We start from the raw sequence: 228,922 nt of genomic DNA, 5'->3' as shown, positions 1-228,922 counted from the left end.
CGGCCCTGTTGCAGCCGCATCCGCGTCCTCATCGCCCCCAGCGAGTCGGCGTAGGTCTCGCGCCAGGTGTCCAGGTACTGGTCGGCGTAGCCGCCCATCTTGATGGTCGGGATGGAGACGATGGCGTCCAGCTGCAGCGACTGGCTCCTGCCCAGGTGGGTGATCTCCATGTCGACCGCCTCGACCACCCGCAGCCGGGTGGTGGCCAGATAGCCGGCGTTGCCCAGCACCAGGGCGAGCGCTATCAGCCCCAGCCGCCATTCCGCGTGCAGCAGGTAGCCGCTGACGCAGACCATGGTGCCGAGGTCGAGCACGCCCTGGGCCACCCGGGAGGAGAGCATGTCGCGGACGGCGTTGACGCTGCCGAGCCGGAAGAGCAGTTCGCCGGGCTGACGGGTGGTGAAGAACCGGTACGGCAGCGACAGCAGCCGGGTGAACGCGTGGTCCATCAAATGCCGGCCGAGGACCGAGACCAGCGAGGACAGCAGCAGGATCCTCAGCAGGTGCAGCAGGTAGTAGCCGACCGCGGCGCCGACCACCATGCCGATGACCCACAGATGGTCGCCGAGCTCCGTCCAGCCGGAGAACCGGTCCACGGACCACTCGGTGAGCAGCGGGATCCCCAGCACCGCGGCGTAGGCGGCCAGCGACAGGACGCCGACACCGGCCATCCGGCCCCTCGCGCCTTCCGGCAGCAGGGGCATCGTCCGCCAGTCGGCGAAGGGCCGGCGGCGCAGCCGGCGGAACGCGGGCCCGGGCTCGGCGGTGACGACCACGCCGCTGAAGTGCCGGGCGAGTTCGTCCCCGGTCAGCCGGCGCCGGCCCACGGCCGGGTCCATGACGACGGCCTGGTCGCCGTCGAAGTTCTCCAGGACCACGAAGTGGTGGTCGTCCCAGAAGAGGATCACGGGTGAGGAGAACCGGGTGAGCGCGGCGACGTTCCGGGCGCTCAGCAGCCGGCTCCGCATGCCGCGGGACTCCAGGAACCGCGCCAGCTGCCGGGCGCTCAGTCCGTCCCGTCCCGCGTCCATGTCCTCCCGGACCTCGGAGACGCCCTCGTCCCGCCCGTAGTAGCGGAGCAGGGACACGCAGCAGCAGAGACCGCACTCGGTCTGGGCGACCTGGGTGACGGCCGGCACGCGTCGTGCGGTCCGACGTGATTCCGGGCGAGCGCCCATGGCTACCGCACCTCCGGGTTGTGGGATGTCGGGCGGGAAGGGGGGGTTCGGGTGGACGGGACGTCGGACGGGGCGGAGGCCCGGGAAGCCCGGCCGGGGTCGTGAGACCTCGGTCCGCCCCGCCCCGTCCGGCGTCACCGACGCGGCGGTCCGGCTCAGCCGGCCGCGCGTATCAGAGCAGCCGGGTTCAGCACTGGCTGGTGCACTTGGTGGTCGGGCAGGCGGAGGCGGACACCAGGGTCGCCACGGCGGTGACGATGGCGCAGCTCCAGGTCGTGCCGCCGTACACGTCCGCCTCGCCCATCTCGACGAGCTCGAACTCGTCGTAGCCGCCGAGGACGTCGGCCTTCATCTTCTCCATGGTCTTCTCCTTCGTGATGGTCAACGGACATGCGTCCGGATTCTTTTGTGCCGAGATACCGAACGCTTTTCCTCCGTCTCCGGAGGACGCCTCCCAGCCTGTCCTCTCCCCATTCGCTGAACGCATAGACCGGACGATCCCGAGCGCACACAACTGAATTCCTCCGGAAAACGGTCCGGCCCCCACGCATTCGCGCGGGGGCCGGACCTCGGAGATATTCGATGTGGGTATTCCTTCGCGACTGCGGCAGACCCCTCAGGCATCCCGCCGTACGATCGCCCAATGGCCGGCCCCCACCGCCCCCGCCGTCCACAGAACGAGCACGCCGAGGCCCGACCATGCCCCGAGCTCCCCCTCGCCCGCCGAGCCGCGGAGCACCATTCCCCCCGCCACGTCCGGCAGGAACCGCGCCACCTCGCCGACCACCGGGATGTTGCTCAGGATCGTGGAGAGCATGAAGAACAGCGGAAGCAGCAGGGCCAGCGTCGCCGCCCCCGAGCGCAGCAGCGTCGCCACACCCATGGAGAACGCCACCAGGAGGGCCGTGTAGAGCACCGCCCCCATCACGTGCCCCGCCGTGGCCGGTGCCGCCGGCGCCCCGTACTCCCCGATGCCGTTCTGCACGATCAGGAAGGCCGGTACGACGCCCAGCACCGCCAGCACTCCGCTGACCAGACTGACCAGTCCCACCTTGGCGTAGTAGAAGCGGGCCCGGTCGGGGACGGCCAGCAGGCTGGTCCTGATCGACCCCGACGCGTACTCGCCCGTCACCGCGAGAATCCCCATGACCACCAGGACGATCATCCCGAGCGGCACGGCCGAGAGGCCGAGGCCCACCGGGTCGAACCCCGGCGCCGTGAACTGACTTTCGCCGGGAACCGTCCCGTAGACGAATGCCAGCACGATCATCAGACCGAGATAGACAGCCAGCGACCATTTCGGGGACCGCAGCGTCGTCAGTTTGACCCATTCGGAGGCCACCGCGTGCTTCATCGGATCCCTCCGGTCGAGGCGCGGTATTCCGCGTGTTCCCGGGTGAGTTTCATGAACGCCTCCTCCAGCGAACCACCGGATTCGGTCAGCCCGAATACGGTGATGTTCTCCGTGCTCGCGACGACCCCGACCTCCTCCGCGGACGCGCCGCTCACCGCGAGAGTCGCGTCGTCCTGCCGCACGGACTCGATGCCCCGCTCCCCCAGCGCCCGCCGCATTCCCTCGGGATCGGACACCCGGGCCAGTACGGTCATGTCCGAGTGCGCGGCGACGAACGCGTCCACCGGGGTGTCCGCGAGCAGCCGCCCCCGGGCGACGACCACGAGATGGTCGGCGGTCACCGCCATCTCGTTCATCAGGTGGGAGGAGACCAGCACCGTCCGGCCCTCCGCGGCCAGCCCCCGCATCAGCTCCCGGATCCACCGGACGCCCTCGGGGTCGAGCCCGTTGACCGGCTCGTCGAGGAGCAGCACCTCGGGGTCGCCGAGCAGCGCCGCCGCCACGCCGAGCCGCTGCCCCATGCCGAGGGAGAAGCCGCGCACCCGCTGCCGGGCCACCGCGAGCAGGCCGACCCGGTCCAGGACCTCGTCGGCCCGGGTGGCGGGCAGGCCGTGGGACGCGGCCAGCACCCGCAGGTGGTCCCGGGCGCTGCGGCCCGGATGCGCGGCCCGGGTGTCGAGCAGTGCCCCCACCCGGGTCAGCGGGCGTGCCAGGCTCCGGTAGGGGACGCCGCAGACGGTGGCCCGGCCGGCGGTGGGCTCGTCCAGACCGAGGATCATGCGCAGGGTGGTGGACTTGCCGGCGCCGTTGGGGCCGAGGAATCCGGTCACCTTCCCCGGGGTCACGGTGAACGACAGGCCGTCCACGGCGACCCTCTCGCCGTACCGCTTGGTGAGGTTCTGGACCTCGATCATCACAGCACCTTTCGTCTACGGACGGGCCGGCCGGGACGGCCGTGCCCACCACCGGCCGTCACACGGCCCGCGCCACCGGCTCCGCGTACAGCCCCGCGTACACCCCGCCCAGGGCCAGCAACTCCTCGTGCGTCCCCCGCTCCACGATCCGGCCGCGGTCGAGTACGTGGATGAGGTCGGCGTCCTGGATCGTGGCCAGCCGGTGCGCGATGACGATCTGCGTGGCGCCGGTCTCCGCGATGATCCGGGAGACCCGCCGCTCGTTGGCCGTGTCCAGCGAGGCGGTCGCCTCGTCCATGACGATGATCCGCGGCCGTTGCAGCAGCGTCCGCACGATGGCCAGTCGCTGCCGCTGCCCGCCGGAGAAGTTCGCGCCCAGCTCGGACACCAGGGTCCGCAGCCCCATGGGCAGTTCCTCGACGAAGTCGAGGATCCCCACGGCGGCGCAGTACTCCCGGACCGTTGCCTCGTCGATGTCCTGGCCCAGGGTCAGGTTCTCGAGGATGGTCCGGTTGTGCAGGTGCACCTCCTGCGGGACGTACCCGATCTGCCCGCGCAGGAAGTCGGTCCGGTAGGCGCTCATGGGACGGCCGCAGAACTCCACGGTCCCGCCGGTCGGCTGGTGGAGGCCGCAGACGATACGTCCGATGGTGGACTTGCCCGAACCGGACGCGCCGACGAACGCCACCTTCGCGCCGGCCGGGATCTCCAGCGACACGTCCTCGAGGACCGGCCTGCTGTGCCGGGTGTACCGGAACGACACCTCCCGCAGCCGTACCCGGGGGTCGGGGAGTTCCGAGAGGGACCCGCCCTCCGGCTCGCTCTCCTGCGCCGTGATGTCGCTGAGCCGGCTCACGTAGCGGGAGGTCTCGGTGATTTCCGTCAGCATCTGGAAGACGGAGGCGCTCAGGGCGAAGAAGGTGCCCGCCACGGCCTGCACGGCGATGGCCGAGCCGACGGTCACCGTCCCCCGCGCCACGAAGTGCAGGCCGGCGAGGAGCAGCGCCAGCGGGCCGAACATCTGTGTGGTGGCGGCGATTCCGGAGATCCAGCCCTGCTGCATCCGCATCCGGACGCGCATCGCGTCCAGCGAGGCGCGGTAGGTCTCCTCCCATTCGTCGGCGAACCGATCGGCGTAGCCGCCCATCTTGATGGTGGGCACGGACACGACGGCGTCGAGCTGCGTGGACTGGGAGCGGGAGAGCAGCGCGAGCTCGGTGTCCGTCACCTCCTTCACCCGGTGCCGGCTCAGCCACAGCACGCCGCCGTTCAGCAGGAACAGCAGGAACGCCAGGAGTCCGATGCGCCACTCGGTGACGAACAGGTAGACGCCGATACAGGCCAGGGTCCCCACGTCCAGGACGCCCTGGGCGATCCGCGAGGAGAGCAGGTCCCGGACGCTGTTCACGGTATTCAGGCGGAACAGCAGTTCGCCGGGCTGCCGGGTGGCGAAGAACTTGAAGGGCAGGGAGAGCAGTCTCCGGAAGACGTGGCTCATCAGATGCCGGCCCATCACGGCGATCAGCCCCGCCAGCGCGGCGGTACGCAGCAGCCACAGCAGCAGGTAGCCGAACCCGGCAGCCGCCACCACCCCCGCGACCAGACCCGTATGGGAGAGGTCGCTCCAGGCGTCGTCCCGGTCGACGGCCCATTTGGTCAGTGCCGGTATGCCCAGCACCGCCGCGTAGGAGCCCAGCGACAGCAGGGCGACCAGGGCGATCCGGCGCCCGGCCTCGGCCGGGACAAGCGGCAGCGACCGCCAGTGCCGGAAGGCGGGGAGGGACTGCCGGACGAAGGCCGGGCCCGGGGAGGCCGCGATCACCACCTTGGAGAAGCCGGCCTCCAGCGCCTCGCGGGTGAGACGCCTGCGGCCGACGGCCGGGTCCATCACCCAGGCCGTCGTGCCGTCGAAGCGCTCCAGGACCAGGAAGTGGTAGTCCTCCCAGAAGAGGATCACCGGTTCGGTGAAACCCCGCAGAGCCTCCACGCTCCGGGCCCGGAACGCCTTGACGTCCATGCCCCGCGAGCGCAGGAAGTCCGCGAGCTGCTTGGCGCCGAGCCCGTCCCGGCCGGCCTCCAGGTCCTCCCGCACGGTCCGGAAGTCCTCGGTGCGGCCGTGGTACCCGAGCACCGCGATGCAGCAGCACAGCCCGCACTCGGTCTGGGTGACCTGGGTGACCGAGGGAACCCGGCGCCCCATCAGAGGGATCCGTGCCAGATCGGCGACACCCGGGGCCGCGTGGCGTCGAGGCGGCCGAGGAGGTGCAGCAGCACACCGGAGGAGCCCACCATGACGCTGTCGGTGTGGGCGTAGCGGGAGCCGGTGTCGGCGAGTTTCTCCGCGATCACGTCCGGTCCCAGCCGGCGCGCCTCGACGGCGGCGGCCCGGTCGAGGAGCTCCTGGTCGGGGCCGGCGATCCGCCGGACCACGTCGATGTTGCCGAGGTCGCCGTGGCACCAGGTGAGGTTGCGTCCGAAGCCCTGCCGGAAGGTGTCGGCGAGGGCCGTCTCCAGCCGCTCGGCGGCCCGTTCGTCCGCCGTCCTGGCGGTCACCGCGGACAGCGCCATGGCGATGCCGGCGGCGCCGTGGCACCAGCCGGTCGAGAAGCGGCCCGGGAAGGCGGAGTTGGTGGACCAGTTCCGTTCCTCGGGTACGTAGAAGGACTCCAGACGGTCAGTCAGGACGCCGCAGGCGACATCGACCCGGTCCCCGACGTGGTCGCGCAGGGTGGCGAGGGCGTGCAGGACTCCGGCGACGCCGTGCGCGAAGCCCGACTGCTCCCACCAGGAGCCCGCCGGCTCGGCCACATGGCGCAGCAGCCGGCCGGTGAGCGCGTCCAGGGTCGCGGCGCCGTGGTCGCCGCCGATCGAGGCGACCATCGTGGCGATGCCGGAGATCCCGGAGATCACCTCCGGGGTGTCCCCGGGGCCGAGCTGCTCCACGACCAGCGGTACGGCGTCCTGCGCCGCCGTCACCCAGCCCGGCTCCTCCAGGATCCGCCCGGCCTCGGCCAGGGCGAACAGCAGGCCGGTGGTTCCGGTGTAGGCGCCGGCACCGCTCTGCCGGATGCTGCGGAGCTCGTAGACGCCGTCGGTGAGGATGTCGGCGCTGCGCGCGAAGACCTCGCGCGCCACCCGCTCGTAGCGTGCGTCGCCGAAGTGGGCGGCGGCTGCGGCCAGGGCGAGCGCGGGGCCGGTGCGTCCGGTGTACAGGTCGTACCCCAGGACGCCGGAGGGCCAGGGCCGGGCGGCCTGCGCGGAGGCCAGCGGGCCGATCCAGGTGGTGGGCAGATGACCGAACTGGTCGGGGAGGCTGCCCGCGGTCAGGGCGTCGGCCAGCGACCGGGCGAGCCGCTCCAGGCCGGTGCGCTCGCCGACGGCGGCCCGACCGCTCCAGGAGGTCCGGCCGGAGAGGTGGTTGTCGGGGAAGCGGGAGCAGAAGGCCGAGTGGAGCAGCCGCAGCTGCCGGCTCACCACCTGCTCGTCGAGCGCCCCGGCCTTGGCGAGCGCCCGGGAGAGGGGGGTGCGGTCGATCCGGACGCCGGTGTCCTCGCCGTCGCAGTCGTGGACGGTGGCGCCGGTGGCGGGCACGGTGAAGTAGGGGACGTCGCGTTCGGCCATCTGCCGCAGCTCCGAGCCGACCAGCCGGCGGTCGGAGAACCGGGAGGGGATGGCGATCCGGTGGAGCAGGGCCTGGGCGAGCGCGGGATCGGCCATCGCGGCGGCGGAGGCCGTCATCCGCAGGATCTGCGCGTACTGCGACGTGGGGTTGTGGATGTAGCGGATGCGCATGGCCGGCGCGATCCGCTCCAGGAGGGCGGTCCACCAGGAGGGCCGGCGCATCACCGCCTCGCAGACCTGCCGGAACCCCTCGGCCATCTGCCCGGCGAGCCCGTGGATCTCCTGCTCGGTGCTCTCCCGGACCACGGTGGAGCGCTGCTCGGCCGGGCGGGCCTGGAGGTGCACCCTGATCCGGTCGGTGAAGGGGTGCTCGAAGACCATCGTCTTGAAGGGGGAGACGCCCTGGTTGTCACCGCCGAGGAAGCCGAGGTCGACGTGGCCGGAGTCCTGGTCCTTGCCGGCCAGGACCAGCGGGAGGATCCCGATGCCGTAGACGCTGCGGCCGATCTCGTCGTAGGCGTTCCCCTCGGCCTCCGGGGTGGGGCCGGTGTGCACCCGGGCGGGGTGCAGCAGCGTCTCCAGGTCGATGGCGACCGGGCCGCGGCGGGTGGGCAGGATGTTCTCGAAGTGCATGTCCCGCGCGTCCATCAGGTAGAACACGGCGGCCAGTTGGCCGCAGGCCCGCATGAAGGGCACGCTGCTCGCGCCGACGTCCTGTCGCTCGACGTACTCGACGTACCCGTACCCGTCGCGCACCAGGGTGCGGGCGGCGGGCAGCGTGCAGCCGACCTCGGCGTTGACGCGCTCGACGACGGTCTCGAAGGCCGCCTCGCAGGAGATGTCCCGGGGCTTGTAGACCAGGCGGGCCCCCGAGGCGAACGTCAGGATGCTGACCGCCCTGCCGTGGGCGTGCGAGTCGCCGTCGGCCCCGCCGATGGACAGCAGCAGGTCGACGGGGGCGATGCCGGAGAACCGGAAGACCGCCTCCCGGTCGGTGTGCAGCCGCCGGACCAGTTCCCGCGCCGCCGCACGGGCGTTGCGCACGACGTGGCCGGCCGCGGAGCGGAGCACCGGGAACGGCTCCACCGCGTCGCTCCACACCCGGGTGACGAAGTCCTGGTAGCGCTCCTCCGGGGTGGCCCCTCGCAACGACCCGTCGCCGGCGGCCTTGTTGACCGCGGCGACCAGGGTGCGGGTGGCCGCGTCACGGAGCCGGGCCTCGGCCCTGCCGAGCACCTGGAGGGTGAAGGCGTCCAGGTCGGCCACGGCCCCCGTGAGGTCCTCGGGGAGGAGCCGGTCGGCCGCCGGCAGTGCCAGTCGCCGGATCACGCGCTGGAACGGATACGACTCCGGCTCCCGCGACCAGGCGAGCGCGGAGGCCGAGGGGGCCTCCGGATCGATGTCGGACGGAGCCGAGAGCTTGCCGTGGACGGCTGACGCGAAGACGCCGAGGGGCTCGATGGTTTCGCGGATCTCGATGCTGTCGAGTTCTGGGTAAAGATTCGCGGGCGAGATCAATGCTCCGGCTCCCTGCGCGGAAAGTGATAGATTGGCGCGTTGCGCCGGGGGCGGGGAGCATGAGCCGCTCCCCGCCCCTGGTCCGTGCCCAACCCTGCGGGCTCAGTTGCAGTTGGGCTGGCACTCCTTGGTCAGCGTGCACCAACCGCCGTGGTTCCCGAGGAAGTCGGAGAGCGAGAACGTGTTGGTCGAGCACGCGCCGTAGGCGACGCCGTCGAAGTCCTGCTCCGCGATCTCCTCGATCAGCGAGATGTCACCGTCGTAGTTGTTCATGTGAATTCACATCCCATCCGGCCGAATGTGTCCAAGGGGCCTTTCCACGAGAAAACCGTGGCCCGTTGCTCGTCGCCCGGCCGAGCGACGGGGAAAAGCTATGCCGCCGATAGCCGGTCCACAACCCATTGGTCACCGACAGCGCCCCGAAAGATGTTCGAGCGATTCCGCGGCCAGCCCAGGCGACGCGCTTGAACTGCGACTTCGATGCCACGTGGCCGAATCCTGCCAGGGCGATGGCAGCTTGGTGCACTTTCACTTCCGCGGAATTCATGCGCGTGCGTATGCGCGAACGGATGCGTGGTACATGCGCGGTGAATGGCCGGCCGAGTGCGGTCGGTCAATTTCCGCGTATGACGCCCCCCGCGGAGATTCTTTTCGCGGGGCTCAGCCGCCCGGCATCATGCCGTCGCCGTTGAGGCGTTCCGTTTCGGAGGGGGACCTGGAGGGCGAAGACGGCTACGAGGAGGGACCACGTCGATGACGACCTGGCGGTCGGTGGAGTACCGGTGGTTCTTCGACCGGCACATCCGGAGCCTGCACGCCGCCGCCAGGTGACAACCGGCGGTTACGGGACACCCCTCACGGAGCTGGGACGCCGGCGCGCACGACAGAAGGTCGGCCCTCCGACCCGGCTGTCACGTCGGCTGGAGGGGCGCCTCTCGCCGCTGACGACACGCCGGCGGCTGTCCCGGCGGGCGCGAGGACCGCGACACACCTGAGGGGATGGGTCATCCGGAACAGGTGGATGGCCGTCACCCAGCCGCATCGGTGGCTCGGCCGGGCGACCTCGTCAGTGAAGGGCGGGAATGACCGCGCTGCCGTAGGCGTCGATGGTGCCCTCGCGGTTGTCGTGCATGTCGTAGACGGCGAACTGGTCCACGCCGAGGTCGCGCAGGTGGCGGAGCTTCTCGATGTGGGTCTCGGCCGGGCCCAGGAGGCAGAAGCGGTCGACGATCTCGTCGGGGACGAAGGTGGTGTCGGGGTTGTCGGCGCGGCCGTGGTGGGAGTAGTCGTAGCCGTGCCGGTCCTTGATGTAGGCGGTCAGCTCCTCGGGGACCACCGAGGAGTGCTCGCCGTACTTGGACACGAGGTCGGCCACGTGGTTGCCGACCATGCCGCCGAACCAGCGGCACTGGTCGCGGGCGTGCGCCAGGGCCTGCGGGGAGTCGTCGGCGGTGACGTACGCGGGGGCGGCGACGCAGATCGTGAGGGCGTCGGGGTCGCGGCCCGCGTCCGTGGCGGCCTGCCGGACCGCCTTGACCATCCACTCGGTGAGGAAGGGGTCCGCGAGCTGGAGGATGAAGCCGTCGGCCTTCTGCCCGGCGAGCGCGAGAGCCTTGGGACCGTACGCCGCCATCCAGACCGGCAGCTTGCCGTTCTTGATCCAGGGGATGCGGATCGCGTTGCCGTCGACCTGCGCCTCCCGCCCTTCCGCGAGGTCGCGGATGACGTCGATGGCCTCGCCCAGGCGGGCCAGCGTGTTCGGCTTGCGGCCGGCGACACGCATGGCGGAGTCGCCGCGACCGATGCCGCAGACGGTGCGGTTGCCGAACATGTCGTTGAGGGTCGCGAAGGTGGAGGCCGTCACCTCCCACGTACGCGTCCCCGGGTTCGTCACCATCGGGCCGACGTGCAGCTTGGTGGTGTGTTCGAGGATCTGGCTGTAGATGACGAACGGTTCCTGCCACAGGACGGCGGAGTCGAAGGTCCAGCCGTAGCGGAAGCCGTTGCGCTCCGCCCGGCGCATCAGCCCGACGACCTGCGAGGCGGGCGGGTCGGTCTGCAGGACAAGTCCGAAGTCCACGCGGGGACCTCCAAGTTCGGTTCGGTGCGGTGCGGTCCTGAGGGGGGTCAGCCCAGGTACTGGCAGGTGGAACGGGGCACGAAGGTGCCGTGACCGGCGCGGCCGGCGTACGTGCGCTGGTCGATGACGACCTCGCCGCGCGAGAGGACGGTCTCGACCCGGCCGGTGACGGTCCTTCCCTCGTACGCCGAGTAGTCCACGTTCATGTGGTGGGTCTCGGCCGACAGGATCTGGGTCGCGTGCGGGTCGTAGATGACGATGTCCGCGTCCGCGCCGGGCGCGATCGTGCCCTTCTGCGGGTAGAGGCCGAACATCCGGGCCGGGGAGGCGCAGGCGATCTCGATCCAGCGGCGCCGCGAGATGTGCCCGTCGACGACGGCCTGGTGGAGCAGGTCCATACGGTTCTCCACGCCCGGAAGCCCGTTGGGGATCTTGGAGAAGTCACCCCGGCCCAGGTCCTTCTGGCCGGTGAAGCAGAAGGGGCAGTGGTCGGTGGAGACCACCTGGAGGTCGTTGGTCCGCAGCCCCCGCCACAGCGCCGCCTGGTGCTCCTTCGGGCGGAGCGGGGTGCTGCACACGTACTTCGCGCCCTCGAAGCCCGGCTCCGCGAGGTTGTCGGTGGAGAGGAAGAGGTACTGGGGACAGGTCTCACCGAAGACCGGCAGCCCCTTGTCGCGGGCGGTGGCGATCTCGGCGACCGCCTCCTCGGCCGAGACGTGCACGACGTACAGCGGCGCCCCGGCGACCCGGGCCAGCTGGATCGCCCGGTGGGTGGCCTCGGCCTCCAGCAGGGCCTTGCGGACCTCCCCGTGGTAGCGGGGGTCGGTCTCGCCCCGGGCCAGGGCCTGTTCCACGAGGACGTCGATGGCGATGCCGTTCTCGGCGTGCATCATGATCAGCCCGCCGTTCTCGGCGGAGCGCTGCATCGCCCGCAGAATGCGGCCGTCGTCGCTGTAGAAGACGCCCGGGTAGGCCATGAAGAGCTTGAAGGAGGTGATGCCCTCCTGGACGAGCCGGTCCATCTCCTTGAGCGTGTGCTCGTTGACGTCGGAGAGGATCATGTGGAAGGCGTAGTCGATCGCGCAGTTGCCGTCGGCCTTCGCGTACCAGGCGTCGAGGCCTTCGCGCAGGGACCGGCCGACGGTCTGGACGGCGAAGTCGACGATGGTGGTGGTGCCGCCCCAGGCGGCGGCCCGGGTGCCTGTCTCGAAGGTGTCGGAGGCGGAGGTGCCGCCGAAGGGCAGCTCCATGTGGGTGTGGGCGTCGACGCCGCCGGGCAGCACATAGCGGTCGGTGGCGTCGATGGTGCGGTCGGCGGTCCAGCCGGCCGCCGCGTCGGAGCCGTGGGCCGCGAGGGCGACCACACGGCCGTCCTCGATCAGCACGTCGGCGTGGAGTTCGTCGGCGGCGGTGACGACGAGGCCGCCGCGGATGGCGGTACGGGTGCTCACGGGGACTCTCCCTGCTCGATGCGGCGGCGGGACGACGTGACTGCTGGACCTGGACGGGGTGGGTGCGCGGCGAGGTCGGCGCTCGGGGCGGGCGACTACAGCGCGCCCAGGGCCTGTTCGAGGACGGCGGCGCCCTCCTCCGCCTCGGCGACGGTGAGGGAGAGCGGCGGGGCGATGCGCAGGGTGCTGGTGCTGTGGCCGCCTCCCTTGCCGATGAGCAGGCCGTTCTCGCGTGCGGCCTCCGCCACGGCGCCCGCCGCCTCCCGGTTCGCCCGGTCGGTGCCCGGTTCGGTCAGCTCGATGCCGATCATGAGACCGCGCCCGCGGACCTCCCGTACCGCCTCGACTCCGGCGCAGGCCGCCCTGATCCGCTCGATGAGCAGACCGCCGACCCGGCGCGCGTTGCCCTGGAGGTCGTTCTCCAGGAGGTAGCCGAGGTTGGCGAGCCCGGCGGCCATCGTGACGGGCGAACCGCCGAAGGTGGAGATGGAGCTGGCGTCCAGGCAGTTCATGATCTCGGCGCGGGCGACGACGCCGCCGACGGACATGCCGTTGCCGATGCCCTTGGCGAAGGTGAGGATGTCGGGCGGCCCGGCCTGGCCGTGCGCCTGCCAGCCCCAGAAGTTGTCGCCGGTACGGCCCCAGCCGGTCTGCACCTCGTCGGAGATCCACAGGATGCCGTGCCGGTCGAGGACCTGGCGGAAGGCGGCGAAGAGACCGTCGGGCGGCGAGGTGAAGCCGCCGACGCCCTGGACGGGTTCGGCGATGAGCGCGGCCACGTCACGGGTGTGCCCGATGAGGTCTTCGAGGTCGGCGACACAGGCCTCGGTGAAGCGCTCGTCGGTGTACTGGGCGTACGGGCCGCGGGTGCGGACGCCGCCGTGCACGTACAGGGTCTGGAGCGGCGAGAGGCCGGTGGGCGACCAGGTGCGGTTGCCGGTGATGCCGACGGTGGAGAAGGAACGGCCGTGGTAGCTGTTCCGCATGGCCAGGATCTGGTTCGAGCGCCGGTACGCGGTGGCGAGGAGGAGCGCCGTGTCGTTGGCCTCGGTGCCGGAGGTGGTGAAGAAGACGCGGGCGTCGGGGATGCCGGAGAGTCCGGCGATCCGCTCGGCCAGCTCCACCATCGGGCGGTTGAGGTAGAGCGTGGAGGAGTGGATGATCCGCCCGGCCTGCTCGGCGACGGCCTTGGTGACCTCGGGCAGGGCGTGGGCGGTCATCGTGGTGAGGATGCCGCCGAAGAAGTCGAGGTACTTGCGGCCCTCGGAGTCCCAGACGTGGCGGCCCTCGCCGTGGGTGATCTCGATCGGGTCCTTGTAGTAGAGGGCGACCCAGTCGGGGATGACGGCCTTGTGCCGGTCGAAGAGGCTGCTCACGGCTGCACCAGCCCGTCGTACGCGTCGGGGCGGCGGTCCCGGTAGAAGGCCCACTGCTGGCGCACCTGCTCGATGAGCCCGAAGTCGAGGTCGCGGACGAGGAGTTCCTCGGTATTGTCGGAGGCGACCTCGCCGACGAACTGCCCGCGCGGGTCGACGAAGTAGCTGGTGCCGTAGAAGTCGTTGTCGCCGTACTCCTCGATGCCGACGCGGTTGATGGCGGCGACGAAGTACTCGTTGGCGACGGCTGCGGCGGGCTGTTCCAGCTGCCAGAGGTAGGAGGAGAGGCCGCGGTGGGTGGCCGAGGGGTTGTAGACCAACTGAGCGCCGTTCAGGCCGAGTTGACGCCAGCCCTCGGGGAAGTGCCGGTCGTAGCAGATGTAGACGCCGACCCGGCCGACGGCGGTGTCGAAGACCGGCCAGCCGGCGTTCCCCGGGCGGAAGTAGTACTTCTCCCAGAAGCCCTCGACCTGGGGGATGTGGTGCTTGCGGTACTTGCCGAGGTAGCTGCCGTCGGCGTCGATCACGGCGGCGGTGTTGTAGTAGAAGCCCTCGCTCTCGACCTCGAAGACGGGCACCACGATCACCATGCCGGTCTCGCGGGCGAGCTCCCGCATCCGGGTGACGGTGGGGCCGTCGGGGACGGGCTCGGCCCAGCGGTAGTGCTCGGGATCCTGGACCTGGCAGAAGTATGGGGCGTTGAACACCTCCTGGAAGCCGATCACCTTGGCGCCCTGCCGGGCGGCCTCCCGGGCGTGCTCCTCGTGTTTGGCGATCATGGATTCGGTGTCGCCCGTCCAGGTCGCCTGGACGAGCGCGGCGCGTACGACGTCGGTCATGAGCTGCTCCTTCGGCACGGCGTCAGAGAGCCTCTACGCACGTAGACGCGGTGCGTAGGAGGAGAACGTAAGCCCCGTCACACCCCGGAGCAAGACCGCCGCCGCGTAGCGGCCGGGTCGATCATGTTTCATACCCGAGTGGTCCACGTCGGACACGTACCGACACATGGGGACACCTACCCGAACCTGCCGGGTCAGGCTCCGGCGAGCCCCGCGACGCGGAAGGCGTGCCGCAGGTCGCGCTCCCGGGCCACGGACACCGCGCGGGCCGCTTCGAGCAGCTGCGGCACCAGCCCGCGCGGGTCCGCGCCCGCGAGCCGGGCCGCGTCCCCGGGGGCACGTACCCGCACGAACGCGGTGAGCAGCGCGCGGGCCTCCCGGTGGTGGTCCTCGGCCCGCAAGGCGGCGCAGGCCCCGGCCAGTTCCTCGACGGGGCGCGCCACCCCCTGGCGCAGCAGCCGCTCGCAGTCCGCGGCCCGGCCGGCGTCGGCGAGCGCGCCCGCGACGGCCGCGAGCCGTCCGGGCGGCAGCGACGCGGCCTCCCAGAGCAGCGTGGACCAGTCGGCCCCGAGCCCGGCCCGGTGCAGTTCCGCGGCGAGGGCGGGGAGCCGGGCGGCCGGCCCGCCGAGCGCCTCGCAGAGCAGGGCGTGCGCCTCACCCGTACGGCCCTGGGCGCGGAGGCGCCGGAGCGCGTAGACGGCGTTGGCGGCGGCGCGGGCGTCCTGGACGGGGTCGGGCGCGGAAGCCGCCCCGGGGTCCACCCCTGGGCCCGCCCCGGAGTACACCCCCTGGCCCGTCCCCGAGCCCGCCCCCGGATCCGCCGCAGGCACGGCCGCCCGGGTTCCGGCGGGGGGCCGGGCCGCGCCCCGCCCGGTGGCTCCGCCGAACCGGGCCCCACGCGGGGGCGCCCCTCCGGCCGGGAGGAGGGGTGCGGACATGGGTGCAGGCATCGGCACGGGCCCCGCCGCCGTCGCACCCACCGGCCCCGGCTCCTCGGCGACGCCCTCCAGCCAGGCGTACCGGGCGCCCCGGGGGCGGCGGCCCGCCCCGCCGGGCCGCGCGACCGATGCCGAGGCCGCCGCCACCGCTGCCGTGGCTGCCGTCGCCACCGGGCGCCCCTCCCCCGGCCCCACGGACGAGGACGACGACGGCGGCGGACCGAGCCGGGCCAGCCGCGAGGTCAGCTCATCGACCCTGGCCGCCGCCCTCGCGCGGTCGTCGCGCGTCCACGCGAGGTCGTGTTCCAGGCGGGCCGTCTCCGCCGGGCCCGGAGCGGGGGTCGCGTGGAGCCGGGCGTCCAGCTCGCGGGCGCGGGCCTCGGCGTCCCGGCGTGCGCGTTCCATGAGGTCCCGGCGCTCGGCGAGCGCCGCCGCTCCGCCGGGCCCGCGGTCATGGGCGCCGGCCGCCGCCGCGTACAGCACCCCGCCCCGGACGGCGCACGACCCGTCGCCGGGCTCGCCGGCGTCCTGGAGGAGGGACCCGACGACGTCCCAGGGCAGGAGTTCCGCCCCGTCGAAGCAGGCGCGCATCCCCTCGGGATCGCGCGCGGAGAAGACTCCGTACCAGCCGCGACCGGGCGGCACGCGCTCCACCAGCCCGATGAGCCACTCTCTGAACTCGGCGATTTCCACTGGGAGTTGAGACACCGTCATGTGTTACGTACCTGCCCCGCCGTCGACTGGAGCCTTCCGGTCCGCAGGTATTGGACCGCAGGCGTGTTACGGGACGACTACGGACCGTTTTCGTGCGCGTGCCCCGCCGGTCCGTTCACCCGAAGGAGACGACGATCCCGGTGTGCGGGCGCTTCCCGAGCCGGACGATCATCGCCGGCACGTCGGTCAGCCAGAACTGCCAGGTGTACTTGCGGGACAGCAGCCCCCGGATGCGGCGCAGTTCGTCCCCCTCGACCAGCCGGCCCGTCCCGGTGACGCGCTCGGCGCCCTCCGCGACGTTCCCGCGCACGTCACAGACGGCGACGACGACCCTCGGATCGTTCCGCAGGCGCTTGACCTTCCAGGAGTCGCTGCGCGTCCAGGCGTACAGCTCGGAGCCCTCCACCGCGTACCAGACGGGTGTCGCGACACCGGTGCCGTTCTTTCGGTAGGTGGTCAGGCTGACGTAGCGGCCGCGCCGCAGCTCTTCGGGCATCATGCCGGGGAGCCTATGCCGGGGTCGGGCTGGAGGCGTGGGTGAGGGCCTCCCAGGCGACGAACAGGCCGTCGGCGCCGCCCGGCCGCCGGCTCGCGGCGAGCTTCTCGGTCTGCGGGAGCTTCATACCCATCCGCCCTCCGAGGTGATTGAGGGCGACCTCGACGTCCGGGCCCATCGTCCGCACGACCTTGCCGCCGCACAGCCACTTCGGAGGGTCGCGCCGAGCTGGTAGCGGGCGTGGAACGCCAGTGCCGCGCCGATCCGTCGGGCCTCCTCGCGGTAGAGGCAGCGCCGGGCCGAGGAGTGCGGCGAGGAGGAGCTTCTGTCGACGGTGCACGGCTCCACGCTCGCCGAGGCCACCGGGGCACGCATCCGGGACTGGGCCACCGGGTGACCCACTCCGGACTCGATCGCCGTTCGGGTACGCGCCCCGGGCGCCGTCGTTCTTCACGTACGCGCTCCGAGCGCCGTCGCTCTTCGCGTACGCGGTCGGGCTCAGTCGCTCTTCGCGTACGCGCTCCGGGCCTCGGTGATCTCCGGGACGTGGGCGCGGGCCCACGCGCAGGCGGTGTCGAGCGGCTCGATCAGCGAGTGGCCGAGGGCGGTCAGCGCGTACTCGACGCGCGGCGGGTTCTCCTCGTACGCGGTGCGGGTGAGGAAGCCGTCGCGCTCCATGGTCCGCAGGGTCTCGGTGAGCACCTTGGGGGTGATCCAGTGCAGCGGGACGCGCAGCTCGGAGAAGCGGCGCGGCTGCCCGTCCTCCAGACAGCGGAGCACCACGGCGGTCCACTTGCCGCCGACCCGGATCGGCTGGGCACGGTCGGAGCAGTCCGGGTCGCGGAAGAGGTCGGCGGGCAGCTGCTGGCTCATGCGTCCGAAGCTAGCCCAGTACCGTTGAAGTAACCAGGTGGTCCGGTTCTACGGTCCTGCCATGACCAACGACATGAGCAGCGGCGCCGCCGGCGGCGGCGACAGCAGGAACATCATCGTCTTCGGAGCGGGTGGACGGGTCGGCCGGGCGGCCGTCGCGGAGGCGGTGGCCCGCGGCCACCGCGTGACGGCCGTGGTGCGCGATCCGTCGAAGTACGGCGATCTGGCCGGGAGTTCGGTCACGCTGGTACGGGGTGACGTCACCGATCCGGCGTCGGTGGCCGCGCTCGCGGCGGGCCACGACGCGGCCGTGAACGCATCGGCGAGGCTGGACGTCTCCTCGGAGGAGTACTTCACGGCGGCGGCGAAGGCCCTGATGGCGGGCCTCGGGGAGGCGGGCGTGCGCCGCCTGTTGGTCCTGGGGATCGCCACGACGCTGGAGACGGAGCCGGGCGTGCGCATCATGGACGCGCCCGAATTCCCGGAGCAGTGGCGGTTGTTCTCGCAGGGGCACGTCGCCGAGTTCGCGCTGCTGTCCGCCGAGGCGGGGCCGGAGCTCGACTGGCTGATGGTCGTGCCGGGGCAGGACCTCAACGCGGAGGCCGAGGTCACCGGGGGCTACCGGACAGCCGTGGGCACGGTGATCGAGGGCCCCGGCCGGATCGCGCACGGGGACCTCGCGCTGGCACTGCTCGACGAGATCGAGCGCCCGCGCCACAGCCGCGTACAGCTGGCGGTGTCGGTCTGACTCCCCGAGGACCTCGACCAGCCGCCCCACCCCTCAGACGGGCACGAACGCGCACCGGGTGACCAGCTCGTCCATGGAGAGACCGAGGACCCCGGCGAGGGCCGCGACGGTGAAGAACGCCGGGGTCGGGGCCCGGCCGGTCTCGATCTTGCGGAGGGTCTCGGCGGAGAGGCCGGCGGCCGCGGCGATCTCCACCATGGACCGCTCGCCGCGCGATTCGCGCAGGAGTCGGCCGAGGCGCTCGCCGCGCTCGCGCTCTTCTGGGGTCAGGGGTGTGCGCACCATGCGGCCATTCTAATACCGGTATAGTAATTGGCATGGTGGAGATCAAGACGAACGAGAACCTGGCCTCGATGCGCGAGGCGGGACGGGTCGTGGCCCGTGCCCTCGCGGCCGTACGGGAGAAGGCCGCGCCCGGGGTGGCCCTGACCGAGCTGGACCTCGCGGCACGGCAGGTACTGGCCGAGGCGGGCGCCGGCTCGCCCTTCCTCGACTACCACCCGGAGTGGGCGCCCGTACCGTTCCCGGCGGTCGTGTGCGTCTCCGTGAACGACGCGATCGTGCACGGCATCCCGGACGGGACCGTGCTGGCCCCGGGCGACCTGGTCTCCGCGGACTGCGGGGCACTACTGGGCGGCTGGGCGGGCGACTCGGCCGTCAGCTTCACGGTGGGTCCGGCCCGGCCCGAGGACACCCGGCTGATCGCCGCTGCGGAGGAGGCCCTTGAGGCGGGCATCGCGGCGGCCGTCGTCGGCAACCGCGTCGGGGACATCGCGCACGCGGTCGGCCGCGTCTGCCGCGCCGCCGGGTACGGCGTCCCGGACGGCTTCGGCGGCCACGGGATCGGCCGCACGATGCACGAGGACCCGGGCGTCCCCAACGAGGGACGGCCGGGCCGGGGCATGAAGCTGCGCCACGGAATGGTCCTCGCGATCGAGCCGATGCTCATCGGCGGCGGCACGGACGACCACTACACGGCGGGCGACGGCTGGACGATCCGCACCCTCGACGGCTCGCGCGCGTCGCACGCGGAGCACACGGTGGCGATCACGGACGACGGCCCGCGCATCCTCACGGCGCTGTAGCCGGCCGGACGCCGACGCAGCCGGTCGGGACGCCGACGGGCGCGCCCCGGCCGCGCTGCGGCGGTCGAGGGTCCGCCCGTCCTCACCCCGCCGCGGTCGGTCAGGAACCCTGCCCGCGCCTCCTCACCGCGCCGGCCGTACGACCATGGCCGAGCCGCCTCCCCTGCGGACCGTCTCCGCGGCGGCCACCCAGCGGCCGTCCGGCAGCCGCTGCACGCCCGTCGCCGCGCCGATCTCCGGGTTCTGCCGGAAGCCGTGCCCGATCGCCTCCAGTTCGGCCCTGACCGGGCTGTTCCACAGGGCCGGTTCGAGTTCGGTGGTCGCCTGGTTGCGCTGGCTGGCGCGCGGGGCGGCGATGGCGTCGACGAGCGGCAGACCCCGGTCGACGACCCCGGTGAGCGTCTGGAGGACCGTCGTGATGATGGTGGCGCCGCCCGGCGAGCCGAGCGCGAGGACGGGCCTGCCGTGCCCGTCGAGGACGATCGTCGGGGAGATCGAGGAGCGCGGCCGCTTGCCGGGGCCGGGCAGGTTCGGGTCGTGGACCGCCGGGTTCGCCGGGGCGAAGGAGAAGTCGGTCAGCTCGTTGTTGAGCAGGAAGCCCCAGCCGGGCACGGTGATCCCGCTGCCGCCGGTGGACTCGATGGTCAGGGTGTAGGCGACGATGTTGCCCCACTTGTCGGCCACCGTGAGGTGAGTGGTGTTCTCCCCCTCGTACGTGGTCGGGGCCGCCGTCCCGCCGCTCGCGCACGGCACCGGGCTGCTCGGGTCGCCGGGCGCGAGGGGGCTGGTCAGGGCGGCGTCGTCCCGGATCAGGCAGGCCCGGGAGTCGGCGTACCGCTGGGAGAGCAGACCGCGCGTGGGCACCTGCTCGAAGGCCGGGTCGCCGACCCAGCGGCCCCGGTCGGCGAAGGCGATCCGGCTGGCCTCGATGTACCGGTGCAGATAGCCGGCCGGTGAGGCGGCGGCGAGGTCGGTGCCCTCCAGGATGTTGAGCGCCTCGCCGACGCTGGTGCCGCCGGAGGAGGAGGGGGCCATCCCGTAGACGTCGAGTCCGCGGTACGAGACCTTCGTGGGCTTGCGGAACTCGGGCCGGTACGCGGCGAGGTCACGCTCCGTCAGGTCGCCGGGGCGGACCTTCCGGGTGGCGCCCTCACGGACCGGGGGCGTGCGGACGGTGTCGACGATGTCCCGGGCGAGCGGCCCCCGGTAGAGCGCGCCGACGCCTTCCCGGCCGAGCTTCTCGTACGTACGGGCCAGGTCGGGGTTCTTGAACACGGAGCCGACGACGGGCAGTTGGCCGCCCGGCAAAAACAGCTCGGAGGTGGCGGGGAAGTCACGGAAGCGCGCTTCGTTGCCGGCGGTCTGCGCGCGGAAGGTGTCGTCGACGGTGAAGCCCTCGCGGGCCAGCCGCTCGGCGGGTTCGAGCAGCGCGCCGAGCCGCTTGCTGCCCCAGGCGTCGAGTGCGGTCTGCCAGGTCGCCGGGGTGCCGGGGGTGCCGACGCCGAGGCCGCTCGTCATGCCCTCCTCGAAGGGGATCGGCGCGCCATTCTCCTGGAACAGGCCGGCGCCGGCGGAGCGGGGCGCGGTCTCGCGTCCGTCGATGGTCCGCACGGTGCGGCTCTTCGCGTCGTAGTACACGAAGTAGCCGCCACCTCCGATGCCCGCCGAGTAGGGCTCGGTGACGCCGAGGGCCGCCGCGACGGCGACGGCGGCGTCCACGGCGTTGCCGCCCTTGCGGAGCACCTCGACGCCGGCGGCGGAGGCGTCGGAGTCGACACTGGCGACGGCGCCGCCGTACCCGACGGCGACCGGTGCCTTGACCGGTGGCGGCGCGGCGGTCGGCGGGGCCGTGGGCGGGGCGGCGGCACCCATCGAGAGCACCGTCGCCGCGACGGCGAGAACAGAGACCTTGCCAGCGGCGGAGCGACGCATTCCCTACCTCCAGTCAATGACCGTCCGCGCAGCGTAACTTCCTTCGGCCCCTCCCGTCAGGACCGCCTCGAACAAGAGGCCGGTGTCCCGCTACCATGCGCGCCCATGAACGAAGACGTGCGCAACATCGTGCTCGGGGTGCTGGCGACGGGCGTCAGCGCGTCCTTCGGCTGGCTGGGCCGCACGTACCTCTGGCGGCGCGGGCTCCGCCGCAAGCAGGCGTTCTTCGGGCTGCCCGGGAGTTCCGAGTGCCTGCTCGTGGTGAACAGGGAGTCGGGTGGTGAGCGCTCGGTGCACCGCTTCGACGTCTTCGCGCTGCTCGAACTCTCGGCGCTCATCAAGGACTGCGGCGCGCAGGCCCGGATCCTCTCCCACGACCAGGCGCACCAGGGTTTCGGGGACCGCACCGAGTTCTGCGTGGGCGGCCCCTACTCGAACCGGCGGATGGACGCCCATCTGGCCACACTGCTGCCCGGGGTGACGGTGAACGTCGAGGTGGAGCCGAGCCCGGTCCGCGGCATGTTCCGGATCGGCTCGGAGCGCTACCTGTCGGAGGTGGGCGTCTCCGAGTACGTGATCCTCGCCCGGCTCACGGCGGGCGAGGGCGGGCGGCCGGTCTTCCTCTTCTGCGGGCAGCGGGCCATCACCAACCAGGCCGCGACCCGCTATCTGGCCCGGCACCACGAGGAGTTGGCGCGGCGGCACCGCTCCGGCTCCTTCGTGCTCCTCCTGAAGGTGGTCAACTCGCAGGCGTACGGCCCCGATGTGGTGGAGCTGGTGGCCGATGTCACCCGCGAGGCGCTGACGGCTCCCGCAGCCGAACCGGCAGCGACTTGATTCCGTTGATGAAATTGGAGACGAGGCGCCGGGGAGGTCCGGCGGGTTCCAGGCCGCCGCAGGCCCGGCGCACCTCTTCGTGGAGCACCCGGAGCTGAAGCCGGGCGAAGTGGGCGCCGAGGCAGACGTGCGGGCCGTCGCCGAAGGAGACGTGCGGGTTCGGGTCGCGGCCGAGGTCGAGGCGGTGCGGGTCGGGGAAGACGCGCTCGTCGTGGTTGGCGGAGGCGTGGAAGACGACGACCTTGTCGCCGCGCCGGATCGGCTGTCCGGCGAGTTCCGTGTCGTGGGCGGCGGTGCGACGGAAGGAGAGCACGGGCGGGTGGACCCGAAGGAGTTCGTCCACGGCCGTGTCCATGGAGACCTCGCCGTTCCACAGCCGGTGCTGTTCGTCGGAGTGTTCGGCGAGGGCGAGGAGTCCGCCGGGGGCGGCGCTGCGGACGGTGTCGTTCCCGGCGACGGTGAGCAGGAAGAAGAACATCTCCAGTTCGGCGTCGGCGAGTTCGGAGGCGGCGAGGACGCTCATGATGTCGTCGGCGGGGTGGGCGCGCTTGTGGGCGGCGAGCTGCTGGGCGTAGTCGAACATCTCGGCCAGCATGGCGGGTGAGCGGGGGTTGACCGGTCTCCCCTCGGCGTCGAGGACCGGCGGCTCGTCGGGGTCCTGGTACGCGATGACGCGCTCGGTCCAGGTGTGGAGCAGCTCCCGGTCGCTCGCGGGGACGCCGAGCAGATCGGTCAGGTTGAGCAGGGCGTAGTCGTCGGTGACGGCCCGGACGAGGTCCACCTCTCCCCCGGCGTCGACCGCCGCAGCGAGCAGCTGCCGGGCCCGCTCCCGCGCGGTCGCGCCGAAGCGCTCGATCCGCCCGGGGGTGAAGGCGCGGCTGACGAGCCGCCTCAACGAGCCGTGTTCCGGTGGGTCCTGATTGAGCATCATGCGCCGGATGAAGGGCAGGTCGGCGGGGTCGGGGTCGCGGATCTGGGTGGCGCCGAGGCACGAGGAGTACGTCCCCGAGTCCTTGAGCACCCGGACGACGTCGGCGTGCCGGGTGACGGCCCAGAACCCGGGACCGGCGGGCCAGCCGAGGATCTCGGGCTCGTCCTGGCGGGCGACGGGGGCGCGGTCGCGGAGCGCGCGGAAGCGGTCGTGCGGGATGCCTGCGGCGTAGATCCGCGGATCGAAGACGTCGGGTGCGTCGACCGTGTTCCCCACCGGCTCTCCCCTCGGGGTGAAGACGTCACCATCATGACAGGTCAGAGCCGTATTTCGTAGGACGGAACGCACAGTTCGAGAGCCTTGTCCGGGCTGTCCCCCGACTCCCAGAATCTCCCTCGTGCATCACACGGAGAACAGGGGGCACATGGGGAACGCAGGGAAGTTCAGCCGGGACGCGGTGCTGCGGGCGCGGGTCCTGCTGCTCGCCTCGGAGTGGCCGGCACTTCGGGAGCGGGTCGGGGCGTACCGGGTGCTCGCGGAGGTGAGCCCGCGCGCCTATCTGCCGAAGCTGACGCAAGCGCTGGGCGAGTGGGCCCGTGAGCTGGGGGATCCGGAGCAGCGGCTGTCGCTGTACGCGGAATCGGTGGACGTGTCGCGGCGGCTCGGCGCTGAGGTGCCGGACGGGGAGGAGCTGTTGAGGCACGCCCTGGGCCGCTACGAGCACGCGCTGTTCGCCGCCGGCCGGCGGGCCGAGGGGCGCGCGGTGTGCGAGGAGCTGGCGGAGACCGAGCCGTACGGGCGTCTCGCGGTCGTCCTGGCCGAGGAGGGGCGTCATGCGGAGGCGGCCGATCTGTACGGCCGGCATCTCCGGTCCGGCGGCACGGCCGGGACCGAGTGGGCCCGGATCGAGTGGGCGGCCGAGCTCGACGCGGCCGGACGGCATGAGGAGGCCCTGCGGGCGTTCGAGCGCCTGGTCGAGGATGCCCGGCGAGGGGCGGCGGCGGACCGCGCGCCGCTGGCCTCGCTGGTGTGGAAGCTGAACGAGTTCGCCCGGATGCTCCGGGCCGCCGGACGCCCGGCCGAGGAGGCCGAAGCGCGGCGCGAGACGCTGGCCCTGCTCGCCCGCCTCGCGCGGGAGGGCGAGCCCGTGAGCTGGAACGACATCCGGGGCACCTGGTCCACCTTGTTCGCCCTCTCGGGCCGAGGCGCCGAACCGGCGGCCACTCCCGAGACCCCGCAGCCGCCGTTCGGGAGCCGTCTCCGCCACGGGTGGTCCCCCGACACGCTGGAGGCGTTCTTCGCCTCCGCCGCCGCCCTTGAGGAGGAGACCGTCACCCTGGGCGAGTCCGGCGACCTGGCCGGGCTGATCGTCGCCCACCGTCGCCTCGCCCTCCGCCGCGCGCTCCACTGGGAGACGACCGGCCTCCGGAGCACGGAGGCGCTGCGCCAGGTCCTCGACGAGGGCGTCGCGCTGGCCCGGCGCCTTCCCGGCGACCGTACCGCCGCCGCCCGCGCCCTGACCGACCGTGCGATGTTCCTCGTCGCCGCCGAGCGGTACGAGGAGGCGCACGCCGACTTCGCGGAGGCCGACGCCCTCCAGGGGGACGCACCAATCGTTACCCGCGCGTAACTTACCGACCGGTTACCGCGGGTAGAGCGCCCCGGTTACCGTCGGGTCACTTTCACTGCCCCCACCACCGCTCCATCCCCCCCACCGGCAGTGCCCCCAGTGAGGAGTGACCCGTGCGCACATCCCTGGCCCTCGCCGCCTCGGCCGCTCTCGTGGCCGGGGCGGCCCTCGGGCTCGCCCCCGCCGCCCAGGCCGGCACGAACACGGCCGACGGCATCCGCTTCGTCGACATCCCCGGAGACGGCGGCACCGTCCTCAAGGCGAACGTCATCACCCCCTCCGGAGCCGGCCCGCACCCGCTCATCGTGCTCCCCACCAGCTGGGCCATGCCCCAGATCGAGTACCTGGCCCAGGCCAAGCAGCTCGCCGACTCCGGCTACGTCGTGGTGAGTTACAACTCACGCGGCTTCTGGCAGTCCGGCGGCGAGATCGAGACGGCCGGCCCCAAGGACATCGCCGACGCCTCCGAGGTGATCGACTGGGCCCTCGCGAACACCCCCGCCGACCCCGCCCACATCGGCATGGCGGGTGTCTCGTACGGCGCCGGGATCAGCCTCCTCGCTGCCGCCCACGACTCCCGGATCAAGGCCGTCGCCGCCCTCAGCGGCTGGGCCGACCTCATCGACTCCATCTACAGCGGCCGCACCCAGCACCTCCAGGCCACCGGACTGCTCGGTGGACTCGGGTACATCACCGGACGCCCAGGCCCCGAACTCCAGCAGATCCTGGGCGACTTCCTCTCGTCGAACCTCGACAAGGAGGACGAGATGATCGCCTGGGGCCGCGAGCGGTCCGCCACCACCTATCTGAACCGGATCAACGCCAACGGCGCCGCGATCATGCTCGGCAACGCCTGGGGCGACACCATCTTCCCGCCCAACCAGTACGCGAGCTTCTACGAGAAGCTCACCGGCCCCAAGCGGCTGGAGTTCCGCCCCGGCGACCACGCCACCGCCGAGGCCACCGGCCTGTTCGGGCTGCCCAACGACACCTGGACCAGCGCCCACCGCTGGTTCGACCGCTACCTCAAGGGCGCCGACAACGGCATCGACCGCGAGCAGCCCGTCCAGCTCAAGTCCCGGTCCACCGGCGCCTACGAGGGCTACCCGGACTGGAAGTCCGTCAACGCCGACCGGCGGAAGTTCGGCCTCGGCGGTACGCAGCGGGTGCGGGCGAACGTCGACTCCGGCGCCAACGGCGGCATCACCCTGCTCACCAACGCCCTGGACCAGTTCCTCCGCACCCCACCCGTCGTCTCCGTCCCCCTGCTCCCCCGCGCGTTCGCCGGCGTCTGGCAGTCCGAGCGGTACGACACCCCGCAGCGGGTGCGCGGCACGGTGACCGTGCACACCACCGTCACCTCCACCGAGGAGAGCGGCACCCTCGTCGCGTACCTCTACGACGTGGGCCCGCTCGGCGTCGGCAAGCTGGTCAGCAACGCCCCGTACACCTTCCACGACCGGACCCCGGGCGAGCCGTTCGGCGTCGACCTGGAGCTGTTCTCCACGGCGTACGACGTACCGGCCGGGCACCGGCTCGCGCTGGTCGTCGACACCGTCGACCCGCTCTACATCGAGCACAACCCGACCGGCGCGCAGCTGACCTTCTCCTCCCCCTCGGCCGACCCGTCGTACGTGTCGGTACCGCTGCGGAAGGAGTGATCACCGGCTGCTGCCGGGCGGGTGCGGCTCTCGCTCGCTACTGCGGTCCCGGCAGCAGCGTCCCCGGTTCGGCCGGAGCGACCTCGACGGCCTTCGTCTTCGGACTGTGGCGCTCTCTCCTGGCCACCCAGGTGGCGAACCAGGAGAGCAGCATGCACATCCCGATGTAGATCGGCGAGATCACCATCACGACCGGGATGAAGGGCAGGTCGTAGTCCAGGTTGGAGGCGATCAGCTTGCCCGCGTGCAGGAACTCCTCGTAGGTGATGAGGTAGCCGAGCGAGGTGTCCTTGAGGGCCACCACCAGCTGGCTGATGATGGCGGGCAGCATCGCGCGGACGGCCTGCGGCACCAGGACGTAGGTCATGACCTGCGTCTTGCGCATGCCGAGCGCGTACGCGGCCTCGCCCTGGCCGCGTGCGACGGCGTGGATACCGGTGCGGAAGACCTCCGCGAGCACGGAGCCGTTGTAGAGGGCCAGTCCGGCGACGAGCGCGGGCAGCGGCTGCACCTTGAGCGCCACGAAGATGAAGAAGATCATCACGAGGACGGGCATGGCGCGGAAGAACTCGACGAGCACGGTCGACACCCAGCGCAGCGCCCGGTGTTCGGAGAGGCGCCCGGTGGCGAGGACCGCGCCGAGGGCGAGGGAGAGCACCGAGGCGTAGGCGAAGGCCTTGAGGGTGTTGGCGAGGCCGCGCAGCAGCAGTTCCTGGATCCCCTTGTAGAGGAAGGGGGACCACTTGGTGGAGGTGAACTGCTCGTTGTCGAAGAGGAGATAGAGGATCCAGCCGGCCAGCGCGAGGATCACCACGGTGGACGCGAGGCCGTAGAGCAGGTGGCGCCGCCGGGCGTGCGGGCCCGGGATGTCGTAGAGGGCGGTGGACTGGGTCATCGGGCGACTCCCCAGCGCTTCTCCATCACGTGGAAGAGGGCGCTGATGGTGAGGGTGATGATCAGGTATCCGACGGCGATCCAGACGAAGGTCCAGACGATGTTGTAGCCGAGTTCGCTCAGGGTCTTGTAGGTGCCGAGGAGTTCGGTGACGCTGAACGCCCCCGCGATGGCCGAGTTCTTGGCGAGGGCGATCAGGGTGGAGCCGATCGGCGGGATGACCGTGCGGAAGGCCTGGGGCAGGACGACGGTGCCGAGGGTCTGGGTGAAGTTCATGCCGAGGCTGCGCGCCGCCTCGCCCTGGCCGAGCGGCACGGTGTTGATGCCGGAGCGCAGGACCTCGCAGATGAAGGCCGAGGTGTAGCAGCCGAGCGCGAGGACGGCGAACACCTCGAAGGGCAGCACGAGTCCGAACCGGGGCAGGCCGAGCATGACCGCGAAGAACAGCAGGGTCAGCGGGGTGTTGCGCAGGATGGTGACCCAGACGGTGCCGAAGACCCGGAAGGAGCCCACGGGCGCGACCCGGAAGGAGGCCATGACGAAGCCCAGGACGAGGGCCAGCGCCGAGGCGTAGACGGTGAGCTCGACGGTACCGAGGAATCCCTTGCCGTAGAGCGAGAAGTTCTGGGTCAGGACATCCATGGCGATGGCTCCATGTCGGGGGTTCCTCCGGTCAGCTCGCCGGGTATCGGTCGATGGCGGGCGGCTTCGGGGCCGGGACCCCGGAGAGGCCGAGGGTGGCGTCGTACGCCTTCTTCCAGTCGCCGTTCTTCTCGTGGGCGGCGATGGCGTCGTCGAGCGCGAAGCGCAGCGCGTTGTCCCCGTGCGGGACGCCGATGCCGTACGGCTCCTCGGAGAACGGCTTGCCGACGACCTTGAGTTCGTCGGGGACCTTGGCGGCGTAGCCCATCAGGATCGTGTCGTCGGTGGTCACCGCGTCGACCTGGTAGGTCAGCAGATTGTCCACGCAGGCCGAGTACGTGTCGTAGGCGACGAGTTCGGCCTTCGGGTAGTCCTTCTGGATCCGCTGGTACGGGGTCGAGCCGGCGGCCGAGCAGACGCGTTTGCCGGCCAGGTCCTGGGGTCCCGCGATGTCGGTCTCGTCGGTGCGGACCAGGAGTGACTGGCCGGCCAGGTAGTAGGGCCCGGCGAAGCCGACGAGCTTCTTGCGGTTGTCGTTGATGGTGTAGGTGCCGACGTAGTAGTCGATCTGACCGTTCTGCAGGGCGGTCTCGCGGTTGGCCGAGGCGATCGTACGGAAGTCGATGCCGGCCGGGTCGAAGCCGAGGGAGGCCGCCATCATCTTGGCGATCTCGATGTCGAAGCCGGAGTACCGGCCGGTGGCCGGGTCCTTCTCGCCCATGTAGGGCTGGTCCTCCTTGGCGCCGACGATCAGCCGGCCGCGCTTCTTCGCCCGGTTCCAGGTGGCGGAGTCGGGCAGGGTGAAGTCCGACTGGACCTGGTAGACGGGGAGTTGGTCGGGCTGCGGGCCCTTGACGGGCGGGCTGCCCTCCTTGCCGCAGCCGCCGAGCGCCGCCGTCGCGGCGAGCAGCAGGGCGAGCGCGACCAGGGTGCGGTGCGTACGCTGCATGGTTCCCAACCCGCTCAGTGCTTGAGGATCTTGGAGAGGAAGTCCTTGGCGCGCTCGCTGCGCGGGGCCGTGAAGAAGTCCTCCGGCGTGCGGTCCTCGACGATCCTGCCGTCGGCCATGAAGACGACCCGGTTGGCGGCGGAACGGGCGAAGCCCATCTCGTGGGTGACGACCACCATCGTCATTCCCTCGCGGGCGAGTTGCCGCATGACCTCGAGGACCTCGTTGATCATCTCGGGGTCGAGGGCCGAGGTCGGCTCGTCGAAGAGGAGGGCCTTGGGGTCCATGGCGAGGGCGCGGGCGATGGCCACGCGCTGCTGCTGGCCGCCGGAGAGCTGGGCCGGGTACTTGTCGGCGTGGGCGGCGAGCCCGACCCGTTCGAGGAGTTCGCGCGAACGCCGGTCGGCCTCCTCCTTCTTGCGCTTGCGGACCTTGATCTGCGCGAGGGAGACGTTCGCGAGGACGGTCTTGTGAGCGAAGAGGTTGAACGACTGGAAGACCATGCCGACTTCGGCCCGCAGCCGGGCGAGCGCCTTGCCCTCCTCGGGGAGGGGCTGTCCGTCGATGACGATCTCGCCGGACTCGACCCGCTCCAAGCGGTTCATCGCCCGGCAGAGGGTGGACTTGCCGGATCCGGACGGACCGATGACGACGACCACCTCACCCCGGCCGACGGTGAGATCGATGGACTGGAGGACGTGCAACGTGCCGTAGTGCTTGTTGACGCCACGCAGTTCGATCAGCGGATCGACGACGGCCATACGCTGCCCTGCCCCATTTCTCAGCGGTGTCGAGTCAGCGCAAGCTATCCATCCGAAAAGGGACTTCAGACCCGACACGCATGAAACAGGAATAAGCCGTATTTACTGCAAAAGGGTGGTGGGGTGTACCCGGAATCAGTACTCGGCGGCCTCCGCGTAGACCTGCGAGAGCTCCGGCGAACCCGTCATCGCCCAGTCGAGACCGGCCTCCACGACCTGGATCTCACGCCCCGAGGCGAGCCGGACCACCGGTCCGCCGCCCGGCCACACCTGCCAGCGGGCCCCCGGCACGTTCCGGACGATCACGGTGCCGAGGTAGAGCCCCGCGTCGTTCCCGACCCAGGGCAGCTCCTCCGGATCGTCCCGCCAGTGGGGCGGCAGCTGGTCGAGCTCCTGGAGCGAGCGCGGGGTGTCGTCGAGCGCCACCCCGGACTGCGCCACGCGGGTGCGCAGCAGCTCGCACTCGGCGAGCAGCTCGCCCACTCCCTCGGGGTCGCGGTCGTAGGCCGCGGCCAGCGGGGACTCGGCCGGCTCGGGCTCATGCCGCTTGCGCCAGTTGTCCAGAAACGGGATGTTCATCCGAACAGCCTCGCACCGCCACCTGCCGGTCGACCACCCGGCGCGCGGAGATCATCTCCGCCGCCGGGCAGCGGCCCGCGCTACACGTCGAGGTCGACGACGACCGGGGCGTGGTCGGACGCGCCCTTGCCCTTGCGCTCCTCGCGGTCCACGTAACTGTCGGTGACCGCCTCGGCGAAGGGCTTGTTGCCGTAGACCAGGTCGATGCGCATGCCCTTGTTCTTCGGGAAGCAGAGCTGGCGGTAGTCCCAGTACGTGAAGGGGTGGTCGTACTTGAGGGGGCGCGGGACCACGTCGGACAGACCGGTCTCGCGGAGTCCGGCGAGCGCGGCCCGCTCCGGCTCGGTCACGTGCGTGGCGCCCTCGAAGACGCCGATGTCCCAGACGTCGTCGTCGGTCGGGGCGATGTTGTAGTCACCGAGGACCGCGAAGGGGCGGTCCCCCGCCGCGTCCTCCCCGACGGCGGCCTTGAGCGCCTCCAGCCAGCGGAGCTTGTAGGCGTAGTGCTCGTGGGCGACCTCCCGGCCGTTCGGCACGTACACCGACCAGACGCGGACCGGGCCGCAGGTCGCGGAGATCGCCCGGGGCTCCTCGGCACCGTCGTACTCGGGTCCGCCGGGCAGACCGGTGACCACGTCAGCGAGGCCGACGCGGGAGACCAGGGCCACGCCGTTCCACCTCCCCGTGGCGTTGACCACGGACTCGTACCCCAGGGCGCGCAGCTCCTCGGTGGGGAACTGCTCGGCGGTGCACTTGGTCTCCTGGATGCACAGCACGTCCGTGCCGGTGCTCTCCAGCCAGGCGAGCAGCCGGGGCAGCCGGGCGGTGATCGAATTGACGTTCCAGGTGGCGATGCGCATGAGCGCAAGCCTACGTGCGGGCACTGACAATCGGCGTCGCCGCGGGCTCCGGGCCGGCCGCGCGGCCCCCGGCGGGGCCGCCGGGAGCGGACCGCCGCAGGTGCTCAGACCTCCGTGGACGTGCCCGGGGCGAGGCGGTTGTGGTCGGTACCGCCGAGGGCGCCGATCTGGCGGTCGTAGATGGGGCGGGCCAGGTCGGTCAGCAGCGCGTCGTGGATGTCGTAGGCCCGGCGCGGCCCGACCTCGCGGACGTAGTCGATGACCTCGGAGATCTTGTTCCACGGGGCCATGACGGGGAGCAGCAGCGTGTCCACGGGCTGGTCGGGCACGGTGAGGGCGTCTCCGGGGTGGAATACGGAGCCGTCGACGAGGAAGCCCACGTTGGTGACGCGCGGGATGTCCGGGTGGATCACGGCGTGCAGTTCGCCGTGCACCTGGACGTCGAACCCGGCCGCCGTGAACGTGTCGCCGTGACCGACGGTGTGCACCCGGCCGGGGAAGGCCGCCGAGAGCTGTTCGGCGACGCTGTGGAGCGTCCAGACCTCGGCGGCCCCGTTCGCCTCGAGGGCCGCGCGCAGCCGGCCCTCGTCGAAGTGGTCGGGGTGCTCGTGCGTGACGAGCAGGGCGTCGGCCCCGAGGACCGCGTCCTCCTCGGTGAACATGCCGGGGTCGAGGACGAGCGTCCGCCCGTCCTTCTCCAGCCGCACGCAGGCGTGGGACTTCTTCGTCAGCTTCACACGCCCAGGTTACGCCGGGGGCCTGGTCTCCTCCTCGACGACGCGGGCGACCACGCCGAGCGCGGTCTCGGCGGCGGGGAAGCCGCAGTACACGCCCGCGTGGACCACGATCTCGCGCAGCTCCGCGGCCGACAGGCCGTTGCGGAGGGCGGCGCGGGTGTGGTCGGCGAGGGCCTCCCGGTGACCGCCGGCGATCAGCGCGGTGAGGGTGACGACGCTGCGGGTGCGCCGGTCGAGGCCGTCCCGGTTCCAGACCTCGCCCCAGGCGTACCGGGTGACGAGGTCCTGGAAGGTGCCGTCGGGGTCCCCCGCCAGCGCCTGGTCCACACGGGCGTCGCCGAGGACCTCGCGGCGCAGGGCGATCCCCTTGTCGTAGGGGTCGGGCCGGCCCGCCTCCGCGGACTCGACGGCCGGGACGGGCTCGGGCACGGGGGCGGCCGGCAGCGGCGGCACGGTGAGGACGCCGCTGGTGTCCGGCGCGGTGCCCGCGAAGTGCTCGACGAGCAGGTCGGTCACGGCGGCGGGCTGCTCGACGGGGGCGAGGTGCGAGGCGCCGGGCACGACGGCGAGCCGGGCGTCGGCGATGCCGGCGACGAGGGTACGGGCCTCGGCGGGCCCGGTGACCTGGTCCTCCGAGCCGACGAGCACCAGCACGGGGACCCCGATCCGGTCCAGGGCCTCGCGGACGTCGAAGACGGCGAGGGCCTCGCAGGCGGCGACGTAGCAGGCGGGGTCGGTCGTCCGGACCATCTGTACCGCCCAGTCCACGATGGCGGGTTGCGCACCGGCGAACACGGGGGTGAACCACTGCTCGGGGGCGGTGCGGGCCATCGGCTCCAGGCCGTTGGCCCGGACGATGACACCGCGCTGGCGGAACTCGTCGGCGCTGCCGAACCGGGGCGAGGTCGCGACCAGGGCGAGCGAGGCGACCCGGTGCGGTGCGCGCAGGGCGAGGTCGAGGCCGACGGCGCCGCCGAGGGAGCAGCCCGCGTACCCGAAGCGCTGGATGCCGAGCGTGTCGAGGGTGGCGAGGAGCCGGTCGCCCAGCTCGGCGACGGAGGTGAAGGGCTCGGCGGGGGCGCCGCCGTGCCCGGGGAGGTCGAACCGGACGACCCGCCAGTCCTTGATGAGTTCGGGTATCTGCCGGTCCCACATGTGGCGCGTGGTGCCGAGAGAGGGTCCCAGGACCAGGACCGGGGCGTCTTCCGGCCCGTCAGAGCCGTACTGCAGGGTTTCCGTGTTCTTCTCGTTCACCCACTCACGCTCGCACATCCCGCCCGCCGGCCGGGACGCGGGTGCGGGCCGGCCGCCGCGCGGGGGCGGGTGCCGGGGCCGTACGGGCGGGGTCGCGCACGGGTCCCCCACCGCTCCTCCACGGGCCGGGTACGGGTCGCGCACGGGTCGCGGAAAAAAACTTCGGCCGGGGGCGAATCCTTTCGGGACCCCCCCGTCTCTTATCCGTGTACCGGCCGAACGGGCCGGCTGAACCGGGAGGAAACACCCATGGTCACCGCCATCGTCGTCATCGGAGTCCTGCTCGTGGGCGCGTGCAGCTGGCACCTGATGCGCCGCTTCAAGAGCCGCAGCTGACCGCGGTCCGCGTGCGGGGCGCCCTCCGGGTATGAGTAGCACATGAACCAACGCTTCCCCTGGCCGGACGAGCGGCTCATCAAGGCCGCTCAGGACGGCGACGTCAGCTCGCTCACCACCGTCGTCATGGAATCGCAGCCTCATGTGCGCAAGTTCGCCATATCACTGTGCGCCTCGCCGCAGGACGCCGAGGACGCGGCGCAGGAGGCGCTGATCATCCTCTACCGGAAGATCGGCACCCTCCGGGCCAGTGGCGCGCTCGCCTCATGGATGTTCCGCATCGTGCGCAACGAGTGCCTCAGACAGGTACGGCTGCTCGTGTCGCGGAGTGACCCGGCGTCGGCCGAACCGGAGGGGTGCGCCGAGCCGTCCGCCGAGGAGGCGGTGCTGCACCGGCTGGAGGTGGAGCGGATCGCGGCCGCGGTCAGCGCCCTTCCCCGTGAGCAGCGGCAGGTCCTGATCATGCGGGACGTACAGGGCCTGCCCGGTAAGACCGTCGCCCGTTCGCTCGGTCTGAGCACCGCCGCGATGAAGTCGCGGCTGCACAGGGCTCGAACAGCACTGCGTCACTCGCTGGAAGTGACCGACCAAGCACCCGATCAGGCATCAGATTCAGCCATCGGACCACCAGTCGGAGGAGAAACGCAACCGTGAACACCGTAAAGACCGCACCCGGCGTGCTGATCGAGACCCCCGCCGCCAAGCCCGCGGGGCCCGACTTCGCCAGCAAGTCCGTCCCGCGCCACCTGGCGCGCGGCGCCATCGGCTTCGGGCTGATCATCGGCTCGATCGCCATGGTGCCCGTCGCCGGCCCGGCGACCCTGCTGGCGGCGCCGCTGGCGCTGATCGCCTTCCGCGGCTGCCCCACCTGCTGGATGGTCGGCCTGGCGCAGACCATCTCGCGCGGCCGTCTGGAGCGTCAGTGCGTGGACGGCGTCTGCACCCTCACCAAGGCGCAGCCGGGACCGAAGGCCTGACCTCGTGACCCCGTGAACCCATGAGTCCGCCGCCCCTCGGTCCCCAGGACCGACGGGCCCGCGGACGCCTGCGGGAAGGCGGCCAATAGCGGCTGCGAGGCACCCGCGCAAGCCCCCTCGGATTCCGTCTGGTCGACCAGACGGTTACGCGCAAGCCATGTCCCCGAAATGCCCCCCGTGCATTGTTTTCGTATGCCAACTCCGGCCCGTGGCCATTGGTTTACGGAGCGCCGACTCGGTGCTAGGGTCCAAATGCCGGACCGCCGAGTCGGCAGTGCCGTTGATGATGCTTCACGGGGGGAGCAACAACACCATGATCCGCCATGCCCGGATTGAGGCGACACCATCACCTTTGGCCGATGCGGTTGCCGTCGTCGGTCTTTCCTGCCGTTTTCCCGGTGGCGCGAGCCCCGAGGAATTCTGGGACCTTCTCAGGTCCGGTCGCGACGCCATTGCGGAACCACCCGCGGATCGCGCCCATCTCGCCGCATTAGAAGACGGTTCACCGCGCCCCGGAGGCTTTCTGCCCCAGGTCGACACCTTCGATGCCGAGTTCTTCGGGATATCCCCGCGCGAGGCCGCCGCGATGGATCCGCAGCAGCGGCTCGCGCTCGAACTCGCCTGGGAGGCCCTTGAGGACGCCGGGGTCGTCCCGGCCACGCTCGCCGGCACCTCCACCGGCGTCTTCGTCGGCGCGATCGCCGACGACTACGCGGCCCTGACCCACGCGGCCGGCCCCGGCGCCACCTCCGCGCACACCGTCACCGGCCTCCACCGCGGCATCATCGCCAACCGGATCTCCTACGCCCTCGGCCTCCAGGGCCCCAGCATGGTGGTCGACACCGCGCAGTCGTCCTCGCTGGTCGCGGTGCAGTTGGCCTGCGAGAGCCTGCGTCGCGGCGAGTCCGTCGTGGCACTGGCCGGCGGTGTCAACCTCAACCTCGCGCCGGAGAGCACCCACGCCCTGGCGGCCTTCGGCAGCCTCTCGCCCGACGGGCGATGTTACGCACTCGACGCCCGGGCGAACGGCTACGTCCGGGGCGAGGGGGGCGGCGTGGTCGCGCTGAAACTCCTCAGCCGGGCGATCGCGGACGGCGACCGCATCCACTGTCTGCTGCACGGTGGGGCCATCGGCAGCGACGGAGCGAGCGAGACCCTCCCCACCCCGAACGGAAAAGCCCAGGAGCGCGTCATACGCGCTGCCTGGGCCGACGCTTGTATACCGTTGGAACAAGCGCAGTACATAGAAATACACGGCTCGGGAACCCGCGTCGGTGATCCCATAGAAGCTTCCGCCCTGGGCGCCGTATTCGCTTCGTCCCGTACTCCCGGCAATCCCCTCGCGCTCGGTTCCGTCAAGACGAACATCGGACACCTGGAAGGCGCTTCGGGCATAGCGGGGCTGGTCAAGACCATCCTCTGCCTCAAAGAGCGGGAAGTCGTTCCAACCCTCAACTACCAAACGCCCAATCCGGGCATCGCATTCGATGAACTGAGGCTCGCCGCCGTCACCGAGGCAGGTGCGTGGCCGAATCCCGACGGGCCGCTCTTCGCGGGTGTGACCTCGGTCGGAATGGGTGGAACCAACTGCCACCTGGTACTCGGCGAGTGGCCGGGAACCGCCGCCGGGAACATCGAGAACAAGCCAGAGCAGAACCCTGAGCGCGCCGGCGTGTCGGACGTACGCGAATCCGTCCCCTGGGTGCTTTCCGGGCGCGGTGACAAGGCGCTGCGCGCCCAGGCCGCCCGGCTGCGCGACCACCTCGCCGCACACCCGGACGCGGGCGCCGTCGAGATCGCCCGGGCCCTCGCCCACGACCGCACCGTATTCAGCCACCGGGCGGTACTGGTCGGCGCCGACCGGAGCGAACTGCTGACCGCCCTGGACGCCGTCGCCGACTCCGGCGTCACCGCGTCCGCGGTCACCGGCAGCAGCCACCGGGCCGCCCGCGAGGCCGTTTTCGTCTTCCCCGGCCAGGGTTCGCAGTGGGCCGGCATGGCCGCCGAACTCCTGGACAGCGCCCCCGTCTTCGCCCGGGTCGTCGAGGACTGCGAGCGCGCGCTGCGCCCGTACCGCGACTGGTCGCTCACCGATGTGCTGCGCGGACGCCCCGGCGCCCCCGCCCTCGACCGCGACGACGTCGTGCAGCCCGCCCTGTGGGCCGTGATGGTCGGTCTCGCCGCGCTGTGGCGGGAGGCGGGTGTCGAACCGGCCGCGGTCGTCGGTCACTCCCAGGGCGAGATCGCCGCCGCCACCGTCAGCGGCGCCCTGAGCCTCGACGACGCGGCCCGGCTGATCGCCGTGCGCAGCGCCGCCCTCGGCGCGCTCGCCGGACTCGGCGGCGGCATGCTCACCGTGTCGCTGCCCGCCGACCGCGTCCGCGAAGACCTCGCCGCCCACCCGCAGTTGAGCGTGGCCGCCGTCAACTCGCCCGGCATGACCGTGGTCGCCGGTGACGGCGCCGCCCTGGACGCACTCGCCGCGCGGTACGGCGAGGACGTCCGCACCCGGCGCGTCCCGGTCGCCTACGCCTCGCACAGCCCGCACGTCGACGCCGTGCGCGACGCGCTCCTCGCGGACCTCGCCGGGATCGCCCCGCGCCCCGGGAGCGTGCCGCTGCACTCGACCGTGACCGCCACGGAGGTCGAAGGCTCCGAGCTGGACGTCGACTACTGGTACCGGAACCTGCGGGAACCCGTACGGTTCGCTCCGGCCGTCCGGGCCCTGCTCGACGCGGGCCACGAGCTGTTCATCGAGATGAGCCCCCACCCGGTGCTCGCGCTCGCCGTCCAGCAGACCGCGGAGGCCGCGGACCTGCCGGTCACCGCGCTGGGCACGCTGCGGCGCGGCGAGGGCGGCCCGCGACGGCTGACGCTCGCGTTCGGCGAGGCGTTCTGCCACGGCGCGGAGGTGGACTGGTCCGCCGTCCTGCCCGCCGCCCCGGCCGCCCGCACCGAGCTTCCGACGTACGCCTTCCAGCGGCGCCGCCACTGGATCACCGCGCGGCCCGGCGCCGCCCGTGTCGCCCCGCCGTCGGCCGACACCTTGCCGACGCCCCCGGCCGAGGCGTACCAGGACGACCCCGCCGACGGGGACGGGACCGAGGCGATCCGCTCGCTGACCGGCCCGGCCGCCCTGGAGCTGGTACGGGCGCACAGCGCCGCCGTCCTCGGCTACGACTCCCCCGCCGAGATCGAACCCCGGCGGACCTTCAAGGAGTTGGGCATCGACTCGGCGATGGTCGTCGAGCTGCGCGACCGGCTCGTCGCCGCCACCGGCCGCAAGCTCTCCACCACGGTGGTGTACGACCACCCCAGCCCCGCCGCGCTGGCCGCGCTGCTCGCCGACGAGCGGCAGGACACGGCGGCCCCCGAAGCGGGTCCCGATCAGGACGACCCCGTCGTGATCGTCGGCATCGGCTGCCGCTTCCCGGGCGGCGTGGACTCGCCCGAGGCCCTGTGGCGGGTCGTCGCCGAGCAGCGCGACGTGATCTCCGGCTTCCCCGCCGACCGCGGCTGGGACCTCGACGGTCTCTACCACCCGGACCCCGCGCATGTGGGCACCACCTACGTGCGCAACGGTGGCTTCCTCGAAGGCGCCGCGGAGTTCGACGCCGAACTGTTCGGGATCTCGCCGCGCGAGGCGCTGGCGATGGACCCGCAGCAGCGCGCCTTCCTCGAAGTGTGCTGGCAGGCCCTTGAGCGGGCCGGAATCGCCCCGGACTCCTTGCGCGGCACCCAGGCAGGGGTGTTCGCCGGTGTGATGGCCCAGGAGTACGGTCCGCGGCTCGGAGAGGCGGGTGTGGGCGCCGCCGGCTTCGGTCTGACGGGAACCACGTCCAGTGTGGCGTCGGGCCGGGTGGCCTACACGCTCGGCCTCCAGGGCCCGGCACTGACCGTGGACACCGCCTGCTCGTCATCGCTCGTCGCCCTGCACCTCGCGGTCCGCGCGGTGCGGTCCGGTGAGTGCTCGCTCGCCCTCGCGGGCGGCGTGACGATCATGTCGACGCCCGGCATCTTCGTGGAGTTCTCGCGTCAGCGGGGCCTCGCGGAGGACGGCCGCTGCAAGTCCTTCTCCGCCGACGCCGACGGCACGGCGTGGGCGGAGGGTGTCGGTGTCCTCGTCGTGGAGCGGCTCTCGGACGCCCGGCGCCTCGGACACGACGTACTCGCCGTCGTCGCCGGAACCGCCGTCAACCAGGACGGCGCCTCCAACGGGCTCACCGCGCCCAGCGGCCCGGCCCAGGAGCGGGTGATCCGCGCCGCCGTCCAGGACGCCGGGGTGTCCTTCTCGGGTGTCGACGCGGTCGAGGCCCACGGCACCGGCACCGTCCTCGGCGACCCGATCGAGGCCCAGGCCCTGCTCGCCACCTACGGCACCGAGCGCGACGGACAGCCCCTGCTGCTCGGCTCCCTCAAGTCCAACCTCGGGCACGCCCAGGCGGCGGCAGGCGTCGGCGGCGTCATCAAGATGGTCATGGCCCTGCGCCACGGGCAGCTGCCCGCCTCGCTGAACGTGGGCAAGCCCAGCAAGCTCGTCGACTGGGAAGCGGGCGGCGTCGAGATCCTCACCGAGCCCCGCCCCTGGCCCGCCACCGACGACAGGGTCCGCAGGGCCGGTGTGTCCTCCTTCGGCATCAGCGGCACCAACGCCCACGTCATCCTCGCCGAAGCCCCCGCCCCGCAGGCCGCCGCCGAGCCGCTCGCCACCGGCCCCGACGCCGCCACCCCGCTGTGGGTGCTGTCCGGCCGTACCGAACCGGCGCTGCGCGCCCAGGCCACCGCCCTCGCCGGCGCCCTGGACACCCTCGGCGACGTGACCGACGGCGACCTCGGCCGCGCCCTCGCCACCACCCGTACCGCCCTCGACCACCGTGCGGCGGTCACCGCCGAGGACCGGGCCGAGGCCGTCGCGGCGCTCACCGCGCTCGGCCGGGGCGAACCGCACTCCGCCCTCACCGTCGGGGCGGCACGCCCCGACGACGGACTCGCCTACCTGTTCACCGGGCAGGGCAGTCAACGTGTGGGAATGGGCAAGGAGTTGTACGAGAGCGAGCCGGTCTTCGCCGCAGCCCTGGACGAGGTGTGCGCCGAACTGGACGCCCGCCGCGCGTCCGTGCCCGGCACGCCGCCGATCCGCGAGGTGATGTTCCACGACGCCGAGGCCCTCGACCGGACCGAGAACACGCAGAGCGCCCTCTTCGCCCTCCAGGTGGCGTTGTTCCGGCTGCTCGAACACCGGGGCCTGGCTCCGGACGCCGTACTCGGCCACTCCATCGGTGAGTTCGCCGCCGCCCATGTCGCCGGGATCCTCACCCTGGCCGACGCCTGCACCCTGGTCGCCGCACGCGGCCGTCTCATGCAGGCCCTGCCGGCCGGCGGCGCGATGGTGGCCGTCCGGGCGTCGCAGGACGAGGTCTCCGTCCTCCTCGAAGGCCGCGGCCACGAGGTGAGCATCGCCGCGGTCAACGGCCCCACGGCCGTCGTCGTCTCCGGTGACGTCGAGGCCGTCGAGGAGGTCGCCGGGGTCTTCGCCGCCGCCGGCCACAAGACGCGCAGGCTCGTCGTCAGTCACGCCTTCCACTCCCACCGCATGGACGGGATGCTCGACGCGTTCGCGGCCGTCACGGCCGAAGTGCGGTACGCGCAGCCGCGCGTCACCATGGTGTCCACCGTCACCGGTGGGCCCGTCGACATCACCGCCGACTACTGGGTCCGGCAGGTGCGCCGGGAAGTGCGGATGTCCGACGGCCTCGCCACGCTCCACGAGCTGGGGATGCGGACCTTCCTCGAACTCGGCCCGGACGGTGTGCTGTCGGCCCTCGGCCAGGACTGTCTCGACGACGAAGCGCTGGCGTTCGTCCCGGTGCTGCGGCGCGGGCGGCCCGAGCGCCGCACCCTGTCCCAGGCACTCGGCGCCCTGCACGTCCGGGGCCGAAGCCCCGACTGGCACGCCGTGTTCGGCCCCGGACGGACGCCCGGCCTGCCCACGTACGCGTTCCAGCGGGAGCGCTACTGGCTGACCGCGCAGGGTGCCCAGGGAGCGGCCGGGCACCCGATGCTCGGCCCCGTCGTCGAACTCGCCGAATCCGGGCAGGCCGTACTGACCGCCCGGCTCGGCAGGCGTACCCATCCCTGGCTGGCCGACCACGCCGTCCTCGGATCCGTCCTGCTGCCCGGCACCGCGTTCCTGGAACTCGCCGCCCGCGCCGGCGCGCAGACCGGTGTGCCGCACGTCGCCGAACTCACCCTGGTCGCGCCCCTGGTGATCCCGGCGGAGGGCCGCGCCGAGGTGCAGGTGGTCGTGGCCGCGCCCGGCGACGACGGTCAGCGCGCGCTGACCGTGCACGCCCGCTCCGAGACTCCGGACGGCGCCACCGAGCCGTGGACCCTGCACGCCACCGGCGCGCTCGCCCCGCACGACGGCTCTCCCGCGAAGGCAGCGGGCCGGCCCGACGGCGGGACCGAGCCGCTGCCCGTGGAGGGCTGCTACGAGGATCTGGCCGCCGCCGGATATGCCTACGGCCCGGTGTTCCAGGGCCTGCGCGCCGCCTGGCGACAGGGAGAGGCGGACCTGCTCGCCGAGGTCGCCCTGCCGTCGTCCGTCACCGACGCCGGTTCCTACGGGATGCACCCGGCGCTGCTCGACGCGGCCCTGCACCCGATCGTGATGACCGCGCTGTCCGACGGTGAGCGCCGTCTCCTGCCCTTCTCCTGGCGGGGTGTGACCATCCGTCAGCCCGGCGCCCGAAGCGCTCTCGCCCTGATCGCGAACACCGGCCAGGACACCGTCTCGCTGACCCTGCTCGACGAGTCCCGCGCGGTGGTCGCCGAGATCGAGGAGCTGGTACTGCGCCCGGTGAGCGACGAAGTGGCCGTTCCCCGGTCGCTCCACCGCCTGGACTGGAAGCCGGTCACGGCGGAGCGGGAATCGTCCCCGTCGGCCGTCGTCCTGGGCTCCGCCGACCTCGGTGTCGGGCAGGCTTACGCCGATCTGGCGGCGCTCGGGCGGTCCCTCGACGCGGGCCACCCGGCGCCCGAGGTCGTCTTCGCCCCGCTCGTAGAACTCGCGGGCTCCATGGACGGCGTGGCGCCCGACAGTGCGCCCGCCGCCGTGCACCGTGCGCTCGCCGTGCTCCAGGCATGGCTGGTCGACGACCGGTTCGCGGACTCCCGGCTCGTGCTCGTCACCCGGGCCGCCGTGGCCACGGAACCGGACGCCGACGTCGACCCCGACGTGGCCGCCGTGTGGGGTCTGGCGCGCTCGGCCCGGACGGAGAACCCCGGGCGGATCGGTCTGCTCGACGTGGAGTCGGCCGCCGACTGCCGTACCGCACTGCCGTTGATCGGCACCGAACCCCAACTCGCCGTACGAGAGGGATCGTTGCTGGTCCCTCGGCTCGTCCGGGCGACGGCCGACGGAGCCCTCGTCCCCCCTGCCGGGGTGTCCGCCTGGCGCCTCGCGGTACGCGACCGGGGGACGCTCGACCATCTGACGCTCGACCCCTGCCCGGAGGCCCTGGCCCCGCTGGCAGCGGGCGAGGTCCGTATCTCCGTGCGCGCCGCGGGCGTCAACTTCCGCGACGTGCTGAACACCCTCGGCCTGTACCCCGGCGACCCCGGCCTGCTGGGCCTCGAAGGGGCCGGTGTGGTCACCGAGGTCGGGCCGGGCGTCGTCGGGCTGGGCGTCGGGGACCGGGTGATGGGTCTGCTCTCCGGGGCGTTCGGCCCGGTGGCCGTCGCCGACCACCGGCGGGTCGCCGCCATGCCGGCCGACTGGTCGTACGCCCAGGCGGCGTCCGCGCCCATCGTGTTCCTGACCGCGTACCACGCCCTCGTCGACCTGGCGGGTCTGGCGGAGGGCGAGCGCGTCCTGATCCACGCCGCCGCCGGTGGCGTCGGCATGGCCGCCGTCCAGCTGGCCCGGCACCTGGGTGCCGAGGTCTACGGCACGGCGGGTCCTGGCAAGTGGGACGCCCTGCGTGGCCTCGGCCTGGAGGGGGCGAACCTGGCGTCGTCCCGCACCCTGGACTTCGAGACCGCGTTCGGCGCGGCCACCGGTGGCCGTGGCATGGACGTCGTACTGAACTCGCTCGCGGGTGAGTTCGTGGACGCTTCCCTGCGGCTGCTGCCGCACGGCGGTCGGTTCGTGGAGATGGGCAAGACGGATCTGCGCGACCCGGAGCGGGTGGCGGCCGACCACCCCGGGGTGGACTACGGATTCTTCGACCTGCTCCAGGAGCCGACGGAGCGGATCGCCGCACTCCTGTCGGACGTACTGACGTTGCTGTCCTCGGGGGCGCTGACGCCGCTGCCGGTCAGCACGTGGGACGTCCGCCGGGCGCCGGAGGCGTTCCGTCACGTCAGCCAGGCCAAGCACATCGGCAAGGTCGTCCTGACACTGCCGGCGGCGCTCGACCCGGACGGCACGGTGCTGGTCACCGGGGCCACCGGTGCGCTCGGCGGGCTGGTCGCGCGGCATCTGGTCACCGAGCACGGCGCCCGCCGTCTGCTCCTGGTCAGCCGTCGTGGCCCCGAAGCCCCGGGTGCCGGTGAACTGGCTTCTGAACTCGCCGAGTTGGGTGCGGAGGCGACTGTCGCCGCCTGTGACACCGCCGACCGTGACGCGCTCGCGGAGCTGCTGAACGGCGTACGGCTCACCGCCGTCGTCCATGCCGCGGGCGTGCTCGACGACGGTGTGGTCACCGCGCTCACCCCCGAACGCCTGAACACGGTGCTCGCCGCGAAGGCGGTGGCGGCCCGGAACCTCCACGAGCTGACCCTGGACCAGGACCTGGCGGCGTTCGTCCTCTTCTCCTCCGTCATGGGGGTCATCGGTGGCCCCGGCCAGGGCAACTACGCCGCCGCCAACGCCTACCTGGACGCGCTGGCCCAGTACCGCAGGGTGCGTCGTCTACCGGCGCTGTCCCTGGCCTGGGGCATGTGGTCGGACACGGCGGGGAGGCCGGGTGCCGCCGGTATGGCGGGCGCCCTGTCCGAGGCCGACCGGGTAAGGATCGCCAGAACCGGACTCGCGCCCATCGACCGGGCGGAGGGCCTGGCCCTGCTCGACGCGGCTCTCCGCACGGACGTCGCGGCGCTCGTACCCGCTCCCCTGGACCGTGCCGCGCTGGGCGCACTCGGGGACCAACTGCCCACCGTGCTGCGGGACCTGGCTCCGGTGGCGGTCCGGCCGGCCCAGGCGCCGACGGCCGCGACGGCCCCGACGACCGGGACCCTGCGCGACCGGCTCGCCGTACTCAGCCCACCCGAGCGGGAGGAACTGCTGCTCGACCTCGTCCGGGTGCAGACCGCCGCCGTCCTCGGGCGGTCCTCGGCGGCCGGCGTCCCCGCCGACCGGCCCTTCAAGGACCTGGGCTGCGACTCGCTCACCCTCGTCGAACTGCGCAACAGGCTCCAGACCGGCTCCGGTCTGCGCCTGCCCGCCACCTTCCTCTTCAACTACCCGACACCGCTCGCGGTCGTGGCCCAGCTGCACTCCGAACTGGCCCCGGACGACGAGGACTCCGACGACACCACCGACTCCACCGACGCGACCGGCGGCAAGGCCGTACCCGGGCTGATCGAACTCGGCCGGCTGGAAGCGACGCTCGCCGAACTGCCGGACGACACCCAGGACGACATCAGGGACGAGATCGTCCAGCGACTCCAGGCACTGGTCGCCCGCGTACCGGCCCAGCGGGCCCCGGCCCACGACATCGACCTGACCGAACGGGTCCAGTCCGCGTCGGTCGACGAACTCCTCGCGTTCATCGACTCCGAACTCTGATGCACGCCACCTCCGCACTCTGACGGCACCTCCCACTCCGACGCCGCCTCCGCCCCGCGCGGAGGACCGGCACCCTCCTCACCCTGCTCGCTGCGCGCGGCACACCCGGGTACGTCTCACGGGCAGCCGTGCCCGGATTCCGCGCGCACGCACCACTTCACGACGCCTACGGGGGCATCTTCACCATGACAACGACGGACAACGACAAACTCGTCGAATACCTCAAACGACTCACCGTCGACCTCCACCAGTCCCGTCAGCGGATCCGCGAGCTGGAGGCGGGCGCCGGATCGGGCACGGAGACGGGCACGGACGCCGACGATCCGATCGTCATCGTCGGCATGGGGTGCCGTTTCCCGGGCGGCGTGGACTCGCCCGAGGCGCTGTGGCGGGTCGTCGCCGAGCAGCGCGACGTGATCTCGGGCCTCCCGACGGACCGGGGCTGGGACCTCGAAGGCCTCTACCACCCGGACCCGGAGCACTCCGGTACCTCGTACGTGCGCGACGGCGGGTTCCTGACCGGCGCGGCCGAGTTCGACCCGTCCTTCTTCGGGATCTCGCCGCGCGAGGCGCTGGCGATGGACCCGCAGCAGCGGCTCCTCCTCGAAGTGTCCTGGGAGGCCCTGGAGCGGTCCGGCATCACGCCCGGGTCGCTGCACGGTTCGTCGACGGGCGTGTTCCTCGGCGCCATCGCCCAGGAGTACGGACCTCGGCTCGGCGAGGCGGCGGCGGGGGCCACCGGGTTCGGCCTGACGGGAACCACGTCCAGCGTGGCATCGGGCCGGGTGGCCTACACGCTCGGCCTCCAGGGCCCGGCACTGACCGTGGACACCGCCTGCTCGTCATCGCTCGTCGCCCTGCACCTGGCGGTGAACGCCGTACGGTCCGGTGAGTGCTCGCTCGCCCTCGCCGGCGGCGTGACCATCATGTCCACACCCGGCATCTTCATCGAGTTCTCCCAGCAGCGGGGCCTCGCGGCCGACGGCCGGGCCAAGTCCTTCTCCGCCGACGCCGACGGCACGGCATGGGCCGAGGGCGTCGGCGTCCTCGTCGTGGAGCGGCTCTCGGACGCCCGGCGCCTCGGACACGACGTACTCGCCGTCGTCGCCGGAACCGCCGTCAACCAGGACGGCGCCTCCAACGGACTCACCGCACCCAGCGGCCCCGCCCAGGAGCGGGTGATCCGCGCCGCCGTCCAGGACGCCGGAATCACCTTCTCCGGCGTCGACGCCGTCGAGGCGCACGGCACCGGCACGGTTCTCGGCGACCCGATCGAGGCGCAGGCACTCCTCGCCACCTACGGCACCGAGCGCGACGGACAGCCCCTGCTGCTCGGCTCCCTCAAGTCCAACCTCGGACACTCCCAGGCGGCGGCAGGCGTCGGCGGCGTCATCAAGATGGTCATGGCCCTGCGCCACGGCGAACTGCCCGCCTCCCTGAACGTGAGCAGGCCGAGCGAGCTGGTGGAGTGGGACGCCGGCGTCGAGCTGCTCACCGCACCGCGCCCGTGGCCCGCCAAGGAGGACAAGGTCCGCAGGGCCGGTGTGTCCTCCTTCGGCATCAGCGGCACCAACGCCCACGTCATCCTCGCGGAGGCACCGGCCCAGCCTGCCACCGAAGAGACCTCACCCGTCCCGCAGCAGGACACCGGCCTTCCGTGGCTGGTCTCCGCGCGCTCGGCGGAAGCCCTCGCGCAGGCCGCCGGACAGCTTGCCGCACACGTACGGGCAAGGCCCGAGCTGACCCCCGCCGATGTCGCGTTCTCCCTGGCCTCCGGACGCTCCGCCTTCGAGTCGCGGGCCGTCGTCCCCGGCACCGACGGCCGAGACGGGCTGCTCGCCGGACTGGACACGCTGGCCTCCGGGGAGCTCACCGGCGAGAACGGCGTGTCGGCCTCCCGGGCCGTGTTCGTGTTCCCCGGGCAGGGTTCGCAGTGGGTGGGCATGGCGGCGGGACTGCTCGACTCCTCGCCGGAGTTCGCCCGGGTGATCACCGAGTGCGAGACGGCTTTGGCGCCCTTCGTGGACTGGTCGCTCACCGCCGTACTCCGCGGCCAGGACGGCGCACCGGGCCTGGACCGGGTCGACGTCGTCCAGCCCGCTTCCTGGGCCATGATGCTCGGACTCGCCGCCCTCTGGCGCGCGAGCGGCGTCAACCCCGTCGCCGTCGTCGGCCACTCCCAGGGCGAGATCGCCGCCGCCGTCGTCGCCGGAGGACTGACCCTCGAAGACGGCGCCCGCGTCGTCGCCCTCCGCTCCAAGGCACTCCGCGTGCTCTCCGGCGGCGGCGGCATGGCCTGGCTCGGGATGCCGGAAGCGCAGGCGGAGGATCTCCTCACCGCGTGGACCGGCCGGATCTCCGTGGCCGCCGTCAACGGTCCGTTCTCGACCGTGGTCGCCGGACAGCCCGAAGCCCTCGACGAACTCCTCGCCCAGTGCGAGTCGACGGGCGTGCGGGCGCGACGCGTTCCGGTGGACTACGCCTCCCACTCCCCGCACGTCGACGAGATCCGCGAGACCCTCGCCGGGGAACTCGCGGACGTGACCCCGCGCTCGGGCCGCATCGCGTTCCACTCCACGGTGACCGGCGGTGTCATCGACACCGCCGAACTGGACGGGGCCTACTGGTTCCGCAACCTCCGCAGCAAGGTGCGGCTCGCCGAGGTCGTCGAGCATCTCGCCTCCCCCGACGTGGTGTTCGTGGAGATCAGCGCCCACCCCGTCCTCGTCTCGGGCATCGCCGAGACGCTGGGCGACACGGGTGCGGTCGTCGGCACGCTGTACCGCAACACGGGCGGCCTGGAGCGCTTCGTCCAGTCCGCCGCCGAAGCCTGGTCCCACGGTGTGGCCGTGGACTGGCCGACGGTCCTCGCCCCGTACCGCTCCCGTACGGTCGAGCTTCCCTCGTACCCCTTCCAGCGGCAGCGCTACTGGCTCGACGCCGCGCCCGCGTCGACCGACGCCCGCGGTCTCGGGCTGACCTCGCCCGGGCACCCGCTGCTCGGTGCCGTGGTCGAACTCGTCGAGGAGGACCGGCTGGTGTACACGGGGCGGCTCGCCCTGGACACACAGCCCTGGCTCGCCGACCACGCCGTGCACGGCACCGTACTGCTGCCGGGCACCGCGTTCCTCGAACTCGCGATGGCCGTGGGCGCCCGGCTCGGGTGGCGGCGCCTCACCGAACTCACCCTCCAGGCGCCGCTGGTACTGCCGCCCGACGAGGCCGTCCAGCTCCGGCTGGTCGTCGAACCGCCGGCCGCCAACGGGCAGCGTGAGCTGGCCGTGCACTCCCGGCCGCAGGACGCCGAAGCGAGCGCCCCGTGGACCCGGCACGCCGTGGCCCTGCTCGACATCGACGACGACAGTGCCGACTTCGACCTCGTCGAGTGGCCGCCGGCCGGTGCGCAGCCGATCGACGTGGAGTCCCGCTACGACACCCTGGCGGAGGCGGGTTACGACTACGGTCCCGCGTTCCAGGGGCTGCGCGCCGCCTGGCGCGGCGGCCGTGACGTCTTCGCCGAGGTGAGCCTGCCCGCGGAGCTGGACGCCGCTTCGTTCGGGGTGCACCCGGCGGTGCTGGACGCGGCCCTGCACGCGGTCGGTCTGCTCCGCGAGGACGCCGGTACCGTCCTGCCCTTCTCCTGGTCCGGTGTCACCGGCCACAGCGAGGGCGCAAACGCCCTCCGGGTGTGGCTGAGCGCCCGGGACGGGGACGGGGTGCGGTTGCGGGTGACCGACGGCTCGGGGAAGGCGGTGCTGTCCGCGGAGTCCGTCACGATGCGGCCGTTCACCGCCGACCTGGCGGCCGGACGCGGAGCCGACTCGCTGTTCCGCCTGGAGTGGCAGCCGGTCCCGGCCGGGGCGGCCGACATCGAGGTGCGTCCGGTCGCGGACCTGGCCGAGGTCCAGGATCCGGCGCCCCAGCTCGTCGCCGTACGATGTCCGGGCTCGACGCAGGACTCCGAGGGCACCGGAACCGGTCTCGCCGGTGACGCCCACGAGGCGGCACGCTGGGCGCTCGGGCTGGTCCAGGACTGGCTGGCCGACGCCCGCTTCGCCGGCTCCCGTCTGCTCGTACTGACCGAAGGCGCCGCGGGCCCCGAGGTCACGAACCCCGCCCAGGCCACCGTGTGGGGCCTGATCCGTACGGCCCAGTCCGAACACCCCGACCGTTTCGCCCTGTTGGACTCGGACACGGCGCTTCCCGCCGGCACCGCGCCCGGGGCCGTGCTCACCGAGCCGCAGCTCGCCCTGCGGGCGGGGACGGTCCTCACCCCCCGGCTGGTCCGGCACAACTCCCCCGCGGAACCGGTCGGCGTCTCCGGGCTCGACCCGGACGGCACGGTGCTGGTCACCGGCGGAACCGGTGTCCTCGGCGCACTCGTCGCACGGCACCTGGTCACCGAGCACGGCGCCCGCCGCATGCTGCTCGTCAGCCGTCGCGGCCCCGACGCCCCCGGCGCTGCGGAACTCTCCGCCGAACTGACCGAGTTGGGTGCGGAGGTGGTCCTCGCCTCCTGCGACATCGCCGACCGCGACGCGCTCGCGGGACTGCTCGCCGATGAGCGGCTCACCGCCGTCGTGCACACCGCGGGTCTGCTCGACGACGGCGTGGTCGAGTCGCTGACCACGGACCGGCTCGCCGCCGTCCTGCGGCCCAAGGTGGACGCCGCCGCACACCTCGACGAACTGACCGCCGATCAGGACCTCGCTGCCTTCGTCCTGTTCTCCTCGGTGGCGGGCGTGCTCGGCAACCCCGGCCAGGCAAACTACGCCGCGGGCAACGTCTTCATGGACGCGCTCGCCGCCCGCCGCCGCGCCACCGGCCGCCCCGCGACCTCGCTCGCCTGGGGCCTCTGGGCCGAACGCACGGGCCTGACCGGGCACTTGAACGACGACACCCTGTCCACCAGGGGCATCGCCCCGCTCTCCAACGAGGAGGGCCTCGCGCTTCTGGACCGGGCGCTGGCCGACGACAACCCGCTGCTCGTCCCGGCCCGCCTCGACCCGGCCGCGCTGCGCTCCGACGCGCTCTCCGGCACCCTGTCCCCGGTGCTGCGCTCGCTGGTCCGGGTCCCCAAGCGGCGCGCCGGTGAGTCCGGTCTGCGCCGCAAGCTCGGCCTGCTGTCCGAGGACGAGGGCCGCCGGCTGCTGGCCGACCTCGTGCACGCCCAGCTCGCCGCCGTCATCGGCCGTGACTCGGCGGACGGGATAGACCCGGACCAGCCGTTCAAGAGCTTCGGCGTCGACTCGCTGCTCGCGGTGCAGCTCCGTAACCGTCTCAACTCCGCCACCGGACTGCGTCTCCCGGCCACCCTGGTCTTCGACCACCCCACACCGGCGGCAGTCGTCGACTTCACGCTCGCGCTCGCACGGGAACGCGCCGAGAGCGCCTCCCCGCAGCCCGCCGCCCCCGTCGTGGTCGCGCCGCGTACGGACGACGATCCGATCGTGATCGTCGGCATGGGGTGCCGTTTCCCGGGCGGCGTGGAATCGCCCGAGGCCCTGTGGCGGGTCGTCGCGGAGCAGCGCGACGTGATCTCCGGCTTCCCGGTCGACCGCGGGTGGGACCTCGACGGTCTCTACCACCCGGACCCGGACCACTCGGGCACGTCCTATGTGCGCCAGGGCGGGTTCCTCCATGAGGCCGCCGAGTTCGACCCGTCCTTCTTCGGGATCTCGCCGCGCGAGGCGCTGGCGATGGACCCGCAGCAGCGGCTCCTCCTCGAAGTGTCCTGGGAGGCCCTGGAGCGGTCCGGCATCGCCCCCGGGTCGCTGCACGGCAGCGACACCGGTGTGTTCGCCGGGGTGATGTACCACGACTACGGCGGTGGCGGCCGGCTTCCGGAGGAGGCCGAGGGCCACTTCCTGACCGGTACGGCCGGCAGCGTCGCCACCGGCCGGGTGGCCTACACGCTCGGCCTGCAGGGCCCGGCGCTGACCGTGGACACGGCGTGCTCGTCGTCCCTGGTCGCCCTCCACCTGGCGGTACGCGCCCTGCGGTCCGGCGAGTGCTCGCTCGCCCTCGCGGGCGGCGCTGCCGTGATGTCCACCCCGAACACCTTCATCGAGTTCTCGCGCCAGCGGGGCCTCGCGGAGGACGGCCGCTGCAAGTCGTTCTCGGCCGACGCCGACGGTACGGCGTGGGCGGAGGGCGTCGGCATGCTGGTGGTCGAGCGGCTGTCGGACGCCCGGCGCCTCGGCCACACGGTGCTGGCCGTGGTGGCCGGCTCGGCGGTGAACCAGGACGGCGCCTCCAACGGGCTCACCGCCCCGAGCGGCCCGGCCCAGGAGCGGGTGATCCGCGCCGCCGTCCAGGACGCCGGAATCACCTTCTCCGGCGTCGACGCCGTCGAGGCGCACGGCACCGGCACGGTTCTCGGTGACCCGATCGAGGCGCAGGCTCTGCTCGCCACGTACGGCACCGAGCGGGACGGGCAGCCGCTCCTCCTCGGCTCCCTCAAGTCCAACCTGGGACACGCCCAGGCGGCGGCCGGAGTCGGCGGCATCATCAAGATGGTCATGGCCCTGCGCCACGGCGAACTGCCCGCCTCCCTCAATGTGACGAGGCCGAGCGAGCTGGTCGACTGGGACACCGGCGGCGTCGAGCTGCTGACCGCACCGCGCTCCTGGCCCACCACGGACGGCAGGGTCCGGCGCGCGGGTGTGTCGTCCTTCGGTATCAGCGGTACCAACGCCCACATCATCCTCGCGGAGGCACCGGCCGAGCCCGCCACCGAAGAGGTGGCGCCGGTCCCGCAGCAGGACACCGGCCTTCCGTGGCTGGTCTCCGCGCGCTCGGCGGAAGCGCTCGCGCAGGCCGCCGGACAGCTTGCCGCCCACGTACGGGCAAGGCCCGAGCTGACCCCCGCCGACGTGGCGCTCTCCCTGGCCACCGGACGGTCCGCCTTCGAGTCGCGGGCCGTCGTCCCCGGCACCGACGGCCGAGACGGCCTGCTCGCCGGACTGGACGCGCTGGCCTCCCGCGAGGTGGACGCCGTGGCGGCGGCCGTCTCCGGTGCCAAGCCGGGCCGCGCTTCCGGTGCTCCCGTCGTGTTCGTGTTCCCCGGGCAGGGTTCGCAGTGGGTGGGCATGGCCCTGGGCCTCCTCGACTCCTCGCCCGAGTTCGCCCGGGTGATCACCGAGTGCGAGACGGCCCTCTCTCCCTTCGTGGACTGGTCGCTCACCGCCGTACTCCGCGGCCAGGACGGCGCACCGGGCCTGGACCGGGTCGACGTCGTCCAGCCCGCTTCCTGGGCCATGATGCTCGGACTCGCCGCCCTCTGGCGCGCGAGCGGCGTCAACCCCGTCGCCGTCGTCGGCCACTCCCAGGGCGAGATCGCCGCCGCCGTCGTCGCCGGAGGACTGACCCTCGAAGACGGCGCCCGCGTCGTCGCCCTCCGCTCCAAGGCACTCCGCGTGCTCTCCGGCGGCGGCGGCATGGCCTGGGTGGCCGTCCCGGAGTCCCGGGCGGAGGAGCTGCTGGCCCCGTGGAACGGGCGGATCTCGGTCGCGGCCGTGAACGGCCCGAACTCGACCGTGGTCGCCGGACAGCCCGAGGCGCTGGAGGAGCTGCTCAGCCAGTGCGAGGCCTCGGGTGTGTGGGCCCGCCGGATCCCGGTGGACTACGCCTCCCACTCCGCGCACGTCGAGGAGATCCGGGACACCCTCGCGCACGAGCTGGCGGGCGTCGCCCCGCGCTCGGGCCGCATCGCGTTCCACTCCACGGTGACCGGCGGAGTGCTCGACACCGCCGAACTGGACGGGGCCTACTGGTTCCGCAACCTCCGCAGCAAGGTGCGGCTGGCCGAGGTCGTGGAGCGACTGGCCACGCCACAGACGGTGTTCGTCGAGGTCAGCGCGCATCCCGTCCTCGTCCAGGGCGTCTCCGAGACGCTGGGCGACCGGGGCGCGGCGGTCGGCACGCTCCGCCGCGACAAGGGCGGTCCTGAGCGGTTCGTGGAGTCCGCCGCCGAGGCCTGGTCGCACGGTGTCGCCGTGGACTGGCCGACGGTCCTCGCCCCGTACGGCGCCCACACCGTCGAACTGCCCTCGTACCCCTTCCAGCGCAGCCACTTCTGGCTGGACACCACACCCCCCGCCGCCCCGCGCGGCGCGCACCGTCCTGTGGCCGCACTCGCCGCGCCCGTGGACCTGTTGGGTGTGCGGCTCCCGTCGTCGCCGCTCGCTCAGGCCCAGTTCGCCCCCCGGTTCGACCCGGTGGCGCACCCCTGCCTCGGTGACCATGTGGTCGGCGGCCGGCCGGTGGTCAGTGCCGGTGTGTTCGTGGAGTCGCTGATCGAGGCGGTCACCGAACTCGCGGGCCCGGGCCCGGTCACCGTCGAGGACCTGGACGTGCCCGTCGATCTGGTGCTCGACCCGGTCGGAACCGACCGGTCGCCGGACGGCGAACACGACGCCCAACTCGTCGTGAACGAGGGTACGTTCCGCTACTACGCCCAGGACTCGGCCGGCGGCTGGCAGCTGCACGCGCAGGGACGGGTCCGGTCGGGCGCGTCCGCCGCGCCCACAGTGACGCTCGCCCCGGTCGGTTCGGGCCGCGAGCTGACCGGCGACGAGCTGTACCGGCTGCTGTGGCAGCGCGCCCTCTACCTCGGCTCCGCCGCCCGCTGGGTGGAGCGGCTGCGCCTGGGCCGGGGCGAGGCCACCGCGGAACTGCGGCCCGCCGTGCCCGGCGAGGCCGACCCGTATCTGATCCACCCCGGGCTCGTCGACGCGATGTTCCAGACCGCGCTGGCCTGCTTCCCCACGGACGGCCCGGCGCTCGTGCCGGTCGGCCTGGAGCGCTTCGTCCACTACCAGCGCGGCGGCCCCCAGGACCTGCTGCGATGTCACGCCGAACTGTTCGACGACGGCACCCGGGCGCGCATCCGGCTCGTCGGCGCACACGGCCGGCTGGTCGCCGAGGCCGACGGCGTACGGTTCGCCCCCGCTCTGACCCGCCCGGCGGCGGGCCCCGGCGCAGGGCCGATGGCCGTACGGGAGGCCGTGGCCGGACCCGTACCCGCAGCGTCCCCCGCGACGGCGGTGCCGCCCGCACCGCACGGGCGGGTCGCGGTCCCGAAGGCGGAGAGCCCGGCTCCCGCCCCTGCGACGACCACGGAACCGGCCGTTGACACGGCCCCCACGCCCGAGGCGGTGCGGGCCCTCGTGACCCGTACCGTCGCCCAGGCGCTGGGCACCACGGCGTCCCGGCTCGACGCCGGGCAATCCCTGCAGGCGCTCGGTCTGGACTCGTTGATCGCGATGAAGATCCGGACGACGCTGAACCGGGAGTTCGACGTCCTGCTGCCGATGACGGCGTTCCTCAACGGCCGGAGCACCGAGGACATCGCCAAGGACGTGCTCGCCACCCTCGGCACCGGGGCCGAAACGCCTGCGGAGACGGGTGCGGGGGCCGAGAGCCCGCGGGCCGACGGCCCGGCCGAAGCCGCCGACGACGACGCCGGGCGCTACGAGCCCTTCGCCCTGACCGACCTCCAGCAGGCCTATCTGGTGGGCCGTGGCGACGCCTTCGAACTCGGCAACACCTCCACCTACTTCCAGATCGAGATCGACCTGGAGAACGTGGACCTCGACCGGCTCGGTGCCTCCCTCCGGGCGATGATCGAGCGGCACGACATGCTGCGGGCGGTCTTCACCGCCGAGGGCGAGCAGCGGGTACTGCGCGAGGTCCCGGCGTACGTGATCCGTGAGTCGGACGTCTCCGGGCTGGACGCGGCCGGGCGCGAGGCCGCGCTGACCGCCGTCCACGAGGAGATGCGGCACCAGGTCTTCGACACCGCCCGCTGGCCGCTGTTCGACGTGCGGGTGACCCGGACCGGCGAGCGGACGATCCGGCTGCACGCCGGCTTCGACGCCCTGGTCATCGACGGGTTCAGCACGTCGATCCTGTTCAAGGAGTGGGCCGCGCACTACCGGGGCGAGAAGCTGCCCGAACTGGAGTTGCGTTACCGGGACTACGTACGAGAGGCCCGTGCCCAGGAGTCCGGACCCGAGTACGACCGGGCGCTCGCCTACTGGCGGGACCGGCTCGACACCCTGCCGCTCGCACCCCAACTGCCGCTGGCGGTCAGCCCGTCGAGTCTGGAACGGCCGGTGTTCACCCACCGGGGCGCGACGCTCGCGGAGGAGGACTGGACCCGGTTCAAGAGGCAGGCGGCGACGGCCGGGGTCAGCCCCTCCGCCGCCCTGTGCACCGCGTACGCGCAGGTGATCGCGGAGTGGAGCGCCACGCCCGACTTCTCGCTGAACCTGCTCTACTTCAACCGGCTGCCGCTGCACCCGCAGGTCGGTGACGTCATCGGCAACTTCTCCACCACGCTGATGCTGGAGATCCGCGACTCGGCCGACGACGCGTTCGCCGCCCGCGCCTCCGACGTCCAGAGCCGGCTGTGGAGCGACATGGAGCACAGCCAGGTCAGCGGCGTGCAGGTGCTGAGGGAGCTGAACCGGGCCCGCGGCGGCTCGGTGCGGGCCGCGGCGCCGGTCGTCTTCACCAGCCTGGTGAACTTCGCGGGGCAGCAGGACACCGAGCGGCGCGGAGTCGTGCAGTACCTGGCCGGCCTCGGTGAGAACGGCCGCCAGGTGAGCAGTTCGGTGCGCACCCCGCAGGTGTGGCTGGACCACCAGGCGGTCGAGGAGGCCGGTGAGCTGGTCCTCAACTGGGACGTGATCGAGGAGCTGTTCCCGGCGGGCTGTGTCGACGCCATGTTCGACGCGTACGTGGGGATGCTGCACGAGCTGTCCCGGGACCCCTCGGCCTGGCAGCGCCCGAGGCCGGCGCTCCTGCCGGCCGCCGACCTGGACGTACGGGCCGAGGCCAACGCCACCGACGGGCCCGTGCCCGACGGGCTGCTGCACGACGCGGTGCTCGCGCGGGCCGCGGCCACGCCCGACGCGCCCGCCGTCATCTCGCGGGCGCTGACCCTGTCGTACGCGGACCTCGACCGCAGGTCCAACCAGGTGGCGCACGCGCTGCGCGCCCAGGGAGCCGGCCCCGGCGACCTGGTGGCGATCGTGATGGACAAGGGCTGGGAGCAGGTCGTCGCGGCCCTCGGCATCCTGCGGGCCGGGGCGGCGTACGTCCCGATCGACGCCCGGGTGCCGGTCGAACGGCTGCACGTCCTGCTCGACACTGCCGGGATCGGCCGGGTCGTCACCCAGCCGTGGGTGGAGGACACGGCGGGCTGGCCGGAGGGTGTGGCCAGGACCGTGGTGAGGACCGAGGACGAGGGTGAGGAGCGTCCGCTCGGGGAGTCCGGTGCCAAGCCGTCCGACCTCGCGTACGTGATCTTCACCTCGGGCTCCACCGGGCTGCCCAAGGGCGTGATGATCGAGCACGGCGCGGCCCTGAACACGATCGTCGACGTCAACGAGCGCTACGGCGTCACGGCGGCGGACCGGGCCCTCGGCCTCTCCGCGATGCACTTCGACCTGTCGGTGTACGACGTGTTCGGTCTGCTGTCGGTGGGCGGCGCCCTGGTGCTGCCGGAACCGGCGGCGCACCGCGAGCCCGCCCGCTGGGCGGAGCTGGTCGCCGAGCACGGGGTGACCGTCTGGAACAGCGTGCCCGCGCTGATGGAGATGTTCACCGAGCACGCCCTCGCGAACGGGCTCACCGGGCTGCCGGTGCGGCTCGTCATGATGAGCGGGGACTGGATCCCGGTGACCCTGCCGGGCCGGATACGGCTGCTGCTGCCGGACGCCGGGCTGTGGAGCCTCGGCGGCGCCACGGAGGCGTCGATCTGGTCGATCCTGCACCCCATCGGGGAGGTGGACGACGACTGCGTGAGCATTCCGTACGGCAAGGCGATGCGTAACCAGCGTTTCCATGTGCTCGACGGCGCCATGCGGCCCTGCCCCGTGTGGGTGCCCGGCGACCTCTACATCGCCGGGGTCGGGCTGGCCCGTGGCTATCTCAACGACGAGGCCAAGACCCGCGCCGCGTTCCTGCACCACCCGGTGACCGGTGAGCGCCTCTACCGCACCGGTGACCTGGGGCGCTTCCTGCCGGACGGCTCCATCGAGTTCCTCGGCCGGCAGGACTCCCAGGTGAAGATCCAGGGCTACCGCATCGAGCTGGGCGAGGTCGAGGCCGCGCTCACCCAGTGCGAGGGGGTGCGGTGCGCCGCGGTCGTCGCGGCGGGCGAGCAGCACGGGCCCAAGCGGCTGATCGCGTACGTCGTCCTCGACGAGGGGCGCGACGACAGCGAGCAGCAGGTCATCGAGGCGCTGCGCCAGGTCGTCCCGCCGCATCTGGTGCCGCAGCGCGTCCTCGTCCTGGACGAGCTGCCGCTCAGCGACAACGGGAAGGTCAACCGGGCCGCGCTGCCCGCGCCCGACGAGGTCGCGGTCGAGGGGGCCGGGTTCGTCGCCCCCCGCGACGAGGTGGAACGCCGGCTGGCGGAGATCTGGTCGGAGTTCTTCGGCCTGACCGAGATCGGGGTGACGGCGAGCTTCTTCGACCTCGGCGGGGACTCGCTGCTCGCGGTACGGCTGATGGCCAGGATCGCCCGCGGTCTGGGCCGCAGCCTGCCGCTGTCCAGCCTCTTCGCCCGGCCCACCATCGAGCTGCTCGCCCGGGCGGTCCGGGAGGCCGGCAGCGGCGAGGAGGGGCGGACGGCACTGGTGCCGGTGCGCACCACCGGTTCGCGGACTCCGCTGGTCTTCGTCCACCCGGTGGGCGGTGATGTGCTCTGCTACGCGGAACTCGCCGAACTCCTGGGCGAGGAGCAGCCGTTCTACGCACTCCAGCTGCCGGACGCCCCGCTGTCCGGCGTCACGGACATGGCCGCCCACTACGTCTCCGCGGTCCGCGAGGCGCTGCCGGAGGGCCCGTACCGGCTCGGCGGCTGGTCGATGGGCGGGGTGATCGCCCTGGAGATGGCGGCCCAGCTCACCGCGGCGGGCGCCGAGGTGGAACTGCTCGCCGTGATCGACCTGATGGTGGAGCCGGGGCCGGCCGGGGGGACGCCCGTCTCCGACGAGGTGCTGCTGTCCTGGTTCGCCCGGGATCTGGCGGGGCTGGCCGGGGTGACCTGGGAGCTGCCGCCCGAGGCCTTCGACGGCCGCCCGCCGGTGGAGGTGCTGCACACGGAGGCACGTGCCGCCGGGGCGCTGTCCGAGGACATCGACCTCGGGACACTGAGCCGTATCGCCGACCGGTTCCGGAGCAACTACCGGGCCCTGCTGAGCCACACGCCCAGCGGCTTCGCCGGGCGGGTGCTGTCGCTGCGGGCGGCGGACGGCGGCGCGACGCCCGAGACGGCGGCCCGCTGGATGGAGCTCTTCCCCGGCGACGCCACGCTCGTCGACGTGCCCGGCGACCACTACACGGTGATGCGCGGCGCGCGGCTGCGCGTCCTGGCCGGTGAGCTGCGCCGGGCGCTGGACGGCGGCCCGGACACGTCCGTGACCGGCACCGCGTCCCACCGGGCCGTCGACGCCCACTGATCCGAACCGGCCGGGCCGCCTCGCAAGCGGCCCGGCCGGACCCCGCGGGGCCGGTCATGCCGGTCCCGCGGGTCCAGGTCCAAGAAACGAGGACGAACGGAATGCGAATAGATCAGGCCGACCGGAACAGCGCCGGAGCGGGCCGATGAGCGCCCTGCCGGCCAGCGTGCCGGTCGCCGTCATCGGAGCGGGCCAGTCCGGCCTCGCCGCCGCGTACCACCTGCGGCAGGCGGGCGTGCGGTGTGTGGTCCTCGACGCGGGGAGCGAGGTCGGGGAGACCTGGCGGCGGCGCTGGGACTCGCTGACGCTGTTCACGTCGGCGCAGTTCTCCGGGCTGCCGGGCCTGCCCTTCCCCGGCGAGGGCGCGCACTACCCCGGCAAGGACGAGGTGGTGGCGTATCTGCGGGACTACGTCGAGCGGTTCGGCCTTCCGGTCCTCACCGACCAGCGGGTGCTGTCGCTGCGCGCCGACGGTGACGGCTATCTGCTGACCACCGCGCACGGCGTGTGCCGGGCCGGCCAGGTGGTGATCGCGACCGGCCCGTTCGGCACGCCCCGGCTGCCGGAGTTCGCCGCCGGGCTGAGCCCGGACGTGCCCACCCTGCACACCAGCGAGTACCGGAGCCCCGCCCAGGTGCCGCCCGGCACCGTGGTGGTCGTCGGCGACGGCAACTCGGGGCGGCAGATAGCCGCGGAGCTGGCCGGGACCCACAGTGTGGTGCTCAGTTGCAGCGACAAGGTCTCGCCGCCGCTGCCGCAGACCGTCCTCGGGCGGGACATGTTCTGGTGGATGAGCGTCATCGGTGTGATGAGCCTCCCGGTGAACATGCAGGCGCCCGACCCGATCGTGGGCGACCGGGTGCCCGAACTGGCCGCGGCGGGCGAGCTGCGGACGGTGGGCCGGATCACGGCGGCCGAGGGCGCCGAGCTGGTCGCCGCGGACGGCGAGCGCGTCAAGCCGTCCACGGTGATCTGGGCGACCGGCTTCCGCACCGACTGGAGCTGGCTCGATCCGGAGATGCTGGACGAGTCCGGGCAGCCCCGGCAGACGGAGGGCCTGGGGGCATCGCCCGGCAGCCACTACCTGGGGCTGTACCGGATGCGTACCCGTGGCTCGGCGCTGATCGGCTTCGTCGGCCGGGACGCCGAACACGTCGCGGCGGCGGTCGTCTCCGCCGCCCGCAGCACCACGACCACCTCCCCCACGGCAGAAGGCGAGCCGTCATGACCACCGACATCGACACCGTCACCGGTGTCAACGAACTCGACGTGCTGGGCGCCCTGTTGGCGTTCGACTTCATCGGATTCGCGCAGAAGTCCGCTGCCCTCGATCCCAGCGGGGCGCATTACGGGCAGGCGGTGGGGGCCGCCTTCGGGATCGCGGTCCGGCACCGCTTCCCGCAGGGCGCGACGGGGCAGGAGATCGACGGGTACGTCGCGGAGTTCCTCGGCTCCCTCGAGGCGGGCGCGGAGGACTTCGACGCGGGTGTCCTCGGGCGGCTGTTCACCGACGGTCTGAACGCGGGCTCGGCGCCGGGTGAGCACCTGGATCCCGAGCGGACGATGCAGGCCCATCTCGTTCTGACGCTCCGGCTGGTACGGGAGCTGGGCCTCGGCCCCGACGGGCAGCGGGAGCTGCTGGCGGAGGCGGCGCGCCTCACGGCTGCCTGAGGCGTACGGGAAACGGCTGGGCGTACGAGGCCCCGGGCGATCCGGGGGCGTACGGGAACCGGCTGGGCGTACGGTGAGCGGCGCCCCGGGTGGTCCGGGGCGCCGCTCGGCCGCTCACTCCGTGGGCGACGCCTGCCCGCCGGGCTCACCCGGGACCCAGACGTCCAGTGCCCCTTCCGCGTGCAGCGCCCGTACCGCCCGCTTGTCGTACTTGCCGACGCTGGTCTTGGGCACGGCGTCCACGAACGACCAGCGCTCGGGCACCCACCAGCGAGCCACCCGCCCGGCGAGGAACGTCCGTAGTCCGTCGCCGTCGACGTCGGCGCCCGGCACCAACGACACGCAGGCCAGGGGGCGTTCCTCCCAGCGGGGGTCGGGCACGCCGACGACGATCGCCTCCAGGACAGCGGGGTGCTCGATGATCGCGTTCTCCAGCTCGATGGTGGAGATCCACTCGCCGCCGCTCTTGATGCCGTCCTTGAGGCGGTCGCTGACCACCACCCAGCCGCCCGGCTCGATCACTCCCAGGTCGCCGGTGCGCAGCCAGCCGTCGTGGAACTTCTCCGGGGACTCCTCGGTGTTGAAGTACGACCCGGTGACCCAGGGTCCGCGCAGCTCCAGTTCGCCCACGGAGGTGCCGTCCCAGGGCTGTTCGGTGCCGTCCTCCGCGATCAGCCGCGCCTGGACGAAGGGCATGAGGCGGCCGCTCTTGGCCAGCCAGCCGACCTCGTCCTCGTCCGGGGTGTCGTGCGGGGGGACCGCGAAGGTGGCCAGGGGGCTGGTCTCGGTCAGGCCCCAGCCCTGCTTGAGACGGACCCCGTAGCGCTCCTTGAGCCGGGTGAGCAGGGCGCGGGGCGGGGTCGCGCCGCCGCAGCCCGCGAGGCGTACGGCGCTCAGGTCGAGCGGGTGGCGCTCGCCGTGGTGCACCAGGCTGTTCCAGATGGTGCAGATCGCCGCGACCGCGGTGGGCCGCTCCTCGTTGATGATGCGGGCGAGGTCGGGGGTGTGGAGCTGCCGGCCGTTCATGATGAGGTCGGAGCCCGCCAGCCAGGCGGAGTAGGGCCAGCCCCAGGCGTTGGCGTGGAACATCGGCACGATCGGCAGGACCCGGTCGCCGTCGTGCATGGCGAAGCCGGCGCCGCCCGAGACGCCGAGGGTGTGGAGGATGATGGACCGGTGGCTGTAGGCCACGCCCTTGGGGTTGCCGGTGGTGCCGGTGGTGTAGCAGAGGGCCGCCGCCTCCCGCTCGTCCAGGTCGGGCCAGTCGAAGCCGGGGCGCTCGGCGGCGAGCAGCGCGTGCCAGTCGTGCACGGCGATGTGCGCGGGCAGGTCCGGCTCCGGCGCGTCACCGATGACGACCAGGTGGCGTACGCTCCCCAGCCGGTCGCGCAGGGGGACGAGCATGTCGAGCAGGGTGGCGTCGACGAGGAGGACGGCGTCCTCGGCGTGCTCGACGACATACCCCAACTGGTCGTGGTGGAGGCGGAGGTTGAGGGTGTGAAGTACCGCGCCCATGCTGGGTACGGCGAGGTAGGCCACCAGGTGTTCGGGGGTGTTCCAGGCGAGGGTGGCGACCCGCTCTCCGGTCCGCACGCCCAACCGGGCCAGTGCGGAGGCCAGTTGTCCGGCCTGTCCGGCGATGTCGGCGAAGGTCTGGGTGGACCGGGCGGCCGGCCCGTCGGCGCAGCGCACCACCCGGCTGTTCCCGTAGACGCGCTGACCGTGGGTGAGGATGTCGCGGACGAGCAGTTCCCGGTCCTGCATCGTGCTCTTCATGGTGCGGCTCCCTGAAGGTGCGCGGCGAGAAGGACGACGTACGAGGGGCCGGTTCAGCCCAGGTACTCGATGTCGCCGAGCAGGGTGCTGCTGACGTGGTCGTGGTCCAGCAGGTTGACCCGGGCGTTCATCTTGCCGCTGCCCCGGACGAAGGCGTAGTTGCCGGAGCCGCCGGTGATCGTGAAGGTGCCGGTCGGGTAGACCAGGGTGTCCGCGGTCAGCGGGGCGCTGAGGTGGTAGCTGAGGTTGAGCTTGTCACCGTCGGGCTCGGTGATCGTCGCGGTCCCCTTGATGTCCCACTTGCCGGGGACGGTCGCGGTGCACGCCTCCTCGTTCTGCGTCCAGGTGCCGCCGTTGGTGAGCGGCTTGCCGGTGGACGTCCCCGATCCGACGACCTTGTAGCCGTTGCAGCCCACGGTGTCCGGGTGGGTGGTCGCGACCACGGCGAAGGTGTTGCCCATGTCGACCGTGGGAAGGTAGGCCGCGGCGACGGCCGTGCGGTCGGTGTCGGCCGCGAAGGTGACGCCGGCCGTACCGCCGGTGACCAGTAACGCTCCGGCCACCGCACCCGCCGCGCGCGCCGACCAGCGAAGGGCAAGTCCTGACATGTTCTCCCCCGTAGATGCACGAAATCTGTCCAACGACGCCTGATTGAAGGCCTGTTGGCGACAGTTTCGCGGATCGGGGGTCCCCCGTCGAGACGTTCGCCCGGGTCCGGCGGACGTATTCGGCCCTAGGGTCTGTCGTCAAATGTCACGCCCACATCAGGAGTGAGGCGAGGGCGACGGCGGCTTCGTAGGACTGGGCGGTCTTGTCGTATCGGGTGGCGATGCCCCGCCACTGCTTCAGGCGGTTGAAGCACCGTTCCACGACGTTGCGATGCTTGTATGCCTCGCGGTCGAAGGCCGGCGGGCGCCCTCCGCGGCTGCCTCGCCGGGCCCGGTTGCGGACCTGGTCGGCCCGCTCGGGAATCGTGTGCGGGATGCCCCGACGGCGGAGCCAGGCACGGATCGCCTTCGAGCTGTAGCCCTTGTCTCCCAGCACGTGATCGGGCCGGACCCGGGGCCGTCCCGGTCCGATCCGGGGCACCCGGATCGCTTCCATGACCGTGGTGAACCGGGTGCAGTCGTTGGTGTTGCCGCCCGTGACGACGAAGCCGAGCGGACGGCCCCGCCCGTCGCAGGCCAGATGAATCTTGCTGGTCAGGCCACCCCTGGACCGGCCGAGGGCCGGGTCGCGGAGCCCCCTTTTCGGGCCCCGGCCGCGTGCTGATGGGCGCGGACGACCGTGGAGTCCACCGACACCAGCCACTCGATGTCGCCCGCCGCGTCCGCCTTCGCCTGCGCGGCCCGCAGCATCCGGTCGAACGTCCCGTCCGCCGCCCACCTGCGAAAACGCGTGTGGAGCGTGGCCCACGGCCCATAACACTCGGGCACATCCCGCCAGGCCGTCCCGGTCCGGAACTTCCACACGATCCCGTTCAACACCCTGCGATCGTCCAGCCGCTTCCGCCCCCGCAACGACACGGGAAGCAACGGCCGGACGAACTCCCACTCGGCATCAGACAGCTCATGACGACGTATCACGCAACCATGATCCACCAGCAGCGATCATTTGAAGACACCGCCTAGGGCCTGTCGTCACACTCCCGTCGTCGCCCGAAGGGCGGCCCCGCGGCGTCTGGTGCGTGCTCTCGGCGTGCCGGGCGGAAGCCCTCGTACTGGACCGTACTCGGGCTTTCGCCCGGTGCGGCGAGAGCGCGTGCCAGGCGTCGTGGGGCAGGCGGGAGTGTGACGACAGGCCCTAGACTCCGGCCGGTCCGTCGTCCTTGGCCCACAGCGAGCGGACATGGCCCAGGTGGCGGGTCATACAGGCCTCCGCGCCCTCGGCGTCGCCGGCCAGCATGAGGTCCAGGAGCTCGATGTGCTCCTCGGCCGACGGGATCAGGTTCCCGCTCTCGTCCAGGGCGGTGAGCCCGTAGAGCCGCGAGCGCTTGCGCAGGTCGCCGACGGTCTCGACCAGGCGTTCGCTGCCCGCGAGGCCGAGGAGGGTGAGGTGGAAGAGCCGGTCGGCCTCCAGATAGCCGATGAGGTCGTGCTCGCGGGCGGCGCGCACGATCTCTTCGGCGACCGGGCGCAGCGCCTCCAGGTCCTCGCGGGCGGCGGACCGGGTGACGTGGACGACCGTCGGGATCTCGACGAGCGCGCGGATCTCGGTGAACTGGTCGAGGTCGCGCCCGTCGACCTCGGTGACCCGGAACCCCTTGTTGCGGACGGGCTCGACCAGACCCTCCCGGGCCAGGTCGAGCATCGCCTCGCGGACGGGGGTCGCGGAGATCCCGAAGTCCTCGGCCAGGGTGGGCGCCGAGTACACCACGCCGGGCCGCAGCTCCCCCGAGATCAGGGCGGCCCGCAGGGCGTGGGCGACCTGGTCGCGCAGCCGCTCGCGGGAGGCGTTCAGGTCGCGGTGGGTCAGGTGCCCCATGACGGTGGTGGTCCCTTCGGTTCGGCCGGCGTCACCACCGTACGATGTCACGCCGCGGAGCCCGCGGGGGCCAGGGTGTACGTGCGGGACGACGTGTAGAACTCCAGGGCCGCCCTGCCCTGCTCGCGCGGGCCGTGGCCGGACTGCTTGGAGCCGCCGAAGGGCAGGTGGAAGTCGACGCCGGTGGACGGGGCGTTGATCCGGATCATGCCGGTGTCGACGAGGTCGAGTCCGTACAGGGCCGCGTTGAGGTCGGCCGTGTGGACCGAGGTGACGAGTCCGTACGGCACGGAGTTGGTGATCCGTACCGCGTGGGCGAGGTCGTCGGCGGGCAGGAGGGCCGCGACGGGCCCGAACACCTCCTCGTTGAGCAGCTGGTGGCCCGGCGGGACCCTCTCCACCAGGGTCGGGTCGGCGAACCAGCCGGCCCTGGCGGGCACGGTGGCTCCGGCGAGCGCGGAGACCCCCTGCCAGGCTTCGGCGACCCGGTCGCGTGCGCTCTCGTGGACGAGCGGCCCGCAGACCGTGGCCGGATCGGCGGGGTCGCCGACCCGGATCGCGCGGAAGGCCTCGGAGAGGGCCTCGCGCAGCGGGTCGAGGGCGGCTCCGACGGCGACGACCCGGCTGGTGGCGGTGCACTTCTGGCCCGCGAAGCCCGCGACGGCCCCGGCGATGTGCGCCGCCGCCTGGCCGATGTCCGCGTCGGGCAGGACGATCGCCGCGTTCAGACCGCCCATCTCGGCCTGGACGGGGATGCCCCGCGCGGTCGCCGCGCGGGCGACGGCCCGGCCGACGGGGGTGGAGCCGGTGAAGGAGACGACGTCGGCGGCCGAGACGAGGGCGTTGCCCTCGGTGGGACCGCCCGGCAGGACGGTGAACACCTTCTCCGGCAGCGCCTGCTCGATGATCTCCGCGAGCCGCAGGGCGCACGCGGTGGCCTCGGGCGCCGGCTTGAGGACGACGGTGTTGCCGACCGCGAGCGCGGGGGCGGCCTTCCAGCTGGGGATGGCGAAGGGGAAGTTCCAGGGCGTGACGAGTCCCGCCACGCCGTGCGGGCGGCGCCGGTTCAGGAGCAGTCCGGGCCCCGCCGCCGTCTCGTGGACGGCGCCGGTGGGCTCGTACGGCGCCTGGGCGTAGTAGCGCCAGATCGCGGCGGCGCGGGCGATCTCGGCCCTGGCCTCGCTGAGGGGCTTGCCGACCTCGCGCACGGCGAGGTCGGCCAGTTCCTCGGCCGCTGCCTCCAGGGCGGCGCCGACCGCGCCGAGGGCGGCCGAGCGGGCGGCGGCCCCGCCGCGGAGCCAGCCGGGCTGGGCGGTGCGGGCCCGCTCGACGGCGTCGGCGGCGGCGAAGGCGCCCGGGGTGGTGAGGCGTACGAGCACGTCGTCCGGGTCCGCTGGGTTGCGGGAGACGAGGGTGGTGATGTCGGTGATCACAGGAGGAAGCCTCCGGGGAAGGGGTCGTCCGGGTCGAGGAAGTACTGGGCGGTGCCGGTGATCCAGGCGCGGCCCGTGACGGTCGGGATGACGGCGGGGAAGCCGCCGACCTCCGTCCCGGCGGTGAGCCGGCCGGTGAACCGGGTGCCGATGAAGGACTCGTTGACGAAGTCGCGGTCCAGCGGGAGTTCGCCCCTGGCGTGCAGCTGGGCCATCCGGGCGCTGGTGCCGGTGCCGCACGGGGAGCGGTCGAACCAGCCGGGGTGGATGGCCATCGCGTGCCGCGAGTGCGTGGCGTCGGAGCCTGGGGCGGTGAGGTAGACGTGCTTCAGCCCGGCGATCTCGGGCTGGGTGGGGTGCACGGGCCGGTCCGGGGAGGCGTTGATGGCGTCCATGATCGCCAGCCCGGCGGCGAGGAGGTCGTCCTTGCGGTCGCGCTCGAAGGGCAGCCCGAGGTCGTCGAGGGAGACGAAGGCGTAGAAGTTGCCGCCGAAGGCGAGGTCGTAGACGACCTTGCCGAAGCCGGGGACGTCCACGGCGCGGTCCAGGCCGACGCTGAAGGCGGGGACGTTGGTGAAGGTGGCGGACTTCGCGACGCCGTCCTCCACCAGGACGTCCACGGAGACGAGGCCCGCCGGGGTGTCGAGCCGCACGGTGGTGACGGGTTCGGACACCGGGACCATGCCGGTCTCGACGAGGACGGTCGCGACCCCGATGGTGCCGTGGCCGCACATCGGCAGGAGGCCCGACACCTCGATGTAGAGGACTCCGTAGTCGGCGTCGGGGCGGGTGGGCGGCTGGAGGATCGCGCCGCTCATCGCCGCGTGGCCGCGCGGCTCGAACATCAGGAGCGTCCTGAGGTGGTCCAGGTGCTCGATGAAGTGGAGCCTGCGCTCGGCCATGGTGGCGCCGGGAATGACACCGACGCCTCCGGTGATCACCCGGGTGGGCATGCCCTCGGTGTGGGAGTCGACGGCGTGGAAGACATGACGCGTACGCACGGAGTTCCTTTCGGTGGGCGGTCGGAACGGTCGGAGCGGCACCCGGTGCGGCCGGGGCGGCCGGTGGCCGGGGTGTCCCGGCGACCGGCGGTGGGTCCTGTCAGCGGTGGCCGTCGGCGACGGCCTTCTCGGTGGCGGTGCGCACGGCGGCGTCGATCGCGCCGACGAGCGGGAGACGCGGCGGACGGGTGGGCCCGCCCTTGCGGCCGGCGATGTCCATGGAGAGCTTGATGGACTGGACGAACTCGACCTTGGAGTCCCAGCGGAGCAGGGAGTGCAGGGAGGAGTAGAGCGACCGGGCGGTGGCCATGTCGCCCGAGACGGCGGCGCGGTACAGCTCGGCGCAGCTGGCGGGGAAGGCGTTGGGGTAGCCGGCGATCCAGCCGACGGCGCCGGCGAGGGCCAGTTCCAGGAGGACGTCGTCGGCGCCGATCAGCAGGTCGAGCTCGGGGGCGAGCTCGCCGATCTCGTACGCCCTGCGGACGTCGCCGCTGAACTCCTTCACGGCGACGATGCTGCCGTCGCCGTGCAGCTTGGCGAGGAGGCTCGGGACGAGGTCGACCTTGGTGTCGATCGGGTTGTTGTACGCGACGATCGGGATGCCGACCTCGGCGACCTCGGCGTAGTGGGCGACGACGGAACGCTCGTCGGCGCGGTACGCGTTGGGCGGCAGGAGCAGGACCGAGCCGCAGCTGGCCTCGGCGGCCTGCTCGGCCCAGCGGCGGGACTCGGCGCTGCCGTAGGCGGCGACACCGGGCATGACCCGCGCGCCGTCACCGGCGGCGGCGACGGCGGTACGGACGACCTGGGCGCGCTCTTCGGCGGTGAGCGTCTGGTACTCGCCGAGGGAGCCGTTGGGGACGACGCCGTCGCAGCCGTTGGCGATCAGCCAGGCCACGTGCTCGGCGTAGGCGTCGTAGTCGACGGAGAGGTCTTCCTTGAAGGGCAAGGTGGTGGCGACCATGATTCCGCGCCAGGGACGGTCGGTGGACCAGGTGGTGGCGTTCATCTCGACGACCTTTCTGTAATGTGTGACATTTTACTAGCAGGGAAGGGGGAGCCCGCAAGGGGTCTCCACCGACTTTCGGGGTTCTTCGGAAGGGCTTTCCATGCCGCTGCCGGCAGCGGCGTCCCGGCCGCCGCCGGCAGCGCGGCCCGAGCCGCTACCGGGAGGGTTCGGCATTCCCGTCCGCCGTCCCGTCGAGCGCGGCGAGCGTCGCCAGCGATACGGGCACGGCGAACGGACGCCGCTCGGCGGGCGGCTCGGGGGTGCCGCCACGGGCCGCGAGGCACGCCACGGCCGTTCCGCACATCCGGCCCTGACACCACCCCATGCCGGCCCGGGTGAGGAGTTTGACGGTCCGGGCGTCGCGCGCCCCGAGCTCGTCGACCGCCTCGCGGATGCGGCCCGCGGGGACCTCCTCGCAGCGGCACACGTCCGTGTCGTCGGCCAGCCAGCCCGGCCAGCCGGGGCCGGGGGCGTGCGCGGCGGACATCACGTCGGCGAAGGCTCGCATCCGGTCCCGGCGGCGCCGGAGACCGGCGACCGCACCGGCCGCCGGCCGCGCACCGGCGCGGCGGCCGAGCAGCCGGGCGGCTATCGCCCGCCCGGCCAGCTCGCCTTCGGTACGGGCGAGTTCGGCGCCTCCCACGCCGCCGGTCTCACCCGCGGCCCACAGCCCCGGCACCGAGCTCTCCTGGAGGTCGTCCAGGTCCAGGCCCAGGGTGCCGTCCGGCAGCACACGGGTGGCGCAGCCGAGGGCCGTGGCCAGCTCGATCTGGGGCACGAGGCCGTGTCCGACGGCGAGCGCGTCGCACGCGATCCGGCGGCCCGCCCCCGGTACGGGCCGCCAGTCGCGGTCCAGGCGGGAGACCGTGACGGCCTCCACCCGGTCGGTGCCGTGCACCTCGGTCACCGCGCTGCGCAGCCGTACGGGCACCCGGTGCCGGGCCAGTGCGGCGCCGTGCACGAGGGCCTCGACGGCCTTGCGCGGGTTGGTGACGAGGGCACGGGGGGTACGGGCGTACCGCAGGTATCCGGCCGCCTCGACGACCGCCGGCACCCGCGCTCCGGCCGAGGCCAGCGAGGAGGCGACGGCGAGCAGCAGCGGGCCGCTGCCGGCCACGACCACCCGACGGCCGGGCAGCACGAGCCCGGACTTGAGCATGGCCTGCGCTCCCCCGGCGCCCACCACGCCGGGCAGGGTCCAGCCGGGGAAGGGCAGCTGGCGCTCGTACGCGCCGGTGGCGAGCAGCAGCGCGCGGGCGCGGACCCGGACGGGTGCCTCCGCCGTACCGTCGGCGCCGGTGACCGCGTGCGCGGCCCAGCTCCCGTCGGCCTCCTGCACGACGGACCACACATGGTGTCCGGTCAGATGGTCGACGCTGCTCTCCGCCAGGCGTCGGCGCAGGTCGGAGAAGGCCGACCAGTCGTGGTGCAGGGCTTCGGGGCGTACGGCGCCGAGGGCGGGCGCCGGGTGCCGGTAGAACTGCCCGCCGGGCTGGGTCGAGGAGTCCAGGAGGGCGACGGAGAGGCCGAGTCCGGCGGCGGTGACGGCTCCGGCGAGCCCGGCGGAGCCCGCGCCGACGACCACGAGGTCGTACGGTCCGGACGCCGACGGGTCCTTCGGCTCAGACGCCGAGGCGGTCATGGCCGTGTCCTTCCTGGGTGGTGATCGCGTCGCCGGGGCGGGCCGGGACCAGACAGGCGCGCCGGTTGGGCTCGCCGTTGACGGTGGCGAGGCAGTCGTAGCACTGGCCGATGCCGCAGAAGGCGCCGCGTGGCCGGCCGCCGTCCCGGGTGGTGCGCCAGGCCAGGATGCCGGCGCCCCACAGGGCGGCTGCGACGGTCTGGCCGGGCAGGGCGGTGACCCGCCTGCCGTCGAAGGTGATCTCGAACGGCGGGTCGGGCTGTGCACCGACCAGGTCGGTGGGTGTGCGGGCCACGGGCCCTCCTCTCGTGACGGTGGGTGCGCGCCTCAGGCGGTCGCGGTGGCGGTGGTGTCGAAGCGCTCGGGCCGGAAGGGGCGGATGTCGAGGGGAGGTTCGGCGCCGGTCAGACAGGCGGCGACGATCTGCCCGGTCACCGGTGCGAGCCCGATGCCCGCGCCCTCGTGTCCGCAGGCGTGCAGCAGCCCCGGGACCCGGGGGTCGGGCCCGATGGCGGGCAGGTGGTCGGGCAGATAGGGGCGGAAGCCGAGGTAGGTGCGGATCGCCCGTACGGTGCCGAGGACGGGGAACAACGAGGTGGCACCGGCGGCGAGGCGGCGCAGCACCTCGGTGGAGAGGCTCCGGTCGAAGCCGACGCGCTCCCGGCTGGCGCCGATGAGGACGGGGCCCGCCGGGGTGCCCTCGACGACCGCGGAGGTCTGGAGGGCCGCGGAGCCGCTGGCCACGTCGGCCACGTAGTCGGCGGCGTACACCTTGTGGCGGACGACGCGCGGCAGCGGTTCGGTGACCAGGACGAAGCCCCTGCGGGGCAGTACGGGCAGGTCGACGCCGGCGAGCCCGGCGACGGCGCCGCCCCAGGTCCCGGCGGCGTTCACCACATAAGGCGCGTGGAGTTCGCGGGTCGCGGTCCGCACCCCGCGGACCGCTCCGCCCGCGCCGGTCAGGAGGCCGGTGACCTCCTCCCCCAGCGCGAGGCGAACCCGGTCGCCGGCGGTGCCGAGCAGCCGCGCGGCAGCATGGGCGGGCATCACCTGAGAGTCCTGCGGGTAGTGGAATCCGCCGGTGAGGCCCGGTGCGAGGTGGGGCTCCAGGTCGTGGAGCCGGTCACCCGGCACCTCGTGCGCGACGACACCCGCCTTCCCCTGGTGGGCCGCGAACTCGCGCAGGGCGTTCAGTCCCGCCTCGCCGGAGGCGACGACGAGGCCGCCCTTGGCCTCGTACTCGACGGTCGGCGGGAGCCGGTCGGCGAGTTCGGTCCACAGCGTGGTGGAGAGGAGGGCGAGTTCGAGTTCGGGGCCGGGCTCCTTGTCGGAGACCAGGAGGTTGCCCTCGCCCGCTCCGGTCGTGCCGCCCGCGACGGAGCCGCGGTCGACGACGGTGACGGAGAGGCCGGCGAGGGCCGCGTAGTGGGCGCAGGCTGCGCCGACGACGCCGGCGCCGATGACGATGACGTCCGAGGTTTGTCTCGTGGGCACCTCAGTAATATTTCACATTGCACTGAGCCTGCCAAGACCCCGAACCGGGAGCATGACCGATGGGACGACATCGGCGCGACACCTCCCGGACACGGATGGGTAACAGCCCTCCCGATAGCTTGTCAGTGCAATTTCACATTACTATGTTACCGGTCACATTCCAGCTGCCTTCGGCTGTCCGACTGTTCCACGGAGTGACCACCCATGAACAAGCGCACGTACGTCCTGGCCACCGCCTTGGTGACGACCCTGACCCTGGCCGTGACCGGATGCTCCGGCGGAGAGAAGTCCGGCGGCGGCCGGACCGGCAAGAACCCCGCGACCACCACCGTGGGGACGGTCCTCGGCGGCACCCCGCAGAAGGGCGGCACGCTCAACGTCCTCTCCAACCAGGACTTCACCCACCTCGACCCGGCCCGCAACTGGGTGATGCCCGACATGGACTTCGGCACCCGGCTGCTCTACCGCACCCTCGTCACCTACAAGGCGGCACCCGGCGCCGGCGGCAGCGAACTGGTCCCCGACCTCGCCGAGAACCTCGGCACCTCGTCCAACGGCGCCAAGACCTGGACCTTCCGCCTCAAGCCGGGCCTGAAGTACGAGGACGGCACCCCGATCACCGCCCAGGACATCAAGTACAACGTGGAGCGGTCCTTCTCCCCCGACCTGCCCGGCGGCCCCGACTACGCGGCCCGCTACCTCGCCGGTGCCAAGGGGTACCAGGGGCCGGCCCAGGGCAAGCACCTCGACTCGGTGAAGACACCCGACGCCCGCACGATCGTCTTCGAACTCCACACGGCCTTCGCCGAGTTCCCCTTCGCCGCCACCCTGCCGACCTTCGCCCCCGTGCCGCCGAAGCAGGACAAGGGGCCCCAGTACGACAACCGCCCGTTCTCCTCGGGACCGTACAAGATCGACACGTACGCCCGTGACAAGCAGATCGTCCTGGTCCGCAACACCCACTGGGACCCGAAGAGCGACTCCGTCCGCAAGGCGTACCCGGACCGGATCGTCGTCACGATGGGCCTCAAGGGCAACCAGATCGACGACCGGCTCATCGCCTCCTCCGGCTCCGACGCCTCCGCCGTCCCCTGGGCCCAGCTCCGCCCCGAGTCCATCTCCAAGGTGCTCACCAAGGCCGACGTCAAGGCCCGGCTGCTCGCCGAGTCCAGCAGCTGTACCGAGATGGTCCAGATGCACACCGGCCGCGCCCCCTTCGACAATGTGAAGGTCCGCCAGGCCGTGCAGTGGGCCCTCGACCGGGAGGCGATCGTCACCGCCACCGGCGGCCCGGCCGTCACCGACGCCTCCAGCGCCGCCATGCCCGGCTCCCTCTTCACCGGCGGAAAGCAGCCCGACACCCTGAAGATCCCGCTCTCCGGCGACCCCGAGAAGGCCAAGCAGCTGCTCAAGGAGGCCGGAAAGGGCGGCGGCTTCTCCACCAGCCTCACCGTCTCCATCAACGACAAGGCGATCGGTGAGGCCGTCCAGCAGTCCCTGGGCCGGGCCGGCATCAAGGTGACCATCGAGACCGTCGACCCGTCCGCCTTCTACGACACCATCGGCGACACCAAGAACCGCACGGACCTCGTCTACACCGGCTGGTGCCCCGACTTCCCCTCCGGCACCACCTTCCTCCCCTTCGTCTTCGACGGCCGCTACATCAAGGAGAAGGGCAACTCCGGCAACCACTCCCTCTTCAAGGACGACGCCGTCATGAAGCGGATGGACGAGATCGCCGCCATGACCGACGGCGGCCAGGCCAACAAGGCGTGGCAGGAGCTCGACGGACAGATCCTCGCCAAGGCCCCGGTCGCCCCCGGAGCCATGAAGCGCCGCTCACTCCTCGTCGGCACCAACATCGCCGGCGCCTACGGCCACATCTCCTGGAGCGGGCAGATCGACTACGCGACCGTCGGCCTCAAGGACCCGTCGAAGAGCTCGAACTGAGAACCGGCCCGATGACCACCGACACGACGGGCACCACCCGATGACCATCGACACCACGGGCACCACCCAGCCCGACGAGCCCCGCACATCCACCGGACCCACCGAGCCGGGAAAACCGGGCAGGTCCGGCAGGTTCCGCAAGAGCGCCACCCCGCCCGCCGACCGCGCGGCCGGCGGGCCCTGGCAGCTCGTCCGCGCCGAACTGCGCCGCCGCCCCTCCGCCCGGATCTCCCTCGGCGTGGTCGCGTTCTTCGCGCTCCTCACCGTGGCCGCCCCGCTGCTCAGCACGCTGGGCGGCTGGGGCCCGGACGAGTTCGACAAGAGCGCCGTCGACCCGTACCTGGGCGGCCTGCCCATCGGTCCGCTCGGCGGCGTCTCGGCCGACCACTGGCTCGGCGTCGAGCCCATCACCGGCCGCGACCTGTTCGCCCGGGTCGTGCACGGCGCCCAGGTGTCGCTGCTCATCGCCTTCTCCGCGACGGCCATCGTCGTCGTCGCGGGGACGGCGGCCGGCATCGCCGCCGGCTACTTCGGCGGCCGCACCGACACCGTGCTGTCCCGGCTGATGGACCTCACCATGTCCTTCCCCTCCCTCATCTTCATGATCGCGATGATGTCGGTGGCCCGGGACGTCAACCGGATCGTCCTCATGACCGCCGTCATCGGCCTCTTCGGCTGGCCCGGCATCGCCCGCGTCGTCCGCGGCCAGACCCTGTCGCTCAAACACCGCGAGTACGTCGACGCCGCCCGCGTCGGCGGCTCCGGCCCCTGGCGCATCCTCGTCCGCGACATCCTCCCGGGCGTCGCGGGCCCCGTCATCGCCTACACCACGCTGATGGTCCCCGGCATGATCGCCACCGAGGCCGCCCTCAGCTACCTCGGCGTCGGCGTCCGTCCGCCGACGCCCTCCTGGGGCCAGATGATCGCCGAGAGCGTCGCCTACTACGACACGGACCCCATGTACTTCGCCGTCCCGAGTCTCTGCCTGTTCCTCACCGTGCTCGCGTTCACCCTCCTCGGCGACACGCTGCGCGACGTCCTCGACCCGAGGGGAGGCGGCGCGTGATCCTCTACCTCGGCCGCCGGCTGCTCGGCGTGCTCGGCGTACTGCTCGCCATCGCCGCCGTCACCTTCGCCATCTTCTACGTCCTCCCCTCCGACCCCGCTGCCGCCGCCTGCGGCAAGTCGTGCAGCGCCGACCGCCTGGAGGCCATCCGCGCCAACATGGGCCTGGACGCCCCGCTCTGGCGGCAGTTCGCCGACTTCGTCACCGGCATCTTCACCGGCCGCACCCTGGGCACCGGCCAGTACGCCCTGGAGTGCGACTTCCCCTGCCTCGGCTACTCGTACGAGAACAGCCAGGGCGTCTGGGACCTCCTCGTCGACCGGCTGCCGGTCTCCGCCTCGCTGGCCGTGGGCGCCGCCGTGATCTGGCTGGTGCTCGGTCTCGGCGCGGGCGTCACCGCCGCACTCCGCAAGGACACCGTCACCGACCGGGTCCTGATGGTCGGCGCGGTCGCCGCCGCCTCGCTGCCCGTCTACTTCACCTCGGTGATGCTGATCTACGGGCTGATCCGGGTCGCCGGCCTGCTGCCCTACCCGCAGTACGTGCCCTTCGGCTCCGACCCGCTCTCCTGGGCCTCCAACCTGCTGCTCCCCTGGCTGGCGCTGGCCCTGCTCTACGCCGCCATGTACGCGCGGCAGAGCCGGAGTTCGATGATCGAGAGCATGGCGGAGCCGTACATCCGCACCGCCCGCGCCAAGGGCCTCCCGCGCCGCACCGTGGTCGTCAAGCACGGACTGCGCGCCGGCATGACACCCATCCTGACCATCTTCGGGATGGACCTGGGCGGGCTGCTCGCGGGCGCGGTCATCACCGAGTCCATCTTCGGACTGCCCGGAGTCGGACGCCTCTTCTACGGCGCCCTGTCCACCGGCGACCAGCCCGTCGTCCTCGGCGTGACCCTGCTCGCCGCCACCTTCATCGTCGTCGCCAACCTGGCCGTCGACCTGCTGTACGCCGTCGTCGACCCGCGAGTGAGGTACTGATGGCCGACTCCGCCTCCCTCCTGTCGGTACGGGACCTCACGGTCACCTTCCCGACGAAGCGCGGCCCCGTCCGGGCCGTCGACTCCCTCGCCTTCGACGTGCTGCCCGGCCGGACCCTCGGCATCGTCGGCGAGTCCGGCTCCGGGAAGTCGGTGACCTCCCTCGCCGTCATGGGCCTGCACACGGGCGCCGAGGTCACCGGCTCCGTCACCCTCGGCGGCCGGGAGCTGATCGGCCTCTCCGACCGCGAGCTGAACGGGCTGCGCGGCCGGCGGATGGCCATGATCTTCCAGGACCCGCTGTCCAGCCTCCACCCCTACTACACCGTCGGCGAGCAGGTCGCGGAGCACCACCGGGTCCACTTCGGCTCCCGGCGGGCCGCCGCCCGCGAGCGCGCCGTGGAGGCGCTCGCCGAGGTCGGCATCCCCGAACCCCGGCGCCGGGCCGGCGAGTACCCCCACCAGTTCTCCGGCGGCATGCGCCAGCGCGTGATGATCGCGATGGCGCTCGTCTGCGAACCCGACCTCCTCATCGCGGACGAACCCACCACCGCGCTCGACGTCACCGTCCAGGCCCAGATCCTGGACCTGATCGCCCGGCTCCAGCAGGAGCGGGGCCTCTCCGTCGTCATGATCACCCACGATCTCGGGGTGGTCGCCCGGGTGGCCCACGACGTGCTCGTCATGTACGGCGGCCGGGCCGCCGAACACGCCCCGGTGGACGCCCTGTTCGCGTCCCCCGCCCACCCCTACACCCGGGGGCTGCTCGACTCGCTCCCCCGCCTCGACGACCCCGACGACGCCCCGCTGCGGGCGATCCCGGGCAGCCCGCCGTCGCTGCTCGCACCGGCACCGGGCTGCGCGTTCGCACCCCGCTGCTCCCGGGCCGCCGCCGGCTCCACCGAGGAGCGGGCCCGCTGCACGGGCGAACGCCCGGCCCTCGGCGGCCCGGACGGCCACCCGGCCGCCTGCCACTTCCCCGCGTACGAAGGCGTCGCCTCATGACCACGACCCCACCGCCCCTGCTCCGGGTCCGGGACCTCACGATGACGTTCCCGGGGCGCCGCAGGAGCTCGGCCCCGGTCCGGGCTGTCGACGGCATCGGCTTCGACGTGGCGGCGGGCGAGACCCTGGGCCTCGTCGGCGAGTCCGGCTGCGGCAAGTCGACCACGGGCCGCACGATCGTACGGCTCCTGGAACCGACCGCCGGCTCCGTCTCGTACGACGGGCGCGACATCAGCCATCTGTCGCAGCGGGAGCTCAAACCGCTCCGGCGCGACCTCCAGATGGTCTTCCAGGACCCGCACTCCTCCCTCAACCCCCGGCAGACGGTGGCCCGGATCATCTCCGACCCGCTGCTCGTGCAGGGGAGTTCGGCGGCTGCGGCGCGCGAGCGGGCCGTGGAGCTGATGGAGCTGGTCGGGCTCATCCCCGAGCACATCGACCGCTACCCGCACGAGTTCTCCGGCGGCCAGGCCCAGCGCATCGGCATCGCCCGCGCCCTGGCCACCGGTCCCCGTCTGGTGGTGGCCGACGAACCGGTCTCCGCCCTCGATGTCTCCGTCCAGGCGCAGATCGTCAATCTGATGGAGCGGCTCCAGCGCGAACTGGGCCTCGCCTACCTCTTCATCGCCCACGACCTGTCCGTGGTGAAGCGGGTCTGCGACCGGGTGGCCGTGATGTACCTCGGCCGGATCGTGGAGATCGGCGCCAAGGAACGGGTGTACGCGGCCCCCGCGCACCCCTACACCCGGGCGCTGCTGTCCGCCGTACCGCTGCCGGACCCGGCGGCCGAGCGGGCGCGCGAGCGGATCACGCTGCTCGGTGACCCGCCGAGCCCCGCCTCTCCCCCGCCGGGCTGCACCTTCCACCCGCGCTGCCCGAAGGCGCAGGCGATCTGCCGTACGGAGGCTCCGCTGCTGCGGATCGCCGCACCGGGCGAGGCGCGGGAGGTCGCCTGCCACTTCCCCGAAGCCGCCTGAGGAACGCCGAATGCCCCGGTCCCGCCTTCGGGCGGGGCCGGGGCATTCGGCTGTGATCAAGCCGAACCGGCGGCCCGGTAGAGGGCGGTGGCGACGGCGAGGTCCTCCCAGGCCATTCCCACGCTCTTGAAGAAGCGCGGGCGGTCCTCCGAGGGCAGGCTGCGCCCGGTCACCAGCTCGGCGAGGTCGCCCGCGATGTGGTCGGCCGCGATCGCCCCCTCGGAGAGGGGGACGAGCAGGTCGCCCGCCTCGCGCAGCGCGGCGGACCGCCCCTCGACGTAGACCTCGGAGCGCGCGACGAGCGTGCTGTCGGTCTCGCGGGCGTCCGGCTCGTGCGAGCCGACGGCGACGACGGTGGCGCCGGGCGGCACCAGGGCGCCGTCGAAGAGCGGTTCGCGGGCCGTGGTGCAGCAGACGACGAGGTCGGCCTTGGCGACCTCGTCGGGGGCGCCGGTGCGGGCGAGGGCGCCGAGGGTGCGGGCGTATCCGGCGAGGGCGCGTCCGCCGGCCTCGTTGCGCGCGACGACGACGGCCTCGGCGACCTCGCGGACGGCGAGGACGGCCTCCAGGTGGCCGTAGGCCTGGGGGCCCGAGCCGAAGACGACGAGGCGCAGCGGCCGGTCGGCCGGGGTCAGACGGCTGACGGCGAGGGCGGAGACGGCCGGGGTGCGCAGCTCGGTGAGGGCCGCCCCGTCGAGGAGGGCGAGCGGCCGGAGGTCGGTGCCGTCGAGCAGCAGGTAGGAGCCGGTGATGCGGGGCAGCCCGAGGGCGGCGTTGCCGGGGGCGACTCCGGCGATCTTGACGCCGGCGAAGGAGCCGAAGGCGGCGGGCATCAGGAGGAGTTCGCCGGCCGGGACGGGGACGGCGGTGCGGTGCGGCTGGGCGTCGGGTTCGAGTCCGGCGCGCAGGGCGTCGGCGAGGACGTCGGCGACGGCGGCGGGGCCCAGCAGGCGGGCCATGGTCGCGGCGTCGAGGAAGAGCGGCCTGGTCACAGGAGGAACCCCGCTCCCAGGTCGTCGTGGGGGTCGAGGTGGAAGGCGTGGCTGCCGGTGCGGTGGGTGGTGCCGGTGACCTCGGTGACCCCTCCGTCGAGGAGGCGGCCCGTGAAGACGGTGCCGACGACGGATTCGTGGCGCAGGGTCTCGCCGGGGGCGAGGCGACCGTCCTCGCCGAGCAGGACGAGGCGCGCGGAGGTGCCGGAGCCGCAGGGCGAGCGGTCGATCTGGCCGTCGGCGAAGACGGTGACGTTGCGCTGGGCGGGCCCTTCGGGGGTGTCGGGCAGTTCTTCGTGGAGGATGACGCCGTACACGTCGTACGTGGGGAGCGCGGCGCGGATCTCCCGTCCGGCGCGGACGAGTTCGGGCAGGTCGGGCACGGTGACGTGGAGGCCGAGCGCGCGGGCGGGGACGGAGACGTAGCAGGCGCCGGAGTCGGCGATGTCGACGTCGACGGTGCCGAAGGTGGTGGTGACCGGGACCTTGCGGGCGAGGGTGCGGGCCGGGATGTTGCGGAAGGTGACTCCGGTGGTGCGGCCTTCGGCGCGGTGCACGGTCGCGGTGACGCGGCCGGAGGGCACGTCGATGCGGACGGGGACGTCGCCGTCGTCGGGGACGGGGACGCGGCCGGTGTCGACGGCCCAGGCGCCGAGGGCCATGGTGCCGTGGCCGCAGGCGGTGGAGTAGCCGTCCTTGTGCCAGAAGAGGACGCCGAAGTGGGCGCCGTCGTCGTCGGGCGGCACGATGAAGCCGCCGTACATTCCGGCGTGCCCGCGCGGCTCCCGGGAGAGGAGGCGGCGCAGATCGTCGAGGGGGCCGGGGCGCGGGTCGGTGCCGGAGCCGCCGGGTCCGAGCGCGGTGGCGCGGCGTTCGGCGACGGTGTCGCCGGGGATGGGGGGCAGGTCCTCGTCCACGATCCGGAAGGGCTCGCCGGCGGCGTGGTAGTCGGTGGTGCGGACCGTGTGCGGGGTGGTGCTCACGAAGTACAGCCTCCGGGAAGGGGTGTCGGGATGACGCGCCTGTACCATAGTAATGTGAAATTGTACTGACAACCCCTGTGGGGATACCGGTTGCCTCACGTTCGCGGGTATGGCCGCCGGACCGGGTACGACAAAGTCCCGCCGGACCGTTCCGGCGGGACTTTCCCGCTGTCGGGGCCGCTCGACGACGGCGCGGGGGCTCCCTATCCGGCGGCCACCTTCTCGGTGTCGGCGGCCGGGGCGGCCTCCGTGGCCGTGCGGGGCTCGGGGCGGGCACGGAGGCCGAGCCAGGCCACCAGACCGACCAGGGCGAAGGCCGTCGCCCCGATCCAGAAGGTGAGGGTGAAGCCGGACTCCGCCGGCAGCGGCGGGATCCCCGCGGGGAGGTGCTCGACCGTCCGCGAGGCCAGGATCGTCGTGACCACCGCGCTGCCGATCGCGCTGCCCGTGGAGCGCGAGATGGAGTTGATGCCGTTGGCGATGCCGCTCTGGTGGTGCGGGACGCTCGCCATGATGACCGCCGGCATCGCCGCGTAACCGAAGCTGACGGAGGCGCCGACGACCACACCGGCCCCGATCACCGAAGCCGTCTGCCCGTGGCCCAGGGCGAGCCAGACGAAGCCCACCGCGCCGAGGGCGGCGGCCACGGCCAGGGCCGTGCGCGGGCCCCGGTGGCGGACCAGTTGGCCGCCGACGGGCGAGGCAAGCAGCGAGACGATCGCGCCGGGCAGCAGGAACTCGACGGAGGCGCGCAGGACGGACGCCCCGAAGCCGTACCCGGTGAGCGCCTCGGGCATCTGGACCAGGTAGGAGACGCCCAGGAAGTTCGCGAACATGCCGAAGCCGACGAGGACACCGGCCAGGTTGGCCATGAGGACGGGCCGGTGGACGAACATCCTCATGTCGACGAGGGGTTCGCGGACCTTCAGCTCGGTGAGGACCCAGACGGCCGCCATGACGGCCGACCCGGCGAAGCTGCCGAGGGTGCGGGCCGAGGTCCAGCCCCACTCGTGGCCCTGCGAGACGGGCAGCAGGAGCAGCAGGAGGGTGAGGCCGAGGGTCAGCGCGCCGAGGAGGTCGGTGCGACCGCCGGTCTTGTGGCGGGTGGCGGGGACGAGGAGGACGACGGCCAGCAGGGCGAGCGCGGCGAAGCCGGTCGCCATCCAGAAGGCGTTGCGGTAGTCGGCACCGGAGCCCGAGGTGAGCAGGCCGGTCGCGACGAGCGCGAGTCCGCTGCCGAAGGCGAGGGTGCCGCTGACCAGCGACATGGCGCCGGGCAGCTTCTGCGGGCGGACCTCCTCGCGGAGTACGGAGAGGGCGAGCGGGAAGATCGCGGTGGCGGCGCCCTGGAGGACGCGGCCGAGGACGAGCAGGGGCAGCGAGGTCGCGAGGGCGGCGACGACGGAGCCGGCGACCATGACGCCGAGGACGGCGACGAGGGTGGGCTTCTTTCCGTGCTGGTCGCCGAAGCGGCCGAGCAGCGGGGTGAAGACGGCGGCGGAGAGCAGGGTCGCGGTGGTCACCCAGCTCACGTTCGCGGCCGAGGTGCCCAGGTCGGCGCGGATGAGGCCGAGGATCGGGACCGGCAGGGTCTGCATCATCGAGACGACCATGGCGGCGAGGCTCAGGGCGAAGACGATGAGCGTCTCGCGCCGGGGATCGGCGGAGGGCGGCGCGGGGGTGTGGCTCATGACAGGAGAGGCCTTTTCAGTGCTTTAGTCCGTCGATGTTTGATCTCATCAAGTACTTCGACGAAGGTAGGCCCGGATACTTGAGGTGGTCAAGTAAACAATTGATAATGTCAAGTGTTCTGAGTAGGCTCGTCCCATGAGCGCGACCACCCCCGCCACCCCCACGAAGCTGCAGCTCATGGAGCTGCTCGCCGCCATCGGCACGGCCCAGTGGCGCGACTTCGCGTCCGCCGCCGCGCACCACGGACTGACCTCCACCCAGGCGAAGGTCCTCGCCCAGCTGAACGGCCCGCTGCCGATGCGCGCGCTCGCCACCCTGCTGGTCTGCGACGCGTCCAACGTCACCGGGATCATCGACCGCCTGGAGGCCCGCGACCTGGTCCGCCGTGAGCCCGACCCCGCCGACCGCCGTGTGAAGAACGTCGTCGCGACCGACGAGGGCCGCGAGGTCATCCGCCGTGTCCGCGAGGAGATGCAGGCCACCAGCGGCGCGCTCGACACCCTCGACGCGGACGAGAGCGCGACCCTCTACACCCTGCTCGCCCGGCTGCGCCCGGGCATGGAGAAGAACGCCTGAAGGACGGGCGGGCCGGACGACGTCCGGCCGCTCTCAGGACCGGATCTCAGGGACTCGTCGCCGAGACCGCGTACACCCGGGGGAACGCCGGGTCCGTGAGGTCGACCGTGATGTCGGTGTGCGGCCGCGGCTTCTCACGGGTCACCGTGGTGCCCGACCACTGCATGCCCTCCACGAAGCGCCAGCCGGCGATCTCGACGTCCCGCTCGCCGACGGTCACCCGCCCGGGGGTGAGGGCCGCCCGGCTCGTGCCGGACTCGGCGAGGAAGACGTCGAGACCCGTCGCGGTCGTCGAGAACTGCACGTACAGCCTGCTCGTCTTCCAGTTGCTGGTCTCGTAGTAGGCGACGCCCCACGCCCCGGCCGGGACCGGCACCTCGAACACCCGGCGCTTCATCAGCGAGGGCCAGTTCTCCTGGAGGCCGGCCGCCGAGGACTCGCGCTCCTTGTCCCGGCCGCTGTCGCGGCTCTGCCCGGCGGAGATGACGAGATAGCCGGCCGGGATGCCGACGAGCAGCACGATGATGACGGCCGTCAGCCAGCGGCGGCGGATCATGTGCCGGTGGTCCTCGGGGAGCCTCTCCTGCGGGGTGCGGGGCGGGGTGGACTGGTGGGGCACGGTCATGAAGGCGGGTCCTCGGGGGTACGGGGGGCCCGAGCCGAGGTCCCGTTGCGCAGGGCCTGGGCGTAGCGCTCGTACCGTTCGTACCGCTCCACCCGGCGCCGGTTGGCGCGGCGGAAGCGGCGGGCGACGAGCCGGGCGAGGTCGGCGGCGCCGACCATGCCCGCCTCGGGGCCGAGCTGGGCGCGGGTGATACGGGCCTCGGGACGGTAGCCCCGGCCGGTGAGATGGCGGCGGAAGGCGTCCCGGGCGGGGCCGATGAGCAGGTCGTCGGCGGCCGAGACACCGCCGCCGATGACGAAGCAGGAGGGGTCGAGCGCGGCGGCGAGGTTGGCGATGCCGACGCCGAGCCACTGACCGATGTCCTGGAGCAGCTCGACGCACATGGCGTCGCCCTCGCGGGCCAGCTCGGTGATGAGCGGTCCGGTGATGTCCGGGATGTTCCCCTTGACCCGCTCGATGATCCCGTACGCCACCGGGGAGTCGGCGGCGGCCAGCTCGCGGGCCTCGCGGACCAGCGCGTTGCCCGAGCTGTACTGCTCCCAGCAGCCCCGGTTGCCGCACGGGCAGCGGTGCCCGCCGGGCACGACCTGCATATGGCCGAACTCGCCGGCGACCCCGTACCGGCCGCGCTTGACCTGGCCGCCCTCCAGGATGGCGCCGCCGATGCCGGTGCCGAGGGTGATCATGACGAGGTGGTCCTCGCCGCGCCCGGCGCCGAAGCGCCACTCGGCCCAGGCGGCGGTGTTGGCGTCGTTGTCGACCATGACGGGCACGGCGAGACGGCCCTGCAGGGCGTCGCGCAGCGGCTCGTTCCGCCAGGCGAGGTGCGGGGCGAAGAGCACGGTGGCGCGCTCGGCGTCGACCCAGCCGGCCGCGCCGATGCCGACGGCGTGCACATCGTGCCGGTCGGAGAGGTCGAGGACCAGTTCGACGATGGTGTCCTCGACGACCTTGGGGCTCTTGGACTTGTCCGGGGTCTCCGTGCGGAGCTTCTCCAGGATGTTGCCGTCGGCGTCGACGACACCGGCCATCACCTTCGTACCGCCGATGTCGATGCCGACGGTCGGCACCCGGGGCGCCGTCAGGTGGGAGCGCCGCTCCCGGGTCCCGACGGTCCGCAGCACGGTGCCCCGGGCCGATCCCCGGTGCGCGAGGTCACGGTAGGTACTCATCGGCTCCGATTCTGCCAGGTGCGGTGTGAAGCGGCCGTCTGGTCGAGGCGGGTCGCGCTACGGCGTGGAGGGGCGCTCCAGCTCGTGGCGGAGGTCCTCCAGCTCGGTGCCGCCGGCCATCTGCCGGGTCAACTCGTCGAGCGTCACGGAGTCCTTGGTGTGGCTGCCGGCCATCACGCCCCGCTTGAGGAGCACGAAACGATCGCCGACGAGATAGGCGTGGTGCGGGTTGTGGGTGATGAGGACCACGCCGAGGCCCTGGTCACGGGCGGCGGCCACGTACTTCAGGACGACCCCGGACTGCTTGACGCCGAGCGCGGCGGTCGGCTCGTCGAGGACGAGGACCTTGGCGCCGAAGTGGACGGCGCGGGCGATGGCCACGCACTGCCGCTCGCCGCCGGAGAGGGTGCCGATCGGCTGGTCGACATCGCGCAGGTCGATGCCCATGCGCAGCAGCGCCTCGCGGGTCGTGGACCGCATCAGGGCGACGTCGAGCCGCTTGAAGGGGCCGGAGCCCCTGGTGGGCTCGGAGCCGAGGAAGAAGTTCCGCCAGACCGGCATCAGCGGGACCACGGCCAGGTCCTGGTAGACGGTGGCGATGCCCCGGTCGAGGGCGTCGCGCGGGTTGGCGAGGGTGACCTCCTCCCCCTCGATGCGGAAGGTGCCCGCGTCGTGCCGGTGCAGACCGGCGACGATCTTGATGAGGGTGGACTTCCCCGCGCCGTTGTCGCCGAGGACACAGGAGATCTCGCCGGAGCGGACCTCCAGGGAGACCCCTTCGAGGGCCCGGATGTTGCCGTAGTACTTGCTGACGTCGTCGAGCTCGACCAGCGGGGCGGCCTGCGCCGTGGCTTCGGTCGTCACTTGGTGGCCTCCACGCGCTTGCGGATCCAGGCGTTCAGCAGGGTCGCCAGGAGGAGCATCGCTCCCAGGAAGAACTTGAACCAGTCCGGGTTCCACTCGGCGTACACGATGCCCTTGCTGGTCATGCCGAAGATGAGCGCGCCGACCGCCGAGCCGATGGCGGAGCCGTATCCGCCGGTGATCAGACAGCCACCGATGACGGCCGCGATGATGTAGATCAGCTCGTTGCCGACGCCTTCGCCCGACTGGACGACGTCGAAGGAGAACAGCAGGTGCTGCCCCGAGATCCAGGCACAGAAGGCCACGCCCATGTAGAGGCCGATCTTCGTCCGGTAGACCGGGACGCCGACCGCGCGGGCCGCGTCGGCGCCGCCGCCGACCGCGAAGATCCAGTTGCCGAAGCGGGTGCGCAGCAGGATCCAGGTGGCGAGCGCCACGAGCCCGAACCACCACAGGATGGTCACCTTGAACTCGACGCCGCCGATGGTCAGCTGCGAGGCGAAGAGCTTGCGGGCGGAGTCGAAGCCCTCCATGTCGGCGATGGTCTTGGTGGAGACGGTGCCGCTGATGAGCTTGGTGAGGCCCAGGTTCAGACCGGTGAGCATGAGGAAGGTGCCGAGCGTGATGATGAAGCTGGGCAGTTTCGTACGGGTCAGCATGAAGCCGTTGAAGACGCCGATCGCCAGCGTGACGAGCAGCGAGACCCCGACGCCGACCCAGACGTTCGCCGTCATCTGGTAGCTGAACATCGAGGAGATCAGCGCGGAGCTGGTCACCAGGACACCGGCCGAGAGGTCGAACTCGCCGCCGATCATGAGCATCGCGACCGGGACGGCCATGATGCCGATGGTCGAGGCCGCGTAGAGCACGGTCCCGAGGCTGGAGGCGCGCAGGAAGCTGTCGGCGACCACCGAGAAGAAGACGAAGACGGCGACCGCGCCGACGACCGAGCCCAGTTCGGGGCGGGCGAGCAGCTTCTTGAGCGGGGTGGTGCGCAGCAGCCGCTCGTCGACGTGGTCGACGCCGGGCGGTTCCGGCGCCGGGGCGGTGGAGCTCATCGGGTGCCCCGCTCCGCGTACCCGACGAGCGCGGCGGCGTCGTCCTTGGTGATGATCTGGGGGCCGGTCAGGACCGGCTTGCCGCCGCCGAGGACATCGGCGTTGTAGCGGTAGAGCCAGAGCAGGTCGACGGCCTCGTAGCCCTGGAGGTAGGGCTGCTGGTCGACGGCGAAGCCGAGGGTGCCGGCCTGGAGGGAGCTCGCGACCTTGGCGTTGAGGTCGAAGGTGTCGATCTCGGCCTTGCTGCCCGCGCTCCTGGCCGCCTGGACGGCGGTGTCGGCGAAGGGCGCGCCGAGGGTGACCACGGCGTCGATGGCCTTGTCGGACTGGAGCTTGGCCTCGATGGACGCCTTCACGTCGGGCATGTTGGTGCCGTCGACGTACAGGTTGACCAGCTCGCCGCCGAAGGTCTTCTTCGCGCCGGCACAGCGCTGTTCGTGGCCGACGTTGCCCTGCTCGTGCAGGACGCAGAGCGCCTTCTTCTTGCCGCGCTTGTCGAGTTCCTCGCCGACGGCCTCACCGGCGACGGTCTCGTCCTGGCCGATGTGGGTGAGCGCCCCGTACGCCTTGGACTGCTCGGCGCCCGAGTTCACGGTGATCACCGGGATGCCGGCCTTGACGGCCTTCTCCACGGCGGCCTTCATGGCGTCGGGCTTGGCGAGGGTGACGATCAGTCCGTCGACGCCCTTGGCGACGTACGAGTCGATCAGCTGCGCCTGCTGCTGGGCCTCGTCGCTGTGGGCGTAGAGGAAGTTGATGTTGTCCTTGACGGCAGCCTGCTTGGCGCCCTTCTGGACGATGTCCCAGAAGGTGTCGCCGTCGCCGGAGTGCGTCACCATGGCGACGGTCCAGCGGGGGGTGTCGACGGCCGCCCTGCCCTGGGCCTCGGCTGCCCTGCGGGCGTCCTCCGCCCGCTTTCCGCCGGTGCTGCTGCACCCGGCGAGCGCCCCGGTGAGCGCGAGCGCGAGCACGGCACCGATGACGGCGCGTACCCCTCCTGTCCGAAGCCTGGTCACGAGGCCGTGCCCTCCTTTGTGTCCTTCTGCGTGCATTGCAGTATCGGTCATGCGGGTCGGGGCGCTCGCCCGGGGGCCTGTCTCCGGCCGTCCGGTCGGCCGCCCCGGGTCCTACGGACGGACCATCAGCCGGAACTCGAAGGAGTAACGGGCGGCCCGGTAGAGGTGGGAACCGTACTCGACGGCGCGGCCGGTGTCGTCGTAGGTGACGCGTTCCATGGTGAGCAGCGGGGCTCCTTCCCGTTCGTCGAGCAGCGCCGCCTCGGCGGCGGTCGCGGCGCGCGCGCCCACGATCTGCCGGGCGCTGTGCAGGGTGAGCGCGGCGGATCGGAGCATCCGGTAGAGGCCGGTGGTCTCCAGACGGGCGGTGTCCGGATCGAGCAGGCCGGGCGGGAGGTGGTTCCGGAGGTACGCGACGGGCTCCCCGTGCGCCGTCCGGAGCCGCTCCAGATAGTGGACCTCGCTCCCCTCGGGTACGCCGAGGGCCTCGGCGACCGGTCCGGTGGCGGGTTCGACGCGGTTGACCAGGACCCGGGTGGTGGGGTTCCCTCCGGCGGCGTCCAGGTCGTCGTAGAGGCTGCTGAGCTCCGGCGGGCGCCGCACCCCGCTCTGTACGACCTGGGTGCCGATGCCCCGGCGGCGGACCAGGAGGCCCTTGTCGACGAGGGTCTGGATGGCCTGGCGGACGGTGGGCCGGGAGAGGCCGAGGCGGGTGGCGAGGTCGATCTCGTTGCCGAGGAGGGTGCCCGGGGTCAGCGTGCCGTCCTCCACGGCGCTCTCCAGCTGCTGGGCCAGCTGGTGGTAGAGCGGGACCGGGCTGCTGCGGTCCACGGAGAGCGGGGGCAGGGAGGAGCCGGACTGCTTGGACACGGGGGGAGCGTAGCCGGGTGCGCTGATGACGGGAAGTCGTGACGTCCGGTTGTCCTGACAAATCCTTGACAGCGGGGACGGGACGGCTCCACGGTGGGGCCATGCGCATCGGACTCATCGGTACGGGACGGATCGGGAGCTTCCACGCGGGGGTGCTGGCCCGGCACCCGGAGGTCGAGTCGCTGGTCGTGGCGGACGCGGACGCCGGCCGGGCGGCCGGGGTCGCGGGCGCGCTGGGCGCGGAGGCGGCGCCGGATGTGACGGCCCTGTTCGGGCACGCCCTCGACGCCGTGGTGATCGCCTCGGCGACGGCCGCGCACGCGGAGCTGATCGCCCGCGCGGCGGGCGCGGGCCTGCCGGCCTTCTGCGAGAAGCCGATCGCCCTGGACGTGCCGGGGACGCGGGCGGCGCTCGCGGCGGTGGCCGAGGCGGGTACGGAACTCCAGCTCGGGTTCATGCGGCGCTTCGACGCGGGGTACCGGGCGGCGCGGGAGGCGGTGCGCTCGGGGCGGCTCGGCCGGCTGCACACCGTACGGGCTGCCACCTCCGACGCGGAGCCGCCGCCGGCCGCGTACCTGCCGCTCTCCGGCGGTCTCTTCCGGGACTGTCTGGTGCACGACTTCGACATCGTCCGCTGGGTGACCGGCCGGGAGGTCGTGGAGGTGTACGCGACGGGCTCGGACGCGGGCCCGGCGATGTTCCGGGCGGCCGGCGACGTGTCCACGGCGGCGGCGCTCCTCACCCTGGACGACGGCACGCTGGTCACGGCGACGGCGACCCGCTGCAACGGCGCCGGGTACGACGTCCGCATGGAGCTGGCGGGCGACCGGGACCAGGTCGTGGTGGGCCTGGACGACCGGACCCCGCTCACCTCGCTGGAGCCGCAGGGGCCGACCGCGCCGGGGAAGCCCTGGCCGGGGTTCCTGGAGCGGTTCGGTCCCGCGTACGAGGCGGAGCTCGACGCCTTCGTCCGGCTGGTGCGCGGGGAGGCGGCCAACCCGTGCGACGGCCGGGAGGCCCTGGCGGCCCTCCGCGTCGCGGAGGCCTGCGAGACCTCGCGCAGGGAGCGGCGCCCGGTACGGGTGGACGACGCTCCAGGGTCCGGCTAGGGAGTGTCTTCCTGGGCGAACTCCCGCAGTCCGCGACAGCGCGAACACCGTCGCTGTCAGGCGATTCTCGTGGCCGGATACCGATCGCTCGTTAGGAGGAAGACGGCATGGAGGGCGGCCGGCCTGGACAGTTCGCTCTGGGCCGCCGGTCGGCGGCCTGGGAAGACTGAGCAATGGGAGTGAACAATGGCGATGATCCAGACCGGCAAGGTCGACCTCCGCTCGGACAGTGCGATCGAGACCGCGGGCGGAAACACCTCGACCTTTACCCAAGTCACCTTCCCGACCCCGTTTCCGGCGGGGGCGGACGTCATCGTGCTGCCGCTGACGCAGACCTTCAACGGCCCCGAGACTCCGGGCATCCGAATCCACGGTGTGACCGAGAGGGGCTTCCTGATCCGCCTCAACGAGGTCAACGTGAACCCCAACACCAAGAGCGACGGCAAGCACACCACCGAGGCCGTCGGCTGGCTGGCCACCACCGTCTGACGCCCAGGCCACGTGCCGCCGCTGCCCGGCCGGCGTCCGAGCACCCCCACCCCGCTCCGGTCGAGGACTGCTGCGCGGCACCGCTCCGGATGTCCGGCCGGGCCGCCGGATTGACCGCGCGCGGTCAACCTCCAGGGGGTGGCAGGCCCTCCTAGGCGCCCTGGCCGGCACCGGCCGCCGTCGGGCAGCAGGCGTCGGCTTCACCGCCCGGCCCGCAGGTCCGAACGCCGGGGGTCAGCTCCCCGGGGCAAGGACCGGGCTGTTGTGGTGGGCGGCGATCAGCCACCGGCCGTCCCGCCTCTCCACGACTCCCGGACATCGGACTCTCCCTCGCGAACGGTCCGCCGGGGCGTTCCGGCGGGCCCGCCCGTACATACCGGCGGCGACGGCGAAACTCATCGCGCCCGCCGCCGATCGTCGAATCCGGTCCGCTCCGGTCCTCGGATCCGGCCCCCGCTAGTCCTCGGATCCGGCCCGGCTAGTCGTCGATTCCGGGCGCCAGACCGAAGGTCGCGAAGACCTCGGCCTCCTGGAACACCGAGTTCCGGCTGATCCCCTCGGTGGTGACCGTGAAGACCTGGAGGGTGTGCAGCTCGTACCCGCCCTCGACGCGCCGGTACGCGGCGAACCCGGGCTGGCCGTTGGCCGTGACCGGCTGGAGCCGCCAGTCCGTTCCCAGGCGCCCGAAGACCCACTCCATGAACAGTCCGTAATTGCCGCGTCCGACGAACCAGTTGAGCACCGGCGGCATCTCCATGAGCACGTCCTCGGTGAGCAGCCGCCTGAGCCCCTCGACGTCGGCGCGCTCGAACGCCTTCATGTAGCGGTCGACCCAGGCGCGCTGCTCGGCGGCGGACGGCTCGCCGAGACCTTCCTGCCGGGCCCCGGCCTCCTTCATCCGGGTACGCGCCCGCTGGAGGGAGCTGTTCACGGACACGGTGGTGGTGCCGAGGACCGCCGCCGCCTCGGACGCGGAGAAGCGGAGCACATCACGCAGGATCAGCGCACCCCGCTGCCGGGCCGACAGATGCTGCAGGGCGGCGGCGAACGCCAGCCGCAGGGTGCTGCGGTCGATCACCGCTCCCGCCGGGTCGCCCGCGTCGAGCAGGGCGTCCGGGAGGGGCTGGAGCCATGCGGCGCTCTCGCTCCGGACGAGTGGCCCGAGCGGGTCCGACGCGGCCACGAACCCCGAGGGCAGCGGTCGGCGGCCACGGGCCTCCAGGGCGGTCATGCAGGCGTTCGTCGCGATCCGGTAGAGCCAGGTGCGCGGCGAGTTCCGGGCGGCGTCGTACCGCTCGCGCGCCCGCCAGGCCCGCAGGTACGTCTCCTGGACCAGGTCCTCGGCGTCGTGGGCCGAGCCGAGCATCCGGTAGCAGTACGCGAGCAGCTCCGTGCGGAACGGCTCGATCATCCGGCCGAAGACCTCGTCCCCGGCCGCACCCACGGCCTCGCCCGCGCCCTTCCCCTCTCCGGTCGTGATCACCAGCGGACCGGCAGGTGGCGGACGCCCCGTATGAGGAGGCCAGGGAGCCATTCCCAGGGCTCGGCCTCGGGGTCGAGCGCGAGGCCGGGGAAGCGGTCGAGGAGCGCACGGAGGGCGATACGGCCCTCCAGGCGGGCCAGTGGGGCGCCGAGGCAGTAGTGGATGCCGTGGCCGAAGGCGAGATGGCCGCGGGTTTCCCGGCGGATGTCGAAGCGGTCGGGGTCGGGGAAGCGGGCGGGGTCGCGGTCGAGGGCGCCGATGCCGACGAGCACGCCCTGGCCCGCCGGGATCTCCGTACCGCCGATGGTGACGGCCTCCCGGGTGAAGCGGAAGGTGCTGGTCTCCACGGGGCCGTCGTACCGCAGGGACTCCTCGATCGTCCCGTCCAGGAGTCCGGGATCGGCGCGCAGGGCCGCGAGCTGTTCGGGATGGGTGAGCAGGTTGCGGACGGTGTTGGAGATCAGGTTGACGGTCGTCTCGTGGCCGGCGATGAGCAGCAGATAGGCCATGGCCCGGAGTTCGGTGAGGGAGAGCCGGTCGCCGTCCTCGGCCCGGGCGGTGATCAGACCGGAGAGCAGGTCGTCCGCGGGCCCCGACGCCCGCTTGTCCTCGATGAGTTCGTCGAGATAGGCACCGAAGCCCTCCATGGCCTCCTGGTGGCCCCGGTCGCCGGTCGGGGTGACCAGCTCGTTGGACCAGCGGCGGAAGGTGTCGTGGTCCTCGGCGGGGACGCCGAGGAGTTCGCAGATGACGGTGATGGGCAGCGGGTAGGCGAAGGCGTCGACGAGGTCGGCGCGGCCGGCCGGTTCCATCGCGTCGGCGAGTTCCTGGGTGAGCCGCTCGATGCGGGGGCGCAGGCTCTCCACCCGGCGGCCGGTGAACTCTCCGGCGACCAGGCGGCGCAGCCGGGTGTGGTCGGGGGCGTCCGCGCCGAGCAGGTGGACGCCGATGATGTCCTCCTCCGGCGGCCGTACGCCGATCACGGAAGGGGACTTGGCGAACCGGGCGTCGGCGAGTGCCGCCCGGCCCTCCTCGTGGCCGACGACCAGCCAGACCTGGAAGCCGTCGGGCAGTCGTACCTCGTGGACGGGACCGGACTCCCGGAGCTTGGCGTAGTAGGGGTACGGGTTCGCGGTGAAGTCCGCGCCGTACTCACCCAGTTCGATGACGGACATCGGCCCAGCCTACGGGTTGTCCCCCCGGTTCTCGTCGAGGAGTCCCGCGTCGTGGACGAGCAGGGCGATCTGGACGCGGTTGTTGAGGCCGAGCTTGGCGAGCACCCGGGAGACATGGGTCTTCACGGTCGGGACGCTCATGTACAGCTCGGCGGCGATCTCGGCGTTGGCCAGGCCGCGGCCGACGGCGACGGCCACTTCCCTTTCCCGGTCCGCGAGTTCGGCGAGCCGGCCGCCGGCCGCCGCGCGCGGGCTGCGCTCCGGCTGCCCGGCGACATGGGTCATGAGCTGGCGGGTGACGGCCGGGGAGAGTACGGGGTCCCCGGCGGCGACCCGGCGGACGGCGGCGACGATCTCGGCGGGCGGGGTGTCCTTGAGGACGAACCCGGCGGCCCCGGCGCGCAGTGCGCGCAGCACCTGCTCGTCCGCGTGGAAGGTGGTGAGGACGACGACCTCGGGGGCGCCGGGCCGGGCGCGGAGGCGTTCGGTGGCGGTGAGGCCGTCGACGTCCGGCATGCGGATGTCCATGAGGACGACGTCGGGGGCGTGGCGGGCGACGAGTTCGGGGACTTCGCGGCCGTCGGCGCCCTCGCCGACGATCTCCAGTTCCTCGGCTCCGCCGAGCATCAGGGTGAGGCCCGCGCGGACCAGGGGGTCGTCGTCGACGATGAGCAGCCGGATGGTCATGCGGGCCACGGTAGCCAGGCGCGCAGGGCGAATCCCCCGTCGGGGTCCGGGCCGTGCTCCAATCGGCCGCCGGCGAGGGCGGCGCGCTCGGTGAGTCCGATGAGTCCCTGGCCGGAGCCGGGGACGTGGGGGACGGGTCCGCCGGGTGCCGGGTTGCGGACCTCGACGGTGAGGCCCCCGCCGGGACGGCCGCGCACGGTGACGGTGACGGTGGTGCCGGGGGCGTGCTTGCGGGCGTTGGTCAGGGCTTCCTGGGCGATGCGGTAGACGGTGCGGCCGGTGGCGGCGGGCACGGCGGCCGGGTCGTCGACGGTGGTGTCGAGGACGACCTCCGCGCCGGCCTCGCGGGATTCGGCGATCAGGGCGTCGAGGGTGGCGAGGGTGGGCTGCGGCCGGTCGCCCGCCTCGCCGTTCTCGCCGGGGGCGCGCAGGACGCCGATGATCTCGCGGAGGTCCTGGAGGGCTTCGTGGGCGCTGTCGCGGATGACCCCGGCGGCGCGGGCGACCTGCTCGGGCGGGGCGTCGGGCCGGAACTCCAGGGCTCCGGCATGGACGCTGAGCAGGGTGAGCCGGTGGGCGAGGACGTCGTGCATCTCGCGGGCGATGGCCTCGCGGGCGAGCCGCTGGGCCTGCGCGGCGCGCAGTTCGGCCTCGGCCTCGGCGCGGCGGGCCCGTTCCCTGAGGGCCTCGACGAGCTGGCGGCGGGAGCGGACGAGCATGCCCCAGGCGGTGACGAGGAGGATGAGGATGAAGCCGATGGCGACGGAGAGTCCGGCGTTGGTGGTGGGGTCGGGGCGGACGAAGACCTGGACGGTGGAGGTGGCGACGGCGAGCGCCCCGATCCAGGCGACCTCGCGGAACGGGCGGCGTACGGCGACGCTGAACAGGCTCGCGAGGAGGGCTCCGGCGGCGACGGGGGCCACGGCGTTCGCCAGGGCGAGGGCGACGGCGAGTCCGACGGGCCGGCGCCGGCGCAGCCAGAGGGCGCAGCAGGCGGCGGCGCCGGCGAGCTGGTCGAGGAGGGTGACGGTGTCGCTGGTGTACTGCGCGCTGGCGTCGGCGGCGAGCAGGCCGACGAACGCGGCGAGCAGGAAGAGCGAGATGTCCACGACCCAGTCGCGGGCGGTACGGCGGGGCCGGGCCGCCCCGTTCCCACCCGGTTCGACCAGGTGGGAGGGGAACAGCCAGCGCTGCCGGTCCGTACGAGTCATGGGGGCAAATCTACGCAGCCGGGCCGCCGCCGCGGGGCATCGGCGGCGGGGGCGCTACCTAAGTCGTACCGGTCGATACTTCGGTAGCGGCGCCGTGGACGGGAGGCGGACGCGCTCCCTCCCCCGCCCCGCCCATGATCACCTCATGAAGAAGTTTCTGGAAGTCGCCGGATTCCTGCTCGCGCTCTTCGGTGTCGCCGGGGTGGTGCGCGAGCTGACGGACGGCTCGTTCCGGCTCCTCGGGATGACGCGGTACCTCACCGAGAACGTGGGGTTCCTGGAGGGCCGGGAGCTGTTCGCCAACATCGTGATCGCGGTCCTCGGCGTGGTCCTGATGATCGTGTCGGACCGGGTGCCGAAGTCGTCCTGAGGGCGGGCGCAGGGGGTGCGGTCAGGCGCTCGCGGAGTCGAGCCGGGTCACCTCGGCCAGGTGCTCGGCCATGCGGTGCGAGACCGAGCCGCTGGTGTAGAGGACGGCGCCGACCACGGCGAGGGGGACGGATCCGCCGAGGATCGTGAGGAGTCCGGGCCAGTCCCGGCTCTCGACGCACTCCTTGTCGTGGACGTACTCGCTGGTGAGCAGGGCGGGGCAGGGGCTGCCGCCGCCGTCGCCGTCCTGGTACGAGGTCAACAGCAGGACGCCGAGCCAGACCCAGAGCAGGGCCGCGAGGGCGAGCAGTCCGAGGCCCCAGCCCTGGGTGCGCCGGGCGCGGGCGCGGAAGTCGTTGTCGTAGGCAAGTGAACGCATGGTCGAAGAACCTACCCGGCGTCCTTGTCGACGGCCCGGCGGCCCCAACTGGTGCCCGCCAGCACGAGGATCGCGCCCGCGAGGCCGAGGGGTCCGGGGCGGTCACCGGCGAGGGCGATGCCCGCGGCGGCGGCCCAGAGCGGCTCGGTGCCGAGGAGGAGGCTGACCCGGGACGGGGAGGTGCGGCGGACCGCCCACATCTGCACGAAGAAGGCGAAGAGCGTGCAGAAGACGGAGAGGAAGAGCAGGCCTGCCCATTCGCCCGGACCGAAGTCGAGGGCGACCGCCCAGGGCGAGGCGCCCGTACCGGGGACGCAGGCGATGACGGCGAAGACCGCGACGGCTGCGCCGAGTTGGACGGTGGTCAGGGAGAGCGAGTCGGCCGAACGGACCGACTTGATCCGTGCCATGGCGAGGACGTGCACGGTACGGGCGACGGCGGCGAGCAGCATGAGCAGGTCGCCGGGGGACGGGGCGGTGAAGCCGGCGCCCTGGGTGAGGAGGACGACGCCGGTGACGGAGAGCGCGGCGGCGGCCAGGAAGGCGCGGGGCGGTCTGCGCCTGGTGGCGGCGGCCTCGGCGAGCGGCGTGAGGATCATGGTGAGGCTGATGATCAGGCCCGCGTTGGTGGCGGAGGTGTGGACGACCCCGTAGGTCTCCAGGAGGAAGATCCCGCCGAGGATCAGCCCGAGGGTCGCGGCCCCGCGCCACTGGGCCGCGCTCAGCGCCCGGAGCCTGTGCCATCCGGCGGCGACGAGGACGGGCACCACCACCGCGAACCGCAGCACGAGGACGGCGATGACGGTGTGGGCGGTGGTGATGCCCTTGGCCGCGAGGTAGCTGGTCCCCCAGACGACCGCGACGAGGAGGACGGGCAGGTCGGTGAGCCAGGCGCGGCGCGGCGCGCCGAGCGCCGCGGGCGCGACAAAGGAGGACGAAGCGGCCATGGCGGTCCGGGTCTCCAACTCTCGGGGTGGGGTGGAGACTTCGACGGCTCGCACACGGAGCGATCACCGTACCCGGACGGGCCCGTGGCGGCTACACCTTTCCTCGGAGGCCAGCCGGAATGCGCCGGAAACAGGCAATGGGCCGGTGAGGGGTGCTCCGTCAGGGTGAACGCCGTACAGGCAGCCCTTCCGATCGTCCGAGGTGGCGTGGGCGCGCGGAAAGGCGCGGTCGGCGGAGCATGTGCTGGCGCTGGTGGTGTTGCTGAAGAGCTACCAGAAGCTGGGCTCCTTCCCGGACGTGGCCGAGGGGCCGCAGCTGGTGGTCGGGCATGTGCGCGGCTTGCTGGGGCTGGGCGAGGAGGTGGCGCCCACGCATGACTCCGCCCGTACGCTGCGGCATCACCGCACGGTCGTGCGTGAGCGTCTGGGCGTCGTCTACGACGCACCCACTCGCTGCTGCGGTGACGCATGGCCTGGCAGAACTCCACCGCCCTGAGCGCCTCGCATCTGTTCGAGGGGCTGCTGAAGAACGAGTCCGAGGTGACCGTCGACATCGTGCACGGTGATACGCAAGGCAAGTTCAACGAGCTGCTCGCGAACTGCCTGATCTTCCACACCGCTCAGGACATCACGAAGGTCGTCAACGACCTCGTCGACGAGGGCTGGGAGGTCGACCCGGTCGACCTGGCGACCGTTACGCCGTACATCACCAGCAAGATCCGCCGCTTCGGGACCCGGCACCTGGACATGGAGCCGCCCGAGAGCGAGGCAATCGGGCGGCTGCGGATGGCCGCCTGACCACCACGAACCGTCTGAATCAGGGGTTCGGGGAGTATCCGGACAGGGAACACCGGTAGAGCGTTCAGTTTCCTGAGCACCTGCTGACGGTGCTGATGAAGTGGAAGGCTGTCGCGGGTGGCAGGTGAGTGGTCGGCGGAACCGTGTGGGACTGTGGGAGAGGGGACGCATGCGTGCGACCGTGATGGACGTGGTGCGGGACGTCGTAGACCAACGAGCCCCGGAGGAAAGCCCGTTGGTCGACGATCTGGCGGGGCTGGACTACGGGCTCGTCGTACATCGGGTGCGACGGGCGAGCGACGGAAAGGGCGGCAACCCTCTCGGCTTCGGCCTTTCCGAGGCCACGGCGCTTATCACGCCCGTCGTGCTGCTGGCGGTTGACGAGGCGTGCCGGGCCGCGGTGGCGGACGCGACGGGCCGCCTGCTGTCCCGTGTCACCAGCGCCCTGGGGCGCCTGCGCCCGCCGGGCCGCCGCCAGATTGCCCCGCCCGAGGTCCCGGACTTCGACCGGGACCAGTTGGCGGCCGTACGAAGCCGGGTGCGTGCGGAAGCGGTGCGACGCGGGCTCCCCGAGCCGGACGCAGAGGTCCTGGCGGACAGTGTGGTCGCGAGGCTGGCGCTCGCCGGAGCGGAGGAACCTGCGCTCGCCGGAGCGGAGGAACCTGAACAGGACGGAACGTCAAGGACATGAGCAACGGCACGGAGACCACGGCACCTCGCCCGGATTCCGGGACCTCTGCGTCCGCTTCTGCAGAATCTGACCCCGGCGCCTTACCTGCGGGCACCACCCTGCGGTTCCTCGTGCTGGCCGTCGCCATGGTGGTAGCCACGGTCGCGATGCTGAGTGGCATCCTGCGGCCGTTGCCCTACCAGGACGTGGCGACACTGTGCCAGTTCGCCGCCGGGTACGACCCTGGGGGCAAGCTGATCGACGAGCTGTTCCGGGACCAGGCACAGGAAGACGCGGTGCGGGCGTGCGTCGAGGAGGCAGAGGAGGTTCCACGCTGGTACGGGCTGGCCGGCACCGGTGCCGTGTTGCTGGCGGCCGGTGGGCTGTATCTGCTGATTCCGCGCCGGAAGCGGAGCCGGCCCGGCGTGGAACCGCTGCACACGGGGGACCCGCAGGGTGAGGTGCGGGCCGAGGTCGTCGCATTGGCAGAGCGTGCCGGGGTGCGGTCCCTGCCCGATCTCGTGGTCGACCTGTCCGCGCTCGATCCTGGCGCAGTCGTCTACGGCCGGGCCGGCCGGCGCACGCTGTGCCTGAACAACGGCCTGCTGCACACCCGTCGTGTGAACACCGCTCGCTTTGAGGCCGTGGTCCTGCACGAACTGGCCCACATCCGCAACCGGGACGTGGACATCGCCTACGCGGTGACAGCGTTGTGGCGCGTCTTCCTGGCGTTGGTCGTCGTCCCCTACACGCTCCTGATAGGCGGAAGCCTCGTCGCGGCAGAGTTTTTCGGCGTGTTCTTGGGCGCCGACGAGGTCTTCTGGCCGGCCAGCCGACCGGCCACGGTCAAGGCCATCGGCATCGCCGCGTTTCTGTTCCTGCTGGTCGTCCTGGCTCGCGCCGACACCCTGCGCCACCGCGAGCTGTACGCCGACCGGAGCGCGGTCGCCCTGGGCGCCGACCCGGCTGTCTGGCAGGCGCAGTCAGACGGGCGTACACAAGGCCGGTCGGCGCTGAGGGCCGTTGCCGCGCTGTGGCGCAGCCACCCCTCCTGGTCCGAGCGATGGCGTTCACTGCACAACCCGGCGGGGCTGTTCGCCCTGACGGACGTGCCGCTGTTCCTGCTCGGTGTCGTCACGCTGGTCACCGGAAACAGCCTGAGCGCGGTGTGGGACAGAGGCGTCGCCGCCTGGGTCGTCGGAGCCCTGGCCGCGTGCGTCGTGACGGTCGCGGTCTGGCGGGCAGCCCTGTACGCCGCCCACAGCCAGGCGGCCAGCCCCAGGGGTATCCGGGCGGGGCTCGCCCTCGGGTTCGGTCTGGTCTGCGGGGAGCTGCTGTCCGGGCCGACTGCGGCGCCCGACTGGACGCCCGAGCACGGGGAACCTCTCCTCGTCCTGCTCCTCGGCTCCGTCGTCTACATCACCTGGCTCGCCCAGTGCGCACAACTCCACCTGCGGACCATGCCGGGCGAGCGTGCCGTGCCACGCCGGGCCTTCCTTGCCGCGGCCGCTGCGGGCTCCGTGGTGGCGGCGGGCGGACTGAACTGGTGGTTGCGCGACGGACAGCTATGGATGACAGGAAACTTCCTCAAGGCCAGCGGTCTGTCCGAGCTCGCCCGGCAAAGCTTCCCCGGCCCCTGGAACAGCCTTCCCCAGTACGAGTCCGTGCTGCCCTGGATCGGTTCGGTCCTGATCAACCTGGCCGTTGCGGGCACGTACTTGCCGACCGTCGTCGGCGCGGTCGTTCTGTGGGCATACCCGGCGCTGCTGTTGTTGAGGCGGCCCAGGACGGCAGGGCTGCGCTCCACCGTGCTGGCCGGGCTGGCCGGAGGGGTCGTGGGCGTCGCCGTCGTAGCAGCGGCGATGGCATACATCCATTCCTGGCGCCCTGCGCTGGAGGAGCGGACCCTCGCCTTCCACGTGGTCTACCTGTGGTGGCAGACGGTTGCCCTGTGGGCGGGGGTAGTGGGCACGGCGGCCGTGGTCGCCGCGACCACCCGTACACACCGCCTGCCCCGTGCCCTGACAGCGGCGGCCATCGCGCACATCGTCATTGTGGCCGGCTACTTCATCCTCCAGGCCGCCGACGGCTGTATCGGTCCGCTGCGGGTCATGGCCAACACCTGCCACTGGCTGCCCCGCACCTCCTGGATGCTGACCGAGATACTCATCCATCCGGTAACACCGGTCTTCTTCGGCGCCGCCCTCGCCGCGACCGTCATGTCCCAATGGCCCCGCACAAAATGCACGTCGTTGCCCGCCGACACCGTACGAACCTCCTGGCCGGACCGGGCCGTCATAGCCGTCACGGTAGTGGCCGGGCTCGTTCTCACGGCCGCTGTTATCGACCCGCAGCGGGCAAGTGGCAGCCCGTTCTCGGCCGTGCCGGTCCGAGCCGAACCGGTCGACACCGACGACAAGGTACGCGACTTCCAGCTCCTGGCCTGGTTCAAGGCGGGCGGCCAGGACGACATCGTGGCGCTGTCCGGCCGCTACGTCGAATTCGGGACGTGGGTGCAAAACGTGAACACCGAGAGCGGAACCTTCGACGCCGACACTCTTCGCCCTGTCTGCGACGGGCTCGCCCGCGACACGGCCACTGCCCGGCGCCATCTGCGGGTGCCCGACCCCGACCTGGATCAGAAGTGGTCCACTCTGCTGAACCGCAGCAAGAGCGCGGCTGCGGAGTGCAAGGCGGTACTCAACAGCTCGGAGAACGACGTGGACCGCAACACCAAGATGCTGACGCAGCTCTACGAGGCCGTCAAACACGCCGAGGCGACGCTGCTGCCCCTGGGGGAGCGCGTCTCCGCCGCGGCCAAGAGGTGGCCGCAATGGACGGCCGGCTGATTGGTCCCGGGACAGATTCAGCATCGAGGACCTGGACGGCTGGACACTCCACCGGCTCCGCCTCAGAAGCGGCTAAGACCGACCGGCACATGGGGGTGGGAGAAGGAGCGGGGCTGGGTGCGTGCAGCTGCGAGGCGGAGGATTGAGGCATGGCGGAGCCATGGTGATTGACGACAACGCGGCAGATGTGCGTGCCCAGCCCCGCGACGCCGCCCCCATTCGCCGGTCGGTCTCAGGCACGTTTCCGGCGTATTCCGGCTGGTCTCCTCCTCCGGCGGGACCGGCCGCATGCGGGACGACCGGTCCGTGGCTCGGCCGGTGCCGTGCGGCCGGTTCGTCGTGCGGCCGGGTCAGAAGCTCCCGTACGTCGGGCGGCCGGCCAGCTCGTACGTGTGGAGGGCGACGCCCTTGCTGGTGACGCGCGCGTCGGTGAGGCGGAAGGCGGTGGGGCGGACCCCTTCGGTGAAGAGGCGGCGGCCGGTGCCCAGGACCACGGGGAAGACGTGCAGGTGGAGGGTGTCGATGAGGTCGTGGTCGAGCAGCGTGCGGGCGAGACCCGCGCTGCCGTGCATCTGGATCTCGCCGTCGGTGCGTTCCTTGAGGGCGGTGACCTCCTCGACGATGTCCCCGCGGAGCAGGGTGGTGCCCTCCCAGTCGGCCGAGGTGAGGGTGGTGGTGGCGACGTACTTGGGGAGGCCGTTGAGCTTGGAGGCGATGGGGTCGGCCGGGTCGGTGTGCTTGGGCCAGTAGCCCGCGAAGATGTCGTACGTGCGGCGGCCCAGGAGGAAGGCGGTCGGGCGGGCGAAGATCTCGGTGATGCGCTGCCCGAAGTCCTCGTCGTCGTACGGCGCGGACCAGCCGCCGTGCTCGAAGCCGCTGCTGCGGTCCTCGTCGGGGCCTCCGGGTGCCTGGATGACGCCGTCGAGGGTGAGGAACTGGGTGAGGCTGAGGGTGGCCATGTCGGGTGCCCTTTCTGTTCTCGGGACCATCGTGTCCCACCTCTTCCGACCCCACCGCCCGGCGAAAGTCATCGGTGACCGGGTCGGCGTCCGATTCCCGCCAGCGCCGGGACCCGCACCGGAGTTTGCTTGAACCCACAACCAATCAGCGGGTTCTACGGAGGTTTCGGGATGTCCACGATGAACGGCACGGCGGTACTGGTCACGGGCGGCAGCAGGGGCATCGGCGCGGCCACGGCCGTCCGGCTGGCCCAGGAGGGCGCCGATGTCGCCTTCACCTACGTCCAGGACGAGGCGCGGGCCAAAGAGGTCGCGGCGCGGATCGAGGCGACCGGCCGCAAGGCACTGCCCCTGCGGGCGGACGCGGCGGACGCCGGGGACGCGTCCGGCGCGGTGGAGTGGGCGGCGGACGCCCTCGGGCGCCTCGACGTCCTGGTGAACAACGTCGGCGCGGGTGTCCTCGGCCCGCTGGAGTCGCTGCCCCTCGCGGACGTGGACCGGGTCCTCGCGGTGAACGTCCGGGCGGCCTTCCTGGCCTCGCAGGCGGCTGCCGCGCGACTGCCCGAGGGCGGGCGGATCGTCACGATCGGCAGCTGCATGACCCAGCGGGTGCCGGGCCCCGGCGGAGTGCTGTACGCGATGAGCAAGTCGGCCCTGATCGGCCTGACGAAGGCGCTCGCGCGGGAACTCGGCGGGCGCGGCATCACGGCGAACGTGGTCCACCCGGGTCCGATCGACACGGACATGAACCCGGCGGACGGCCCGTACGCGGACGGCCAGTCGGCCCTGACGGCGCTCGGCCGCTTCGGCACGGCGGAGGAGGTGGCGGCGATGGTCGCCTTCCTGGCGGGCCCGGAGGGGCGGTACGTGACGGGCGCGGAGTTCGCGGTGGACGGCGGCCACGCGGCCTGACGCGGGAGGCGAAACCCGGCGAGTGAGCCGAAGGGCGCCGCCGGTGGAAGAACCCCGAGCGCGCGGAGCCTCCCGAGGAACGAGGGGGCGAGCACGGTCGGGGTTCTTCCCCCGGCTTTGGGCGCCCGGAGGCGAACCGAGCCCCAAAAAAAAAGGGGAGGGAGGCGAGCACGGTCGGGGTTCTTCCCCGGCTCTGGGCGCCCGGAGGCGAACCGAGCCCCCAAAAAAAAGGGGGGTCGTATCTACCCGCCCAGTTCCTGGTGCCGGGCGGTCAGCCGGGCGCGGCCCGCCTCCGTGAGGGAGCCGAAGAGGCGGAGGCGCGAGATGCCGCCGTCCGGGTAGATGTCGATCCGGACGCGGGAGCCGACCGCCGGGGTGTCGAGCACGAAGCGGTGGTTGGTGTCGGGCTGGAGGCGGGTCCTGGGCAGGATCTCGGTCCAGTCCTCGGAGCCCTCGGCGGCGACGGAGAGCGCCGCCCAGCCCGCGCTGTTGCCCTTGAGGTACGCGGTGTCGATCTCGACCGCGCGGATCTCGGCCTCGGCGACCAGCTGGTAGCGGATCCAGTCGTTGCCCTTGTCGCGGCGGCGGCGGGTCTCCCAGCCGTCGTCCATCTTGCGGGAGCGGCCGGGCTGGATGGTGTTGGTGGCCGGGGAGTAGAAGCGGTCGGAGGCGTCCTCGACCTGGCCGCCGTTCTCCAGGGCCGCGAGGTCGAACGTACCGAGGACACCGAGCCAGGCCGGGTCGGGGGCGACCTCGCCGTGGACGCGCAGGCGGGCGATGCCGCCGTCGGGGTGCTGGTTGACGCGCAGGTGCGTGAAGCGCTGTTCGACGTCGACGGCGAAGCCGTTGGCGGCGTGGCCGCCGACGGCGGTGCGCGGGACGAGCGTCGTCCACTTCACGTCCTCGACGAGGAGTTCCTCGGGCGAGGGCGAGCCGGCGACGGAGGCGGCCTCGACGGAGACGGCCTGCGGGTAGTTGCCTCGGAAGTGGGCGGTGTCGAGGACGATGCCGCGGACGACGCCGGGCGCGCCGAGCCGTACGAGGGCCCAGTCGTGGTCGTCCTCGGTGGGGTGCGGCTGCTGGGCGGAGATGCCGCGGCGGCGGCGCGTCTCCCAGCCGTCCATGATCTTGCCCTTGTGGCCGAAGTGCTCGGGGTCGAACTCGGCGGCCCCGGGCTTGAGCAGGTTCTCGCGCTCGGCGAAGAACTCGTCGTTGGCGGCGACGACACCCGCGCCGAGGCGCCGGTCGGCGAGATCGGCGTACTGGGTGAAGGGGAAGTCGGCGGTGCGGTAGTCGGCGTACGGGTCACCGCCGCCGTAGGGGCTGGCGTCGCCGGTGAAGGAGGGGATGACGGACACGTCAGTTGTTCCTTTCGAGGAGGCGGCCGGTGGGCTCGGTGAGGGTGCCGTGGTCGGCGATCCGCTGTCCGCGCAGCCAGGTGGAGGTGACGACACCGCTGAGGGTCCTGCCCGCGTAGGCGGTGATCCGGTTGCGGTGCTGGAGCTCGGCCGGGTCGACGGTGAAGGTGGCCTCCGGGTCGAGGACCGCGAAGTCGGCGTCGCGGCCGGCCTCGATGGCGCCCTTGCGGGAGAGTCCGGCGAGCCGGGCCGGGCCTTCGGACATCCAGCGGACGACGTCGGTCAGGTCGAAGCCGCGGCGGCGGGCCTCGGTCCAGATGGCGGGCAGGCCGAGCTGGAGGGAGGAGATGCCGCCCCACGCGGACGCGAAGTCGGGCGTCTTGAGGTCGGCGGTCGACGGGGAGTGGTCGGAGACGATGCAGTCGATCGTGCCGTCCGCGAGCCCCTGCCACAGGGCGTCCTGGTTGGCGGCCTCGCGGATGGGCGGGCAGCACTTGAACTCGGTGGCGCCGTCCGGGATCTCCTCGGCGGTGAGCGTGAGGAAGTGCGGGCAGGACTCGACGGTGATCTTGACGCCCTCGGCCTTGGCGGCGGCGATCAGCGGCAGCGCGTCGGAGGAGGAGAGGTGCAGGACGTGGACGCGGGCGTTGAGCCGGCGGGCCTGGTTGACCAGGTTCTCGATGGCCGTGTTCTCGGCGTCGCGGGGACGCGAGGCCAGGAAGTCGGCGTAGGCGAGGCCGGACTTCTGGGGCGCGGCGGCGAGGTGGTGGGGGTCCTCGGCGTGCACGATCATCAGGCCGTCGAAGCCGGAGATCTCGGCGAGCGAGGTCGCGAGGCGCTCCTGGTCGAGCTCGGGGAACTCGTCGACACCGGAGGGCGACAGGAAGCACTTGAAGCCGAAGACGCCGGCGTCGTGCAGCGGGCGCAGGTCCTTGACGTTGTCGGGCAGGGCGCCGCCCCAGAAGCCGACGTCGATGTGCGCCTTGGTCCGGGCGACCTCCTGCTTGACGCGCAGGTTCTCCACGGTGGTCGTGGGGGGCAGCGAGTTGAGGGGCATGTCGAGCAGCGTGGTGATGCCGCCGGCGGCCGCCGCGCGGGTGGCGGTCCAGAAGCCCTCCCACTCGGTGCGGCCGGGGTCGTTCACGTGGACATGGGTGTCGACGAGGCCGGGCAGGACGACGTCGTCGCCGACGTCCTCCAGCCGGGCGCCGGCGGGTACCGCGGCGTCGTACGGCAGCACGGCCGCGATCGTCCCTCCGGAGACGGCGATCGACGCCGGGCGCGTCCCCTCGGGGGTGATGACACGCGTCGAGCGCAGGACCAGGTTGACGTCCACCCGTACCCCTTCTTCAAGTTCTTCAAGTGCTCCGGCGGGAATCCACCGGCAGGGAATTCAACGAACTGTTGAAGGAGTCTTCACTTCCGGACGACATGCCGTCAAGGGCACACTTCCAGCATCGGGCCCGAGCGAACCCCGCTTGGACGTTTCCACGAAGTGGAATGTAAATTTCGTACAGTAGAACGTAGCTCCGCACATGCGGGGCGTTCGCGGACCGCCCCGGACCGTCGGCGACACCGGACAAACACGCCCTGACCGGCGCGGACGCCGACACCGGGACCGTGTGCCCCGGCCGGGGGCGCCCGGTAGGCTGCTGCCTTGCCCGCCTGCCCCGAAAGGACCGTTGACGTGCCGACGTCCAGCGCCAGCACCACCGACGCCGCCAAACCCGCCGCGAGCGGGGGCGTCCAGTCCCTTGAGCGTGCCTTCGACCTCCTTGAGCGGATGGCCGACGCCGGGGGCGAGGTCGGGCTGAGCGAGCTCTCCGCCAGCAGCGGACTCCCGCTCCCCACCATCCACCGTCTGATGCGCACCCTGGTCGCCTGCGGATACGTCCGCCAGCAGCCCAACCGCCGCTACGCCCTCGGCCCCCGTCTGATCCGCCTCGGCGAGTCGGCCTCCCGCCTCCTCGGCACCTGGGCCCGCCCCTACCTGGCGCGGCTCGTCGAGGAGACCGGCGAGACCGCGAACATGGCACTGCTCGACGGCGACGAGATCGTGTACGTGGCGCAGGTGCCGTCCAAGCACTCGATGCGCATGTTCACCGAGGTCGGCCGGCGGGTGCTGCCGCACTCCACCGGCGTCGGCAAGGCGCTGCTCGCGCACACCCCGGCGGAGGAGGTGCGGGCGCTGCTCGCCCGTACCGGCATGCCCGCCGCGACCGAGAAGACCATCACCACGCCGGACGGCTTCCTCGACGCGCTCGTCGCGGTCCGCGAGACGGGGTACGCGGTCGACGACAACGAGCAGGAGATAGGAGTCCGCTGCCTCGCGGTGCCGGTCCCCGACTCCCCCACCGCGGCGGCGATCTCGATCTCGGGCCCGGCGGGCCGCGTGACCGAGGCGGCCACGGAGAAGATCGTCCCGATCCTCCAGGAAGTGGCCCGGGACCTCTCGGCGGCCCTGGCGAACACCTCGGGGAACGGCCAGGGCTGAGCCCCGCCGCAGGGTGGGCCTCGACGGCGTGACCGAGGTCCGCGAGCGCGACGGCCTTCGGGCCGTCGCGCTCGGTCCGCGCGGCGGTCCGGTTCGGCAGGACCCGGGCGTCAGGACTCGGGCGTCAGGGACCGGGCGTCAGGGACCTGGGACGCGCGGTGTCGCCAGGCCCGATTCGTAGGCGAGGACGACCAGTTGGGCCCGGTCGCGGGCCCGGAGCTTCGTCATGGCCCGGTTGACATGGGTCTTCGCGGTCATCGGCGTGATCACCATGCGGCCGGCGATCTCGTCGTTGGACAGGCCCCGCGCGACCAGGACCACGGCCTCGCGCTCCCGGTTGGTCAGCTCCTCCAGTCCGGCCCCCGGACCGGGCCCGAACGGCTCGGCGACGTACCGGTCGATGAGCCTGCGCGTGATCGACGGCGCGAGCAGCGCGTCGCCCCGCGCCGCGACCCGTACCGCGTGCAGGAAGTCCTCCGGCACGATGTCCTTGACCAGGAACCCGGCGGCGCCCGCCCGCAGCGCCTCGAAGACGTACTCGTCCAGGCCGTAGTTGGTCAGGATGACCACGTGCACCCCGGCCAGCGCCGGATCGGCGGCGATGCGCCGGGTCGCCTCGACGCCGTCCATGACCGGCATCCGGATGTCCACGAGCGCGATGTCGGGCAGGTGCTCCGCCGCCAGGGCCAGGCCCTCCCGGCCGTCACCGGCCTCCCCCACCACCTGGATGTCGTCCTCCAGGTCGAGGAGCGCGCGGAACCCGCTGCGGATGAGCGGCTGGTCGTCGACCAGCAGGACGCGGATCACGGGGTCCGCTCCAGGGGGAGCCGGGCCCTGACGGTGAAACCGCCCTCCGTACGCGGCCGAGCGCTCAGCCCCCCGCCGAGCGCGGTGACCCGTTCGCGCATCCCGAGCAGCCCCCTTCCGGGCGTCGGCGCCGAGTCCGGCGCCGCCTTCCCGTCGTCGTCGACCCGTACGGTCAGGGCGTCCGGACGGCAGTCGATGCGCACCGAGGCGGTGGCCGCGTCCGCGTGACGGGCGATGTTGGTGAGCGATTCCTGGACGATCCGGTAGACGGTCCTGTCCACCGCGACCGGCACGTGGTGCCGGTCGCCCTCGATCGTCAGCGTGGCGTCCAGACCGGTCAGCCGGGCCCGCGCGACCAGGCCCGACACGTCGTCGAGACCGCGCGGCGGGGCCGTGTCGTCGTCGCGCAGCGCCTCCAGGGTCGCCCGCAGTTCCCGGGTCGCCTCCCGCCCGGCCTCCTGGATCGCGAGCAGGGCCTCCGGCACCCGCTCGCCGCGCCGACGGGCCACGTGGACCGCGACCTCGGACTGCACCTTGATGATCGAGATCTGATGGGTGAGCGAATCGTGCAGCTCACGCGCGATGCGCAGCCGCTCCTCGTCGGCGCGGCGCCGCGCGGTCTCCTCCCGGGTCCGCTCGGCCTCGTCCGCCCGCCACTCGGCCTGCCGCAGCGCCTCACCCGCGGCACCGGCCGCGACCAGCCAGGCCAGCTCCAGGGCGCCACGGGCCCGCGCGAACGCCTCGCCCGTGTCGTGCAGGCCCGAGAGCAGCGCCGCCACCGGCAGCGCGGCGAGCACGGCCACGCTCACCATGATGGCGACGGTGCGGTGCCCCGCCCGTACGGCCGCGTACACCGCGAACAGATACGCGACGGCGGGCACGTCGAAACCGGCCGCCTGGTAACCCGCCGCACAGAGCCCGGTCACGACCAGGACGGGGACCGGGGCGCGGCGGCGCGCGGCGAGCGCCAGACCGCCGGCCGCGAGGAGCGCGTAGCCGAGAAGGCCGAGACCCGTGGTGGAGTGCTGCCCGGACGCCCCGGCCGACAGCAGCGCCGCCGCCACGCCGACGGCGATCACCCCGTCCCCGACACCTTCCGGGACACCGAACCGTCCTCTGATCATGCGCGCACCCTAGCCGCGCGTGGAGGCGGGCGAATCCCGCTCGCGGAGGAGCCCGCGGCTACCACGGTCGCGGTAGTCGGAACGTTCCTGCCGCGTGGGCGGCAGCGGGAAGTGACCACGCCTGCCGGACGACGCGCGGCCGGTCCGGTGGCGATGCTCGGGTGGTCCCGTTCCCCCGAGGAGAAGGAGCACCCATGTCGGTCCGCACCGTGCCCGCCCTGACCGGAGCCGTTCTGACCGGAGCCGTCCTGACCGGAGCCGTCCTGACCGGAGCCGTCCTGACCGGAGGTCTCGCACTCGCCGTTCCGGCTGCCGCCGACCCCGCCGTGCAGCCGGTCGCCGCGAACGTCTACACCCTGAGCGTCGGCCGCGTCGCCTCCTCGGCAGCCGCGCTGGTCGGCATCCTTGGCGCGGTCAACGGCGGCCTCGCCCTGGCCCGCACCACGGGCCGGGGCCGCGTCCGCACCTGGGCCCGCCTGCACGGGGCCGTCACGGCCCTGGTGGCCGGGCCGGTCGCCGTGGCCGTCGGCGGGGTGGTCGCCGCGACCGCCGACGGCGGCCTCGGCACCGGCAACGGGCTGGGCGGCGCCTACGTCGCCGTGCTGGTGGGCCTGGTCGCCGTCACCCTCGGGTGGCGGGCCCGCGCCCGCGCCCACCGGCACGGCTGAACGGCCGCCCTGGCCGCACGCCGTTCCGGACGGGACATCGCCCGGGGCCCGGCTCCCCCGAGCTCAGGCCCGCACCGACTCCGTCAGGCGTCCGTCCTGGACCGTGACCGTGCGGTCCGTGCGGGCCAGGTGGGTGCGGTCGTGGGTGACCAGGACCGTCGCCGTGCCCCGCTCGGTGGTGAGCGTGGCCAGGAGGTCCATGACCGCCGCCCCCCGCTCGTGGTCCAGGGCGCTCGTCGGCTCGTCGACCAGGAGCAGGGAGGGCTCGTTCATCAGCGCCCGCGCGATGTTCACGCGCTGCCGCTGGCCGCCCGACAGCTGGTGCGGCCGCCGGTGGGCCTGGTCCGCGAGGCCCACCGCGTCGAGGAGGTCCATGGCCCGGCCCCGTACCGCCTTCGGCTGACGCCCCGAGAGATGGGCCATCACCTGGAGCTGCTCCGCCGCGCTCAGCGAGGGCAGCAGATTGGGCTGCTGGAAGACGATCCCGATGTGCTCGCGGCGCAGCTCCGCCTTGGCGGCGGGGGTGAGCGGCCCGGTGTCCGTACCGGCGACGACGACCCGCCCCTCGTCCGGGGTCACCAGGGTGGCGGCCACGGCGAGCAGGCTGGACTTGCCGGAGCCGGAGGGGCCGACGACGGCGGTGAGGGTACCCGCGGGCACGTCGAGGGAGACGGCGTCGAGTGCGGTCAGCCGGCCGTCCCCGTCGGGGTAGGTGAGGGTGACGGCGTCGAGGACGAGGCTCATCGGGTGCTCCGGGGGGTGGAGAGGGGACGGAGGACGACGCTCATCGGGCACTTCCGAGGGCGGTCAGGGGGTCGACGGCGGTGATCCGCCGGATGGAGAGGGCGGCGCCGAGGACGCCGAGGACGACGATCACGGCGGCGGGCCCGAGGACGGTGAGCGGTTCGAGGACGAAGGGCACGTTGCCGCCGCTGACCAGGGCGCCGATGCCGACGGCGAGCGCCGTGCCGAGCAGGGTGCCCGCGGTGAGCATGAGCACGGCCTGTCCGAGCGCGTCCTTGAGGAGGTACGGGGTGGAGGCGCCGAGCGCCTTGAGGACGGCGACGTCGCCACTGCGCTGGATGGTCCAGACGGTGAAGAAGGCCCCTATGACGAGCGCGGAGATGGCGAAGAGGAAGCCGCGCATGAGCTGGAGCGAGCCGTTCTCGGCCTGGTAGGACCCTATGGCGGTGAGGGCGCCGTCGACGCTCCGCGCCTCGGTGCCGGCCGCCTTGTCGCCGGCGGTCCAGTCGACGCCGTCGCCGCCGGTCAGGGCGATGACGGTGGCCTGCTCCTCCGGGCTCGTGCCGTTGTGGCCGAGCTTCTGCCAGTCGTCGAGGGAGGTCCACACGACCGGGGTGTGGCTGTACGAGGCGTCGCCGGAGACGGCCGAGACGGTGAGGTCGACGGGGCCGAGGCGGACGGCGTCACCGGGCGAGACGCCCAGTTCCTCGGCCGCCGACTCCGAGAGGACGGCCTTGCCGGGGGCGACGGCGGCCGGGGCGAGGCCCGCGTCCGGCTCCGAACCGAAGGCGGAGACGGCGGCGGTACGGTCCCCGGCGGCGCCGTTGATCGTACGGATGCCGAGCGGTTCCGCGCCGGTCACTCCGGGCCGGTCCGCCCACTGCTGCCACTGCTTCTCCGTCACCGTCGAGTTGGTGAAGGAGACCGACTGTCCCGACGGCGGCGCGGCGAAGGCCAGCCGGTCGGCGGACAGGCCGGTGATCGCGGAGATGTTCTCCCGCGCGAGCCCGGCGGTCAGTCCTGACAGCAACCCGACGAGCAGCGTGATCAGCACGATCACGGTGCCCATGAGGGTGAACCGCCCCTTGGCGAATCTGAGGTCTCTCCATGCCACGAACATGCTGACCAGAGTGGTCCCCGGGGTGCCCCTCGGGCATCGCGCCGCGGATGGCTCCGCAATCAATCTTTCGGTTGAGTCCGGATTGTCTCCCTCCGCCTAGGCTGGTGGAACCATGGATCCACGTTCCCTCACCCCTGCCCTCCGCGCGCTGCGCCTCTGTCTGCACCTGTTGATGGCGGGCCTGCTGGTCCTGGCGGCGGTCCGCGCGGACTCGGCCGCCGGGACGGTGGCGGCGGTGGTCATGGGGGCCGTCTACGCGGCCGGCTCGTACCTCCCGTCCGTGCGGGGCTCGCAGCGGGCCGCCGCCGTGTGGCTGGGGGTCCTGGGCCTGTCGTGGCTGGTGTTGCTGGGGCTGACGCAGGAGGCGCTCTGGCTGGCGTTCCCGCTGTACTTCCTCCAGCTGCACCTGCTGCCCACCCGCTGGTCGCTGCCGGTGGTCACGCTGACGGCGGTCGCGGCGATCCTCTCGTACGTGCGGCACGGCGCGCCGATCACTCCGGGCGTCTTCATCGGTCCGCTGCTCGGCGCGGCGGTCGCGGTGGCGACGGTCCTCGGCTACCAGGCCCTGTACCGGGAGAGCGAGCGGCGGCGGCAGCTCATCGAGGAGCTGATCACGACGCGGGCGGAGCTGGCGTCGGCGGAGCGGCACGCGGGGACGCTGGCCGAGCGGGAGCGCCTGGCCCGCGAGATCCACGACACGCTCGCACAGGGGCTGTCCTCGATCCAGCTGCTGCTGCGGGCCGCGGAGCGGGCGCTGCCGCCGGGATCCCCGGCGGCGGGGCACATCGACCGGGCGCGGCAGGCGGCGCAGGACAACCTCGCGGAGGCGAGGCGCTTCGTCCGCGCGCTGTCGCCCCCGGACCTGGAGCACGGCTCGCTCGCGGCGGCCCTGGAGCGCCTGTGCGAACCGGGCTCCGGCGGGGACGCCGGGGCGTACGGTGCGGGGCCGCGCGTGCGGTTCTCCGTCAGCGGTACGCCGGCCGAGCTGCCGACGCCGTACGAGGTGGCGCTGCTGCGCATCGCGCAGTCGGCGCTCGCGAACACGGTGCGGCACGCGGCGGCCTCGCGCGCCGAGATCACCCTCTCGTTCATGGACGCCTCGGTGACCCTGGACGTCGTCGACGACGGCGCGGGCTTCGATCCGGGTGCCGTACGCCCCTCCTCCGACGGCGGTTTCGGGCTTCCGGCGATGCGCGTGCGCGCGGAGTCGCTGGGCGGCACGTTCACCGTGGAGTCCGCGCCCGGCCAGGGCACGGCCGTCGCCGTCGCCCTCCCTCTTCCCGCTGGAGTCTGAAGCCATGACCATCCGCCTCCTCCTCGCCGACGACCACCCGGTCGTACGGGCCGGCCTGCGCGCGGTCCTCGACACGGAACCGGACTTCGCCGTCGTCGCGGAGGCGGCCACCGCCGAGCGCGCGGTGGAGCTGGCCGCCGCCGGGGGCGTGGACGTGGTCCTGATGGACCTGCAGTTCGGCTCGGGGATGCACGGCTCGGAGGCCACGGCGGCGATCACGGCGGTGCCCGGCGGGCCGAAGGTGCTGGTCCTGACGACGTACGACACGGACGCGGACATCCTGGCGGCGGTGGAGGCGGGCGCCTCCGGCTACCTCCTCAAGGACGCGCCGCCGGAGGAGCTGGCGGCGGCGGTCCGGACGGCGGCGGCCGGGCAGTCGGCGCTCGCCCCGGCGGTGGCGCACCGGCTGATGGACCGGATGCGGACCCCGGCGGAGGCGCTGACCAAGCGGGAGCTGGAGGTTCTCCAGCTGGTGGGCGAGGGGCTGTCGAACCAGCAGATCAGCAAGGCGCTGTTCCTGAGCCAGGCGACGGTGAAGTCGCACCTGGTGCACATCTTCGCGAAGCTGGGCGTGGACTCGCGGACGGCGGCGGTGGCAGCGGCGACGGCGCGGCGGCTGATCAGGCGCTGACGGCCTGCGGCCTTCCGGCGGGCGACGGCCCAAGCGCGCTCGCCCGGCCCGGCAGCCCGGCAGCAGTCCCCATCAGTCCCCGCTCGCCCGGCCCGGGCAGCCCGGCAGCAGTCCTCTCAGTCCCCGCTCCCCGGCCCGGCAGGCGCCTCAGTCCCCGCTCCCCGCCCCAGCAGCCTCCTCAGCCCCCGCTCCCCCGCTCCGGCGGCGGTCCGAAGAGTTCCACCGCCCGGCGCACCCCCGCCAGCCCCGCCGCGAGCGCGCTGACGGAGCCGACCGAGCCCGCGACGAGCAGCAGGGAGCGGCGCAGCCGCCGTATCTCGGGGGCGCCGCTGAGCGCCATGGCGTCCAGCGCGGCGAGTTCGTCCTCGGCGATGCCCCGGTCGGCGAACTCGACACGGTGGGCGGCCAGTTCCCGCCTGAGCCGGGACACGGCCGACCGCAGCTCGGCCACTCTGGGGTCCACGCCCTCGCCGGTCACTCGCCTCTGTCCCACGCTTCGCAACATGGTTCTCCCCCTCGCACGACACTGTGCGCAGAACTCCACTCCGGACACTCCGAACCGGCCGTCTGGTGGTGGTCGGGCGCCGCGAGTCGCGGGTCAGTTAACTCCTTCGCCGCCCCGGCGCGCCACCCTCCGCAAGGGTGATTCGGGCGAGCGTGTCATTCCGCCTGATGAGGTAAGCAGTCCTCATGACAACCACGCACGACCGAACACCCGTCCGACCGCCCGTGGTCGCGGGCCTGCTGCTCGCCGCCGGAGGCGGGCGGCGGCTCGGGGGGCGCCCGAAGGCACTCCTTCCCCACCGCGGCCGTCCGCTCGTCGAGCACGCCGTGGGGGTGCTGCGCGCGGCCGGCTGCGAGGTGGTGCACGTGGTCCTGGGGGCCTCGGCCGATGTCGTACGGGAGCGGGCGGAGCTGCCCGGGTGCGTGCTGGTCGACAACCCGGAGTGGGCCGAGGGGATGGGCTCGTCGCTGCGGGCGGGCCTCGCGTCGCTGGCCGCCGACCCGCGCGGGGTGGACGCGGCGCTCGTGTCCCTGGTGGACCAGCCGGGGATCGGCGCGGAGGCGGTGGCGCGGGTCCGGTCGGCGTACACGTCGGGGGACACGCTGGCGGCGGCCTCGTACGACGGCCGGCGGGGCCATCCGGTGCTGTTCGGCGCCGCGCACTGGGCGGGGATCGCGGAGCTCGCGGTGGGAGACCGGGGGGCGCGGGACTATCTGGCGGCGCACCGGGATGCGATCACCCCGGTGGACTGTTCGGATGTGGCCGAGCCCTACGACATCGACACGGAGGCGGACCTGGCCCGTCTGGAGTGACACGACCGGCGCGAGGTGCCCGGCGCCCCGAGGCACACACCCGCGGCACCCACCCCGGCGACGCACCACGGAGGTGGCGTACCTGGAGTGAACGCTCTGGCACCGAGCGCCATGGTCTGTCGATCCGGAGAATCTCGACATCAACAAACCATTGAACTTCCACCATGAGGAAACTAGTATCCACTGTTCAGAAGCGTCTGCTGTTTCAGAAGGCGCTCGCGGCCGTATCTCGGCGCCTGCGGCACTCCGTGCCGTTCCGTGACGCCCGGCGGCCGCTTGGCACCGCCCGTGAAGTCCGCTGAAGGAAGTGACAGTTCATGTCCGCACCAGCGCCGTCCCCCCTGGCCGTCGTCGATGCCGAGCCCCTGCCGCGTCAGGAAGAGGTGCTCACCGAGGCCGCCCTGGCCTTCGTCGCCGAACTGCACCGGCGGTTCACCCCGCGCCGGGACGAGCTCCTCGACCGCCGAGCGGAGCGTCGCGCCGAGATCGCCCGTACGTCCACCCTGGACTTCCTGCCGGAGACCGCCGCGATCCGCGCCGACGACTCCTGGAAGGTCGCCCCCGCCCCGGCGGCCCTGAACGACCGGCGCGTCGAGATCACCGGCCCGACCGACCGCAAGATGACGATCAACGCGCTCAACTCCGGCGCCAGGGTCTGGCTCGCCGACTTCGAGGACGCCTCGGCGCCGACCTGGGAGAACGTGATCCTGGGCCAGCTCAACCTGATCGACGCGTACGCCCGGAAGATCGACTTCACGGACCCGCGCTCGGGCAAGTCGTACGCCCTCAAGCCGGCCGGCGAGCTGGCCACGGTCGTCATGCGGCCGCGCGGCTGGCACCTGGAGGAGCGCCACCTCACCTTCGACGGCCGCCCGGTGCCGGGAGCCCTGGTCGACTTCGGCCTGTACTTCTTCCACAACGCCCAGCGGCTGATCGACCTCGGCAAGGGCCCGTACTTCTACCTGCCGAAGACGGAATCGCACCTGGAGGCCCGCCTCTGGAACGACATCTTCGTCTTCGCCCAGGACTACGTCGGTATCCCGCAGGGCACCGTCCGCGCCACGGTCCTCATCGAGACGATCACGGCCGCGTACGAGATGGAGGAGATCCTCTACGAACTCCGCGACCACGCCGCCGGGTTGAACGCGGGCCGCTGGGACTACCTGTTCTCCATCGTGAAGAACTTCCGTGACGGCGGCGCCAAGTTCGTCCTGCCGGACCGCAACGCGGTCACGATGACGGCCCCGTTCATGCGCGCGTACACCGAACTCCTCGTGCGCACCTGCCACAAGCGCGGCGCGCACGCGATCGGCGGCATGGCGGCGTTCATCCCGTCCCGCCGCGACGCCGAGGTCAACAAGGTCGCCTTCGAGAAGGTCAAGGCCGACAAGGACCGCGAGGCCGGCGACGGCTTCGACGGTTCCTGGGTCGCCCACCCCGACCTGGTCCCGATCGCGATGGCCTCCTTCGACGCGGTCCTCGGCAAGAAGCCGAACCAGAAGGACCGCCTCCGCGAGGACGTCTCCGTCGCGGCCGGCGACCTCATCGCCATCGACTCGCTGGACGCGAAGCCCACGTACGCCGGCCTGGTGAGCGCCGTGCAGGTCGGCATCCGCTACATCGAGGCATGGCTGCGCGGCCTGGGCGCCGTCGCCATCTTCAACCTGATGGAGGACGCGGCCACCGCCGAGATCTCCCGCTCGCAGATCTGGCAGTGGATCAACGCCGGTGTCGTCTTCGAGAACGGCGAGCCCGCCACCCCGGAGCTGGCCCGCGCGGTCGCCGCCGAGGAACTGGCCGCCATCCGCGCCGAGATCGGCGAGGAGGCCTTCGCGGCCGGCAAGTGGCAGCAGGCGCACGACCTGCTGCTGCACGTCTCCCTCGACGCGGACTACGCGGACTTCCTGACGCTGCCCGCCTACGAGCAGCTGGTCGGCTGACCCACCGCGTCGGCCGTCCGCACAGCGGCCGCACACCGTCCGATCAGGGCTCCGCCTCCGGTGACGCACATCGCCGGGGGCGGAGCCCTGCCGCGTTCCCGGTTGCCTCACAGGTGACGTGACGGAACCGAGATATGCAACTACCTAGCGGTAACAAGCCGGGGGGTGACAGATTCCGCCATGCCACCGGCCGGCGGCTGTCCCCCACGTCACTGCGTACCGCAGGAGCACAGCCATGCCTTCGACCCCCCACCGCGCGCTGCGCGCACTCCTGGCACTGTGTACCGCCGCCGGGCTGGCCTCCCTCGCCGCCCCGGCCGCCCATGCCTCCCCCGGCACCGGGCCCACCGCCGTCGTCACCATGGGCGACAGCTACATCTCCGGCGAGGCCGGCCGCTGGCAGGGCAACAGCCTGGCCAACTCCGGCAGCCGCAACGGCACCGACCGCGCCTGGACGGGCAGCGGATACGACCCGTCCCGGGTGTACGGCTCCACCGCGGGCGGCTGCGACCGCTCGGACACCGCCGAGGTGAGGAGCGCGGGCCCGATCGCGGGCTCCCTGATCAACCTGGCCTGCTCCGGCGCGACCACGCGGAACGTCTTCCGGGCCTCGCGGGGCGGCCAGTCCTACAAGGGCGAGGCACCGCAGGCCGACCAGCTGGCGGCGGTCGCCGCCGCGAACGACGTGAAGCTGATCGCCCTCTCGATCGGCGGCAACGACCTCGGGTTCGCGGACGTCATCACCACCTGCGCCACCGACTACATCGTCTGGTACTCGTACTGCCACGACGACCAGCAGGCCGAGGTGGACGCGAGGATCGACGGCGTCATGGCGGACGTCGGCCGCTCGGTCGACGAGATCAGGGCCGTCATGGCGGGCGCCGGCTACGGCTCCTCCGACTACCGGATCGTCCTCCAGTCGTACCCCTCCCCCATCCCCCGCGCCGCCGACAACCGCTACGGGGAGAGCGGCTGGTCCCGTACGAACACCGGCGGCTGCCCGTTCTGGAACGCCGACTCCGACTGGGCCCGCGACTCCCTCGTCCCCCAGCTCGCCGACCGCCTGAAGGGCGTCGCCACCGCCAAGGGCGTCCAGTTCCTGGACCTCCGGGACGCGCTCCAGGGCCGTGAGGTCTGCGCGAAGGCGAGCCGCCAGGTGACCTCGACGGCGCCCGCCTCGGGCACGACGAGCGAGTGGGCGCGCTGGATCGACAGCCAGAGCACCCAGGGCCTCGTCCAGGAGTCCATGCACCCCAACGCCTACGGACAGCAGGCCCTCGGCCGCTGCCTGGCCCTGGTCAACGCCCGCCCGACGGGCAACCAGAGCTGCCGGAACACGGCGGGGGCGGGCCCGTCGGCGATGTATCTGACAGCGGGTTGACGGACCCTGGCCACGGCACGGGACGGATCGGGCCGGGGACCCGCTACGGCATGAGACCGAGCGGGCCGAGGACCCGCTCCGTCTCGTGGCGGTCCGCCGCGGCCATCGCCCGGAGCAGGGCGGCGGAACCGCCCGGCCAGGCGGCGGCGGCCGTGTCGAAGGCGGTACGGCGCGACTCCAGGGGCCCCTTCTTCGCGGGCAGCGCGTCGAGCACGAACAGCGCCCGCGCCGAGGTCCCTACCTGGACGAGGTCGGAGGGCTCGCCCCGCGCCCGCAGGGCCTGGTGGGCGTACGCGCCGATCACGGGGTCCCGAAGGGCGCCGCGCAGGGCCTCGGGCGGGGCGGAAGCGGTGTCGAGGACGGCGAAGAGGCCCCGGGTGGCGGCGGCGTCGGAGCCGCCGGCGTGGACGGTGCCGAGGGCCGCGAGCAGTTCGGACCAGGCTTCGACGGTGTCACCGCGCGCGTGGAGCCGGTCGGCGAGCACGCGCCCGGCGACACAGCCGGGCCAGCCCGCGGCGGCGGCCACCACGTCGGCCGCGGCCCACGACCTGACCTCCTCGGCGTCGGGCGCGGCGATCCCGCGCACCCCGAGCAGATAGCGCACGACGCCCGCACCGCGCGGGGTGAGCCCGAAGGCGTCGCCGGTGCGGAAGACCAGGCCGGTGGCGGCGAGCCGGTCGAGAACGGCGGCCAGTTCGCGGGCGGGCCCCTCCAGAGCGGCGCGGTCGGCCTCGGTCAGCCCGGCGGAGCCGAGGAGGCGGACGAGCTCGGGCAGCGGCGGGACGGTGTACGGGCCGGCCGCCTCGGCCGGTACCGGTACGGGCAGGTCCTCAAGCGCCGGGTCGACGGCCCGGTCCTCGTACTCGGCGGCCTTGCGGACGACGGACTCGGCGGAGCAGCCGCGCCGGTAGACCACATACAGCAGATGGGGCGCCTCCCCGCCGTAGGGCTCGAACTCCTCCTCGGTGAGTTCCTCCACGAGGGTGATGAGGGTGTCCGCGTCCTCCTCGACGGGTACGGGCCCGGCCTCGATCGCGGGCGGCGGGGGTACGGGGACGGCGACGTCCCCGTAGTGGTCGAGGTGTTCGTCGAGAAGGGCGTCGGCCAGGACGAGGTGCGGGAAGGCCTCGGGTCCGGGAGCGAAGCGCGCGTACGGCCCGGAGAGCTGCTCGGCGAGCCCGGCGGCGGTCCACCGGTCCCGGAGCGCCGCCGCCACCTGCCCGATGCCGGTCGCGACGGCGTGGTCGGTGAGCAGCGGCCCGACGGCGGGCGGCTCCTCGGCGTCCCGTACGTACGCGCGCGCGAGGGCCTCGGCGAGGAGGACGTCCGCGAGGGCCGTGCGTCCCATGAGGTCGGCCCGGTGCACACCGGCGGGCAGCGGCGCCCCGTCGAGCGCGGCGAGCCTGCGGCGCACGTCATCGGGATCGGCGAGATCGGCCCCGCAGGTCCGCAGCAGCGAGGCGTACCAGCGGTGCCAGGTCAGATTCCCCGGATCGGTCATGGCCCGCTCGAAGTCGGCGGCGGCCTCCCGGACGACGGCGCCGATCCGCTCGCCCCGCCCCCCGTCGAACCGCGCGGCGAGCCGCGCGAGCACGGCCGGGTAGGCGTCCAGCGTCCCGGGCGGCGCGTACACGAAGATCGGCAGATCCTCGACGAGCAGCTGCCGCACCAGCCCCGGCGTGGGCTCGGGCACCCCACTGCCCCGATCGGCCCCCCGCAGAGCCAGAAGCCCCAGCACCACCTCGGCGGCACGCACGAAGACGGGATCACGGCACTCGGCGCTTCCGTCGAGGAAACTGTCGAGCCCGGTGTTGGTGAGAACGGTCTCGGCCACGCTTCCCAGGGTAGTTCGACGGGGACGAATCGGGCGGGCGACGCAGGCGGGGCGGAGCGGGAATCGGCGGAGCGGTGGAGACGAGGGGGTCACGGGCGTCTTCGCAGGGCGCGGACGACCTGGGCCAGGTGCTGGACATGGCCGGTGCGCAGCCAGACCTCCGGACCGCCCGCCCCGGAGCCGCGCACTCCGGCACGCACCCCGCCTGCTGCCCCGCCGGCCGCGCAGGAGTCGAGCCAGCGTTCCCCGGCACTGAACTCCGCGCCCCGGAAGCCCTCCGCGTGCACGATCTCCCGGACCAGCGCGCGGATCGCGTCCGCGTGGTCGGGCCCCCGGGTGGGCACCCGCGCCAGGAGGAAGGTGCGCTCGGTCGTGTACCGGACGACTCCCCAGGGGGAACCCCCGCCCGCGTCCACGGGCCGGTCGGCGCTCGCGGCGTGGTCGGCGCCGTAGTCGCCGTACACGACGCGCAGGGCCGGGTGGTGGGTCCCGTCGACGAGCATGTGCCAGATGTCCCAGTCGAATCGGTGCGCCTCCGCGAGCGGTGCTCCGTAGTCCTCGGGGTACGTACGGGGGAAGGAACCGGCCAGCACGACGACCGTGCGCCAGCGATGGAGGGGGCCGAGGAGGCCGAGGGCGCGCAGCGCCCACTTCTCCGCGGGGTGGTGCTCGTCGTCCACGGCGCCCAGGTCGAGCAGCAGGTCCACGGGGCAGCGCGCGAAGGCGATCCGGTCCAGGAGGAGGCGGACCCGGTCCCTCAGCCGCTCGTCGGGGAGAGCGGTCAGGAAGACGCGGACGCCGAGGCCGTGCCCGCTCAGCCGAGCGGCCTCGGCGCAGGCCGTCTGTTGTCCGGGGGCCCGACCGACACCCGTCACCGGCCGGAGCGGGGTGCTCCCGGGGCCCGGCCCGAACGCGGCGGCCAGGGCCCCCGGCTCGTCCTCGACATGGAAGGTGTCCACCCAGGCGGGCAGGCCTCCCTGAACCCTTTCGATCGCGTTCAGGGTGGTCCGCAGGTGGTCGGCGAGCGCGACGGGGTCGGGGTCGAGCGGTCGGCGCGGTCGCATCCCCATGGTGCGGTCCCTTCCGGACCGGGGCGGGACGGTCCACAGGGGCGCCACGCGCGCGCGTACCACCGGCGCCGACTTCTCGTACGCGCCGAGCGCACTCCGGCGCGCGGGCAGGGCGGGTACGTAGAGCGGCTCGGACGACGGGTCCTCGGACATCGGGTCTTCGGACATCGGGTCTTCGGACATCGGCTCGGACATCGGCGCCCCCCAGCGGCCCGCTGCATCCCCTGTTCGCAGGGTGAGGGGCGGCGGGGCGAGGCGAAAGGGTGCACTTCCGGCCAATGCCTGTCGGAGTCAGCGCACCACCACCGTTCTCGGCGCCGAGAAGTCGCCCCAGGTGCCGTCCGGGAGTTGGGCGCGGAGGGTGAGGGTGTAGCGGGTGCCCGGGGGGTCCTGGACCGGGAAGGTGTAGGTGGCGCGGCCTGGGGGCGGGGTGTTGCCCCAGACGATCGTGGTGGCGAAGCGGCCGTTGAGGTGGAGTTCGTGGTGGGTCACCGGGGCGCCGGTGGGGGGCGGGGTCCAGGTGACCGTGATCTCGCCCTCGGCCGCGGTGACGGCGAGGTTCGTGGGGGCGGTGTTCACGGGGGCGCCCGGTGAGGGGGCCGTGGTGAGGTCGGCGGGGGCGCTGTCCGGGGAGGAGTTCTCGGCGGCGTCGCGGGCGCGGACGGTGAAGGCGTAGGCGGTGCCGGGGCGCAGACCGGTGAGGTGGGCGGTGGTGGCGGTGCCGGGCACGGTGTGGATGCGGGTGTCGGCCCGGTAGACGTCGTACGCGGTGACCCTGGTGTCGTCCCGGGCCGGGTTCCAGCGGAGGGTCGCGGCGCGGCTGCCGTCGGCGGTGACGCGGAGGGCGGACGGAGTGGTGGGCGGCGTACGGTCCTCGGCGACGGCGCGGAGGGTGGTGGCGGTGACGGTGGCACTCGGGGGCGAGGTGTTGCCGGCGGCGTCCCGGGCTCGGACGGTGAAGCGGTGGCGGGTGGCGGGGGCGAGTCCGGCCACGTCGGTCATCAGCGTGGTGGCCGGGAGGTCCTTGAGCTTGCGGTCCTCGCTGTAGACCGCGTAGCCGGTGACGGCCCGGTCGTCGGTGGCCGCGCTCCACATGACGTGGACGGTGGCCGCGCTGCCGGCCGTGGCGGTGACTCCGGTCGGGGCGGTGGGGGCGCGGACGTCCTTCGCCGCGGGCACGGCGGCCCCGGAACAGGCGGTGAGGGCGACCGCGAGGGTGAGTGCGAGGGTGGTCAACAGGCTTGCGGCGAGCGGTCGTTGCACGGGCCGGCCTCCGTCCGTCGAAAAGGTCCAGACCTATATCGCACAGGGGGGCCGATCCCGGCAAGAGGACGTCGGCGAGGGCGTTGTCAGTGGCGTGCGCTTCACTGGGAACATCACTCTCCGTAGTCGATTCAGGGGGAATCATGACGGACCGTACGACCTATGTGACGCTCTCCGGGGTACGTCGGCGCGGCTGGACCGACACGATGGTCCGCGACCTGCTCGGCACGCCCGACGTCCAGGGCCGCGACCCGCGCCGGTGGTCCCTCGCGCCCGTCCGGCTCTACCTCCTCGCCCGGGTCCAGACGGTGGAGCGGACACCCGAGTTCGCGGAGACCTCGGCACTCGCCCCCGGGCGCTCCGCCGCCGCCGGGGCCTACGCCGAGCGGCGCCGGGCGGCCGTGCTGACCGCGATCCGCGCGGAACCGATCGAGGTCCCGCGCCTGCCCGGCCCCGAACTGGAGCGGCGGGCGGTGCGCCACCGACAACTCCTCGGGGCGCGGAGCCCGGGGACGAAGCAGGGCACTGCCACCACCGCCTCCACTCCTCCCTCCGCCCCCGCATCGCCCGGGGTCCCCTCCGGGGCGCTCGTGCGCTGGCAGGTGAGCTACCTGCGGCAGGCTCTCTCCCGCTACGAGGCCCTGCTCGACGGGTTGTACGGCGAGACCGGGCGCGGCGAGGCCGAGCGGCTGCTGCGGTGGCGGCTCTACGAGGCCATCGCCGCCGCCTACCCGGCGCTGGCCGGCGAGTGCCGACGGCGGATCGCGGTCGAGCGGTGAGCGGACGGCGCCTCCGGCCTCAGCCGGTCAGGAGGCCTTCGACCGCGCGGCAGGCCGCCGGGATCGGGGCGACGATCCTGGCCGCGCAGCGGGTGCGGAGTTCCTCGGCGGCCTCGCCCAGCGGGCCGCCGCCGATGACGACGGCCCGCGCCCCGTCCCGCTCGACGCAGGCACGCACGGCACCCTCCAGCCGGGCGACGAGCAAATCCGGTTCCGCGGAGAGGTGTTCGGGGGTTCCGGTGGTGAGGCGCAGTCCCGTGTACCGGTCGGCGAGGCCGAGGGCCGTCACCTGTGCGGTGATGGCGTCGGCCAGGAGCGGTGTGGTGGTGGCGATGCCGAAGGGGGTCCCGTCGGCGGCGGCCTCCTTGAGCGCGGCCTCGCCCAGGCCCACCACGGGGACGTCGGTGGCCGCGCGCAGCGCCGCGAGGCCCGGGTCCCCGAAGGCGCCGACGAGGAGCGCGGCGCAGTCGCCGCCGCCGAGGGCGCGGAGGCCGGCGGCGAGGACCTCGGGGGCGGCGGCGCGCAGGGCGGCGGGATCGGTGAGCATGCGCGGGCCCCTGGCGACGGTCACTCCCCGGACGCGCAGGGCCGGGTGCAGGCTCCGCCGGGCGAGGGCGGTCATCATCGCGGTCGTGGCGGCGGAGCTGTTGGGGTTGATCAGCACCACGGCCCCGGGCCCCGCGGCGTGCGCGGGGACCGGGGCGTCGGGTGGGGTGACGGGCGGGTTCAGTGGACGTGCGCCGCCTTCGCCGTACTCCTGCCGGAGATCTCCTCGCCCGGTTCCATCGGCGCGGTGACCTCGTCGGCGTCCCGGCCCCGGCCCAGGTGGTTGAAGACCACGTTGAGCAGGACCGCGGTGACGCAGCCGGTCGAGATGCCCGAGTCCAGGATGATCTTCGCCGTCTCCGGGAAGGCGTGGTAGAACTCCGGCGCGGTGATCGGGATGATGCCGACGGCCAGGGAGACGGCCACGATGAGGACGTTGTTGTCCTTCTCCAGGCCGGCCTTGACCAGGGTCTGGATGCCGCTGGCGGCGACCGAGCCGAAGAGGACGACGCCCGCGCCGCCGAGGACCGGCCGGGGGACGACCGAGATCAGCGAGGCGGCGACCGGCGAGAGGCCCATCAGGACCAGGAAGCCACCACCGCAGGCGACGACGAAGCGGCTGCGGATCCGGGTCATGGCGACCAGGCCGATGTTCTGTGCGAAGGCGCTGCACATGAAGCCGTTGAAGAGCGGGCTGATCGCGGAGCCGAGGGTGTCGGCGCGCAGTCCGGCCGCGATGGTCTTCTCGTCGGCCGGCCGGTCGACGATCTCGCCGAGGGCCAGCATGTCGGCGGTCGACTCGGTCATCGAGACCAGCATGACCACGCACATGGAGATGATCGCGGCGAGCGCGAACTGCGGGGCGCCGAAGTGGAACGGCGACGGGAAGCCGACGATGTCCGCCTCGGTCACCGGGGAGAAGTCGGTGACGCCGAAGGGTATGGCGATGGCCGTGCCGATGACGAGGCCGACGAGGACGGCGATCTGCTTGAGGAAGCCGCGGGTGAAGCGGCGCAGCAGCAGGACGACGACCAGGGTGATACCGGCCAGGGACAGGAAGGTGGTCGAACCGTAGTCCGCCGCCTTGGGGTTGGGCCCCTGGGCCCAGCCGAACGCGACCGGGAGGAGGGAGACACCTATGAGGGTGATGACGGTGCCCGTGACGACCGGCGGGAAGAACCGCACCAGCCGGGAGAACCAGGGGGCGGCGAGGAAGCCGAGGAGTCCGGCGACGATGATCGCGCCGAAGATCACGGGAAGCGCGTCGGCCTTGTTCCCGGTGGTGTCGACGATGGCGAGCATCGGCGCGACACCGGCGAAGGTGACGCCGTTGACGAACGGCAGCCGGGCGCCGATCTTCCAGACCCCGAGCGTCTGGAGGAAGGTCGCGAGGCCGGCCGTGAAGAGGCTGGCGCCGGTCAGGAAGGTGAGTTCGGTGCCGGAGAGGCCGACGGCCGCTCCGACGATCAGGGGCGGGGCGACGACGCCCGCGTACATGGCGGCCACATGCTGGAGGCCGCTGGTGAGCATCTTCAGTGGGGGCAGCGTCTCGTCGACCGGATGCGTCTCACGGTCGTCGGGGGCGGAGCCTGCTTCTTGTGCATTGCGAACCTGGGGCTTGGCGGCCACGGCGGTTCCTCCGGTCGGGTACGCGTCGGCGGTGACACGGGTGTCAGGGAGGTGGTGCGATGCGGTGCGAGGTGCAGGAGGTGCGGCTCGTTGCGGGGGTGGTGCGGTGCGCGCGGGGAGGTACTGCGGCGCGGGGACGGTGGGCCCGGTGGGGGTGCGGGCGTGCGTCACCTTCCCGGGAGGCGCTGTACGGCTTCTGCGTACGGCACCTCCCGGGCCGGCTGCCGCGGACCCCGCTCGGGTCCGCGGCGACCGACCGAGGGCCGTCCCCCTCGGTCGGACTTCATGGGGAAGGTCAGGCCTGGGCCACGATGCGGGCCAGGCGCTGCGCCTCCGCGCGAGCGTCGCGCGCGATGGTGTCCTCGTCGACGGTGAGCAGGTGGTCGTTCTCGACGATCTGCTTGCCGTTGACGAAGGAGGCCGTGACCGGGGCCGCCGCGCCGAAGACGATGGCGGTGACCGGGTCGGCGATCGTGGAGTGGCCGAGGCCGTCGATCTTCCAGAGGACGAAGTCGGCGAGCTTGCCGGCCTCCAGGGAGCCGATGCTGTCGGCGCGGCCGAGGACCTGCGCGCCGCCGTAGGTGCCGAGGCGCAGGGCCTGGCGGGCGTTGAGCGCGGACTCGCGGCGGGCGCCGAGGCGGTTGATCAGGAGCGCGTTGCGCAGCTCGGTGTGCAGCTCGCCGGACTCGTTGGAGGCGGTGCCGTCGACGCCGAGGCCGACCGGTACGCCCGCCTTCAGCATGTCGGGGACGCGCGCGATGCCGGCGGCGAGGCGTGCGTTGGAGGAGGGGCAGTGCGCGACACCAGTCTTGGTGCGGGCGAACGCGGCGATGTCGGAGTCGTTCATGTGGACGCAGTGCGCCATCCACACGTCCTCGCCGAGGAAGCCGGTGGACTCGAAGTAGTCCGTCGGGCCCATCCCGAAGAGCTCGTGGCAGAACTTCTCCTCCTCCACGGTCTCCGAGCCGTGGGTGTGCATGCGCACACCGAGGCGACGGCCAAGCGCGGCGCCCTCCCGGAGGAGTTCGGTGGAGATGGAGAAGGGAGAACAGGGGGCGACGGCGACCTGGGTCATCGCGTCGAAGGAGGCGTCGTGGAACTTCTTGACCGTCTCCTCGGTCGCGGCGAGCGCGCCCTCGGTGGTCTCGACGGCGAAGTCCGGCGGCAGGCCGCCGTCCTTCTCGCTGCGGTCCATGGAGCCGCGGGCGAGGGTGAAGCGGACACCCATCTCGGAGGCGGCGCCGATGATGGCGCCGGACAGGTCACCGGAGTTCACCGGGTACACGTAGTGGTGGTCCATGGCGGTGGTGACACCACCGCGGGCCATCATCGCCAGCGAGCCCCGGGCGGCGGCGCGCACCATCTGCTCGTCGATCCGCGCCCAGGTCGGGTAGAGGGCGACGAGCCAGTCGAAGAGGTTGTGGTCGGTCGCCAGCCCCCGGGTGATCCACTGGTAGAAGTGGTGGTGGGTGTTGACGAGACCGGGCGTGACGAGGTGGCCGGTGGCGTCGATGCGCCGGACCACGTTCTCCAGGCCCTCGGGAGCCTTCCCGGCGCCGATGGACTCGATCCTGTTGTCCGCGACGACGAGGTGGCCGGAGGCGTACTCGGTGTCGTTCGCGTCCACGGTCGCGATCGCCGCGTTCTCGATGACGATGCGCCGGACTGCCGAAGGTGCTGCCATGGCGGTGCTTCCTTCATTCCTCGGGGATGGTGTGGGCACGGCAGGACCCTAGGAGGATTTGAGTGCCGGAGCCGGGTGACGGCTCCGGGTGCCGAGATGGTGGAAGAACAGATTCAGCAGGACGGCGACGAGCGCGCCCGCGCTGATGCCGGAGCCGAGCACGGTCTGCGCCCAGGCCGGGAACTCGGCGTAGAAGGTGGGCGCGGCGAGCGGGATGATGCCCGCTCCGAGCGCGACGGCCACCAGGATGATGTTGGAGCTGTCGTCGAGTCCGGCTTCCGACAGGGTGCGGATGCCGCTGACCGCGATCGAGCCGAAGAGGACGATGCCGGCGCCGCCGAGGACGGGCATCGGGACCATGGAGACGACCGCGCCGAGGACGGGGAAGGCACCGAGGACGATCAGGGCGCCGCCGGCGACGGCGACCACGTACCGGGAGCGCACCCGGGTCAGCGAGACGACGCCGACGTTCTGGGCGAAGGCCGAGGTCGGGAAGCCGCCGAAGACGGGGCCGAGCAGGGTGGCGATGCCGTCGGTGCGCAAGCCCCGGGTGATGGTCTTCCCGTCGCTGCGCCGCTCGCAGATCTCGCCGAGGGCGAGCATGCCGGCGCTGGACTCGGTCATGAGCACCAGCATGACGATGCACAGGGAGAGGATGGCGGCGGGCTGGAACTCGGGGGCGCCGAAGGCGAAAGGGGCGGGCAGGGCCGCGAGGGGCGCCTCGCGCAGGGCGCTGAAGTCGGCCATCCCGAAGGGGATCGCGGCGATGGTACCGATGAACAGGCCGAGCAGCAGGGCGATCTGCTTGACGAAGCCCTTGCCGAAGCGCTGGAAGAGCAGGATGACGACGAGGGTGAAGCCGGCGAGCGCCAGGTACTTCATGGCACCGAAGTCGGCGGCGGTCCGGTCGCCGCCCTGGGCCCAGCCGACGGGCACGGGCATCAGGGTGACCCCGATGAGGGTGATCACGACGCCGGTGACGAGCGGCGGGAAGAAGCGGAGGAGCCGGCCGAAGAAGGGGCCGACGGCGAGGCAGAAGACTCCGGCGACCATCACCGCGCCGTAGATGGCGGGGAGTTGGTGACCGGGGGCGCTGGTCTCGGCGATGGCGAGCATCGGGGCGATTCCGGCGGAGGAGGCGGCGTTGACGAACGGGAGCCGGTTTCCGGCGAAGCGTCCGATGCCGAGGGTCTGCAGGATGGTCGCGCAGCCGGCGATGAGCAGGCCGGCCGCGATGAGCCGGGTCATCCCGGCCGCGTCCAGGCCGACGGCCTGGCCGATGATGAGCGGAGGGGTGACGACGCCGGCGTACATGGCGGCGATGTGCTGGAGTGCCGCGGGGACGAGCCGCGAGGCGGGGAGCTTCTCGTCCACCGGGTGGCATGCGGCCGAGGCCGGACCCGGGGTGGACGGAGGGGTGGAACACGGGCCTTCGGCGGTTGCCGGCCCCTTTGCAGGCTGTGCCATGAGATTCCCTCCGGTCTGGTGCGGCCCCCGCCCGACTGCGGGCGGGCGGGGGCCGGTCACTCAGATGCCGCTTAGAGGTTGGTCATGTCGACCGGGATCTGCGCCGTGGCTCCGTCGCGGAGGACGGTGGCCTCGATGAGGCCGTACATGCGGTCGGCGGCGTAGTAGACCTCGTTGTCGTTCTTCAGGCCGAAGGGCTCGAGGTCGACCAGGAAGTGGTGCTTGTTCGGGAGCGAGAAGCGGACTTCGTCGATCTCCGAGCGGTGGTTGATGATGCGCGTGGCCATCTGGTACAGCGTCTGCTGGAGGGAGTACGAGTACGTCTCCGAGAAGGCCTCGAGCATGTGCTTCCTGGTCTGCTCGTAGGACCGCTCCCAGTTCGGCATGCGCTGGTCGTCGTCGGTCCAGTTGAACCGCCAGCGGGCGGACACCTGCGTGGCCAGGATGCGGTCGTACGCCTCCTGGAGCGTCGTGTACTGGTCCTTGATGTAGCCCCAGAACTCCGAGTTGGTGGAGTTCATGACGACGAGGTCCTTGAGACCGGAGATGATCTCCCAGGTCCGGCCGTCGTAGGTGATCTGGGTGACCCGGGTCTCCTGGCCCTTGCGGGCGAAGGAGTGGTTGACCTCGTCGGCGCCGATGAACTTGGAGTTGGCCTCGGAGGACGCGATGCGCTCCCAGGAGTACTCCTCTATCCGGATGCGCGCCTTCTTGATCGGCTCCTGGCTCGTCACGAAGTGGCGGGCGAGGTGGATGCCGAACTGCTCGGCGGACTCGATCCCGTACTTCTTGGCGAACGCGAAGACGGTGTTCTTCGTCGTGTCGGTGGGGAGGCAGTGGGCGTTCGAGCCGGTGAGGTGTACGTCGTCGAGGTCGCCGGAGAGGGCGACGGAGACGTTCAGGTCCTTGATGTGGTGGGTGTCGCCGTCCCGCGTGATCTTGACGACGCGGTTCTCTGCTTTGCCGTACTGGTTCTGGCCGAGAATCGTGGGCATGTCTGCTAGCTCCCTCGGTATACGGAGTAGCCGAACGGGTTGAGCAGCAGCGGTACGTGGTAATGCTCGCCCGGGGTGACGGCGAAAGTGATCGCCACCTCGGGGAAGAACGCACCGCTGTCCCTTACGCGGGGGGCGTCCTGCTGCGCCTCGGCTTGCTTCTTGAAACTGTGCTGATGGGAGAAGTACGTCTCGACCTGGAAGTCGAGTCGTACGTGGGTGGTGCCTTCCGGCAGCGCCGGCAAGTCCTTGCAGCGTCCGTCCGCGTCGGTGGCCGAACCGCCGAGCGCGACCCACTCCGCGTCGAAGCCGCCACGGGCCGCGAGCGTGACGGCCACGCCCTCGGCGGGGCGGCCGACGCTGGTGTCCAGGATGTGCGTGGACACCGAGGCCGTGGTGTCGGTGCTCATGCGGAGCTCTCTTCCTCGGAGGTCTCGGAGGTCTCTACGAGACGGGTCAGCCGGATTCGGTTGATCTTGCCCAGTTCGGTGCGGACGATCTCCCGCTCCGCCTCGGGCGAGTTCTCGATCCGCTCCCGGAGCGCGTCGCGCATCTGCTCGCCGGTCCTGCCGGTGGCGCAGATGAGGAAGACGTGACCGAACCTGTCCTGGTAGGCCAGGTTGAGGTCGAGCATCTCGGTCTTGAGCTGATCGGAGGCGCCGGCCATTCCGCTCTGTTCGCGGGAGGAGGTCGGGTCCCCTGCCTTCGGACGACCGATCGGCGGGTGCCCCGCCATCGCCTCGGCGAGGTCCTCGGCGGTCAGCTCGGCCATGGCGGCGTCACTGGCGAGGAAGAGAGCTTCGGCGGTGGAGTACGGGCGCTGGGCGAGGACCTTGCTCCCCCACGCCGAACTGGAACACACCTCGTGGAGCGCGGCGACGGCCTCGCTGTCCGCCGAGGTGTTGAACCGGGTGAGACCCGGTGTCGTACCTGAAGTCACGGGAAGCCTCCGTGGCTGTTTTTCGCTGTGCGTCGGACGGGCTGCGGATAGCTAACGCCCTCCACAACACAACGTCAACACTTTGTTGAAAACTCGGCCACGCAAAAGCCGTCGTCCCGACATCTGGACGACGGCTTGTGGTCTCAGGTGATCAACTAGTCGCCCTTGGCGGCCTTTTCCCTGTTCAGGGCGGTCTCCCTGTTGAGGTAGTTGTACACGGTGAAGCGGCTGACACCGAGTGCACCGGCCACCGTCTCCACTCCATGGCGCACCGAGAAGGCGCCGCGCGCCTCCAGCAGCCGTACCGCCTCCTGTTTGGCCTTGCGGTCGAGTTCGGCCAGCGGCACCCCGTGCCGCCGCTCCATCGCCGCGAGGATGTGATCGAGGGATTCGGACAGCTGGGGCAGCCGTACGGCGAGGACGTCCTCGCCCTCCCAGGACAGGACGACGTCGTCGGCCTCCGCCTGCGCGGGGACCAGCAGCTCGCCGCCCATGGCGTCGACCAGGGGCTTCACCGCCGCCACCAACGGGTGCTCGCTCACTTCTCCCCCTCACCGATCACATTGACCTGGAGCGAGACGCGGGTGGCGCCGGCCGCGAGCGACCTGCGCAGCAGCGAGTCGACCGCGGTGAGCACCGCGTCGGCGCCACCTTCCGCCGTATTGCCGAAGGGGCCGACATCGACCGCGTCCAGTTCGGCCGACTGGATGACCTCACGAGCTACGACCGCGTGCGCCGGGGCCTCGTCGAGGTCGAACGGCTCGGTCGTGAACTCCACTCTCAAACGCACCATGGCCCCAAACTACGGCCCCGATCCGGCCTGCGGCAGCCCCGGACCTGCGGGGACCTCTTGACAAGCGAGGCAACCCCCTTGCAACATTCCGTCAGACAGAAACTTACTTCCGCGATACGGAAGGAGCGCCGCCCCTCATGGCCCGCTTCTCAGTAGGCGCCGGCTCGGACCAGCGCTTCGATGTGAACCTGTCGATCCTCTTCACGGAACTCCCGCTCCTGGAGCGCCCCGCGGCCGCCGCCGCGGCGGGCTTCACCGCGGTCGAGCTGTGGTGGCCCTGGATCGACACCGCCACCCCCGAGCAGAGCGAGCTCGACGCCCTCAAGAAGGCTCTTGAGGACGCCGGCACCCAGCTGGTGGGACTGAACTTCTACGCCGGGCAGCTGCCCGGCCCGGACCGCGGGGCCCTCTCCGTACCGGGTGAGGAGTCGGACCGCTTCCGCGCCAACATCGAGGTGGCGGCCGACTTCGCCGCCTCGGTCGGCTGCAAGGCGCTCAACGCGCTCTACGGCAACCGTGTGGAGGGCGTCGCCCCCCGGATCCAGGACACCCTCGCCCTGGAGAACCTGGTCCTGGCCGCCCGCGCCGCCGACCGGGTGGGAGCGATCCTCCTCGTCGAGACCCTCAACAAGCCGGAGTCACCGCTCTACCCGCTGGTGAGCGCCCCCTCGGCCATCGAGGTCATCGACAAGGTCAACGCGGCCACCGGACTCGGCAACGCCAAGTTCCTCCTCGACATCTACCACCTGTCGATGAACGGCGAGGACGTCAGCCAGGTCATCGCGGAGTACGCGGCCAAGACCGGCCACGTCCAGATCGCGGACAACCCGGGCCGCGGCGCGCCGGGCACCGGCGACCTGCCCCTGGAGCAGCTCCTCGACGAGCTGAGGAAGGCCGGTTACGACGGCTGGATCGGCCTGGAGTACAAGGCCGCCGACGCCGCCGCCTCCTTCGAGTGGCTGCCCGCCGAAGCCCGCCCGGCCCGCTGACGCAGGCCCCCTCCCCCGTATCACCTTGTTTTGAGAGGCACCCTCATGAGCAATCTCGCTGACTCCTCCCAGCCCACCCGCCCGGCGATCGCATGGATCGGCCTCGGCATCATGGGCTCCCCCATGTCCGAGAACCTCATCAAGGCCGGCTACTCGGTCACCGGCTTCACCCTTGAGCAGGACAAGCTGGACCGCCTGACCGAGGCCGGCGGCACCTCCGCCGGATCGATCGCCGAGGCCGTCCAGGACGCCGACGTCATCATCACGATGGTGCCCGCCTCCCCGCAGGTCGAGGCCATCTCGTACGGCCCTGCCGGCATCCTGGAGAACGCCAAGCAGGGCGCGCTGATCGTCGACATGTCGTCGATCACCCCCCAGACCTCGGTCGACCTGGCCAAGAACGCCGCCGAGAAGGGCATCCGCGTCATCGACGCCCCGGTGTCCGGCGGCGAGGCCGGCGCCATCGAGGCGGTGCTCTCGATCATGGTCGGTGGCGAGCAGGCCGACTTCGACGAGGCCCTCCCGATCCTGGAGGCCCTCGGCAAGACCATCGTGCTCTGTGGCCCGCACGGCTCCGGCCAGACGGTGAAGGCCGCCAACCAGCTGATCGTCGCGGTCAACATCCAGGCCTGCGCCGAGGCCGTCGTCTTCCTCGAGAAGTCCGGCGTGAACCTCCAGGCCGCCCTGGACGTCCTCAACGGCGGTCTGGCCGGCTCGACCGTGCTGACCCGCAAGAAGGACAACTTCCTGAACCGGGACTTCAAGCCCGGCTTCCGGATCGACCTGCACCACAAGGACATGGGCATCGTCACCGACGCCGCCCGCAACGTCGGCGCGGCCCTCCCGGTCGGCGCGGTCGTCGCCCAGTTGGTCGCCTCGCTGCGCGCCCAGGGTGACGGCGGCCTGGACCACTCGGCCCTGCTGCGCGCCGTCGAGCGCCTCTCCGGCCAGCAGGTCTGACCCACCACCCCCTCGCGGGGCCCCCGGATTTCCGGTCGGCGGCGGCGCTGACAACCTGTCCTGTCGCGCCCAGGCGTCGCCGCCGACCGGAACACCACACTTCCTTTTCAACAAACTGTTGACGTCACGTTCGAGCCGAATTTACGCTCCTCGGACCGTCAGCAGAGCTCCCGTACGGAAGGTCACGATGTCGAAGCGCGTGCTTACGACCGAGTCCGGCGCCCCCGTCGCCGACAACCAGAACTCCGCCACCGCCGGCGTCGGTGGCCCGATCCTCCTCCAGGACCAGCACCTGCTGGAGAAGCTCGCGCGCTTCAACCGTGAGCGGATCCCGGAGCGCGTGGTCCACGCCCGCGGCTCCGGCGCGTACGGCTACTTCGAGGTGACCGACGACGTCACCGCCTACACGAAGGCCGGCTTCCTCGGCGAGGTCGGCAAGAAGACCGAGACCTTCATCCGCTTCTCCACCGTGGCCGACTCGCTCGGCGGCGCGGACGCGGTGCGCGACCCCCGCGGTTTCGCCCTGAAGTTCTACACCGAAGAGGGCAACTACGACCTCGTCGGCAACAACACCCCGGTGTTCTTCATCAAGGACCCGATCAAGTTCCCCGACTTCATCCACTCCCAGAAGCGCGACCCCTTCACGGGCAAGCAGGAGGCGGACAACGTCTGGGACTTCTGGGCGCACGCCCCCGAGGCCACCCACCAGATCACCTGGCTCATGGGTGACCGCGGCATCCCGGCCTCGTACCGTCACATGAACGGCTACGGCTCCCACACCTACCAGTGGAGCAACGAGGCGGGCGAGGCCTTCTTCGTCAAGTACCACTTCAAGACGAACCAGGGCGTCCGCAGCCTCTCCGCCGACCAGGCCGCCGAGCTCGTCGGCAAGGACGCCAACTCGCACCAGACCGACCTGCTCCAGGCGATCGAGCGCGGTGTCAGCCCCTCCTGGACCCTCTACGTCCAGGTGATGCCGGCCACCGAGGCCGCGGACTACCGCTTCAACCCCTTCGACCTCACCAAGGTCTGGCCGCACAGCGACTACCCGCTGCAGCGCGTCGGCCGGCTGGTCCTCGACCGCAACCCGGACAACGTCTTCGCCGAGGTCGAGCAGGCCGCGTTCTCCCCGAACAACTTCGTCCCGGGCATCGGCCCCTCGCCGGACAAGATGCTCCAGGGCCGCCTGTTCGCTTACGCGGACGCCCACCGCTACCGCCTCGGCGTGAACCACACCCAGCTGCCGGTGAACGCCCCCAAGGCGACCGTGGCCGAGAACTACGGCCGCGACGGCGCCATGGCCACCCGCCAGGGCTCGCGCCACGACAAGAACTACGAGCCCAACTCGTACCAGGGCCCGGCCCAGACCGACGCGGCGCTCTCCGCCCCGCTCGCCGTCCACGGCTGGACCGGCACCCACGCGGCGCCCGCGCACACCAAGGACGACGACTTCTTCCAGGCCGGTGAGCTCTACCGCCTGATGTCCGAGGACGAGAAGGGCCGTCTGATCGCCAACATCGCCGGCGGTCTGTCCCAGGTGTCCCGCGAGGACGTCATCGAGAAGAACCTCGCGCACTTCGCCGCCGCCGACGCGGACTACGGCAAGCGCGTGGCCGAGGCGGTCCGCGCCCTGCGCGAGGACTGAACCTCAAGGAACACCCAGACTGCGTACGGCACCTGACGGGAGGTCAGTGCCGTACGTGGTCCGGATCGCCGGCCCGGATGAGGGGTGGCCGGTGGACCGGACAAGCGTGAGGACCGCGGCGGCGCCGAGCCAGTGCGGTGGTAAGGGCATGAGGCCCCCCTTCTTGACCTGAAAGAAGGGGTGCGCCGGCCGCCCGTCGGTGCCGCCGCGGTCCCAACGCCCCTCCTACGGGGGGGAACTTCCCCAAGACTCCGCCCGGCGGTGCGAACGTCCTGTCGCGCCGGCCTCGTACCGTCGGGCGGTCACTGGCTGGAGAGCGTGGAACCAGGTTTACGGTCCCTGGTTCCGCGCTCTTCTTCATTTCCGGGCTCTTCTTCGCTTCCGGGCGCTTCTTCGCTTCCGGGCGCTTCTTCGCTTCCGGGCGCTTCTTCGCTTCCGGGCTCCGCGGCGGGCCGCCGCGCCCCCCGGTCGGCCCACGCCAGCCCGAGCGTCACCGCGAGCGAGACGACGGCGAGCACCACCATCGCCGTGCGCGGGGACGTGTACTGCGCGAGGGTTCCGGCGAGCGCCGCGCTCACCCCCTGGAGGGCGATCATTCCGGAGGAGTGCAGACCGAGCGCGTGGCCGGACAGTTCCTCCGGCACGAGGGTCATCAGCCGCTCCTGGTGCAGGAGGCTCGCCCCGTACCCGACCGCCGAGACCGTCACCGCGAGCAGCGCCAGCGGCAGTGGCGGGTCGAGCGCGAACAGTAGGAAAGGCGCCGCCAGTTGCGCCTGGAGAGGGAAGCGGACGCGGCCCCGCAGCCGGGACGGCAGAAAGCGGCCGACGACGGTGTCCCCCACCAGCATCCCGAACGCCGCACAGGCGAAGAGCAGCCCGGCGCGCTCGGGGGCGTACGGCACGAAGAGCGACTCGCAGCCCACGATCAGGCCGTTGGGCACCCAGAGGGCCAGATAGGTCCGGCGGCGGGCGGGCAGGGACCACAGCCGCGCGTTGGTGCGCCAGGTCTCGGCGACCGAGGCCCGGCCCGCGGCGCGCGGCGGACGCGCCCCGAGGCCGAAGCGGGCGAGGAGCGCGGCGGCGAGGTAGAGCCCCGCGCCCACGAGGACCGTGCCGCGCGGCGAGAGCAGCGCGATCAGGACGCCGCCGGCGGCGAAGCCACCGATCTGGCTGATGCCGACGGCCATGTTGGTCACCGAGCGGCCCAGCAGGAACGCCTCGCGGGGCAGGATCTCGTTGAGGAGCCCGTACCGCACCCCGCCGCCGAGGGAGGCGGCGAGCCCCTCGGCGAAGAGGATCGCGAAGAACGCCCAGGTCGGCAGCCCGGGGATCGCCAGGGCGGCGGTGCCCAGGGCGAAGAAGAGCCCGATCCCGGCCATCGCGGCGCGCGGCGGCACCCGGTCGGCGGCGGAGAGCAGGGTGGTCGCGCCGAGCAGCTGGGCGAGCGAGGGCCCGAAGAGCGCGAGCGCCGCGAGGAACGGAGAGCCGGTCGCGCGGTAGACGAGCGTGGCGAGGCCGAGCCCGGCGACGGTCTGGGCGGCGATGTGCGCGGAACCGGTGAGGAAGAGCGGGGTGAACTCGGGGATCCGGAAGAGATCGCGGTAGCGGGGCATGCGGGGAGTCTCGGGCGCGGACCCGGGTCCCGATATTGTTTCGCGGAGAAGCGAAACGACGGGGGCCGGTATGGGCTGGTGGCAGATCGGCACGGACTCCCTCGCCGGGAGCAGATTCGTCGTCTCGCCGCTCGCCGAGACGGTCGCCGCGCTCCAGACCCTGCACGCGGCGACCGGCGCCCACCCGGGCGAGCGGGCCTGGCTGGCCGCCCGTCTGCCCGCCTACCGGGCCCGGCTGGCCGCCGAACCGCTCGACGCACTGCTCGTCCGGGCGGCCATCGGGCCCACCTGGAACGCCGACTTCCTGACGCCGACCCCGACGGGTGACCGCGAGCGGTCGTTCGAGGAGGAGGTCGAGGCGGTCCGTGTGGTCGAACCCGCCGACGCCGTACCGCAGTTGGAGGTCGCCGTCGGGGGTCCCGTACCGGAGCCGCTGCGGTCGGCGCGGGACCTGCCGCACCGGCTCGCCGGCGTCCTGGAGTGGGTGTGGCGGGAGACGGTGCTGCCTGACTGGGCGCGTCGGCGCCGGGTCCTTGAGGCCGACGTGGTGGCGCGGACCGCGCAGCTGGCGCGGGACGGCTGGGCGGCGGCGCTCGACGAGCTGTGCCCGGGGAAGATGCGCTGGCTGGGCGACGGGCGGCTTCAGGTCAACCCCCGCGCGTATCCGCCGAGACGGTTCGACGGCGGCCGGCTGCTCTTCGTCCCGGTGACACCGAACAAGGGCTGGGTGTCCTGGGAGGGCTCGGAACGGTCCGCGATCGTGTACGCGTGCTCCGGCGCCCTGACGGACGCGACGGGACCGGTCGTACCCGAGGCGCTCGGCGCGCTGCTCGGAACGGCGCGCGCCGGGGTCCTCGTACGGCTCGAATCGCCCAAGTCCACCAGCCAGTTGGTGGCGCTCACCGGTCAGGGCCTCGGCTCGGTGGGCCGCCATCTGAAGGTGCTGCTCGACGCCGGGCTCGTACGGCGGGGGCGGGCGGGCCGCTCGGTCCTGTACGAGTGGACGGAGGCGGGCGCGGTGCTCGTACGGGCACGGAAGGGGTGAGACCCCCGCCCCGGTGCTCGTCGGGGCGGGGGCCGCGTCACGGCTCCGTGATCAGACCTGGAGGGCCTTGATCGCGGTCGGCGCGTGGCCGGGCTCGGTGGCCAGGTCCTCGAACTCGGTGACGTCGCTCATGTCGACCGTCTTGCTCATCGCGATGTTCGTGATGCGCTCCAGGATGGCCTCGACGACGACCGGGACCTGGTGCTCGACGGCCAGCTTCTTGGCCTCCTCCAGCGCCTCGCCGAGCTTGTCCGGGTCGGTGACGCGGATGGCCTTGACTCCCAGACCCTCGGCGACCTTGACGTGGTCGACGCCGTAGACGCCGATCTCCGGGGTGTTGATGTTCTCGAACTCGAGGTTGACCTCGAAGTTGATCCCCAGACCGCCCTGCGCCTGACGGATCAGACCCAGGTAGGCGTTGTTCACGAGGACGTGGACGTAGGGAACCTTGTGCTGGGCGGCGACCGCCAGCTCCTCGATCATGAACTGGAAGTCGTAGTCGCCGGAGAGCGCGACGACCGGGGTGTCCGGGTCGGCGGTGGCGGCGCCGATCGCGGCCGGGATGGTCCAGCCGAGCGGGCCGGCCTGGCCGCAGTTGATCCAGTGGCGCGGCTTGTAGACGTGCAGGAACTGGGCCGCGGCGATCTGCGAGAGACCGATGGTGGTGACGTAGCGCGTGTCCGGGCCGAAGGCCTTGTTCATCTCCTCGTAGACGCGCTGCGGCTTCATCGGGATGTTGTCGAAGTGCGTACGGCGCTGGAGGGTGGCCTTGCGCTCCTGCGCGGAGGCGGCCCAGGCGGAGAAGTCCGGCAGCGTGCCGGCCGCCTTCAGCTCCTTGGCGATCTCGATGAAGAGCTCCAGGGCGACCTTGGCGTCGGAGGCGATGCCGTAGTCGGGGGCGAAGATCTTGCCGAGCTGGGTGGGCTCGATGTCGACGTGGACGAACTTCCGGCCCTTGGTGTACGCGTCCAGGTTGTAGCCCGTGTGGCGGTTGGCCCAGCGGTTGCCGATGCCGAGGACGAAGTCCGACTCCAGGAAGGTCGCGTTGCCGTAGCGGTGCGCGGTCTGGACGCCGACCATTCCGGCGGCCAGCTCGTGGTCGTCCGGGATGGTGCCCCAGCCCATCAGGGTGGAGATGACGGGGATGCCGGTCAGTTCGGCGAACTCGACGAGCAGGTCGGTGGCGTCGGCGTTGATGATGCCGCCGCCCGCGACGATCAGCGGGCGCTCGGACTCCAGGAGGAAGCTCAGCGCCTTCGCGGCCTGGGCGCGGCTGGCCCGCGGCTTGTAGACCGGCAGCGGCTCGTAGGTCTCCGGGTCGAACTCGATCTCGGTCAGCTGGACGTCGATCGGCAGGTCGATGAGGACCGGGCCCGGACGGCCGGAGCGCATCAGGTGGAAGGCCTGCTGGAAGACGCCCGGGACCTGCGCGGCCTCCAGGACGGTGGTCGCGGCCTTGGTGACCGGCTTGGCGATCGTGGCGATGTCGACGGCCTGGAAGTCCTCCTTGTGGAGCTTCGAGACCGGGGCCTGGCCGGTGATGCAGAGGATCGGGATCGAGTCCGCGATGGCCGAGTACAGGCCGGTGATCATGTCGGTTCCGGCGGGGCCGGAGGTACCGATGCAGACACCGATGTTGCCGGCCTTGGCACGGGTGTAGCCCTCGGCCATGTGGGACGCGCCCTCCACGTGGCGGGCCAGCGTGTGGCCGATGCCGCCGACGTTCTTGAGCTCGCGGTAGAAGGGGTTGATCGCCGCGCCGGGCACGCCGAACGCGGTGGTGACGCCTTCGCGCTTGAGGATCTCAACGGCCGCTGCGGCGGCGGTCATACGAGGCATGGGAGTGCTCCTGCTTCGGCCGGGCGGATCCAAGCCCACCGGTCGGCTCGGGGAGCCCGGACGGCTTGTTTCCGTAATGCGGAAATACTGTTCTGCTATACGGAAGCAATGTAGGTCGGGCTCCGGAGAACCGTCAAGAGAGGTCCGCGCAACGGACTGCCGCGGACCCACGGAAGTGGCCGAACACCCTCCCCCAGGCGTCCGATGGGTGGACGATGGGACCGAGCGACAGGGGGATGGTTGTGGGCGAGTCGGTACCGGTGCGCTGCCCGGAGTGCCTGCGGACGCAGGCGTACGCGGCACCCGTCTTTCCCTGCGCGTGCGGAAGCCCGGTGGCCCCGCCGGTGACGGCCGGCGCGACGGCGGAACCGATCACGCACCGCAACTGGACGGACGCATGGGTCGCGGTCCGCTGCGGAGCCTGCGGGCGCGAGGACGACTGGCCGCACCCGGAGGTGGGCTGCCCGTGCGGGACGGTACTGCGGGTGCCGGTACGGGCCATGGAGGAGGGAGCGGAGCCGGGGACGAGTCCCCACTCGGACTCGGGGTCGGGATCCCGTACGGGTACGGGATCTCTTACTGATACGGGTACGGGTACGGGCGCTGCCACCGGTACGCCCGGGGCCGGGACCGCCGGCCGGGCGGCGAGAGCGACCGGCTCGGAGTGGTTCGGGCCGGGCCCCGGGAACAGGCGCGACGCGCGCGCGGGTGGAGCGTCCGGTACGCCCGGCACATCGGGTTCCTCCGGCGCCGCGGGTACGACCGGGGGCATATCCGGGGACATATCCGGGGGTACGACCGGGGGCCCGACCGCTGCCGGACCCGCTCCCGGCGCAGCCCGTACGGGTTCCGGGTCGGGGTCCGGGTCACAGCCCGGCCCCGAGTCCGGGTCCGACCCCGCCCGGCCGCCCCGAGTCGCCCCGCCCCGGACGTTCGCCGAGCGCTACCCCGCGCACATCCCGCTGCCGCCCACCGCCCCGCGGCCCGCTCCGGTGCGCGGCGCCTTCCGGCCCGTGACCATCCGGACCTCGCGGGACGCGGTCGCCGCGGCGGCCGGGTATCTGCGCTGGCTCGGCTTCCGGGACGTGGTGCAGCCCGAGGACCGGCCTGCGTCCGGGGTGGATCTGCGGGCGCCGGGGCTCGTCGCGCAGGTCGACCCGAGCACCCGGCCCACAGGGCTGCGGGTGATCGAGTGCCTGTGGCTCAACGGGCTCAGCGCATCCGCCGTGAGTGTCTTCTTCTCGCTGGCGGGCTACACCCCGGAGGCACGTTCGCGCGCCGCCGAGATCGGGCTGCCGCTCTTCGTGCTCGACCTGACCGGCACCCCGCAGCCGGTGAACAACGCCGCCGACGAGCTGGCGGCGGGCGGCGCCTGATCCGGATCCGGCCATTCACGCGTGACGATCACGCTCTCCCGGGCAGAACACCCTCGGGGGTGGGCGTCATGCCGACGGCGATGTGGTGGTTCATCGGAGCGGCCTGCGGGCAACTGCTGCTCGGCGCCGTGCTGTTGCGAACGCGCAGCCGGGAAAGCGGAACGGACGATCCGCCTCCTCCGCAGGCCCTCGCGCTGCTGCGGGGCGGACGGCGGGCGGCCGTCACCGTGGCGCTGGTGGCACTGCACCAGCGCGGAGCGGTCGCGGCGGGCCGCAAACATACGATTCGGGCCAACGGCGGTCCCGGCCGGACCCGGGACCCCGTGCAGTTGGGCGTGCACGGGGCGCTCCACCGGGCGTTCCCGCTACGGGACCTCGTGGTGCGTCCCGAGGCGCGGCGGGCGGTGGACGCGCTGCGCGGGGAGCTGCGCGGGGCGGGGCTGTTGCTGCGGCCGGTGCGGCTGTGGACGGCGAGGGCGCTGCTCGGCTGCGTCCCGCTGACGGTGGCGGCGGGGGCGTACGCGACGGGCGCGCCGGGAGCCGGTCCGTCGGTGGCGCTCGTGACGGGGACGGTGCCGGTGCTCCTGGCGGTCGTACTGCTGCGGCTGCCACCGGCGACCCCGGCGGCGCGGCACCTCCTCGCCGGGCTGCGGGAGCGGTATCCGCTGCCCGCGCACCGACGCGAGGTGACGGACGGGTGGCTGGTCCAGCTGTACGTGGCGCTGTACGGCGATCCGGCGCTCGCGCTGTTCCTGCCGCGTTTCTCGCGGGACGGCGGGCTGCTGGACCGGCCCGGGGAGGTGGACCGGAACCGGCCTCCGGGAAACCGTGGACCGGATTCGGGCGACGGCCGGCGGTGAGGCCGCGCCATACTGTCGTATGCGCATCAGAGCGGCCGTACCGGCCGAACTCCCGCTGCTCCAGGACATCGAACGGGCGGCGGGCGAGCCGTTCCGCACCCTCGGGATGGCAGCGATCGCGGACGACGACCCGCTGCCCCTGGACGTCCTGGAGTCCTACCGCCGTGCCGGCCGGGCGTGGGTGGCGGTGGACGCCGCCGACCGCCCGGTCGCGTATCTGCTGACCGACACCGTCGACGGCGCCGCCCACATCGAGCAGGTGTCGGTGCATCCGGACGCCGCGCGCCGGGGCGTCGGCCGGGCGTTGATCGAGCACCTGGCGGCGAGCGCCGGGGAACAGGGCCTGGTGGCACTGACCCTGACGACGTTCACCGAGGTGCCGTGGAACGCCCCGTACTACTCGCGCCTCGGCTTCCGCCCGCTCACCGACTCCGACCCTGCCCTTACGGAGGGCCTGCGGGCGATCAGCCGGGCGGAAGCGGCCCACGGCCTCTCGGTCTGGCCCCGCGTGTGCATGCGCCGGGAGGTCGTCTAGGGCCTGTCCTCCGACCGGGTGGCCGCTGGCCGGGCGGTCGTCCGACCGGGGGGCCGCCTGGCCGGGCGGTCGTCCGGCCGGGTGGCCCCCCGGTCGCACCTCGTCCAGCCGCGCGGCGGTCCAGCCCGGGAGCCTCCTACGGCCTGTCCTCCCCGTACCTCTGCCGCAGTTCCACCTTCCGTACCTTCCCGCTCACCGTCATCGGGAACTCCGCGAGGATCTCCACCCTGCGGGGGATCTTGTAGTGGGCGAGGCGGTCGCGGCAGAAGGCGGTGATGTCGTCGAGGGTCGGTGGGGCGGCCGGGTCGCGCGGGATGACGCAGGCCAGGATCTCCTCGCCGTAGCGCTCGTCGGGGACGCCCACCACCTGGACGTCGGCGATCGCGGGGTGCCCGTAGAGGAACTCCTCGATCTCGCGCGGGTACACGTTCTCCCCGCCCCGGATGATCATGTCCTTGATGCGGCCGACGATCTGGACGTAGCCGTCGTCCCGCATCACCGCCAGGTCGCCCGTGTGCATCCAGCGGCCGGAGTCGATCGCCTCGGCGGTCTTCTCCGGCTCCTCCCAGTAGCCGAGCATCACGCTGTAGCCCCGGGTGCACAGCTCGCCCGCGGCGCCGCGTTCCACGGTCAGGCCGGTCGCCGGGTCGACGACCTTGACCTCGACGTGCGGCATGACCCGGCCGACGGTGCCCGTGCGGCGTTCCAGGTCGTCGTCGCGGCGGGTCTGGGTGGAGACGGGCGAGGTCTCGGTCATGCCGTAACAGATCGACACCTCCGCCATGTTCATCTCGGCGACCACCCGCTTCATCACCTCCACCGGGCACGGCGAACCCGCCATGATGCCGGTGCGGAGGGTGGAGAGGTCGTACGCGGCGAAGTCGGGGAGGTTCAGTTCCGCGATGAACATCGTCGGCACCCCGTACAGCGAGGTGCAGCGCTCCTCCTGGACGGCCCGGAGGGTGGCCGCCGGGTCGAACGACGGCGCGGGGATCACCATGCAGGCGCCGTGCGAGGTCGCCGCCAGGTTCCCCATCACCATGCCGAAGCAGTGGTAGAAGGGCACCGGGATGCAGATCCGGTCCTGCTCGCTGTAGGCGATCATCTCGCCCACGAAGTAACCGTTGTTGAGGATGTTGTGGTGGGAGAGGGTGGCCCCCTTGGGGAAGCCCGTCGTCCCCGAGGTGTACTGGATGTTGACGGGCTCGTCGCAGGACAGCGGCTCCGGTCTCAGCTCCCCCGGCGTACGCGCGAGGAAGGCGTCCCAGCCGGGGTCGCCGAAGTAGACCGCCTCCCTCAACTCCGGGCATTCTCCTGCGACTTCCTCGACCATCGACCGGTAGTCGCTGGTCTTGTGGGCGAGCGAGGCGAACAGCAGGCTGATGCCCGCCTGCCGGAGGACGTACGCCAACTCGTGGGAGCGGTAGGCCGGGTTGATGTTGACCATGACCGCGCCGATGCGGGCGGTGGCGTACTGGACGAGCACCCACTCGGCGCAGTTCACCGCCCAGATGCCGACCCGGTCACCCTTGCGGACCCCGCTGCCGAGCAGCGACCCCGCCAACCGGTCGACATCCTCGCCGAGTTGGGCGTACGTCCAGCGCCGGCCCGTCGGCACGTCGACGAGCGCCTCGCGCTCCGGCCAGGCGGTGACCGCCCGGTGCAGGTTGGCGCCGATGGTGTCGCCCAGGAGCGGTGTCCCCGACACCCCGTGGGCGTAGGCGAGTTCCCCGGCGGCGCTCATGCGAGGTCCCCTTCCGCGTACTCCGTGCCGCCGCCCTCGGCGGTGAGCCTGCGCAGCTCCACGCGCCGGATCTTTCCGGAGACGGTCTTGGGCAGCTCGGCGAACTCGATGCGCCGGACGCGCTTGTACGGGGCGAGGACCTCGCGCGAGTGGGCGAAGAGGACCTTCGCGGTCTCCGCGTTCGGCTCCCAGCCCGCCGCGAGGACGACGTACGCCTTCGGGACGGCGAGCCGCAGCGGGTCGGGCGCGGGGACGACGGCCGCCTCGGCGACGGCCTCGTGCTCCAGGAGGGCGCTCTCCAGCTCGAAGGGGCTGATCTTGTAGTCGGAGGCCTTGAACACGTCGTCGGCGCGCCCGATGTACGTGATGTAGCCGTCGGCGTCCCGGGAGCCGATGTCGCCGGTGCGGTAGTAGCCGCCCGCCATCGCCTCCGCCGTGCGCTCCGGGTCGCCGTGGTAGCCGGTCATCAGGCCCACCGGGTTGGCGGACAGGTCGAGACAGATCTCGCCCTCCTCCACGTCCGGCCGGCCGCTCACCGGGTCGACGAGGGTGACCCGGAAGCCGGGGCTCGGGCGCCCCATGGAGCCCTCCTTGAGGCGCTGGCCGGGGCTGTTGGAGACCTGGACGGCGGTCTCGGTCTGGCCGAAGCCGTCCCGGATGGTGACGCCCCAGGCACGCCGTACCGACTCGATGACCTCGGGGTTCAGGGGTTCACCGGCGGCGACGACCTCGCGCGGCGGGGTCTTGAGCTGGCTCAGGTCGGCCTGGATCAGCATCCGCCACACGGTCGGCGGGGCGCAGAAGCTGGTGACGCCGTTCCGGTCCATCTCGTCCATCAGCCGGGCCGGGTCGAAGCGCGTGTAGTTGTGGATGAAGACGGTCGCCTCCGCGTTCCACGGCGCGAAGAGGTTGGACCAGGCGTGCTTGGCCCAGCCGGGCGAGGAGATGTTGAGGTGCACGTCGCCGGGCTCGAGGCCGATCCAGTACATCGTCGAGAGGTGGCCGACGGGGTACGAGGTGTGGGTGTGCTCGACCAGTTTGGGCCGGGCGGTCGTGCCGGAGGTGAAGTACAGCATCAGGGTGTCGTCGGCGAGGGTGACGCCGTCGGGCTCGAACACGTCCGACTCGTCGGCGGCGTGCTCGTAGCCCAGCCAGCTCACCCCGTCGCCGCCGACCGCGATCCGTGTGTAGTCCCCGGGGACGTCGTCGAACTTCGCGGTGTCCTCGGCGCGCACGATGACATGCCGGGCCCGCCCCCGCTCGACGCGGTCCCGCAGGTCGGCGGGGCCGAGGAGCGGGGTGGCGGGGATGAGGACGGCGCGCAGCTTCATCGCGGCGAGCGCGGTCTCCCACAGCTCGGCCTGGTTGCCGAGCATGACGACGATCCGGTCGCCCGCGCGGACGCCCTGGGCCCGCAGCCAGTTCGCGACCCGGTTGGAGCGGGCGGACATCTCGGCGAAGCCGACCTTCGTCTCGGAGCCGTCCTCCTCGACGAGGTGCAGGGCGGTCCGGTCGTTGCCCTCGGCGATGACGTCGAACCAGTCGAGCGCCCAGTTGAACCGGTCGGACCGGGGCCAGGCGAAGCCCTCGTAGGCCGTCTCGTAGTCCTCGCGGTACTGGAGCAGGAAGTCCCGGGCGGCCCGGAACCTCTCCGTCGCGCTGGTCGCGCTGGTAGCCGTCATGCGTCCTCCTCATTGCGGGACCGGTCCCGGACATCGTGTAATCAGTGACCCAGGTCTCACTACCCCCGTTCGGGGGTGAAGGAGTGGTTCCGTGTCCGAGCGGATGGAAACGGTGGAGCTGCGTACGGCGCTGCTGCGGCTGCGGCGCGCCAGCGGGCTGCCCGTCGTCTTCGGCGGACTGCTCCAGGAGGGCCGCACGATGCGGATCGCCGAGCTGAGCGGGGCGGTGACGCCCGCGCTGTGCGGCCTCGCGATCTCGGCCGGCTCTGGCCTGGGCGGGAAGTGCCTGGCGCTGTCGCGGCCGTGCGCGGTCACGGACTACCGGTCGGCGCGGCACATCACCCACGAGTACGACCTCCCGGTCTCGGCGGAGGGCCTGCGCTCGGTGATCGCCGTCCCCGTCGTCGTACGGCGCAAGGTGCGTGGCGTGCTGTACGGGGCGCTGCGCGAGTCCCTGCCGATCGGCGAGCGCGTGTTCGACGCGGCGATGGCGGCGGCCCGCGATGTCGAGCAGGCCCTCGCGGTACGGGACCAGGCTCGGCAACTGCCCGCGCCGCCGGCCCCCGGACCTTCCTGGGAGGAGGTCCGCCAGGCGTACGGGGAGCTGCGCGAACTGGCCCCCCAGGTGGTCGACCCCGGCCTACGGGACCGCCTCCTGGCCGTCTGCGGCCGCCTCGAATCGGCCTCGGGCGCGGCTCCCACGACCCCCGGCGTCTCCCTGACCCCACGCGAGACGGACGTCCTGGCAGCGGTGGCCTCCGGCGCGACGAACGCGACGGCGGCCGACCGCCTGGGCCTCCGCCCGGAAACGGTGAAGGGCTACCTCCGCTCGGCGATGAGGAAGCTGGGCGCGCATACGCGGATGGAGGCGGTGGTGGCGGCGCGGCGGGCGGGGGCGCTGCCGTAAGGGTCGGGGCGGGGGGAGCCGGGGCGAATCCCGGTCGTCGCGGGCCGGGGCCGGGCAGTGCCGCGCCGACGTGCGCCGCCGGCATGCCCGGCGTCTCGTCACCGGTCCGCGTGGACGATGTCGTACCGGGTGCCCGCCGGGGTCATGAGCCGGAGGGTCCGCTCCGCCTCGGAGGCGAGGGCGGCGCGTGCCGCGCGCGGCACGCGTGCGAAGGGTTCGATGGTGAGCGTGGTGCGGTCCTTGCCCTCGTCGAGGTGCCAGAGTCCGGCGAGGAAGCCGTCGAGCAAGAAGACCCGGTGCGCCTGGTTGCCGGTCCAGCTGCGGGAGCGGTACTCGGCCGAGACGACCCGGGTGCGGTCCGCGTGCGAGAGGAGGAGGTTGTCGAACTCGGGCAGGAACCGGGGCGGGGCCGGGGTGTCCTCGTCGGGGCGGGGCGCGTCGGGCAGGTCGAAGAGTTCGGTGCCGTGCTCGTCCTGGAAGACGAGCAGTCCGGGCCGCAGCCGCTCGAAGGCGGGGCGGAGCCGGGTGAGACCGCACCAGGTCTGCATGTCCTTGACGGAGGCGGGACCGAAGGCGCCGAGGTAGCGCAGCACGGTCTCGTCGAGGCCGGCGGCGTCCCCCTCGGGCTCACCGAACCACACGTCGGCGGTGGTGAGCGCGACCTGCCCGCTGCGCCGCCAGAGCCCGCGCGGGGTGACCTGCACCATCAGCAGCAGACAGCGTGCGGCGATGCCGAGCGACTGCGGGTCGGCGTCCGGCCATTCCTGGAGCAGGTGCTCCCGCAGCGCCTTCAAGGTCCGGGGCTGCTCCTCGACGTACGCGGTCGCCAGGGCGGTGAGCCGGTCGAGGTCCACCCCGTCGAGCCCCTTGCGGAACATCTTCAGCTCCCGGTCGATGGCCCCAGCCTGGACGAGCCGGCGCAGCCCGACGGCGTCGCGGGGGGTGTGGGTGTGGACGGTGGACCGCAGGGAGACGATCCGGGCGACCCGCCGGGACTCCATCACGGCGGACAGGTCCTCGGGCCGGAACCCGTCGAGCCGGGCGGCCAGCGCGTAGTACGGGGGCTTCGTGTTCTGCGCCTGGAGCCCGACGAGGTGACCGACGGCCTCCTCGACACCGAGCGGGGCGGGGCGCAGGAGCAGCTGCCGGTCGAGGGTGGCACGGTTCAGGGCGCGGGAGCCGAGCGCGGGGTGGGTCGTCTTGAGGGCCATGACGAGCACGCTATCGAGGGATGAGGACAGGTTCCGTCCGCAACGAGAAGGCCGGGGGCGGGCTGAGCGGGGGCGAGGCCCGAGGCGACCCGCACGGACCTCACGGAACCCGACCGACGGAACCTCGCGAAACCTACGAGGGGGATTCACCCCATATATCCTGCTCTCGGCCCAAAGATCCAGGAGGTGTACGACGATGTCCGACCGCCGCCCCCGCCCGGCATGGCGCCGCCGGCCCGAACCGCCGCCCGCGGACTTGTCCGCACCTCCACCCCCGGAGCCGCGCGCGGAGGGGGAGCCGAGCGTGGTGCAGTCGACGCTGTACCGCGACGGGCACCGGGTCTCCTCCCCCACCACGCTCGCGGAGACCTTCCGCCAGCTGCGGGAGCACCCCGACGGCATGGCCTGGATCGGCCTGCAGCGCCCGACCGAGCAGGAACTCCACTCACTGGCGGCCGAGTTCGACCTCCATGAACTCGCGGTGGAGGACGCGATGGAGGCCCATCAGCGACCGAAGCTGGAACGGTACGGCGAGACGCTGTTCGTGGTCCTGCGGGCGGCCCGCTATCTGGACGCCCAGGAGGAGGTCGACTTCGGCGAGCTGCACGTCTTCGTGGGCCCGGACTTCCTGATCACGGTCCGCCACGGGGCGGCCCCGGACCTCTCGACGGCCCGGCAGCGCATGGAGCAGGATCCGGACCTCCTCGCGCTGGGCCCGGAGGCGGTGCTGTACGCGATCCTCGACGCGGTGGTCGACGGCTACGCGCCGGTGGTGGCGGGCGTCCAGAACGACATCGACGAGATCGAGACGGAGGTCTTCGGCGGCGACCCGGCGGTCTCCCGCCGCATCTACGAACTCTCCCGGGAAATGGTCGAGTTCCAGCGGGCGACCCGCCCGCTGGTGGGCATGCTGCACGGCCTGATGGCCGGCTTCGCCAAGTACGGCACGGACGAGGAACTCCAGCGCTACCTCCGAGACGTGGCCGACCACGTGACCCACACGAGCGAACGCGTCGACGGCTTCCGCCAGGCCCTCGCGGACATCCTCACGGTCAACGCGACCCTGGTCACCCAGCAGCAGAACGCGGAGATGCGGGCGCTGGCGGAGGCGGGCTTCGAACAGAACGAGGAGATCAAGAAGATCTCGGCCTGGGCGGCCATTCTGTTTGCACCCACGTTGGTGGGAACGATCTACGGGATGAACTTCGACCACATGCCGGAGCTGCACTGGGCGGGCGGGTATCCGTTCGCAATCCTGCTGATGGCAGGGGTGTGCACGGGGCTGTACTTCGTTTTCAAGCGGCGGCGCTGGCTATAGCCGACCTCCGCGATCACCTGATCCACTTCGCAAACACGAACACTTGAGAGGGGGCATTCGGTGTCCCTGGGGAGAATCTGGGGAGAATGCGCAGCGCTGGGGAGTGGACGCTTGCTGCCGCCGCCTGCAGTTCTGTGGCCACCACGGGAACGGCCGCACAGACGACGTTGCGAGTCGATGGTCACTGAGGGTGTCGAGCGAAGCCCTGCGTCCCGTGAATGCTGTCGACGTCGACTCAAGGCTCTGCGCACAGGGAGGGCCGGCTGGAACCCGAGGAGTGCGGCGGCTGTGGGAAGGGACTTCCCGTGCACAGCACGTACGAAGTGCTAGGTCGAGGTCCATGAAGACGGCAGGGTGACACAAGGGGGTGATGGAGCCGGCTACGAACGGGCTCCGGCCGACAGCAGGCGACTCTTCGCGATCTAGCCCGGCCGGCGGGCGTCGAGTTGTCCGACGGCACTACTGCGGAGGCCGACGCGATCATCCGGTGCGCCCGCTTCGGCCTAGGCCGTTTCCTTCGGATCATCTGATCGTTGGTTGATGTGTGTCGTTGACCGAGGCCCAGTGGACAAGGATCGAGCCATTGCTGCCGGATCGGACGCCGAAGCGGGGTGGGCGCTGGCGTGATCACCGGCAGGAGATCGACGCGATCGCGTTCAAGTACCGCACCGGGATCCCCTGGACGGACCTGCCGAGCACTTCGGCTCATGGAAGGGCCCACAACCGGCTGCGGAAGTGGGCCACCGACGGCACCTGGGAGAAGGTCTTCACTGCTCTGCTCGCCCAGGCGGACGCCGAAGGCGACCTCGACTGGATCGCCTCGGTCGACTCCACGATCGTCCGGGCTCATCAGCACGCTGCCGGGTCCCGTAAAAAGGGGCCCTGGCCGGCGAGCCGGATGGCCATGCCCTCGGACGGTCTCGCGGCGGGCTGACCACCAAGGTCCACCTCGCCGCGGACAGCCGCTGCCGGCCACTGGCGTTCGTCCTCACCCCAGGACAGGCCGGTGACGCGCCCGCGTTTCCTGACGTCATGGCCCGCTTACGGGTGCCGCGGCCGATCGGCCGGCCCAGGACCACCCCGGATGCGGTCCTGGCCGACAAGGCGTACTCGTCGCGCGCAATCCGAACCAGTCTGCGCCAGCGCGGGATTCGGGCGGTGATTCCGCAGCCTTCCGAGCAGACCGCGAACCGCAAACGGCGCGGCCTGCTCGGCGGCCGTCCGCCGGCCTTCGACCGCGAGGCATACAAGCAGCGCAACACCGTTGAGCGGTGCATCAACAGGCTCAAGCAGTGGCGCGGCCTTGCCACCCGCTACGACAAGACCGCCACCATCTACCTCGCCGGACTCCACCTCGCCGCCATCTTCATCTGGTCGGCGAGATGATCCGAGAGAAGCTGCCTAGTAGCCGAGGTCCTTCTGCTCGGCGATCAGGCGGCCGGCGATGTGCAGGTTCCCCTCGGAGTCGAGCACGGCGATGATCTTCTTCGTCGAGCCGTGGTGGGTCGTGAAGTAGATCTTGTCCGCCTCCTGCGAAGAGGAGTGGTTCGTGTTCACGGACAGCTCGATGCTCACCGGCGAGCTGATGAGCACGTCCTTCTTCGGCGAGGTCGGGTAGACCTGGTTCTGCCGCAGCTTGACGCGGCCGTGGGTGTCCCCCTCGTCCCAGTCAGACGCCACGCCGAGGTCGATGTCAGCCATGCGATTTCCCCTCCGGTTGCTGTGGACGAACTTTGCGGCCGGGCGCCACAGGACTTCCCGAGCCGAGCCCAGAACCTACGCAGTTTGTTCACATGACGGCTTCGCATCGCGGGACTATGACCAATTTCCGTCCTGCTTTGTCGTGAAGTGGCCTCAAGATGCTGGAGGTGCAAAAAGCCCGAAAAGACCGTGGCAGTTCTCGGGGGTAACGGATAGATCGACTCTCTCGGATCGCCCGGCTGACCCGGACAACAAGAAGCGCAAGGAAAACGAGGACGAGCCGCTCCGCAGGAAGCCCGACCTTCCCGTGGCCGACTGCGTCCAGCAGCTCCTCCAGGTGCCCACCGCACGCGCGGAGCTGACCGTTCTGCTGACCACGTCGGCCGTCCTGCGCCACGAACGACTCGCGCGCCGGACCACGCAACGCCGCTTCGGCGAGGACCCCGACACCGCCGCACGGTGTGGTGCTCCACGGGCTCGCCGGACGAGGAGGAACTGAACCGGACCTTCGCCGGGGTCGCCGAACCGGCGCCGCCCGCCTTCCACTTCGCGACACCGATCCCGTACCCGGCCCTCCAGATGATGTTCGACGACCTCATCCCGAAGGGCCTGCAGTGGTACTGGCGCGGCGACTTCTTCGACCGCGTCACCGACGGCGCGATCGACGTGCACCGCGCCTTCCTGGAGAACCTCCCCACCGAGCTCTCCACCATGCACCTGTACCCGGTCGACGGCGCGGCCCATTGCCCCGGCCCCATGGACACGGCCTGGGCCTACCGCGACGCGGTCTGGTCCGGCGTGATCGGCGGCACCAGCCCGCAGCCCTCCGACGCGGACCGCATCCGCGACTGGGCCGTCGGCTACTGGAACGCCCTGCACCCGCACTCGATGGGCGGCGCGTACGTGAACTTCCTCGGCGCCGACGAACCCGACGCCCGCGTCCGGGCCACCTACCGCGGACACTACGACCGGCTGGCCGACGTGAAGCGGACGTACGACCCGGACAACGTGTTCCGTCACAACCAGAACATCGGGCCGGCGGAGAGCTAGGAGAGCCGGGGGCTAGGGCCTGTCGTCAAATTCCCGTCGTCGCCCGAAGGGCGGCCCCGCGGCGTCTGGTGCGTGCTCTCGGCGTGCCGGGCGGAAGCCCTCGTACTGGACGTACTCGGGCTTTCGCCCGGTGCGGCGAGAGCGCGTGCCAGACGCCGCGGGGCAGGCGGGAGTGTGACGACAGGCCCTAGCGGCCCCGCAGGACCTCCTCGGCGATGATCCCCAGCCAGGCGCCGTGGGTGTACGGGACGGGCGGGTCCACCTCCAGGCCAAGCAGGGACAGCCCGTACGCGTAGTCCGACTCGTCCAGCCGCAGGGCCAGCAGCTCGTACGCCTCCCCGCACAGCCGGGCCGCCAGCGACGGGTCCGTGACCTCCAGGTAGTCCCGCAGGGCCTCCTCGTGGTCCTGGAACTCCACGCCGTGGTCCTGGGAGAACCAGCCGCCGAGCAGCTGCCCGAGCTCGGGGAACCGGGCCTGCCACTCCCAGCGGGTCTGCGGCGCCCCGGGCGGCGGCATGTCGCCCTCCGCGAGGCAGCGGCGCAGATGCCCGGCGACGGTGAGCAGCCAGGCCTGGATCTCGGCCCCGTCGAGCCCCGGGTCGGGCAGCGGGTACACCTCGCCCAGCCGAAGCAGCAGCGGCCCCGGAGGGTTGCGGGCGTACTCGCGCAGCTGGCTCTCGGCGATCCCGACCGCCCACGGCCTGCTGTGCCAGGTGTGGCGCAGGTACGCGGTCAGCGCCACGCTCGGCTTCTCCTCGGTGTCGTCGGCGCGCTGGCCGGCGTACGCGCGGAGGACCTGGTCCATCTCCCCGTACCGGGGGTCGTGCTGGAGCGGGGTCAGCGGCATGGGAGGCGGTCTCCTGTCACGGGTGGATCGGGAAGGTGGCGTGCACGGTGAACCCGAGCGGATGCTCCGGGTCGCGCTTCAGGATCACGCGGGCGGCCCGCACGTCCACCGGCCCGTGACCGGCCAGCATCTCCCCCTGGAGCAGCACCTGCCCGACCGGCTCGGGGCGGGACGGCCAGTACGCCTCGATGGTGAGCCGCGCGCGGTCCGGCCGGGTCAGCCACCGGTGCACCACCTGCTCGTTCTGCGTGACCACGGCCTGGGTGGCCCAGTGCGCGGTCTCCCGGTCCGGGTAGGCGGCGGAACGTGTCAGCACGGGGAGTGCCCCTCTCGGCCGGAGGTCCAGGAGCACGGGCCGTGCTCCTGGCGCAGGTGGGTGGTCAGGACCTCGGAGATCAGGGTCAGCCAGGCGGACCAGGACGTGTGGGAGCCGGAGCCGAGACCGAGCTCGTCGGCGAAGAAGCGGCGGAGGGTGGTGTCGTCCTGGAAGAGGGCGAGGGCTTCGGCGCATTCGGCGACGACGGGGGAGAACCGCCACGAGCACGCGCCGAGCGGGTGCCAAGTCGCGACGTACAGGCCGATGCCGTCCTCGTCGGACAGGTCCTCGTCCTCCAGGGCGATGCCGTCCTGGCCGAAGTAGAGGTCGAGCATGCCGGTCAGTTTCGGGAACCGCTGGCTCAGCTCCCACACGGTCGGCTCGGCGGCGGCGAGTTTCTGGTCGATGGAGGCCTGCCACGTGTCCACGTACGCGGCGATCTCCTGGAGTGCCGACGGCTCACCGCCGGGGCCGGACCGGGCGGCCAGCTCCCACAGGTCGTCGGGGACCCGCGAGGCCCCGACCGCTCCCGCCGCGACGGCATCGGCCAGCCCCCGCACCTCCTGCGCCGCCTCGTACACGTTCACGCCGCCCCGCTCCGACCGGTCCCAGAGCACCCGCAGCGGGGCCTGGAGCGCGGCCTCCCGCGCGGCCGGATCGGCGGGGATGCCGGGCGTGGCGCGGGAGAAGAAGGGCGCGAGAAGGGTACGCGCGGTCGCGTAGCGGAAGTGGACCTCGTGCACGGGCGATTCCTGACGGGCTAGGGCGAATCCGGGAAAGCGGTGACGACGATGAACGGGGGCTGGCGGTCGGGGGCGAGCTGAAGACGGACCTTCACATTGTGTACGGGGACGGGTGTGCCGTTGGGGCTGGTCACGGAGATGCCGGTGACCTGCGGGGTGAAGTCGATCGTGAAGGGATCCATCGGGATGGCGGCGTTCGGGTTGTCCTTGATCTTCTGAGCGATTTCGGCGGAGTGCTTGTCGATCGCTTCCTGGACGAATTGCTGTGCGGTGGTGAGGTCGGCGAACGAGGAGGCGGCGGGCGGGTTCGCGTCCCGCATGCGCCTCTGCAGCTGCTCCGGGGTGAGTCCCACGTGGCGGTCGATGGTGTGCGCCGACTGGTTGCCGACCTTCATGTCCTCCTGGTTGGCGAGGTCGATGGGGTACGGGTGGACGGTCTCCTGACCCGGTGCCACCGTCCAGTTGTGGTCCTTTCCGTACCCCTCGATGGAGCGGGCGCCCACCGTCTGCGCGCGGGCCTCCTCCGCCATGAAGCCGGGGACGCTCCGCCGGGCCTCGTCCAGGACGGGCCTGAGGTCGTTCAGTTGCCGGGCGAGGTCGTGCGTCTTGTTGTTGTACCGGTCCACGCCCGCGTTGAGCGCGCCCTCGTTCAGGTTGTCCAGGAAGTTCTTGGCGAGTCCCGCCGGGCCCGTGAGCAGGGAGCCGACGTCCTTCAGGAAGTTCTTGAAACTGTCCGACTTCGCCAGTTCCTTGGCCGCCTCGATGTACTCGTGCTCGATCACCTTGCGGGCGTCCCGCACCGCCGTGGCGAACGCGTCGAGGATGTCGGCGATCGCCCGCGCCTTGTCGACCAGGATCCGGAGCACCGGCTGCCGGGTCATATGGAGCGGGGGGTGCTTCCAGTCGTAGCCCTGGGCAACGGGGCTCGCGGCGCCCTTGCCCCAAGAGGCGGTCCCCCACAGGCTGGACGTGAACTGCTTCATCGCCGACTGCCATTCCGCCGCGGTGGCGTCGGGGTTCCTCAGGTAGTCGATCGCCGCGTCCAGGTCGGCGCCGGACTTCTCGGCGTCCTGCGCGACCTTCCGCCAGGCCGCCGCCACCAGCGGCAGTTCGATGTCGTCGCCGCCCGGGGTGATCTGACCGACCTTGCCATGGTGGAGGGCCTTTTCCATCGCCTCTCGGATCACCCACTGGATGGCGGTGCCGATGGCCCCGAGGACTTCGTTGATGATCCCCTCGGCGAAGTTGTCGCCGCCGCCGGTCCGCCAGCCGAGGAACGGCGCCTTCCCGTAGTCCGGCACGGTGCGTATGACGTCCGGTATCCGCTTCAGGCTGGTGGGGGCGCCCCAGGACGGGTGGGAGGCGTACTCGGCCGCGACGTAGTTGTTCGCGGTGATGGTCAGGCCGGTCGAGACGCCGCCGACGGCGACCACCGAGGCGGCCCACACGTCCAGGTAGCGGCCGGAGATGTCGTCGTACGCCCGCTCGAACGCCTCCGGGCCCGAGCCGACCCCGCACACGTGCTTGTGGCCCTCCAAGGTGTCCAGGAGGTGCCGGGGAGCCTTGTCGAAGGCCGTCTGGTGGTTGCGGATGAGGTACGAGGTGTACCAGACGTGCGTCGGGTCGACGTCGAAGCCGCTCGGGAACCCCCCCGGGTCCACGGACGGCTTGAGGTCCTGGACCTCTTTGTCCGGGTCGGGCGGCTTGGGTGTCTGGCCCTGGGAGATGTCCTTGCCCTGGGGGTCGTAGAGCTTCCCCGGGACGGGCGACGGAACCGCCGGCACGTTCGGCTGCCCGTTCCCGCTCCCGTTCCCACTACCCCCCGTGGGCGGCGGCGGAGTGGCCATCAGGCGGCCCCCCAGCCGCGCAGGACCGCCTGGTGGGCGGCCGAGTAGTTGGCGTGGGAGGTGGTCACCGAGGTGTGCAACCAGGCCTGCGTGGCCTTCAGGTCCTCCATGTCCTTGGCCCACCGGTCGAGGGTGATCACGAACTCCTCGCGGGCCTCGCCCTGCCAGCCGAGGACCACCCGTTCGGTGCGCTCGTACAGCTCGGCCAGTTGCTCGTTCAGCTTCCGGAGGATCTCCTCCAGCTCCCCGGACATCGCCTGTAACGCGGTGATGTCCACGGCTATCCGGTCGTCGCCCGCCATGTCCGCTCCTCCCCCTACACGTCTTCGATACGGCTGCGGGGGACGGGCGCGGACTCGGCGGCCGGAGCGCCCGGCGGCGGCGCCTGGAGGGCGTTCGCCTCCCGGGCCACGTCGATCTGGCCCTGGAGCTTCCGCAGCCGGGACAGCACCTCCAGCTCCTGTTCGCTGAACCCGTTCCGGCTGAACCGGACCGCCTCCTCCAGGAGCCGCAGGTGCTCCCGGATGCGTACGGCGTCCTGCGCGGCCTCGGTGTGGAGGGTCCGGTAGACGTCCCCGGTGGCGCCGCGCCAGCGGGCCTGGATCCGGTCGACGATCCCGTCCATCCGCCGGACCTGGTTGTCGAGATGCCGCTGCATGGAGTCCAGGTCGCCGGCCAGCTTGGCCAGCCCGTCGTCCTCGGGCACTCTCAGATCGGGATCCCCCGCTGCCATGGCAGCCCCGCCTCCCCGTCGGTCGCGCGACGATCCGCCGCACGCCCGGAACCTACAAGTAGGATTATGACAAAGGAAGTTGAGAAGCCGTCAGGACACCTGATCGTGATGGCGCGATTTGATCAGGCCTCTACGCTCCTCTCCTCGAAGGGCCACACGATCTCCACCCGGTTGTCCGGGTGTCCGACGGCTCCCGCCCACCGCCGGTGGACCATCCGGACCGGGCCCGCGAAGGCGAGGCCGTGGTCGGTGATCCAGGAGGCGGCGGAGTCGTACGCGGTGAGGATGGCGGGGAAGGCGGCGGCCTCGCCGGCGACCTCCACGCAGGCGGCGGAGTTCTCCGGGAGGTCCTTCACGTACGTGCCCTCCGGCAGCTCCTCCGCCGGCTGCGCGCCGTCCGTCCAGAACGGCAGGCACGCCTCGACGAGGGTCGCGTTCTCGTCGTCGCACAGGCCGTGGAAGCGGACGAACGCGGGCCCGGTGAACGTCAGCGGGCCGCGCCCGGCGAGGGTGTAGAGCTCCTGGTAGGCGGTGTGCAGGACGGTCTCGGCGTTATCGCCGCAGCCTGCCCCCTGACCCGCCGGGTTCAGTGGCCGCCCGTGCCGGACGAGAGTGGTGGAGGCGGAGCGCCAGGTGGATGTCCAGGGCGCCGGCCGGGGTGTTCCAGTCGGGGCCCAGGAGCTGCCCGACGCGGTCGAGGCGCTGAACGACGGTGTTCACGTGGACGTGGAGGGCGTCCTTCGCGCGGGAGGTTGGCCCCCTGGTCGTAGTAGGCGTGCAGGGGGCGCACCAGTTCGGTGCCGCGCTCGGTGTCGTAGGCGAGGACGGGGCCGAGAACACGCTCGACGTACGCGCCGACGTCGGCCCGGTGGTCTGCCTCCGGCCTGTCCGCGCCGCAGGCGGTCGGCCTTCTGGCCCGCTTGCTCCGGGCTCACAGCCCGGATGCCCCGCCTGCGCAGGACCTGGCGGATAGCCCGGGGCGAGTACGCCTTGCCTGCGATGACCGTGTCAGGCCTGACGCTGGGCTTGCCCCGGCGCCGGCCCGGGGCACCACACCACGACCGATGCAGCTGCCGACCTCCTCTAGATGACACCATCGATTCCCGACATGCGAGGTGGCTACGCCGCGCGACACGGGCAGCATTCGTGGCCTGCTCCTGACCAGCAACGATCCGCCCCCCAATCCAACTCCCGCTGGGGAGAATCTGGGGAGAATGCGCGGCGCTGGGGAGTGGACGCCTGCTGCCCCCTGCTTGCAGTTCTGCGGCCACCACGGGAACGGTCCCACAGGCAAGTGAGAGTCGGTGGTCACCGAGAGTGCCGGGCGAAGCCCTGCCGACCGATCCCTGGATGCTGTTGACTTCCACGCGGGGCATCGCACATAGGGAGGGCCGGTTGGAACCGAGGAGTGCAGCGGCTGCGGGAAGGGACTTCCCGTACACCGCACATACGACGTGCTACATCGAGGTCCACGAAGACGGCAGAGTGACACACGGGGCTGACCGTGCTGCCTACGAACGAGCTCCGGCCGGCAGCTCGCGGCTCTTCGCGGTCTGGCCCGGCGAGTGGTCCAGCCACCTGTTCGTGATCGACGACCTGGACGAGTACGCCAAGGCCCACGGCATCAAGCACGACGAGGAGCGGACCGGCCTCAAGGAGCACGTCCACGAGGTGCGGTGGGAGGAGACCTCGTACGGAAACGACAATCCCCGTAGCCCATGCCTGAGCATCGACGTCTCGCTGGACTGCGGCTGCGCGATCCACGACATCCGAACCTTCGCGGCCCAGATGAAGGCACAGAGGGGATGGGACGTCGCCACCAGCGTCGGCTGGGGCAGCAGCGGTGGACCCGAGGGAACGAAGTACGGAATGCGGGTCCGCCGCAAAAGCCTCGCCGGCTGAATCCAGCAGGCAGCCCAACGACAACGGGGGCACAGCGTGTGCTGTGCCCCCGCTCGCTCACGGCAAGGTGAGGTTTTCCGGGACGTACTCGGGGACCACGCCGAGCAGCGCGTCGACGGCTGCCCTGCCCTTGCCGCCGGCCTCGGGCATGAAGTGGGCGTAGTGGTCGAGGGTGATGGTCGGGCTGGAGTGGCCGAGCCATCGGGCGAGGGTGACCACTGACTCTCCGGCTTCAAGGATGATCGAGGCGTACGTGTGCCGAAGGACGTGGAAGCCGTCCTTGCGAGACGCCTTCCAGCTCCCGCCCTTCTCCCGCATGGGGATGACCCCGGCTGTCGCGAGCGCGGGCTTCCACACCTCGACGTTGAAAATGTTCGCCCGGATGGCGTTCCCGTACGTCGTGGTCAGGACAAGCGGGAGGGCTCGTCTCCCGCTCGGGCTCCGGTCAGCCCCAAGGCAACTCGACCTCCACGGCCGGACACTGCGGGAAGTAGGCGGCCAGCTCTGCGGCGACCGAGCGGGGCATGTCGACGACACGCGTCTTCCCGCCCTTGGGCAGTGTGAAGTACAAGCGACCGTTGCGCAGTTGAACCTGCCGTCGCACGCGGATGACACCACGCTCGAAGTCGACGTCCTGCGGCGAGAGGCCGAAGACCTCGCCTTGACGTAGGCCGCACCCGAGGGCGAGAACCACCGCGATCCGGTAGCGCGGGTTGATGACGTCCCGTACGCACTGCGCGGTCTCCAGGGACCATGCTTCCCGCTGATCCTCGGGCGCCTTGGGCCAACGCACCGACTTGGCGCGCATGGGGTTGCGGACGAGCCGCTTGTCGTCGATCGCCGTCTCGAGGATGTTCGAGAGAGAGGTGAGGATCTGCCGGGCATACCGGGGTGCGCATTCGCCTTCGAGGGTGGCGATGTAGCCGCGCAGGACGGTTGCGGACACGTCCCTGAGCGCCACCTCGCCGAGGTGGGGAAAGGCCGTGAGCCGAACCTGAACGCCCCACCGTTCCAGGCGAACGTGATGCCTGACATCCACCCGCCGACCGAGGGCCTGGTGGCACCGGAACCCGTACGGTGCTGCCACGTGCAGGCGAAGGACTACGCCTGGTTCCAGGAGTCACTGGCCCACACCACGGCGGCCGGGTTCATGGCCTTCACGGGATCCGGCCACGCCACCGCCCGGCACCTGACCGATCGGCAGGGCCGCAAACGGTTCACCGGCCTCGAGCGCGCGGCCAGCATGAGCATCCAGGACGCCGCCCACACTCTCTTCGGTAACGAGTACGTCGGCACCGATCACGTCTTCCGTCTGAGCGGCCCTCGCGTCGAGGCGTTCTCCGGCGTGGACGCGGAGGTCTTCCGTCTGCTCGCCCGGGGCGACGTCGAGGAGTATCGCGCCCTCGTCCACGCGAGCCGCCACGTCCGCCCCCGCCTCACCTTCGACAAGGATTGGGGCGGCCCCGTCTCCGTCCATGCCGACGGATCGGTCCTCGCCCTGCGGCTGCTGCCGGGGCAGGACGAGGAGCCGCCTCCGGGCTCCCCGCGCTGACCTCGGAAGGCTGCAGGGACCGGCTCATCTCAGAGCCGGTCCCTGCGGCAGGACGACGTACACGCTGGCTCAGAGCGACGCCTCGGCTCCGAGGCTTCCGCCGCCGACGGCTCCCCTCAGCACGTGGGCGATCTCCTCGGGCTTGAGGTCGATGCCGTCGAGCCCCTCCAGGGTCAGTGGGACCTCCTCCAGCGCGTACTCGCCTCGGCCTTCGGCACTGAACTCGGGACCGGTGCGGTCGTCGAAGGACCAGGTCACGATGCGGGCGAGGTAGAAGAGCTGGCGCTCGTCGTCGGTCTCCATCGTGTGGAGGAGGCGGATGATGTCGGCCTTTCCCGCGATCTCCTCATGGATCTCCCGGTGGAGGGCGGCCTCCCGGGACGCGTCACTGGGCTCGACGCCGCCGCCGGGCAGAACCCAGTACTCGGGGATGCCAGGCTTGGTTCGGCGGATGACCAGCATCGTGTCGTCGGCGGTGACGAGGACGGCGCGGACTCGTTCGATCATTTCGGTTCGTCTCCTTGCTTGTTGACGGTCTCAGTGGAGCAGCCAGCCGCCGTCGACGTGAACGGACTGCCCCGTGATGAACGAGGCAGAGGGGCCCACGAGGAACGCCACCAGGGCTGCGACGTCCTCGGGCCGGCCACGGCGCGGGACGCACTGGCGCTTGATCTCGTCCTCTGGCCGCGCACGGTGCCGGGCGGGGAGGGCGTTCTCTGCCTCGACCTGGATGGCTCCGGGCAGGACCGTGTTGACGCAGATCCCGTACGGGCCCAGTTCCCGGGCGAGAGAGCGGGTCAGGCCCAGCAGCCCGGCTTTCGCGGTGCTGTACGCGACGAGGTTCGTCCGGCCGGCACGGGCGTTGACGCTGCCGATGTTCACGATCCGCCCCCAGCGGCGCTCGACCATGCCGGGCGTGAACGCGTGGCAGGTGCGGTAGTGGGCGGTGAGGTTCACGTCGAGGGAGTAGTTCCAGGCGGCTTCGTCGGTGTCCTGCCAGGCGACGCGGGGGTAGGAGCCGGCGTTGTTGACCAGGATGTCGACGGGCCCGATCTCGGTACGGACGAGGTCGGCCATGGTCCGGACGGAGCCAGGGTCGGTCAGGTCGGCGTTGACCGCGATCCCGGGGCTGCCCGCGCGTTCGAAGGCGGCGAGGAGGGCGTGGGCGTCGGGGTCCTGGCCCAGGTGGTTGATCGCCACGGTCGCTCCGGCGGCGGCGAGTGCCCGCCCGATCTCGGCCCCGATGCCGGTGGCGCCGCCGGTGACGAGGGCGTTGCGGCCCTGGAGCGGGCGGGTCTGGAGAGGGGTCTCAAGCAGATGCAGGGACATTGCTGCTCCGTTCACCAAGGTGGGGGTGAGGGGCCGACGTGGTGGTGAAGAAGGTGTCGAGCGTCGTGCGCGGGGCCTGGCTCTCGGCGAGTTTGATCAGGACGAGCAGGAGGTCGTGTCCGGACAGCCGGGAGGGCGGGATGACGCCGAGGATGCGCAGGGCGAGGAAGGCGTGGATCTCCTCCAGGCTGCTGCCGTTCTCTCCGCAGAGACCGTGCAGGGCGCGGGAGATGGCCGCGGTGCGGCCGGGGCCGGTGTTCCAGGAGTACCGGACGTCGATGTGCCGACTGCTCCGGTGCAGGTCCAGGTGTTCGATGCGCGGACGAGACAGGGGCGGCAGGGCGAGGCGAAGGGTGCGGGCGTACACGTCGGGCTGGTAAGCCGCTTGGGGGAGCGGCGGGGGGGAATCGACTGCGTAAAACGGCGTCACCGTGAAAGCATCGGAAACAAGCAAAGCCGCAGGTCAACGCACCTCATAGGGCAATCCTCACAGGTCAGCGCCCTGAGGGTGACGACTTCAAGAAGATCTCGGCCTGGGCCGCCATTCTCTTCGCGCCCACACTCGTGGGGACGATCTGCGGAATGAACTTCGACTCCATGCCGGAGCTGCACTGGACGGGTGGATATCCGTTCGCGATCGGCTTGATGGGGATTGTCTGTACCAGTTTGTACGTGATTTTCAAGCGGCGGGACTGGCTCTAGGGAACGAACAACCCCGCCCACAGCGCGCACGCACCTTGCTTCTGCATCTGCTGCACGAGCGTTGGGGAGGATGCGGGGAGAAGCGACTGGCCGTCCACGAGAGACAGACAGAGCCGACGCCCGTCACGGACAGTGAGATCGGCACAAGGCCGGGTCGGGGCGTCCGGCCCTCGCGGGCGCCGGGCACAACCCCACCGCAGCCACGCTCAGCTGGTACGTGTCACGAGCCAACCGTCCACTGTGGGGGGGGACATCGCCACGCTCACCGTCAGCCACGGTGGTGAGGCGGCCGTCGCTCAGGGTGTGGTGGGTGAGGAAGGTGCCGTGCCTGACGTTGCACCGGTCCTCGCCATCGGGGGTGAGGGTGTCGCCCCAGGGGTAGCGGCGACCGGGGTGCCCGCCCCTGGCCGCGTGCTCCCATTCGGCCTCGGTGGGCAGGCGGGCGCCGGCCCAGTGGCAGTAGGCGACGGCGTCGTCCCAGGACACGTGCACGACAGGGTGGTCCGGAACCTCCTCCCCATGGGAGAGGGAGCCGGCGGGGTGTGCCCAGTCGGCGCCGACGACGTCGAGCCACCAGGGGGTACGGGGAGCTTGCCCTCTGACGTCCCGGGCGCGGGCGCGCAGTGCGAGGTGGAAGACGGCGGACGAGCCGTAGCGCTCGGCGTCCGTGCGGTGGCCGGTCGCGGCGGCGAAGGCGGCGAACTGGGCGTTGGTGACCGTGGTGGCGGCGATGGCGAAGGGGGTGAGTTCCACCCGGTGCGACGGCTGCTCTCCGTCCGACGGGTAGCCCTCACCGAATCTGTCGCCCATCAGGAACTCTCCGCCGGGAAGGTTCACGAATCGGTCTCGGCGCCACCGCGCTGACCGCCCTCCCGGCCGCCGTCGCGGACGAGAGCATCGCCGTCCGGTGCCGGCACGGCGGCGCGGGCACCGACCAGGCCGCACCCTGGTTCACCGTGGTCAACACCGGGACGACAAACATCCCGTTGAGCCAGGTCAAGCTGTGCTACTACTTCAAGGCCGACCCCGGTGCCTCGTACAGCTACGCCTGCGACCGGGCCGTCAAGGGCTGCACGCATCAGACGGGTACGTTCGGCACGCCGGCCAACTCCACCGCCACGGCGGACCGGTACCTGGAGGCCGGGTTCACGGCGGGGGCCGGCTCCCTGGCACCGGGCGCCGACACCGGGGACGTACGGCTACGCTTCCACCGCTCCGACTGGCAGCCTCTCGACCGGTCCGACGACTACTCCTTCGGGCCCGCGCAGACCACGTACGGGAACTGGACCAAGGTCACCGCCACCATCGGCGGCGTTCAGGTCTGGGGCACCGCCCCCGCCGGCAACTTCCCAATCCTGGTGTCAAGGAGGATCGCGGAGGTTGTGCGCTTCGGGCTCCGCTCGCCAGCGGCAATTCGGATGATCGGCTGGCCGCAGAGTGTTCGGTGATCGTTTGCGGTCACAGTCAGCACCTCAGGCGGAGAAGATCGAGCAAGATCACGCCAATCACATAGCGCAGTGAGCCCGCGACATACAGTGACCGAGCGGGGGTGTCGGGCTGGGCCCAGGACCGATCACGGTCGCGGCAGTCTCAAGACCGTGCTCCCTCCCTACGTGTTACTGATCAGGAAGGCATCACATGGCTGAGAAGCGGCTGAAGTCCTGGGGCAACAACCGGGCCGGGCAGCTCGGCGACGGTACCTGGACCGACTTCCGTACCACCGCCACCACCGTGCTCGGACTGACCAGTGCCGAGGTGGTGAAGATCGCCGCAGGCGGCAGCGGTTCGGCCACCGGCCACGGGCTGGCGCTGCTGACCGACCGCACGGTGCAGTCCTGGGGCGCGAACGGTTCGGGGCAGCTCGGCGACGGCTCCGTGTTCAGCCACAACGCGCCCGGCCAGGTCGTCAACCTGTCCAACGCCACCGACATCGCCGGAGGCGGGAAGCACAGCCTGGCCCTGCTCGCCGACCAGACCGTCGTCGCCTGGGGCCAGAACAACTACGGCCAGCTGGGTAACGGCACCAACATGGACAGCAGCGTCCCGGTCCGGGTCGAGGGCCTGAACAAGGTGATCGCGATCGCCGCCGGGCTCAACCACAGCGTGGCCCTGCGCGAGGACGGCACCGTCTGGGCCTGGGGCTACAACATCAGCGGCCAGCTCGGCGACGGCACCTCCTCCAACAGGAACGTCCCCGCCCCCGTGAACGACCTGACCGGAGTCGCCGGGATCGCCGCCGGGGCCAACCACAACCTCGCCCTGGTCGGCCCGGCCAACGGCGGTGGCGTGGTGATGGCCTGGGGCTACAACGCCACCGGCCAACTCGGTGACAACAGCACCGTCAACCGCTATGCCCCGGTCAAGACCCAGGACACCTGGTCCGGCGAGGTCGTGCGGATCGCCGCCGGCTGCAACCACAGCCTGGCCGTCACCGGCACCACCAACACCCTCCACGCCTGGGGCCAGAACACCTCGGGCCAGCTCGGCGACGGCACCACCGACTACCGGATCACCCCGGTCCCGGTGCCGGGCCTGGCCGGCGTCCAGCTGGTCGCCGGAGGCCGCGAGCACACCATCGCCTTGCTCGGCGACAACACGGTCCGCTCCTGGGGCGCCAACGGCTCCGGCCAGCTCGGCAACGGCACCACCACCGACAGTCTCACCCCCGTGACCACCCTCACCGCACTGACCGGCGTCGACAAGATCGCCGCGCCGATCGGCGGCGACTTCAGCCTCGCCAACTAGCAGGCCCGCCCAACGGGCGGCGGGTCCGGAACTCGCCTCACACCACCCTCACGGCCGGAACGTCAGGTGGCCACCTCGGCAGGCGCTACGGCCTGGAAGAACGCTCCGTCGCGGATCATGGCCCACAGGACGTTGACGCGTCGGCGGGCGAGGGCGATCACAGCCTGCTTGTGTCTCTTGCCCTCCTTCCTCTCCCGGTCGTAGTACGCCTTCGAGACGGGGCAGAAGAACCCGCTGACCTTGGCGGAGAGGTAGAGGGCGCGTTGGAGGCCGCGGTGGTATCGGCGGGGCCTGGGCAGGTTGCCGCTGACCTTTCCGGAGTCCCAGGGGAGGACGCTGTCCGACGTCGTCGCCGAGTCCTTCCGGATCACACCCGCCGCCTGGATCTTCAGCCGCACCACCGTGACCGCCACCGGGTTGGGCGGACACCGGATCCCGGCCGGCTCCGACATCCTCGTCAGCCCGTACATCCTGCATCACCGGCCGGACCTGTTCCCCGACCCCGAGCGGTTCGACGCTGCGCCCGCACCACCAAGGTGCCACCGGAATCACGCACCCGTCGGCCGACGCCGACGCCGAGGGGGCCCGATGACCACCTCGCTGATCACCCCCCGAGTCGTGGTGCTCACGGCGCCGGGCGGACTGCCGCTGCTCGGCCACGCCCTGCCACTGCTGCGGGACCCGGTCGGGCTGCTGCAGTCGATCCAGCCCGCTCGGCGGCATCGCGCGCATCCGCGTCGGGCCGGTGCAGGTGTACGTGCTCAACTCCCCCGAGCTCGTACGGCAGGTGTTCGCCGCGGGATGTGGAGAGCTACCGCAAGGGCAGCTTCTACGAGAAGTGCCGAGCGGACCTACCGGGCCCTCGGCGTCGACGGGCACCTCAGCGCGGAGACCTTCGCGCGCATCGACCTCAACGGCGACGGCTTCGTCAGCGTCGACGAGTTCGTCAACGCGGCGCGTGACGTCTGGAGCAGCAACGACCCCAAGGCTGCCGGTGCGGTCATGTTCGGCCCGCTCAACTGAGACTCACCCGTCATGTCTCGGCGGCCTCGGCACACCCCGTGCGGAGGCCGTCGGCCCGTATCGGAAGTACTCGCCGCGGGCCGGTCGGCGCCGGGGTGGTGAAGGGCTTGGCGCCCGGGGCCGGCGGAAGCGGGTAACGTCCCACCGGTGAATCCGTAAATCACTTCACATCACCACCGGGAGAACCCGTGACCGACAGCAAGAACATCAACAACCCCGTGGGCCAGGGCGGCGGCCCGCGCAAGAAGCTCTCCCGCGCCGAACGGCAGAACAACGGTCCGCACCGCAACCGCGACCGCCAGGGTGCCGCCGACCAGAAGGCCGAGCTGGTGCGCAAGATGCGCGAGAAGGTGCACGCGGCCGAGGGCGCCGAGCAGGCGGACGAGGACACCGCAGCCGGCTGACGGACCCTGCCACGGGGCGGCATCTCACCCCGTCTCCTCGTCACCGCCGAAGGCCAGGGCGAAGATCCGGCGCCATCTCACCGGCGGTACGGGTACCGGGACGCCCGGACGGTCGCGGGGTACCAGGACCCGCAGCGCCCCCGGGCGCAGTGTGCACACCACCGGAGTGGGCATCCGCAGGGCCTCGCCGTCGACCGCCACCGGGATCTCGTCCGTCTCGGCGGTCACCTCGACCCGCTGTGCGCTCATGACGGTCAGCCCCGTGGACTGCGAGCCCCGTACGGCCAGGTCGGCGGCCTGAGCCGCGTCCTCCACCCGGATGCCGACCACGCCCAGCTCGCCGTCGTCGAGGCTGGACCGGCGGCCCGAGCCGCTGAGTTCGTCGGGTGAGACATACGGGTTGTTGCTGATCAGCAGCGCCTGCTGGGAGGAGAGCGCGGTGTCGTCGACCCGCGCGTCGAGCCGTCCCACCCCGTCGCCGAGCAGCAGGTCCGGCATCATGGCCAGCGCCGTGCCCGTCTTGTCGTCGCGGTACTCCGGGTGCTGGACGACATCGGCGTACACCCCGAAGGACACCGTGTTCACGAACGCCCGGCCGGACACGTCACCGAGGTCGATCCGCAGCTCCTCGCCGTCGGTCAGCGCGTCCAGGCAGCGGGACGGGTCCGAGCGGTCGAGGCCCAGGTCCATGGCGAAGTGGTTACGGGTACCGGCGGAGACCACCAGGAACGGCAGGTCGTGCTCGGCGGCGACCGCCGCGACCAGCGCCTGCGTACCGTCGCCGCCCGCGACCCCCAGCAGGTCCGCGCCCCCGGCCACCGCCTCCCTGGCCAGCTCGGCCACATCGGCGGGGGCGTCCGGGTCGAGCAGGATCACCCGCGCGCCGAGCCCCTCCGCCCGTTCCACCAGGTGGAAGCGGCCGACCTTCCCGCCCCCGGACTTCGGATTCATGATCAGGACCGGTCGTCCCGGCGGGGACGCGGGGGTCGCCCGCGACGACCTCTCCGGCCTCGATCTGCGCAGCGCCGCCCGTGCGCAGAGCAGCGCCACGGCCCAGCACAGGCACAGGAACACCGCTGTCAGCCACAGACCCTTGTAGGTGAAGAGCACCACGACGGCGATGGGGGCCGCCGCCGCGACGAGTGCCCCGAACAGCCGCACGGCCCCTCGGTGGGCCACGAACCACCACACACCCGCGGCGCAGGCGACGAGTCCGAGGAGTCCGGCCCCTACGACCAGCAGCCCGCCCTCCCCCACCGCCAGTACGAGCACGAGCAGCGAACCGACCACCGAGAGCAGGGCAAGACGCGCGAGCAGTCGCGCGACCCCACCGCCGTCGGAATCCGCCACGCGCGTACCGCCCCTGCCCATGGCGTCCTCTCCCTCTCACCGGCGGCGCCCGGACACGAGCCCCGCCCGAGCGCGGGCATCACCCGAATGCGAACCCCGCCCGGGACACCAGCCTGCACACTCCGGGGCGAGGCGGCATCCCGGTGGGGCCGTGGGTATGACACGGATGGCCGGAACGGCGGAGGGAGGGAAGGACGGACAGGCCGGGCGCGCGCCGCGCCGGAGCCCTCGTCCCTCGCCCCTCGCCCCTCGCCCCTCGCCCCTCGCTCAGATGACGCCCTGCGCCGCCATCGCCTCCGCGACCCGCAGGAATCCGGCCACGTTCGCGCCGAGCACGTAGTCGTCCGCGTTGCCGCCGTACGCCTCCGCCGTCGCCCGGCAGTCGGTGTGGACATCGCGCATGACGGCGGAGAGGCGGGCCTCGGTCTGCTCGAAGGTCCAGCTGTCGCGCGCCGCGTTCTGCTGCATCTCCAGGCCCGAGGTGGCCACGCCGCCCGCGTTCGCGGCCTTTCCGGGGCCGAAGAGGACGCCCGCCTCGCGGAACAGCTCCACCGCCTCGGGGGTGCAGGGCATGTTCGCGCCCTCGGCGACGGCGCGGACCCCGTTCTTGACCAGGGCCACGGCGTCCTCGCGGCGCACCTCGTTCTGGGTCGCGCAGGGCAGTGCGATGTCGCACGGCACGTCGTAGACCGTGCCCCGGTCCGAGAAGCGCGCGGCCGGCTTCGCCTCGGCGTAGTCGGAGATCCGGGCCCGGCGCACCTCCTTGAGGTCCTTGAGCAGCTCCAGGTCGATGCCGTCCTCGTCGACGAGGTAGCCGGAGGAGTCGCTGCACGCCACCACGCGACCGCCGAGGGCGTGGACCTTCTCCACGGCGTACACGGCCACGTTCCCGGAACCGGAGACGACCACCCGGCGCCCGTCGAATCCCTCCCCGCGTGTGGCGAGCATCTCCTGCGCGAAGTACACCGCGCCGTACCCGGTGGCCTCGGTGCGCACGTGCGAGCCGCCCCAGCCCACCGCCTTGCCGGTGAGGACGCCGGACTCGTAACGGTTGGTGATCCGCTTGTACTGGCCGAAGAGGTAGCCGATCTCGCGCCCGCCCACGCCGATGTCACCGGCCGGAACGTCGGTGTGCTCGCCCAGGTGTCGGTAGAGCTCGGTCATGAAGGACTGGCAGAACCGCATGACCTCACCGTCCGAGCGGCCCTTGGGGTCGAAGTCGGAGCCGCCCTTGCCGCCGCCGATCGCCATCCCGGTCAGCGCGTTCTTGAAGATCTGCTCGAAGCCGAGGAACTTCACGATGCCGAGGTTGACGCTCGGGTGGAAGCGGAGGCCGCCCTTGTACGGGCCGAGGGCGCTGCTGAACTCCACCCGGAAACCCCGGTTGACCCGCACCTTGCCCTGGTCGTCCACCCATGGGACCCGGAAGATCAGCTGCCGCTCGGGCTCGACCAGTCGTTCGAGGATGCCGGTCTCGGCGTACTCGGGGTGCCGTTCGAGGGCCGGGGCCAGGGAGTCGAGCACCTCGGCGGCCGCCTGGTGGAACTCCGCCTCCCCGGGGTTGCGCCGGCGGACCTCTTCGTAGACGGCCTCGATGTGTGAGCTGACGTTCATGGCGGAGTCTCGCCTTCCCTGTGTCCGATGGTTCCCTGGCTCCTGTCGCGCGATACGCGCATCTTGCCGGAGACCCGGCCCGAGCCGCCGAGGGGTCCGGCATCCGGTCCCCCACCGCCTCGGGCCACCGTCCCCTCGGGCCCCACCGCCCCAGGGGGCCGTCGCCTCGGACCGCCGCTCCCGGCCCCCCACCCGTCCCCGTCAGCGCGTCGTCGGTACGGTCGGCGCCGCCGCCCCGCGGTGCCTGATGTCGACGACCGCCGCCCTGGCCAGCGCCGCCGGGCTCAGGAAGCGCAGGGGGCCGATCAGCCGTGAGGCGAACAGGTACATGTGGCGTGCCACCGCCTCGTCGCGTGCCGCCGCCGAGAACACCAGCCGCTCCACGGGGTTGAACGGGCGCCCCTTCGCGAAGTCGGCGGCCAGGTACTGGTGCGGGCGCAGCCGGCGCCGGTGCACGCGCGCGTACCGCAGGAGCGACCGGTCGAGGTCGCCGCGACCGGCCGCCGCCGGGGCGACCTCCTCCGCCAGCCAGCGCGCGGACTGCAGGGCCCATCCGCATCCCACGCCCCACAGGGGGTCGCCGGTCAGGGCGGCGTCACCGACGAGCGCGAGGCCCGGCGCGGTCGGTTCGCGGCTGAGGAGCGGGTAGTCGATCGTGCCGATGATCTTCGATACGCGCTCGGCGGCGTCGACGGGCGGCGCTTCGGGCAGGGCGCGGACGAAGTCGAGGAAGCTGCCCTCCAGGTCCTCCCGGAAGGCCGGCAGGCGCGCCTTGTCCGGGAGGACGGCGAGGACGGTCACCCCGTCGTCGTTCGGGAAGGCGTACGCCATGTCGGGTTCGAGGAACCACGTCTGGCCGATCCCGCCGCGCAGCGGGAGGTCGCGGAAGTGGGCGAGATAGCCGAACCGTCCGTTCTCGTACGTCCGGGTGGGCAGTCCGGCGAACTTCGCCACGGGCGAGTCCTTGCCGTCGGCGCCGACCACGAGGCGGGCCCGGATCTCCCGCTCGCCCCCGGACGTCGACGCGCGCACCCCGGCCGTACGCCCCCGGTGCCCGTCCTCCCGGAGCAGCCCGGTCACCTGGTGGCCGAGGAGCAGATCGACGCCGGGGGTCTCCGCCGCGCGGGACCTGATGAGCGGATCGAGGACGCTGCGCCGGATGTTGTACGCGTGGGGCAGCTCGGGTCCGGTCGGCGCGGCCCTCGGTTCGATCCATCCCCAACGGGTGTACCAGCGGGCCTCGTTGCGGACGGCTCCGGCCTTCTCCAGGGCGGGCAGGAGGCCGAGTTCGTCCAGGACCGGGTGGGCGTTGGCCGTGAGGGAGTGGGTGCACAGCACCTTGTACGCGGCGGGGTCCGAGCGGCGTTCCAGCAGGGCGACGCGGACGCCTCGGCGGGCGAGCAGGATCGCCGCGGCGCTGCCGGCGAGGCCCGCTCCGCTGATGACGACGTCGTACTCGTCCCCCGCGGTCCCAGGCTTGGTCATGCGCTGATCTCCCCCTCGGCTCGGTGGCGCCGTCCGTAAGAACGGCGTGGTGCCCCAGAGCTGTCAGGAGCATGACCGATTGTCAAGAGCGGGGTCGGGTACAGCGCGGCCGGCCGGCCGGCCGTTCTTGCCGGTCGTCGGCAAGAACGGGGGCGCCCGGGTGCGCGTCAAGAACCTGTCAACGACCCGTACGAGACCCGTAGGTTCGCTGGCGGTGCGCCGGGAAGCCAGGTCGGCGCCCTGGCCCGAGGAGTACGCGGTGAACGACGACGAACCCGTCTTCAAGAAGAGCAAGTGGGGTGCGAACCGCTACTACTACAACCCCCGCAACCCCGTCGGCCTCGGCCTGATCATCGCCAGTTCGGTCTTCGCGATCCTCATGATCGTCCTGATGGAGAACCGCGCCGGCCCCTTCGAGCCCACGCCCGAGCCGACGTGGAGCCCCTCCTCGTACACCTACGATCCGTGGTTCCCGACGCCGTCACCGAAGCCTTCGTGAAGCCGCGACGCGGTCAGCTTGCCCGGCTTCGACGCGTCCGTCAGCGGCCCGGCTTCGACGCGTCCGCGAGTGCCTGGACGAGCGCGTCCACGGTGGGCGAGCCCGCCAGGCCCTCCGGGGTGGCGTAGACCCGGCAGGTGAGGCCGTAGCTCTCGGACGCGACGGGGAAGGGATCGCGGCCGTCGACACGGATGGTCGGCGAGCCGGGGAACCGCTGGGCGCGCGCCTGCTCCTCGGTCTCCACGGGGAGCAGGGTCACCTCCTGGCCCGCGTGCCCCGCGAGAACGAGTGCCCGGTCGAGCCGTTCCCTGATGGTGTGCCGGTTCGGGCAGCCCGCGAAGTAGAGCAGTTCGATGTCCACGGTCCCATGATGCCTCCACGCTGCCGACGGCCGCCCAGGAGTCAGAGTGCGGCCGGCGGCAGGCCCAGGTGGTCGGAGGTCGCCTGCGATCCGCCGGGCGCCCGCCGCGTCTTCATGGCCGAGCACCTCATCGCACGACGTCCCTGACGAACACCAGGGCGTCCATGGTCGGCAGGTGGGCCGGGTCCAGTGGGGCGTAGCCGAACCAGGGTGATTCGCGGGGCTCGGGCCGTGCGTCGGTCAGGGTGGCGGCGAGCCGGGACGTGTCGACGGCCGCGCGGTCCTCCGGGAGGGCGTACAGGAGTCCTTCGACGGTGTCCGGCGGCGGTGCGCCGACGCCCTGGTGCCGGATCGTGCCGAGGGCCGTGGCCACGAAGGCGTACTCCTCACCGAGCCGGGCGTTCACCAGCGCGCCCGCGCCCCACCACTCCAGCGGCGTCCCGCCGAACCGCATGCCGCTCTTCTCCCGCTGGAGATGGGTGTTGTGGCCGTGGACGAACACCGGGCCGCGGGCGGCGAGGGCGAGGAGGTTGTCGGCCATCATCCGGTCGCGCAGGCCCACCAGGCGGGTCAGCCGGGCCGGGGAGTCGTCGGCCATCCAGGAGTGGTAGCGCAGCAGGCCGGTGGCGGTGCGCCCGTACAGGCACGCCCGGTCCCACTCCCCCGGCGAGCTCTCCGCGATCAGGTGCGGTGTCCGCTCGTCGAGCAGCGCCACCAGATCGTCGGCGAGCAGCCGCAGCTCCCCGGCCTCGGCCGACCGTCCCACGGACCGGGCCGGGTCCATCATCGCTGCGGGTTCGGTCCACCGGTCGTCGGGCCCGAGCAGACGGTCGAGGGTCTCCGCCGTGCAGGGGAGCAGGTACGCGTCCACCCGGGCCGCGAGATAACCGTGGAGTGCGGTGAGGGCCTGCCGCGGAGCGGCGGCGGCGGTGATCTCCAGTGGGCCGTCGAAGCCGGCGAAGCGAAGCCTCTCGGAGGCGGGCCGGCCTTCGTTGTGGGCGCGCATCCAGCGCACGAGTTCGCGGTTGGCGGCGAAATCGCCCCAGCCGTGGCTGAACCCGTTCTCCATGACCTCGTCGAGGGTGCCGGCACCCGAGGTGACGTGGTCGTCCACGACCAGGCCCCGCAGGCAGTCGGTCTCCAGGGCGATCGTCCGGTGGCCCTCGTGCTCGACGAGGTAGCGGAACAGCTCGTTGCGCACGTCGAGGAGGGCGTCCTCGCCGTGGGTGGGCTCGCCGAGGGCGAGCAGCCGGGGCCGGGCGGGGAGCAGCCTCATGACGGCGGGGCCGTCGAAGGGAACGGAGAGAGGGGTGTCGGAAGCCATGACTTCAACCGTATCGTTGAAGCCTCGATGGAAACTTTTCCCGCGAAACGGGCGGTGTCATGGGGCAGAGCCTTCAAAACCCTCAAAGCCTTCAAAACCCTCAAAGCCTTCGAAGCCCACGCAGCGGTACGCGGCTCAGGCCGGTGGATCTGGCTCGCGCGCACGGCCTGTCCACACAGGCGGTCAGGAACTACGAGGAGGCCGGCATCCTCCCGGCCGCCGCCCGCACCCCCCACGGCTACCGCACCTACACGCCGCTGCACGCGGGCGCCCTGCGCGCCTTCCTCGCCCTGGTGCCCGGGCACGGCCACGGAACGGCGTCGGCGATCCTGCGGGCCGTGAACGAGGGCGCGGCCGACGAGGCCTTCCGTCTCATCGACGAGAGCCACGCCCAGCTTCTCGACGACCGACGCACCCTCCAGGCAGTGGAACGCGCACTCCGCGACCTGGACCCCACGGCGGCCGTGTCCGCCCCGGCCGTCTCGTCCCTGGCCGGGCCCGGCGGTGTGTTCATCGGGCCGCTCGCGGCGAAGCTCGGGATCCGGCCCGCGACGCTGCGCGTCTGGGAGCGGGCCGGGCTCGTGCGCCCGCGCCGTGACCCCCGGACCGGGTACCGGGTCTACGACGAGGCCGCTGTACGGGACGCCCGGCTGACCCACCAGCTGAGACGGGGCGGCCACCTGCTGGAGCAGATCGCCCCGCTGATCACCCAGGTGCGAACGGCGGGCGGGCTGGAGCCGCTGGAGGCCACCCTGCGCGACTGGCACGACCGGCTGTCCGCCCGGGCCCGGTCGATGCTGACCGGGGCGGCGGCACTGGAGGCGTACCTCCGCGAACGCGGCTGAGCGCCCGCCCGGTGTGACGACAGGCCCTGGAGTGCGGTCGTGCCGTCGTACAGCATCGGGCAGGCCGCTCGGCTGCTCGGAGTGAGTTCGGAGACCGTTCGTCGCTGGGCGGCCGGCGGTCGGCTGCGCGTGGACCGGGACGGTACGGGGAACCGCGTGATCGACGGGTCGAGCCACGCGCGCTTCGCCGGGGAGCGAGGCGCCGGTCCGCACGCGGTGCCCGAGGGCGAGGTGACCACCTCCGTGCGCAACTCGTTCGTGGGGATCGTGACGGCGGTACGGGTCGACGCCGTGGCCGCGCAGGTCGAGGTCCAGTCGGGGCCGCACCGGCTCGTCTGGCTCAGGGCCTCGGTGAGGGCGGCGGGCGTCGTCCGTCCGTTCCGTCGGCGCTTCCGTGCGACCTTCCGCGCACGACTCCGTCGCCGCCTCCGTCGGAACTCCTGGTGCGCTCACGGGCCGCGCGGCCCGCATCTCATATTCACGAGGCGAGTACGAGTCCGGACATGGTGGATGCCCGTGCAACCGGGGTGTCACCTTGGTGTGCGCGGGCGACCCGCGACGCCCGCGCCGCCGTTCGTCACTTCCTCCAACCCCTCTCTCATTCGCCATGGAGAGTCGCACGGGTTTGTTGCAGATGAGAGCCAGACCCCCCTACCGTGTCGCATATGCCGTCCGGGGCGGTACCCGAGCAGTGACCGGACAACATCTCCCTCACGTCCCCCAAGGAGTCACCCACCTCATGTCCCTCGCGCTCACCTTCACCAGACGCCGCACCGCCGCCGCCGTCCTCACCACGGCCCTCCTCGTCCCGCTCGCCGCCTGCGGCAACGACTCCGAGAAGGACACCGCGGGCTCCACCGCCCCCGGCTCCCCGCCCTCCGGCTCCGCGAGCGCCGCACCCGCCGCCGACCTGACGGTCCTCGCCGCGGCCTCCCTCACCGATGTCTTCAAGACCGCCGGTGCCGCGTACGAGAAGTCCCACCCCGGCACGAAGATCACCTTCTCCTTCGCCGGTTCCCAGGAGCTCGTCGCCCAGGTCGCCCAGGGGTCGCCCGCCGACGCCCTGGTCACCGCCGACACCAAGAGCATGGACAAGGTGAAGGGCGACACCGGCACCCCGACGGTCATCGCGAAGAACCGGCTCGTCATCGCCACCGGCGAGGGCAACCCGTTCAAGGTCGACGAGCTGAAGGACCTGGCCGACACCAAGCTGAAGGTCGTCCTCGCCGCGCCCGAGGTCCCGGCCGGCAAGTACAGCAAGAAGATCCTCGACGCCCAGAAGATCACGGTGAAGGCGGTCTCCCAGGAGCCCAACGTCCGTGCCGTCCTCAGCAAGGTCGAGCTGGGTGAGGCCGACGCGGGCCTCGTCTACAAGACGGACGCCGAGAGCGCCAAGGACAAGGTCGACGCCGTCGAGATCCCCGACGCGCAGAACGCCATCGCCGAGTACCCCGCCGCCACCGTCAAGGGCTCCGAGCACGCCGAGGCCGCCGCCGCCTTCGTCGCCTGGCTGTCCTCGCCCGAGGCGCAGAAGATCCTCCAGGACGCGGGCTTCCAGAAGCCGTAACGACGGATGACCGGCCGACCCGGCGACCGGCAGGCCGCTTGAGACGCCGCCACCTCCCGTGGCCAGGGGGCTGCCCGTTCCGGGTGGGGGGGACGGGCAGCCCCCTGGCGCCGTTCTCGCCGGACGGCCTGGTTTCCTACCTCGTACAGGACACCGTTCCCCTACGTCTTCCAGGACACGCGATGAAACGATCAGGCGTCCGCCGTACGCCCCGAGCCCGCACGCCCGTCACCCTCGTCGTGCCCGCGCTCCTCGCCGTGGCGTTCCTGACGCTCCCCCTGATCGGCGTCCTCGTACGGACCGAATGGGACGAACTCGCCGACCACCTCACCTCGCCCGGGACCGTCGAGGCGCTCCGTCTCTCGCTGATCGTGTCGTTCTGGGCCCTGGGACTCTCGCTGCTGCTCGGCGTCCCGCTCGCCTGGCTGCTCGCCCGCGTGCACTTCCCCGGCAAGGCGGTCGTGCGTTCCCTCGTCCTGCTGCCGATGGTGCTGCCGCCCACGGTCGGCGGTGTGGCCCTGCTGCTCGCCTTCGGCCGGCGCGGACTGCTGGGGCCGTGGCTTGAGGGCACCTTCGGCATCACCCTGCCGTTCCACACCTCGGGGGCCGTCCTCGCGGCCACCTTCGTCGCGATGCCCTTCCTCGTCATCAGCCTGGAGGGCGCCCTCGGCGGGCTGCGGCCCCGGTACGAGGAGACCGCCGCGTCTCTCGGCGCCCCGCCGGTACGGGTCTTCTTCACCGTCACCCTGCCGATGGTCGCGCCCGGTCTGATCGCGGGCGCGGCCCTCACCTGGGCGCGGGCGCTCGGCGAGTTCGGGGCCACCATCACCTTCGCGGGCAACCTGCCGGGGACCACGCAGACCCTGCCCCTCCAGGTCTATCTGCTGCTCCAGGACGAGCCGGAGGCCGCGACCTCCGTCTCCCTGCTGCTGCTCGCCATCGCGATGGCCGTCCTGATCGCCCTGCGCGGGCGCTGGACGGGGACCCCGGCCGACCGCCGTGCCCGCCGCCCCGCACCGGACACGGGTGACGAACTCGGCCCGGCCGCCCTGCCCGTACCGGTGACGCGGCCCTCGCCCGGCTTCTCTCCTGAAGCGGACAAACCGCAGGAGAAGCAGCCGTACGAGGAACAGCGCTGGGCCCTCCACGCCGACGTCACCGGCTTCACCCGGCTCACCCTCGACGCGGGACCCGGCACCACCATCGCCGTCGTCGGCCCCAACGGCGCGGGCAAGACCACCCTCCTGCGCGCCCTCCTCGGGCTCACCCCCCGCGCCCACGCCAGGCTCCGGCTCGGCGACACCGACGTCACCGACCTGCCCCCGCACCGGCGGCACGTCGCCTGGGTGCCCCAGGACGGCGCGCTCTTCCCGCACATGAGCGCCCTCGCGAACACCGCGTACGGGCTGCGCGCCCAGGGCGTCCCGCGTGCGGAGGCCCGACGGGAGGCGGGCACCTGGCTCGACCGGCTCGGCGTGGGCCATCTGGCGCACCGCCGGCCCGCGCAGCTCTCCGGCGGCCAGGCCCAACGCGTCGCCCTCGCGCGGGCGCTGGCCGCGCGGCCCCGGCTGCTCGTCCTCGACGAGCCGCTCGCCGCGCTCGACCAGACGACCCGGGCGCATGTACGGCACACCCTGCGCACCCATCTCGCCGGTTTCGGCGGGGTCTGCCTCATCGTCACCCACGACCCGGTCGAGGCCGTGTCCCTGGCGCAGCGCGTCCTGGTGCTCGACGAGGGGCGCGCCCTCCAGGACGACTCGCCCACCGAGGTGACCCGGCACCCCCGGTCGCCCTGGGTCGCCCGGATGCTCGGGCGCAACGCCTGGCCGGGAACGGCGACCCCGGAGGGCCTCTCCCTCGACGGGGGCGGGACGCTCGTCGCCGCCGAACCGCCGGCGGCGGGCACCCCGGCCCTGGCGATCGTCGCGCCCGAGGCGGTGTCGCTGCACCGGGAGCGGCCCGGCGGCAGCCCCCGTAACGTCTGGCCCGGCACCGTACGGGAGATCACGACGAGCGGCAGCAGGCTGCGGGTGCTGGTCGCCTCGGACCTGGCGCCCGATCTCGTCGCCGAGATCACCCCGCAGGCGGCGGCCGAACTCGGTCTCGCCGACGGGGTGTCCGTGTGGACCAGCGTGAAGGCGACCGAGGCGACGATCGTTCCGCTGTGACCGCGTGAACGACCCCGGCGTCGTACGGAGACCGCGCGAAGGGCCGGGGCGCTCGGGCGCCGGTGCGGAGGGTGGCGCCGAATGAGTGGACTCGCCGGGGAGCGGCCCGGGCAGGGGGTCTTCGTCGCGGGGTGCCGGTGGTGATGTTGCGGTCCGTGACCGTGACAGTGACCCGGAAGAGGCGCTCCGCCGTGCGACGTACCCGACGTACCCGACGTACCCCCTCTCGCAGATTGTTCGCCGCGACGCTGCTCGTGGCGTCGGTGCTGGCCCCGATGACGGCGGGCCCCGCCGTACCCGCGCAGGCCGTGCCCGCCCACCCCGTCCATGCCGTGACCGGCGAGGGCTACGGCGAGGACGACCTCTCCTCCGGCGGGTTCGGCCCGGAGCTGACCGCCCGTCTGGACCGGACGATCGAGGACGTCCGCAGGAAGGCGGGCATCCCCGGTGTCGTCGTCGGGCTGTGGATGCCCGGCAAGGGAAGGTACGTGCGCGCCACCGGCGTCGCCGACACCCGTACCGGGCAGCCGATGCGCGTCGACACCCGTATCCGGATCGGCAGCGAGACCAAGACGTTCACGGTGACCGCGCTGCTCGAGCTCGTGGACGAAGGGAGGATCCGGCTGGACGACCCGATCTCGGACTACATCCGGGGCGTCCCCAACGGGGACAACATCACACTGCGCCATCTCGCGGAGATGCGCAGCGGGTTGTTCCCCTACACCGCCGACCCCGACTTCGTCCACGATCTGCTGAGCCGGCCGGAGCGCCCGTTCAACCCGTGGGAGGCGGTCTCCTACGGGTACCGGCACGCGAACACCTTCGCTCCGGGCGCGAAGTTCCAGTACTCCAACAGCAATCTGGTGCTGCTCGGACTGGTCGTCGAGAAGGTCGGCGGCCGGCCGCTCGGCGCATTCCTCCACGAGCGGGTGGTCCGCCCGGCCGGGCTGCGGCACACGTTCCTCCCGAAGGGCGCCGAGTTCCCCGAGCCGCACGCGCACGGGTACACCGACCAGACGCTGAGCGGCGAGGTCGCTGACGCCACGGACTGGAACCCCAGTTGGGCCTGGGCGGCCGGCGGGATGATCTCGGACCTGCGCGACCTGCGCCGCTGGGCCAAGGTCCTCGCCACCGGGGAGCTGCTGAGTCCCGCGGTCCAGGCGCAGCGGCTCAAGACGCTGCCGACCGGTTTCCCGGGCACCAGCTACGGCCTCGGGATCCTTGAGACGAACGGGTGGATCGGGCACAACGGCTCGATCCCGGGGTACGAGACCGTGACGGTCTATCTGCCCTCGCAGAAGGCCACCCTGGTCGTCATGATCAACACGGACAGCCTCAGCGAGGGCCAGGAGCCGTCGACGCTGCTCGCCCGCGCGATCACCTCGGTCGTCACCCCGAAGAACGTCTATGCCGGCGGGATCACCCCGCGCTAGGCGGTCGGAGCCGGGCTCACGACCTCGCGACGAGGATCGGGGCAAGGGGGAAACCCTTCTCTCGCCACTTCTAACGTATAGCGCATGGGGGGCCTTGCGGCAAGGCCCCCTTCGTACCGCAGAATCGCTGGTCTCAGCCCGGCCGGGCCCCTCCCGGCCCGGCCGCCGGCCTTGCCTGCAGATACGGGAGATTCACGAAGTGCATCTGATTTCGTCGGTGGACACGTCGTACGGCACCAGTGCGTTCGACCTTCCCGACCGGTTGTCCTCCAAGGCCGATCCGGCCCTGATCGCCCGCGACGAGAAGCACTTCGCGGCCGTCGAGGAGAGCCTCCGTCAGGCGATCGACGAACTGTCCGACCGGCTCGACGCCACGCGCAGGGCGCCCGGCGGCGCCGGCCGGGAGGCAATGGACCGGGACGCGGAGATCCACCGCCTCACCGGCCGCCTGCGCACCCTGCGCCGCTTCGGTCTCGATCTGTGCCTCGGGCACATCGTCGCCGCGGACGACCCCGAGCCCGTGTACATCGGACGCCTCGGGCTCACGGACAGCACCGGCCGCCGGCTGCTGCTCGACTGGCGCTCGCCCGCCGCCGAGCCCTTCTTCGCCGCGACCCACGCCGGCCCGATGGGGCTCGCCAGCCGCCGCAGGTACCGCTGGGCCGACGGCCGCGTCAACGACTACTGGGACGAGGTGTTCACCGCCGACGGCCTCGAAGGGCACGCGGCGCTCGACGACCAGTCCGCGTTCATCGCCGGCCTGGGCGCCAGCCGTTCGCCCCGCATGCGGGACGTGCTCGGCACCATCCAGGCCGACCAGGACGCCATCATCCGGGCCGGCTCGCGCGGCACTCTCGTCGTCGACGGCGGTCCCGGTACGGGCAAGACGGTGGTCGCCCTGCACCGCTCGGCCCACCTCCTCTACTCGGACCCCCGGCTCGGGCACCGCAAGGGCGGCGTGCTGTTCGTCGGACCCCACCAGCCCTATCTGGCGTACGTCGCCGACGTGCTGCCCAGCCTCGGCGAGGAGGGCGTGCAGACCTGCACCGTGCGGGACCTCGTCGCCGAGGGGGCCCGCGCGGCGGCCGAGACCGACCCCGAGGTGGCCCGGCTGAAGTCGTCCGCGGACATGGTCCGGGCGATCGAGACGGCCGTCCGTTTCTACGAGGAGCCGCCCGCCCGGGGGATGACGGTGTCGACCGACTGGGCCGACATCCGGCTGAGCGCGGACGACTGGGCCGAGGCCTTCGACGCGCCGGAGTCCGGTACGCCGCACAACGAGGCGCGCGAGCAGATCTGGGAGGAACTGGCCACGATCCTGCTGGCCAAGGTCGACGGCGAGATCCCCTTCCACCTGTTCCTGCGGTCCCTGCGGCAGGACGAGGAACTGGTCAGGGAGGTGCACGGGGCGTGGCCGCTGCTGGAGGCCGCCGACCTGGTCGGGGACCTGTGGTCGGTGCCCGCGTATCTCCGCAGGTGCGCCCCCTGGCTCGACCGCGAGGAGGTGGCGCTGCTCCGGCGCACGGACGCGCGGGCGTGGACGGTGTCGGACCTGCCCCTCCTCGACGCGGCGCGGCAGCGGCTCGGCGATCCCGAGGCGGCCGTACGCCGGAGGCGGCAGCAGGCCGCCCTCGCGGCGGAGCGGGCCCGCATGGCCGATGTCATCGACAACGTCCTCGCGGCCGACGAGGACGGCGAGGGCGCGGTGACGATGCTGCGCGGGCAGGACCTGAAGGACAGTCTGGTCGACGAGTCGGCGGTCGCCGGGGCCGAACCGGACCTGCTCGCGGGCCCGTTCGCGCACGTGGTCGTCGACGAGGCGCAGGAGCTGACGGACGCGGAGTGGCAGATGCTGCTCCTGCGCTGCCCGTCCCGCAGCTTCACCATCGTCGGTGACCGCGCCCAGACGCGGCACGGTTTCACCGAGTCGTGGCAGGAGCGGCTCGAAAGGGTCGGGCTCGACCGGATCACCGTGGCGTCCCTGAGCATCAACTACCGGACGCCGGAGGAGGTCATGGCGGAGGCCGAGCCGGCCATCCGGGCGGCGCTCCCGGACGCGAACGTGCCGACGTCCGTGCGCAGCGGCGGCGTCCCGGTCGTCCACGGTTCGGTCGCGGAGCGCGACGGCATCCTCGACGACTGGCTGGCCGCGCACGCGGACGGGATCGCCTGTGTCATCGGTGACCCCGGCTTCCGGGGGTCGGCGCGGGTCCGCTCGCTGACGCCTTCGTTGTCGAAGGGCCTGGAGTTCGACCTGGTCGTGCTCGTCGACCCGGAGCGGTTCGGTGAGGGCATCGAGGGCGCGGTCGACCGCTATGTCGCGATGACCAGGGCGACCCGGCAGCTCGTCGTCCTCAGGAGCGCGTGAGGGCTCCGGGGTCTGGCGCCGTGGGGCGAACCGGGCCCGTGCGTGGGCGCGCCACGGCGGTTCCTGCGATCAGATGACGTATCGATAGGTTCCATGACTCCTACATGCGAGCCCGTGCCCACCTCCGTTCCCCGTGACCCACGTGACCTCCGGGACGCACGTGACGCTCGTGACGCTCGTGACACGGTCGTTCCCGGTGGGGAGTGCCCCGAGGTCGCGTCGCTGGTCATGCCGTATCTGCGGATCATCCGTTCCGTGCTGCCGGCCGCCGAGGCGGAACGGTTCTTCATGCGGGCGCTCGCCGCGCACGAGGAGGAACGTCGACGTGCCGGAGCACCTCAGCTGGGGTTCAGCGCGTACCTCTGGGACGGTCTCGGCGGGACGTGGGGCGGGTCGCTGGCGCAGACCTCCGCGTGGGAGGCGATGCAGGCGATCCGCCATGTCGTCCGCAAGGCCCCCCGTGCCGACCTCGCCGCCTATCTGCACCTCGGACTGCGGCTGAGCGGCGAGACCCAGGTGCCCGTGGGCGCCTGACGGCGGACGGCCGGCCGTCGGCGCCAGACCGGTCGCCGGACGGCCGACCCCGCTCCCGGGAACCTTCCGCCTCTCCTCCCCGCATCCCGCCCGCCCTGGTCGATCCTCCAGCGCGTCCGCCCGCCGGGCGGCGATCTTCCGGGTTCCGAACCAGTCGTCCGGCCCGCCCCCACCGGGACGGCGGGGCCCTGGAGATCGCGGCGACCCGCACCCTCGCCCAGCTGTCCCGGTTCGGGCGGGCGTACGTCGTGCTGGGGCGCGCGGGGCCCGGACGTCGCTCCGGGCGGACCCGCGCGTAGCGTGAGGTCGTAGGCTCCGTCGTCTCTCATCACTGGAGATCCGCCTGTGTCCAGCGCCGCCCCGACCCGTACCGCCGTCGTCGAGTCCCTCATGCAACGCTTCCCCGGAATCCCTCCGGAGGCCGTGTTCAAGGAGGACCTGCTGCGCGGCGGGCTCGCCTTCGACCCGTCCGCGCTGAGCGGCAACGAGGGGGGCGAGGTGAAGCCGAAGTCGTACTTCATCTTCTCCTTCGACCACCGCACGCTGCCGGAGCTCGGGGAGGCGGCGCTGAACCGTCCGCCGGAGGAGATCGTGCTGACCGGCGGTCCGTACGGGCTGCGGCGCACGGTGGTGTCGGTGCGGGTCAACCCCTCGTCCCCGTATCGGGTGGCGCCGGACGGCGACGGCGCGCTCGCGCTCTTCCTCGACGGGGTGAGGATCGCGGACGTCGGTCTGCCGCCGATGCCGGAGTACTACCGGCACCCGCTGGCGAACGGCAAGTCCGTGATGGAGGTCGCGCCGACCATCCAGTGGGGGTACCTCATCTACCTCACGGTCTTCCGGGTCTGCCAGTACTTCGGTGCCAAGGAGGAGTGCCAGTACTGCGACATCAACCACAACTGGCGCCAGCACAAGGCGGCGGGCCGCCCGTACACCGGGGTGAAGCCGGTGGACGAGGTCCTGGAGGCGCTGGAGATCATCGACCGCCACGACACCGCCCGTACCTCAACCGCGTACACCCTGACCGGTGGGGCGGTCACCTCCAAGGTCGGCGGGAAGGACGAGGCCGACTTCTACGGGCAGTACGCGCGCGCGATCGAGGAGCGTTTCCCCGGCCGCTGGATCGGCAAGGTCGTCGCCCAGGCCCTGCCGAAGGAGGACGTGCAGCGCTTCCACGACTACGGCATCCGGATCTACCACCCCAACTACGAGGTGTGGGACCGGCGGCTGTTCGAGCTGTACTGCCCCGGCAAGGAGCGTTACATCGGCCGGGACGAGTGGCACCGCCGGATCCTGGACTCGGCGGAGGTCTTCGGGCCGCGCAACGTCATCCCGAACTTCGTCGCGGGTGTCGAGATGGCGCGCCCGTCCGGCTTCCTGACGGTGGACGAGGCCATCGCCTCCACCCGGGAGGGCCTGCGGTTCTTCATGTCGCGCGGGATCACGCCCCGGTTCACCACCTGGTGTCCGGAGCCGACGACGCCGCTGGGCCGGGAGAACCCGGACGGCGCCCCGCTCGAATACCACCTGGGTCTCCTTGAGGCGTACACGGCGACGCTGGAGGAGTACGGGCTGACCGCCCCGCCCGGGTACGGGCCCGCGGGTCCCGGCCGGGCGGTGTTCTCGGTCAGCTCGTTCATGGACGCGCTGCCGCCCGCTCCGGGCGAGTGAGACGAAGGAGAGCCGGTGCCCCGCGGGGCACCGGCTCTCCTTCGTGTACGGGGTCAGGCGGCGAGTTCCGCCTCGTGCTCCGCCTCGGCGGTGGCGGCCGGCTTGGCGTCCCGCATCACCAGGGTGGCGAGGACCGCCGCCGCGAGGACGCCGATCGCGCTGATGGTGAAGGTGGTCGTCATCGAGGAGGTGAAGGCCTCCCGGGCGGCGGCGATCAGACCGGGGTCGCCCTGGGCGGCGGCCAGCGCGCCGCCGATCGACTGCTTGGCCTGCTCGGGGGCGCCGGCCGGCATCTCGGCGGAGAAGGTGCTCGTGAGGAGCGAGCCGAGGATGGCGATGCCGAGCGCCGTACCGGCCTGCTGGATGGTGTCGTTCAGGGCCGAGCCGACGCCCGCCTTCTCCTCGGGGATGGCGCTCATCAGGGCGCCGACGGCGGCCGGCATCGCGAGGCCGGCGCCGAGGCCGAGGAGGCCGAGGGCGATGGCCGGGACGGTGAAGCCGGACTCCGCGTCGACCGTGGTCAGCACCCCGAACGCGGCGGCCAGGCTTCCCCGAGCCGAGCCGCGCGATCGACACCGTCCTGTCGTACGTCATCGGCATGAGCACCACGGAGGCCGCCTGGCTCACCACGGTCGCCCGCTCCGGGGACTCGGAGGCGGATTTCATCGCGCGGCTGATGCCCGCCGCACAGCAGGCGGCGGCCGGCCACGACCACCTCGCCGAGGCCTACACGGAGGCCGCCGCCCAGGTGACGGTGGACCCGGTCGCCATCAGGGACGAGAAGTTCGCCTACGGCCTGGAAGTGGTCCTGGACGGGCTGGAGATGCGACTGCGGGGGTGAGGGGACGGGGGCCTCTCAGGAGGGGCCTCTCAGGGGGCACCCCGAGGCCCCCGCAGCCCACGCGGCCCCCGAGGAGACCGAGGAGGCCGTCCGGGTCAGACGCGCAGTTCCCTCGCCTCGAAGCGACCGTCACCCAGGACCAGCACGAAGGAGACCTGCTGCCCCTCGGAGAGACCGCGCTCCCCGCCCTCGATGTCCTCGGCCCTGAAATAGACCTGCTCCTCGGAGCCCACGGGGACGACGAATCCGTAGCCGCCGGCGCGGTTGAAGGAATGCACGAACCCTATGCTTCTGCCCTCCACGGCGGCCTCCTCGTCGTCACCGGCGACGCGGCCGAGGGGAAGGGGGCCCATGCTCGGCCGCATCCGCGTCTCAGAGGAGATGTACCCCGCCGGCCCGCGGTTCGCCCGTCGTGGGGGCGCCCCGGGTCACGTACCGGACACTCCCCACCGTCTCGTACAATGTTCAACAGAGGCCTGGTGCCGGAGATCCCCCGTGTCCGGCACCAGGCCTCGTCGACTTCTCCCCCGGCGGCCTCAGACCGCCCGGCCGCCCGGATACGCGATCCTCGCCGCGATCCGCGCGATGCGCCGCGCCGGCTCCTCGCCAGGCGCTGCGCCCCTTCGATGAGGCCCCCGAGATGCCGACGGGGTACGCCGGGATGATCGGGCCTCGCGAGACCCCTCCCGAAATCCCTCATGAGTCGACCAATCAACCGCTCCCTGACCGAAATTCGATCAATCGACACTTGTGCATTGACTCGATCATCGGACCCACCTAGCTTCTGGCGGCACCAGACCACGAGAAAGGTGTCGCTACATGACCATGGAGGCATCCCCGCGGCGCAGAGCGGCCGTCGGCGGGCTCGTCGCCGTCGCGCTCGCCCTCTCCGGCGGCGTCGCCCTCACCGCCGCGCCCGCCTCGGCCGCCGGGAGCACCACGTACGTGGACTGCTCGCGCCCGGCCCCGGGCGACGGCGGCCAGGCCGCGCCGTTCAACAGCGTCGCCCAGGCCAACGGCAGGACGTACGCGGCCGGTGACACGCTCGCCTTCGCGGCCGGCACCACCTGCACCGGCTCCCTCGCCCCCAAGGGCAGCGGCACCGCCACCGCGCCCATCACGCTCACCGGCTACGGCACCGGGGCGCTGCCCGTGCTCGACGGCGGCGGCGCCCAGGACGTGGTCTCGCTGACCAACCAGGACCACTGGCGGATCACCGGCCTCAAGCTCACCAACCCCGCCGCGACGCTCGCGCGGCGCGCCGGGCTGCGGATCTCCGCCACCGACGGGACGGCGCACCGGGGCTTCGACATCGGCTCCCTCGTCATCGACCGGGTCGCCGGGCAGACCAGCAAGAACAGCCCGACCACCGAGGACTTCGTCCAGTCCGCGGGCGTCGTCACGGGCGCGAGCGGCACCGGCTCGACGCTCCACGACGTCCACGTCCATGACAACCAGGTGAGCAACACCGGCGGGGGCGGCCTCAAGATCCGCGTCGGCGCGATGGCCGTCAAGGGCTCCGGGGTCCTCATCGAGAACAACGTGATCAAGGACGTCGGCGGCGACGGCATCATCGCCAGCTACGCCGACGCGCCGATGATCCAGTACAACAACGCCTCCGGAGTCGGCAACGGCGTCTACCCGTTCTCCGGGGGCAACTTCGCCGGCATCTGGGTGCTGGGCGACCGCGACCCGACCATCCAGAAGAACGCGGTGTACGGGATCACCCGGATGTCCGTGGCCGACAGCCAGGCGTTCGACTGCGACTGGGGCAACACCGGCACCTGCACCATCCAGTACAACTACAGCCGCGACAACATCGGCGGCTTCTTCCTCGACTGCGACGGGTGCGGCACCATCGGCGGCGCCCAGCAGGTCATCCGCTACAACATCTCCGAGAACGACTGCCGGATGAGCAGCGTCAGCGCGGGCCGGTCTGCGCTGCACCTGTACAACAACGTCTTCTACTGCACGGACAGGAAGTTCAGCATCACACTGCCCGACGAGAGCGTCGTCGAGAACAACATCTGGGTGGGCACCACCGACTCCCGGCTGCCCACCGGAGCGGGGATCTCCTGGCTCTGGAACGTCTTCCAGGGGGTGCCGAGGCCGACCGCCAACGGCATCGTCGGCGACCCGGGGTTCGTGAACCCCGGCAGCGGCGGCGACACGATCCGGTCGGTGGACGGCTACAGGCTGCGCGCCACCTCGCCCGCCCTCGGCAACGGCTCGGTGATCAGCGGCAACGGCGGCCGTGACTACTGGGGGAACCCGGTCTCGTCGACGTCCAAGCCGCACCGGGGCGCGTACAACGGGCCGGGGTTGTAGACCGGCACCACTGCCCGGCCCGGCCCGGCCCGGCCCGGCTCGGCTCGGCTCGGCTCGGCACAAGGAGGTGCCACGGCGCGCCGTCGCTCCCGTAAGCACCCGGTCGGGGGTGGGGCCGGGGGGAGACGGCGGTGCGCCGTGGCACCGGTCTTGGGGGTGCGGGTTACGAGGCGATGCTCGGGTCCGGGCCGAGGGCGGCGGCCTCTCCTCCGAGGACGTCGGCGGCGCTCGCGGGGCCGGGCTCGTCGGGGCGGACCACGCAGGAGAGGGCGGTGGCCTGGCGGAGGGTCTCCGTCAGGTTCTGCCAGTCGAGCGCGGGCCGGGTGTCGGGGCGGCCGTGGACGAGGGAGGCGTTCCAGCGCATCCGGGGCACGCCCGGCAGCGGGCGCAGTCCCCCCGCCTCCTGGTGGGAGGCGGCGAGGGCCATGGGGAGCATGGCGCAGCCCAGGCCGGACTGGGTGGCGGCGCGCACGCCGGCCATGGAGCCGAGCTCGTGGATCTCGGGAGGGCTGTCGCAGCGCAGGCGGAGGAACTCGGGCAGCCAGCGCTGCGAGGGACAGTCGGGGTCGGCGATGACGACCTGGCGGCCGAGGTTGCCGCGTCGTTGTCCGACGCTCGTGACGGGTACGAACTCGACTTCCTGGAGGCGTACTTCGGTGAGTTCGTCGGGGCGTTCGGTGTGCAGCTGGTCGGCTAAGAGGGCGGCCGGGTCGTCGGCGTCGACCACGGTGAGGACAAGAGCCCCGTCGATCGCTCCGGACCGGAAGGCGTCGTGGACCTCGGCGGTCCCCATCACGCGCAGGGCGAGCTGGACGCCGGAGAGCAGCCGCCGCCCGAGTTGGGTGACCCGGGCGAGCTGCTGCCCGTACGCCAGGGCGGGGACGATCCCGACGGTCAGCCTGGGCGGGTTGGCCGCGGGCCGGCGCAGGGCGGTCTCCATCTCGCTGACGAGGGTGAGGATCTGGCGTGCGTAGTCACGCAGGACGGTTCCGGAGTGGGTGAGCCGGACACCGTTGGGAAGCCGCTCGAAGACGGGTTCGCCCACCTGCCTCTCCAGGGCACGCATCTGTGCCGTGACGCTGGACTGCGAGTACCCGAGGCGTCGCGCCGCCTGGGTGAACGACCCGGTCAGGGTCACCTCACGGAAGGTCCGAAGGGTTCTTGCGTCGATGTCCACGTGAATTCCCCCCTGCCGCGCAGGCGGCAGTTCCTCGCACCAGGCGGTTGGTCGGCCACCCGCTTCGATCGCCCCAGTCGGTCTGTCTCACAACCGCCGCAGGGGTGCCGGACGCGTTCGCGCCCGGCACCCCTGCTCGGCCGCGAAAACTCTACTCGGCGAGGTGGGCCGGGACCAACGGAAAGTCCAAGTCCGGCTGCGCAACGTGATTGAAGAAGTTCGACAGCACGTTCAGCGCGACGTGGCCGACGATCTCCGCGATCTCGGCGTCGGTCACGCCGGCGGCGCGGGCGTCGGTGAGGGACTCGTCGGTGACACGGCCTCCGGTGGCCATGACGGCGCCGGCGAAGCGGAGCACCTGGTCCATGTGCGGGTCGCCCGCGTCGGTGCCGCGGCGGGTGTCGAGCAGTTCCTGCTCGCTCAGGCCGACCTTGCCGCCGCGCAGGGTGTGCGCGGAGACGCAGTACGTGCAGTCGTTGCGCTGCGCGATGTAGAGCGCGAGCTGCTCACGCTGCCGGGCGCTGAAGCTGCCGCCGACCAGGGCCTCGCGCATGGCGAGGTAGCCGCGGAGCGCGGAGGGGCCGTTGGCGAGGGCGGCGTAGAGGTTGGGCAGCTTGCCGAGCTGCTTGAGGGTGCCTTCGAGCAGCTCGCGCTGCTCCTCGTTGGCGGTCTCGACGGTCAGTTGGGGCAGGCGGGGCATGGAGCTCTCCTTGAGCCGGACCAAGATGGAACTGATCGGTACCATCCAGACGGTACTGACCGGTTCCGTCTGGCGCAACGGGAGGCGGCCACTCCGCCTTTCGCATCGGAATCCCCTATACGGCACCGAGTGGTACCGTCTGGCATGGCCACGAACGCGAAAGAACGGCTCCTCAGCGCGGCGGAGCGTCTGTTCTACGAAGAGGGGATCCGGGCCGTGGGCATCGAGCGGATCCTGTCCGAATCCGGAGTCGGCCGCGCCTCCTTCTACCGCCACTTCCCCAGCAAGGACGACGTGGTCGTCGAGGTGCTGCGGCGGCGCGACGACATGTGGCGCGCCTGGCTCGACGGCCGGATCGCGGTCAGCGAGCGCTCACCCGAGGAACTTCCGCTCGCGCTCTTCGACGGCCTCGCGGAGCGCTTCTCGGCGGCGTCGTTCCGGGGCTGCGCGTTCATCAACACGATGGTGGAGACGGCCGATCCGGACAGCCCGGCGCACCACGTGGCCGCCGAGCACAAGGAGAAGGTCATCGCCGTCCTCGACCGTCTCCTCACCGAGGGCGGCTACCGCGACCACGAGGTCCTGGCCCGCCAGCTCGCACTGCTGGGGGACGGGGCCATCGTGACGGCGGTGCGCGAGGGCACGGCGGAGGCTGCGGTACGTGCCCGGGGCGTGGCGGAGGTCCTGCTGCGCACGGCGGAGCGGGAGCGGGCCGGGAGGTGAGGGGCGCGCCTCCACGGGACGTGGGGGCGCGGCCCGAGCGGTCGCGGGGCTCCGGTCTCGGTGGCCGTGGGGCTCCGGTCTCGGTGGCCGTGGGGCTCCGGTCTCGGTGGTCGTGTGGTCGTGGGGTCGCGGGGCTCCGGCTTCAGTGGTCGCGGCGCTCCGGTCTCAGTGGATCCTGTGCTCGGTCCAGAACGGCCCGAGGTCCTTGCCTGTCGCCGCCTGCGCCGCGCGCTTGAAGTCCTCGGTGGTGGCGACGCCCAGCCAGTGGTCCCGTACGTAGCCGCGCAGCATCGCCGCCGTCGCCGGGCCGCCCAGGACGCGTTCCAGGTCGTGGAGGGCGCAGGCGCCCCGCCCGTAGACGACCCGGACGTACTCCGAGCGGTGGCCGTCGGCGTAGTAGCCCATGGGCCGGGTGAGGGCCGCCGCTTCGCTGGGCCACTCGCCCTGGTCCTCCCAGCAGGTGGCGGTGGGTTCGCGGTAGTACACCTGGTTGGCGTACTGGGCGAAGGACTCGTCCAGCCACGGCGAAGCGAACTGGTCGTTGCCGACGATGCCGTAGAACCACTGGTGGGCGATCTCGTGCACGACGGCGGAACCCTCCGGCTCGGTCCACAGCAGGACGAGGCCCGGGAACTCCATGCTGCCGAACTCGTCGAGATTGTCGCTCATGACGAGGTCCAGCTCGCCGTACGGGTAGCGCCCGAACCGCTCGCCGAACGCGTCGACCGAGCCGACGGCGGCCCGCAGGTCGGTCGCGACGCCCTCCGGGGCCGTGGCGGCCGTCCAGTACGCGTTCAGCCGGATGCCGCCGGGCGTGGTCACCGTCCGCGTCCGGAAGGGGCCCGCCGCCCACGCGAAGTCCCGCACCCCGCGCGCGACGCTGGTGGTGACCGTACGGCCGGGCGCACCGGCCCGCCGGGTGGTGGTGCCCGTCGCGGGGACCTTGAGCGCGGCGGGGTGGTCGAGGACGACCCGGAAGTCACCGGCCAGGGTGAAGAAGCTCTCGCCGAAGCCGACGTCCGGGTCGAGGTGCGCGCCCTGCGCGTCACGGACGGACAGCAGGGGCAGCGCGTTGCCGAGGTAGCGGTGCGCCCCGTCCCTGCCGAACCGGTGCACGCGGTCGGGGACGGTGATCGACACGTCGAAGGAGACGCTGGTGCGCGCCCCGTAGGGCAGCGGCGCGGGCAGGTCGATCCGCAGCGCGGTGCAGCCGACCGTGAGCGGTCGCGGGGTGCCTCCGACGACCCCGCCGACCCGGACCGGGGACGGGCTCCCGGGGGTGCCGCAGCCGTCGGTGCCGTTCCCCCACAGCCGTAGGTCGACCGAACTCAGGGGCGTACGAGCGGCGTTGCGGAAGGACACCGTCTGACGGCCGGTCCAGTGCGAGCCGTCGCCGTCGGCGCGCAGGGCCACCTCGTACGAGGGCCGGTCCGGCGTCGCCGCCCGCACCGGGGCGGGGCCCGAGGGGTCCTGCGCGGCGGCGGCCCGGGGGACGAGCAGGAGGAGGGCCGCGAGGGCGAGCGAGGCGGCCCGCCGGTGTCTGAGCGAGGTCATGGCAGGCACGGTAGAGCGCCCGAGCGCCCGGACGGGAGCCTTCCGACCTAAGTAGGCCGTGAAGAAAGGGAGTTGATACCGAGGGGGGATCAGGCTGTCAGGGCTTCGGGGCGAGTTCCCCCCGGCGCACCTTTCCCGAGCGGGTACGCGGGAGGCGGGCGATCACCTCGACCCCGCGCGGGACGAAGACCGGCGCGAGCCGTTCGGCGGCGAGCGTCAGGAGTTCGGCCGCGATGCGTCCGTGCCCGGCCGTGGACGGCTCCCCCTGCCGCAGCTCCACGACCGCGTACGGGGCGAGGCCGCCGTCCGGGTCGGGGCGCGGCACCACCGCCGCGTCGGCCACCTCCGGGTGGGTGCGCAGCACGGCCTCGATCTCCGTGGGGGAGACCCGGTGGCCGTGGGACTTGAACACCTCGTCCATCCGGCCGAGCAGCCGGATCGAGCCGTCCGCGCACCGCTCGCCCCGGTCCCCCGTGCGGTAGAGGCCGTCGGCGAAGGCCTCCGCCGTGCGTTCGGGGAGGCCGGCGTAGCCGCGCATGAGGCCGGGCGGGCGTTCCTTCAGGTCCACGCAGACCTCGCCGCTGTCGCCCGTCTCCCCGGTCTCCGGGTCACGCAGCACGATCCGGTACCCGGGGAGCGGGTGGCCGAGCGGGGCGATCGGCTCGGAGGGGCCGGGGGCGCGGCCGATGAGCGCGGTCGCCTCCGTCTGGCCGTAGCCGTCCCGGACCCGTACGCCCCACGCGGTCTCGATCCGTGCGACCGTCTCGGCCGTCAGGGGTTCCCCGGCGGCCGTCGCCTCCCGCAGCCGGGGGGCTCCGGCGCCCCCGGTCACGTACGGGAGCAGGGAGCGCCAGGCGCTCGGGGGCGCGCAGAAGCTGGTGACGCCGTGCTCGGCGAGGGCCCGTGGCAGGGCGGACGACGGGAGCCCGCCGTCCGGCGGCGCGAGGATGGTGGCCTCCGCCGCCCATGGCACGAAGAAGCTGGACCAGGAGTGCTTGGCCCAGCCGGGCGCGGAGAGGTTGAGATGCCGGTCGCCGGGGCCCAGGCCGCTCCAGTACAGGCTGGAGAGGTGGCCGACGCCGTAGCCGGCGTGGCTGTGCTCGACGAGCTTGGGCAGCGAGGTCGTCCCGGAGGTGAAGTAGCAGAACGACGGGTCGGCGGAGCGGGTGGGCCCGTCCGGGACGAAGCGGGGACGGCCGGTGGCGCGGGTGTCGGGGTACGGGAGCCAGCCGGCCCTGCCGGTGCCGGGCGCCGCCGCCATCCGGATGCCCGGCACCGGCAACTCGTCAAGCAGGCCGCTGAGTTCGGGTGCGGCGATCAGATGGCGGACGGCTCCCCTGGTGATCCGGTCGGCGGCTTCGGACCGGGTGAGGTCCTGGTAGCCGGGGACGACGACGGCCCCGAGCTTGATGCAGCCGAGCAGGGTCTCCCACAGCTCGGTGCGGGTGCCGAGGAGGATCAGGACGCGGTCGCCGCGTACGACTCCGTGATCGCGCAGGGCGACCGCCAACGCGTCGGAGCGGGCTGCGAGTTCGGCGAAGGAGACCCGGTCGACGACCGGGACGGCACCGTCCTCCCCCGCGTGCCCGAGGAGTTCGAGCGCAGGCCGGTCGTTGCCCTCCGCGATGACGTCGAACCAGTCCAGGGCCCAGTTGAAGTGCTCGGCGCGCGGCCACCGGAAGGCGGCGTCGGCCGCCTCGCGGTCGCCGCGCAGCCGCAGCAGGAGGTCCCGGGCGGCCCGGTACTCCTCGTGTGCGGCGGTGCGTGGGGTGCCGCGCGCGCCGTCGTCGCGCGGCCCCGGCGTACGAGCGTCACTCACCGCGCACCCCCGGCCGGCACGGCATCGGCCCGCGCACCCCCGGTCCTCGCGGCACCGTACGCCGTACCGCCGGATCCCGCACCGCCCGCCCCCGCACCACCGAGCAGCGCCTCCGCGATGGCGTCCGCGTCGCGGGTGAAGGAGCCCCAGGGGCCCGGCCGCCCGCTGCCCACCTGGGTGAACCACCGGGTGTGCTCGCTGGGAATGCCGAGCACATGCGTGCTGGTGTCCACCGAGCCGTCGGCCCGCACCGGGTGGAACGGCGCGTCGGTGCAGTCGAGCCCTCCGGTGGCGAACTCTCCCGCGCCTTCCGCCGCGTTGGTGAACGTACGGATCTCCCCGTCCACCATCAGACAGCGGATCAGCGGGTCCCGGTCCGCCACCAGGTCGGTAGTCGGCACCCGGGCGTCCACGACGACGTCCAGCGGCACCCAGGAGTTCTCCACCTGTGTCGACTCGACGGCGAACCGCCCCTCGACGGGATCGGTCGTGAACCGGGCGCCGGGGCCGACCGGTTCGAGGACCCCGGCCGCGAGCAGCGCGAGGAACTGCTCCGAGCGCTCCTGCGGCGGCCCGGTCGAGACCATCGCCGCGACGGGTCCGAACTCGGCGAGGAACCAGCGGTGCGAGTCGGGGTTCAGCCCGCCGAAGTCGACGACGGTGCGGATCGTCTGCCGCACGTCCCGCAGGACGTCGGCGGCGGCCTTCAGGGGGCCGTCGGCGTTGCCCTGGCGCGCCTCGAAGAGGTCGGCCCGCAGCCATTCGGTGAGCACCTTGTGGTACTCGGCCGGGGAGCCGAAGCGGCGGCCGGCGAACGGGCGGGCGAGCGCGTCGAGTCCGCTCAGCGGGCGGGCGTCGATCCGGTACCCGGAGGCGAGCCGTTCGAGGATCCGGGGGTCGGGCCGGTCGCGGAGCGCCTGGGCGGCCCGCTCGGTGAACTCCTCGGCGGCGCCGGGTCCGTGGACCTGGCGGACGCGGGTCGCGAGGAGGACGAGGTTGACCTCGGCGAGCAGCCAGGGCAGCACGGCCGACTCGAAGTCGAGCGGCGCCGCCTCCGCGCGCAGCTCCGCCATCCTTTCGGCGGTGAACAGCCGTGCCTGGTAACGGTGTTCGGGTCCCTTCTGGTTGGCGCCCCGGGTGAGCAGGGGCACTCCCCCGCGCGATCCCGCCAGGATGCGGGGCTCCTTGCCGCTGGGCAGGTAGAGCAGGCCGTCGCAGCCCTCGGTGAAGGTGCCGCCGCGGCCGAGGGTCAGCTCGGTGAGGACGTCGTAGAAGGTGAGCCCCATCCCGAGGATGCCCACGCTCGCGCCCGCCGGGATCGCGGCGAGCGGCATCTCGGTCGCGGAGCCGCCGACGATGTGCCGGACCGGCCGGGCGGGGGTGCTGTGCGTCCGGGCGAACCGCGTCCACGCGCGCTGGTCGGCGTCGGGCTCGACGATCGGGTGGCCGGTGGCGAGGACCACCCGGTCGACCGTGAGCACGTCACCGCGGTCGAGTCTCAGGCGGTGCGGGGAGCCGTCCGGGCCTCCCGGAGTCCCCGTACCCGCCGAACCTCCCGCGCGCTCCGCGCAGATCACCCGGGCGGGGACGCGGTGGACGGTGAGCGAGGGCGGCAGGGTCTCCTCGATCCGCCCCATGACGTACGTCAGGTAGCGGCCGTACACGGCCCGGGGCGCGTACCCCTCGGGGTCGGCGCCCGCCGGGTCGTCCTGCGCCCACCAGGCACCGAGCGTGGGTCCGGCGCCGGGCCGGTGGGGCCCGTCGTCGGCGGGCCCGGAGAACATGGTGACCTCCTGGGCCGGGGTGTTCATCAGGAACCAGGGCGACTGGTCCGTACGCCAGATCCGTCCGGCCCCCGCCTCGTACGGATCCACCGCGAAGACCTCCACCGGCCGGCCGGGGGGCCCGTCGGCGCAGCGGGCCGCGAGCCGTTCCAGTACGGAGAGGCCGCGCGGGCCCATGCCGACGAACGCGATCCGCAGCGGGTCCGCCGACGGCGCCGGGGCCGCGCGGGGCGCCGGCTCGGGCGGCGGGTTCGTCCCGGCCGCCAGGTCGTGTTCCCTGGCGACCCTGCCGAGCATGCCGGAGAGCTGACGTGAGGTCATCGGAATGGTCCTCCTGCTGGTGGTGAGCAGTGGCAGCGCGCCGAGGTCCGTCCAGTGCAGGCGCCCGTCCGGTGCGACGGTGGACCTGACGGCGCCCCGGTTGTCGGGGTGCAGGCAGAACGGCACGTCGAGCAGACCCCGGTCGAAGGCCTTGAGGAGGGCGACGCCCAGATCGTCGGAGAGCGCGAGGACGGCGGTGATCATGGCCCGCGCCTCGGCGAGCGTCTCCTCCGTGTCGGCCTCGGCGGTCCTGCCCGGGTTCGGGCCGCGCCGGGGCACGGAGCGGGCGGCGTCGGCGGCGATCCGCAGGGCGGTCAGGTTCTCGGCGACGGTCGGGATGCGGTGCGCCTCGGTCTCGGTCTTCACGATGAGACGCTGCGCCCCGCCGCGTACGGCCAGTTCGGCGCTGCGGCGCAGCAGCAGCCGGGCCCCCGGCACGGTCCTCGGGTAGACGCCCATGTACGTGTAGAGCACGATGTGCCGGTCCACGGACGGCGGCAGGAACTCGTCGGCGAGCAGCCGCAGCGCGGTGAGCGCGCCGGTGTCCTGGGCGGGATGGGTCTGCTGGGCGTAACTCAGGGAGACGCTGGTGGCCCCGTTGGCCGCGAAGAACAGGCACTCCAGGACCGAGACGGCGACGAGCAGCGACGGCGGGCAGAGCTGGCCGAGGAGGCAGCCGCCGAAGGATTCGAGATGGGCCCGGCGGCCGTGCGCGCGGCTCTCCTCCGCGAGGAACTGGACGGAGTCCCGCCAGGCGGCGACGGATTCGGCGAGCGGGGTGCGCCCGTAGGGCAGGCAGTACGAGACGGGGCCGCCCTCGGAGGCGGAGAGCCCGGCGGCGGCCATGGTGCGGAAGATGGCCATGGGGTCGGCGGAACCGTGCCGGACCTGGACGGGCGTGGCGCGTCCGGCCGCGGCGGCGACCCGCGCGGTGGTCTTCGGGCCGTGGCTGACCAGCGGGAACCCGTTGAGGGGCTGCCCGGTGCGCAGGGCCGAGGTGGCGGCGGCGTGGTCGCCGACGCGGGTGTAGCTGTCGATGGTGAGGGTGGCGACGGTCCGTTCCGGCAGTGCGGCGACGGCGGCGACTCCGGCGGCCATGTCCTCGGGCCCGACCATGCCCATCCTGGGCTGGACGACGAGTTCGCCGGCCTCTGCCGACGCCCGGACGAAGGCGCCGAGGTCGCCGGGGGCGAGCGAGGGCGAGGCGGAGGTCGTCAAGCCGCGGCCCGCCCGGTACACGCGCCGCCGAGTCCGGCGAGCCGGCCCAGCAGTGCCGTGGGCGGGGTCCCGTCGGCGTACACCTCGTCGTATCCGGCTTCGAGGAGTTCGGCGGTACGGGTGGCGGCGCCCTCCGGGGAGATGCCGAGGAGTCCGCCGATGACCATGGGCACGGAGCGGGTCTTGCGGTCGGCGCGCAGGGCGCGGGCGGCGCGCAGCCCGTCCTGGTGCCCGTGGCCGTTGACGGAGGAGAGGACGACGAGGTCGGGGCTGGTCATCCGGGCGGTGTCGACGAGCAGCTGCTCGGGGACGCAGGGGCCCAGGTTGAGCACGGAGTGCCCGTGCTCCTCCAGGAAGAGCTGGAGGTGGACGAGGTTCCAGGTGTGGGCGTCGGAGGAACCGGTGGTGAGCAGGACCCGACGGGAGGGCTCGGGACTGCGCAGGGGCTGAGGCCGTGCGGACGGGGTCATGGCGTCTCTCTCCGAAAGGGGTGCGGGGCGGGTACGGACGGGTGTGCGGGAGCGCCCGTACGGGACGGGTCGGGGTGGGGGGAGGGGTCGTGCGGGGGTGCCGCCGAGCGGGTACGCCGGACCGTCGCCGGACCGTCGCCGAACGGGGCGAGGGCGGGCGGTCGGTCGAGCTGTCGGCGTATGGGGTGCGGGGCCGGGTCGTGCGTGGTGCGTGGTGCGACGTGCGTGGTGCGGACGGTCGCCGTACGTGGTGCGGGCGGTCGCCGTGCGTGGGGCAGGGCGGTCGGTGTACGGAGGCGGGGCAGGGTCGTACGGGTGCGGGGCGGATGTCGTACGCAGCGCGGGCCGGATGTCGTACGGGGTGCCTGCGGGTGTCGTACGGGGCTCCGCCCGGCCCACCGGACAGCGCGGCGGTGGGCGTGCGCCGAGGCCGCCGGACCCGCGTAGGGGTCCGGTGGCCTCGGGTCCTCCTGAGAGGTCAGGCGCCGCCGGTCCCGGCACCGACGCCGGTGGTGATCTCACCGGCCTCGGGGGTGCGGGAGGCGGCCGGCCGGGCGCGGACGGCGAGGACGGTGCAGCCCTCGGCGCTGGACATCTGGTGCCGGGTGCCGGGCTCCTCGACGACGAGGTCACCGCGGTGGAAGCGGCGCCCGTCGCTGTGGTCGAGGGTGCCGTCGAGGACGAGCATCAGCTCGTGCCCCAGGTGCTCGTGGAAGTCACCGTGGGCGCCGGGCGGGAAGCGGAGGAGCAGGGACGCGGAGTCCTCGTCCTCGGCCGGGTCGGGGCCCCAGAGCACGACGTACTCGACGCCGACGCGGCCGGGTTCGGTCCACGGCACCCACGGCAGGTCGGTCTGGTCGAAGCCGTCGCGGAGCACGTTGCGGAAGACGGTGACGTCAGGCACGGGCGGAGACCTCCGATGCGGCGTCGCGCTGGGCGACGATGGACGGGATGCCGTCGGGACCCCAGGGCCTGGGCCCGTTGACGATGGGGGCGCCGATCAGGGAGCCGAACTCGCGCCAGGCACCGTCGTAGTTGCGGATGTCGGCGAGGCCGAGGAGTTCGCTCAGCACGAACCAGCTGTGGGCGGAGCGCCAGCCGACCCGGCAGTAGACGACCGTGGGGGCGTCGGTGCGCACGTCGGCGTAGACGGCGGCCAGTTCCTCGTCGTCACGGAAGGTGCCGTCGGCGCGGACGGCGCTGTGCCAGGGGATGTGCTCGGCGGAGAGGGCGTGGCCGCAGCGCACACCGAGGTCCTCGGGAACGCCGGGCGGGGTGTTGCTCTGCCCGAGGTACTCCTCCAGGGAGCGTACGTCGAGGAGTTGGTGGCGCCCGATGTGGTCGAGCATGTCCTCGCGGCGAGCGCGGACCGTCTCGTCGACGGCCGGTACGGGGTACGCGACGGGCTCGCGTTCCGGGACGTCCTGGGTGAGGGCGGCGCCGAGCGCCTCCCAGCGGAGCCGGCCGCCGTCGAGCAGCCGCAGTTCCCGGTGGCCGTACAGACGGAACTGCCAGAACGCGGCGGCGGCCCACCAGTTGTTGTTGCCGCTGAGGAAGACGACGGTGTGGTCGGCGGATATGCCGTGCCTGCCGAGGAGTTCGGCGAAGGCCTCGGGGCCGATGACGTCCCGGCGCACCGGGTCCTGGAGGTCCCCGGTCCAGTCCAGGCGGACGGAGCCGGGAATCCGGCCCAGCAGGCTGCCGCCTTCGGTGATCTCGACGAGGACCGTGTTCTCGTCCCCGGCCGCGGGGTTCCGCAGCTGTTCCATGATCTGCTCGCAGCTGACGAGCAGTCTGTCTCGGTTCACGGGAGCTCCGTTGAGGGTCGGTACGCGGAGGTACGCGGAGGTACGGGCGGACGGACGGGGGATGCGGCGGGACGCCGGGGCGGGCGGGTTCACCACCGGCGGGCCGGGGTCACCACCAGTACGTCGGGTACTTGCCGATCACGCCGAGGCGGGAGGCGACCAGGCCCACGAGGACCAGCAGGGCGCTGCCGACGGCGAGCAGGAGAAGGAAGCGCAGGGGCGCGGGGTCCTGGAGGACGGCGAGCACCGCCGTGGCGGCGGCGGGCGCGTGGACGGCCCGGAGCAGCAGCATCAGGCCGACGCTGAGGCCGGCGGCGACGGCGGCCACCCAGAGGGAGTGGCCGAACAGGGCGACGGCCACGAGACCGAGGACGCCGGAGCCGATCTGGCCGAGCAGCACGCCCCGGGGCTGGGCCGGGGGCAGTGCGGGGGTGCTGCAGATGATCATGGCGGTGGCGGCCAGCGGGGCGATCATCAGCAGATGGCCGGTGGCCTCGCCGAGCGCCACCAGGATGACCAACGACACGACGGTCGCGAGGGTGCCGAGTACGGCGGGCCGGGCGCCGGGGAAGGGCGGGGCGCCGCCCGCCCAGCGGCTGCGGGCCGGTGGGGCCGCCGCTCCCGCTGAGGTCTGGGTCTGATTGCTCACGGTGTTCTCTCCTTGGGGGGCGGGCGGAAGGGGCGGGGCGGCGAGGGCGGTGCGGGGGCCGTACGGGAGGGGCCGTGCGGAGGGCGGCCGTGCCCGGCCGGAGCCCGCGGGAGCTGACCCCGCGGGCTCCGGCCGGGTCGCCGGGCCGACGGGCGCGTCAGCGGTGGGCGCCGCCGAAGTAGCTCATGGCCCGCCGGTACACGACCGTGCCGATCCGGTGGCCCATCTCGATGCCGGGCTCGTTGTCGAAGCTCCAGTGCATGCCGCCGTAGACCCGGGAGATGCCGGCCTCCTGGGCGGCCTCGCTGAAGGTGGACCAGTGCAGGACCACGTCGGTGCGCGGGGTGAGGCCGGGCTCGACGGTGGAGGCGCCCGCCTTGAAGCGGTACGAGTCTCCGAAGGAGTCCGAGCCGGTGAAGCGGCGCAGGAACTCGGCGGCGGCGCCGGAGAAGGTGCTGTGCCCGGAGACCGTGGCCGGGAACGGCGGAACGGCCACGTACGCCTGCCAGTCGACGCCGTCCATGGTGACGGTGCCCTGGCCGGGGCCGCCCCAGGACCGGATCTGACGGCCGCGCTGGTCGTACGGGATCAGGGTGGAGGGGCGCGCGAAGTCGTACTGGGCCTTGACGGCCCAGGAGCCGATGGCGGCGTCGCACTCGGCCATGTTGAGGCCGAAGAAGATCTGGGCGTCCTCGTCGACACCGTAGCCGTCGCGGGCGGAGACGTAACGGCCCCACATCTGCTGGGCGCCGGGCGGGGTCACGTCGTCGTTGAGCCAGAACTCGGCGATGGCCTTCTGCTCGTCCGTCAGATTGGCGCTGATGTCGAGGAGTTCCTCGATGGCGGCGGTCATCCGGACCGAGGGATACGCGGGCGGGGCGGCGATCGTGAACTGGTCGGGGCTGCTCAGCGCGAAGGGCTGCATCACCGCGAACTGCGGGGTGAGGTAGCGCTGCGTCTTGCCGTTCACTATCAGCGGCGTCCAGTGGGCCGGCTCCGCGACCGTCGACGGGTCGAAGGCCCCGGCGACCTGCGGGGTGTTGCGCGCCTGGTAGCCGGTGGTGTCGGAGTACGCGGGGGTGCCGAGCTGGTTGGCGCCGTCGGCGTGCCGGTAGTCGAGGACGGCCTGCGCGGTGCGGCGGCCGATCCAGGCGGGGCTGTTGCGTCGCGGGGCGGTCAGCTCGGGGTCGTAGCCGAGGCCGCGCAGCATGCCGTCGATGGCGACCTTGTACTCGGGGTACAGGTCGAGCATCGCGAGGTGGGCCGCGTAGCTGATGGCCTCGTTCTTGTTGTCGAGGGTGCGCTCGGAGCGGGGCCGGCGCAGGGCGCCGCCGAAGCGGGTGCCGACGGCACAGTGGTCGTAACACGCCCAGGCGTCGTAGATGGCGTTGTGGATGATCGCGAGGGCGCGGGCGTTCACGGTGGCGGGGCCGAAGCGGTTCCCCGCGGCCTGGTAGCGGCCGAGGATCGCGTCCATCGCAGCCTGGTTCCAGCGGATCACGACGCTGGGGTCGGCGACGGCACCGGGGGCACGGCGCCCGGTGCGGGTCTCCGCCTCGAAGCTGGTGGGGACGCCCCAGGCGACGGAGCCGGGCAGGGCGAGCACCCCGGCCGCGGCGGCGGTCGTGGTGAGCACCCGGCGCCGGGTGAGCGGTGTGCGGGCCGCGGCGGTCGTGGACGGAGCAGGGGCGGCGGGTCGGTGGGACATCCGTGGATTCCTTCACATGGTGCCGGGAGCGGATGGACGCGGTCCGGGTCCGTGGATCAAACACAAACTCGAACAGACCTCAGGCTGGCGAGAAATGATCGCGTCCGGCAACGCCCGATCGACTTCTTCCATCGCAGGCATGCAAGGAAGCGATGGGCGTCGCGGGGGTCCTCGGGAGGTGGCTAGCGTGGCCCCACGGCGTCCGACCCTCCTGCCGCGATTTCGGCGTGATCCGAGCGGTCCGCCGCCCGGCTACGCCCCACCGGCCTCGATCCGCCCCGCCCGGCCCCGTCCGGCCCCCGCGTCGACTCGTGATGGAGATGCCCGCGCATGACCGTTTCCTCCCAGGTGATACCCACCGCCACGACCACCACCGCCACGCAGCCCGCCACCGAACAGCAGCCCCCCGCCGCACCGCAGCCCTCCGCCGCACCGACGCCGCTCGGCCTTTTCGACCGTTTCGCGCCACGGCTCCACCAGTACGGCCTGGGCATGCTCAGGGCCGGGATCGGCGGTGTCTTCGTCTGGTTCGGGGTGCTCAAGATCATCGGACTCAGCCCGGCGGCCGCGCTCGTCGTCGCCGTGCTGCCGTTCCCGGCGGGCGACTGGCTCGTCCCGGCGCTCGGCTGGGCCGAGGTCGTCCTCGGCCTCTGGCTGGTCTCGGGCCGCGCCCGCGCCCTGGCCCTGCCCGCGCTCGTCGGCCACCTCTGCGGCACCTTCGCCGTCCTGGTCCTCACCCCGTCGGCGGCGTTCACGGACTCCAACCCCCTGCTGCTGACGCTGGTGGGCGAGTTCGTCGTCAAGAACGTGGTGCTGCTCGCGGGCGCGGTGGTCGTGACGACCCGTCCGCGCCACTGAGCACACCCCTGCCACTGACGCCCGGTCACTCCCGAAGTCCCCCCGGGGCCCGACGAAAAGCCCTTACAATACCAAGCAGTCGGTTTTGATCTCGTCGGACGACGCCTGGTACTTCTGGAGCCGTTGGTGACCAAACAAGAGCGGGCCACCCGCACCCGCGACGCGCTGATCAGGTCGGCGGCCGGCGAGTTCGACCGGCACGGTTACGCCTCGGCCAGACTGTCCACGATCAGCGCGGCAGCGGGTGTGAGCCCCGGCGCGCTCCACTTCCACTTCGAGAACAAGGCGGCGGTCGCCGCCGCCGTCGAGCACGAGGCCTCCAGCAGACTCCGCAGGACCGCCAGGATCGTGTACCGGCAGCGGTCCAACGCCCTGCAGAACCTCGCCGACACCTCCCACGCCCTGGCCCGGCTGCTCCGCGAGGACGTCGTCGTCCGCGCCGGGTTCCGCCTCAGCTGCTCCCGCAGCTGCCACACCGACCTGAACCTGCGCCAGGAATGGCAGGGCTGCGTCCTGCAGCGGCTCGCGGAGGCGGCCGACGAGGGACTCCTCGCCACCGGCGCCGGGCGTCAGCAGGACCTCACCCGTACGATCGTGGCCGCCACCATCGGCCTTGAGGCCCTCTGCGGGGACAACGTCGAATGGCTCTCGGCCGAGACCGTCACCGGCCTGTGGCGGACCCTCCTGCCGATGCTCGCGAGCCCCGAGGCGCTCACCGGCCTGGAACCGTCGGGCAGCACGGGCGGCGTGGGCGGTACGGGCAGCACGGGCGGTACGGAGACCATGGGCGGCACCCCCGCCCACGACCGCACCCGTGACCCCGCCCGCCAACCCGTCGGCTGAGCCCCGGCATGCGGCGACCGCAGCGCGGGCCCGGCTCCGTTCAGGCGTCCGTCAGCAGTCCGTGGTACCAGGGCAGGTAGCGGGCGAACCCCTCGGTGAAGCCCGGCCCCGGGTCGCAGCCGAGCTCCCGCCAGGGGCGGCCGTCGGCGAACCAGTGGTCGGTGGCCAGCATGGCCAGGTGGTGCTGCGCGAAGGGCAGGTCGGCGAGCAGCGCGCGGGCCTCCGCGATGTCGACCGCCGGGCCCCTGGGCGTACCGGTCCGGTGGGTGAGCAGGCCTTCGGCCGCCGCGAGGAGTTCCCCGACCGGCACCGGCTCGGGGTGGTCGACGTAGTAGGGACCCGGCTCGGTCGCGGACGAGAGCGCCGCGCCCAGCAGGACGCCGGCCAGCGTGTCCACATCGGTCAGCGAGTGCAGCGATGCTCCCCCGTCGAGCGGTCCGGGCAGCGCCGCGAGCAGCCGGACCAGGCCCGGCATCAGCTGCCGGTCGCCGGTGCCGTACACGAGGTGCGGTCGCAGGACGGTGCCGCCGGCGTCCATGACGTGCCGCTCCCCCGCCGCCCGGGTGCGGCTGGTCACGGAGCCGGGGGCCAGCGGCAGCGTGCCGGGGGCGGCGGCCCGGAAGGGGCCGCGGCCGTGCACCGACGCGGTGCTCAGGGCGACGATCCTGGTCACCCCCGCGCGTACGGCGGCGTCGACGAGGGCCCGGGTGCCCTCGTCGTTGACCGTACGGGCCAGCTCCTCGTCGGCGCCGATCGCCGAGGCGCAGTGGATCAGTACGTCGATCCCCTCGCAGGCACGACGGAGCGATTCGGGGTCGCGGAGGTCGCCCGGGACGGTCTCGGTACGAGGGCGGGGCGTTCCCGTCGTGCCGACCGGTTCGACCGTTCGCGTCGGTCGAGCCGGGTCGGCCGGTCCCGTCGGCCGGTCCCGGCCGGTGAGCGGGCGGCGGGCGAGCAGGCGTACGGTCGCGGGCTCCGTGTGCGCCGCGGCCGTGGCCGCCACCCGGCCGCCGATGAATCCGGTCGCGCCGGTGATCAGAATGCGAGGGCCCATCGTGCCGATCCGGTTCAGCCCGCCAGCCGGCTGCCGAGGCCGGCGCCGGCCACCGCCAGTTCCCGGGACGGGGAGGTGAGCGTGCATTGGAAGACCGGGTGGCCGTCCTGGTGGCCGACGACCCGGACGGTGCTCTTCCCGGGGTCGGCGCCGGGCACGATCTCGGTCTCGATCCAGCAGGGGGTGTCGAGTTCCGCGTAACGGGAGAAGGAGACGTCCATCGCGGTGGGCAGGTATCCGGCGCCGCCGAGCGTGCTCGCCGCCGCCTGCCGGGCGGCTTCGAGGAGGACCATGCCGGGCACGTGGTCGTTGGGACGCCGGAAGAGAGTGCTGTGCTCGGTGTTGATCCGCAGCTGCCACTGGCCGGGGCGGGTGCCGGGGCCGAGGACGACGTCCTTGGTGTGTTCGCGGCCGACCAGCTCCGGCTCCGTCGCCGTGATCAGCGGGACGGGCCGGCCGAGCGCGGCCATCCGGTCGCCCCTGATCCTCCGGTACGCCGGCGCGGAGGTGCAGCGCGCCATGGCCCTGCCGGTGCCGAGGAAGCGGCCGTCACGGGTCAGGACCACGGTGGTGCGCAGGTCGCGGAGGCGACCGCCGCGGCTGCTGAGGTCGGAGCAGATCACGTCGACGGTGACGTCCGAGGAGAGCCCGTCGACGGCGAGCGCCTCCGGATCGGTGTCGTAGGAGAGGCCCCACATGACGAACTGGTCGTCCACGGGTACCCCGAACTCGGCATGAGCGATCAGCATGGTGGTCTGGCGTATCGTCTCGGCCACCAGTACGGGGTCGTGCCGGTCGCCCGCCACCGGAGAGAAGAAGGGATGTGAGGCCGGCCAGCGCGCGGAGACGGAGAACCGGTTCTCCTTCAGCTGCGTCCACCCCGTGGGGATGATGTCCGCGGGATCCGCCCGGTGTACGAACTCCCCGGGGACGTGCGACGTCACTCCTCGACCGTTCTGATCCATGGATCCCCCTCGTGCCCCCGCACCCCGGGCGGTGAGTCCGCCCGAATTAGAATACGTACAGCGCGGTTTTCTTTTCAACGCTTCACGTCACACGTTGAGCACAGACAGCGAGACAGCAGGAGGCGCCTTGGCGCAGCAAGCGCGTGCAATCCGTACCCGCCGGGTGATCCTCGAGTCGGCCGCGACGGTCTTCGCGGAGCGCGGCTACGAGCGCACGACCATCGGCGAGATCCTGGTGCGCGCCGGGGTGACCAAGGGAGCTCTGTATTTCCACTTCGCTTCCAAGGAAGACCTTGCCCTCGGCGTGCTCGACGCCCAGATGCTCGACGTGCCACTCGCCCCGCAGGAGGTCAAGCTCCAGGAGCTGGCGGACCAGGCCTTCCTGCTGACCCACCGGCTGCAGGGCGACGCGCTGGTGCGGGCGAGTGTCGCCCTGGCGCTGGACAGCGGTGCCACCGGCGTCGACCGGGCCGCGCCCTTCCAGGCGTGGATCGACCAGGTCTCGGAGATCCTCATGGTCGCCAAGGCGCGGGGCGAGCTGCTGGTCCATGTGAACGTGACGGACACGGCCGAACTGTTCTCGGGGGCCTTCTCCGGGATCCAGGCCATGTCCCAGATCCTGTGCGACCGCAACGATCTGGCCCATCGGGTCTCGGTCCTGCTCCAGCACTTCCTGCCGAGCATCTGCACCCCGGCCCTGCTGACCCGGCTCGACATGACCGAGAGCCGCGCCCGGCAGCTCGGCGCCGAGTACGACGCGAGCCGGCTGCGACGGGAAGAGGGAAGCCTCGCCGACACCCCGGGTTAAACAAACCGACCGTCCGGTTGTCTGGAGTTCATCTCTCCTGGACCGTACGCCCGGAGCGCCCCGACGCGGAACAGCGTCGGGGCGCTCTGGCGTCATGGCACTGAGTGTGTTTTGCTGAGGGTACTCAGTGCCACAAGCGTCTAGGGGAGCTCCACATCATGGGCAAGGACTTCGACCTGTATCGGCCCTCCGAGGAGCACGACATGCTCCGGGAGTCGGTGCGTGCGCTGGCGGAGGCGAAGATCGCGCCGTTCGCGGCGGCGGTGGACGAGGAGGGCCGGTTCCCGCAGGAGGCCCTGGACGCGCTGGTCGCCAACGACCTGCACGCCGTGCACGTCCCCGAGGCCTACGGCGGCGCGGGCGCGGACGCGCTGGCGACGGTGATCGTGATCGAGGAGGTCGCGCGCGCGTGCGGCTCGTCCTCGCTGATCCCGGCCGTGAACAAGCTGGGCTCGCTGCCGGTGATCCTGTCCGGCTCGGAGGAGCTCAAGCGCAAGTACCTCGGCCCGCTGGCCAAGGGCGACGCGATGTTCTCCTACGCCCTGTCCGAGCCCGACGCGGGCTCCGACGCCGCCGGGATGAAGACCCGCGCGGTGCGCGACGGGGACTTCTGGGTCCTCAACGGCGTCAAGCGGTGGATCACCAACGCCGGCGTCTCGCAGTACTACACCGTGATGGCCGTCACCGACCCCGACAAGCGGTCCAAGGGCATCAGCGCCTTCGTCGTGGAGAAGTCCGACGAGGGCGTCTCCTTCGGCGCCCCGGAGAAGAAGCTCGGCATCAAGGGCTCCCCGACCCGCGAGGTCTACCTCGACAACGTCCGCATCCCCGCCGACCGCATGATCGGCGCCGAGGGCACCGGCTTCGCCACCGCCATGAAGACCCTCGACCACACCCGCGTCACCATCGCCGCCCAGGCCATCGGCATCGCCCAGGGCGCCCTGGACTACGCCAAGGGCTACGTCAAAGAACGCAAGCAGTTCGGCAAGCCCATCGCCGACTTCCAGGGCGTCCAGTTCATGCTCGCCGACATGGCCATGAAGCTCGAAGCCGCCCGCCAGCTCACCTACGCCGCCGCCGCCAGGTCCGAGCGCGTGTCCGCCGGAGGCGACAAGGAAGACCTCACCTTCTTCGGCGCCGCCGCGAAGTGCTTCGCCTCCGACGTCGCCATGGAGGTCACCATCGACGCCGTCCAGCTCCTCGGCGGCTACGGCTACACCCGCGACTACCCCGTCGAGCGCATGATGCGCGACGCCAAGATCACCCAGATCTACGAAGGCACCAACCAGGTCCAGCGCATCGTCATGGCCCGCAACCTCCCGTAACGGAGTACGGCAAGACCGCAGGACCAGCCCGAACGACCAGCCCGTTGAAAGGAGACAGGCCGTGACCCTGAAGATCGCTGTCTGTGTGAAGTACGTCCCCGACGCGACCGGCGACCGCGGATTCGCCGACGACCTGACGACCGACCGCGAGGCCGTCGACGGCCTGCTCTCGGAGCTGGACGAGTACGCGGTCGAGCAGGCGCTGCGCATCTCCGAGGAGTCCGACGACGCCGAGGTCACCGTCGTGACGGTCGGCCCGGACGACGCCAAGGACGCGCTGCGCAAGGCGCTGTCGATGGGCGCCGACAAGGCCGTCCACGTCAACGACGAGGACATCCACGGCTCCGACGTCATCGCCACCTCCGCGATCCTGGCCAAGGCGCTGGAGAAGACCGGCTTCGACCTGGTCGTCTGCGGCATGGCCTCGACCGACGGCACCATGGGCGTGCTGCCCGCACTGCTCGCCGAGCGCCTGGGCCTGCCGCAGGTCACGCTGCTGTCGGAGCTGTCCGTCGAGGACGGTCTCGTGAAGGGCCGCCGTGACGGCGACGCCGCCACCGAGCACCTGGAGGCCCCGCTGCCGGCCGTCGTCTCGGTCACCGACCAGTCCGGCGAGGCCCGTTACCCCTCCTTCAAGGGGATCATGGCCGCCAAGAAGAAGCCGGTACAGGAACTGGACCTGGACGACCTGGACATCGACGCCGACGAGGTGGGCCTCGCCGGGGCCTGGACCCTGGTCGACGCGGCGGCCGCCCGCCCGGCGCGTACGCAGGGCACGATCGTCACGGACGAGGGCGACGGCGGCAAGCAGCTCGCCGCCTTCCTCGCCACCCAGAAGTTCATCTGACCCGCCCGTCAGCCAGACACCCACACAGGAGCAACGAATCATGGCTGAGATCCTGGTTCTCGTGGACCACGCCGACGGTGCGGTCCGCAAGCCGGCCCTCGAACTGCTGACCCTGGCCCGCCGTATCGGCGAGCCCTCGGCGGTCGTCCTCGGCGCCGGCGAGGCCGGCGCCTCGATCGCCGCCACCGCCGGCGAGTACGGCGCGGCGACGGTGTACGTCGCGGACGGCGCCGAGTTCACCGAGCAGCTGGTCGTCCCGAAGGTCGACGCGCTCACCCAGCTCGCCCGGGAGAAGGGGGCCGCCGCCGTCCTGGTGACCTCCTCCGGCGAGGGCAAGGAGATCGCGGCCCGCGTCGCGCTCCGCCTCGGCTCCGGTCTGATCACCGACGCCGTGGAGCTGGAGGCCGGCGAGAACGGCCCGGTCGCCACCCAGTCCGTCTTCGCCGCCTCGTACCAGGTGCGGTCGACGGTCTCGCACGGCGTCCCGGTCATCACCGTCAAGCCGAACTCCGCCGCCCCGGAGGCCTCCCCGGCCGCCGGTACGGTCGAGGACGTCACGGTCGCCTTCACCGGCAACGCCGCGAAGGTCGTCTCGCGCACCCCGCGTGTCTCCACCGGCCGCCCCGAGCTGACCGAGTCCGCGATCGTGGTCTCCGGCGGTCGCGGTGTCGGCGCGGCCGAGGGTTTCGCGGTCGTCGAGAAGCTGGCCGACTCGCTCGGCGCGGCCGTCGGCGCCTCCCGCGCCGCCGTGGACGCCGGCTGGTACCCGCACTCCAACCAGGTCGGCCAGACCGGCAAGCAGGTCTCGCCGCAGCTGTACGTGGCGGCGGGCATCTCCGGCGCGATCCAGCACCGGGCCGGCATGCAGACCTCGAAGACGATCGTCGCGGTCAACAAGGACGCCGAGGCCCCGATCTTCGATCTGGTCGACTACGGCGTGGTCGGCGACCTCTTCGAGGTGCTGCCGCAGCTGACGGACGAGATCGGCGCGCGCTGACCTCCGCGACACCGAAAGGAAGGGGCGGGTGGCACTCTGTGCCACCCGCCCCCTTCCTCGTGTCCGGCCTCAGTACCAGCCGTCGAGCGGTACCTCCTCGCAGAGCCGGACGACCGGCCTGCGCCCGGAGCCCGCGACGCCGGAGACCTTCACCCTGACCCCCGGGCGCACCGCGTGCACCGGTCCGTCGACCCGGCAGCGGACCACGAAGCCCTCTGCCATATGGACCGGCCAGAGGTCCGCGTCGGCGGCGGCCACCCCGCGCCGTACGGATATCACGCCCTCGCCCCCACTGAGTTCGGGTGCGAGGTCGGTCGACCCGCAGGTCGGACAGAGCAGGCGCTGGAACGTCGTGGTGTCGCACCAACGGCAGCGCTGGAAGTAGAGCTCGGGGTCGGTCTCCGACTCCTCGACGCGGACGGCGGTCCCGCTCCTCAGTCCCGTGTGGAACACGATGCCTTCTCCTCGCACTCGGCGGCTCGACCGTGCATGGAGCCAAGATATGGCACTGAGTGCCAACAAATAAAGACCCGAGTTCCCTCAATCGGAGATACCGAGAACCCTGAAGGCATTCGAGCGGACTCCCCCGTCCGCTCAGCGGACGTCTCGGCTCTCTCAGCCCTCTCGGCCCCCTCAGTCCTCGCCGAGGCTCGACTCCACCTCGCGCACCACGCGCCACATCGGGGTGGACCGCTTGGTGATCACCACGACGACGTCCTCGGTCTCCTCGGCCGGGGCGTCCGCGGCCTGGCCGGTGGCCCAGGTGCCGCGTACGAACTCCAGGGCCCCGTCGACCTCGGCCAGCGGGTCGCCCTTCCCGCCCGAGCGGAGCCAGTGCCGCAGGGCGTGGTTGTGGGCCGCCACCACGGCCGCCGCGACGACATTGGCACGCAGGGTGCCGTCCCTGCGGTCGGCCCACCGGGTGCGCAGATAGTCGCCGAGGGTCTTCTCGTACCGCCAGACCACCGACAGCTCGTAGGTGCGCAGCCCGGTCACCTCTCGGGTGAGCCGGTAGCGCTGCACGGAGAAGGTGGGGTTCTCGGCGTACATCCGCATGACGAGCCGGGCGGCGTCGCAGACGCGGACGATCGGGTCGTCGGAGTCGGCGCTCGCGGCGAGGAAGCGCGTCATGTCGGCGAGGCACTGTTCGTGGTCGGGGAAGACCACGTCCTCCTTCGACGGGAAGTACCGGAAGAAGGACCGGCGGCCGACGCCCGCGAGCGTGACGATGTCGTCGACCGTGGTCTGCTCGTAGCCCCGTTCCAGGAAGAGCTGGAAGGCGGCGGCGACGAGGGAGTCCCGCATCGCCGGCTTCGTGGAGTTCGTCGACGCTGTACCCATGGCCCGAACCTAACACCCGAAGGGCCCCGGCGCGGCACTAGGTGCCGGGGGAATCCGGCACCGAGTGCTGCGATGAGGGTACGGAGGTCCGGGGGAACCCCTCCGGAGCGAGACTCAGCGGGCGGTCATCCGCAGCGCGCCGTCCATCCGGATCGTCTCGCCGTTGAGGTAGTCGTGCTCGGCGACCATCGTCACGAGACGGGCGTACTCCTCCGGGCGCGCGAGGCGCTGCGGGAAGGTGACGCTCGCGGCCAGACCGGCCCTGACGTCCTCGCCGAACCCGGCCATCATCGGGGTGTCCACGATGCCGGGGGCGATGGTGACGACCCGGATGCCGAACTGCGCCAGGTCACGGGCGGCGGTGACCGTCATGCCCGCGACGCCCGCCTTGGAGGCGGCGTACGCGATCTGGCCGACCTGGCCCTCGAAGGCGGCGATGGAGGCGGTGTTGACGACGAGGCCGCGCTGCCCGTGTTCGTCGGGCTCGTGGCGCGCGATGGCCTCGGCGGCGAGCCGCATCACGTTGAACGTGCCGAGCAGGTTGACGTTGAGCACGGCCCGGAACAGGTCGAGGTCGTGCGGTCCCCCGCGGCCCAGGATGCGGGCGGAGGGGGCGATGCCGGCGCAGTTCACGGCGAGCCGCAGCTCGGCGCCGTCGGCGTCGATCGCGGCGAGGGCCTCGCGGACCTGGTCCTCGTCGGTGACGTCGGCGGCGAGCAGCCGGACGCCCTCGGGCAGCGGCCCGGCGGCGGCCACGGCCTTGTCCAGGTCGAGTCCGTACACGGTGGCACCCCGGGCGGCGAGCGCCGCCGCGGTGGCGGCGCCGAGCCCGGAGGCGGCACCGGTGACGAGAGCGGCGGAGCCGGCGATGTCCATGGAACTCCTCGTTCGTGTCGTGCGGGGGCGACCCTGCCGCCGGGTTGGCCGCCGGATCGGGCGCGTGCCCGCGAGGGACCGCGCGGTCCGCGCGATCTGCGCCGCCCACCATAGAACCGCAGGCCGCGCTCCCGGAAGCGGAACCGGGGCGGCCGTCCGGGAGCGCGTCGACACGAAGGAGGGGCCGGGTGCGGGAGCGCGGTCAGAAGGGCTTGGTCGGCAGGTACTTGCCGTCCAGGGTGATCACCGCGCGCTCGCCGCCCTCGGGGTCGGCGACCTTCTTCACGTCCAGCCGGAAGTTGATCGCGGAGATGATGCCGTCGCCGAACTCCTCGTGGACCAGGGCCTTCAGCGTGGTCCCGTAGACCTGGAGCATCTCGTAGAAGCGGTAGATCGTCGGGTCGGTCGGGACGGCGCCGTCCAGGGAGCCCCGGGTGGGGATCGTCTGGAGCAGCCGTACGGCGTCCTCGTCCAGGCCGAGGAGTCCGGCGACGGCCCGGGCGGCCGGCTCGGGCAGGGCGTGCTGGCCGAGGACGGCGGCGGTGACGAAGGCGACGGAGAAGCCGGTGGCGTCGGCGATCTCCTGCCAGCTCAGGTCCTTGACGGTCTTGGCCTCGACGGCGGCGAGGGCGAGCTCACGACGGGCGGTGGGGTCGAACTGGGCGTGCACCATGAGAGGTACGTCCTTTCAGGAGGGTGGAGGAAGGGTTCTTCGGGTGGGGGTCAGGCGGCGGCCCGGGCGGGGGCGCCCGGCAGCTCCTCGACGGTGCCGTCGGCGATGTCGAAGACCCAGCCGTGCAGCCGGATGTCTCCCTCGGCGAGGGCGCGGGCCACCGACGGGTGGGTGGCGAGGTTCGCCAGCTGCGCGGCGACGTTCTCGCGCACCAGGGCGGCCACGTCACCCGCCCGCCCGGCCGCGGCGGTGCGGGCCAGGGAGGCGTCGGCGTGCCGGAGCCAGTTGGCCACGGCGGGCGCGCCGGTCAGGTCGCTGCCCTCGGCGAGCGCGGTCATCGCGCCGCAGGCGGAGTGCCCGCAGACGATGACGTCCCGCACGCCGAGGACGGTGACGGCGTACTCGACTCCGGCGGCGACCCCGTCGGTGCCCGGGGTGTGGGCGGGGACGAGGTTCCCGGCGGTGCGGATGACGAAGAGTTCACCGGGGTCGGTCTGGGTGATCAGTTCGGGTACGACGCGGGCGTCCGAGCAGCCGATGAACAGCGTCCCGGGACGGTGGGCGGTGGCCAGGCGGGCGAAGAGGCCGGCCTTGGCAGGGAAGACCTCCCGCTGGAAGCGGGCGATTCCCTCGGCGAGATGAGGCATGTCCTCACCATGCACGAGCTGGACCTATAGCGTCCAAGACCTGCTGTCGATGTCTGCTATAGATGCGATCTATAGTCGATCGTATGCAGCCGGAACTCCGCCATCTCCGCTATCTGCTCGCCGTCGCCGAACACGCCAGCTTCACCCGCGCCGCCGAAGAGCTCCGGATCGCCCAGCCCACGCTCTCCCAGCAGATCAAGCAGCTGGAGAAGGCCCTCGGGGTGCTGCTCCTCGACCGCGGTGGCCGCACCGTGCGCCTCACCGACGCCGGGGAGGCCTACGCGGGGTACGCCCGGCGGGCGCTCCAGGACCTGGCGGCGGGCGAGCGGGCGGTGCTGGACGTCCACGACCTCGCCCGGGGCCGGCTGCGGCTCGCCGCCACGCCCACCTTCACCGCGTACCTCACCGGCCCTCTGGTGGCCGCCTTCCACGGCCGTCACCCCGGCATCACCGTGGAGGTGCGGGAGCTGACCCAGGACCACATCGAGGCCGAACTCCTCGCGGACCGCCTCGACCTCGGCATCGCGTTCCAGGGCGGCCACCTCCCGGGCGTCGAGGCCACCGCGCTGTTCGACGAGACCCTCGGCCTCGTCGTCGGCCCCGGACACCCCTTCGCCGGCCGTACGGAGCCGGTGCCCGCCGAGGAACTGAACCACCATCAGCTGGCCCTGCTCAGCCGGGACTTCGCCACCCGGCGGCACATCGACGCATACGTCTCCGAGCACGGCCTCCGGCCCCGGATCGCGGTGGAGGCCAACGCCGTCGGCGCCCTCACCGAGATCGTCCGGCACACCGCGCTGGCCACCGTCCTGCCCGACGCCGTCACCCGCGACCACCCGCATCTGAGCCCCGTCCCCCTCTCCCCCGCCCTGCCGTCCCGGGGGGTCACCCTGCTGCGCCGCGCCGCCGGTTACCGGAGCGCGGCGGCCCGCGCCTTCACCGAGCTGGCCGCGCGGTGGGCGGAGGACCAGGGCCCGGCGGGAACCGGGCGGGGTCGACCGATCGGCTGACCCCGGGGTCCACCGTTGCGGGCGCCGGGTGCAGCCGGGACGACGACCGGTCACCCGGGACACCGGCCCCAGGATGGAAGGGAAGCGGGCCATGGAGCACCGACGGCCCGCGCATCCCACCGAGTTCACTGGAGCAGATCCCATGAAGCACGTGAAGAAGGCCACCTCGCGCACCCGTGTCGTGACCGGTGGGGCGATCGTCGCCGCGCTCGCTCTCGGTGGCTTCGGTGCCTACTCGGCCAGCGCCACCGGCGAGAACACGGCTGCGGCGCCCGCCGCCGCGGTCGCCAAGGCGGACGCCAAGAACAAGAACACCACGCAGTCGACGCACCTGACGATCGAGGCCGCGACGAAGGCCGCGCAGGCCACGCTGGACGCCGCCGAGAAGGAGAACCAGCGCGTCTCCGTCGCCGTCGTCGACCGCAACGGCAACACCGTCGTCACCCTCCGCGGCGACGGCGCCGGCCCGCAGTCCTACGAGTCGGCCGTGAAGAAGGCCTACACCGCCGTCTCCTGGAACGCCCCGACCTCCGAACTCGCCAAGCGCCTCACCAACGCCCCCACCCTCAAGGACATCCCCGGCACCCTCTTCCTCGCCGGCGGCGCCCCGGTCACCGCCAAGGGCGCGCCCATCGCGGGCATCGGTGTCGCGGGCGCCCCCTCCGGCGACCTCGACGAGAAGTTCGCCCAGGCCGGCGTCGCCTCGCTCGGCAAGTAACCGCCACCCGCCCGCGCCCGAGGAGCACCGTCATGAAGACGCTCGACGACACCCTCCTGACGGCCGCCGCGCACGGTGACACCGTCGCCGTCCGCGCGGCGCTCGAAGCGGGAGCCCGGGTCGACGCCCGGGACCGGCACCGCCGCACCCCGCTGCTGCGGGCCGCCCGGCACGACCACGTGCCCGCCGCGCGACTGCTCCTCGCGGCGGGCGCGGACCCGAACGCCCAGGACGACCGGTCCGACAGCCCGTGGCTGGTCACCGGCGTCACGGGCAGCGTCGCGATGATGCGGACGCTGCTCCCCGCGGGCCCTGACCCGGGCCTCACCAACCGCTACGGCGGTACGGCCCTGATCCCGGCGGCCGAGCGGGGCCACGTCGCCTATGTCCGCGCCCTGCTGCGGGAGACGGCCGTCGATGTCGACCACGTGAACAGGCTCGGCTGGACGGCCCTCCTGGAGGCCGTGATCCTCGGCTCCGGTGGCCGCGACCACCGGGACGTAGTCGCCCTCCTCCTGGCGGCGGGCGCGGACCCCGCGCTCCCGGACCCCCACGGCCGCACGGCCCTGGAACACGCCGACCGCCACGGCTTCACCGAGATCGCCACCCTCCTCGGAAGGGCCGGCTCACACCGGCTCCTCCACGGGGGCGCCGGGGCCGTCCGAGCCCCCGGCGGTCTGCCGCTCCCGGTGGCCCACCGCTCCTTGTGAGCCGACGCCGCCGGCGCCCGCGATCACGCCGGCCGCGCCAGCCCCCTGCTGATCACCAGTCGCTGGATCTGGTTCGTTCCCTCGAAGATCTGGGTGATCTTCGCTTCGCGCATATAGCGCTCGACCGGGAAGTCGCGGGTGTAGCCGTAGCCGCCGAGGACCTGGACGGCGTCCGTGGTGACCTTCATGGCCGTGTCCGTGGCGATGAGCTTGGCCGCGCTGGCCTGGCGGCTGAAGGGGCGGCCGAGGTCGCGGCGGCGGGCCGCGTCCAGGTAGGTGGCGCGGGCCGCGTCGACCGAGGCGGCCATGTCGGCCAGCAGGAAGCCGAGGCCCTGGTGGTCGACGATGCGGCGGCCGAAGGTCGTGCGCTCGTTGGCATAGTCCACGGCGGCGTCCAGTGCGGCCTGGGCCAGGCCCGTGGCACAGGCGGCGATGCCGAGACGGCCGCTGTCCAGGGCGCTGAACGCGATCTGGAGGCCCTGGCCCTCGTCCCCGACGAGCCGGTCGGCTTCCAGGAGGGCGCCGTCCCAGTACGCGGAGGTGGTGGGGACGGCCTGGAGGCCCATCTTGCGTTCGGGGGCGCCGAAGCTCAGGCCCTCGGTGGCACCGGGGGCGAGGAAGCAGGAGATGCCGTGGCTGCCGGGCGCGGTCCGCGCGAAGAGCGCGTAGAAGCCGGCCTTGCCGCCGTGGGTGATCCACGCCTTGGTGCCGTTGATCCGGTAGCCGCTGCCGTCGTCCTGGCGCTCGGCCTTGCAGCTGAGGGCGGCGGCGTCGGAGCCGGCCTGCGGCTCGGAGAGGCTGTAGCCGCCGACGTTCCGGCCCTCCAGCATCTCGGGCAGCCAGCGCTCCTTCTGCTCGGTGGTGCCGAAGGTGTGCAGCGGGTGGCAGGCCAGGGTGTGGACGCTGGTGGCGACCGCGACGGCCGCCCAGCGGGCGGCGAGTTCCTCCAGGACCTGGAGGTAGACCTCGTAGGGCTGGCCTCCGCCGCCGTACTCCTCGGGGTACGGCAGACCGAGCAGGCCCGCCTCTCCGAGGGTGGCGAAGAGCCCTTCGGGATAGGTCTCGGCGGCCTCGTACTCGTCCACCTTGGGAGAGAGCTCCTTGTCGGCGATCTCCCGGGTGAGGGCGATGAGGTCCGCCGCTTCGGGGGTGGGAAGCAGGCGGTCGACATCCATGGCGACTCCAGCGGCGCGCAAAGTGGTACTGGGGCAGGTACTGCAGTACCGCTGAGCGTAGCGCAGAAGGGTGTCCCCGACACCCCCGGGAACACCGGCCTGGAATACTGGCCGGGTGATCGAGACCTCAGCCGCCGACGCCCCGAAGCTGACGGGCCGCGGTGCGGCGCGCCGCTCCGCCCTCTTCGAGGAGCTCGTCGCCCTCCTCGTCGGCGAGGGCTTCGCCCAGCTGACGCTCGACGATCTCGCCGCCCGGCTGCGCTGCTCGAAGCGGACCCTGTACGGCCTGGCCGGCAGCAAGGAGCAGCTGGTCCGCGCCGCCGTCGTGCACTTCTTCCGGCGCGCCACGGCTCGGGTCGAGGCGGGGCTCGCCGCCGCGACCGATCCGGCGGAGCGGCTCGCCGCCTATCTGCGGGCGGTTTCGGCCGAGCTGGCGCCGGTCTCGCCGCAGTTCTTCGACGACGTGGCCGGATTCGAACCGGCGGCGGAGGTCTACGAGCGCAACACGCGCGCGGCGGCCGGCCGGGTCCAGCAGCTCATCGAGGAGGGCGTGCGGGCGGGGGTCTTCCGCGAGGTGCACGTGACCTTCGCGGCCGACGTCATCTCCTCGGTGATGGTCCGCATCCAGCGGCGCCAGGTCGCCGCGGCGACCGGCCTCGCCGACGCGGAGGCGTACGAACAGCTGGCCGAACTGCTCCTCAGCGGACTCCGCAGGGCCTGACCGGCCCGGACGGCGCGCCTGGCCGGATTCCGCCCGCGTGCGGTCACTCTGCGCAGATGATCCACTACTGTGTGCCGCGGCCACTGACCACCCACCCCAGGGAGCCTCCGCGTGGAGCGCAGCCGTACCGCCTTCAGGATCCGTGCAGTCCTCGCCGCCATGGGCGTCACCGCCGCCCTCGCCGCCGCCCCCGCGGCGCAGGCCGTGCCCGCCGAGAAGCCCGCCGCCGCGCCGCCGGCCCCCTGCACCGGGGAGTTCCAGGGCGACAAGCGGCTCGGCCCGAAGTTCCTGCCGAAGAAGTGGCAGGAGCCGGTGGGCCCGCTGCTCAACCGGTACCACCGGACCGGTGGTCTGTCCTCGGCCGACTTCCTCAAGAAGTACTGGGAGGGTCCGGCCGACACCGGCAGCTGGAAGTACCCGCCGAACGACGGCTTCGGCGAGGTCAACGGCACCGTCGACAAGGCGCCCGAGCTGCTCGTCGAGGGCGAGAGGCTGGACCGCTTCGGCTCGGAGTACGGCGGCTACCTGGCCCCGGCCGGTGACGCCTACGCCAAGCGCGCGCTGCCCCCGCAGAACCTCAACACCCGTGACGCGGCCTTCCCCTGCGACTACCACCTGTACGAGGTGACGCGGGAGTTCGTGGTCTGGGAGGGCTCCATCGCGCCCTGGTTCGAGCAGCCGGGCGGTGGCCGTCAGATCAAGCTGGACGCCACGTTCCTCGACCCGGGCGAGGGCCAGCGCCTCAACGTGAAGTGGCTGCTCGACAACGGCTATCTGGTGCGCGTCCCCGCGTGACGGACCGCCGCGCGCTGGACCGGGCGCTCCGGGAGGCCGGGGTGCCCGGGGCGTACTACTGGATCGAGGGCGTCCACGAACCGGCGCCCACCCCGCCCGACTTCGTCTATCTGCGGACGGGGCCGGGCGGTCCCGGCACATGGGAGACCGGGGTGTACGAGCGCGGCGCGTACGAGCCGGTCGCCACCCACGCCACGGAGGCGGAGGCCTGCGCCCACCTCCGCGCGCTAGCGGGCGTCTAGGGCCCGGTGGGCGCGGACGATGTCCGCGTAGCGCCGGCCGCTCGTCTTCACGGTCCTCCTCTGGGTGGCGAAGTCGACGTGGACGAGACCGAAACGCTTGTCGTAGCCGTAGGCCCATTCGAAGTTGTCGAGCAGGGACCAGGCGTAGTACCCGGCGAGCGGGACACCCTTGCGCAGGGCGCGGGCGCAGGCCGCCAGGTGCTGTTCGAGGTAGCGGGTGCGCTCCGGGTCGTGGACCGCGCCGTCGGGGCCGACGGTGTCGGGGAAGGCCGAGCCGTTCTCGGTGACGTAGAGCTTCCGTACGCCGTACTCCTCGGTGAGCCGCAGCAGGAAGGCCTCCAGGCCGCCGGCGTCGATCTGCCAGTCCATTCCGGTACGGGGCACCTCGGGCAGCCGCACCTCGCGGGCGTGCGGGACGGGTCCCGTGGGGTCGTCGGCGACGGTGACGGGGAAGTAGTAGTTGAGGCCGTGCCAGTCGAGCGGTGCGGCGATGGTCTGCGCGTCCCCGGGCCTTTCCGGCAGGTCGACCCCGTACAGCTCCCGCATGTCGGCGGGGAAGCCGCGGCCGTACACCGGGTCCAGCCACCAGCGGTTGGTGTGGCCGTCCGCGCGGGCGGCGGCGGCGAGGTCCTCGGGGCGGGTGGAGGCGGCGGCGACCGTCGAGTGGTTGGTGACCAGGCCGACCCGGGCGCCGGGGGCGGCGGCCCGGACGGCGGCGGCGGCGAGGCCGTGACCGAGGAGCAGGTGGTACGAGGCGCGGACGGCCGCCGTGAGGTCGGTGAGGCCCGGTGCCATCCGGCCCTCCAGGTGGCCGATCCAGGCGGAGCAGAGCGGTTCGTTGAGGGTGGCCCATCGCGTGACGCGGTCGCCGAGGCGTTCGGCGACGGCGGAGGCGTACCCGGCGAGGTGTTCGGCGGTCTCGCGGACGGTCCAGCCGCCCCGGTCCTGGAGGGTCTGCGGCAGGTCCCAGTGGTAGAGGGTGACGGAGGGGGTGATCCCGGCGTCGAGGAGGCCGTCGACGAGCCGGTCGTAGAAGTCGAGCCCGGCGGTGTTGACGGGGCCGTCGCCGCCGGGGATCACACGCGGCCAGGCGACGGAGAGCCGGTAGGCGTCGGTGCCGAGGGTCTTCATCAGGGCGATGTCCTCGGGCCAGCGGTGGTAGTGGTCGCAGGCGGTGTCGCCGTGGTCGCCGTTGTCGATCGCGCCGGGGACGCGGGTGAAGGTGTCCCAGATGGAGGGGGTGCGGCCGTCCTCGGCGGCGGCGCCCTCGATCTGGTACGCGGAGGTGGCCGTGCCCCAGGTGAAGGCGGGCGGGAAGGCGGCGAGGTCGAGCGGTTCGGACACGGGAGTCCTTTCGGGGGCGGTGGAGGGCGTCACTTGACCGCGCCGGCGGTGAGGCCGGTGACGAGGTAGCGCTGGAGGAGCAGGAACCCGGCGACGACGGGGACGCTCACCACGAGGGAGGCCGCCATGACCTGGTTCCAGTACACGTCGTTCTGGGTGGCGTAGCCCTGGAGGCCGACGGCGAGGGTGCGGGTGGCGTCGTTCGTCATGACGGAGGCGAAGAGGACCTCGCCCCAGGCGGTCATGAAGGCGTAGACGCCGACGGCGACGATGCCGGGGGCCGCGGCGGGGACGACGACCCGCAGGAGCGCGCCGAGCGGACCGCAGCCGTCGACCTCGGCGGCCTCGTCGAGCTCGCGCGGGACGCCGTCGAAGTAGCCGATCAGCATCCAGATGGAGAACGGCAGCGAGAAGGTCAGATAGGTGAGGATCAGACCGCCGCGCGAGCCGAAGAGTGCGATGCCGGTGGCGTTGCCGATGTTGACGTAGAGGAGGAAGAGCGGCAGCAGGAAGAGGATGCCGGGGAACATCTGGGTGGACAGGACCGTCACGGTGAACACCCGCTTGCCGCGGAAGGCGTAGCGGCTGACGGCGTAGGCGGCGAAGACCGCGACGACGAGCGAGCAGACGGTCGCCGCGCCCGCGACGATCAGGGAGTTCACGAAGTAGTCGGCGAGCGGGACGGTCTCCCAGATGTCGAGGTAGGGGCGGAAGGTGATGCCGGAGGGGATCCAGCGGAACTTCCCCGACACGTCCTCCAGGGGTTTGAGGGAGCTGGAGACCATCACGTACACCGGCAGCAGGACGAAGCCGGTGAGCAGGGTGAGGAAGATCCGCCGGCTCCAGAGGAAGGAGCGGGGCGGGGCCATGGGCGAGCGGGGCGCGGCCGTGGCCGCCGGGCGGGGCCGGTCGCTACGAGGCATCGGTGGCCTTCCTTCGCAGGGTTCCCCGGGTGGTGAGCAGCAGGTAGGCGCCCGTGACGACGAGCAGGAACAGCAGGAGGAGCACCGACATCGCCGAGCCCGTACCGAAGTTCCAGGTCTGGAACGAGGACTGGTAGATGTGCAGGGAGATCAGGTCGGCGGATTCGGGGGCGGCCTTGCCGAAGAGGACGAAGGGCGTGTTGAAGTCGTTGAACGTCCAGAGGAACAGCACCAGGACGAGCACCTGGGTGACGGGCCTCAGGGACGGCAGGGTGATCCGGCGGAGCTGCTGCCAGAGTCCCGCGCCGTCCAGGGCGGCGGCCTCGTACATGTCCCGGGGGATGTTCTGGAGTCCGGCCATCATGATGAGGAGGGCGAAGGGCCAGCCCTTCCAGACGGAGACGACGAGCAGCGTCCAGAAGGCGTTGTCGCCGATCAGCCAGAAGGCGGGGGTGCCGCCGATGCCGAGCTGGTCGTGCAGGACGTGGTTCACCAGGCCGTTGTCCCGCTGGAACATGAACGCCCAGGTGATGACGGCCGCGTAGACCGGCAGGGCGTACGGGACGAGGAAGAGCGCCCGCAGGAAGCCCCGGCCGCGGAAGGTCTCCTGCAGGAAGACGGCGGCGGCGGTGCCGAGGAGCCAGCAGAGGGCGACCGAGCAGAGGGTGAAGACGCAGGTGGTGACGAACGACTTCAGGAGGGACTCGCCGACGGGGGCGTCGAAGTCGACGGAGACCGCGTAGTTGTCGAGTGCGGCCCAGGGGGCGGCCACCCAGTCACGGATGAAGAACTGGGTGAGTTCCTTGAAGCTCATGACGATGCCGATGAGCATCGGCACGAGGTGGACGAGGAGTTCGAGGGCCAGGGCCGGGAGGAGCAGGAGGTAGGGCAGTCCGGCGGACCGGAGCCGTCCGGGGCGGCGGGTGCGCGGGGCCGCCCCGGGGGTGTGCCGCTGTCCGGTCCGCCCGCCGGGTTTCTCGACGGTGGTGGTCATGGTGGCGTCCGGGTTCACTTCTTGGGCATCTGCTGCTGGGCCTTGTCGAGCTCGGCCCGTACGGACTCGGTGGTGACGGGGCGGCCGGCGGCGGCGTCGGCGAACAGCTTCTTGACCGCGGTGCCGACGACGGTCTCGAACTGGGACTCCTCGGGGACCTGCGGGAGGGCCGCGGCGCTGGTGGCGAGGGTCTGCTTGAGGACGGCGACGGTGGGGGTGTCGAAGGCGGGGTCCTGCTGGGCGCTCTTGACCGGGGGGATGGAGCCGTAGGCCTTGTTGAGGGTCTTCTGCTCCTCGTCGCTGGTCATGAACTTCACGAAGTCGAGGGCGCCTTGGCTGTTCCGGGTGTTCTTGAAGACGGCGAGGTTGATGCCGGCGACCATGGAGTTGATGCCGGTGCCCCGGCCGGGGGCGCCGGAGGCGACGGGGGCGGGGGCGACGCCCCACTCGTCGGCGTTCATGCCCTGGGCGGCGAAGGTGGTGCCGGGGGTCTGCCAGAGGACCATGGCGGTACGGTCCTTGGCGAAGTCGCTGAGGGACTGGTTCTGGGCGTACTCGGCGTTGCCGGGGGCGACGATCCGGTGGGCGGCCATCAGGTCGACGTACTGCTTGACGGCGGCGACGGCCCCGTCCGAGGTGAAGTCGGCCTTGCCGTCGGGGGTGAAGAAGTCGGCGCCGTGCTGTTTGCCGAGGACGAAGACCTGGTGGATGTTGTTGGCGAGGTTGCCGCCCTCGACGCCGATGGCGGACCTTCCGCCCTTGCTGAGCTTCTTTCCGTCGGCGATCAGTTCGTCCCAGGTGGCCGGCGGCTTGGCTATGCCGGCGTCCTTGAACATCTTCTTGTTGTAGTAGAGGGCGTAGGCCATGGAGTACAGCGGTACGGCGGCGGGGTCCTGGCCGGTGGTGCCGGTGGAGCCGAGCGCGGAGTCGACGAAGCGGTCCCTGCCGCCGATGGCCTCGAAGTTCTTGGCGTCCCAGGGCAGCAGGGCGCCGCTCGCCTGGAGCGAGGCGCTCCAGGTGTTGCCGATGTTGAGGACGTCGGGGCCCTGGCCGGAGGTGGTGGCGGTGAGGATGCGGTTGAGGAGGTCGGACCAGGGAATGACCTCCAGCTTGACCTTGATGCCGGTCCGCTTCTCGAACCTGTCGAGTTCGGGCCGCAGGACCTTCTTGTCGACCTCCAGGTTCGCGCCCTGGTTGGAGGCCCAGTAGGTGAGGGTCCTGACGCCGCCGCCGGAGCCGGAGCCGTCGGCCGGGGAGCCGCCTCCGCAGGCCGCGGCGGTGAGGACGAGGGAGAGGGTGACGGCACCGGTGGCCGCGGCTCTGATTCTGCGCATGGCTCCTCAGGACCCTTTCGGGGAGTGGTGGGGAGCTGGGGAGGAGGGGGCGGCGAAGCGTCCCGTGTTCAGGCCCTGAAGCCCTCCCCGGCTTAATTTAGGATGTGAGTTAAACCTCAAGAGAAGGTCGCGTCAAGGGTCCTGACAGCGGTATGTTGCGCTCAGGACTACTTCACCTGGGGGCCCAAGTGACCATGCGGAACGGCCGCACCGTGCGTGACCTGCGACGCGAGAACCGCACCGCCGTCCTCCAACGCCTCTATTTCGACGGGCCGATGAGCCGCTTCTCGCTCGGCCCCGCGACCGGCCTCAGCTCCGGCTCCATCAGCAACGTGGTCGCGGAGCTCGTCGCGGAGGGTCTCGTCGAGGAGGCGGGCAGCGTCGACTCGGCCGGCGGGCGCCCCCGTACCCTGCTCCGGATCACTCCCGGCAGCGGCTGCATGATCGGCGTCGACGTCGGCGAGACCCGGGTCAGGATCGAGCTGTTCGACCTCACCCTGACCGAACTCGCGCGTACCGAACGCCCGTTGGCGGTCGACAGCCCCCACCCCCATGACCGGTACGAGGTCGGTGTCGTCGTCGGCCACGTCCGGGAGGGCATCGCCGAGGTGCTGCGGTCGGCGGGCGTGCCCGCCGGCCGGCTGCTCGGTGTCGGCGTCGGTGTGCCCGGCATCGTGGCCCGCACCGCCGAGGACGGCGCGGTCGTGCACGGCCAGACCATCGGCTGGGACGCCGTCCCCCTGGAGCGGCTGCTGCGCGCGAGCGTGGACCTGCCGACGGCCGTTCCGTACTGGATCGACAACGGCGCCAAGACCCTCGGCCAGGCCGAGATGTGGTTCGGCGCCGGGCGGGGCGCGCGCAGCGCGGTGGTCGTCCTCTTCGGCTCGGGCGTCGGCGCCTGCGTGGTCACGGACCCGATGGGACCCGGCCGGGCGATCGAGTGGGGGCATCTGACGGTACGGGTCAGGGGGCGCAGGTGCCGCTGCGGGGCCCGGGGCTGCCTGGAGGCGTACGCGGGCGCGGAGGCGCTGCTCGAACGGTGGCGGGAGGCGGGCGGGAGGCCTCCGGCGGGGGCGGACGAGGAGACGGCGCTGACGGCGATGCTGGCGGGGGCGTATCCGGCGGGCGCGGGGGCGGAGCCCGACGCGACGGCCCGCGAGGTACTGGAGGAGACCGCCGAGTACCTGGGCGCGGGCTTCGCCGATCTGATCAACCTCTTCCAGCCCGAGCGCATCCTCGTCGGCGGCTGGGCGGGGCTCCAGCTCGGCGCCCGCTTCCTGGAGACGGTGAAGGGGTACGCGGCCGAGTACGCCCTGAAGTACCCGGCGGCCCGGGTCGACATCGGCATGGGCACGCTCGGTCCCGACGCGGTGACGGTCGGCGCGGCGATCCTGCCGCTCGCGGACTTCTTCGCCCGGGGCGGCAGGCGGGCCGAGACGGAGACCGCCGAGGAGCAGCCGGCCTGGGCGTCGACCGTACGGGAACGGGCGGCGCATTGAACGCGCGCCGCCCTTCGCCTCACCGGCCGGACGTCAGGGGTACGAGACCACGGTGGACGGCACGGTGGCGGTGCCCGAGGTCGGGGCCCCCACGCCGTTGATGACGTGCTCGTACTGGCCCTTGCCGCCGAGCGAGACCACCAGCAGGTCGTGGAACCGTACGCCCGGCTTCACCGGGGCCCGGAATCCGTGGTCCTGACGGATCGTCGGGTCGACGTTGAAGTAGCAGTAGCTGCCGAGCGCCCAGCCCTCATGGGTGTTCACGGAGTCGTCGACGCGGTAGGCGGCGTACCCCTTGTACGGGCCGTCCTGGACGGCGGCCTGGTTCGGCGCGTCGTACGCCTTCTCGTTCTGGAAGAAGATCGTGCGGCCCCGCTCGCCGAACCACTCGACGTCGTACTTGTTGAAGTGCTCGACGAACAGGCCGGTGGCGAGGACGTCGTCGCCGTACACGCGGACGCCGTAGTCGGAGCGGTTGGTCTCCCAGCCGACGCCCTCGCCGTGGTCGGCGCGCCAGACCCAGGTGTGGTCGACGATCACGTCGTCGCTGTGGACCGCCATGGCCGTGGTGGCCCTTCCGGGGCCCGCGCCGCCGACACGGACGTACACGTCCTGAACGGTGGTCGGGTCGGCGCCGTGGTCGGCGCCCGCGCCCTGCGGGCCGATCTCCAGGAGGACCGGGGAGTTGACGGGTCCGGCGTCGACGAGGAAGCCGGCGAGCCGGACGCCGTCGACGTCGGCGACCTTCACGGCGGTGACGCCGTTGTCGGGGACGATCGTGGCGAGGCCGAGACCGAGGACGATCGTGCCGGGCCGGTCGACCTGGACCGGCTGGTCCACGTGGTACACGCCCGGCGTGAGGAGGAGATGAAGCCCTTGGCGCAGGGCCGCGTTCATGGTGGCGGCGGTGGTGCCGGGCTTGACCACGTAGAACCGGCCGAGCGGGATCGACTGGCCCTGCGGGGTTCCCGAACCCCAGCTGGTACCACGGGCGTTGACGCGCCTGGCGGGAGCGAAGACCTTGAACTCGCCCCCCTCCCAGAACAGGAAGGGCTTCTCGCGGGAGACGGGGGTGGTGTCGAGCGTGGTGTACGGCGGGTCGGGGAAGCCGGTGGCGGGAGCGCCCTCGACACCGGAGAAGGCCATGTTCCAGACGCCGTTGAGCCAGCCGCCGATCGCGCTGTCCCGGGTGTACCACTGCTGCTGGGAGTAGGGCTGGACGGTGCCGTCGATCTTCGAGTCGGCGATGTAGCCGCCGCTGGCCCAGCCGTAGCCGCTGGGGGCGAGGTTGAGGTTGCCCTTGACGTGCATCCGGCGGAAGGACGCGGCCTGCGAGACGGCCCAGCGGTCGGTGCCGTTGACCGGGTCGAGGGCCAGGTTCTCGGCGGAGCGCCAGAAGTTCTGGGTGGCGTTGCCGCCGAACCAGCCCGCGTCGACGGTCACGTCGCCGTTGATCGTGGTGTCGTCGGGGCGCAGTCCGAGGCCGGCGATCTGGGTGTAGAAGCCGATCTGGGCGTTGAGGCCGTTGTAGGTGCCGGGCTTGAGGAGGAAGGCGTGCCGGCCGCTGCCGAACTGGGCCGACTCCTGCTGGGTGAAGACCTCGTCCAGCTTGGTCTGGATGCCGGGCGTGGAGGGGTCGAGGACGTGCACGTTCGGGCCGAGGTCGCCGCCGCCGGGGAGGGTGGGGCCGCCGTCGCCGGTGGTGCCGTAGACCTGGAACTCCCAGAGGGAGTAGCCGTATCCGGTGGCGCGGGTGGTGCCGTGGACGCGGACGTAGCGGGCGGTGCCGGTGACGGCCAGGGACTCGTTGCCGCCGGGGCCGTTGGCGGTGCTGTAGGCGGTCGTCCAGTCGGTGCCGTTGCCGGAGGTCTCGATGCGGTACGCGGTGCCGTAGGCGGCTTCCCAGCGCAGGTCGACCCTGCTGAGGGCGGCGGGGGCGCCCAGGTCGACCTGGATCCACTGGGGGTCGGCGAAGGCGCTGGACCAGCGGGTTCCCGGGTCACCGTCGACGGCGGCGCCGGCGGGGGTGCCGGCGTTCTCCTGGCTGGAGGCGGTGGCGGGCCTGCCCTGGGAGAGCAGTACGGGGGCGGCCTCGGCGGGGGGTGCGGCGACGAGCGCGAGCAGTCCGGCGAGGAGCGCGGCGACGAGGGCGACGGCGGTGAGGCGACGACGTGGTGCGGAGGATGGCGGGGGCGGCGCGAGACGGATGCCTGCTGCGGGCATGGCTCGATCTCCTCATGGATGAGGGGGAGTTGGGGAAGGGAGCGCGCTCTCCGCAGCAGATGCTCGCGGCTGCCCCGCGGGGGGTCAAGGCATCTGACCGACTTTCCTTTTGGCTTGCATTAAGTATCGAGCAATCACGGGGGCGGGGCCTTCTCGTCGACGAACCGGGAACGGGCGACGGGGGCCGACGCGGGCGCGCGCCCATCGGGAAGCCCTCCGCGTCCCGGAGTGCTCCCGGATGGACGGCGCGGCGAGCCCGGCGTGATCCGGACGACAGGCCCTAGTCCGCCGGGGCGAACTCGCCGGTCACGTTGCCGACGTGGTCGGGCTCCTTCACCACATCGAGGTGCAGCTCCGGGGTGCCCTCGGAGAAGTCCAGCTGCGACAGCTCGACCCACACCACATTGGGGCTCGTGGTGGACTCGTAGAAGTACCGGCCCTCGGTGAGGTCGGCGACGGTGCGCCAGCGCGTGGTCGAGATGTTCGGCCGCACCTCGTCCGCCGTACCGAACGGAGCGGAGGCGTTCCGGATCACGCCGAACATGTACGCCGCGGCTTCGCGCGTGTCCGAGGTGCTCGGAAGCTGCGCGGAGTAGTAGGCGGCGCGGGCGAAGCGGTCCGGCGATTGCACGCCGCCCGGCAGCGGCTGATCGCCGCCGAGTCCTTCGTAACGCTCCTTCAGTTCCAACTGCTCCTCGTACCAGGGCGAGTTCGCCATCACGGTGTACTGCTTGCCCTTGTGCACGACGGCCTTGCCGTCGCGGAACTCGATGATGGCCGAGTTGCCGTTCTTGTCCGCGAGCGCGAGGTGACCGGTTCCCGGCCGGCCGCCGAGGTCCTTCGCGATGAGCTGTACGTCCTCGTCCTGGATCTTCGCCACCGCGTCGTCGACGTTGTCGAAGCAGTCGAGCAGGCACTGGATCGCCCAGTACAGCTCGAGCCCGGGGCGCGAGGGGTCACGGTCGCCGTACTCCGATTCGGAGAGGTACAGCCCGCTGACCTGGAACCCCGCCTCGTTGAGGCCGTCGACGGCGGCCTCGCGGTACATGAGCGCGACGACGCTGCCGAACCGCGAGGTCCAGGTGAAGTTGCCCGGGAGTGTGGGCGTGCCGGGCATGCTCTGGCGCTCCACGCCACGCGGGCGCACCGCCAGGATCGTGTCCGCGTCCTGGTACCAGTCCATACTCCGGGCGACCAGTACGTTGCCCTGGGCGGGGCCACCCTGTGCCATACGGGAATGACCCTGCGATGACCATAGAATCCGTGTACACATGCTTCGCATTATCGACAACAAGTGTCGAACCGGGCGGCTCCACCCGGCCGGAATTCACCCGATCAGCACAGGGCCCCGCCCCATGCCCGCATCGGCGACACGGCTACGGAGTAGTCGCATGACCGGCCGGACAAGTCCTGGCTAGGCGACCGACCCGATGCGCCCCGCCGGCTCGCGCGGCCCGTCGTGGTGGATCGGGGTGTGGGCGCCGGTGAGGGAGCGGCCCGTGCCGCCGCGGCGGTTGGCCACGATCTCCGCGCCGATCGAGAGGGCCGTCTCCTCGGGCGTGCGGGCGCCCAGGTCGAGGCCTACCGGGGAGCGCAGGCGGGCGAGTTCGAGTTCGGTGACGCCGACCTCGCGGAGGCGCTTGTTGCGGTCCTCGTGGGTGCGGCGGGAGCCCATCGCGCCGATGTAGGCGACGGGAAGCTTCAGGGCGGCGTGCAGGAGGGGCACGTCGAACTTGGCGTCGTGGGTGAGGACGCAGAGCACCGTACGGCCGTCGACCTCCGTCGACTCCAGATAGCGGTGCGGCCATGCGACGACGATCTCGTCCGCCTCGGGGAAGCGGGCCGGCGTCGCGAAGACGGGCCGCGCGTCGCACACGGTGACGTGGTAGCCGAGGAACTTGCCCACCCGTACCAGCGCGGCGGCGAAGTCGATCGCGCCGAAGACGATCATGCGCGGGGCGGGCACGGAGGACTCGACGAGCAGGGTCAGCGGCTGTCCGCAGCGGCTGCCGTCCTCGCCGATCTCCACGGTGCCGGTGCGGCCCGCGTCGAGCATCGCGCGGGCCTCGGCCGCCGCCGTGCGGTCCAGCTCGGGGTGGCCGCCGAGCTTCCCCTCGTACGAGCCGTCCGGGCGGACCAGCAGGGCGCGGCCCATCAGGTCCTCGGGTCCGGAGACGATCCGGGCGAGGGCTGCCGCCTCCCCCGTGGTGGCGGCGCCGAGCGCGGCGGGGAAGACCCCGCCGCGCACCGGTGTGACGAGGATGTCGATGACGCCGCCGCAGGTCAGCCCGACCGCGAAGGCGTCCTCGTCGCTGTACCCGAAGCGCTCGACGACGGTCCTGCCGTCTTCGAGGGCCTGCACGCACAGCTCGTACACCGCCCCCTCCACACACCCGCCGGAGACCGATCCGATCGCCGTGCCCTCGCTGTCGACGGCGAGGGCGGCGCCCGGCTGCCGGGGCGCGCTCCCGCCGACGGCCACCACGGTGGCGACGGCGAAGGCACGTCCCTGCCCGACCCACCGGTGCAGCTCTTCGGCGATGTCCAGCATCTCGGTTCTCCTCTGGAAGGTGCGGGGAGGGCGGCGGGGGCGTCAGCCGACGCCGAGCCAGCTCTCGATGGGATGGATCGCGAAGTACACGATGAAGATCGCGGTCAGGCCCCACATGAAGGCGCCGACCTCGCGTGCCTTGCCCTGCGCCGCCTTGATCACGACGTAGGAGATCACACCGGCCGCGACACCCGTGGTGATCGTGTACGTGAAGGGCATGAGGACCACGGTGAGGAACACCGGGATCGCGACGGAGCGGTCGCTCCAGTCCACGTGCTTGGCGTTCTGCATCATCATCGAGCCGATGACGACCAGGGCCGCGGCGGCGACCTCCTGCGGCACGATCGCGGTCAGCGGCGTGAAGAAGAGGCAGAGGGCGAAGAATCCGCCGGTGACCACGGAGGCCAGACCCGTGCGGGCACCCTCGCCGACGCCGGTCGCGGACTCGACGAAGACCGTCTGCCCGGAGGCTCCGCCCACACCACCGACGATACCGCCGGCGCCGTCGATGAAGAGGGCCTTCGAGAGGCCGGGCATCCGGCCCTTGTCGTCGGCGAGCTTGGCCTCGGTGCCGACGCCCAGGATGGTCGCCATGGCGTCGAAGAAGCCGGCGAGCACCAGGGTGAAGACGATCATGCTGATGGTGATGTAGCCGACGTCGCCCCAGCCGCTGAAGGACACGTCCCCGAAGAGGGAGAAGTCCGGGGCGGAGACCGCGCTGCCGCCGAGCTCCGGCGGGCCGGAGAACCAGGCCTTGGCCGGGATGTCCGCGACCGCGTTCAGGACGACCGCGACGACGGTGCCCGCGACGATGCCGATCAGGATCGCGCCGGGGATGTTGCGGGACTGGAGGGCGAAGATCAGCAGCAGGGTGAAGGCGAAGATCAGGACGGGCCAGCCCATGAGCTCACCGGCCGGGCCGAGGGACACGGGGCCGCCGCCCGGTGCGGGGTTCTCGTGCACGAAGCCGGCCTTCACGAAGCCGATGATCGCGATGAAGAGGCCGATGCCGATGGTGATGGCGTGCTTGAGCGCGAGCGGTATCGCGTTCATGATCATCTCGCGGAGTCCGGTGACCACCAGGAGACAGATCACGGCGCCGTACGCCACGGACATGCCCATGGCCTGCGGCCAGGTCATGACCGGCACGACCTGCGAGGCCATGACGCCGGAGACGCTGAGGCCGGCGGCGAGCGCGAGGGGGACCTTGCCCCAGAAACCCATGAGCAGGGTCGTCGCGGCTGCCGCGAGGGCGGTGGCGGTGATGAGCGCCGGCTGGCTCAGGAGCTGGCCGTTGACGTCCTTGCCACTGAGGATCAGGGGGTTGAGCAGGAGAATGTACGCCATCGCCATGAAGGTGGTGACGCCGCCGCGGATCTCCGTCGCGACGGTGGATCCTCTCTCCGAGATGTGAAAGTACCGGTCGAGCCAAGACCTGCCGGCGGGATTGCGCGAGCCGGAGCCCGCGTCATCGGCGCTGGTCCTGGGCTCCACTGACGACTGGGTCATGGGGCCTGCTCCCAAGGTTCAAAGGGGCACCCGCGTCAGACTTCGAAGGGATCTGGTCTGGTGAAGCTGCGGGATTTGGGATGGTGCGTGGGCTGCACGACCCGGGGGACGGCCCGAGACGAACGGGATGGATCGGTACTGCGGGGCACTGCGGTGTTACGGGGGTGGTGCGGGTACTGCGGTGTTACGGGGTACTGCCGTGATGCGGTACTTCGGTTGTTACGGAGTACCCCGGTGACGCGAGTACTGCCGTGGGGGCTCCGGGCGGTGCGGGCGGGAAGTGTGACGTTCCTCGGGAGGCACGGACCGCCCGGAGAGTCCTACAGGGTGCCGGTGAGCGCCTCGGGGCGTACCGGCGTCTTGTTGAGCTCCAGGCCCGTCGCGGCCCGGATCGCCGCGAGGACGGCCGGGGTGGACGACAGGGTCGGCGCCTCTCCGATGCCCCGGAGGCCGTACGGCGCGTTGGGGTCGGCAAGCTCGAGGTAGTCGACCGGGATGGTCGGCGTGTCGAGGATGGTCGGGATGAGGTAGTCCGTGAAGGAGGGGTTGCGCACCTTCGCGGTCTTCGGGTCGACGATGATCTCCTCCATCACCGCGACGCCCAGGCCCTGGGTGGTGCCGCCCTGGATCTGGCCGACGACGGAGAGCGGGTTGACCGCCTTGCCGACGTCCTGGGCGCAGGCCAGCTCGATCACCTTGACGAGGCCGAGCTCGGTGTCGACCTCCACCACCGCGCGGTGCGCGGCGAAGGCGTACTGGACGTGCCCGTCGCCCTGTCCGGTGACGAGGTCGAAGGCCTGGGTGGGGCGGTGCCGCCACTCCTCCTCGACCTCCACGGCCCGGTCCTCGAGGACGTCGGCGATGGTGGCGAGGGCCTCGCCACCGTCGGTGACGACCTTGCCGTCCTCCAGGAGGAGTTCGGCGTTGGCCCAGGCGGGGTGGTACGAGCCGAACTTGCGTCGGCCGATCTCCAGGACCTTCTCGCGGACGATCTCGCAGGAGTTCTTGATGGCGCCGCCGGTCATGTACGTCTGACGGCCCGCGGAGGTCGAACCGGCCGAGCCCACCTGGGTGTCGGCGGGGTGGATGGTGACCTGCTGGACTCCGAGCTCGGTGCGGGCGATCTGCGCGTGGATGGTGACGCCGCCCTGGCCGACCTCCGCCATCGCGGTGTGGACGGTGGCGACGGCCTCGCCGTTGATGACCTCCATCCGGATCTTCGCGGTGGAGTAGTCGTCGAAGCCTTCGGAGAAGCCGACGTTCTTGATGCCGACGGCGTAGCCGACACCACGCACGACACCCTCGCCGTGCGTGGTGTTGGACAGGCCGCCCGGCAGCGCGCGGACGTCCGCGCCCTCGCCGGCGGTCTCCCACTGGCGCTCCGGCGGCATCGGCCGGGCCTTGACCCGGCGCAGCAGCTCGGCGACGGGGGCGGGCGAGTCCACGACCTGGCCGGTCGGCATGATCGTGCCCTGCTCCATGGCGTTGAGCTGGCGCAGTTCCACCGGGTCCATGCCCAGCTTCGCCGCGAGCTTGTCCATCTGTGCCTCGTAGGCGAAGCAGGCCTGGACCGCACCGAAGCCGCGCATCGCGCCGCAGGGCGGGTTGTTGGTGTAGAGGCCGATCGCCTCGATCTCGACGTCCTCGATGACGTACGGGCCGACCGAGAGGGACGAGGCGTTGCCGACGACGGAGGCCGTGGACGAGGCGTACGCGCCGCCGTCGAGCACGATCCTGCACTTCATGTGCGTGAGCTTGCCGTCCTTGGTGGCGCCGTGCTCGTACCAGAGCTTCGCCGGGTGCCGGTGGACATGGCCGAAGAAGGACTCGTACCGGTTGTAGACCATCTTCACCGGCTTGCCGGTGCGCAGCGCGAGGATGGACGCGAGGATCTGCATGGAGATGTCCTCGCGACCGCCGAACGCGCCGCCGACGCCGGCCATCGTCATCCGGACCTTCTCCTCGGGCAGGCCGAGGCAGGGCGCGATCTGCTTGAGGTCCGAGTGCAGCCACTGGGTGGCGACGTACAGGTCGACGCCGCCGTCCTCGGCCGGTACGGCGAGGCCGGACTCCGGGCCGAGGAAGGCCTGGTCCTGCATGCCGAAGGTGTACTCGCCGGTGACGATGACATCGGCGCGCTCGGCGGCCTCGGCGGCGTTGCCGCGGATGATCGGCTGGCGGTGCACGATGTTCGGGTGCGGGACGTGACCGGAGTGGTGGTCGTCGCGGCCCTCGTGGACCAGGATCGCGTCCGGAGCGGTGGCCGAGGCCTCGTCCGTGATGACCGGGAGCTCCCGGTACTCGATCTTGATCTTCGCGGCGGCGCGGCGGGCGGTCTCCGGGTGGTCGGCGGCCACGAGGGCGACCGGCTCACCGTGGTGACGGACCTTGCCGTACGCGAGGACCGGGGTGTCCTGGAACTCCATGCCGTAGTTCTTCGCGGCCGGCAGGTCCTCGTGCGTCAGGACGGCGTAGACGCCGTCCATCGTGAGGGCCTCGGAGGTGTCGATGGACAGGATCTCGGCGTGCGCGACCGTGGAGCGCAGGATCTGGCCCCAGAGCATGTCCTCGTGCCACATGTCGGAGGAGTACGCGAACTCGCCGGTGACCTTGAGGGTGCCGTCCGGGCGGAGCGTGGACTCGCCGATGCCGCCCTTGACGTGGTTCTGGGTGACGTCGGTGGGCGTGCCCACCGGGGTCGTGCGTGTTTTCTGAGTCATCGTCAGACCGCCTCTCCCTGACGCTCCTGGCGAGCGGCCGCGAGGCGGACCGCGTCGAGGATCGTCTCGTAACCGGTGCAGCGGCAGAGGTTGCCGGAGAGCGCCTCGCGGATGTCCGCGTCCGTCGGGGACGGGTTGCGCTCCAGCATCTCGTCGGCCGCGACCAGCAGGCCGGGGGTGCAGAAGCCGCACTGCACGGCGCCGGCGTCGATGAACGCCTGCTGGATCGGGGAGAGTTCGACACCCTCGCCGGTCTGCGAGTCCTGGCCGGGCTTGGCCTCCCACTTCCTGGCGGCGTCCAGCGAGGTGCCGCAGGTTCCGGAGGCGCAACCGGCGTGCTCCGCGCGGTCCTTGGCGAACTCGGCGAGGCCTTCGACGGTGACGACCTCGCGGCCCTCGACCTGACCGGCCGCGACGAGACAGGAGCAGACCGGCACTCCGTCGAGACGGACGGTGCAGGAACCGCACTCGCCCTGCTCGCAGGCGTTCTTGGAGCCGGGCAGACCCAGACGCTCACGCAGAACGTAGAGGAGGGACTCGCCCTCCCAGACGTCGTCGGCTTCCTGCGGACGACCGTTGACCGTGAAATTGACGCGCATG

General features: G+C 72.2%; 194 protein-coding genes and 10 pseudogenes (1 of these 204 running past the window's edge). 77 read left to right on the top strand and 127 right to left on the bottom strand.

Going from position 1 to position 228,922, the window contains the following annotated elements:
• The 14 genes from V4Y03_RS28240 to V4Y03_RS28175 all read right to left on the bottom strand — a co-directional run.
• Positions 1–1,139: the 5' portion of a peptidase domain-containing ABC transporter gene (locus V4Y03_RS28240; RefSeq protein WP_332436741.1), read on the bottom strand. 1,048 nt of this gene lie to the left of the window's left edge; 1,139 of the gene's 2,187 nt are visible here — the first part of the coding sequence; its start codon is at positions 1,137–1,139; the stop codon falls past the left edge of the window.
• A gap of 226 nt (positions 1,140–1,365) precedes the next feature.
• The gene (locus V4Y03_RS28235) at positions 1,366–1,539 is read right to left on the bottom strand and encodes a class II lanthipeptide, LchA2/BrtA2 family (protein ID WP_317873406.1); all 174 of its coding nucleotides are present in this window, start codon (positions 1,537–1,539) and stop codon (positions 1,366–1,368) included.
• Between the two features lie 255 nt (positions 1,540–1,794).
• Entirely contained in the window at positions 1,795–2,532 is a 738-nt protein-coding gene (locus V4Y03_RS28230; protein WP_332436740.1) for a hypothetical protein, read from the bottom strand.
• Complete coding sequence (locus V4Y03_RS28225; protein ID WP_332436739.1) at positions 2,529–3,446, bottom strand: ABC transporter ATP-binding protein; 918 nt, start codon at positions 3,444–3,446, stop codon at positions 2,529–2,531. The genes V4Y03_RS28230 and V4Y03_RS28225 overlap by 4 nt, the downstream gene beginning before the upstream one ends.
• A 58-nt stretch (positions 3,447–3,504) precedes the next feature.
• Positions 3,505–5,646: a peptidase domain-containing ABC transporter gene (locus V4Y03_RS28220; RefSeq protein ID WP_332436738.1), complete on the bottom strand. Its 2,142-nt coding sequence runs from the start codon at positions 5,644–5,646 to the stop codon at positions 3,505–3,507.
• Positions 5,646–8,585: a type 2 lanthipeptide synthetase LanM family protein gene (locus tag V4Y03_RS28215; RefSeq protein ID WP_332436737.1), complete on the bottom strand. Its 2,940-nt coding sequence runs from the start codon at positions 8,583–8,585 to the stop codon at positions 5,646–5,648. Before V4Y03_RS28215 ends, V4Y03_RS28220 begins: the two co-directional genes overlap by 1 nt.
• Before the next feature lie 102 nt (positions 8,586–8,687).
• Positions 8,688–8,858: a plantaricin C family lantibiotic gene (locus V4Y03_RS28210; RefSeq protein ID WP_332436736.1), complete on the bottom strand. Its 171-nt coding sequence runs from the start codon at positions 8,856–8,858 to the stop codon at positions 8,688–8,690.
• 793 nt (positions 8,859–9,651) lie between these two features.
• Positions 9,652–10,665, bottom strand: a complete 1,014-nt coding sequence (locus tag V4Y03_RS28205) for a TIGR03842 family LLM class F420-dependent oxidoreductase (protein WP_332436735.1) — start codon at positions 10,663–10,665, stop codon at positions 9,652–9,654.
• A gap of 47 nt (positions 10,666–10,712) precedes the next feature.
• Complete coding sequence (gene hydA, locus V4Y03_RS28200; RefSeq protein ID WP_332436734.1) at positions 10,713–12,116, bottom strand: dihydropyrimidinase; 1,404 nt, start codon at positions 12,114–12,116, stop codon at positions 10,713–10,715.
• A 95-nt stretch (positions 12,117–12,211) separates the two neighbouring features.
• The gene (locus V4Y03_RS28195) at positions 12,212–13,492 is read right to left on the bottom strand and encodes an aspartate aminotransferase family protein (protein WP_317873399.1); all 1,281 of its coding nucleotides are present in this window, start codon (positions 13,490–13,492) and stop codon (positions 12,212–12,214) included.
• Positions 13,489–14,331, bottom strand: coding sequence for a nitrilase-related carbon-nitrogen hydrolase (locus tag V4Y03_RS28190; RefSeq protein ID WP_332436733.1), 843 nt, complete (start codon positions 14,329–14,331; stop codon positions 13,489–13,491). Before V4Y03_RS28190 ends, V4Y03_RS28195 begins: the two co-directional genes overlap by 4 nt.
• 194 nt (positions 14,332–14,525) lie before the next feature.
• Positions 14,526–15,983: a UL36 very large tegument protein gene (locus V4Y03_RS28185; RefSeq protein WP_332436732.1), complete on the bottom strand. Its 1,458-nt coding sequence runs from the start codon at positions 15,981–15,983 to the stop codon at positions 14,526–14,528.
• Positions 15,984–16,098: 115 nt separating this feature from the next.
• Positions 16,099–16,482, bottom strand: a complete 384-nt coding sequence (locus V4Y03_RS28180) for a PPOX class F420-dependent oxidoreductase (RefSeq protein ID WP_332436731.1) — start codon at positions 16,480–16,482, stop codon at positions 16,099–16,101.
• 495 nt (positions 16,483–16,977) lie between these two features.
• Positions 16,978–17,352 (bottom strand): winged helix-turn-helix transcriptional regulator, encoded by a 375-nt coding sequence (locus V4Y03_RS28175; protein ID WP_332436730.1) that lies wholly within the window; start codon positions 17,350–17,352, stop codon positions 16,978–16,980.
• Between the two features lie 61 nt (positions 17,353–17,413).
• On the opposite strand from V4Y03_RS28175, the gene V4Y03_RS28170 reads away from it, so the two are divergent.
• Positions 17,414–18,100 (top strand): NAD(P)-dependent oxidoreductase, encoded by a 687-nt coding sequence (locus V4Y03_RS28170; protein WP_332436729.1) that lies wholly within the window; start codon positions 17,414–17,416, stop codon positions 18,098–18,100.
• Between the two features lie 33 nt (positions 18,101–18,133).
• Here V4Y03_RS28170 and V4Y03_RS28165 read toward each other — a convergent pair whose 3' ends face one another.
• Entirely contained in the window at positions 18,134–18,385 is a 252-nt protein-coding gene (locus tag V4Y03_RS28165) for a helix-turn-helix domain-containing protein (RefSeq protein ID WP_056556051.1), read from the bottom strand.
• A 32-nt stretch (positions 18,386–18,417) separates the two neighbouring features.
• Between V4Y03_RS28165 and map the strand changes: the two genes are divergently transcribed.
• Entirely contained in the window at positions 18,418–19,185 is a 768-nt protein-coding gene (gene map / locus V4Y03_RS28160) for a type I methionyl aminopeptidase (RefSeq protein ID WP_317874704.1), read from the top strand.
• Between the two features lie 123 nt (positions 19,186–19,308).
• Here the strand turns inward: map and ggt are convergent, their stop codons facing one another.
• Complete coding sequence (ggt, locus tag V4Y03_RS28155; RefSeq protein ID WP_332436728.1) at positions 19,309–21,117, bottom strand: gamma-glutamyltransferase; 1,809 nt, start codon at positions 21,115–21,117, stop codon at positions 19,309–19,311.
• Positions 21,118–21,222: 105 nt separating this feature from the next.
• Here ggt and V4Y03_RS28150 point away from each other — a divergent pair, with 105 nt between their 5' ends.
• Entirely contained in the window at positions 21,223–21,954 is a 732-nt protein-coding gene (locus V4Y03_RS28150; RefSeq protein WP_317874702.1) for a hypothetical protein, read from the top strand.
• On the opposite strand, the gene V4Y03_RS28145 is transcribed toward V4Y03_RS28150, so the two are convergent.
• Positions 21,905–23,161, bottom strand: coding sequence for a cytochrome P450 (locus tag V4Y03_RS28145; protein WP_332436727.1), 1,257 nt, complete (start codon positions 23,159–23,161; stop codon positions 21,905–21,907). The two genes, V4Y03_RS28150 and V4Y03_RS28145, sit on opposite strands and share 50 nt — an antisense overlap.
• Positions 23,162–23,309: 148 nt before the next feature.
• Here V4Y03_RS28145 and V4Y03_RS28140 point away from each other — a divergent pair, with 148 nt between their 5' ends.
• Complete coding sequence (locus V4Y03_RS28140) at positions 23,310–24,515, top strand: hypothetical protein (protein WP_332436726.1); 1,206 nt, start codon at positions 23,310–23,312, stop codon at positions 24,513–24,515.
• Between the two features lie 113 nt (positions 24,516–24,628).
• Complete coding sequence (locus tag V4Y03_RS28135; RefSeq protein ID WP_332436725.1) at positions 24,629–26,176, top strand: CocE/NonD family hydrolase; 1,548 nt, start codon at positions 24,629–24,631, stop codon at positions 26,174–26,176.
• A gap of 37 nt (positions 26,177–26,213) precedes the next feature.
• On the opposite strand, the gene V4Y03_RS28130 is transcribed toward V4Y03_RS28135, so the two are convergent.
• From V4Y03_RS28130 to pcaDC, 8 genes are all read right to left on the bottom strand, one after another.
• Positions 26,214–27,071: an amino acid ABC transporter permease gene (locus V4Y03_RS28130; protein ID WP_317874698.1), complete on the bottom strand. Its 858-nt coding sequence runs from the start codon at positions 27,069–27,071 to the stop codon at positions 26,214–26,216.
• Positions 27,068–27,712 carry an amino acid ABC transporter permease gene (locus V4Y03_RS28125; protein WP_317874697.1) on the bottom strand — a complete coding sequence of 215 codons (645 nt, stop codon included), beginning with the start codon at positions 27,710–27,712 and terminating at the stop codon, positions 27,068–27,070. Before V4Y03_RS28125 ends, V4Y03_RS28130 begins: the two co-directional genes overlap by 4 nt.
• Before the next feature lie 31 nt (positions 27,713–27,743).
• Positions 27,744–28,661, bottom strand: a complete 918-nt coding sequence (locus tag V4Y03_RS28120; RefSeq protein WP_332436723.1) for a glutamate ABC transporter substrate-binding protein — start codon at positions 28,659–28,661, stop codon at positions 27,744–27,746.
• 14 nt (positions 28,662–28,675) lie between these two features.
• Positions 28,676–29,422, bottom strand: coding sequence for an amino acid ABC transporter ATP-binding protein (locus V4Y03_RS28115; RefSeq protein ID WP_332436722.1), 747 nt, complete (start codon positions 29,420–29,422; stop codon positions 28,676–28,678).
• Positions 29,423–29,557: 135 nt separating this feature from the next.
• On the bottom strand, positions 29,558–30,001 hold the full coding sequence (locus V4Y03_RS28110; protein ID WP_317874694.1) for a DUF6278 family protein: 444 nt from the start codon (positions 29,999–30,001) through the stop codon (positions 29,558–29,560).
• Positions 30,002–30,081: 80 nt separating this feature from the next.
• The gene (locus V4Y03_RS28105) at positions 30,082–30,861 is read right to left on the bottom strand and encodes an exodeoxyribonuclease III (RefSeq protein ID WP_317874693.1); all 780 of its coding nucleotides are present in this window, start codon (positions 30,859–30,861) and stop codon (positions 30,082–30,084) included.
• Positions 30,862–30,965: 104 nt separating this feature from the next.
• A complete protein-coding gene (locus V4Y03_RS28100) occupies positions 30,966–31,598 on the bottom strand; it encodes an MBL fold metallo-hydrolase (protein ID WP_317874692.1) in 633 nt (210 codons plus the stop codon).
• A gap of 9 nt (positions 31,599–31,607) precedes the next feature.
• Entirely contained in the window at positions 31,608–32,870 is a 1,263-nt protein-coding gene (pcaDC, locus tag V4Y03_RS28095; protein WP_317874691.1) for a bifunctional 3-oxoadipate enol-lactonase/4-carboxymuconolactone decarboxylase PcaDC, read from the bottom strand.
• 360 nt (positions 32,871–33,230) lie between these two features.
• Here pcaDC and V4Y03_RS28090 point away from each other — a divergent pair, with 360 nt between their 5' ends.
• The 6 genes from V4Y03_RS28090 (at position 33,231) to V4Y03_RS28065 (ending at position 59,101) form a co-directional block, all read left to right on the top strand.
• Positions 33,231–33,842: an RNA polymerase sigma factor gene (locus tag V4Y03_RS28090; protein WP_317874690.1), complete on the top strand. Its 612-nt coding sequence runs from the start codon at positions 33,231–33,233 to the stop codon at positions 33,840–33,842.
• On the top strand, positions 33,839–34,165 hold the full coding sequence (locus tag V4Y03_RS28085) for a hypothetical protein (protein WP_442809598.1): 327 nt from the start codon (positions 33,839–33,841) through the stop codon (positions 34,163–34,165). Before V4Y03_RS28090 ends, V4Y03_RS28085 begins: the two co-directional genes overlap by 4 nt.
• 313 nt (positions 34,166–34,478) lie before the next feature.
• On the top strand, positions 34,479–43,955 hold the full coding sequence (locus V4Y03_RS28080) for an SDR family NAD(P)-dependent oxidoreductase (RefSeq protein ID WP_443079832.1): 9,477 nt from the start codon (positions 34,479–34,481) through the stop codon (positions 43,953–43,955).
• Between the two features lie 185 nt (positions 43,956–44,140).
• Positions 44,141–57,430 carry a non-ribosomal peptide synthetase/type I polyketide synthase gene (locus tag V4Y03_RS28075; RefSeq protein WP_332436720.1) on the top strand — a complete coding sequence of 4,430 codons (13,290 nt, stop codon included), beginning with the start codon at positions 44,141–44,143 and terminating at the stop codon, positions 57,428–57,430.
• 145 nt (positions 57,431–57,575) lie between these two features.
• Positions 57,576–58,658 carry a flavin-containing monooxygenase gene (locus V4Y03_RS28070; RefSeq protein ID WP_332436719.1) on the top strand — a complete coding sequence of 361 codons (1,083 nt, stop codon included), beginning with the start codon at positions 57,576–57,578 and terminating at the stop codon, positions 58,656–58,658.
• On the top strand, positions 58,655–59,101 hold the full coding sequence (locus V4Y03_RS28065; RefSeq protein WP_332436718.1) for a hypothetical protein: 447 nt from the start codon (positions 58,655–58,657) through the stop codon (positions 59,099–59,101). Before V4Y03_RS28070 ends, V4Y03_RS28065 begins: the two co-directional genes overlap by 4 nt.
• 114 nt (positions 59,102–59,215) lie before the next feature.
• On the opposite strand, the gene V4Y03_RS28060 is transcribed toward V4Y03_RS28065, so the two are convergent.
• From V4Y03_RS28060 to V4Y03_RS28015, 10 genes and pseudogenes are all read right to left on the bottom strand, one after another.
• Positions 59,216–60,877 carry a long-chain fatty acid--CoA ligase gene (locus V4Y03_RS28060; RefSeq protein ID WP_332436717.1) on the bottom strand — a complete coding sequence of 554 codons (1,662 nt, stop codon included), beginning with the start codon at positions 60,875–60,877 and terminating at the stop codon, positions 59,216–59,218.
• A 53-nt stretch (positions 60,878–60,930) separates the two neighbouring features.
• Positions 60,931–61,485, bottom strand: coding sequence for a hypothetical protein (locus V4Y03_RS28055; protein WP_317876875.1), 555 nt, complete (start codon positions 61,483–61,485; stop codon positions 60,931–60,933).
• A gap of 145 nt (positions 61,486–61,630) precedes the next feature.
• Positions 61,631–62,403, bottom strand: a pseudogene (locus V4Y03_RS28050) (IS5 family transposase).
• A 277-nt stretch (positions 62,404–62,680) separates the two neighbouring features.
• Positions 62,681–63,361 (bottom strand): GntR family transcriptional regulator, encoded by a 681-nt coding sequence (locus V4Y03_RS28045; RefSeq protein WP_332436716.1) that lies wholly within the window; start codon positions 63,359–63,361, stop codon positions 62,681–62,683.
• Positions 63,362–63,408: 47 nt separating this feature from the next.
• The gene (locus V4Y03_RS28040) at positions 63,409–64,794 is read right to left on the bottom strand and encodes an aldehyde dehydrogenase family protein (RefSeq protein ID WP_332436715.1); all 1,386 of its coding nucleotides are present in this window, start codon (positions 64,792–64,794) and stop codon (positions 63,409–63,411) included.
• Entirely contained in the window at positions 64,791–65,795 is a 1,005-nt protein-coding gene (locus V4Y03_RS28035; RefSeq protein WP_317878863.1) for a proline racemase family protein, read from the bottom strand. The genes V4Y03_RS28040 and V4Y03_RS28035 overlap by 4 nt, the downstream gene beginning before the upstream one ends.
• 100 nt (positions 65,796–65,895) lie before the next feature.
• A complete protein-coding gene (locus tag V4Y03_RS28030) occupies positions 65,896–66,804 on the bottom strand; it encodes a dihydrodipicolinate synthase family protein (protein WP_332436714.1) in 909 nt (302 codons plus the stop codon).
• Between the two features lie 154 nt (positions 66,805–66,958).
• Positions 66,959–68,446, bottom strand: a complete 1,488-nt coding sequence (locus tag V4Y03_RS28025) for an FAD/NAD(P)-dependent oxidoreductase (RefSeq protein ID WP_332436713.1) — start codon at positions 68,444–68,446, stop codon at positions 66,959–66,961.
• Complete coding sequence (locus V4Y03_RS28020) at positions 68,427–68,741, bottom strand: (2Fe-2S)-binding protein (protein ID WP_056555996.1); 315 nt, start codon at positions 68,739–68,741, stop codon at positions 68,427–68,429. Before V4Y03_RS28020 ends, V4Y03_RS28025 begins: the two co-directional genes overlap by 20 nt.
• Before the next feature lie 32 nt (positions 68,742–68,773).
• On the bottom strand, positions 68,774–69,940 hold the full coding sequence (locus tag V4Y03_RS28015) for an NAD(P)/FAD-dependent oxidoreductase (RefSeq protein ID WP_317877641.1): 1,167 nt from the start codon (positions 69,938–69,940) through the stop codon (positions 68,774–68,776).
• Positions 69,941–70,144: 204 nt separating this feature from the next.
• Between V4Y03_RS28015 and V4Y03_RS28010 the strand changes: the two genes are divergently transcribed.
• Genes V4Y03_RS28010 through V4Y03_RS27990 form a run of 5 tightly spaced genes read left to right on the top strand, consistent with a single transcriptional unit; the run spans position 70,145 to position 75,920 of the window.
• A complete protein-coding gene (locus V4Y03_RS28010; protein WP_332436712.1) occupies positions 70,145–71,890 on the top strand; it encodes an ABC transporter substrate-binding protein in 1,746 nt (581 codons plus the stop codon).
• A gap of 40 nt (positions 71,891–71,930) precedes the next feature.
• Positions 71,931–72,956, top strand: a complete 1,026-nt coding sequence (locus V4Y03_RS28005; protein WP_317877639.1) for an ABC transporter permease — start codon at positions 71,931–71,933, stop codon at positions 72,954–72,956.
• A complete protein-coding gene (locus V4Y03_RS28000) occupies positions 72,953–73,939 on the top strand; it encodes an ABC transporter permease (protein WP_317877638.1) in 987 nt (328 codons plus the stop codon). Before V4Y03_RS28005 ends, V4Y03_RS28000 begins: the two co-directional genes overlap by 4 nt.
• A complete protein-coding gene (locus V4Y03_RS27995; RefSeq protein WP_332436711.1) occupies positions 73,939–74,943 on the top strand; it encodes an ABC transporter ATP-binding protein in 1,005 nt (334 codons plus the stop codon). Before V4Y03_RS28000 ends, V4Y03_RS27995 begins: the two co-directional genes overlap by 1 nt.
• The gene (locus tag V4Y03_RS27990; protein WP_317879036.1) at positions 74,940–75,920 is read left to right on the top strand and encodes an ABC transporter ATP-binding protein; all 981 of its coding nucleotides are present in this window, start codon (positions 74,940–74,942) and stop codon (positions 75,918–75,920) included. The genes V4Y03_RS27995 and V4Y03_RS27990 overlap by 4 nt, the downstream gene beginning before the upstream one ends.
• A gap of 56 nt (positions 75,921–75,976) precedes the next feature.
• Here the strand turns inward: V4Y03_RS27990 and V4Y03_RS27985 are convergent, their stop codons facing one another.
• The 3 genes from V4Y03_RS27985 to V4Y03_RS27975 all read right to left on the bottom strand — a co-directional run bounded on the left by V4Y03_RS27985 (position 75,977) and on the right by V4Y03_RS27975 (position 79,586).
• On the bottom strand, positions 75,977–76,912 hold the full coding sequence (locus tag V4Y03_RS27985) for an ornithine cyclodeaminase family protein (RefSeq protein WP_332436710.1): 936 nt from the start codon (positions 76,910–76,912) through the stop codon (positions 75,977–75,979).
• Positions 76,909–77,895 carry a proline racemase family protein gene (locus V4Y03_RS27980; protein WP_332436709.1) on the bottom strand — a complete coding sequence of 329 codons (987 nt, stop codon included), beginning with the start codon at positions 77,893–77,895 and terminating at the stop codon, positions 76,909–76,911. The genes V4Y03_RS27985 and V4Y03_RS27980 overlap by 4 nt, the downstream gene beginning before the upstream one ends.
• Before the next feature lie 203 nt (positions 77,896–78,098).
• The gene (locus V4Y03_RS27975; protein ID WP_332436708.1) at positions 78,099–79,586 is read right to left on the bottom strand and encodes an MFS transporter; all 1,488 of its coding nucleotides are present in this window, start codon (positions 79,584–79,586) and stop codon (positions 78,099–78,101) included.
• Positions 79,587–79,722: 136 nt separating this feature from the next.
• On the opposite strand from V4Y03_RS27975, the gene V4Y03_RS27970 reads away from it, so the two are divergent.
• Positions 79,723–80,163, top strand: a complete 441-nt coding sequence (locus V4Y03_RS27970) for a MarR family winged helix-turn-helix transcriptional regulator (protein ID WP_317877079.1) — start codon at positions 79,723–79,725, stop codon at positions 80,161–80,163.
• Between the two features lie 46 nt (positions 80,164–80,209).
• On the opposite strand, the gene V4Y03_RS27965 is transcribed toward V4Y03_RS27970, so the two are convergent.
• The 6 genes from V4Y03_RS27965 to V4Y03_RS27940 form a co-directional block, all read right to left on the bottom strand.
• On the bottom strand, positions 80,210–80,788 hold the full coding sequence (locus tag V4Y03_RS27965; protein WP_317877080.1) for a hypothetical protein: 579 nt from the start codon (positions 80,786–80,788) through the stop codon (positions 80,210–80,212).
• Positions 80,785–81,960, bottom strand: coding sequence for an ROK family glucokinase (locus V4Y03_RS27960; protein ID WP_317877081.1), 1,176 nt, complete (start codon positions 81,958–81,960; stop codon positions 80,785–80,787). The genes V4Y03_RS27965 and V4Y03_RS27960 overlap by 4 nt, the downstream gene beginning before the upstream one ends.
• Before the next feature lie 57 nt (positions 81,961–82,017).
• Positions 82,018–82,824 (bottom strand): ATP-binding cassette domain-containing protein, encoded by an 807-nt coding sequence (locus tag V4Y03_RS27955; protein ID WP_317877082.1) that lies wholly within the window; start codon positions 82,822–82,824, stop codon positions 82,018–82,020.
• Positions 82,821–83,882 carry an ABC transporter permease gene (locus V4Y03_RS27950; RefSeq protein ID WP_317877083.1) on the bottom strand — a complete coding sequence of 354 codons (1,062 nt, stop codon included), beginning with the start codon at positions 83,880–83,882 and terminating at the stop codon, positions 82,821–82,823. Before V4Y03_RS27950 ends, V4Y03_RS27955 begins: the two co-directional genes overlap by 4 nt.
• Complete coding sequence (locus tag V4Y03_RS27945) at positions 83,879–84,898, bottom strand: sugar ABC transporter substrate-binding protein (protein ID WP_317877084.1); 1,020 nt, start codon at positions 84,896–84,898, stop codon at positions 83,879–83,881. The genes V4Y03_RS27950 and V4Y03_RS27945 overlap by 4 nt, the downstream gene beginning before the upstream one ends.
• 111 nt (positions 84,899–85,009) lie before the next feature.
• Positions 85,010–85,768 carry a GntR family transcriptional regulator gene (locus V4Y03_RS27940; RefSeq protein WP_332436707.1) on the bottom strand — a complete coding sequence of 253 codons (759 nt, stop codon included), beginning with the start codon at positions 85,766–85,768 and terminating at the stop codon, positions 85,010–85,012.
• 101 nt (positions 85,769–85,869) lie between these two features.
• On the opposite strand from V4Y03_RS27940, the gene V4Y03_RS27935 reads away from it, so the two are divergent.
• Together V4Y03_RS27935 and V4Y03_RS27930 are read left to right on the top strand one after the other, a co-directional pair.
• On the top strand, positions 85,870–86,877 hold the full coding sequence (locus V4Y03_RS27935) for a Gfo/Idh/MocA family protein (protein WP_332436706.1): 1,008 nt from the start codon (positions 85,870–85,872) through the stop codon (positions 86,875–86,877).
• Between the two features lie 186 nt (positions 86,878–87,063).
• The gene (locus V4Y03_RS27930) at positions 87,064–87,366 is read left to right on the top strand and encodes a hypothetical protein (RefSeq protein ID WP_317874957.1); all 303 of its coding nucleotides are present in this window, start codon (positions 87,064–87,066) and stop codon (positions 87,364–87,366) included.
• A gap of 478 nt (positions 87,367–87,844) precedes the next feature.
• Here V4Y03_RS27930 and V4Y03_RS27925 read toward each other — a convergent pair whose 3' ends face one another.
• From V4Y03_RS27925 to V4Y03_RS27910, 4 genes are read right to left on the bottom strand one after another with little or no spacing between them, the layout of a single operon-like run.
• Positions 87,845–88,849, bottom strand: coding sequence for a sigma-70 family RNA polymerase sigma factor (locus tag V4Y03_RS27925; protein ID WP_332436705.1), 1,005 nt, complete (start codon positions 88,847–88,849; stop codon positions 87,845–87,847).
• Positions 88,846–90,024 (bottom strand): cytochrome P450 family protein, encoded by a 1,179-nt coding sequence (locus V4Y03_RS27920; protein WP_332436704.1) that lies wholly within the window; start codon positions 90,022–90,024, stop codon positions 88,846–88,848. Before V4Y03_RS27920 ends, V4Y03_RS27925 begins: the two co-directional genes overlap by 4 nt.
• A 9-nt stretch (positions 90,025–90,033) precedes the next feature.
• A complete protein-coding gene (locus V4Y03_RS27915; protein WP_317874954.1) occupies positions 90,034–90,711 on the bottom strand; it encodes a response regulator transcription factor in 678 nt (225 codons plus the stop codon).
• Positions 90,708–91,922 carry a sensor histidine kinase gene (locus V4Y03_RS27910; RefSeq protein WP_332436703.1) on the bottom strand — a complete coding sequence of 405 codons (1,215 nt, stop codon included), beginning with the start codon at positions 91,920–91,922 and terminating at the stop codon, positions 90,708–90,710. Before V4Y03_RS27910 ends, V4Y03_RS27915 begins: the two co-directional genes overlap by 4 nt.
• 145 nt (positions 91,923–92,067) lie before the next feature.
• Between V4Y03_RS27910 and V4Y03_RS27905 the strand changes: the two genes are divergently transcribed.
• Positions 92,068–92,292 carry a hypothetical protein gene (locus V4Y03_RS27905; protein WP_317874952.1) on the top strand — a complete coding sequence of 75 codons (225 nt, stop codon included), beginning with the start codon at positions 92,068–92,070 and terminating at the stop codon, positions 92,290–92,292.
• Positions 92,293–92,313: 21 nt separating this feature from the next.
• Here the strand turns inward: V4Y03_RS27905 and V4Y03_RS27900 are convergent, their stop codons facing one another.
• Positions 92,314–92,670, bottom strand: a complete 357-nt coding sequence (locus V4Y03_RS27900; RefSeq protein ID WP_332436702.1) for a hypothetical protein — start codon at positions 92,668–92,670, stop codon at positions 92,314–92,316.
• A gap of 11 nt (positions 92,671–92,681) precedes the next feature.
• Positions 92,682–93,617 carry a DMT family transporter gene (locus tag V4Y03_RS27895; RefSeq protein ID WP_332436701.1) on the bottom strand — a complete coding sequence of 312 codons (936 nt, stop codon included), beginning with the start codon at positions 93,615–93,617 and terminating at the stop codon, positions 92,682–92,684.
• A gap of 202 nt (positions 93,618–93,819) precedes the next feature.
• Here V4Y03_RS27895 and V4Y03_RS27890 point away from each other — a divergent pair, with 202 nt between their 5' ends.
• The 4 genes from V4Y03_RS27890 to V4Y03_RS27875 all read left to right on the top strand — a co-directional run bounded on the left by V4Y03_RS27890 (position 93,820) and on the right by V4Y03_RS27875 (position 97,934).
• Positions 93,820–94,113, top strand: a complete 294-nt coding sequence (locus tag V4Y03_RS27890; RefSeq protein WP_317874950.1) for a DUF4158 domain-containing protein — start codon at positions 93,820–93,822, stop codon at positions 94,111–94,113.
• The gene (locus V4Y03_RS27885; protein WP_332436700.1) at positions 94,086–94,415 is read left to right on the top strand and encodes a Tn3 family transposase; all 330 of its coding nucleotides are present in this window, start codon (positions 94,086–94,088) and stop codon (positions 94,413–94,415) included. The genes V4Y03_RS27890 and V4Y03_RS27885 overlap by 28 nt, the downstream gene beginning before the upstream one ends.
• Positions 94,416–94,584: 169 nt before the next feature.
• The gene (locus tag V4Y03_RS27880; RefSeq protein WP_332436699.1) at positions 94,585–95,106 is read left to right on the top strand and encodes a hypothetical protein; all 522 of its coding nucleotides are present in this window, start codon (positions 94,585–94,587) and stop codon (positions 95,104–95,106) included.
• Positions 95,103–97,934, top strand: coding sequence for a M48 family metalloprotease (locus V4Y03_RS27875; RefSeq protein ID WP_332436698.1), 2,832 nt, complete (start codon positions 95,103–95,105; stop codon positions 97,932–97,934). Before V4Y03_RS27880 ends, V4Y03_RS27875 begins: the two co-directional genes overlap by 4 nt.
• Positions 97,935–98,284: 350 nt before the next feature.
• Here V4Y03_RS27875 and V4Y03_RS27870 read toward each other — a convergent pair whose 3' ends face one another.
• The gene (locus V4Y03_RS27870; RefSeq protein ID WP_332436697.1) at positions 98,285–98,893 is read right to left on the bottom strand and encodes a dihydrofolate reductase family protein; all 609 of its coding nucleotides are present in this window, start codon (positions 98,891–98,893) and stop codon (positions 98,285–98,287) included.
• 171 nt (positions 98,894–99,064) lie between these two features.
• Between V4Y03_RS27870 and V4Y03_RS27865 the strand changes: the two genes are divergently transcribed.
• Entirely contained in the window at positions 99,065–99,805 is a 741-nt protein-coding gene (locus V4Y03_RS27865; protein WP_332436696.1) for an SDR family NAD(P)-dependent oxidoreductase, read from the top strand.
• 242 nt (positions 99,806–100,047) lie between these two features.
• Here V4Y03_RS27865 and alc read toward each other — a convergent pair whose 3' ends face one another.
• Positions 100,048–101,163, bottom strand: a complete 1,116-nt coding sequence (gene alc, locus V4Y03_RS27860; RefSeq protein ID WP_332436695.1) for an allantoicase — start codon at positions 101,161–101,163, stop codon at positions 100,048–100,050.
• A gap of 1 nt (position 101,164) precedes the next feature.
• The gene (gene allB / locus V4Y03_RS27855) at positions 101,165–102,499 is read right to left on the bottom strand and encodes an allantoinase AllB (protein WP_332436694.1); all 1,335 of its coding nucleotides are present in this window, start codon (positions 102,497–102,499) and stop codon (positions 101,165–101,167) included.
• A 351-nt stretch (positions 102,500–102,850) separates the two neighbouring features.
• On the opposite strand from allB, the gene V4Y03_RS27850 reads away from it, so the two are divergent.
• On the top strand, positions 102,851–103,657 hold the full coding sequence (locus V4Y03_RS27850; protein ID WP_317874942.1) for an IclR family transcriptional regulator: 807 nt from the start codon (positions 102,851–102,853) through the stop codon (positions 103,655–103,657).
• A 138-nt stretch (positions 103,658–103,795) separates the two neighbouring features.
• On the opposite strand, the gene V4Y03_RS27845 is transcribed toward V4Y03_RS27850, so the two are convergent.
• Positions 103,796–104,464, bottom strand: coding sequence for a response regulator transcription factor (locus V4Y03_RS27845; protein WP_332436693.1), 669 nt, complete (start codon positions 104,462–104,464; stop codon positions 103,796–103,798).
• Positions 104,461–105,588, bottom strand: a complete 1,128-nt coding sequence (locus V4Y03_RS27840) for a sensor histidine kinase (RefSeq protein WP_332436692.1) — start codon at positions 105,586–105,588, stop codon at positions 104,461–104,463. Before V4Y03_RS27840 ends, V4Y03_RS27845 begins: the two co-directional genes overlap by 4 nt.
• A gap of 194 nt (positions 105,589–105,782) precedes the next feature.
• On the opposite strand from V4Y03_RS27840, the gene V4Y03_RS27835 reads away from it, so the two are divergent.
• Positions 105,783–106,256: a DUF6223 family protein gene (locus tag V4Y03_RS27835; RefSeq protein WP_332436691.1), complete on the top strand. Its 474-nt coding sequence runs from the start codon at positions 105,783–105,785 to the stop codon at positions 106,254–106,256.
• Positions 106,257–106,319: 63 nt separating this feature from the next.
• On the opposite strand, the gene V4Y03_RS27830 is transcribed toward V4Y03_RS27835, so the two are convergent.
• The gene (locus V4Y03_RS27830; RefSeq protein ID WP_317877247.1) at positions 106,320–107,000 is read right to left on the bottom strand and encodes an ABC transporter ATP-binding protein; all 681 of its coding nucleotides are present in this window, start codon (positions 106,998–107,000) and stop codon (positions 106,320–106,322) included.
• A gap of 40 nt (positions 107,001–107,040) precedes the next feature.
• Positions 107,041–108,120 (bottom strand): ABC transporter permease, encoded by a 1,080-nt coding sequence (locus V4Y03_RS27825; RefSeq protein WP_317877248.1) that lies wholly within the window; start codon positions 108,118–108,120, stop codon positions 107,041–107,043.
• A gap of 112 nt (positions 108,121–108,232) precedes the next feature.
• Here V4Y03_RS27825 and V4Y03_RS27820 point away from each other — a divergent pair, with 112 nt between their 5' ends.
• Complete coding sequence (locus V4Y03_RS27820; protein WP_332436690.1) at positions 108,233–109,414, top strand: sensor histidine kinase; 1,182 nt, start codon at positions 108,233–108,235, stop codon at positions 109,412–109,414.
• Between the two features lie 4 nt (positions 109,415–109,418).
• Positions 109,419–110,045, top strand: coding sequence for a response regulator transcription factor (locus V4Y03_RS27815; RefSeq protein WP_317877250.1), 627 nt, complete (start codon positions 109,419–109,421; stop codon positions 110,043–110,045).
• Between the two features lie 178 nt (positions 110,046–110,223).
• On the opposite strand, the gene V4Y03_RS27810 is transcribed toward V4Y03_RS27815, so the two are convergent.
• Complete coding sequence (locus V4Y03_RS27810) at positions 110,224–110,550, bottom strand: DUF5955 family protein (RefSeq protein WP_317877251.1); 327 nt, start codon at positions 110,548–110,550, stop codon at positions 110,224–110,226.
• Positions 110,551–110,735: 185 nt separating this feature from the next.
• Between V4Y03_RS27810 and V4Y03_RS27805 the strand changes: the two genes are divergently transcribed.
• The 3 genes from V4Y03_RS27805 (at position 110,736) to V4Y03_RS27795 (ending at position 114,683) form a co-directional block, all read left to right on the top strand.
• On the top strand, positions 110,736–111,362 hold the full coding sequence (locus tag V4Y03_RS27805) for a nucleotidyltransferase family protein (protein ID WP_317877252.1): 627 nt from the start codon (positions 110,736–110,738) through the stop codon (positions 111,360–111,362).
• A 317-nt stretch (positions 111,363–111,679) separates the two neighbouring features.
• Positions 111,680–113,302: a malate synthase A gene (gene aceB / locus V4Y03_RS27800; protein ID WP_332436689.1), complete on the top strand. Its 1,623-nt coding sequence runs from the start codon at positions 111,680–111,682 to the stop codon at positions 113,300–113,302.
• A gap of 235 nt (positions 113,303–113,537) precedes the next feature.
• Positions 113,538–114,683, top strand: a complete 1,146-nt coding sequence (locus V4Y03_RS27795; RefSeq protein WP_332436688.1) for a GDSL-type esterase/lipase family protein — start codon at positions 113,538–113,540, stop codon at positions 114,681–114,683.
• A 43-nt stretch (positions 114,684–114,726) separates the two neighbouring features.
• Here the strand turns inward: V4Y03_RS27795 and V4Y03_RS27790 are convergent, their stop codons facing one another.
• The 3 genes from V4Y03_RS27790 to V4Y03_RS27780 all read right to left on the bottom strand — a co-directional run bounded on the left by V4Y03_RS27790 (position 114,727) and on the right by V4Y03_RS27780 (position 118,850).
• A complete protein-coding gene (locus V4Y03_RS27790; protein ID WP_332436687.1) occupies positions 114,727–116,517 on the bottom strand; it encodes a hypothetical protein in 1,791 nt (596 codons plus the stop codon).
• A gap of 89 nt (positions 116,518–116,606) precedes the next feature.
• Entirely contained in the window at positions 116,607–117,755 is a 1,149-nt protein-coding gene (locus V4Y03_RS27785) for a beta family protein (protein ID WP_332436686.1), read from the bottom strand.
• A 123-nt stretch (positions 117,756–117,878) separates the two neighbouring features.
• Positions 117,879–118,850 carry a fibronectin type III domain-containing protein gene (locus V4Y03_RS27780; RefSeq protein WP_332436685.1) on the bottom strand — a complete coding sequence of 324 codons (972 nt, stop codon included), beginning with the start codon at positions 118,848–118,850 and terminating at the stop codon, positions 117,879–117,881.
• Positions 118,851–118,993: 143 nt separating this feature from the next.
• On the opposite strand from V4Y03_RS27780, the gene V4Y03_RS27775 reads away from it, so the two are divergent.
• Positions 118,994–119,629, top strand: coding sequence for a hypothetical protein (locus tag V4Y03_RS27775; protein WP_332436684.1), 636 nt, complete (start codon positions 118,994–118,996; stop codon positions 119,627–119,629).
• Positions 119,630–119,648: 19 nt separating this feature from the next.
• On the opposite strand, the gene V4Y03_RS27770 is transcribed toward V4Y03_RS27775, so the two are convergent.
• The 9 genes from V4Y03_RS27770 to V4Y03_RS27730 form a co-directional block, all read right to left on the bottom strand.
• Positions 119,649–120,296: an aspartate/glutamate racemase family protein gene (locus tag V4Y03_RS27770; protein WP_332436683.1), complete on the bottom strand. Its 648-nt coding sequence runs from the start codon at positions 120,294–120,296 to the stop codon at positions 119,649–119,651.
• Positions 120,297–120,355: 59 nt separating this feature from the next.
• Complete coding sequence (locus tag V4Y03_RS27765; RefSeq protein ID WP_443079831.1) at positions 120,356–121,804, bottom strand: nucleobase:cation symporter-2 family protein; 1,449 nt, start codon at positions 121,802–121,804, stop codon at positions 120,356–120,358.
• A 295-nt stretch (positions 121,805–122,099) separates the two neighbouring features.
• Positions 122,100–123,488 carry an 8-oxoguanine deaminase gene (locus V4Y03_RS27760; RefSeq protein ID WP_332436682.1) on the bottom strand — a complete coding sequence of 463 codons (1,389 nt, stop codon included), beginning with the start codon at positions 123,486–123,488 and terminating at the stop codon, positions 122,100–122,102.
• Between the two features lie 48 nt (positions 123,489–123,536).
• Positions 123,537–124,955, bottom strand: a complete 1,419-nt coding sequence (locus V4Y03_RS27755; RefSeq protein ID WP_332436681.1) for a nucleobase:cation symporter-2 family protein — start codon at positions 124,953–124,955, stop codon at positions 123,537–123,539.
• Positions 124,956–125,026: 71 nt separating this feature from the next.
• On the bottom strand, positions 125,027–125,950 hold the full coding sequence (gene pucL, locus V4Y03_RS27750) for a factor-independent urate hydroxylase (protein ID WP_317875521.1): 924 nt from the start codon (positions 125,948–125,950) through the stop codon (positions 125,027–125,029).
• Positions 125,951–125,955: 5 nt separating this feature from the next.
• Positions 125,956–126,360, bottom strand: a complete 405-nt coding sequence (gene uraH / locus V4Y03_RS27745) for a hydroxyisourate hydrolase (protein ID WP_332436680.1) — start codon at positions 126,358–126,360, stop codon at positions 125,956–125,958.
• On the bottom strand, positions 126,357–126,890 hold the full coding sequence (uraD, locus tag V4Y03_RS27740) for a 2-oxo-4-hydroxy-4-carboxy-5-ureidoimidazoline decarboxylase (RefSeq protein WP_317875519.1): 534 nt from the start codon (positions 126,888–126,890) through the stop codon (positions 126,357–126,359). The genes uraH and uraD overlap by 4 nt, the downstream gene beginning before the upstream one ends.
• 155 nt (positions 126,891–127,045) lie before the next feature.
• On the bottom strand, positions 127,046–127,384 hold the full coding sequence (locus tag V4Y03_RS27735; RefSeq protein WP_317875525.1) for a helix-turn-helix domain-containing protein: 339 nt from the start codon (positions 127,382–127,384) through the stop codon (positions 127,046–127,048).
• A gap of 44 nt (positions 127,385–127,428) precedes the next feature.
• Positions 127,429–127,680, bottom strand: a complete 252-nt coding sequence (locus tag V4Y03_RS27730; protein WP_317875524.1) for a hypothetical protein — start codon at positions 127,678–127,680, stop codon at positions 127,429–127,431.
• A 140-nt stretch (positions 127,681–127,820) separates the two neighbouring features.
• Here V4Y03_RS27730 and V4Y03_RS27725 point away from each other — a divergent pair, with 140 nt between their 5' ends.
• The 3 genes from V4Y03_RS27725 (at position 127,821) to V4Y03_RS27715 (ending at position 131,277) form a co-directional block, all read left to right on the top strand.
• The gene (locus tag V4Y03_RS27725; protein ID WP_317875518.1) at positions 127,821–128,672 is read left to right on the top strand and encodes a TIM barrel protein; all 852 of its coding nucleotides are present in this window, start codon (positions 127,821–127,823) and stop codon (positions 128,670–128,672) included.
• A 45-nt stretch (positions 128,673–128,717) separates the two neighbouring features.
• Entirely contained in the window at positions 128,718–129,632 is a 915-nt protein-coding gene (locus tag V4Y03_RS27720; RefSeq protein ID WP_332436679.1) for a 2-hydroxy-3-oxopropionate reductase, read from the top strand.
• Positions 129,633–129,819: 187 nt separating this feature from the next.
• Positions 129,820–131,277: a catalase gene (locus tag V4Y03_RS27715; protein WP_332436678.1), complete on the top strand. Its 1,458-nt coding sequence runs from the start codon at positions 129,820–129,822 to the stop codon at positions 131,275–131,277.
• 302 nt (positions 131,278–131,579) lie between these two features.
• Here the strand turns inward: V4Y03_RS27715 and V4Y03_RS27710 are convergent, their stop codons facing one another.
• Positions 131,580–132,890, bottom strand: a complete 1,311-nt coding sequence (locus V4Y03_RS27710; protein WP_332436677.1) for an MFS transporter — start codon at positions 132,888–132,890, stop codon at positions 131,580–131,582.
• A 70-nt stretch (positions 132,891–132,960) separates the two neighbouring features.
• Here V4Y03_RS27710 and V4Y03_RS27705 point away from each other — a divergent pair, with 70 nt between their 5' ends.
• The gene (locus tag V4Y03_RS27705) at positions 132,961–133,935 is read left to right on the top strand and encodes an ArsR/SmtB family transcription factor (RefSeq protein WP_332436676.1); all 975 of its coding nucleotides are present in this window, start codon (positions 132,961–132,963) and stop codon (positions 133,933–133,935) included.
• Between the two features lie 51 nt (positions 133,936–133,986).
• Here the strand turns inward: V4Y03_RS27705 and gcl are convergent, their stop codons facing one another.
• Positions 133,987–135,774, bottom strand: a complete 1,788-nt coding sequence (gene gcl / locus V4Y03_RS27700) for a glyoxylate carboligase (RefSeq protein WP_332436675.1) — start codon at positions 135,772–135,774, stop codon at positions 133,987–133,989.
• 896 nt (positions 135,775–136,670) lie between these two features.
• Between gcl and V4Y03_RS27695 the strand changes: the two are divergent.
• The 3 genes and pseudogenes from V4Y03_RS27695 to V4Y03_RS27685 form a co-directional block, all read left to right on the top strand.
• A pseudogene (locus V4Y03_RS27695) lies at positions 136,671–137,150 on the top strand (hypothetical protein); the annotation flags it as partial.
• A gap of 68 nt (positions 137,151–137,218) precedes the next feature.
• Positions 137,219–138,010, top strand: a complete 792-nt coding sequence (locus tag V4Y03_RS27690) for a TIGR04222 domain-containing membrane protein (RefSeq protein ID WP_332436674.1) — start codon at positions 137,219–137,221, stop codon at positions 138,008–138,010.
• 19 nt (positions 138,011–138,029) lie between these two features.
• Complete coding sequence (locus V4Y03_RS27685; RefSeq protein ID WP_317878157.1) at positions 138,030–138,545, top strand: GNAT family N-acetyltransferase; 516 nt, start codon at positions 138,030–138,032, stop codon at positions 138,543–138,545.
• A gap of 136 nt (positions 138,546–138,681) precedes the next feature.
• On the opposite strand, the gene V4Y03_RS27680 is transcribed toward V4Y03_RS27685, so the two are convergent.
• Positions 138,682–140,289, bottom strand: a complete 1,608-nt coding sequence (locus tag V4Y03_RS27680; protein WP_332436673.1) for an AMP-binding protein — start codon at positions 140,287–140,289, stop codon at positions 138,682–138,684.
• The gene (locus tag V4Y03_RS27675) at positions 140,286–141,971 is read right to left on the bottom strand and encodes an AMP-binding protein (RefSeq protein WP_317878159.1); all 1,686 of its coding nucleotides are present in this window, start codon (positions 141,969–141,971) and stop codon (positions 140,286–140,288) included. The genes V4Y03_RS27680 and V4Y03_RS27675 overlap by 4 nt, the downstream gene beginning before the upstream one ends.
• A 103-nt stretch (positions 141,972–142,074) precedes the next feature.
• Between V4Y03_RS27675 and V4Y03_RS27670 the strand changes: the two genes are divergently transcribed.
• A complete protein-coding gene (locus V4Y03_RS27670; protein ID WP_443079893.1) occupies positions 142,075–142,878 on the top strand; it encodes a response regulator transcription factor in 804 nt (267 codons plus the stop codon).
• Between the two features lie 98 nt (positions 142,879–142,976).
• Here V4Y03_RS27670 and V4Y03_RS27665 read toward each other — a convergent pair whose 3' ends face one another.
• A complete protein-coding gene (locus tag V4Y03_RS27665; RefSeq protein ID WP_332436671.1) occupies positions 142,977–144,089 on the bottom strand; it encodes a winged helix DNA-binding domain-containing protein in 1,113 nt (370 codons plus the stop codon).
• Positions 144,090–144,285: 196 nt separating this feature from the next.
• Between V4Y03_RS27665 and V4Y03_RS27660 the strand changes: the two genes are divergently transcribed.
• A complete protein-coding gene (locus V4Y03_RS27660) occupies positions 144,286–145,407 on the top strand; it encodes a magnesium and cobalt transport protein CorA (RefSeq protein ID WP_332436670.1) in 1,122 nt (373 codons plus the stop codon).
• A gap of 544 nt (positions 145,408–145,951) precedes the next feature.
• A protein-coding gene (locus V4Y03_RS27655; RefSeq protein ID WP_443079830.1) for an IS5 family transposase occupies positions 145,952–146,793 on the top strand; the annotation gives its coding sequence in 2 pieces (ribosomal slippage) (positions 145,952–146,282 and positions 146,282–146,793; 843 coding nt in all).
• Positions 146,794–146,808: 15 nt separating this feature from the next.
• Here V4Y03_RS27655 and V4Y03_RS27650 read toward each other — a convergent pair.
• Positions 146,809–147,108, bottom strand: a complete 300-nt coding sequence (locus V4Y03_RS27650; RefSeq protein ID WP_317876763.1) for a DUF6342 family protein — start codon at positions 147,106–147,108, stop codon at positions 146,809–146,811.
• 459 nt (positions 147,109–147,567) lie between these two features.
• On the opposite strand from V4Y03_RS27650, the pseudogene V4Y03_RS27645 reads away from it, so the two are divergent.
• A pseudogene (locus V4Y03_RS27645) lies at positions 147,568–148,158 on the top strand (BBE domain-containing protein); the annotation flags it as partial.
• A 187-nt stretch (positions 148,159–148,345) separates the two neighbouring features.
• Here the strand turns inward: V4Y03_RS27645 and V4Y03_RS27640 are convergent.
• The 9 genes and pseudogenes from V4Y03_RS27640 to V4Y03_RS27600 form a co-directional block, all read right to left on the bottom strand.
• Positions 148,346–149,005 carry a contact-dependent growth inhibition system immunity protein gene (locus V4Y03_RS27640; protein ID WP_317876764.1) on the bottom strand — a complete coding sequence of 220 codons (660 nt, stop codon included), beginning with the start codon at positions 149,003–149,005 and terminating at the stop codon, positions 148,346–148,348.
• Positions 149,006–149,021: 16 nt separating this feature from the next.
• Positions 149,022–149,321 (bottom strand): RNase A-like domain-containing protein, encoded by a 300-nt coding sequence (locus V4Y03_RS27635; RefSeq protein WP_317876765.1) that lies wholly within the window; start codon positions 149,319–149,321, stop codon positions 149,022–149,024.
• A complete protein-coding gene (locus V4Y03_RS27630) occupies positions 149,315–150,064 on the bottom strand; it encodes a hypothetical protein (protein WP_332436669.1) in 750 nt (249 codons plus the stop codon). Before V4Y03_RS27630 ends, V4Y03_RS27635 begins: the two co-directional genes overlap by 7 nt.
• A 17-nt stretch (positions 150,065–150,081) precedes the next feature.
• Positions 150,082–151,848 (bottom strand): RNase A-like domain-containing protein, encoded by a 1,767-nt coding sequence (locus V4Y03_RS27625; RefSeq protein ID WP_332436668.1) that lies wholly within the window; start codon positions 151,846–151,848, stop codon positions 150,082–150,084.
• A gap of 62 nt (positions 151,849–151,910) precedes the next feature.
• A complete protein-coding gene (locus V4Y03_RS27620) occupies positions 151,911–152,213 on the bottom strand; it encodes a WXG100 family type VII secretion target (RefSeq protein WP_317876768.1) in 303 nt (100 codons plus the stop codon).
• 14 nt (positions 152,214–152,227) lie between these two features.
• Positions 152,228–152,644, bottom strand: coding sequence for a WXG100 family type VII secretion target (locus V4Y03_RS27615; RefSeq protein WP_332436667.1), 417 nt, complete (start codon positions 152,642–152,644; stop codon positions 152,228–152,230).
• 122 nt (positions 152,645–152,766) lie between these two features.
• Positions 152,767–153,000: a hypothetical protein gene (locus V4Y03_RS27610; protein WP_332436666.1), complete on the bottom strand. Its 234-nt coding sequence runs from the start codon at positions 152,998–153,000 to the stop codon at positions 152,767–152,769.
• A 196-nt stretch (positions 153,001–153,196) separates the two neighbouring features.
• Positions 153,197–153,512, bottom strand: a pseudogene (locus V4Y03_RS27605) (PucR family transcriptional regulator); the annotation flags it as partial.
• A pseudogene (locus V4Y03_RS27600) lies at positions 153,484–153,695 on the bottom strand (IS5/IS1182 family transposase); the annotation flags it as partial. The pseudogenes V4Y03_RS27600 and V4Y03_RS27605, both read right to left, overlap by 29 nt.
• 434 nt (positions 153,696–154,129) lie before the next feature.
• On the opposite strand from V4Y03_RS27600, the gene V4Y03_RS27595 reads away from it, so the two are divergent.
• Positions 154,130–154,546 (top strand): hypothetical protein, encoded by a 417-nt coding sequence (locus V4Y03_RS27595; protein WP_332436665.1) that lies wholly within the window; start codon positions 154,130–154,132, stop codon positions 154,544–154,546.
• Between the two features lie 57 nt (positions 154,547–154,603).
• Here the strand turns inward: V4Y03_RS27595 and V4Y03_RS27590 are convergent, their stop codons facing one another.
• Both V4Y03_RS27590 and V4Y03_RS27585 read right to left on the bottom strand, forming a co-directional pair.
• A complete protein-coding gene (locus tag V4Y03_RS27590; RefSeq protein ID WP_332436664.1) occupies positions 154,604–154,903 on the bottom strand; it encodes a tyrosine-type recombinase/integrase in 300 nt (99 codons plus the stop codon).
• Positions 154,904–154,991: 88 nt separating this feature from the next.
• A complete protein-coding gene (locus V4Y03_RS27585) occupies positions 154,992–155,492 on the bottom strand; it encodes a site-specific integrase (RefSeq protein ID WP_332436663.1) in 501 nt (166 codons plus the stop codon).
• Positions 155,493–155,570: 78 nt separating this feature from the next.
• On the opposite strand from V4Y03_RS27585, the gene V4Y03_RS27580 reads away from it, so the two are divergent.
• Positions 155,571–156,098 carry a hypothetical protein gene (locus V4Y03_RS27580; RefSeq protein ID WP_332436662.1) on the top strand — a complete coding sequence of 176 codons (528 nt, stop codon included), beginning with the start codon at positions 155,571–155,573 and terminating at the stop codon, positions 156,096–156,098.
• 69 nt (positions 156,099–156,167) lie between these two features.
• Here the strand turns inward: V4Y03_RS27580 and V4Y03_RS27575 are convergent, their stop codons facing one another.
• Genes V4Y03_RS27575 through V4Y03_RS27565 form a run of 3 tightly spaced genes read right to left on the bottom strand, consistent with a single transcriptional unit; the run spans position 156,168 to position 157,794 of the window.
• On the bottom strand, positions 156,168–156,605 hold the full coding sequence (locus tag V4Y03_RS27575; protein ID WP_332436661.1) for an NUDIX hydrolase: 438 nt from the start codon (positions 156,603–156,605) through the stop codon (positions 156,168–156,170).
• Positions 156,606–156,635: 30 nt separating this feature from the next.
• A complete protein-coding gene (locus V4Y03_RS27570; RefSeq protein ID WP_332436660.1) occupies positions 156,636–157,427 on the bottom strand; it encodes an SDR family NAD(P)-dependent oxidoreductase in 792 nt (263 codons plus the stop codon).
• Positions 157,408–157,794, bottom strand: a complete 387-nt coding sequence (locus V4Y03_RS27565; protein WP_332436659.1) for a hypothetical protein — start codon at positions 157,792–157,794, stop codon at positions 157,408–157,410. Before V4Y03_RS27565 ends, V4Y03_RS27570 begins: the two co-directional genes overlap by 20 nt.
• Before the next feature lie 92 nt (positions 157,795–157,886).
• Between V4Y03_RS27565 and V4Y03_RS27560 the strand changes: the two are divergent.
• Positions 157,887–158,129, top strand: a pseudogene (locus V4Y03_RS27560) (CorA family divalent cation transporter); the annotation flags it as partial.
• Positions 158,130–158,252: 123 nt separating this feature from the next.
• On the opposite strand, the gene V4Y03_RS27555 reads toward V4Y03_RS27560, so the two are convergent.
• Entirely contained in the window at positions 158,253–158,939 is a 687-nt protein-coding gene (locus V4Y03_RS27555; protein ID WP_332436658.1) for an SUMF1/EgtB/PvdO family nonheme iron enzyme, read from the bottom strand.
• Between V4Y03_RS27555 and V4Y03_RS27550 the strand changes: the two genes are divergently transcribed.
• Positions 158,927–159,577: a cellulose binding domain-containing protein gene (locus V4Y03_RS27550; protein ID WP_443079892.1), complete on the top strand. Its 651-nt coding sequence runs from the start codon at positions 158,927–158,929 to the stop codon at positions 159,575–159,577. The two genes, V4Y03_RS27555 and V4Y03_RS27550, sit on opposite strands and share 13 nt — an antisense overlap.
• A 190-nt stretch (positions 159,578–159,767) precedes the next feature.
• Positions 159,768–160,874, top strand: coding sequence for an RCC1 domain-containing protein (locus V4Y03_RS27545; protein ID WP_332436657.1), 1,107 nt, complete (start codon positions 159,768–159,770; stop codon positions 160,872–160,874).
• Between the two features lie 62 nt (positions 160,875–160,936).
• On the opposite strand, the pseudogene V4Y03_RS27540 reads toward V4Y03_RS27545, so the two are convergent.
• Positions 160,937–161,206, bottom strand: a pseudogene (locus V4Y03_RS27540) (IS110 family transposase); the annotation flags it as partial.
• Here V4Y03_RS27540 and V4Y03_RS33950 point away from each other — a divergent pair.
• The 3 genes and pseudogenes from V4Y03_RS33950 to V4Y03_RS27530 all read left to right on the top strand — a co-directional run.
• Positions 161,175–161,330, top strand: a pseudogene (locus V4Y03_RS33950) (cytochrome P450); the annotation flags it as partial. The pseudogenes V4Y03_RS27540 and V4Y03_RS33950 overlap by 32 nt on opposite strands.
• Before the next feature lie 132 nt (positions 161,331–161,462).
• Positions 161,463–161,897: an EF-hand domain-containing protein gene (locus V4Y03_RS27535; protein ID WP_332436655.1), complete on the top strand. Its 435-nt coding sequence runs from the start codon at positions 161,463–161,465 to the stop codon at positions 161,895–161,897.
• 188 nt (positions 161,898–162,085) lie between these two features.
• Entirely contained in the window at positions 162,086–162,301 is a 216-nt protein-coding gene (locus tag V4Y03_RS27530; protein WP_332436654.1) for a DUF6243 family protein, read from the top strand.
• Positions 162,302–162,325: 24 nt separating this feature from the next.
• Here the strand turns inward: V4Y03_RS27530 and V4Y03_RS27525 are convergent, their stop codons facing one another.
• The 3 genes from V4Y03_RS27525 to V4Y03_RS27515 form a co-directional block, all read right to left on the bottom strand.
• Positions 162,326–163,672, bottom strand: a complete 1,347-nt coding sequence (locus V4Y03_RS27525) for a diacylglycerol/lipid kinase family protein (protein ID WP_443079829.1) — start codon at positions 163,670–163,672, stop codon at positions 162,326–162,328.
• Positions 163,673–163,918: 246 nt separating this feature from the next.
• Positions 163,919–165,265 (bottom strand): NADP-specific glutamate dehydrogenase, encoded by a 1,347-nt coding sequence (gene gdhA / locus V4Y03_RS27520; RefSeq protein ID WP_332436652.1) that lies wholly within the window; start codon positions 165,263–165,265, stop codon positions 163,919–163,921.
• 201 nt (positions 165,266–165,466) lie between these two features.
• Complete coding sequence (locus V4Y03_RS27515) at positions 165,467–166,750, bottom strand: NAD(P)/FAD-dependent oxidoreductase (protein WP_332436651.1); 1,284 nt, start codon at positions 166,748–166,750, stop codon at positions 165,467–165,469.
• A gap of 259 nt (positions 166,751–167,009) precedes the next feature.
• On the opposite strand from V4Y03_RS27515, the gene V4Y03_RS27510 reads away from it, so the two are divergent.
• Positions 167,010–167,249 carry a hypothetical protein gene (locus tag V4Y03_RS27510; RefSeq protein WP_317877677.1) on the top strand — a complete coding sequence of 80 codons (240 nt, stop codon included), beginning with the start codon at positions 167,010–167,012 and terminating at the stop codon, positions 167,247–167,249.
• A 40-nt stretch (positions 167,250–167,289) separates the two neighbouring features.
• Here the strand turns inward: V4Y03_RS27510 and V4Y03_RS27505 are convergent, their stop codons facing one another.
• Complete coding sequence (locus V4Y03_RS27505) at positions 167,290–167,610, bottom strand: DF family (seleno)protein (protein WP_332436650.1); 321 nt, start codon at positions 167,608–167,610, stop codon at positions 167,290–167,292.
• A 127-nt stretch (positions 167,611–167,737) separates the two neighbouring features.
• Positions 167,738–168,934, bottom strand: a complete 1,197-nt coding sequence (locus tag V4Y03_RS27500) for an erythromycin esterase family protein (RefSeq protein WP_332436649.1) — start codon at positions 168,932–168,934, stop codon at positions 167,738–167,740.
• A gap of 59 nt (positions 168,935–168,993) precedes the next feature.
• On the opposite strand from V4Y03_RS27500, the gene V4Y03_RS27495 reads away from it, so the two are divergent.
• From V4Y03_RS27495 to V4Y03_RS27460, 8 genes and pseudogenes are all read left to right on the top strand, one after another.
• Positions 168,994–169,779, top strand: a complete 786-nt coding sequence (locus tag V4Y03_RS27495) for a TioE family transcriptional regulator (protein WP_332436648.1) — start codon at positions 168,994–168,996, stop codon at positions 169,777–169,779.
• 39 nt (positions 169,780–169,818) lie between these two features.
• Positions 169,819–170,148 (top strand): annotated as a pseudogene (locus V4Y03_RS27490) (MerR family DNA-binding transcriptional regulator); the annotation flags it as partial.
• 370 nt (positions 170,149–170,518) lie between these two features.
• Positions 170,519–171,346 (top strand): molybdate ABC transporter substrate-binding protein, encoded by an 828-nt coding sequence (modA, locus tag V4Y03_RS27485; protein ID WP_332436646.1) that lies wholly within the window; start codon positions 170,519–170,521, stop codon positions 171,344–171,346.
• A gap of 182 nt (positions 171,347–171,528) precedes the next feature.
• Positions 171,529–173,514 (top strand): ABC transporter permease, encoded by a 1,986-nt coding sequence (locus V4Y03_RS27480; protein ID WP_332436645.1) that lies wholly within the window; start codon positions 171,529–171,531, stop codon positions 173,512–173,514.
• A 233-nt stretch (positions 173,515–173,747) separates the two neighbouring features.
• On the top strand, positions 173,748–174,947 hold the full coding sequence (locus tag V4Y03_RS27475; protein WP_332436644.1) for a serine hydrolase domain-containing protein: 1,200 nt from the start codon (positions 173,748–173,750) through the stop codon (positions 174,945–174,947).
• A 217-nt stretch (positions 174,948–175,164) separates the two neighbouring features.
• A complete protein-coding gene (helR, locus tag V4Y03_RS27470; RefSeq protein WP_332436643.1) occupies positions 175,165–177,315 on the top strand; it encodes an RNA polymerase recycling motor ATPase HelR in 2,151 nt (716 codons plus the stop codon).
• A 228-nt stretch (positions 177,316–177,543) separates the two neighbouring features.
• Positions 177,544–177,849, top strand: coding sequence for a hypothetical protein (locus V4Y03_RS27465; RefSeq protein ID WP_317876961.1), 306 nt, complete (start codon positions 177,544–177,546; stop codon positions 177,847–177,849).
• 390 nt (positions 177,850–178,239) lie between these two features.
• Positions 178,240–179,520 carry a radical SAM protein gene (locus tag V4Y03_RS27460; protein ID WP_317876965.1) on the top strand — a complete coding sequence of 427 codons (1,281 nt, stop codon included), beginning with the start codon at positions 178,240–178,242 and terminating at the stop codon, positions 179,518–179,520.
• Positions 179,521–179,573: 53 nt separating this feature from the next.
• Here the strand turns inward: V4Y03_RS27460 and V4Y03_RS27455 are convergent.
• Positions 179,574–180,053: pseudogene (locus V4Y03_RS27455) on the bottom strand (MFS transporter); the annotation flags it as partial.
• Positions 180,054–180,118: 65 nt separating this feature from the next.
• Here V4Y03_RS27455 and V4Y03_RS27450 point away from each other — a divergent pair.
• Positions 180,119–180,361, top strand: coding sequence for a hypothetical protein (locus V4Y03_RS27450; protein WP_332436642.1), 243 nt, complete (start codon positions 180,119–180,121; stop codon positions 180,359–180,361).
• Positions 180,362–180,456: 95 nt separating this feature from the next.
• Here the strand turns inward: V4Y03_RS27450 and V4Y03_RS27445 are convergent, their stop codons facing one another.
• Entirely contained in the window at positions 180,457–180,714 is a 258-nt protein-coding gene (locus tag V4Y03_RS27445; protein WP_332436641.1) for a cold-shock protein, read from the bottom strand.
• 466 nt (positions 180,715–181,180) lie between these two features.
• On the opposite strand from V4Y03_RS27445, the gene V4Y03_RS27440 reads away from it, so the two are divergent.
• Positions 181,181–182,689, top strand: coding sequence for a right-handed parallel beta-helix repeat-containing protein (locus V4Y03_RS27440; protein ID WP_332436639.1), 1,509 nt, complete (start codon positions 181,181–181,183; stop codon positions 182,687–182,689).
• A gap of 163 nt (positions 182,690–182,852) precedes the next feature.
• Here V4Y03_RS27440 and V4Y03_RS27435 read toward each other — a convergent pair whose 3' ends face one another.
• Together V4Y03_RS27435 and V4Y03_RS27430 are read right to left on the bottom strand one after the other, a co-directional pair.
• The gene (locus tag V4Y03_RS27435; RefSeq protein ID WP_317878126.1) at positions 182,853–183,866 is read right to left on the bottom strand and encodes a LysR family transcriptional regulator; all 1,014 of its coding nucleotides are present in this window, start codon (positions 183,864–183,866) and stop codon (positions 182,853–182,855) included.
• A gap of 151 nt (positions 183,867–184,017) precedes the next feature.
• Positions 184,018–184,566 (bottom strand): carboxymuconolactone decarboxylase family protein, encoded by a 549-nt coding sequence (locus V4Y03_RS27430; protein WP_063991913.1) that lies wholly within the window; start codon positions 184,564–184,566, stop codon positions 184,018–184,020.
• Between the two features lie 144 nt (positions 184,567–184,710).
• Here V4Y03_RS27430 and V4Y03_RS27425 point away from each other — a divergent pair, with 144 nt between their 5' ends.
• Positions 184,711–185,289, top strand: a complete 579-nt coding sequence (locus tag V4Y03_RS27425; RefSeq protein WP_332436638.1) for a TetR/AcrR family transcriptional regulator — start codon at positions 184,711–184,713, stop codon at positions 185,287–185,289.
• A gap of 165 nt (positions 185,290–185,454) precedes the next feature.
• Here the strand turns inward: V4Y03_RS27425 and V4Y03_RS27420 are convergent, their stop codons facing one another.
• The 8 genes from V4Y03_RS27420 to V4Y03_RS27385 form a co-directional block, all read right to left on the bottom strand.
• Entirely contained in the window at positions 185,455–186,843 is a 1,389-nt protein-coding gene (locus V4Y03_RS27420) for a M1 family metallopeptidase (RefSeq protein WP_332436637.1), read from the bottom strand.
• Positions 186,844–186,940: 97 nt separating this feature from the next.
• Entirely contained in the window at positions 186,941–188,662 is a 1,722-nt protein-coding gene (locus V4Y03_RS27415; protein ID WP_332436636.1) for an acyl-CoA synthetase, read from the bottom strand.
• Positions 188,659–191,985: an FAD/NAD(P)-binding protein gene (locus V4Y03_RS27410; protein WP_332436635.1), complete on the bottom strand. Its 3,327-nt coding sequence runs from the start codon at positions 191,983–191,985 to the stop codon at positions 188,659–188,661. Before V4Y03_RS27410 ends, V4Y03_RS27415 begins: the two co-directional genes overlap by 4 nt.
• The gene (locus V4Y03_RS27405) at positions 191,982–192,455 is read right to left on the bottom strand and encodes a cobalamin B12-binding domain-containing protein (RefSeq protein ID WP_317875815.1); all 474 of its coding nucleotides are present in this window, start codon (positions 192,453–192,455) and stop codon (positions 191,982–191,984) included. The genes V4Y03_RS27410 and V4Y03_RS27405 overlap by 4 nt, the downstream gene beginning before the upstream one ends.
• A gap of 478 nt (positions 192,456–192,933) precedes the next feature.
• On the bottom strand, positions 192,934–193,359 hold the full coding sequence (locus V4Y03_RS27400; protein ID WP_056555660.1) for a cupin domain-containing protein: 426 nt from the start codon (positions 193,357–193,359) through the stop codon (positions 192,934–192,936).
• On the bottom strand, positions 193,352–194,263 hold the full coding sequence (locus V4Y03_RS27395; RefSeq protein ID WP_332436634.1) for a sulfurtransferase: 912 nt from the start codon (positions 194,261–194,263) through the stop codon (positions 193,352–193,354). Before V4Y03_RS27395 ends, V4Y03_RS27400 begins: the two co-directional genes overlap by 8 nt.
• 109 nt (positions 194,264–194,372) lie before the next feature.
• On the bottom strand, positions 194,373–194,912 hold the full coding sequence (locus tag V4Y03_RS27390; protein WP_317875817.1) for an HPP family protein: 540 nt from the start codon (positions 194,910–194,912) through the stop codon (positions 194,373–194,375).
• 157 nt (positions 194,913–195,069) lie between these two features.
• Positions 195,070–196,620, bottom strand: a complete 1,551-nt coding sequence (locus V4Y03_RS27385) for a vanadium-dependent haloperoxidase (protein ID WP_332436633.1) — start codon at positions 196,618–196,620, stop codon at positions 195,070–195,072.
• Positions 196,621–196,950: 330 nt separating this feature from the next.
• On the opposite strand from V4Y03_RS27385, the gene V4Y03_RS27380 reads away from it, so the two are divergent.
• Entirely contained in the window at positions 196,951–197,478 is a 528-nt protein-coding gene (locus V4Y03_RS27380) for a hypothetical protein (protein ID WP_332436632.1), read from the top strand.
• 126 nt (positions 197,479–197,604) lie between these two features.
• Positions 197,605–198,321 carry a ScbR family autoregulator-binding transcription factor gene (locus tag V4Y03_RS27375; RefSeq protein WP_332436631.1) on the top strand — a complete coding sequence of 239 codons (717 nt, stop codon included), beginning with the start codon at positions 197,605–197,607 and terminating at the stop codon, positions 198,319–198,321.
• Between the two features lie 40 nt (positions 198,322–198,361).
• On the opposite strand, the gene V4Y03_RS27370 is transcribed toward V4Y03_RS27375, so the two are convergent.
• Together V4Y03_RS27370 and V4Y03_RS27365 are read right to left on the bottom strand one after the other, a co-directional pair.
• Positions 198,362–199,375 carry an NAD-dependent epimerase/dehydratase family protein gene (locus V4Y03_RS27370; RefSeq protein WP_332436630.1) on the bottom strand — a complete coding sequence of 338 codons (1,014 nt, stop codon included), beginning with the start codon at positions 199,373–199,375 and terminating at the stop codon, positions 198,362–198,364.
• A gap of 14 nt (positions 199,376–199,389) precedes the next feature.
• A complete protein-coding gene (locus V4Y03_RS27365) occupies positions 199,390–200,319 on the bottom strand; it encodes a ScbA/BarX family gamma-butyrolactone biosynthesis protein (RefSeq protein ID WP_332436629.1) in 930 nt (309 codons plus the stop codon).
• Between the two features lie 148 nt (positions 200,320–200,467).
• Between V4Y03_RS27365 and V4Y03_RS27360 the strand changes: the two genes are divergently transcribed.
• The 4 genes from V4Y03_RS27360 (at position 200,468) to V4Y03_RS27345 (ending at position 204,317) form a co-directional block, all read left to right on the top strand.
• Positions 200,468–201,148 (top strand): ScbR family autoregulator-binding transcription factor, encoded by a 681-nt coding sequence (locus V4Y03_RS27360; protein ID WP_317875823.1) that lies wholly within the window; start codon positions 200,468–200,470, stop codon positions 201,146–201,148.
• Between the two features lie 158 nt (positions 201,149–201,306).
• On the top strand, positions 201,307–202,473 hold the full coding sequence (locus tag V4Y03_RS27355) for an acyl-CoA dehydrogenase family protein (protein WP_332436628.1): 1,167 nt from the start codon (positions 201,307–201,309) through the stop codon (positions 202,471–202,473).
• Positions 202,474–202,534: 61 nt separating this feature from the next.
• Positions 202,535–203,320: an electron transfer flavoprotein subunit beta/FixA family protein gene (locus V4Y03_RS27350; protein WP_332436627.1), complete on the top strand. Its 786-nt coding sequence runs from the start codon at positions 202,535–202,537 to the stop codon at positions 203,318–203,320.
• Positions 203,321–203,360: 40 nt separating this feature from the next.
• Positions 203,361–204,317 (top strand): electron transfer flavoprotein subunit alpha/FixB family protein, encoded by a 957-nt coding sequence (locus V4Y03_RS27345; protein WP_332436626.1) that lies wholly within the window; start codon positions 203,361–203,363, stop codon positions 204,315–204,317.
• A gap of 69 nt (positions 204,318–204,386) precedes the next feature.
• On the opposite strand, the gene V4Y03_RS27340 is transcribed toward V4Y03_RS27345, so the two are convergent.
• The 5 genes from V4Y03_RS27340 to V4Y03_RS27320 form a co-directional block, all read right to left on the bottom strand.
• Positions 204,387–204,770, bottom strand: a complete 384-nt coding sequence (locus V4Y03_RS27340) for a zinc ribbon domain-containing protein (RefSeq protein WP_332436625.1) — start codon at positions 204,768–204,770, stop codon at positions 204,387–204,389.
• 180 nt (positions 204,771–204,950) lie between these two features.
• Positions 204,951–205,658, bottom strand: a complete 708-nt coding sequence (locus V4Y03_RS27335; protein WP_317875673.1) for a TetR family transcriptional regulator — start codon at positions 205,656–205,658, stop codon at positions 204,951–204,953.
• A 114-nt stretch (positions 205,659–205,772) separates the two neighbouring features.
• On the bottom strand, positions 205,773–206,534 hold the full coding sequence (locus tag V4Y03_RS27330) for an SDR family NAD(P)-dependent oxidoreductase (protein ID WP_332436624.1): 762 nt from the start codon (positions 206,532–206,534) through the stop codon (positions 205,773–205,775).
• A gap of 202 nt (positions 206,535–206,736) precedes the next feature.
• Positions 206,737–207,207 carry a cyanase gene (cynS, locus tag V4Y03_RS27325; RefSeq protein ID WP_317875675.1) on the bottom strand — a complete coding sequence of 157 codons (471 nt, stop codon included), beginning with the start codon at positions 207,205–207,207 and terminating at the stop codon, positions 206,737–206,739.
• A 50-nt stretch (positions 207,208–207,257) separates the two neighbouring features.
• Positions 207,258–207,854: a carbonic anhydrase gene (locus tag V4Y03_RS27320; protein WP_332436623.1), complete on the bottom strand. Its 597-nt coding sequence runs from the start codon at positions 207,852–207,854 to the stop codon at positions 207,258–207,260.
• Positions 207,855–207,937: 83 nt separating this feature from the next.
• On the opposite strand from V4Y03_RS27320, the gene cynR reads away from it, so the two are divergent.
• The 3 genes from cynR to V4Y03_RS27305 all read left to right on the top strand — a co-directional run bounded on the left by cynR (position 207,938) and on the right by V4Y03_RS27305 (position 210,292).
• A complete protein-coding gene (cynR, locus tag V4Y03_RS27315; protein ID WP_332436622.1) occupies positions 207,938–208,864 on the top strand; it encodes a transcriptional regulator CynR in 927 nt (308 codons plus the stop codon).
• 151 nt (positions 208,865–209,015) lie between these two features.
• Entirely contained in the window at positions 209,016–209,582 is a 567-nt protein-coding gene (locus V4Y03_RS27310; protein WP_332437276.1) for a GlcG/HbpS family heme-binding protein, read from the top strand.
• A gap of 32 nt (positions 209,583–209,614) precedes the next feature.
• Positions 209,615–210,292 (top strand): ankyrin repeat domain-containing protein, encoded by a 678-nt coding sequence (locus V4Y03_RS27305; protein ID WP_332436621.1) that lies wholly within the window; start codon positions 209,615–209,617, stop codon positions 210,290–210,292.
• A 23-nt stretch (positions 210,293–210,315) separates the two neighbouring features.
• Here the strand turns inward: V4Y03_RS27305 and V4Y03_RS27300 are convergent, their stop codons facing one another.
• Entirely contained in the window at positions 210,316–211,467 is a 1,152-nt protein-coding gene (locus tag V4Y03_RS27300) for an acyl-CoA dehydrogenase family protein (protein ID WP_317878215.1), read from the bottom strand.
• A gap of 115 nt (positions 211,468–211,582) precedes the next feature.
• Here V4Y03_RS27300 and V4Y03_RS27295 point away from each other — a divergent pair, with 115 nt between their 5' ends.
• From V4Y03_RS27295 to V4Y03_RS27285, 3 genes are all read left to right on the top strand, one after another.
• A complete protein-coding gene (locus V4Y03_RS27295; RefSeq protein WP_317878216.1) occupies positions 211,583–212,188 on the top strand; it encodes a TetR/AcrR family transcriptional regulator in 606 nt (201 codons plus the stop codon).
• A 159-nt stretch (positions 212,189–212,347) separates the two neighbouring features.
• Positions 212,348–212,983 carry a TNT domain-containing protein gene (locus tag V4Y03_RS27290; RefSeq protein ID WP_332437275.1) on the top strand — a complete coding sequence of 212 codons (636 nt, stop codon included), beginning with the start codon at positions 212,348–212,350 and terminating at the stop codon, positions 212,981–212,983.
• A complete protein-coding gene (locus V4Y03_RS27285; protein WP_332436620.1) occupies positions 212,980–213,225 on the top strand; it encodes a hypothetical protein in 246 nt (81 codons plus the stop codon). The genes V4Y03_RS27290 and V4Y03_RS27285 overlap by 4 nt, the downstream gene beginning before the upstream one ends.
• On the opposite strand, the gene V4Y03_RS27280 is transcribed toward V4Y03_RS27285, so the two are convergent.
• Genes V4Y03_RS27280 through V4Y03_RS27265 form a run of 4 tightly spaced genes read right to left on the bottom strand, consistent with a single transcriptional unit; the run spans position 213,211 to position 217,820 of the window.
• Positions 213,211–214,569 (bottom strand): GH1 family beta-glucosidase, encoded by a 1,359-nt coding sequence (locus tag V4Y03_RS27280; RefSeq protein WP_332436619.1) that lies wholly within the window; start codon positions 214,567–214,569, stop codon positions 213,211–213,213. The genes V4Y03_RS27285 and V4Y03_RS27280 overlap by 15 nt on opposite strands.
• A gap of 29 nt (positions 214,570–214,598) precedes the next feature.
• On the bottom strand, positions 214,599–215,438 hold the full coding sequence (locus tag V4Y03_RS27275) for a carbohydrate ABC transporter permease (protein WP_332437274.1): 840 nt from the start codon (positions 215,436–215,438) through the stop codon (positions 214,599–214,601).
• 43 nt (positions 215,439–215,481) lie between these two features.
• Entirely contained in the window at positions 215,482–216,486 is a 1,005-nt protein-coding gene (locus V4Y03_RS27270; RefSeq protein ID WP_332436618.1) for a carbohydrate ABC transporter permease, read from the bottom strand.
• Positions 216,487–216,500: 14 nt separating this feature from the next.
• Positions 216,501–217,820 carry an ABC transporter substrate-binding protein gene (locus V4Y03_RS27265; RefSeq protein WP_332436617.1) on the bottom strand — a complete coding sequence of 440 codons (1,320 nt, stop codon included), beginning with the start codon at positions 217,818–217,820 and terminating at the stop codon, positions 216,501–216,503.
• Between the two features lie 152 nt (positions 217,821–217,972).
• Between V4Y03_RS27265 and V4Y03_RS27260 the strand changes: the two genes are divergently transcribed.
• Complete coding sequence (locus V4Y03_RS27260; protein WP_443079828.1) at positions 217,973–219,319, top strand: ROK family protein; 1,347 nt, start codon at positions 217,973–217,975, stop codon at positions 219,317–219,319.
• A 33-nt stretch (positions 219,320–219,352) separates the two neighbouring features.
• On the opposite strand, the gene V4Y03_RS27255 is transcribed toward V4Y03_RS27260, so the two are convergent.
• From V4Y03_RS27255 to V4Y03_RS27230, 6 genes are all read right to left on the bottom strand, one after another.
• The gene (locus V4Y03_RS27255; RefSeq protein WP_332436615.1) at positions 219,353–221,542 is read right to left on the bottom strand and encodes a discoidin domain-containing protein; all 2,190 of its coding nucleotides are present in this window, start codon (positions 221,540–221,542) and stop codon (positions 219,353–219,355) included.
• A 280-nt stretch (positions 221,543–221,822) separates the two neighbouring features.
• Positions 221,823–222,773, bottom strand: coding sequence for a linear amide C-N hydrolase (locus V4Y03_RS27250; RefSeq protein ID WP_332436614.1), 951 nt, complete (start codon positions 222,771–222,773; stop codon positions 221,823–221,825).
• 183 nt (positions 222,774–222,956) lie between these two features.
• Positions 222,957–224,093, bottom strand: a complete 1,137-nt coding sequence (locus V4Y03_RS27245) for an XdhC family protein (RefSeq protein WP_332436613.1) — start codon at positions 224,091–224,093, stop codon at positions 222,957–222,959.
• Between the two features lie 42 nt (positions 224,094–224,135).
• Entirely contained in the window at positions 224,136–225,602 is a 1,467-nt protein-coding gene (locus tag V4Y03_RS27240; RefSeq protein ID WP_332436612.1) for an NCS2 family permease, read from the bottom strand.
• Positions 225,603–225,922: 320 nt separating this feature from the next.
• Positions 225,923–228,322 carry a xanthine dehydrogenase family protein molybdopterin-binding subunit gene (locus V4Y03_RS27235; protein ID WP_317874987.1) on the bottom strand — a complete coding sequence of 800 codons (2,400 nt, stop codon included), beginning with the start codon at positions 228,320–228,322 and terminating at the stop codon, positions 225,923–225,925.
• Between the two features lie 2 nt (positions 228,323–228,324).
• Positions 228,325–228,921, bottom strand: coding sequence for a (2Fe-2S)-binding protein (locus tag V4Y03_RS27230; protein WP_317874988.1), 597 nt, complete (start codon positions 228,919–228,921; stop codon positions 228,325–228,327).
• Between the last annotated feature and the right edge of the window lies 1 nt (position 228,922).

This window comes from Streptomyces sp. P9-A4 (assembly GCF_036634195.1).
GTDB lineage: Bacteria > Actinomycetota > Actinomycetes > Streptomycetales > Streptomycetaceae > Streptomyces.
Note: the sequence above shows the minus strand (reverse complement) of the source record. Positions and strands in the feature narration are given on the sequence as shown.

Excerpts from the sequence above, each read along its gene's own strand:
- V4Y03_RS27535 (WP_332436655.1), top strand. The coding sequence starts at position 161,463 with ATGACCACCTCGCTGATCACCCCCCGAGTCGTGGTGCTCACGGCGCCG.
- V4Y03_RS27995 (WP_332436711.1), top strand. The coding sequence starts at position 73,939 with ATGGCCGACTCCGCCTCCCTCCTGTCGGTACGGGACCTCACGGTCACC.
- V4Y03_RS28120 (WP_332436723.1), bottom strand. The coding sequence starts at position 28,661 with ATGCAGCGTACGCACCGCACCCTGGTCGCGCTCGCCCTGCTGCTCGCC.
- V4Y03_RS27290 (WP_332437275.1), top strand. The coding sequence starts at position 212,348 with ATGGGCGTCACCGCCGCCCTCGCCGCCGCCCCCGCGGCGCAGGCCGTG.
- V4Y03_RS28210 (WP_332436736.1), bottom strand. The coding sequence starts at position 8,858 with ATGAACAACTACGACGGTGACATCTCGCTGATCGAGGAGATCGCGGAG.
- V4Y03_RS27370 (WP_332436630.1), bottom strand. The coding sequence starts at position 199,375 with ATGGGCCCTCGCATTCTGATCACCGGCGCGACCGGATTCATCGGCGGC.
- V4Y03_RS27840 (WP_332436692.1), bottom strand. The coding sequence starts at position 105,588 with ATGATCAGAGGACGGTTCGGTGTCCCGGAAGGTGTCGGGGACGGGGTG.
- V4Y03_RS27675 (WP_317878159.1), bottom strand. The coding sequence starts at position 141,971 with ATGACGGCTACCAGCGCGACCAGCGCGACGGAGAGGTTCCGGGCCGCC.
- V4Y03_RS28105 (WP_317874693.1), bottom strand. The coding sequence starts at position 30,861 with ATGCGCATCGCCACCTGGAACGTCAATTCGATCACCGCCCGGCTGCCC.
- V4Y03_RS27440 (WP_332436639.1), top strand. The coding sequence starts at position 181,181 with ATGACCATGGAGGCATCCCCGCGGCGCAGAGCGGCCGTCGGCGGGCTC.
- uraH (WP_332436680.1), bottom strand. The coding sequence starts at position 126,360 with ATGAGCACCGACACCACGGCCTCGGTGTCCACGCACATCCTGGACACC.
- V4Y03_RS27640 (WP_317876764.1), bottom strand. The coding sequence starts at position 149,005 with ATGCCGCTGACCCCGCTCCAGCACGACCCCCGGTACGGGGAGATGGAC.
- V4Y03_RS27570 (WP_332436660.1), bottom strand. The coding sequence starts at position 157,427 with ATGTCCCTGCATCTGCTTGAGACCCCTCTCCAGACCCGCCCGCTCCAG.
- V4Y03_RS27710 (WP_332436677.1), bottom strand. The coding sequence starts at position 132,890 with ATGCCCCGCTACCGCGATCTCTTCCGGATCCCCGAGTTCACCCCGCTC.
- V4Y03_RS27795 (WP_332436688.1), top strand. The coding sequence starts at position 113,538 with ATGCCTTCGACCCCCCACCGCGCGCTGCGCGCACTCCTGGCACTGTGT.
- modA (WP_332436646.1), top strand. The coding sequence starts at position 170,519 with ATGTCCCTCGCGCTCACCTTCACCAGACGCCGCACCGCCGCCGCCGTC.
- V4Y03_RS27260 (WP_443079828.1), top strand. The coding sequence starts at position 217,973 with ATGTTGCGCTCAGGACTACTTCACCTGGGGGCCCAAGTGACCATGCGG.
- V4Y03_RS27255 (WP_332436615.1), bottom strand. The coding sequence starts at position 221,542 with ATGCCCGCAGCAGGCATCCGTCTCGCGCCGCCCCCGCCATCCTCCGCA.
- V4Y03_RS27235 (WP_317874987.1), bottom strand. The coding sequence starts at position 228,322 with ATGACTCAGAAAACACGCACGACCCCGGTGGGCACGCCCACCGACGTC.
- V4Y03_RS27500 (WP_332436649.1), bottom strand. The coding sequence starts at position 168,934 with ATGGCTTCCGACACCCCTCTCTCCGTTCCCTTCGACGGCCCCGCCGTC.
- cynS (WP_317875675.1), bottom strand. The coding sequence starts at position 207,207 with ATGGTGCACGCCCAGTTCGACCCCACCGCCCGTCGTGAGCTCGCCCTC.
- V4Y03_RS27305 (WP_332436621.1), top strand. The coding sequence starts at position 209,615 with ATGAAGACGCTCGACGACACCCTCCTGACGGCCGCCGCGCACGGTGAC.
- V4Y03_RS27650 (WP_317876763.1), bottom strand. The coding sequence starts at position 147,108 with ATGGCTGACATCGACCTCGGCGTGGCGTCTGACTGGGACGAGGGGGAC.
- V4Y03_RS27705 (WP_332436676.1), top strand. The coding sequence starts at position 132,961 with ATGGGCTGGTGGCAGATCGGCACGGACTCCCTCGCCGGGAGCAGATTC.
- V4Y03_RS27725 (WP_317875518.1), top strand. The coding sequence starts at position 127,821 with ATGGCCCGCTTCTCAGTAGGCGCCGGCTCGGACCAGCGCTTCGATGTG.
- V4Y03_RS27965 (WP_317877080.1), bottom strand. The coding sequence starts at position 80,788 with ATGACCGTGCCCCACCAGTCCACCCCGCCCCGCACCCCGCAGGAGAGG.
- V4Y03_RS27345 (WP_332436626.1), top strand. The coding sequence starts at position 203,361 with ATGGCTGAGATCCTGGTTCTCGTGGACCACGCCGACGGTGCGGTCCGC.
- V4Y03_RS27895 (WP_332436701.1), bottom strand. The coding sequence starts at position 93,617 with ATGGCCGCTTCGTCCTCCTTTGTCGCGCCCGCGGCGCTCGGCGCGCCG.
- V4Y03_RS27430 (WP_063991913.1), bottom strand. The coding sequence starts at position 184,566 with ATGCCCCGCCTGCCCCAACTGACCGTCGAGACCGCCAACGAGGAGCAG.
- V4Y03_RS27680 (WP_332436673.1), bottom strand. The coding sequence starts at position 140,289 with ATGAGCGCCGCCGGGGAACTCGCCTACGCCCACGGGGTGTCGGGGACA.
- V4Y03_RS27330 (WP_332436624.1), bottom strand. The coding sequence starts at position 206,534 with ATGGACATCGCCGGCTCCGCCGCTCTCGTCACCGGTGCCGCCTCCGGG.
- V4Y03_RS27935 (WP_332436706.1), top strand. The coding sequence starts at position 85,870 with ATGCGCATCGGACTCATCGGTACGGGACGGATCGGGAGCTTCCACGCG.
- V4Y03_RS27495 (WP_332436648.1), top strand. The coding sequence starts at position 168,994 with ATGGGGCAGAGCCTTCAAAACCCTCAAAGCCTTCAAAACCCTCAAAGC.
- V4Y03_RS27445 (WP_332436641.1), bottom strand. The coding sequence starts at position 180,714 with ATGGGCCCCCTTCCCCTCGGCCGCGTCGCCGGTGACGACGAGGAGGCC.
- V4Y03_RS27755 (WP_332436681.1), bottom strand. The coding sequence starts at position 124,955 with ATGGCACAGCCTGCAAAGGGGCCGGCAACCGCCGAAGGCCCGTGTTCC.
- V4Y03_RS27920 (WP_332436704.1), bottom strand. The coding sequence starts at position 90,024 with ATGTCCGTCATCGAACTGGGTGAGTACGGCGCGGACTTCACCGCGAAC.
- V4Y03_RS27810 (WP_317877251.1), bottom strand. The coding sequence starts at position 110,550 with ATGTTGCGAAGCGTGGGACAGAGGCGAGTGACCGGCGAGGGCGTGGAC.
- V4Y03_RS27460 (WP_317876965.1), top strand. The coding sequence starts at position 178,240 with ATGCAACGCTTCCCCGGAATCCCTCCGGAGGCCGTGTTCAAGGAGGAC.
- V4Y03_RS28065 (WP_332436718.1), top strand. The coding sequence starts at position 58,655 with ATGACCACCGACATCGACACCGTCACCGGTGTCAACGAACTCGACGTG.
- V4Y03_RS28165 (WP_056556051.1), bottom strand. The coding sequence starts at position 18,385 with ATGGTGCGCACACCCCTGACCCCAGAAGAGCGCGAGCGCGGCGAGCGC.
- gdhA (WP_332436652.1), bottom strand. The coding sequence starts at position 165,265 with ATGAACGTCAGCTCACACATCGAGGCCGTCTACGAAGAGGTCCGCCGG.
- V4Y03_RS27575 (WP_332436661.1), bottom strand. The coding sequence starts at position 156,605 with ATGATCGAACGAGTCCGCGCCGTCCTCGTCACCGCCGACGACACGATG.
- V4Y03_RS28235 (WP_317873406.1), bottom strand. The coding sequence starts at position 1,539 with ATGGAGAAGATGAAGGCCGACGTCCTCGGCGGCTACGACGAGTTCGAG.
- V4Y03_RS27230 (WP_317874988.1), bottom strand. The coding sequence starts at position 228,921 with ATGCGCGTCAATTTCACGGTCAACGGTCGTCCGCAGGAAGCCGACGAC.
- V4Y03_RS27930 (WP_317874957.1), top strand. The coding sequence starts at position 87,064 with ATGGCGATGATCCAGACCGGCAAGGTCGACCTCCGCTCGGACAGTGCG.
- V4Y03_RS28130 (WP_317874698.1), bottom strand. The coding sequence starts at position 27,071 with ATGACCCAGTCCACCGCCCTCTACGACATCCCGGGCCCGCACGCCCGG.
- V4Y03_RS27670 (WP_443079893.1), top strand. The coding sequence starts at position 142,075 with ATGGAAACGGTGGAGCTGCGTACGGCGCTGCTGCGGCTGCGGCGCGCC.
- V4Y03_RS28190 (WP_332436733.1), bottom strand. The coding sequence starts at position 14,331 with ATGACCGACGTCGTACGCGCCGCGCTCGTCCAGGCGACCTGGACGGGC.
- V4Y03_RS27245 (WP_332436613.1), bottom strand. The coding sequence starts at position 224,093 with ATGCTGGACATCGCCGAAGAGCTGCACCGGTGGGTCGGGCAGGGACGT.
- pcaDC (WP_317874691.1), bottom strand. The coding sequence starts at position 32,870 with ATGTGCGAGCGTGAGTGGGTGAACGAGAAGAACACGGAAACCCTGCAG.
- V4Y03_RS28030 (WP_332436714.1), bottom strand. The coding sequence starts at position 66,804 with ATGAACGCCACCACCTGGTCCACCGACCGTCCCTGGCGCGGAATCATG.
- V4Y03_RS28055 (WP_317876875.1), bottom strand. The coding sequence starts at position 61,485 with ATGTCAGGACTTGCCCTTCGCTGGTCGGCGCGCGCGGCGGGTGCGGTG.
- V4Y03_RS28230 (WP_332436740.1), bottom strand. The coding sequence starts at position 2,532 with ATGAAGCACGCGGTGGCCTCCGAATGGGTCAAACTGACGACGCTGCGG.
- V4Y03_RS27735 (WP_317875525.1), bottom strand. The coding sequence starts at position 127,384 with ATGGGCGGCGAGCTGCTGGTCCCCGCGCAGGCGGAGGCCGACGACGTC.
- V4Y03_RS27480 (WP_332436645.1), top strand. The coding sequence starts at position 171,529 with ATGAAACGATCAGGCGTCCGCCGTACGCCCCGAGCCCGCACGCCCGTC.
- V4Y03_RS27275 (WP_332437274.1), bottom strand. The coding sequence starts at position 215,438 with ATGGCCCCGCCCCGCTCCTTCCTCTGGAGCCGGCGGATCTTCCTCACC.
- V4Y03_RS27820 (WP_332436690.1), top strand. The coding sequence starts at position 108,233 with ATGGATCCACGTTCCCTCACCCCTGCCCTCCGCGCGCTGCGCCTCTGT.
- V4Y03_RS27300 (WP_317878215.1), bottom strand. The coding sequence starts at position 211,467 with ATGGATGTCGACCGCCTGCTTCCCACCCCCGAAGCGGCGGACCTCATC.
- V4Y03_RS27970 (WP_317877079.1), top strand. The coding sequence starts at position 79,723 with ATGAGCGCGACCACCCCCGCCACCCCCACGAAGCTGCAGCTCATGGAG.
- V4Y03_RS28005 (WP_317877639.1), top strand. The coding sequence starts at position 71,931 with ATGACCATCGACACCACGGGCACCACCCAGCCCGACGAGCCCCGCACA.
- V4Y03_RS27385 (WP_332436633.1), bottom strand. The coding sequence starts at position 196,620 with ATGTCCCACCGACCCGCCGCCCCTGCTCCGTCCACGACCGCCGCGGCC.
- V4Y03_RS27525 (WP_443079829.1), bottom strand. The coding sequence starts at position 163,672 with ATGGGCAGGGGCGGTACGCGCGTGGCGGATTCCGACGGCGGTGGGGTC.
- pucL (WP_317875521.1), bottom strand. The coding sequence starts at position 125,950 with ATGCCCACGATTCTCGGCCAGAACCAGTACGGCAAAGCAGAGAACCGC.
- V4Y03_RS27885 (WP_332436700.1), top strand. The coding sequence starts at position 94,086 with ATGGCCTGGCAGAACTCCACCGCCCTGAGCGCCTCGCATCTGTTCGAG.
- V4Y03_RS27835 (WP_332436691.1), top strand. The coding sequence starts at position 105,783 with ATGTCGGTCCGCACCGTGCCCGCCCTGACCGGAGCCGTTCTGACCGGA.
- V4Y03_RS27660 (WP_332436670.1), top strand. The coding sequence starts at position 144,286 with ATGTCCGACCGCCGCCCCCGCCCGGCATGGCGCCGCCGGCCCGAACCG.
- V4Y03_RS27865 (WP_332436696.1), top strand. The coding sequence starts at position 99,065 with ATGTCCACGATGAACGGCACGGCGGTACTGGTCACGGGCGGCAGCAGG.
- V4Y03_RS27720 (WP_332436679.1), top strand. The coding sequence starts at position 128,718 with ATGAGCAATCTCGCTGACTCCTCCCAGCCCACCCGCCCGGCGATCGCA.
- V4Y03_RS27870 (WP_332436697.1), bottom strand. The coding sequence starts at position 98,893 with ATGGCCACCCTCAGCCTCACCCAGTTCCTCACCCTCGACGGCGTCATC.
- V4Y03_RS27910 (WP_332436703.1), bottom strand. The coding sequence starts at position 91,922 with ATGACTCGTACGGACCGGCAGCGCTGGCTGTTCCCCTCCCACCTGGTC.
- V4Y03_RS27950 (WP_317877083.1), bottom strand. The coding sequence starts at position 83,882 with ATGAGCTCCACCGCCCCGGCGCCGGAACCGCCCGGCGTCGACCACGTC.
- V4Y03_RS27815 (WP_317877250.1), top strand. The coding sequence starts at position 109,419 with ATGACCATCCGCCTCCTCCTCGCCGACGACCACCCGGTCGTACGGGCC.
- V4Y03_RS27775 (WP_332436684.1), top strand. The coding sequence starts at position 118,994 with ATGACGGACCGTACGACCTATGTGACGCTCTCCGGGGTACGTCGGCGC.
- V4Y03_RS28090 (WP_317874690.1), top strand. The coding sequence starts at position 33,231 with ATGAACCAACGCTTCCCCTGGCCGGACGAGCGGCTCATCAAGGCCGCT.
- ggt (WP_332436728.1), bottom strand. The coding sequence starts at position 21,117 with ATGCGTCGCTCCGCCGCTGGCAAGGTCTCTGTTCTCGCCGTCGCGGCG.
- V4Y03_RS28010 (WP_332436712.1), top strand. The coding sequence starts at position 70,145 with ATGAACAAGCGCACGTACGTCCTGGCCACCGCCTTGGTGACGACCCTG.
- V4Y03_RS27545 (WP_332436657.1), top strand. The coding sequence starts at position 159,768 with ATGGCTGAGAAGCGGCTGAAGTCCTGGGGCAACAACCGGGCCGGGCAG.
- V4Y03_RS27580 (WP_332436662.1), top strand. The coding sequence starts at position 155,571 with ATGCCTGACATCCACCCGCCGACCGAGGGCCTGGTGGCACCGGAACCC.
- V4Y03_RS27465 (WP_317876961.1), top strand. The coding sequence starts at position 177,544 with ATGCCGTATCTGCGGATCATCCGTTCCGTGCTGCCGGCCGCCGAGGCG.
- V4Y03_RS27665 (WP_332436671.1), bottom strand. The coding sequence starts at position 144,089 with ATGGCCCTCAAGACGACCCACCCCGCGCTCGGCTCCCGCGCCCTGAAC.
- aceB (WP_332436689.1), top strand. The coding sequence starts at position 111,680 with ATGTCCGCACCAGCGCCGTCCCCCCTGGCCGTCGTCGATGCCGAGCCC.
- V4Y03_RS28080 (WP_443079832.1), top strand. The coding sequence starts at position 34,479 with ATGATCCGCCATGCCCGGATTGAGGCGACACCATCACCTTTGGCCGAT.
- map (WP_317874704.1), top strand. The coding sequence starts at position 18,418 with ATGGTGGAGATCAAGACGAACGAGAACCTGGCCTCGATGCGCGAGGCG.
- V4Y03_RS28175 (WP_332436730.1), bottom strand. The coding sequence starts at position 17,352 with ATGAGCCAGCAGCTGCCCGCCGACCTCTTCCGCGACCCGGACTGCTCC.
- V4Y03_RS27785 (WP_332436686.1), bottom strand. The coding sequence starts at position 117,755 with ATGTCCGAAGACCCGATGTCCGAGGACCCGTCGTCCGAGCCGCTCTAC.
- V4Y03_RS27960 (WP_317877081.1), bottom strand. The coding sequence starts at position 81,960 with ATGAGTACCTACCGTGACCTCGCGCACCGGGGATCGGCCCGGGGCACC.
- cynR (WP_332436622.1), top strand. The coding sequence starts at position 207,938 with ATGCAGCCGGAACTCCGCCATCTCCGCTATCTGCTCGCCGTCGCCGAA.
- V4Y03_RS28140 (WP_332436726.1), top strand. The coding sequence starts at position 23,310 with ATGGGGAACGCAGGGAAGTTCAGCCGGGACGCGGTGCTGCGGGCGCGG.
- V4Y03_RS27905 (WP_317874952.1), top strand. The coding sequence starts at position 92,068 with ATGAAGAAGTTTCTGGAAGTCGCCGGATTCCTGCTCGCGCTCTTCGGT.
- V4Y03_RS28075 (WP_332436720.1), top strand. The coding sequence starts at position 44,141 with ATGACAACGACGGACAACGACAAACTCGTCGAATACCTCAAACGACTC.
- V4Y03_RS27620 (WP_317876768.1), bottom strand. The coding sequence starts at position 152,213 with ATGGCGGGCGACGACCGGATAGCCGTGGACATCACCGCGTTACAGGCG.
- V4Y03_RS28025 (WP_332436713.1), bottom strand. The coding sequence starts at position 68,446 with ATGACCGCCTCGGCGTCTGAGCCGAAGGACCCGTCGGCGTCCGGACCG.
- V4Y03_RS27405 (WP_317875815.1), bottom strand. The coding sequence starts at position 192,455 with ATGACCCCGTCCGCACGGCCTCAGCCCCTGCGCAGTCCCGAGCCCTCC.
- V4Y03_RS28060 (WP_332436717.1), bottom strand. The coding sequence starts at position 60,877 with ATGAAGAGCACGATGCAGGACCGGGAACTGCTCGTCCGCGACATCCTC.
- V4Y03_RS27320 (WP_332436623.1), bottom strand. The coding sequence starts at position 207,854 with ATGCCTCATCTCGCCGAGGGAATCGCCCGCTTCCAGCGGGAGGTCTTC.
- V4Y03_RS27265 (WP_332436617.1), bottom strand. The coding sequence starts at position 217,820 with ATGCGCAGAATCAGAGCCGCGGCCACCGGTGCCGTCACCCTCTCCCTC.
- V4Y03_RS28180 (WP_332436731.1), bottom strand. The coding sequence starts at position 16,482 with ATGATGCCCGAAGAGCTGCGGCGCGGCCGCTACGTCAGCCTGACCACC.
- V4Y03_RS28225 (WP_332436739.1), bottom strand. The coding sequence starts at position 3,446 with ATGATCGAGGTCCAGAACCTCACCAAGCGGTACGGCGAGAGGGTCGCC.
- V4Y03_RS27760 (WP_332436682.1), bottom strand. The coding sequence starts at position 123,488 with ATGGCAGCACCTTCGGCAGTCCGGCGCATCGTCATCGAGAACGCGGCG.
- V4Y03_RS28185 (WP_332436732.1), bottom strand. The coding sequence starts at position 15,983 with ATGACGGTGTCTCAACTCCCAGTGGAAATCGCCGAGTTCAGAGAGTGG.
- V4Y03_RS27355 (WP_332436628.1), top strand. The coding sequence starts at position 201,307 with ATGGGCAAGGACTTCGACCTGTATCGGCCCTCCGAGGAGCACGACATG.
- V4Y03_RS27615 (WP_332436667.1), bottom strand. The coding sequence starts at position 152,644 with ATGGCAGCGGGGGATCCCGATCTGAGAGTGCCCGAGGACGACGGGCTG.
- V4Y03_RS27240 (WP_332436612.1), bottom strand. The coding sequence starts at position 225,602 with ATGACCCAGTCGTCAGTGGAGCCCAGGACCAGCGCCGATGACGCGGGC.
- V4Y03_RS28045 (WP_332436716.1), bottom strand. The coding sequence starts at position 63,361 with ATGGGGCACCTGACCCACCGCGACCTGAACGCCTCCCGCGAGCGGCTG.
- V4Y03_RS28150 (WP_317874702.1), top strand. The coding sequence starts at position 21,223 with ATGAACGAAGACGTGCGCAACATCGTGCTCGGGGTGCTGGCGACGGGC.
- V4Y03_RS27420 (WP_332436637.1), bottom strand. The coding sequence starts at position 186,843 with ATGACCTCGCTCAGACACCGGCGGGCCGCCTCGCTCGCCCTCGCGGCC.
- V4Y03_RS28220 (WP_332436738.1), bottom strand. The coding sequence starts at position 5,646 with ATGGGGCGCCGGGTTCCCTCGGTCACCCAGGTCACCCAGACCGAGTGC.
- V4Y03_RS27250 (WP_332436614.1), bottom strand. The coding sequence starts at position 222,773 with ATGGCACAGGGTGGCCCCGCCCAGGGCAACGTACTGGTCGCCCGGAGT.
- V4Y03_RS27880 (WP_332436699.1), top strand. The coding sequence starts at position 94,585 with ATGCGTGCGACCGTGATGGACGTGGTGCGGGACGTCGTAGACCAACGA.
- V4Y03_RS28170 (WP_332436729.1), top strand. The coding sequence starts at position 17,414 with ATGACCAACGACATGAGCAGCGGCGCCGCCGGCGGCGGCGACAGCAGG.
- V4Y03_RS27515 (WP_332436651.1), bottom strand. The coding sequence starts at position 166,750 with ATGACCAAGCCTGGGACCGCGGGGGACGAGTACGACGTCGTCATCAGC.
- V4Y03_RS27450 (WP_332436642.1), top strand. The coding sequence starts at position 180,119 with ATGAGCACCACGGAGGCCGCCTGGCTCACCACGGTCGCCCGCTCCGGG.
- V4Y03_RS27875 (WP_332436698.1), top strand. The coding sequence starts at position 95,103 with ATGAGCAACGGCACGGAGACCACGGCACCTCGCCCGGATTCCGGGACC.
- V4Y03_RS27270 (WP_332436618.1), bottom strand. The coding sequence starts at position 216,486 with ATGACCACCACCGTCGAGAAACCCGGCGGGCGGACCGGACAGCGGCAC.
- V4Y03_RS27825 (WP_317877248.1), bottom strand. The coding sequence starts at position 108,120 with ATGTTCGTGGCATGGAGAGACCTCAGATTCGCCAAGGGGCGGTTCACC.
- V4Y03_RS27975 (WP_332436708.1), bottom strand. The coding sequence starts at position 79,586 with ATGAGCCACACCCCCGCGCCGCCCTCCGCCGATCCCCGGCGCGAGACG.
- V4Y03_RS28125 (WP_317874697.1), bottom strand. The coding sequence starts at position 27,712 with ATGGATGTCCTGACCCAGAACTTCTCGCTCTACGGCAAGGGATTCCTC.
- V4Y03_RS27555 (WP_332436658.1), bottom strand. The coding sequence starts at position 158,939 with ATGGGCGACAGATTCGGTGAGGGCTACCCGTCGGACGGAGAGCAGCCG.
- V4Y03_RS27715 (WP_332436678.1), top strand. The coding sequence starts at position 129,820 with ATGTCGAAGCGCGTGCTTACGACCGAGTCCGGCGCCCCCGTCGCCGAC.
- gcl (WP_332436675.1), bottom strand. The coding sequence starts at position 135,774 with ATGCCTCGTATGACCGCCGCCGCAGCGGCCGTTGAGATCCTCAAGCGC.
- V4Y03_RS27915 (WP_317874954.1), bottom strand. The coding sequence starts at position 90,711 with ATGACCATCCGGCTGCTCATCGTCGACGACGACCCCCTGGTCCGCGCG.
- V4Y03_RS27900 (WP_332436702.1), bottom strand. The coding sequence starts at position 92,670 with ATGCGTTCACTTGCCTACGACAACGACTTCCGCGCCCGCGCCCGGCGC.
- V4Y03_RS27830 (WP_317877247.1), bottom strand. The coding sequence starts at position 107,000 with ATGAGCCTCGTCCTCGACGCCGTCACCCTCACCTACCCCGACGGGGAC.
- V4Y03_RS28110 (WP_317874694.1), bottom strand. The coding sequence starts at position 30,001 with ATGAACATCCCGTTTCTGGACAACTGGCGCAAGCGGCATGAGCCCGAG.
- V4Y03_RS27805 (WP_317877252.1), top strand. The coding sequence starts at position 110,736 with ATGACAACCACGCACGACCGAACACCCGTCCGACCGCCCGTGGTCGCG.
- V4Y03_RS27380 (WP_332436632.1), top strand. The coding sequence starts at position 196,951 with ATGACCGTTTCCTCCCAGGTGATACCCACCGCCACGACCACCACCGCC.
- V4Y03_RS27335 (WP_317875673.1), bottom strand. The coding sequence starts at position 205,658 with ATGGGTACAGCGTCGACGAACTCCACGAAGCCGGCGATGCGGGACTCC.
- V4Y03_RS27685 (WP_317878157.1), top strand. The coding sequence starts at position 138,030 with ATGCGCATCAGAGCGGCCGTACCGGCCGAACTCCCGCTGCTCCAGGAC.
- V4Y03_RS28070 (WP_332436719.1), top strand. The coding sequence starts at position 57,576 with ATGAGCGCCCTGCCGGCCAGCGTGCCGGTCGCCGTCATCGGAGCGGGC.
- V4Y03_RS28115 (WP_332436722.1), bottom strand. The coding sequence starts at position 29,422 with ATGGCCGTCGTCGATCCGCTGATCGAACTGCGTGGCGTCAACAAGCAC.
- V4Y03_RS27425 (WP_332436638.1), top strand. The coding sequence starts at position 184,711 with ATGGCCACGAACGCGAAAGAACGGCTCCTCAGCGCGGCGGAGCGTCTG.
- V4Y03_RS27990 (WP_317879036.1), top strand. The coding sequence starts at position 74,940 with ATGACCACGACCCCACCGCCCCTGCTCCGGGTCCGGGACCTCACGATG.
- V4Y03_RS27690 (WP_332436674.1), top strand. The coding sequence starts at position 137,219 with ATGCCGACGGCGATGTGGTGGTTCATCGGAGCGGCCTGCGGGCAACTG.